The organism is Bacillus sp. FSL K6-0268 (assembly GCF_038005425.1).
Lineage (GTDB): Bacteria > Bacillota > Bacilli > Bacillales > Bacillaceae_G > Bacillus_A > Bacillus_A thuringiensis_S.
Window position 1 is genome coordinate 3562672 of record NZ_JBBOTF010000001.1, and the last position, 230686, is coordinate 3793357.

Consider the following 230686-nt stretch of genomic DNA (forward strand, 5'->3'; position numbering starts at 1 on the left):
ATATTATTGGACCAGCATTTCTTTTATTAACAATTTTATTTGTAGTGACAACAGGAGATTCAATGGCGTATTCCATTTCAATGGCAGTGACTGGAGACGGAGATCCTAGAATTAGTTTGCGAATTTTTTGGTCGCTTATTATGGGAGCAGTTGCAGCAATTCTTTTATATATGGGTGAAGGAAGTATTAATGCGCTACAATCGTTTATCGTAGTGACGGCAGTTCCGGTATCAATTTTATTATTCCCAATGCTATGGTTAGCGCCTAAAGTTGCGGGAGAATTAGCATTAAAACAAGGTATTGTAAAAGAAGAAGATAAAACTGCATTCTTATTTCAGAAGGCTAGTAAATCAAAATAAATAAAAACGTAAAAGAGGAAGCATCTTAAATAAGATGCTTCCTCTTTTACGTTTAATCTAATACTTTTCCCTTTGTTTCTGGTACACATATTAGCATTGTAATTAACCCGATTGGGTAGATGATAAAAATCAAGGACAATGCTCCAAGCAGGTTGCCGCCTGTAGCGAGTAAGCCGATAATAACAGGCCCAAATCCAGCTAACCCACGTCCTGTACCGAAAATAAAGTTTTCTGCGGTAGAGCGAGCTTCAGCAGGGTAGTTTTCAGCTAAAATTGCCCCAAACCCTCCCATCATTCCATTTGCAAAGAATCCAAGCAATGCACTTCCCCATAATAATAATGTTGAATCTGTGAATAAGAAGAAGTAAATGAGACAGTATACTGTACCACCAATATAATAAATTGCAAAAGTTTTACGACGACCAATTTTATCAGCCAGAATACCAAAGATTGCAATTCCAATTAGCATACCGATGGTAGAAATGAACATCCAGCCACTCGCTTTTGCTAATGTATAGTTATATTTATTTGCTAAAATAGTTGGCATCCATGTGAAGATGCCGTAATATCCGAAGTTCTGGATAAACGACATAATAATAAGACCGATTGTTGTGATTGTTACTTTTTTATTGGCAAATAATTTTCGAAGTGGGAATTTTTTTATATGTTTTAGTTGTTCTGCTTCAGTAGTTGTTAATTTACCTGTAGCTTCTTTTTGCAATAGTTCCTTTTTGTAGCGTTGTTTTTGCTCCCATATTTTCGGTTCACTTAAACTTTTACGGACATAGACAGCTAGTAAAGCTGGAATTAATCCAAATAAGAAAACGGCTCTCCATCCAAAGTGTGGGACAATAAATGCTGGAAGGAGTGAAGCAATCAGTACACCAAATTGCCATCCAAGTGCAACAACAGATGTCGCTTTAGCGCGCATTTCTTTAGACCATGTTTCTGTTACAATGGCCATTCCGATTCCGAATTCACCACCAACTCCCATTCCAACTAAAAAGCGAAGAATTAATAATTGCCAGTAGTCTGTTGCGAAATAAATGAGTGCGGTTGCTAGTGAAAACAGTAAGATTGTGAAGGCCATTGTACGAATACGGCCAAATAAATCAGCAATAAATCCAAATAAATAAGAACCAATTAACATCCCTATTGTGGTAGCTAATGTTAAGTTTCCACCTTCAACAGGACTTAAGTGAAACTCTTTTAAAATATAGACAAGTACGAAAGATAATAGCAACATATCTAAACCTTCTGCTGCATATCCTAGCGCAGAACCAAATAATGTTTTATACCTTTTCGCTTTCGTCTCCTCTGTTGTTTGTTGTACATCAGTAGTGACGTTCATTATTACTCCTCCTTATTTTCTACAGTCGCTATGGAAGAATAACAAAAGGCCTTCTCACCTGATATGATGAGAAGGCCAAAAAAGCATACGTATCCCCAAAAAAGAACATACGTATATTGTATTCCGGCTTCCTTCTCAACCTCACAGGGTTGGGTTAAAGGACTGTATTATATTACTTTATTTTTAGCACTCTTCTATTGGATTGTCAAATAAAGAGGAAGTTATTATGTGTGAAATATTTCAAAAAACATTTCGTTCTTCTTGACGTCGGCTTCATTATTTTCCCATAATAAAACTAACTAAATAAAAAGGAATGAATCAAAGATGCTAAATTTAGTACTCATGATGATTGAACGAGTCGGACTTATAGTTATTTTAGGATTTTTACTCTCTCATATCAAAACTTTCAGGCGCCTCCTTCATAAACAGGATGGCTATGTAGATAAGCTTAAGCTTATTTGTATTTTTTCGGTATTTACAATTGTAAGCAATTACACTGGGATTGAAATAGCAGGAAATACGATTATGAATGAAAATTGGTTACAAGGTGTTTCTTCGTCAAGTACAATTGCGAATACGCGTATTATGGGTGTTGGTATTAGTGGCTTACTTGGTGGCCCTATCGTAGGGGTTGGAGTAGGGTTTATTGCTGGTATTCATCGTTATATGCTTGGTGGTACGACAGCGCTAAGCTGCGCAATCTCTTCTATTTTAGCGGGGATTATAACTGGTTATATCGGATATATTTTCAAAAAATATAATCGTACAATTACTCCTAAGTTTTCAGCAGTTTTAAGTGTTTTTATCGTATCTTTAGAAATGCTTATGATTTTATTAATTATAGAGGATGGAATTAGCGTTGTGAAAACAATAGCGATACCGATGATTCTTGTAAATAGTTTTGGAAGTTTTATTTTACTTTCTATGATACAAGCTATTTTGCGTCAGGAGGAGAATGCAAAAGCACTTCAGACTCATAAAGTATTGCGTATTGCTGATAAAACGTTACCGTATTTTCGTCAAGGCTTAACAGAAGAATCGTGTAAGCATGTGGCACAAATTATTCACCGCTTTACAGGAACAGATGCGGTATCTTTAACAGATACAGAGAAAATATTAGCGCACGTTGGATTAGCATCAGATCACCATATTCCTTCACATAGTTTAATAACTGGTTTATCAAAAGAAGTTTTACATACAGGGCAAATAATGAAGGCGAAATCACGTGAGGTTATTAATTGCCAACATGAAGGCTGTCCCTTACAAGCCGCTATTGTTATTCCACTAACTTCACATGGAAATACGATAGGGACATTAAAACTGTATTTCAAAAATTCTAACCAGTTAAGTCGCGTTGAAGAAGAATTAGCAGAAGGGTTAGCAAAAATATTCTCCACGCAGTTAGAGTTAGGAGAAGCTGAGTTGCAAAGTAAATTACTTCAAGATGCGGAGATAAAAGCATTACAAGCGCAAATTAACCCGCACTTTTTATTTAATGCGATTAATACAGTATCAGCTTTATGCCGAACAGATGTAGAAAAAGCAAGGAAGTTATTATTACAGCTTAGCGTGTATTTCCGTTGTAATTTGCAAGGAGCACGTCAGTTATTGATTCCACTGGAACAAGAATTAAACCATGTACAGGCATACTTATCACTAGAACAAGCAAGGTTCCCAAATAAGTATGAGGTAAAGATGTATATTGAGGATGAGCTAAAGACAACTTTAGTACCACCATTTGTTCTTCAACTATTGGTTGAAAATGCATTGCGACATGCTTTTCCGAAGAAGCAACCAGTGTGTGAAGTGGAAGTGCATGTTTTTGAAAAAGAGGGTATGGTTCACTTTGAAGTAAAAGATAATGGACAGGGAATTGAGGAAGAACGTTTAGAACAATTAGGAAAGATGGTAGTTTCGTCAAAGAAAGGGACTGGAACAGCTTTATATAATATTAATGAACGTCTTATTGGGTTATTTGGGAAAGAAACGATGCTTCATATCGAAAGTGAATTAAATAAAGGGACGGAGATTACCTTTATTATTCCAAAAAAAGTAGGGGAGGAAGAGCCAGGTGTTAAAAGTATTAGTAGTTGACGATGAAATGTTAGCACGTGATGAACTAAAGTATTTATTAGAGAGAACGAAAGAAGTTGAGATAGTTGGTGAGGCTGATTGTGTAGAAGACGCATTAGAAGAACTAATGCAATGTAGACCAGATATTGTATTTTTAGATATTCAATTATCTGATGATAACGGATTTGAAATCGCGAATATATTAAAGAAGATGAAAAATCCACCTGCAATTGTATTTGCTACTGCCTATGATCAATATGCGTTGCAAGCATTTGAAGTAGATGCGTTAGACTACATTTTAAAACCATTTGATGAAGAGCGTATTGTGCAAACATTAAAGAAGTATAAAAAACAAAAACAAGCGCAAATAGAAACGAAGCACGAAATAAAGGGGACAGATGTAACAGCAGAGATGCATAAATTAGCATTACCAATTGAAGAATCAATCGTACTTGTGAATATTGAAGATATTATATATGTAGGGCTTGTAGATGGGAAAGTAACAGTAAAAACAATGAGGGAAACATATGTAACACATGATACACTTGTAATTTTAGAGAAGAAGTTACCACAAGCAAACTTCATGCGCGTCCATCGTAGCTTTATTGCAAATATTAATCATATTACTGAAATTCAGCCATGGTTCAATTCTACTTATAATTTAATCATGAAAGAAGGATCGAAAGTACCTGTTAGCCGTACATATGCCAAAGAACTCAAGAAGCTGCTTCGTATTTAAGAAGCAGCTTTTGTATTTCATCCTTTTATATTTGTAACTGATTCTGTATATTTGACGTTCTGTTATGTAAACGCTTACCTCGTTACTTACATCTTATACAATAAAGGTACCAAATCGAAAGAGGTGGCCAAAATGAGCACGAAAAAAGTATACAGTTTCTTATCACAAGCATTCATATTCTCAGCTATTATGTTAATTTCTAATATTATTGCAACACATTTACCAATTCCGATGCCTTCATCGGTAATCGGGTTAGTTATTTTATTTAGTCTATTATGTTTAAAAGTTATTAAATTGGAGCAAGTTGAATCACTTGGAACAGCTTTAACAGGTATTATCGGATTCCTTTTCGTCCCATCAGGTATTTCAGTTATTAATTCTCTTGGTGTAATGGGACAATATTTTGTACAAATTTTAACTGTAATTGTTGTAGCAACAGTTATTTTACTAGCTGTAACAGGATTATTTGCACAATTTATTTTAGGAAAAGATGAAAAAGAAACAGAAGATACAAAAGAATTGAAAGTAGTAAATAAAGGACGCAAGCACGGAAAGGTTGCGTAACCATTGCATTTATATATTGTTAGGAGGTAATGAATATGGCAAGCACAATGACTCCATATTTCGGAATCGTCGTTTCATTAATCGCATACGGGATCGGAACGTTATTATTCAAGCATTCAAAAGGATTCTTCTTATTTACACCATTATTTGTAGCGATGGTATTAGGGATTGTCTTTCTAAAGGTAGGTAACTTTACTTTTGAAGAATATAATACTGGCGGAAAAATGATTAGTTTCTTCTTAGAACCAGCAACAATTGCATTCGCTATCCCACTATACAAGCAAGTGGATAAGTTGAAAAAATATTGGTGGCAAATTTTATCGGCTATCGTGGTGGGATCTATTTGCTCAGTAATTGTCGTGTTTATTGTTGCAAAAGCAATCGGTTTAGATACAGCAGTAATGAATTCAATGCTACCACAAGCAGCAACAACAGCAATTGCGTTACCAATCTCAGAAAGTATTGGTGGTATTCCAGCAATTACATCGTTTGCAGTTATTTTCAACGCAGTTATCGTATACGCATTAGGGGCATTATTCTTAAAAACATTTAGAGTTAAGCATCCGATTGCAAAAGGTTTAGCACTTGGAACAGCGGGCCATGCATTAGGAGTTGCAGTAGGAATTGAAATGGGTGAGGTAGAGGCAGCGATGGCAAGTATTGCTGTAACGGTAGTTGGGGTTGTAACAGTAGTTGTCATCCCAATGTTTATGCCATTCATTGGATAGTAAAACTTACTTAAAAAATAAGAAAAGCAAGCTATTTGTAGGACAGATTTCTACTGATAGCTTGCTTTTTATGTTACAGTAGTGGTAAGACCTATTTAAAAAAATGTAAGTTTCCTTAAATCTTCATTAATACTATGTAGAATACGTTTTGAATTAGGTCATTGTATTGTAAAATAAGAAGTAATCTACTATATACCTGTTAAGATAGGCATATAATGAGTTTATAAAAATCTTAATATGAATGAATAATTTAAAAGTAGAAAAGAGAGAAATCTACTTATTAACGTTTTAGTTTATAGGACAGGAGAGAGTATTCGTCGATTATGCAAATAAAAAACCTGTTTCAAAGCAAAGGATTTCAGAGGTTACTCGTATTAGTAATACTTGCTCTCGTGTTATACGGGCTGCAAAGTATGTTGAATTTAATATTAATTACGTTTATTCTCACGTATTTAATGGATCGATTCCAAAAGTTTATTTCCCGCAAATTAGATCATTTCATGCCTATTAATCGAAAAATTATTATAGCATTTCTATATGTAATGTTAATTGGTGGAATTGCTATTACGCTATTTAAATATTTACCAGTATTAACGATACAAATTTCACAATTGATTTACCAATTCAATGTATTTTTAAGAAACCCACCAGATAGTGAACTAATTAAGTATGCAGTTAATGCTGTCAATCATATGGAGCTTTCTAAATATGTAGGACAAGGCGTAGACATTTTGTATAAATCGATTACGAATGTTGGTAAATTTGGCCTTCAAGTTTTACTTTCTTTAATTTTGAGTTTGTTTTTCTTACTAGAAAAATCTCGTATTGTTGGTTTTACTGTAAAGTTTAAAGAAAGCAGGCTTGCAATTTTCTATACTGAAATTGAGTACTTCGGAAAGAAATTTGCACGTTCATTTGGAAAGGTAATCGAAGCGCAATTTTTAATTGCTGTTGTTAACTGTGTTCTTTCAGTTATCGCATTATGGATATTAGGATTCCCACAATTATTAGGTTTAGCGTTAATGATTTTCTTGCTTGGCTTAATTCCAGTAGCGGGGGTTATCATTTCGTTATTCCCACTTTGTATGATTGCTTACAATATTGGCGGTATTATGTACGTTGTTTATATTTTAGTTATCGTAACAGTTATTCATGCGCTTGAAAGTTACGTATTAAATCCGAAGTTTATGTCGCAAAAAACAAATTTACCGATTTTCTATACTTTTATGGTATTAATTTTCTCAGAGCACTTCTTAGGTGTATGGGGACTGATTATCGGTATTCCAATTTTCATTTTCTTATTAGATGTCTTAGATGTGACAAGTGATGAAATGGAGAAGGATGTTGGAACAAAATAAAGTGAAGTAGAGAAAAAGCATCGATGTTCGATGCTTTTTCTTTTATAACATTATGTTTCTTATGCCATACTGTAAGGAGAATATAGAATAGGGGTGAAGTAATGGCTGTAAATGAAAAGGTAGAATTGGCTACATTTGCTGGAGGGTGTTTTTGGTGTATGGTTTCTCCATTTGAAGAGATGGAGGGAATTATACAGGTTATTTCAGGTTATACAGGCGGTCATAAAGAGGACCCAACGTATAAAGAAGTGTGCTCGGAAACAACAGGACATTATGAAGCGGTACAAATTACATTTGATGCAAATAAAATGCCGTATGAGGAATTGTTAAATATATATTGGAGACAAATTGATCCGACCGATATTGGGGGACAATTCCATGACCGCGGACAGTCTTATGAAACGGTGATTTTTTATCATAATGAAGAACAACATAAAAAAGCAGAAGCTTCAAAAGAAGAGCTTGAGCAGAGTGGGCGCTTTTCGAAACCAATTGCGACAAAAATACTACCAGCAGCTACATTTTATCCAGCTGAAGAATATCACCAAGGATATCATAAGAAAAACACATTCCGCTATGAGTTATATCGTAAAGGCTCAGGACGAGATGCTTTTATTAAGGAACATTGGCCAAAGGATAATGCTCATTTAAAAGAAAAACTCAATGAGATGCAGTTTTATGTAACACAGGAAAATGGTACAGAACCACCATTTCGAAATGAGTATTGGAACCATAAAGAGGAAGGTCTTTATGTAGATATCGTTTCAGGTGAGCCGTTGTTTACTTCTCTAGATAAATTTGATAGTGGATGTGGATGGCCTAGTTTTACAAAACCAGTTATGTCAGCAAGTGTGAAAGAAAAGATGGATGTGAGTCATAATATGACACGTACAGAAGTGAGAAGTAAAGAGGGAGATTCGCATCTTGGGCATGTATTTCCAGACGGTCCAGGACCGAATGGGCTTCGTTACTGCATTAATTCCGCAGCTCTTAGATTTATTCCAAAAGAGGAATTAGAGAAAGAAGGTTATGGCGATTTCTTAATCTTGTTTGGAAATAAAAAATAACCTCGCAGTTAGCGAGGTTATTTTTTTGCTATTTTGTTTTTTTCTTTTTAAATTTGCTTAATACTTCATAAACAATTGGAACAATAAGAAGTGTTAATAACGTTGAACTTGTTAATCCACCAATTACTGTTACACCAAGTCCTTTAGAAATTAAGCCGCTACCTTCAAATCCTAATGCAAGCGGGATAAGAGCTCCGATTGTTGCAATTGCAGTCATTAAAATTGGACGCAAGCGTGTTGCACCAGCTTCTAATAAAGCTTCACGTGTTGATAAACCTTCATTTTCTTTATGAATAACGCGGTCGATAAGCACGATTGCGTTTGTTACAACGATACCGATTAACATAAGCGCCCCAATCATTGCAGATACACTTAATGTTTCACCAGAGATTAATAAGGCAACAAGAGCCCCAATAATTGTGAATGGTAGCGAGAATAAAATTGCGAATGGTGCAAGGGCACCGCCAAATGTAACGACAAGAACGAAGTATACAATGGCAATCGCAGCTAACATCGCTAGGCCAAGTTGCTTGAATGATTCTTGAATATCTTTAGTAACACCGCCCATAGAAACATCTACACCAGAAGGAAGATCCATTTTATCTACTTCTTTTTGGACTGCAGCAGATGCTTTTGAAACGTCATCAGATGTTAATTTTGCACTAACCTCTGCATAAACACGGCCATCTCGGTGTGTTACTGTATTCGATGTTTCACCTTCTTTTACAGTCATAACATCTTTCACAGCTACTTCATTACCAAGTGGTGTTGTAATTTTGCGATTTGTTAAGTCATCGATTGTTTCATAATTTTGTTTTTCAGCTTCTACATATACATTGATATCTTTACCGTCTTTTTTAATTGTTGTCAGAACAGGGCGATCATGTTGATTAGAAAGTCCCATTCCAATTTGAGCAGCCGTTAAGCCCATTTTACTCAGCTTTTCTTGATCTGCGACTAAAGTGTACTCTGCATATGTTTTTGCAATACTAGAATCTATATCTTTTAAGTCTTTATTTTTCTTCATGATATTTTGAATATCTTTTACGACAGGCTTAATGTCTTCTGAGCTATCTCCGTAAACGTATAGTTTAATTTCGTTACTACCGCCACTTGCTCCGAAGTCTTGGTTTTTCCATTCACCTTTTCCAGACATTTTTTGTAAATCTTTCACGACTTCTTCTTTTTCTTTTTCGAAGTTTTTCGTGTCGTTATCATATTGAACGAAGAACATAGCTTGATTTGTTTGACCAGGGCTCATTGGATTCTCTCCACCTAATGAGAACTGAATTGTTTTCACGTCTTTATTATCTTGGAAGTGCTTCTCAGCTTTCGTTGCAATTTTTTCAACGTCTTCTAATGTTTGACCTGGTTCAGGTTTGTATGTTGCGATAATCATTTTTTCTTCTTCAGAAGGTAAGAAACTTACACCGATAACGGGCACAAGTGCGAGACTACCAACTAATAGAAGGACAGCAATACTAGATGTAATAATTTTGTGATTTAAAGCCCATTCAAGTATACGTTTATACCCATTTGCTAATTTGCTTGGTTTCTCTTCATGATGTACCTCTTTTTCCCTCGTGCTTTCTTTCTTAAATAAGGAATGGGCAAGCATTGGTACGATTGTAACAGCCACTAGTAACGATGCTAATAAAGCGAAGACAATAGTTAAGGCGAATGGTAAGAACATTTCACCAATCATACCTTTTACAAGTCCTAGCGGTAAGAATACAGCGATTGTCACAATGGTAGAAGACATAATCGGAATAAACATTTCTTTCGTAGCTTCACGAATTAAATCTCTTCCGCGCAATTTCTCTTCTGATAACGACATACGTCGGTAAATATTTTCAATAACAACAATTGAGTCATCAACAACACGGCCTATAGCAACTGTCATTGCTCCAAGCGTCATAATGTTAAGCGTAATATCCATTTGCTTTATGACTAAAACAGCAATTAATAACGAAAGTGGTATTGAAACGACAGAGATTAACGTTGTTCGAATATTTCGTAGGAACAGCATAATAATAACAATCGCAAAGATAGCACCGAAAATTGCTTTGCTTAGCATTGTTTCAACTGACTTTTCAATAGGTGCACCTTGGTCGAATGTTGAAATGATCTCTAAATCTTTATATTTTTTCTCAAGATCTTTTACTTTATCTTTTACTGCATTTACAACATCAACTGTATTTGCATCAGAGGCCTTCACAATTTGAATTCCAATTGCTTCTTTTCCATTTGTTCGAGAAATGGATTCTGCTTTCCCAACTTCTTTAATTTCAGCAATTTCGTCTAATGTAACTGTTGGAATTCCGTTCATAGCAGCTGGATTCATTTGCGGCGTTTGTGCACCAGCGCCAGCATTTTGACTACCTTGACCGTTAGGTGATGAAGGTATAGCTGGGATTTTGAGTTCTTTTAATGCTTTAATCGTTGTAATATTGCCATCTACAACAACTGATTTTTCCGTGTCTTTAAACGTATATAGGCCAAGTGGTAAAGATACATCCGATCCTTTAATTACATTTTTTACAGTATCTTCACTTAGTCCTAGTTCTTTCATTTTATCTTTCTTGAAGACGAGCTGTACTTCATCTACTTGTTGGCCTGCAATTTGAACAGATGCAACACCATCAAGTCCTTTTAAGCCCGGTACAATATTTTTCTCTACATTTTCAGTTAAGATAGCTAAAGCTTCATTCTTGCTTGCTACGCTTAACGAAATAACAGGAAAAGCATTGAAGTTTACTCGTGAAACCTTAGGGTCTTTAACACCGTCAGGGAGCTTTACATTTGTGAGAGCTTCTTTAATTTCTGTTTCTGCTTTTTCCATATTTTTATCAAAATCGTATTCTACTTGAATAGAAGATGCGTTTTGAAAAGATGATGAGCTAACAACGTTAACACCACTTAAATTTTGTAGTTGTTCTTCCATCGGCTTTGAAACTTTATCGGCTACTTCTTCTGGTGTAGCACCAGGATAGACCGTAGTTACTGTCACAATCGGTGTTGTAATATCAGGAATTGTTTCCAGCTTCATATTGAGGCCAGAGTAAATTCCCGCAATAGTAACAATAATGGTTAGTAGCCAAACTGCGAACTTATTTTTTAACGAGAAATTGATGATTTTGTTCATGTTTGCGCTCCCTTTGTATTATATTGACCAACTGGTCAGTCTAATACATAATATAACTGACCAGTTGGTCAATCGTCAATAAAAAGAGATGGTATAATAAATCCATAATAAGATGCGAGATTAAATTTAGGAGAGAAGATATGAAAGAAAAAGAGCGTTTAATTATAGAATCGGCTATGAAGTTATTTGCTACTAAGGGTGTAAATGCGACATCAGTGCAGGAAATTGTGACAGCTAGTGGTATATCTAAGGGAGCTTTTTACTTATATTTTAAATCAAAAGATGAGCTTTTATTAGCGACACTTCGATATTATTATGACAAAATTCAAAAGAAAATGCTGGATATTGAGCAAGAGTCTTTGTTACCACGTGAAAAATTTGCAAAACAATTACATTGTCAGTTTAATGATATACAAAAGCATAAAGAGTTTATTATTATGCATGCGAGAGAAAATGCGATTCCGTTTAATAAAGAAGTGGAAGAATTTATGATGCGGATGAAGTTAGAGTCTCATGCATTTTATCGAAATAGTTTATTGTCCATTTATGATGAAAAGATTATGCCATATTTATTGGATTTAGTAATTATGGTGGAAGGCATATGCCGTGGGTATTTAGAATTAATTATTTTACAAGCAACAGAAATTGATTTATCTTACATCTCTGCTTTTATTTTAAAAAGAGTAGATAATTTAGTAGATGGCTTGGTAGAATCTTCGGAAGAACCTATTTTACACGAAGAAAAGCTTGGAGAATTTCTTTGTAAATCAGAGCTCATTAAGGAACAGGTTAAAGAGCATTTTTTAAAAGAAATTATTGGATTTAAGCGTACTCTAGCTGATCAATTAGAGGACGATGAGCTGCTAGTAACATTAGATGTTTTAGAGGCGGAAATGCGATTGCTTAATCCAAGAATTCCGGTAATTAGAGGTATGTTAGCAAATTTAGAGGTTTATCCGGAATTAAAAGAATTTCGCTTACGCCTTATAGGATACTACAATATAAAAAATTCTTAATAAAAAACTCCTTGTCTACACAAGGAGTTTTTTATTAAAGATTACTTACTATTTTGAGACCATTTTTCTACATCCCAAACCTTTGTGATCCAATCTTCATAGAATTCCGGTTCGTGACATACAAGGAGAATTGTTCCTTTATATGCTTTCATAGCCTTCTTAAGTTCTTCTTTTGCTGTAACATCAAGATGGTTTGTCGGCTCATCAAATAGTAGCCAGTTACTTTCTTCACCCATTAGCTTACATAAACGAACTTTTGCTTGTTCTCCACCACTTAATTGACTTAATGGACGAGAAATATGTTCATTTTTTAATCCGCATTTCGCTAACATCGCACGAATTTGATGCTGGTCTAGGCCAGGGAATGTATTCCATACATCATCAATTGGTGTTATATTATCAGCTTTAACTTCTTGCTCAAAGTATGCAGGCTCTAAGAAGTCACCAAGACTTGTTTTACCGTTTAAAGGTTTAATTTTACCTAAGATTGTTTTTAGTAGCGTTGATTTACCAACACCATTACATCCAACAATAGCAATTTTTTCACCACGCTCAATTGTCATTGATAACTTTGGTAGTAGCGGATGTGTATATCCGATTTCTACATTTTCACCTTCAAAGACGAAGCGACTACTTGCACGACTTTCTTTAAATGAGAATTCAGGTTTGATTGCTGTTTCCGGACGATCAATAAGTTCCATGCGATCAAGTTGTTTTTGACGACTCTTTGCACGACCTGTCGTTGAATAACGAGCCTTGTTCTTTGCAATGAAGTCTTCTTGCTTTTTGATAAACTCGCGCTGCTTTTCATAAGCGTTTATATGTTGATTTTTATTGATTTCTGCTAGTTCTAGGAATTTTTCATATGTCGCTGTATAGCGTGTCATTTTTGTGAATTCTAGATGGAAAATAACATCAACACATTTGTTCATAAATTCCGTATCATGAGAAATCAATAAGAATGCATGTGGGTATTCTTTTAAATAAGTTGTTAACCAATGAATATGTTCAACGTCTAAATAGTTAGTAGGTTCATCAAGCAATAACACTTCTGGTTGTTCAAGTAATAGCTTTGCAAGCAATACTTTTGTACGTTGTCCACCACTTAGTGCTGAAACATCACGATCTAAACCAATAGCATCAATTCCAAGACCACGTGCAGCCTCTTCAATTTTCATATCTAGTAAATAGAAACCACCTGCTTCAAGTGCATCTTGTATTTCTGCCATTTGCTCAAGAAGTTCTTCTAGTTCTTCTGGTGTAGCAGTTCCCATTTTTTCTGTAACTTCATTTAAAGCTGTTTCCTTTTCGAATAACGGTAAAAATGCATCCGCTAGTACGTCACGAATTGTACGTCCAGGCGTTAAAACCGTATGCTGATCTAAGTAACCGTAATGTGTGCCTGGTGTCCATTCTACACGACCTTCGTCATGAATAAGCTGACCAGTAATGATATTCATAAATGTTGATTTACCAACACCGTTTGCACCAACTAATCCAACGTGCTCACCTGCTAATAATCGCATAGATACATCTTTAAATAATGTACGATCGCCAAATGTATGTCCTAATTTTTCAACTGTTAATAAGCTCATAGTATCCTCCGTCCAACTTGAAATAGTACCTTGAATCATGATACTAAATTCTTTCATATAATGCCATCATTTCAAAATGTATATTTTTTCAAAAAAATAGTTGCATTAATTTTCTGAAAATATATAATATAATTGAACAGTGGTTAATTATATGTGTGAGGTATGAAATATGTCGCCAAGGAAAGCAGTTAAACAAGAACTAACAAGAGAAATGATTATGAATGTAGCTAGGGAGCTATTTATAGCACAAGGATATCAACATACTTCAATGCGCAAAATTGCAACAGAACTTGGATATAGCCATGGTTCGATTTATTATCATTTTAAAAACAAAGCAGAGCTATTTTACGCAATGGTGGAACAGGATTTTCAATTATTAAACAAAAAGTTAGATGAAATTTGTAATCAAAAGTTATCGAGAGAAGAGCAACTAAGAGCAGTTTTATTCGGTTTTATTGAATTTGGTCTAAGAAATCAGAGTCATTATGAAATTATGTTTTTAATTAAAGATGCCGAATTAAAAGAATGTTTGGCAAATAGTCCTAATGTTAGTTATGAAAAATTTGCGAAGGTTATTTCTTTTTTATGTGATGGGGAATTAAATGCGATGATAATATGGTCTGTTTTTTTATCATTACATGGATTTGTAGCACATTATTGCAGAAGTGGCCAAACGTTTGAAGAACTACAAGGTTTGGCTAAGGTACATGTAGAGTTTATTTCAAAATCGCTTCTTATGTAAGTGATTTTCTTTTTAATATTAATTGAACAGTGGTTAATTAATTTAGGAGGGGATTTATAATGAAAAAGGCTTTAGTATTAGGTGCTTCTGGTTCAATGGGTTATGCAATTGTAAACGAATTATGTGGCCGAGGGATTCATGTGGTTGCTTTTGCAAGAAATAAGGAGAGATTAGGTGCATTATTTTCTGGGAACAAACATGTAGAAGTTGTAGCCGGCGATGTATTTGTAAAAGAGGATATAATGAATGCTGCTAAAGATGTTGATATTATATTTCATGTTATAAATATTCCGTATTCAGATTGGGAGAAACAGCAAGAGAAATTATTAATAAACATATTAGAGGTATCGAAACATTACGGTATCAAACTAGGGATAGTTGATAATATTTATGCGTATGGAAGGCAAGGGGAAGGGCTTGTAAAAGAAGAGGCTAAAAAAAGACCACACACAAAGAAAGGGAAGATTCGTTTACAACTTGAAGAGATGGCAAAACAAGCTAATGTACGAATGTTTATTGCTCATTTCCCAGACTTTTATGGTCCAAATGCAGAAAGCACACTTGTTCATCATACATTAAAGGGAATACTTGCAAATAAAATGTCTAGCTTTGTTGGAGATAAAAAGATTGCCCGTGAATATATTTTTACACCAGATGGTGCAAAAGCAATGGTTGAATTAGCTTTACATGATGAGGCCTATGGACAAAATTGGAACATACCAGGTTATGGTGTTATTACAGGTGAGGAAATGATTCAACACATACGGGAATTAACGGGATATACGAAACGAGTAATAACTGTAAAAAGAGGAATGATCCAGTTTATTGGTCTGTTTGATAAGCAGATGAAAGAATTTATGGAAATGCTATATTTGACGGAAAAACCAGTTGTATTAAGCGGGGAGAAATATGAGAGGTATATCGGGGATATACCAAAAACTTCGTATTATAATGGGCTAAAAGAAATGATTATATCTATGCAAAAAAAGGGTGTGTAAATGTTAGTATATAAAAAAGTTACTTCTACCTACAGAAGTAACTTTTTTGTTATGCCTTTTGTTTAACTTCACTAACTTTCTTTTCAGCTACAATAAAATGCGGTCTACGTTTTGTTTCATAATAAATACGACCGATATATTCACCAATAACACCTAGGAATATGAGTTGAATACCGCCAATAAATAGTATAGCGGAAATGAGAGTAAAGTAACCAGGAACTTCCACACCACCAAGGATAATTTGAACGAACGTAGTGATTACATATAAAAGTCCAAAAATGGTTGTTAGTAATCCAAGATATATAGATAGGCGTAACGGTTTATTATTGAATGAAATTACACCATCAATTCCGTAATTTAATAATTTCGAGAAGGTCCATTTACTTTCTCCATCAGAACGTAATACATTTTCATATTCAATAATTAATTCGTTATAACCAATCCAAGAGAATAAGCCCTTTGAAAATCGGTTGTACTCACTTAAGGATACTAATGAATCCACTGCTCTTCGACTTAAAAGTCTAAAGTCACCAATACCATCTACTAATTCAATATCTACAAACTTATTCATCACCTTATAGTAAAGACGAGAGACGAAAGAGCGAACGGGTGAATCACCAGTTCTTGTCCTTTTTGCAATGACTTGGTCGTAGCCATCGTTATATCCTTCTAACAGTTCTTTTATTAACGTAGGAGGGTGTTGTAAGTCAGCATCCATAATAACAATGGCATCGCCTGTAGCGTATTTTAAGCCAGCTAACATTGCAGCTTCTTTTCCGAAGTTTCGACTAAACGATATATAGTGTACCGATGAATCTGAACTAGCTAAATCACGTAAAATATTTAATGTATCATCTTTACTACCATCATTAACAAAAACAAATTCATAATCGGTAGTTAATTTATGAATTTCAAGAGAAGTCTCTGAATAAAAGGCTCGAAGCACCTTTTCTTCATTGTAGCATGGTACTACTATTGAAAGGGTCATGTTAGGACCTCCTTAGGTGTAATTTTAAACTGGGCATGAAGTAAAAGTGAAGCAATGATCTTCAACTTTTACTTCACTTTACTTTAATAACTTTTTTTAAAACGATTTTTTAATTTTGAATATCTTTTCGGATCTCCAAGAACTAGAAGCGAGATGCAAATGATAAATGAAATGATAGAAATAACGAGACCCATTTTGAAATAAGGTGTGACGTATTTCATTTCAACTATATGTTGCCCTTTGGAAATAGGAACGCCAATAAAGGCGGAATTAGCCTTCGTAAATTCTGTTTCTTTACCGTCAACTTTTATTGACCATCCTTTACTATACGGTACCGATAAATATAGCAATCCATCCTTAGTAGAATTAATATCACCTTTTAAGGAGTTACCTTCATAGTAAATATTTTGTAGACTATTTTCTTTTAAAGTATTTACTTTTTTCGGGATAGTCTGATAGTTAGTACTGTTGATTTGTAAGTCTTTCAACTCATATTGACCAGGAGTAGGAATAGAAATGATTAGCTCGGTTGGCTTCGCATCTTTTCCTAAGTTGTAAACAAATCTTTCTAAAGGATAAGCATAAGCTCCATCTTCATTACCTTTTATCATAGATTTGTCATTCACGGTAACCCCAAATGATTCCTTGTTTATATTTCTAATTTTAATTTCAACAAGAAGATCACCTAACATATCGTTATTATCAATAGGTACTATTATACGCCCATTTTCATGAACAGTGAGTATATCTTTCTCTTTCTCTATATTTTCCCACTTCATTTTATTTGGATTAATCTTAATTTGTTTTGAATCTAGCTGTTTTGTATTAAATTGTTTTAGTGGAAGACTTCCAACATCATTTACAACTACAGCATCTAATAAAAGTTGATCTTTCTCGGCAAAATTAAGTTTTGAAAATTCTTCATCACTTATTCCAGCTTCGTATACATAGCCTAATGGTAGTGCAAATTCATTTTTATAAATGTTGTAAGGACCTACTTGTTGTAAATGCTTATAGCCATAAGGAATTTCGGTTTTATTAGCACCGTCACTTAGTACATAATATTTTACCCCTAGCATGTTCTCAAGGAATAATCGTTTATCTAACTGGAAGAACATAGATGGGCTATCATATCCTTGGAAAACATTGTACTTATTCTTCATAAAGTCATGAATATGATAATTGACTAAGCTTTGATAAGTACTTGTACCATGATAACCTTGCAACATAGGCGTATTTTTATAATTATTGTTTGGATTGATAATTCGATAAAAATCTTTATCTTGATTTTGTATATAACGAATTGCTTCAATTTCATCCTTATTATCAAGACCTGGTCCATGTAATGATTCTTTTGTCACGCCTGCTTGATTAAAGTGTTTACTAAGAGCAAAATCTGAATAGAAGTAATTAATAAATATTACATTGACGAGTACATTTAATACAATGAAACATTGTAGGGCTACTTTTGATAAATAGCGCCATAGTAATATTGTAATAATGGATAATACAGTAGTGCAAATTAAAATTTTATCAATCGTTTGTAGCGGCTGTGCGTTTATATTTACTTTTCTATAGAATGCGTAAATAAATAGTGCTGTTGCTAGCAAAGGACCTATTAAAGAATTGACCTTCTTTTTGTGAAGCAGCATCCAATCTAAAATGTAGGCGACAGTTTGCGCAACCACAAATGCAAATAAGTAAAACCATCTGTATTGCATAGCAGAAAAGCCATTAAATATGGAATACGTATATGGAAGCATATATAGCACTAACATAAACCCAGTAAAGAGTAATTTATTTGTGACAAGTTTATTGCGTATTAGAAGCGCGCTAGTAATAAGGAAGAGGATGAAAACAGGGAATGCAAGCTGATAATCCTCTGTATTATTAATGAAAAAGATACTTTCCATTAAGTTTTTATAAAACGTATCTTCAAAAAATAACGGTATAGTAAATTTTGTAGCGAGTCGATCGGAACTAAATACACCATTTACAGATGGTATAAAGCAAACAGCAGATAAACCTAGTGATAAAGCATATAGAAAAGCAATTCTAATATAATAAATTATAAATGTTTTAATTGTTTTGTTCTGCTGTGTAGCGAAATATTGGAAAAAGGCATAAATATAGATAAAAATACTAGTAATGAAAGCGAAATAGAAATTTGATGCAAGCATAAGTGCTGTTGCAAACAGGAATAATCCCTTTTTTCGCTCTAAAATATATTTATCTAATCCCCATAGTACTAAAGGTAAAAACACTATAGCATCTGCCATGAAATCCCATAATAAAGAATGGCGAATGAAAGTTACACATCCTCCATATATAATGGCAGAAATGAGAGAAGAAAAAATAGTTTTATTGTGATAACGTAAAGAACCATACATGAATAACATAGCTAATGTACTTTTTAAAATGCTCATATATAGTTTCATCTCAAAGATTTGGTCAAAATTTAGTTTAGGAAGTAGAAGCGTAAGCCAGAAAAATGGTGCTGTACTATAGTAATAACTAAATTCTCCGAATAAATCCCCACCTAAGCCATAATCCCAAGACCAAAATAAATTTCCATCTTTAAATGCGTGTTGTAAAAGGAATGTAAAGAAACTGAATTGTGATAATGCATCTCCCGTACTAGAAAATACACTGTCTGATTTTAGGAAAAAGTAATGAAAAGCAAATGCACATATTATTAATAATGGAATAATAATAAGTGTGCTTTTAGTGAAAAATGTTCTTTTATTTACTTCTGAAGTCATTAAATAAATAAGCCTCCTTAAATGCAATTGCCACATTCTTCACCTCTGGATATCGTTTTATGATGAAGAAAAACTATGTATGAATCGGCGATTTTTAATAGTATTAATAAAGTGTTCATTTGTGCAATTTGTGGAAAATTTAGGGCGTGAATAGTTAATATTTACATGAAGAATTAACTATGAATTACCTTAATAATAGGTGTTAGACATCTAGTGCTGTTCGTTTCCAAGTATAATCATTCCAGAAAGGCAAGTCAATTTAAGATATAGATTGAAAAAGGGCTCATTTTCTAAGTGAAGAAGATAAAAATAAAAACTTCAAATTTGATTTGAAGTTTTTATTTTTATTTATTTTCGAGCCAGCTTTTTATTTATAAATCCTAAAATCAATACGCGTATTTGTGGATCGATTGCAAGACCGATAATACCGTATAATATACCAGTAATTGTTAAAGCAACTAGTGGCGGTAAGGCAATTAATATTGTGCGGTATAAAATATAGCTGATTATAAAGGCTAAGGTATTGAATATAATCCCTTTAAATAGTAACGAGAAGCCTTTACGAACAAATAGAGTGAATCCGATTAGTAACGTAATCTCGGTAAGGATAGCAGCAATAGCGGCTCCCATCATTCCGAACTGACTACCTAAGGCGATGTAACTTATAACGGCAACAGCTAGTCCGATTCCCATTGTTGTTGCACGTTTCCATTGTTGACCAATGGTCGTTAAATTATCAGCAAGTGGGTAGTTAATAGATTGTAGAATGACCATAAAGGCTAAAATGGCAAGAGCATCACCAGCTGGCGCATATTCTTCACCTAATAAAGTAACAATCCAAAAGCTTGGATTAGCGATAAATGGAATGGAGATCCCCATTCCTAAGAAAGACATCAGTTTTAATTCAAACTGAGATAGTTTTCTATGTTCATCAATATTTTTTTCATTTCCAAACGCAAATAACTTTGGATAGAAGGCTGCTGCAATTACACCAGGTATTTGATAAAGGACTGCAGGTATTTTCGATGCAGCTCCAAAGAATCCAACTTGCTCATATGTCGAAACTTTTTCTAATATAATAGGGCCTAACTGCGGTAAAAGCATAATGATAATGCCATTGATTGTGAAAATCAGCAGTTGATCTAAAATCCCTTTGTCCCAGCCCTTATGAACTGTCGTATGGCGGAGTACCATTATGAAGGCAATGACTCCTGTTACAAGACTAGATATCCCGTACATGGCAGCGACTGTCATAAGTGACCATTTCAATGACATTCCTAGTAGAAGCGCAGCAGCGGCTGTTACACCTTGTAGTACAGAAATAATCGCTGTAAATTGCATACGTTCTGTTACTTGGAAATAAGCCATTCCAACGCCTTGTAAAGTTGCTCCAAACATTGTTGGTAATACAACCCAATATACCATGGCGCGTAAGTAGGCATCCGTATAGAAGAACTGAGCAAAAATAGCGAAGAGTACAGAAATTACGACAGCTAATACGAAACGAATGCGTAAATAACTACTGATTAGTACGCTAATATTTGCATCCTTTCTCGTTCCTTCACGCATAAACGTATGTGTCAAACCCGCATCTGTGAAATAACAAATAACAGCGGAAACTGCTAATGCAGTTGTAAACATTCCATACTCACCGGGAGACACGTATCTTGCAAAGAGAATCGTCGCGATAGCAAGTACAAATCGAACAGTAATATTTCCTACAAATAGGTAGGAGGCATTTTTAAGAATCTTATTTGTTTTCATGGGAAAAAACCTTTCTATTCTTTAGGACCTTTTTTGTCTGTCCTATTTGTAAATTTGATTTGTTTACGGAAAGAGAGATAATATGAAGTGACCTCCTAGATTATCAAGTCAGGGATTTTAACCCATAATAATGAATGAAAACATTATGAATGGGGTTATACCCTATGATAATAGGAGGCCACTATGGAAAATATAATATATATTGGGATGGATGTCCACAAGGAAAGTTTTAGCTTATGTGCACTACACGGAACAACTGGGGAAATTGTAAGAGAAGCACGATGTGCTTCAAATGTATCTCTCGTAAAAAAATTCGTTGAGAAACTGAAAACAAAATATGGTGAAGATATAAAAATTAAAGCTGGATATGAGGCTGGTTGTTTAGGGTATTCACTTCATAATCTTCTTGAACAAAATGGAATTGATTGTGATATTTTAGCTCCCACAACAATGTACAGTTCATCAAAAAACAAAATGGTGAAAAATGATAAATTCGATGCCAAAATGATTGCTCTTAATTTAGCAAATGGCACCTATAAAGAAGTATATGTTCCAGAAGAAGAGGATGTTGCCGTGAAAGAGTATATCCGCATGTTAGGTGATTTTAAAACATCTTTGAAAAAAATAAAACAACAGATAAAAGCATTCCTTTTAAGACATGGCTATGTGTATGAAGGGAAATCAAGCTGGACAATCGCTTATATGAAATGGTTAAAGAATCTTGATCTACAAGGATTATTCAAAGAAACGTTAGGCGAATACCTATTACAGTATGATGTTCTAGTCGATAAAATTGAGCGGTTCAGTTTGAGATTAGAAGAATTATCTCATCGTGAAAGGTACGAAGAACCAATCGCAAAGTTAAGATGCTTAAAAGGTATAGATACAACATCGGCAATGACTGTTCATGTGGAAATTGCAGACTTCACTCGTTTTCCCACGGCTAAAGCATTTATGGCTTATGTAGGATTGACGCCAAGCGAAAGCTCAAGTGGAGAGAAAATCAGTCGACGTTCGATTACAAAACAAGGAAATTCGACCGTTAGGTCTACTCTTGTAGAATGTGCAAATGCGTTGGTAAAAGGAGCAATCGGATTAAAATCGAAGCGAGTGAAAGCAAGACAAAAAGGGCAACGAAGCGAAGTGATTGCTTATGCGGATCAGGCTGTAGAAAGGTTACAAAGAAAATATTATCGCATGATATATCAAGGGAAGCCTAGAAATGTTGCCGTTACAGCTATCGCAAGAGAACTGGGGTGTTTTATATGGGGATTAGAAACAGGTAAAATTCACCGAAAATAAAGAGGGAAGGATATGAAGTTGATTGATTCATAGTTAGAAATCAAAGGTATCAATTGATGGCATAGATGAGCTTCAGAGATAGTGAATTACAGGTCTGGCTATCTATGACTCACCTCTTCTGGCATGGCTGAAATTCTGATAAACAAGCTATTTATTAGAATTTGAAAAGGTGTGATCCACGCAGTGAGATTATAAGAGCCTAACGACGAACCATTAACCTGAGGTAACCAATCCACGAATAACAGAGTGGTTAACTGTCGATAGATCTTATTTCTGAAGCTTTTGTATGCCATCAAGAAAAATATTATGGGTGAAAAACTATTGACAAAGGTCACTTCATAACAGGTGAGTACTATATTTTCAGTTTAAGAAAACAGAAATTTAATTCGTACAAACCAAAGCATTGCATATAGTTTTTTACTACGCTTTCCGTTTTTTGAATAGATTTTACGGCAATATTTCTTTATATCTTTTTTGATTAATTGAACTTGGGCATTATTTAATTGAGAGTTTTCTTTAATGTATATACAAGCATTATTGATAACCGTATAAGGGAATAAATAAGTCTCAAGAATCTCAATAAGTGACTGAGGGTCTTTCGTAATGAAGTCTTGAGATTTATTATGTACCCAGTCTTTCATACGATTGAATACTTCCAGTTCTTTAGTTGTTTTTAATTCGTAATCTTTATATTTAGAAGAAAGATTTCCTTCTGATAAGATTCTATAATATGTTAAATATTCATCGACATAGCATACATTTGTCACACTCATTAGTTTAAATAAAAACTCCAAGTCTTCTCCCCAGCTACATCCTGGTGTAAAACGGATATTATGATTCATTGCGATAGAGCGTTTGAAAATCCAAGTACTTGTTTGAGCAACAACTTGGTGTGTTAAGAATGCTTTTGCCATATCACCTTTAATAAAGTTTGTTGTATGCTCAACCTTTTCGCCTGTTTCTTCGTAGAAATTCATATAACCACAATAGCACGCGTCCATGTTGTTTTTATGCATACTCTCGATTTGTTTCTCAATTTTAGTTGGATGCCATAAGTCGTCACTATCAAGGAAAGCGACGTATTCTCCGCTAGCATTTTCAATCCCTGTATTACGAGCTACTGAAACACCTTGGTTTTTTTGGTGAACGTACTTTACTTGACCCGGATATTTTTCTGCAAGGTTTTTTACGATAGAAGGTGATTGATCTTTACTTCCATCATCTACAATTACAATTTCAATGTTTTTATATGTTTGATCCAGTATCGAATGCATCGTTTCTTCAATATATTTTTCTGTGTTATACAGGGGTATGACAACAGAAACAAGTTGTTTTTGTTCCATCATAGAATTTTTATCTCCTCAAATTTTTTATGTCTTGCACCATATATACAAGCCTTTTGAAAGGAAGAAGATTACAAGAACATCTGTATCAGTTTAACGCATATAAACTTTGTAAATCAACTTTCTATTATTGTACTTTGTATAAAAAGTATTTATTATAGAATATATTGTCTTGTAAAAATATAGAAATATAATTTGAAAATTATGTATTTGAAGGGAGAAGATGAGATGTTAAGGCGATTTACTCGCAAATCTAATGTAATCCTTTTAGGGATTATTATGATAGTCGGTTTTGCGCTTCGTTTTGCAACTTTACAAACACATGGTGCAGATTTGACTCTAGCTAGCGATGATCTAGGTTATCAAAAAACGGCAACTATTTTATTGGAAACAGGAATGTTAACATATCATGAGCCGGATAAACCAACTATTCATATTATGCCAGGTTTTCCAGCGTTTTTAGCTACTGTATTTTACTTTTTTGGAAATGGCAATGAAGGCCTTTTTGTAGCTAAATTAATTATTATCCTATTAGGGGTACTTAGTATTTTACTAACTTATAAGATTGGTACTTATTTATTGAATCCCGCTGCAGGATTAATAGGTGCTTTCTTATTAGCTGTGTATCCTCCAGAGATTGTTGTGGAAAATTTAACTTTAACTGAAGGACCGTTTCTATTCTTTTCATTAGGATTATTATATTGGAGTTTAAAATTAGCTGATACTCATAAAACGAAACATTTCCTAATTGTATTAATTTTCTACTTTTTAGCATTGTACTTACGCGTACAAGTTGCTTTATATCCAATACCATTATTTATATATCTCTTAATGAAGCGCTATCCATTCCGCATTATGATGAAGCAAGCGATTATAAGTGTAGGAATAGGACTTATCGTACTTGGACCATGGTGGGCCCGCAATTATATTCAATTTGATAAGTTTATTCCACTAACTGCTGGGGCAGGGAATCCGTTATTACTGGGAACGTATCAAGGGAAAGGTTACCCAGAAGGTAAGAATATGGCAGAACTTGAAGTAGAATTACACGCAAAGTACCCTAACCTAGAAGCACATGAATTTATGGAATTAGAAGAAAAAATAGCGAAAGATAAAATGAAAGAATGGTGGAACAGAGATAGGAATTCCATGATAGAGAGTTATTTAATCTTGAAGCCAGAAATTATGTGGAAAAAACCGTATTATTCTATAGAGCATAATATTGAAGTATTCAATGTTTCTGCAAAGGATATGAATGAAATACATAATTTTATTAAGACGATGTTTTTAATATGTACAATACTTTCATTTATCTTCCTTTTAAAAAGGTGGAGAGAGACTACATTTTTATGGTCAATCCTTTTACTGCAAACAGCTTTAACTTGTTTTTATGCCGCATATGAAAGATATGCATTACCATTAATTCCATTTTTATTTATTATAATTGGAGTAGGAACTGTAGCAACGGTTATGAAAATTAGTAAATTATTAATTAGAAACAAATAGTTTGCAATGAAAAAGCACCTTGATTCGTAGAAGAATTAAGGTGCTTTTTTTGTATAATATAATATTTGAATGTAAAAAATTATTCGCTATCTGTTTTAGTTTGCGTTCCTTTTAATTTTTGCTTTAATAATGCATAATCTTGCGTTAATGTTACAAGTTGATGGTGTAGCTTAGAAATTTTTCTTGTTAGGTCAAAAATTAAGATGAAACAGAATAATAATCCAAATAAGAATAAGATGGATGGTGGATATTCTACTTTTAATAGTTTTCCAATCCAATTTATAATTTTATCAGTAGAACTTAAAATAGCCATTGCAACACAAACAAAAATCCACAAAATAGCATATTTTGTTTCTAAAGCCCCGCGACGAATAGAATTAATAATTAAGAAGAATAATAACAAAATAAAGATGAATGAAAAGGTAATTATATGCATTCACTATCAACCTTTCACGATTTTTTGCATCAATATAGCAAGGCTTACTTTAATCATGTAATATGCAGATTTAAGAGGTGTGATGGAAGATTGTCCACCTTGTCGCTCTTGCATATTTACAGATATCTCATTAATGCGAAGTTTTTTCTTTTTTAAATGAATAAGAACTTCTGGTTCTGGATAATCTTTTGGATAATTGTGTGCAAAAATTGTAATTACTTCTCGATTGATAGCACGATATCCAGAAGTTGGATCCATAAATGTTTGTTTCGTTAACACTTTCAGTAGGGCAGTAAAATAAAAAATACCGATTCTTCTTGAAATACTACCTTTATAAGCTGTTTTTTCTGTAAAACGTGAACCTAGCACCATATCGCATTGGCCTTCAGCAATAGGCTGTATAATTTTGTATAAATCATCCGGATTATGTTGTCCATCAGCATCGAACTGAATTGCAATATCATATCCATTCTCATATGCGTATTTATAGCCAGTTTGTACAGCTGAACCGATGCCCAGATTATATGGTAGATTAATAAGATGAACAGGGAAATTTTTTACGATTTGAGCTGTTTTATCTTGTGAGCCATCATTAATAACGCAAATGCTTAACGCTGTAAAATGTTGTTTTAGTTCTAGTAATCTTGTTAATGTATCTGCAATTGCTTCTTCCTCATTATAGGCTGGAATAATAATCAAAGTTTTTGGTATTGAAATTGGTACCTCGATAGACATTACCGCACCACCCCTTACATATTTAACTATATTATGGTTATTTATAAACAACTTTACTTAATATACCATTAAAAGTATAAGAAAATAAAGGAAAAACTGATGGGTGATTTTAGGAGGAAGCCACTGATACAAAGGCAAGCGATAGTATTTTTTATAATAAAAAATACATGCAAGGAAGGACCTGTGCATGTATGATGAGAAGATTATGTTAAATATTCCAAGGCTTACTTAAAGTTAAAACTTCAGCCATCTCTTTACTTTTTAAACGTCCCTTTTTTCGGTTTTCCGCGCGTTCTAAACCGGTTGTGTGTAACCAATGTTCTTCCTGAGTTTCAGGGAGTACTTGTGGTACGGACGAAGGTTTTCCATCTTTTATCGCCACAAATGTAATGAAGCAAGTAGCAGCAATTCTACGCTCGCCTGCTAATAAATTTTCTGCGATTACTTTTACGAAAACTTCCATTGAAGATTTCCCTGTATAACATACAAATGCTTCATAACAAACAGAATCAGCTTGGTGAATTGGAGTTAAAAAATCAACTGAATCAATAGATGCTGTTACGCAATGTTTACGACTATGTCTTGCAGCCGCAATTGAAGCAATACTATCAATTTCTGCTAATAATTTCCCTCCAAAAAGTGTTTGGTGATTATTTAAATCGTTAGGAAAAACACGTGTTGTCTTAATTGCTTTAGATTCTCGCATGAATTTCTTTTCCATATATTCAGCCCCTATAGTCTGTTTTCAATCAGAATAATATGTGTAAGCGGAGTACTCATATTAGATATTTAATGAAGTAAAGTGTATTCCAAAAGAGAATGATTTAAACTTCTGTATTTGTATTCATATAACTGAAAGAAAATTTATTTTATCTAAAATGTAGTGTAAAAGAGGATTCGCTTACATTGCAAGTAAAAAAGTAATGACTATGTATTTATCATAGAAATTCCCTATCAGCCATGTACCCATTCATGATAGAATCGTTTTGTTATGAATGGAAATAGAGGTGCAATGGACATATGAATCATATACAAACAAATTTTTCATCTTTCTTCAATAAAATTACGATCGGTGCGATGCTCGCATTTTTTGTTTATAGTTGTTGGGCAGCATTTGAGACAAGTAAGCAATTTTTTGGAGGAAGTACAACAAGTGTAACAATCATACTGGCAATTTTCGTCATACTCATTTTGTTAGTGGCATCAATCCTACAATATCGTTTTACAGATAAACAATTTCTTATTTTTCTTATAAGTATATCTATAGTTGTGAGATTTAGTATGCTGTTATTTGTAGATGCTCCAATAATTGGTGATATGAAAGTGATGTATGAGTCTGCAAAGCAGATTGCAATTGGTAATAATATAGGGACTGTAACTCATTTGCCTTTTATTATATATGAGTCAGTAATTATTCGTATATTTGGTGATACATTATTCGCTTTACAACTATTTAATGTGTTATTTTGCGCAGGAACCGCATTTTTTATTTATCGTATTGCGGCAATGGTTTTTGGAGAAGAATGCGGGCGTATTGCTTCTATATTTTATGCTCTGTATATTCCAAATATATTCATGAGTTCCGTATTAACTCCTGAGTCACTTGCAATATTTTTATTTTATTTTGCTTGTTACATACTTTTATATAACGGATTAGATCATCCTTATATGTGGTTGTTTTCAGCGATTTTATTTGCATTTAGTAATATGATTTTCCCAATGGGATTATTTCTTCCTATTTTTATCACGGTATATATATTATTAATTGAAGTGTTTCAATCAGCAACGAAACAAAAAGTGTTACTAAAGATGATAGGGATACTTATTCTATTTTATAGTGCTCATTTTAGTGTGAATTATGGAATTAAGACAATGGGACTGTCACAATATACGATTGCGAATGAGACGTATGTTCAATCTGTCTTAATTGGAAAAACGCAACATGAGGAAAAAATATCGAAAAATCAAAGTGTAACAGAGCATATTGATCAAAAGTTAAAAGAGATTGAGGGAGAAAGATTTAAACTTTTAGAACCGATGATAAATCAGTTTTCAGAGGAGGGGATAAATTCTATTCTTTTCAAATGTGAAAAACTGATATATATAGCCGTAACATTGTTTATGACTATAGCTCTATTACACTTCCTAATTAAGAAACAACAAAATGAGGGATATATGTTGTTCTTATTTTTAATTAGTGGCTACGTATTGTTAAAGCTCTTCCAAGTAGATATGGCATATTACAATGTAATTATGCCGGCATTGTTTATTTTGCAGAGCTTTGGTGTTTATATGAGTTATGTGTATTGTCAAAAAATATTTTTCAGAAAGTAAAAAGAATCCATTCTGGATTCTTTTTTTGATGGAAGATGAAATTTAGTAGTCAGTGCAGATGAAAAGTATGCCTGACCTGAATTTTGTCTTATCGATTTAGTTCTAGTTGCAAATTATCGGCTGTTAGAGCCATTTGTGAGGAATCATCTTGAATTCCTTTCATGACTTGTGAAATAGCTTGTAGCTCATGTTCAATTTTCTTATTCTGTTCTTTTGAGTTAGACATATCTTTTACAATTTCTTGGAAGTATCGATCTGTTGCCGACATACTATCCGTTCCTTCCGATACGAGAGAGCTAATTTGTTTCACGGAAGACGAGACACGGGTAATTTGTTCATTTGTTTTTTCGACGAGCTTTGTAACGTTAAATATCGATTCTTTCGTTTGCTCTGATAATTTTCGGATTTCACCAGCAACAACAGAAAACCCCTTCCCAAATTCTCCAGCACGTGCAGACTCGATAGCAGCATTTAGTGCGAGTAAATTTGTTTGCTCCGCGATCGATTTAACGATATCTATGATTTCGTTAATTTTGTTAGAAATATCGAGAAGTTCATGAGTATCTGTAATAATCGTTTCCATATTCATTTGAATAGATCCCATTCGTTTGTTTTGCTGGTTTAATTGTTCTTTCCCTTTATTCGCTTTTTCTTCAGATGTTGTAGCTAATGATGTACCTGTTTTAGCAATCTCTACAATAGTTTCAGACTTAGCGGTTAGTTTTTGAATAGAAGAGCTTGTCTTTTCAGATACAGCAGCTAGTTCTGTTGCGATATGCGTAATTGTCATAGCAGTTAGTTCTTTTTCTTTCTCATGCTCTTTTTGCATTCTTTCATATTCAGATTCATAAGCTGCAAGAACAAGTTCTTGTTCAAGAGTGAATAATTTATTTATGACATTTATAGAATAGGAAAAATCATCGATTGTTGTTATTTTTGTTTGCAAAATCTTCATAATAGAGCGGAATAATTCTTGATAAGCAGCAGTATACCATTTTCGATGTAAGCCAATTTGTACATGTCGTTTGGCAATCCTAACACGCTGTTCAATAAAATCTTCATGCATATTGCCGCTGAATAATTCTTTAATATGTGTTTTTAAAGTTTGCTTTAGTTTTGGAATAGAGCTGTAACGTTCAATAATAGTAATTAAATTAGGTTGTTTTGTAATGTTGGCATAGAATTTTTCAGTAATCCAATCAATTTCTGCATAAATAAAAGGCTGTAGTACTTTTACAACTTGTAAATCTTCTTTTGAAATGTGTAGCATATCCATTTGAATTTTCAGTTCAGAATTAGTAGGTACATTAAAAGTTATTTGTTGGTCCTTACTTAATTCGATTATACTGGTGTTTGTTTTATTAATATTTTTTTTGAAAACCCCAAGCATCATTCTTCCCCCTGTGTATAAAACGTTTTCAATTTTAAAACTAATATAGGGTAATTATATATGCTTATATATAATTACTCTATATTAGTTCGTAGAATAGTATATAAATTAAGAGAATTCTAGATAGAATTCTCTTAATGGCCTTTATTAATTTTAGCATGTGTTTTAAAGAAAACAGGGAAATGCACATTATATATTACAGTGACGACACGAATAACGAATGTTACTAATAAACAAACATAGAAAGCTAATACGTGCGCGCCCATAGCGTGTGTGATTAGGAAGCTAATTGCTCCTAAGATAGAAGCGATTGCGTAAATCTCTTTTCGGAATACGTAAGGGATATCTTGAGCACAAATGTCACGCAAAATACCGCCTCCAATACCTGTAATGACTCCCATTGAAACAACTAGAAATGAGGCGTCAACATGATGTGACATTGCCGCATTTGCACCAATAGCTGTAAAAACGCCTAAGCCAACAGCATCAGAAAGCATAATAACGACTTGAAGTTTATTGATGCGCTCAAAAAACATACAAGTAAATAATGCTGATAATACACTTACGAAAAAGTAAATGGGTTTTACAAATGCGACAGGGGGCAGGTTACCAATCATGATATCACGAATAATACCGCCGCCGAGCGCAGTAGCTACAGCTAAACAAAGGACACCAAATAAATCTAAATCTTTTTTTAAACCAACTAATGTACCAGAAATGGCAGCGGCGATAATGCCAAGAAACGTAAATATATCGATTAATAACATGGCCTTAATCCCTTCCTCTTAAAGATGTTCCAGAGAAAAAATATACACTAAAGTATTGGAAATAACAATTACTTTTCGTTACATGTAGAAAAACGGATAAAATACATAAAGAAAGCGTTTGAAAATGTTTAGGGGAAAACGAAGCAAGGTTAATTTTTAGTTGTAGGGTAGCCGAGTGAATGTCATTTTTTAACCGTTAAATTTTATATATTAATAAAAGGATTAATAAATGTTTGCTATAATGCTGATAATAAGTGAAAGAGTGTTAGATAGTTTTTATAGAGATAGGGAAGGATAGCTAAAGGATAATATTTTCTAGTTACTACTTACGATGGATTGGCTAGTTTCGGTATAAAAATAGTTCTCAATTTAAATATGAGTTATGTTATAATTGCTAGGTGTGTTTTAACGATAATAAATTATGATTAAAAGATAATGTTAAGATTTTGTATGGAGGTCTTGGAATGTTAGCAAATCAAGCTAGGGTTAGATTTGAGCATTTTTTGCTCTTTTTTATTATTTTACAGCCTGTTTTAGATTTATTAACGTCTCTTAGCATCACTTTATTAAAGTCAAATGCTACCGTTGGAATTTTAGTAAGATTCCTTATTATGGCTGTTGGTGGTATTTACATTTTAATTCAGGCAAAAGAGAAGGAAAATAGAAAGTTTTTAATTTATCTTATATTATTAGCCGGAGTTTTAGGGGTAGGATTTATTAATAATAAACTAGTTAAGGATCCTATTGTACTTAGTGAAGAAGTTAAATTCGTTGCGAAAGCATTATATATATATATTATGCTGGGGTCATACATTTTAGCTTTAAAATCATTGAAAAAGACAGTTAATATTAGTGATAAGGTTCGAAATAGTATTGTATATTCTACATTAATCATTAATGCAATTATGGTTATTTCTATTTCAACATCTACTGACTTTGGTAGTTATGAATGGATGAAGGTTGGTTCTCGAGGTTGGTTCTATGCAGGGAATGAACTAGGTTCAATCTTAGCTATTATTTTCCCTATTGTGGTACTATATTCTATTCAAAAAACAAAAAGCGTGAAGCACGTTTTATATTGGATTCCATCAATTTTAATGATTTATTCTTTAATTCAAGTTGGTACGAAAGTAGGAATGGGTTCAATTGGTGTTACGTTAGCGGCAGCAATCGGAATCATTGTACTACAATTATTATTTGATAGAAAAAACCCGAATAAAAAAGCTCTTGCGCTTAACGCGGTAATTGCTATTATCCTATTAGCCGGTGTAGTTGGGACGTTTAAACAAACACCATTAGCGCAAAATATGGGTATTCACAATAACTATTTAACAGAGCAAAATGTAGCACAACAAGATCAAAAAGAACAAGAAATTAAAGATAAGCTGAAAAAAGAACAAGAACTTAAAGAAAAAGAAGAAAAGCACCATAAGGCTGAAAAACCAGAAGAAAAAGCGAAGATAGAAGTAGAAGTTAAGAAAGAACTTGAGAAAGAGCAAAAGAAAGAAAATCAAGAAAACCTTATTTTCAGTGGACGTCAAGTATATGAAGAAAGACATAAGCAGTTCTTTAAAGAAGCGCCAGTGTCACAAAAGTTATTAGGAATGGGTTATGCAGGTAACTTTAAATACAATGAACAAAAGCAACCAGATCCAAAATTAATTGAAATGGACTTCCATGATTGGTTTTATGATTTCGGGATTATTGGCTTTGTATTACTAATGATTCCATTTATTTATTACGGGCTAAGAATTCTACTAGCATTTGCTAAGAGATTTAAGGACATATTTAATATAAAATATGGAATGATTTCAGCAAGCTTATTGTTAGCGTTAGGTATTGCTTATATTGCAGGACATATTTTAACAGCACCAGGAGTTGGGATTTACTTTGTAGTGGTGCTAGCTTATCTAATAGTAGACCTAGAAATTGAATGATAAAAATAAAAGCTAACTTTTGTTAGCTTTTATTTTTTAGTACAGTAAAATAAAAATAGCTGGAAACGTAGCAAGGATTTAAAGGAGGAAAAAACATGAGAATATTGCATATGAATGCAGGAGCAGAAGATGGGGGAGGGAAAACACATATTATTTCACTTCTCGATCAGTTTCCAACTGGTGAAGTAGAATTAGCAGTATTTGAAGATGGAATTGTTGCGAAGGAAGCAAGGGAATTAGGGATAAAAGTCCATGTGTTTTCACAAAAATCGCGCTATGATTTATCCATTTTAAAGAATATAAGTGAATTTATTAATAAAGAAAAATTTGATGTAGTTCATACGCATGGTCCTAGGGCTAATTTCTATGTTTCTTTAATGAAAAAGAGAATAAAGGCAAAATGGGTAACGACTATTCATAGTGATCCATTTCAAGACTTTACTAAACAGGGCTTAAAAGGTTGGATTTTTACGAAATTAAATTTGAAAGCCTTAAAAAATATAGACTTATTTTTCGTAGTAACAAATAGATTGAAAAAAAGCCTGGCAGCATTAGGGATTTCAAATGAAAAGATGCATGTTATTTATAATGGAATTGAATACGATAAGGAAAAAGCAGAAGGCTATAATAAAAAAGAAATGTTCAATATTGCTGAAGATGTATTTACGGCAATCCAAGTAGCGCGATTACATCCTGTCAAAGGACATGAAGTTTTATTCGATGCGTTACAACAAACAAAATTGGAGAAAATTAAAGTATTATTAGTTGGCGATGGCCCATTAGAAGAAAATCTAAAGTCATTAGCTACTGAAAAAGGGATTAACGATAAAGTAGAGTTTTTAGGACATCGTCAAGATGTAAAACAATTATTTGCGTCGTCACATGTAAATTTATTAACTTCTCATAGTGAAGGGTTCCCACTAGTTTTATTAGAAGCGGCAAATCAACGCGTACCATCAATTGTGACTAGGGCTGGAGAAATTGAACCATTAATCGTAGATGAAACTTACGGATGGATTGTGCCAACAGATGATGGAAAGGCATTAGCATTAGCTTTAGAAGAAGCGTATGATAAGTGGAAAACTGGAGAATTAGCAGCAATGGGTAAACATATTTATGAGCATGCTACTATGAATTTCTCACTTCAAAAACTATATGAAGATACAAAGGAAACATATAAGCAATTAATAGCGAAAAACTTGTAATGATAGAGAGGATAGTTAACTATGGCAGTACAAACAGTTGATATTCTAGGCGTTCCTTTTTCTACAATGACAATGGATGAAACGGTCAAATATTTAAAAGAACAACTAGAAGCGGAGCGAACTCATACGTTTCAGGTAGTAACAGCAAACCCTGAAATTGTTATGTGCGCAAAAAAGGATGAAAAGTTCTATCAAACATTATTGAATACAGATTTAATTACACCTGATGGTATTGGGGTTGTAAAGGCAAGCGGCATGCTTGGTACACCTTTAAAAGAACGTGTAGCAGGTTTTGATTTAATGTGTAATTTACTTGCGAAGTTATCAGAAGATAGTAAACCAGTATCTGTTTTCTTATTAGGTGCAAAGCCGCATGTTGTACAAGCTGCAGCAGATCATTTAACAAAGACATATTCAGCTGTATCCATCGCCGGTACACAAGATGGTTATTTCAAACAAGAAGACGAAGAGAATATTATTTCTCGCATTCAAGAAGCAAAACCAGATTTATTACTTGTTGCACTCGGTTTCCCGAGACAAGAGAACTTTATCCAAAACAATAAGCATCGTTTAGAAACGAAAATGGCTGTTGGAGTGGGTGGAAGTTTAGACGTATGGGCTGGAGAGGTAAAACGTGCACCAAAATGGATTCAAGCGATTCATTTAGAGTGGTTTTATAGATTATGCAGTAATCCAACACGCTGGCGTCGTCAGTTAGTATTAGCGGAATTTTTAAAAGAAGTAATGCGTTCGAAAAAGTAGCGAAATATCGCTACTTTTTTTTATTTATTCATTTTTAATGAAGTGAAACTTTAATCAGTGAGTCATCCCTACTGATTATTAGCCCTCACCAATCGGGATAGACGTTTTACTTTTTGGGAATGATGAAGGAGAATTTTTTACACAAAAGTATTTTACTTATACAATTCACACATGTAAAATGATGTGTAAAGACACCTGTGTGAGGAGGACTTCTAGTGGGCAAGGTAAAAGAAATTTCGAAGCGCAAACTACTTGGTATAGCTGGACTTGGATGGCTATTTGATGCAATGGATGTTGGAATGCTTTCATTTGTAATGGTAGCCTTGCAAAAGGATTGGGGATTAACGAGCCAGGAAATGGGCTGGATAGGCAGTATTAACTCAATCGGTATGGCAGTAGGAGCGCTTATTTTTGGGATACTATCAGATAGAATAGGCCGAAAATCAGTCTTTATTATTACATTATTATTATTTTCTATCGGTAGTGGTTTAACTGCATTAACAACGACACTCGCGATGTTTCTCGTTTTACGCTTTTTAATTGGTATGGGGCTTGGCGGAGAGCTTCCGGTTGCCTCTACACTAGTATCAGAGAGTGTTGAAGCGCATGAGCGTGGGAAAATTGTTGTGTTATTAGAAAGTTTTTGGGCAGGTGGATGGCTAATTGCAGCCCTTATCTCGTATTTTGTTATTCCTAAATATGGTTGGGAAATTGCGATGGTATTGAGTGCAGTTCCAGCACTATATGCTTTATATTTAAGATGGAATTTACCGGATTCCCCAAGGTTCCAAAAAGTTGAAAAAAGACCATCTGTTATTGAAAATATAAAATCAGTTTGGTCTGGGGAATATCGTAAAGCAACAATTATGCTATGGATTCTATGGTTTTGTGTTGTCTTTTCTTATTATGGAATGTTCCTTTGGTTACCGAGTGTAATGGTGCTAAAAGGATTTAGTTTAATAAAAAGTTTCCAATACGTACTTATTATGACATTAGCTCAACTTCCAGGATATTTCACCGCTGCTTGGTTTATTGAACGTCTCGGTCGTAAATTTGTGTTGGTTACGTATTTAATCGGGACAGCTTGCAGTGCCTATTTGTTTGGGGTTGCGGATTCATTAACAGTATTAATCGTGGCAGGTATGTTACTATCCTTCTTTAACTTAGGTGCTTGGGGAGCATTATACGCCTATACACCTGAACAGTATCCGACGGTTATTCGTGGTACTGGTGCAGGAATGGCAGCAGCATTTGGGCGTATTGGTGGTATTCTTGGGCCACTATTAGTGGGGTATTTAGTTGCCTCAGAAGCTTCACTATCACTAATATTTACGATTTTCTGCGGATCAATTTTAATTGGTGTATTCGCTGTAGTAATACTTGGACAGGAAACGAAGCAACGAGAATTAGTATAAAGTGAAATTTTAAACGTAGCCCTGACCGTTTATTACCCTACACTACTCCGCTCTTTCTAGGCAGTTAATGTAGGATAAAGGGGGAGAGGAAACCGAAGTGGTTTCCTTTTTTCTGTTTTTTTAGATAAATAATGGTATAGTAAGAAAAAGGGATTATTTCTTATAAAAGCGAATGTATACAGCAGGACATATGGACAAAGAATTAGGTGGTTGAAGAAATGAAAATTTTACTGATCATGGAAGAGGCAGAAGAGAGAAGAGAGTTAGCTGAAAATTTCACTGAAAATATGAGAAATGTAGAATGTTTTGAAGCAAAGACAGGAACAGAATCTTTATTTATGATGAAAAAACATATACCAGACTTTGTTTTTTTAAGTTCCAAATTACTAGATGGTACTGGTTTTGAATATGCAAGTTTATTACGAGAAATAAATTGCTATACAAAATTTATTTTTGTAGGTGAAAACATAGAGGAATCTATTACAGCTTTTCGTTTCCAAGCATTTTATTATTTATTACGACCATTTCGTGAAGAAGATTTACAATTTCTTTTATATAAAATAGGTAAAGAACAAGGTGAGAAAGCAAAGAGTTATTTGCGGAAACTACCGATAGAAAGTCAAGAGGGTATACGATATATTCTTCCAGAAGATATCGTATATGTAAGTAAAAATAAAGAAAATAAAACTGTTTCAATTTACACAACGAATAATCAGTATATTTCAACATATACACTTCAGGAATTAGAAAATAAGCTAAATGCATATGATTTTTTACGTGTGCATAAAAGCTATTTAATTAATATGTCATATGTAAAAGAACTGAAACCTTATTATAATGGCACGTATAATTTGTATTTAGATAGGTATGATGAGCAACCGATTCCAGTCAGTCGTAATTATGTAAAACGCCTTCGAAATAACATTGAATTATAGTAGGTAATGAGAGTATTTTAACATGATAAACTGAAAATCCTTCATGATAGGGAGGATTCAAGTTAAATATTCAGAAAATTTAGTACAATCTCCACTAAGAAATAGTATTGGGGGAATTGTATGTGAAGACATTGAAATCGATTTTACTTTGGGGCGTTATTACAGCAGTAGGAGCAGGGGCTTTTGGGGTAATAGCTTTATCACAAGGTGAAACCATTAATGCTGTATGGCTCTTAGTAGCTGCTGTATGTGTATATGCAGTTGCTTATCGCTTTTATAGTAGATTTATAGCGAGAAAGGTTTTTAATTTAGATGATAATCGTCAAACACCAGCCCATACATTAAACGATGGGAAAGACTATGTTCCAACAAATAAGTGGGTATTGTTTGGACATCACTTTGCAGCGATTGCTGGGGCGGGACCTTTAGTAGGACCGATTTTAGCAGCACAAATGGGATATTTACCAGGGACCATTTGGATTATTGTTGGGGTAGTTGTTGCGGGGGCTGTCCAAGATTTTGTCATTTTATTTGCTTCGATGAGACGTAATGGTAAATCGTTAGGAGAAATGATTAAGGATGAGATTGGGCCTGTTACAGGACTAATTGCAATGATAGGTATTTTAGGAATTATGATTATTTTATTAGCAGTATTAGCGTTAGTCGTAGTAAAGGCACTGATTGGAAGTCCTTGGGGAATGTTTACGATAGCAGCAACGATTCCCATCGCTATTTTAATGGGAGTTTACATGCGCTATATTAGGCCTGGTCGTGTTGGAGAAGGGTCAGTAATTGGTATTATCCTACTTATTTTATCTCTTATTGGAGGACAGTATGTAGCAGAAAATCCAACACTTGCAAGTATGTTCACATTTAGTGGCGAAACAATTGCTATTATGCTTATTGTATATGGATTTATTGCATCTGCATTACCAGTTTGGATGTTATTAGCACCACGTGATTATTTAAGTACATTTTTAAAAGTTGGAACAATTGTTGGATTGGCGATTGGTATTTTAATTGTAGCACCTGATTTACAAATGCCAGCAGTTTCGCAATTTATTGATGGAACAGGTCCTGTTTTCTCCGGTAATTTATTCCCGTTCTTATTTATTACGATTGCCTGTGGTGCAGTCTCTGGATTCCATGCTCTTGTTTCATCAGGTACGACGCCAAAAATGATTGAACAAGAGGGACATGCACAGCCAATTGGTTACGGAGCAATGTTAATGGAGTCGTTTGTAGCTGCGATGGCAATGATTGCAGCTTGTGTATTAACACCAGGAACTTATTTTGCGATTAATAGTCCGGCAGCACTTATTGGTACGGATGTATCGCAGGCAGCTCAAGTTATTTCTTCATGGGGATTTGCTATTACACCAAATGAACTAAAAGAACTTGCTGTAAATGTTGGAGAGCAAACAATTTTATCACGTACAGGTGGCGCACCAACGTTAGCGATAGGTATGGCATATATTTTCTCACAAGTAATAGGTGGAACGGCGATGATGGCATTCTGGTATCATTTTGCTATTCTCTTTGAAGCCCTATTTATTTTAACAACGATTGACGCAGGAACGCGTGTAGGACGATTTATGATTCAAGATATTTTAGGGCATGTATATAAGCCGTTTGCGAAAACAGATTCTACATTAGCAAATGTAATAGCTACAACGTTATGTGTATTAGGATGGGGTTATTTTTTGTACCAAGGGGTAGTAGATCCGCTTGGTGGAATTAATACATTATGGCCACTTTTCGGTATTGCAAATCAAATGTTAGCAGGTATTGCATTATTACTTGGAACGACAATTTTGTTCAAAATGGGGAAAAAGGCATATGTTTGGGTGACACTTATTCCAACTGTTGGATTGCTTATTGTAACGATGACGGCGGGTTATCAAAAGCTATTTCATGAAAACCCTAAAATAGGATTTCTATCTCATGCAAAGGTGTTCCAGGGAGCATTAGATGAGGGGAAAGTGTTAGCACCAGCTAAAAATGTTGCTCAAATGAAGCAAATTATTTTCAATGATTATATTGATGCAGCGCTTTGCGGGATTTTTATGATAGTTGTAATCGCTGTATTAATTTCTGCAATTCGAATTTGGATTCAAGTATTAAGAAATAAGCCGATGCTGCTAAAAGAGGCAGCATATATTTCTAGAGATGAAAGTGAGTCGAGGAACTATTATGCTTAAACGACTACGGAAAGTATGGGGGGAAAGAAAACGCTTTATTAGTTTGCTCGTTGGGGTACCAAGTTATGAAGTATATGTGGAGCATATGAAAAAGCATCATCCTGAAGAAGAGGTTGTATGTCAAAAGCAATTTTTTGCTGAGGCACAAGAAGCAAGATTTAATGCAAAGGGTGGAAAAATATCACGCTGTTGTTAATGAAGAAGGGCGAGTTTTCGCCCTTTTTATTTTTTTGCTGTTTCACGTGGAACAGCAAAAAATAAACAAAAAACTTTGGGAATTATAGGGATTTCGTATACAATAAAGTGGGGAAGGGGATAGATGGAAAAGTAGGGAGATTATTTTATGTTAAGGGACTTATTTGTAAATACAACAATTATTCTTTCCTTTATTTTTGTTGGAGGTCAGCTTTTAAGAGATAGGCCGTTAAAAGAAGAGTTTTCTCTTTGGCAGAAATGTGTAGTAGGTATTCTTACTGGAATATTAGGTATATTACTAATGTATTTCGGTGTTCATGTTGGTACCATCCTATTGGATTTGCGCTACTTAGCTGTTATTTTAGCTGTTATAATTGGAGGCCCGATAGCGAGTACTATAGCTGTTAGTATGATTGTAACTACTCAGCCACCTTTCGGTGTCTTTTTTAAATTTTACTAGTTTCATATGCCTCCCATTTGTAAATACTGAGTATATCAAACAGGGGAGGTGAATCTTATGGTCGATCGAAAAATTATTTTAGATACATATAAAAAAGGACCTGAAGCTGTTATTTCTTTATTTGAAGAAACATTTTCTAAGTTAGAAAAACGTATACAAGAACTAGAAAATGCTTCAAAAAAAAACTCCAAAAATAGTCATAAGCCACCTTCTACAGATGGTTTGGGTAAGCCCGTTACAAAAAGTTTGCGCAAACCGTCTCATCGTCAAACGGGTGGCCAGTTGGGCCACAAGGGACATACTCTTGGTTTGACAGCGACTCCAGATCATACGATTACACATTCTCCTACATATTGTACTTGTTGTCATACTTCCTTGAACCACGAGCCTGTAAAAGGGTATCGCATTCGCCAAGTGTATGACTTACCACCTATTCAGATCGAAGTGACAGAACATAAAGTAGAACAGAAAGAATGCCCACATTGCCATTCTATCCAAGAAGCCCAATTTCCTTCGACAGTATCTCGTCCTGTTCAATATGGTCCAAATATAAAAAGACTGATTCCCTATTTAACGCATTATCAATGCATTTCTTTGAAGCGAACAAAAGAATTCTTTCAGGATTGTTTTGGACATTCTATAAGCGAAGGAACCCTGGTAAATCATACACAGGCTTTCGCTTCTCAATTGCAGCCATTCATAAAAGAAGTAAAGGAAAAGATTCTGCAGTCTCCTGTTGTCCATTTTGATGAAACTGGTATGCGTGTAGAAAACAAAACACAATGGTTACATACTGCCAGTACACCGGAGGTGACATTGCAACATATTCATCAAAAACGTGGAAAAGAAGCAATGGATGCTGGAGAAATCTTGCCATCTTTTTCTGGAATTGCGATGCATGATGGTTGGAAATCGTATGATGCGTATACAGATTGTCGTCACGTTTTATGTAATGCCCATCTCTTACGAGATTTACAAGGAATTATAGATAGTACTGGAGAACAATGGGCACAACAGATGCAGAAATTTCTAACGCAAGCGTTGACGATGAAAAAGCAATCCGAAGGTACCATGCCAAAAGCGACGCAAAAGAATCTGTTTATTATGTATCAATCCATATTGAAAGAACAACAGATTCTTTCCACGAAACAAAAGAAGAAAGGAAAGCAGACGCCTTCTCAAAATTTATGGAATCGCTTCGTCAAGTATTCTGACAGAATTCTAGCGTTTTTAGAACATCCAGCCATTCCATTTGATAACAATCAAGCAGAACGGGATATTCGGATGACGAAAGTAAAACAGAAAGTGTCTGGGACTTTCCGAAGTAAGAAAGGCGCAGAATCTTTTTGTCAGATACGAAGCTTTATGAGTACCATGAAAAAACAAAAACAATCGGTCTTACAAGCGATAAACCAAGTCATAGAAACTAGAACGGTTCCTTGGAATAACACGACTTCATAAGAGAATTTCTCTATTTGGCATAGATTCTTTCTCTGATTGGAGTATTTTCTTTTCATGTTTTCGAATCGGAAACATGTATTTGGCCTGTTTTTTTATTTGAAGAAGCTGAGTAGTTACGTATGATTTTAGTAACTAGGTTATTATTTATGGATTATTCATTAGCTTCTCAAGTAGCTTTTTATACAATTATTGCGATAGGAGTAGGTAGTATCTTTATTTCGCGTCTAAATATCTCTCTAGGAGAAAAGTGGGCATGGTTACATACATATATTTTATCTATTCTAATCCCCTCACTATATATATGGTTAATTAAAGATATTAACATAGTAGGATTATATTTAATTTCTAGTATTATTACAGGCTACATAACATTCATAAGTGCAAATTACGTTTTACAATCCAATGAGTTATTCCAAACGATGAAGCAATACGCAACGGTAGACGCATTGACAGGTCTAGGAAACGTAAGACAGTTTGATTTAGAGATGAATCGTCATATTAGTAATAAGAACATGAAAAATGATTTGCTTTGTTTACTACTTATAGATATTGACCACTTTAAGTATGTAAATGATACGTACGGGCATCCTGCAGGGGACGAAGTGTTAAAACAAGTAGGATGTATTTTACGAGAAACTTCACAATTTCCAGATTTGGCTTTTCGAAAGGGTGGAGAGGAGTTTGCGCTTTTGATACCGAATAAGGGATTAGCTTACGGAATTCGTATGGGCGAGCAAATTCGTATAGCTGTTGAAAGTCACCCATTTCAATTGTTAGATGGAACAAAAATAAAAATTACGGTTTCGGTAGGGGTTTCAGAGTATGAAGGGTCATCAGAGCAATTTATTCAAGCGGCGGATGATGCGTTATACTACTCGAAACGAAATGGTAGAAATAAGGTCAGCTCTGCATCTTAAAGATAAGATGACCAGAAGACATAAAGCTTATAAAAAACACTCACAGAGGCAATGTATGAACCTTGTGAGTGTTTTTATTTATATATTAGACAAGTTCTTTTGATACAACGAATTTACGATATGCACCATGGTGAGTCGGACCTACGTATTCGTTAATTTTGAATGAGTAACGAATAGCAGCTGTGATGAATTCTTTAGCAGTTTTTACTGCTTCTTTCACAGGTTTTCCTTTTGCAAGTTCTGCTGTAATTGCAGCAGAATATGTACAACCTGCACCGTGTGTATTGGTTGTATCGATTTTTTCTGATTCTAGAAGATCGAATGTTTCTCCATCATATAGGACGTCGATTGCAGTTTCCGTACCAAGCTTGCTTCCGCCTTTAATTAGTACATATTTCGCACCTAAAGCATGGATTTTCTTCGCTGCTTCTTTCATGTCCTCAAGAGAATTAATTTTCACACCGCTTAATTGGTAAGCTTCAAATAAGTTTGGCGTTACAACTAATGCTTTTGGCACAAGAACGTCACGTAAGCAGTCATTTGTTTCAGGATGTAATGCTTCATCAGCACCTTTACATACCATAACAGGGTCAACTACTACATTTTTGAAATTGTGCTTTTCGATTGTTTCTGCAACCATTTCAATAATTTCTACTGATCCAAGCATACCTGTTTTTAAAGCGTCTACGCCAACACCTTCAATTGTTGTTTCTAATTGTGGTTTTAATGTAGAAGCTGGGATTGGAAATACGTTATGTGCCCAACCGTTATGTGGATCCATCGTTACGATTGTTGTAAGAGATGTCATTCCGTATACGCCAAGTTCTTGGAATGTTTTTAAATCTGCTTGTATACCAGCACCGCCACTTGTGTCAGAACCAGCGATAGTAAGTGCTTTATTTAATGTCATTATGAAAGCCCCCTCAAGTGATATAATGAAAACTATGTTTTCACCATTATATCAATGTTACGAATAAGTACAAAGTGAAAAGTAGATGATTTATTTTAAGAGCTATTTAAAATCTTGTATGCAGGAGACTGAGTATGTTTCGAGATAATCGTACAAATGAATTAGTTATATTAAAGGAAATTGCAGAAACATTAAATACATCAAATGATACATATCATGTATTGCAAGCAGTACTAGAAAAATTGCTCAGTGTAACAGGTTTAACGACAGGCTGGATTTTTCTTGCGGATGAAAATGGGAAGTATACGAAGGTGATCGATTACCAGTTACCAGAGGCACTTAAATATGAAAATAAACGCCCGATGTGTGAAGGTGAGTGTTGGTGTTTACGCGGCTTCGTAGATGGGAAATTAGAGAGAGCCGTTAATATTATTGAATGTAAAAGAATTAATAATGCAATTGAATATAATTGGGGAGATACAGAAGGAATTCTTCATCATGCTACGGTTCCTTTAAAGGCTGGAGGAGAGAAATTTGGTGTTTTAAATGTAGCTAGCCCAGGTAAAACACATTTTTCGGAAGAAGAATTAGTATTGCTCCAATCAGTTGCTTTCCAAATCGGGACAGCTTTAAAGCGAACAAAATTATATGAAAATGAAAAGCGAAGAGCACATTACTATGTGAAATTGGAGCGGTTTATTCAAGCTTTAAAAACGATTCATAAGTTTAATGTATTATCTGAAAAGGTGGTAAATCACGTAGGTGAAGTATTTCAGTGGAATCAAGTGGCGTTTTTTATTAGGGAAGAAATAGAGTTATCTTTGCGAGCTTCTTATGGGCAGGAAGAGTTACAAGAGGATGTAAAAGAAGCGGCAAAGAAGGCGTTAGAACAAGGTGAGCTAGCTCTATTAAAACGTGTAAATGGAGTTGTTATTGCTACGCCAATACATATTCAAAATCATATATTTGGTGTTTTATGTGTTAGTTTAAATAATGGAGAATTTGATGTTAATACAATAGATATAATTCAAGCATTATCGAATCACGTTTCATTAATAATAGAGAATCTAAGGTTAAACGAACAGCGCCGTGAACTCGTACGACTGGAAGAAAGAAACCGATTAGCAAGGGATTTACATGATTCTGTTTCGCAAAAATTATTTTCATTAACCTTTATGACAAAAGGGGCTGAGGCCGTTTTAAAAGGTCAAAATGAAAAGGTTGACCAATCTTTGCATGAGATGCGGGAACTAGCGCAAGGAGCTTTAAAGGAAATGAGAACATTAATTTGGCAGCTTCGTCCGGCAGGATTAGAAAAAGGTTTATTACCAGCTTTAAAGCAGTACGGTGAAAACTTGGGACTGAAAATTCGGGAACAAGTTACAGGTGTTCGTGATTTACCGCGTGTAGTAGAGGAAGCGTTATGGAGAATTGGACAAGAAGCTTTGAATAACGTAAGTAAACATGCGAATGTCAGAGAATCAACGATTTATTTCAAAGTGACAGAGAAGAATGTATCATTAGAAATAGTCGATCAAGGAAACGGCTTTGTAGAAAAGGATATAAAAGAGAAGAAATCACTCGGCATGACTACGATGCGTGAAAGAGTAGAATTAGTTGGTGGAACAATTAAAATTGTAAGTAGTAAGAAGCGAACGAGCGTAAAAGTAAATGTACCATTATGATGTGAAAATGAGGGAAGTTTGTGAAAATAAAAGTATTGTTAGTCGATGATCATACAGTCGTTTTAAAAGGATTAGCATTTTTCTTAAGTACACAGGAAGATTTAACGTTAGTTGGAGAAGCAAATAATGGGAAAGAAGCGTTAGTGAAAGTAGGGGAGACGAATCCAGATGTTGTATTAATGGATTTATATATGCCCGAAATGGATGGTGTCGAGGCGACGGCGTGCATCAAAAAAGAATATCCGAATGTGAAAGTAATTGTATTAACTAGCTTTTCTGATCAGGCGCATGTTTTACCAGCGTTAAGGGCGGGGGCAAGTGGGTATATTTTAAAAGATGTAGAACCGGATCAGCTTGTTGAAGCTATTCGAAGCGCATATAAAGGTAATATTCAATTACATCCGGATATAGCAAATACTCTTCTCTCTCAAACACTACCTGTGGAAGAAAAGGAAGAAGAACCTTCTATTCAAGTGGATGTGCTAACGGCGAGAGAAAATGAAGTGCTGCAGCTATTAGCGAAAGGGATGAGTAATAAAGAGATCGCTTCTGTTTTAGTTATTACAGAAAAAACGGTAAAAGCTCATGTAAGTAGTATTTTGAGTAAGTTGAATTTATCTGATCGCACGCAAGCGGCGTTATATGCAGTGAAAAATGGAATTGTATAAGACAAAAGTCGTAAGACCTAGTTCGCCTTTAGAAGGTGGACTTTTTTTATGGAAAAATACGTCTATGTGAGGACGAAAATGTATTGATATAAAGATAAAATATGTTTGTAAGCAACAAAACAACAATTACAAGGGATACCTTTTTTGAAAGCATATAACAACATAAGAGTGAGTACTAGGAGGAAGAAATAATGGCAACAGTTTTATTTGTTAAAGCAAACAACCGTCCAGCGGAACAAGCAGTTAGTGTAAAATTATATGAGGCATTTTTAGCGAACTATAAAGAAGCACACCCAAATGATACAGTAGTAGAACTTGATTTATATAAAGAAGAATTACCATATGTAGGTGTAGACATGATCAATGGTACATTTAAGGCAGGTAAAGGATTTGATTTAACAGAAGAAGAGGCAAAAGCAGTAGCAGTTGCTGATAAGTATTTAAATCAATTTCTAGAAGCTGATAAAATTGTTTTCGGCTTCCCATTATGGAACTTAACGATTCCAGCAGTGTTACACACATATATTGATTATTTAAACCGTGCTGGTAAAACGTTCAAATATACACCAGAAGGTCCAGTTGGTTTAATTGGAGATAAGAAGATTGCATTATTAAACGCGCGCGGCGGCGTATATTCTGAAGGTCCAGCAGCTGAAGTAGAAATGGCTGTTAAATATGTAGCAAGCATGATGGGCTTCTTCGGTGCAACAAATATGGAAACAGTAGTTATTGAAGGACATAACCAATTCCCAGATAAAGCAGAAGAGATCATTACAGCTGGTCTTGAAGCAGCAGCTAAAGTAGCAAGCAAATTTTAATTGAAAATAGAATCGTCACTCGAAAAAAAGTAGCATTAACAGGTAAACGTTAATGCTACTTTTTTTATATTTTAAGTTCATCAGCCAGTTTTTCTAATTGAATTCGATCTTGTATGTAATAGGTTCTTCCGTCTTTTTTTAAGTAATTTTGTTGGCAAAATTGGTTTAATACATATAAAAGATGACGATAGCTGACATTTAAGTATTCTGCAGCCTCAGTATGCTTTTCTATATAACAATTATTTTGTTCTGTTAATAAAATAAAAGCAGCTAATCGATTTTCGAAAGGATAACTATAGTTTTTTGCGTAATTTTCAGTGCGAGTAATTGTCTTTTCTCCAATAAATTTGCATAAGTGCTGTAAAAACGTTGCATCTTGTAATAAAAGTTGCTGACAATCTTTAAGAGGAAGTGCTAAACAAACACAATCTTCTAGTACTTCAACGGACTTGGTGATATTTTCTACTCCTATTAATCCTAATTCCCCGATAAAAGATGGTGCTTGAATAAAATTAATTAATGAAACTTTCCCGTTTTTATGATTCATATATATTTTTGCTTTCCCAGAAATTAAGTAATAGAGATAAGGGAGGGCGTTTCCTTCGCTACATATCATCTCTTTCGTTTGAAAAGAATGCAGCTCTACATATGGCAAGACATGAAATGAAAATAGGGTATGGAATTGATGGATTCGCATGTATTGATAAATTTCTTCTTCATTTTTGCTGATTTTCATATTTTCACCCCTATTTATAGTATGAGATATCTCCTATTATCTTTACAAGAAGGAATGATACGATTTATGTAAATTTGTTTTTGTAGAAAAGAGGGTGTGATGAATTTATGAAAAAATATAAAACATTGCTATTTGATGTAGATGATACATTATTAGATTTCCAAAAGGCTGAAAAAGTAGCTTTACAGGTGCTTTTTGAAGAGAAGGGAATCCCTTTAACAGAGGAGATAGAGGCTCGTTATAAAAAAATAAATAAAGGTCTTTGGAATGCTTTTGAAAAAGGTGAACTATCACGTAATGAAGTTGTAAATAAACGATTCTCTATGTTGTTTAAAGAGTATGGAGAAGAAGTAGACGGTATATTATTCGAAAATAATTATCGTAGCTACTTAGAAGAAGGAAATCAACTCATGCAAGGTGCGTTTGAATTTATAAATCAAATTCAAGGGGAGTATGAGTTGTATATAGTGACAAATGGTGTTTCTAAGACGCAAGATAAACGTTTGCGTAATGCAGGGTTACATTCATTATTTAAAGGTGTTTTTGTTTCGGAAGATACAGGTTTTCAAAAGCCGATGAAAGAGTATTTTGATTATGTTTTTGAACGGATTCCTAACTTTGCACCTGAAGAAGGGCTGATTATTGGGGATTCATTAAGTGCCGATATTAAAGGTGGATATGTAGCGGGAATTGATACTTGTTGGTTTAATCCAGAAAGGAAATTAAATGATAGTGGGATTATACCGACATATGAAGTGCATAATTTTGAAGAATTATACGCTCTATTAAAACAGTTTGTTTAATGAAAATAGATGATTGGGGTTTATTTTACATGAATCATTTTTTCTAAAGGTCTTTTTCGAGTTAGTATGGAATATATTTCTTTTGTTGCTTTATATGAAATTGTTAATGTTTATTTTAGAACATTCAGAAAAAACTGTTTGACATTAGGAAATTATTGCTATAAAATCAACGGTAATTGCATAGTCTTATCAAGAAAAGGTGGAGGGACAGGCCCGATGAAACCTTGGCAACAGCCGTATAACGGAATTGTGCCAAATCCTGCAGGTAGTAATCCTGAGAGATAAGAAAGAGCCTTTAGAGCGTGTTTTCAAACTGCTCCTTTCTTGTTTTCAGGAAAGGGGCAGTTTTTTATTTTGTATAAAAGAAAGGAGAATGAGAGATGGGAGAATCATGGGGAAAAGGAACGATTTGTGTGCAAGGTGGCTATACGCCAAAGAATGGTGAACCACGTGTTTTACCACTTTATCAAAGTACAACGTATAAATACGATACTTCGGATGATTTAGCAGCCCTATTTAACTTAGAGGCAGAAGGATATATTTATACGCGTATTGGAAACCCTACTCTAGCTGCATTTGAGCAGAAGTTATCAGATTTAGAAGGCGGGGTAGGAGCTGTTGCAACGGCTTCTGGGCAAGCGGCTATTATGCTCGCAGTTTTAAATATTTGTAGTAGTGGAGACCATTTACTTTGCTCTTCAACTGTTTACGGGGGAACGTTTAATTTATTTGGGGTGAGTTTACGTAAGCTTGGCATTGATGTTACGTTCTTTAATCCCAATTTAACGGCAGATGAAATTGCGGCACTTGCTAACGATAAGACGAAGCTCATTTATGCAGAATCATTAGGAAATCCAGCGATGAACGTTTTGAATTTTAAAGAATTTTCAGATGCAGCGAAAGAGTTAGAAGTGCCTTTTATCGTGGATAATACATTAGCAACTCCTTATTTATGCCAAGCATTTGAGCACGGAGCAAATATTATCGTTCATTCTACGACGAAATATATTGATGGTCATGCAAGCTCTTTAGGCGGCATTGTCATTGACGGAGGGAACTTCGATTGGACAAATGGGAAATATCCTGAACTTGTTGAACCGGATCCAAGTTATCACGGCGTAAGTTACGTTCAAAATTTTGGTGCAGCAGCTTATATTGTGAAGGCGCGTGTTCAATTATTAAGGGACTACGGAAACTGTATGAGCCCATTCAATGCGTATATTAGCAATATCGGCTTAGAAACGCTGCATTTAAGAATGGAGCGTCATAGTGAAAATGCTCTCGTAGTTGCTAAGTGGCTTGCTAACCATGAACGTATTGAATGGGTGAATTATCCTGGATTAGATAGCAATGAAAATTACTCGTTAGCACAAACGTATTTGAAAAAAGGTGCTAGTGGTGTTTTAACATTCGGCATTAAGGGCGGATTAGAAGCGGCGAAAGAATTTATCGCAAATGTAAAACTAGCAACTCTTGTAACGCATGTAGCGGATGCACGAACTTGCGTTATACATCCTGCTAGCACAACGCATAGACAATTAAGTGCTGAAGATCAGCGTCTAGCTGGCGTTACATCAGATTTAATTCGTTTATCTGTTGGCATAGAAGATGTTTCTGATATTATTGCAGATTTAGAAGCGGCGCTAGTCGGAGGCAAAGAACATGCCGATCATAATTGATAAAGATTTACCAGCTCGCAAAGTGTTGCAGAAGGAAAATATATTTGTAATGACGAAGGAGCGAGCAGAAACACAAGATATTCGGGCATTGAAAATTGCTATCTTAAATTTAATGCCTACAAAGCAAGAAACAGAAGCGCAATTACTTCGTTTAATTGGCAACACACCGTTGCAATTAGATGTTCATTTGCTTCATATGGAATCACATTTCTCTCGCAATGTAGCGCAGGACCATTTAATGAGCTTTTATAAAACATTTCGTGATATTGAAAATGAAAAATTTGACGGGCTCATTATAACAGGAGCACCAGTTGAAACTCTTTCTTTTGAAGAGGTAGATTATTGGGAAGAGCTTAAACGTATTATGGAGTATTCAAAAACGAATGTAACATCTACGCTCCATATTTGCTGGGGGGCACAGGCTGGCTTGTATTATCATTATGGTGTTCCAAAGTATCCTCTTAAGGAAAAAATGTTCGGTGTATTTGAACATGAAGTTTGCGAGCAACATGTGAAATTGTTACAAGGGTTTGATGAATTGTTTTTTGCTCCCCATTCTCGTCATACAGAAGTACGAGAGAGTGATATTAGAGAGGTGACAGACTTAACATTATTAGCAAATTCTGAGGAAGCGGGTGTTCACCTGGTCATTGGGCAAGAAGGAAGGCAAGTGTTTGCCCTTGGGCATAGTGAATATAGTTGTGATACGTTAAAGCAAGAATACGAACGAGATCGTGACAAGGGATTAAATATTGATGTGCCAAAAAACTATTTTAAACATAATAATCCAGATGAAAAGCCCCTTGTTAGGTGGAGGAGTCATGGGAATTTATTGTTTTCTAATTGGTTGAATTATTACGTGTATCAAGAAACCCCTTATATATTGTAAAGAAAGATTGTGTAACACGTGGCAACGTTTTCCTTGTAAAGATTAACCTTTATTTTTCCGAATGTTCGAAATACATTGTTTTTCATATTTTTTATTCATATAATTTCATCTAAACACAATTTTTGAGGGGTGGACAGTACTATGAAAGAAATTCAAGTTGGTTTATTAGGTCTTGGGACAGTTGGGAGTGGTGTAGTTCGTATTATTACGGATCATCAAGAAAGACTCATACACCAAGTAGGTTGTCCAGTGAAGGTAACGAAAGTATTAGTGCAAAACATTGAGAAAGAGAGAGAAGTAGAGGTACCTTCTACTCTATTAACACAAGATGCAAATGAAATTTTAGATAATCCAAATATTGATGTTGTCATCGAAGTAATGGGTGGCATTGATGATGCAAAATTATATATTTTACAAGCTTTAAAAAGCGGAAAGCATGTTGTAACTGCAAATAAAGACTTAATGGCATTACATGGAGCTGAATTATTAGCGACAGCAAAAGATAATAAAACTGATCTCTTCTATGAAGCGAGTGTGGCAGGGGGAATTCCAATTCTACGCAGTATTGTAGAAGGACTCTCTTCAGATCTTATTACGAAAGTCATGGGAATTGTAAATGGAACGACAAATTTTATTTTGACGAAAATGTCAGACGAAGGGAGAGCATATAACGACGTGTTAAAAGAAGCCCAACAACTTGGATTTGCAGAAGCAGATCCAACATCAGATGTAGAAGGTTTAGATGCAGCAAGAAAAATGACGATTTTAGCTACTCTCGGTTTCTCTACAAATGTAGAGCTTGGAGATGTGAACGTAAAAGGAATTACCTCTATTACAGAGGAAGATATTGAATACAGTAAGAGCTTAGGTTATACAATTAAATTAATCGGTCTTGCAAAACGAGATGGTGAAAAATTGGAGGTTACGGTTGAACCAACTTTACTTCCAAATACACACCCTCTTGCGGCAGTACAAAATGAATATAACGCTGTGTATGTGTACGGTGAAGCAGTTGGGGAAACGATGTTTTATGGACCAGGGGCAGGAAGTTTACCGACAGCGACAGCTGTTGTTTCGGATTTAGTTGCTGTAATGCAAAATATTAGATTAGGGGTAACAGGAAATAGTGCTGTAGTCCCACAGTATCAAAAAGTATTAAAAGAGCCAGACGAAATAGTCGTGAAAAAGTTTTTAAGACTGCATGTAAAAGACGAAATTGGTGTATTTGCAAAAATTACTTCATTGTTCTCTGAGCGCGGAGTTAGCTTTGAGAAAATTATTCAAATGCCGCTTGAAGAGAAAGGAAAGGCTGAAATTGTAATTGTAACGCATCGTGCGTCTCTTGCTGATTATGATTATATTCTACATACGTTGCAAGGGTATGAAGAAATAGATTGTTTGAAAGCGAACTATCGAATTGAAGGGGATGCTAAGTAGTATCTCTTACCATAAAACAGAAAGAGCCTATTAAGCAGCTTGCTTAATAGGTTCTTTTCTATTTAAAATCTGTGTACCAACTTGAATAAATGCTTGGATAATCCAGCCTGTTGTAAAGGATAAGATGATGGTTCCAAAATAGATAGGTCCATCTAATAAAAAGCTTAAAGTTAAAAATAAAAAGGCTAATGAAATCTCTGTTCTTCTAAACGTCCATTTTTTCTTCTCAGCAACGGTTAAAACGAAAGCTTCTTGAGGCGCTGCGCAAAGGTTTGTAGAGACGTAAAGACCAATTCCAGCTCCAACGAATAGATTTCCGCAAATAAGTGTTATATATTTTGGAAGAGAGCGGATAGCGTCCATAATAGTTATAATGGAACCAATCCAATCAACAAAAAGAGAAATAAGAACCATCGTTACAATTGTACCGATTGTAATTTGTTTTTTATTCCAAAAGAGTACGATAAGTGTAAAGGCAAAGTTAATCATGAAAATCCAAAAACCAATACTTATCCCAAAATTTTGATATAGTGCAATAAAGAAGGAATCATAAGGGCTAAGTCCAAAGGAAGTAATTGTCGTCATCATATTAATACCGATGGCAAGAATGAGTAAACCGCCAATGAAAAATATATATTCTAATTTGAATCGAAGCATAGTTGTATATCCTTTCTAAATGTATTTGCTAGGAAAGGATATATTGTGGAAAGCTTACCAGGTCAAGAGAGAATTTTTGTGAGAAGGGGAAAGTGAGATGACAAATATAAGAAAGATTGCTGAACTTGCTGGAGTATCTGTTTCAACTGTTTCACGTGTACTAAATAATCATCCGTACGTAAATGAACAGAAACGAAAAGAAATTTTAGCGATTATAGAAGAATTAAATTACACGCAAAACGTGAATGCAATTCATTTAGTGAAAGGAAAAACGAATGTAATTGGCGTTTTATTGCCACACGTAAATGATCAATATTATAGCGCTATTATTGAGGGGATATCAAAAGAAACGGCAAAGAATAATTATAATATGATGCTTTGCCAGACAAATTATAGCGAAGAAAGAGAACTAGAAATTTTAAATATGTTAAAAATGAAAAAGCTTGATGGGGTTATTATTTGTTCTCGGGCAAATAGTAAGGAGAAGCTTGAAGAATATACGAAATTCGGCCCGATTGTTATGTGTGAAGAAATAGATTCAAAATGCATTTCAAGTGTCCATATTGATTACTACAAAGTATTTTCACGTGGGATGAAAAGCTTAATAGATGCCGGTCATACAAGTATTGGATATTGTATTGGAAGAAGTAATAGCGTTAATAGCCAAAGACGAAAGAGGGCGTATGAAGATTCGCTTCAAAAGAGTATCGTAACACCGTTAGAGACCTGGAAATTTGAGGGGTGTTTTACAGTGGAAGATGGACGCAATGTAATTAGAGAATGGGCTCATATGTCAGTAAAACCGACGGCGTTCCTTGTATCTTGTAACCATATTGCAGCGGGGATGGTTACAGAAGCAAAAAAACAAGGAATTCGTATTCCAGAGGATATTACGATTATTGGGTGTGATGATCAAGAGGTGGCAGATATATTGGGTATAACGACGATTTCGCATTCTAGTAAAAACGTTGGATTGAAAGCGTTTGAATTATTATATGAAAAGATTAATGAAGAGAAATTAGATGTGAAGCATATAGAGTTATTACCAGAGTTAGTAGATAGAGAAACGACATAATTGAGAAGGTGTGAAAATCGCTTTTCAAAATTTCGTTTGGTATAATTATGGACAATCTATGAGGGCTAAAAGGGGTTTTGATATGAGATCAAAAGTAGTAAAAGTAATTCTACTCATTACAATTGCATCTTTCTGTTTATTTGCATATGGCTTTGTTTCAGGTGTAAATGATGTATTAAATCCGAAAGCTTCAAATTTAATTAAAAAGACCGATGTAGTGGCAAAAGAGAAAAAGAAAACGGGAACGTTACAAATCGTTAGTTTAGGTGATTCATTAACGCGTGGCGTTGGTGATAAAGAAGGAATTGGCTATGTTGGGCGAATGAAAGAGGATTTACAAAAAGATTATAAGCAAAAAATTGCATTAACAAATTTAGCAGTTAGTGGTGCAAAAATGCCCGATTTATTAAAACAAATTGAAAGTAATGGCGCTCAATATTCAATTAAGCAAGCAGATGTAATCGTGTTAACGATTGGTGGGAATGATTTGTTCCCAGGCTGGGAATCGCTTGGGAAGATAGATTTAGATACGTATCGTCCTGACACAGAAACGTTTCAAAATGAAGCAAAGAAAATTATAGAAGAAATTCGTAAATTAAATACAGATAGTCCAATTTTTTGGCTTGGTTTATACAATCCTTTTGAAGATGTAGAAGATTTAAAAGGGTCTTCAAACATTGTTGTGGACTGGAATGCATCTTTAGAGAAGTTAGCGCTAAACGATAAAAATGTGTATATTACACCGACATTTGATTTATTCCAAAACCGCGGAAAAGATTTATTATACTCTGATCATTTTCATCCGAACGAAGTAGGTTATACGTATATGGCAGAACGTTTAGTTCAAAATGTTGTAAGTAAATTAAAACTAGAACAAGGAGGGGTAAAATGACGACGATACTTTCCGTACGAGACTTGAAGAAGGTAATTGGAAAGAAGACTCTTGTAGAGGACATTTCCTTTGATGTAAAGCAAGGAGAAGTGTTCGGGTTCTTAGGACCAAATGGTGCTGGAAAGACGACTACCATTCGAATGTTAGTCGGATTGATTACGGCGACAGAAGGTACGATTTCTATCGGTGGTTATTCGATTAAGGACAATTTCAGAGAGGCGATGCGTCAAATTGGGAGTATCGTTGAAAACCCAGAGTTGTATACATATTTAACAGGATGGGAAAATTTAAAGCAATTTGCTCGTATGTTAGGTGATATATCAGATGAACGTATTATTGAAATTGCTGAAATGGTTCATTTAGATGAAAGAATTCATGACAAGGTAAAAACGTACTCACTTGGTATGAAACAACGCCTTGGAATTGCGCAGGCGCTCCTTGGGAATCCAAAATTGCTCATATTAGATGAGCCAACGAATGGTTTAGATCCAGCAGGGATTAGAGAACTTAGGGAATTTATACATAAGCTTGTAAAAGAAGAAAATATGAGCGTGTTTATTTCAAGTCACTTGCTAAGTGAAGTGCAAATGATATGCGATCGCGTTGCTATTATTCATAAAGGAAAGATGATAACAGTTGCCAAGGTTGAAGAATTAATTAAAACAGCAAGTGATCGTGTAGAATGGATTGTTACACCAATTTCTAAGGCGAAAGATATGTTAGAAGCAGCCGAAGAAGTAAGAGAAGTGAGTGTAGAAGGCGAGCGATTATTATGCCGCATGGATATTGCATCTATAAGTAGTTGGAATAAACACTTGGTAGAAAATGAAATAGATGTACATAGTGTTAAGGAGCTTGTATTTACGCTAGAAGATTTATTTATTGAACTCACAAGGGGTGAGCAGCATGCGTGAATTTGCGAATCTAGTTTTAAATGAATCAGAAAAGATTTACCGTAAGAAACGTATTTTTGTTGTTATGCTTATTTTAGCAATCTTAATCCCGCTTTTTGTGTATGCGCAGTATCGCGAAATAGAAACGACACAAAAAAGACTCGGTACAACTGATTGGAAGGTTTCATTGCAACAGCAAATTGTTGATTCTCAGAACCGGTTGAATAATTCTAGATTGCCAGAAGAATGGCGTGATTGGTTAAAGGTAAGAGTTGAACAACAACAATATTATTTAGATCATGATATTAATCCGATGGCGCCAGGTGCACCGACTTTTGTCAGAGCATTTATTGAACAAGGAATTACATTGTTTATTCCGCTTCTCGTAATGATTGTCGCCATTGATATCGTTTCTGGAGAACGAAGTGATGGGACGATGAAGATGTTACTTACGCGGCCGATTCGGCGCTGGAAAATACTCCTTAGTAAATACGTGACGATGTTATTTTTCATTTCGCTCATACTGCTCCTTGTAGGTTTGTTTGCTTACATATTATCAGGGCTTGTATTTGGATACTCGGGATGGAATTTACCTGTTTTAACAGGATTCGTCATTGATAAGGAAACGTTAAATACGAACTTTGTGCACCTTATTCCGCAGTGGCAATACATCTTAATGGCGTATGGACTAGCCTGGTTTGTTGCTATCGTTGTCGGAACTATATCATTTATGGTCTCTGTTTTAATTCGTAATACACCAGCTGGTATGGGCGTTATGCTAGCTGCATTAATTGCAGGCGGTATCTTAAGCTCATTCGCAACATCTTGGGAAGGCGCGAAATATATTTTTAGCGTGAATTTATCATTAACGGATTATTTATCAGGAAAATTACCTGCATTACAAGGCTTATCAATGGGATTTTCTTTGATGAATTTAACTGTTTGGGCAGTTGTTTCTCTTATTATTTCGTTCTTAGTATTTACAAAACAGGATATGTTGAATTAATTGGACAGGAAGTGAAAGCATGGAAAATGTTTTAAGAAATGATTGGGGACCATTACTGGCACCAGAATTTGAGAAAGAGTATTATCTTACTCTATCCAGTTTTTTGACAGAAGAATACAGCACGCATGTTGTTTATCCGAAGGTGGAAGATATTTTTAACGCTCTTCAGTATACAAGTTATGAAAATACAAAGGTTGTTATTTTAGGACAAGATCCGTATCATGGACCGAATCAAGCGCATGGTTTAAGCTTTTCTGTACAACCTGGTGTTAAAACACCACCATCATTGTTAAACATGTATAAAGAGCTTCGAGATGAATATGGTTATGAAATTCCGAATAACGGTTATTTAGTAAAATGGGCGGAGCAAGGAGTATTACTACTAAATACCGTATTAACAGTTCGTCAAAGTGAAGCAAATTCTCATAAGGGAAAAGGATGGGAGCACTTCACAGATCGTGTGATTCAACTGTTGAATGAACGTGAAAAGCCAGTTATTTTCATATTGTGGGGGCGCCATGCGCAGGCGAAGAAGAAGTTAATTACGAATCCGAATCATCATATTATCGAGTCTGTACATCCAAGTCCATTATCAGCAAGACGTGGTTTCTTTGGTAGTAAGCCATACTCTAAAGTAAATACGATTTTAGCTAATATGGGCGAAAGAGAAATTGATTGGGAAATTCCAAATTTATAAATAGAAAAGGTAGTTAACAGTCGTTAACTACCTTTTTATTATTATTGCTCGTTCTTTAATTTTGCATCTAGTACAAAAGTACCAAATGGGATAACTGATGAAACGAATGCTCCAAGTGCCCATAAAATTGATTTACGGTGTACGATTGTTACTTGAATTACTGCAAAGATGAATAGAATAAATAGAACACCATGAGCCATGCCTGTAATTTTAACAGCTGTTGCAAATCCTGCGAAATATTTCAATGGCATTGCTACAAATAATAGTAATAGGAAAGAAATACCCTCAACTAGTCCAATTGCTCTTAATCGTCCGATTGGTGTAGATAACATAAAGTAGCCTCCTTTAACGTATGCTTGTATATAGTAAATTTGTATTCTTTTTCAAAATAAAATAGTCTATTTTGTTTCATTATATACAAAAAGAAAGTTTACACTACGAGAATAGTGCAAAGTTCAAAATATAGTCACAAAAGCATGAGAATTTAAATAAAAACCTATTTGAAGTATTTGACTTCAAATAGGTTTTGTGAATGAAAATATTAAACAAGTACATCCGTTTTTAAAACAAATTTCTCTACAACTTTTGCAACACCATCGTTCATATTTGTATCTGTTACGTAGTTTGCAATTTCTTTAATATCATCAGGTGCATTGCCCATTGCAACGCCAAGACCAGCAAATTCGATCATTGCTTGGTCGTTATAGCTATCGCCCATTGCGATAACTTCTTCACGCTTAATGCCAAGCTTTTGAATCAGTTTGTTTAAGCTCGTTCCTTTTGTAACACCGGCTTCAGTAAATTCTAAGAAGAATGGTTTCGAACGCATCACGCTTAATTGGCCTTCTAGTTGTTTTTGTAGTTTCTTTTCAACTTCAACAAGGCGTTCAGCTTCTTTATTCATTAATACTTTTACTACAGGCTCTTTAACTGCGGCTTTAAAGTCATCTACTACAACAATTGGCATACCAGTAATATCGCCCTCAATTTCAGTATAAGGATTATTTTCTTCCGTTACGATATCATCGCCCATATAAGTATGAATCCATACATCTTCAGTTTTACTAATTTCAAATAGGTTGTGAACGATTTCAGGAGATAGTGTACTACTAAAGATTTCTTCGTTTGTTTTACAGTTAATAATTTTTGCGCCATTAAAAGATAGAATGAAACTGCCGTATTCTTCTAAGCGAAGTTCTTTGGCTACATTGCGCATACCAAACGTTGGACGTCCAGAAGCAAGTACAACCTTTACCCCTTGCTCTTGTGCAGTCATTAACGCTTCTTTCGTACGAGGTGAAATAGTATGGTCATCACGTAATAAAGTATCATCTAAATCTAAAACAATCATTTTATAAGTCATATAGAAAATTCCTTTCTTTAATTGAAATCAAAATACATGTTCATGAAGATGTTGAGGAATAATAGTAAGACATCAAACCTCTTTGAAAAGAAGTAGATAAATCATTATGAGTGTGTTGCTCATAATATCGGTTAATAATCATTGGGGATGGATAAAACCCCAATGATTCAAGTTTGATTTTATCGTAACAACTCTAAAGGTAGAGTGCAATAATGGAAGTTTTCCAATTTACGATATTTGTTTTGCTGTGGAACGAGAAAATAGTATTTCTAGCAAAATGGCCATTACAGATCCAAGAACGAGACCGTTACTTAAAAACGATGCTAGAAATGGTGGAAGTGTGGAATATGCTCCTGCTGGAACAAACATAACTCCGACTCCTGTGAAGATTGAAAGACCGGCTACTTTAAATAATCGTTCTTTATCCTGGACAGTTTCGTATTCTCGAAAGGCAAGGCCAATCATGCTTGCGAATACAGGATAAATAGCGGCATAACCAACTGCAACAGGGATTGCTGCAAAGAATGAAGTGATCTTTGGAAATATACTAACGACAATAATAAAGCTTGACCCTAATATAAACGGGAGACGTTTATAAATATTAGTCGTTGCAATAAAACCTGCTGATCCAGAAATAGCGACAGGACCAATAGCTGAAAATAGGCCGCCTAGCAATTGGTTGATTCCTGTTATAATGCCAGCTTGTTTAAAACGATCTGGTGCTGCATTCTTTTCATACTTAGAGACAATCCTTTGCACAACACGAATACTTGCTAACATATTTGTTAGAAGTAATAGTGTAACGAAAACGACCGTAATTGCCATGTTCCATTCAATACGAGGCATTCCGAAAACAAATAGAGACGGAAAACGGATTATATCTGTCACAGGCGTTACTGGATTTGATAACCCGAAGCATGCGAATAATATCCAGCCGCATACGATACTGAAAAGAACAGAATATTGTCCAATAATAGGTAGCTTCATGATGAAAAAGGATAGTAAAATAACAATGAGTGAAAGAATAAATACGTTAGGTTGTACTTCTGTATGTTTTCCATCAAGGCCAAACATTCCCTTTAAGAAGGAGCCACTAAGCTGCGCAACAAGAAGAAATAAATATGTTCCAATGACTGTCGGTGTAAAATAGCGAACGAGTTTATCAATAAGTCCAAAAGCGCTAAGAATAATACAAATAATACCGCTTAATAGGAAAGCATATTGAAGAACTTTAAGTGTCTCATTGTTTGATCCAAATAATACGACGCCTAAACTTGCGTAAAGGGAGAAAATTCCCCACCAAAGTCCAGCAGGACCTTCTTGAATAGGAAGTTTATGCCCAAATATAGCTTGCAAGAGACCAGCAAAGCCTAGAACAAATAATGTTCTTTGTACGAATGCGATAGCTTCAGCGCCATCAAGACCATAACTAGTTGCGACACTAATTGGTACAATAAGGCTTCCAGCTAAAATAAATAGTGCCCATTGTAAGGCGGAAAGAAATGTCTTCATTATATCAACCTCTTTCATAGATTCCGTATCTAGTATATACGTATTTTATTTCCACTGGCAAAGATTGTAGATAGAGAAAAGAGTTGAAATACGGTATGAATGCACGTAAGCAATTATGGATCGCAGTTATATGTATGACTTTTGTTGTAATTCTAGGAACGATAGGATTTATGACAATTGAAGAGATTAGTTTGTTTCAAGCATTTTGGATGACGATGATTACTGTATTGACTGTTGGATACGGAGATGCTGTTCCTGTAACGCAAGCGGGGAAAGTATTTGCGCTCCTTATTATTCCTGTTGGCGTAGGTATTGTTACGTATGCAATTGGGGTAGTGGCAGCTATGATTATTGAAGGGAATTTATTTCATGCAGTGCGGAGGAAGAAGATGGATAAACAAATAGCGCAGTTGAAAAATCATATTATAGTATGTGGTTGCGGTAGAGTGGGGCTTCAAGTTGTACATGAATTGCAAGAAAAGAAAATTCCATTTGTTGTTGTCGATAAAGATGAAAGTGTATTAGAGAAGGGAAAGCTTTTGTATATACATGGAGATGCGACGGAGGATCAAGTTTTACATCATGCTGGAATTTCAAAAGCGGCTGGTTTAGTTGCTATCGTAGCAAATGATGCTGAAAATGTATTTATTACATTAACAGCAAGAGGATTAAACGATGCAATTAAAATTGTGGCGAGATCTGAAAAGCCAGAAACTGAAGAGAAATTAAGGCGTGCGGGTGCAAATAAAGTTATTAATCCATCCAGTATGGCAGGAATTCATATTGCAAAAGGTATTGCGAATCCATTAACAGTTCATTATATTGATACAGTGCTGTATGGGATAGAACAGTCATTTGTCATTGAAGAAATTTTAGTTGGAAAAGATTCAATATTAGTTGGTAAATCGTTACTAGAGAGTGATGTGAGGAATCAGTTTGATGTAACGATATTAGCGATTTTGAGAAATGGGGATATTATACATAATCCAACGGGGCAGGAAAAACTGCAAGAACATGATATGATAATAGTATTTGGTTTAGTAGAGAAGCTGAAGCAATTTGAGAAAGAACTACAAAGTACGAGGTGATAAGGAATGCAAATATCGAGCGATAAGATTTTAAATAAAATGGCGAATGAAATTGCAAAGGCAAAAAGTAGTGAAGGACAAAAATCAAAAGATCATTTATTAGTTGTGCGTGCTTTATGCGATTTACTATTAGATGAACAGGTTGAATCTTCTACGTATAGGGAGCCGCAAATTCAATCGCAAGTAATTGGATCGCAGCCTATAAAGACAGTTCAACCAGTTATGCCAGTTTCTGGAGAACCTGTGTATATTAAAGAAGAAGGTGCAAATGGTAATTCTTTATTTGATTTTTAAGGATTAAATCGTTTGGCTTATATGAAAAAATTGCTTATGATAAAAGTAAAAAAGACCTGCGGTAGTATGTCAACTGAAAAATAATATATTTTGAAGTTATCAAAGGACAAATTGCTTAAAAAAGACATCACGAAACTAGACCAGCACCGCATGTAAAATACTGGAATTGATTGAAAGGTAGCGATGACAAGTTTTATGTCACACTTTCACACACCTTTCAGGCGTAAAGAGTTGGTGATTACGTAGTAGCGCATCCACCAATCGCACAAATTTTCTTGCGGTTAGAACGAGTGCACGTTTGTGTTGATGTTTTGGTACTTCATTATACTTTTTTGCGTAATATTCTTGGTATTCCAATACATGCTTTCTTACAGAGTTGGCGGCTTCAACTAAGTAATACCGCAAGTAATGATTCCCATTACGAGATAATGAAGTATTTTCAGCGGTGAACCGGCCAGACTGGTATGTACGCCAATATAACCCGGCATATTTTGCGATTTTGGTTTCATCGTCAAATCTTTCGATTTGGCCAATTTCAGCGATAATACCAGCGGCATATATAGGCCCGATTCCAGGAATGGATTCTAATGTTTGCGTTAATCCAGCCATGATCCGCTTAATAGATTTTTCTAGTTCTTTAATTTGTCTTTGATAGGTACGAATGATTTCGATTGATGTTCCTAAAAGAATATCGATTGAGTCTTCTACCACCTTATCTAAACGGTACGACGTGCGAACAGCCTTTTGAATGGTTGATGCGACACATTTCGGGTCACCAAATCGATTTTTACTCTTTTCCTGTAGGAACTCAGCGAGTTCCTCTAAAGGCATGTCAGCTAGCTCTTCTAGACTGAATTTTTCAAGGAACAATTCCATCATGGCGTTACCAAATATAGAAGAATCGACTTCTTGTGAGAACGTATTACATTTATAACTTAGGTGTTGTAGAAAATGTTGTTTCTCCTTTGTCAACATTCTAACGAGTTGATAACGAGCTCTTGTTAATTGCTGTAATGCCACGTATTGACTTTCTTTCACGATGGACATTTGATTTCGCCCAAATCGTAAATAATCAGCGATGACAAAGGCATCAATTTCGTCAGTCTTATTCATGTCTGAATAACTTTTCTTGAAGTTTGCGACTTGTTTTGGATTTAGAAGAAATACCTTTGTGCCAAATCTTTTTAAGTCTTCGTCATGATGGAGAAACATGGATGGGTGAAAACTGTAAACAGATGTAGATTCTAAGCCGATTTTTAAAGTTTCAACCTCTTGATTGGTTGTGCACTGTAATAATCGTTCTTTAAGTACCTGTGCACCTGGTAAGTCATTACTGACTGAAAAAGAATCTAGCTTTTCTCCTTCACCATTTAAAAAGCAAACTTTCATATCAAACGAACTTACATCTAGACCAACAAATAATCTCACGTAAGAGACCTCCTTTCGATTTAGAATCATTGCTTGGACGTCTCGAGATATCTCTAGTGTGTACGCCGACCAACAACCTCGTGTATAAGAGCTAGTCCTGAATCGAAAGCCGCCCTAGAGCTACTAACATCTAGGTTCGAGGATCAGGCTGCTCAGCCTGCGAGTAGGGAGCCCCGCGCGTTCACTGAGAAACACTCTTTTCGTGTGGTAAATCCACAGGGGAATACAGAATTGTCCCAAATGATCCTAAGACCATTATCTAGAAATATCTTGAGACGTCCAAGTATTTTCTTTATTACTGGACTCTTATTAGAGAGAAAAACTAAGCCTGAGATAGGGCTTAAATATTAATATACGAGGGGAATTAAGATGAAAATTTTCTTTTTACTAGGTTGTATTGCAGCGGGGCTATCTGTTGCGTTAGGAGCCTTTGGAGCACACGGTTTAGAAAATAAAATTTCTGCGAAAATGTTAGAAGTTTGGAAAACAGGTGTTACATATCAAATGTTTCATGCAGGTGGACTATTCGTAGTTGCTTTATTGATGGATAAGGTTCAATCATCACTTTTAACTACTGCTGGTTGGCTTATGGTAGCTGGGATTATTATGTTTTCAGGCAGTTTGTATGCATTAAGTACGACAGGTATTAAGTTCTTTGGCCCAATTACGCCTCTTGGTGGCGTAGCGTTTATTGTAGCATGGATTTTAGTCGGAACTGCAGTTGTAAAAGGTTTATAAAAAAACAAAAGCTGGCATATGCCAGCTTTTTTTATGGTCTTGGAGCATAAGTTGCTTGTTGACTAGGTAAGTACGTAATTTCTTCGGGGAATTCCACATAATCTAAGTAAATCATTAATAGTAAAAAACGTTTCCCTGATTGTGGCTCACTAATTACAATATGATCGCGACCAGCTGCTTCGATAATACCTGTATACGATTGGGTACCGAGTGAGCTACCACGTTCATAAGTCATTACAACCGTAGCTTGCTTACCCTTGTTTAAACGAAGGATATTTTCAATATAGGATTGTTCTAATGGTAACATGCCTTGAGAAACGGCATATTGAGCTTGCGCCGCTTGTTGTTGCATTGCTTGCTGTTGTTGCTGTTGTTGTGGAGTCATTTGCTGCGGTTGTACATAAGTTCCAGATGGTTGATAAAATCCAGTTCCGTAATACGGGTTTTGTTGCTGTGCCATTCAAAAATCCCTCCTTATTATCAATCCTTAATATACGCTAGGACAATCTTCGCCAGATGGCTGGAAGAAGCAGTGCTTTTTGAAGCGACCAGAGTTTTGTTGATTATACCAAGTTGACGGACAAGGGCCTTCAGGTCTAAAAAACCATAAGGAAAAATTTGCAGGCCAAAAGCGTTGTCCCTGAATCGTTCGCCTTGCTAAAGCAATATCTTGTTCCCTTGCACGTTGATAAAAATACCCTTTTTGTGTTGCCTCAAAACCACCAGGATTTTGATACACCATTTGACGTAAATTACGTATTTTTTTAAAATCTAAACAATTTCCACGGACACGATTTACCCCAACGTTCCCGACCATCAACATCCCCTGTTGTCCTTCTCCTTCGGCTTCAGCACGCATCAGTCTAGCTAATAACTTTACATCTTCTTCGTTATAAGCAATAACGCCCATTATGTGTCACCTCTCTTTTTGGAATACCTTGTGGAAAGAGGTTTATCCCGCATTAACGGGCAGTAAGACTCCCACCTTAAAATTGGGCTGGAGCAAAGAAGGTGGGTGGGAGATCAAACTGCCCGTAAAAGCCCGATTAGTTCAACTAATAATCAGTGGGAATGAACAAAACCCCCACTGATTAAAGTTTCACTTTATCTCTAGATGAAGTGTGTAACAATTACTAGTTCATACGTATGAGGAAAAGGACTCAGATATGACAACCAAACGAAGTTTTACATGGAGAGAAGAAAATAAAAAAAGCTAGCGTGAGCTAGCTTTTCATCATTATTAAAATACTTTAGACCATAAGTTTGAGAAGAAATCTCCAATAGAGCGCATTGATAATACAAACCAATTTGCTTTTTCAACTTCTTCTGTCGTTTTTGCAGTAGCTTTCATACTTTTACTACCGTCTAAGAAACCATATTTATCAGTTGATTCTAAAGTAATTGAGCCTACTTTGGTATCTTTCTTAACAGGAGCAACTAAATGTCCATCTTCAGCAAGGGATTTATCTAATTCAGTCCCAATTTTATAAGGCTCTTTGCTACCTTTTTTCGCAATTACTGTTATTTCTTTTTCGGGTGCAACAGTTACTTGGTCTTCTTTCCCTTTTACTACAGAGATTGTATTGTTTTTATTAACTTTTAATTTTTGTTTTTCAAAGTTATTAAATCCATGTTCGATTAATTCACGAGATTCTGTGAAGCGTTCATCCATTGATTTTGTTTTAATAATAACCGAGATAAGACGAACATCACCACGTTTCGCTGTAATAGTGAACCCATATCCAGCGGTATCAGAACTACCAGTTTTTAAACCGTCCGTTCCATCATAAGAGAAGGCAGCGCCTGGTAACATCCAGTTCCAGTTTTCCATACGAATTGGTTTTGGATGATTGTCTGGGAAGTTTCTAAATCTTTGTTTTGTATCCTCTAGCATTTCTGGATACTTTGTAATAATCGTTTTTGCAAGAATACCCATATCGCGAGCTGACATGGAGTTTTCTCCGGTCGGATCTGTTCCTTCAGGATGTTTTCCTTTTAAATCAGCATTATTTAACCCGGTAGAGTTTACAAATTTATATTTCTTTAACCCTAGCTTTTTTGCATGTTCATTTGCAAGATTTAAGAAGTTTTTCTCACTTCCTGCAAGAAGTTCTGCTAAAGCAATACTAGATCCATTTGCAGAGAATATAACAATAGAATGATATAATTCTCTTACAGTATATTGACGTCCTTTTTCGAACGGTACATTAGAGAATTCATTATTACGAGAGACTTCATAAGCGTAATCAGAAATATTTACTTTCGTATCCCAAGTGATTTTTCCTTCTTTAATTGCTTCTAAAACAGCGTAAACAACAATTAATTTTGACATACTAGCAATAGCTAGCAATTCATCTGGATTTTGCTCGTGAAGTATTTTTCCTGTATCTGCATCAAATAAAAGTGCAGCAGCAGCCTCAATATGTATTTTTTCTTCCGCATGGGATGTTGTTACTCCTAAGGAAGAAATTGACAATACAAGCAATAGTAAAATAGACAAGATTTTTTTCATATAGATTATCACCTTCGCATCGTTATTTAGCATATAGCTCGTATCATTTTAGCATAAATTTGGATATAGAAAGGTTACAATTTTGTAAGGTATTTGAAAGAGATTTGTCGATTTTTGTTCAAATTTGCGGAGAAAAGCAGTTTTTTGAGGAGAAATATGGAGGGTAATAAAAAAAGGAACGAATTTCGTTCCTTTTTTTACGATTTTATATGTGTAAAAATTTCTCTACCTTGTCGTCTGGTAAAATGTTTCCAACGAAAAATGTTCCGAATTCACCATAACGAGCACTTACTTCATCGAAGCGCATTTCATATATAAGTTTTTTAAATTGAAGAACATCGTCAGCGAATAATGTTACGCCCCACTCAAAATCGTCGAATCCAACTGACCCTGAAATAACTTGGCGTACTTTACCTGCGTATTGACGACCAATTTTACTATGACTGTACATCATTTTTTTACGCTCTTCCATAGGAAGCATGTACCAGTTGTCATCACCTTGGCGACGCTTATCCATTGGATAGAAGCAAATGTGATTTGCTTTTGGTAGTTCTGGATATAAGCGAGCTAAGATTTGTGGGTTTTGATATGGATCTTCATCAGCTGGAAGGTAGTTGCTTAGTTCAACAACAGATACGTAAGAGTATGCAGGAACCATATATTTAGCTAATGTTGTTTTATTCAATTCTGTCTCAATTTCATTTAACTCTTCCATTGTTGGACGTAAAATCATAAGCATAATATCAGCTTTTTGACCAACAACTGTATACATTGCATGACTACCTTTTTTCGCAGTAGATACTTCGTTCCATTTTTCAACGACATTTAAAAATTCAGACACAGCTTGTCCGCGTTCGTCGCTAGATAATGTTTTCCATGCAGCCCAATCAATAGAACGTAAATCATGTAAACAATACCAGCCATCTAACGTTGTTGTTGCTTCACTCATTCTATTCACCTCAGTTAATGATAGTTTTACACGTTAACTATAGCATATATAGTTTTAAAATCATCTATATAAAGCTTTGGCGCATAAAATTGTCACATTTAAATTTACTTGAAAATAGGAGGAGATAAGGATTAAAGGGGATTTATTTTTAGGCTGAATTTTATGAAAATATAATCATTTTCATTTTATCTATTTTTTGGGAGCTATAAGTTTAAAATATAGAAGAAAAGCAGTATTCTTAAAGATAGAGTTTTTTTAACATATGTAGGAGGGTTTATTCGTGAGCAACTTATTTACAACAGTAAAAGAAAAAGTTCAAGGAAAAGGCATTTCTATCGTACTTCCTGAAGGAACTGATGAAAGAATTTTAGGCGCTGCAGAGCGTTTAGCAAAAGAAGAGTTAGTAAAACCAATCTTAGTTGGTAATAAGGAAGAAATTAGCGCAAAAGCTGCTAGCATGAATTTAACATTAGCAGGCGTTGATATTTATGACCCAGCTACATATGAAGAAATGGATGCAATGGTAGCATCTTTCGTTGAACGCCGTAAAGGTAAAGCAACTGAAGAAGACGCTCGCAAAATCCTTAAAGACGAAAACTACTTCGGTACAATGCTTGTATACATGGGCAAAGCACACGGTTTAGTAAGTGGTGCAGCTCACTCTACAGCTGATACAGTTCGTCCAGCACTTCAAATCATTAAAACAAAACCAGGCGTTACAAAAACTTCTGGCGTATTCATCATGGTACGTGAAGAAGAGAAATATGTATTCGCTGATTGCGCAATTAACATTGCACCAAACAGCCAAGATTTAGCTGAAATTGGTATCGAGAGTGCAAAAACTGCTGAATTATTCGGTATTGACCCACGCGTTGCTATGTTAAGCTTCTCTACAAAAGGTTCTGCGAAATCTCCAGAAACAGAAAAAGTTGTAGAAGCAACTCGCATTGCAAAAGAAATGGCTCCTGAATTAACTTTAGATGGAGAATTCCAATTCGATGCTGCATTCGTACCATCTGTAGCTGAGAAAAAAGCTCCAGGTTCTACAATTAAAGGTGATGCTAACGTATTCGTATTCCCAAGCTTAGAAGCTGGTAATATCGGTTACAAAATCGCTCAACGTTTAGGTAACTTCGAAGCAGTAGGACCAATCTTACAAGGTTTAAACATGCCTGTAAATGACCTATCTCGTGGATGTAACGAAGAAGAAGTGTACAAGTTAGCTTTAATTACAGCAGCTCAAGCACTTTAATTCTATAATGAATTGAAATAAAGACCGTCGCTATAATAGCGACGGTCTTTATTTTTCTAAGCCAAGTGCTTTATTGTTACGATCAATAATCCGTTGTAAATTCGTCTCATATAAAGGTATTTCATCTATTGTTAATTGAGATGGTGTTAACTTCGGAGCGAATTGCTGCAATGTTTTTAAAAGGCGCATCATTAAATCTTGTACTGTAATGGTTTCGCCAAGTAATTCTGAAAGTGAAGCCATCGTACTCGGTACAATTTCAGGATACGTAAAGCGTGTTTCTTCTCCTTGAATGGCTAGGTTATAGAAATCACGAACGAGTGCGGCACGCTCAGAGCCACTTCCTGTAGCACAAAGATAAATTTGGACAGCGACACCCCCGCGAATACGGCGCTGTGAAATGCCAGCGAATTTTTGATCGCGAATACTTAAGTCATAGCTACCAGGACAGTAAGAACCTACAATTTCTTTTGCCTCGATAGTAACGTCGTAATCCTTTAACATCTCCTTAATTAAATGCCACATCGTATCGTATCCAAGATCAATATCGATACCTTTTTCTGTTTCTTGGAATAAAAGTGATACGTTTAAAACACCTTCATCAAGCACGACTGCAAGCCCGCCAGAATTACGAACAATAACATTGAAGTTGTTCTTTTTTAACAAGGAAATGCCTTCTTCTAAGTGTGGTAGGCGTGAATCTTGAATGCCAAGAACAATTGTATTGTGATGAACCCAAGAACGCATTGTTGCAGCTGATTGACCATTTCCAATGCTTGTGCACAGTGTGTCATCCATTGCGAATGACTGCAATGCATGGAATGTTGGTCCCAAACTAGATTGATCTACAATACGCCACTCTGGCTGAGATAAAATGGAACGGGAATTGCTCATATAACTAACCCCTTATCTTTAAAATGACAATCTCTATTATAGCAAAAAAATGAAGAATAGAGTTTTCTCATATATAAAGGGGAAGTTTAGATGTGAAAGAATAAAAAGGATGCATTATATGCATCCTTTTTATTCTGCAATTTTTTCTAAATTACCGTTTCGATCCATTCGGAAAGATGTTTGAGAACGTTCTTCGTCATCCATGACTGCCAACTTACGAGCTCGGTTCATAATGTTCATAAGTGTTTCGTAATCTTCTTGTACAGTATGAGATTGCTTTTCTAATTTTTCTAGTTTCTTTTCTAGTTCTTCATTTCGAAGGATTTGTGCTTTAATTTCTTGTTTCAATCTCGTATTCTCGTTTTCAAGAGCTGTTACTTTTATATTTGAGGATCCAACTGTTTGTAAGAAATAAATAACATCTTGCATTGTCATAGAGCTTTTTGCAACAGGAACGGTAGATTCTTGATATGGAATAGCTTCTTTATATTGTACAATTGATTCCTCTTGTACGAATTCTTCATAATCAGTTATCGAATCTGAAGCTGGTGGTGTATAAAGTAAACGTTTTTTCGCTTGCTCACCGCTTGCAGCGCGCATTTTATCTTTACGATGTTTTTTTGCTAGTTGAAGAGCTTGTTCATAGCTATAGCGAACGACAGCATTCCAGCGGAAACCACAAGCAGCGGATGTACGATTTAACTGATCCCCTACTTCCTCAAATGCATTTAATTGCGTACTTCCTTCTCGAACATGACGAAGTACCGTTTCAGCAAGTAATAAATCATCCTCATCTGTCCAAGCATCTTGTCTTACTTTCATAGATTCAACTCCCTTTCTTTTTATGAACTTCCTATTTTTATAATGGGCAAAAAAATAAACTTTTATACAAAGCTTTTAAAAATATGGTAGATTTCGATGAAAGGTAAAAATTTTCCCATGAATGGTGAGCGCTTCTGTAGGAGAGCATATAAATATGTAGCATTATGTAGAGAATAGGCCCTGTAGGGAAACTTGCAACGAGCTTCAAAGAACGGTAAAATACCATTTAGTGTTTATTTTTAAATGTACTTGAGAAAAGTTTAAAATAGAGGAAGTGTTATATAATGGGAAACGAATTTCGCGTGTGCGATGACTGTCAGGCAACGAACGTTAAAACGTTAGTTCCGAAGTTAAAAAAAGTAGATTCATGTGCAACGATTGAAGTTGGATGTCAGTCTTACTGTGGTCCTGGTCGTAAAAAATCATTCGCATTTGTAAATAACCGTCCAGTTGCGGCTCCAACAGAAGATGAGTTAATCGTAAAAATTGAAGCAAAGTTAAATAAGTAAGAAAAAGAAGAGTGAAAAGATTACTCTTCTTTTTTATGCCCATAAGAGGAACGATTTATTCTGCGAAAGTGCTCTTGTGTGGACGAACGTTTTCTAAAGGATGGATATAACTTTTGTATTAAAGTTCTAATTTATATAAATTTGTATTTCAAAATAATGGTTGACAGTCTTTTAAAGCGATAGGTAGAATAGAAGTGTCTGATTCTGAGAATCATTATCAGGAAAATAACAATTCACCTAATTTTTTTATTACTATTTGAGAATAAATTTCATTTTAATAAATATATGTTGTTGGTTAGGATGGTTGAGGGATGGAAGCGAGCGCAAGCAGTATAGAACAGCAAGAAGAGAATGTTAAAGAGATTAAGAGCAGACCGCTCATTGCTTCTATTATTTTAGTAGCGGGTACAGTTTTGTTAGCTTTAAGCATGGCAGTTTCTATTTCTTTTGGGGCTGCAGATATTAGTTTAAAGACTGTATGGCAAGCTGTATTTCAGTTTGATGGATCTATTACACATCATAACGTAATTCAAGAGCTTCGCATGCCTAGAGCAATAGGGGGCGTAGTTGCAGGTGCCTTTTTAGCGGTATCAGGAGCAATTATGCAAGGCATGACGCGAAATCCACTTGCTTCACCATCGTTAATGGGGATTACAGATGGTGCAGTATTTGGAATTGCAATTATGTATGCATTTTTTCCTAATTCACCTTATTTGATGTTTGTTATTGCATCTTTTATTGGAGCTGCGTTTGGTGCAAGCATTGTATATGGAATTGGGTCTTCTTCACCAGGTGGATTAACACCTGTGAAATTAGCTTTAGCAGGTGCAGCTATTAGTGCTTTATTAGGGGCAATTTCATCTGGAATTGCATTGTATTTTAATCTTGCTCAAGAGGTGAGCATGTGGAATGCAGGCGGAGTTGCTGGAGTGAAATGGCAAAGTATTAATATGTTAGTGCCAATTGGCCTTGTTTGTCTTTTTATCGCAATTATGATGTCGAGATATATTACAATTTTGAGCTTCGGTGAAGAAATTGCGATTGGACTTGGTCAAAATACGACATTAATTAAATTTATCGGAACAGTACTTGTTCTTGTTTTAACGGGTTCCGCAGTTTCCATGGCAGGATCAGTTGGATTTGTTGGTCTTGTAATCCCGCATATGACTCGTTTCCTTGTAGGCTCGGACTATAGATGGGTTATTCCATGTTCTGCGGTCTTAGGCGGGCTGTTAATTGAATGTGCAGATATGTTATCTCGCGTTATTAACCCGCCATTTGAAACGCCAATTGGAGCAATTACAGCGCTAATTGGGGTTCCATTCTTCCTCTACTTAGCACGTAATGAAGGGAGAGGAAAGATGTGAGGACGAGTGTCTTAACAAAAAAGAACATTTCTATATTAACGATTTTAGTAGGACTAATCGTTTCTATATTTCTTATTAGTTTAAATACAGGAACTTTTAAAATACCGCCAATGGACGTATTAAAGTCATTGGTTGGAATAGGGGCTGAAGATCAGTCTGTTATTTTATTTGAATTCCGCATGCCGCGTATGGTGATTGCTATACTAGTCGGATCTGCTTTAGCGATGTCAGGTGCGATTTTGCAAGGATTATCACGAAATCCACTTGCTGATCCAGGTATTATCGGTATTAACGCTGGAGCGGGATTAACAGTTGTTATATTCGTCTACTTTTTCTTTGGAAAAGTTGGGACTGGTACATTTTTATCTGTATTTATCCTTCCATTCTTCGCGTTGGTTGGTGCAATATTAGCGGCGGTTATTATTTATTTACTAGCATGGAAAGACGGCGTTTCATCAACGAGATTAATACTAGTTGGTATCGCTGTTGCAGCCGGGTTTGGTGCTGTTAGTTTAATTTTTTCTATGAAGATGACATCTAACGATTTTCGTTTTGCTACGATTTGGTTAGCAGGAAGTTTATGGGGAACAGATTGGAAGTTCGTGCTAAGTGTACTTCCATGGATGGTTATTTTCTTGCCACTTGCTATTAGTAAGGCGCACATATTAAATGTAATGAACCTAGGCGATTCTACAGCAGTTGGTCTTGGTTTAAATGTAGAAAAGGAAAGACGTAAATTATTATTTATTGCAGTTTGCTTAGCTGGTGCATCTGTCGCTGTTGCCGGAGGAATTGGTTTTATCGGTTTAATGGCTCCGCATTTAGCGAGGCGCCTTGTTGGTGGTAAACATCAAATTATGCTGCCTACTGCTGCACTAATAGGGACGTTTTTACTCTTATTCGCAGACGTAATTTCAAGAAGCGTGTTAACAACTTCAGAAATACCGGTCGGTCTTGTTATTTCTGTAATTGGTGCACCATATTTTATATACTTACTTATGAGGACAAAATAAAGGGAGGCTTTTTGTATGGCAACTTTAGCAGTTGATGCGGTATCTGTTGGCTATAATGAAGGGTTAATTATTGATGGATTAACAGTTGAAATTCCGGAAGGGAAAATTACAACAATTATTGGACCAAATGGTTGTGGGAAGTCCACATTATTAAAAACGGCTTCTCGTATTTTGAAGGCGAAAAAAGGTACTGTTTATCTTGACGGAAAAGCAATCGAGAAACAACCAACAAAAGAAATCGCAAAGAAAATGGCGATTTTACCACAGACTGCAGAAGTGCCAACTGGCCTTACTGTGTTTGAACTTGTTTCATATGGACGTTTTCCTCATCAAAAAGGATTTGGAACGTTGAAAGAAGAGGATTATCGTTACATTCATTGGGCACTTGAAGTGACGGGAATGACAGAATTCGCAAATCGTTCAGCAGAGGCGTTATCAGGCGGGCAACGTCAACGTGTATGGATTGCGATGGCCCTTGCACAAGGAACAGAATTACTTGTATTGGATGAACCAACAACGTACTTAGATATGGCTCATCAATTAGAAGTATTAAACTTATTGAAAAAATTAAATGAAGAAGAAGGTAGAACGATTGTTATGGTTATCCATGACTTAAACCACGCTTCTCGTTTCTCAGATCATATGATTGCATTAAAAGCAGGTAAGTTAATGAAACAAGGAACGCCAGATGAAGTTATGACAAGTGAAACACTTCGCAGTGTATTTGAGATTGAAGCTCAAATCGTTCCTTGTCCAGTAAACTGTAAGCCAATTTGTTTAACATATGATTTAGCGATGATTAGTAATCAATTGCGTAAAAAAGCATAAGTAGAACCCCCTCGTGAAGAGGGGGGACTTCTAATGGACGTTGAGCTTCTTATATAAGAATGGGAAGTTGAACGCCCGTTAGAATGGGTTATTAACAACAATTAATAAATATATATAAATTAATTGTTATATTTGTTTCTTATAGTTCATTGTAACTTATAAGATAAATACAGCTAGAAGGAGTGGGAACATGAAGAATTTTAAAATGGCACTATTAGCAATGGTACTAGTTGTGACTTCTGTACTATTTGCAGCTTGTTCTAACAAAGAAGAAGAAAAGAAAGCAGATGCAAAGACTGAAGAGCGCACTGTAAAACATGCAAAAGGGGAAATTAAAATTCCTGCAAATCCAAAGAAAATTGCTGACCTTAGTGGTTCAACAGAAGAATTATTAATTTTCGGTATGAAACCGGTTATTACTGCTAATACATCTCAAGAAAAAATTGATGCACATATTGAAAAGAAACTAAAAGACGTTAAACCAGTTGGTTCTGCTTGGGGCGATAAAATTAACATCGAAGCAGTAGCTGCTGCAAAACCAGATTTAATTCTTGTAAATAATCGTCAAGAAAAGATTTATGATCAATTATCTAAAATTGCACCAACAGTTATGTTAAACACTCCATTAGATCAATGGCGTCCAAAATTCCAAGAAGTAGGTCAAATCTTCGGTAAAGAAAAAGAAACAAAAGAATGGTTCAAAAAGTATGATGAAAAAGCAAGCAAATTACATGACAAAATCGTCGCTAAAACTGGTGAAGCAACATTTATGAAAATGGCTGCATATCCAAATGCTTTCCGCGTATACGGTGACTACGGTTACGGTAGCGTAATCTTTAATGATTTAAAACTACCAGCAGTTAAAGGTACACCAACTGATAAACCGTTAGTACAAGTACAAAAAGAAGCTTTAATCGATTACAACCCAGATTACTTATTCGTATTTACAACTGGTGACGGTTCTCAGCGCTTAAAAGAATTCCAAGAAGAATCAATTTGGAAAAACATGAACGCTGTTAAAAACAACCACGTATTTACAATTAAAAATGAAGACTTAAACAAAGGTTACTTCCCATTAGGGAAAGATATGATCTTAGACGAAGTTGCTGAATTCGTTTTAGGTAAATAATGTATAAAGGAAATCACTTTTACTTCGGTAAAGGTGATTTTTTCTTTTTATAAAGGGAATTAATACAGTCTTTCATTTCTTTCTGTTTCTCATTTCGTTTATAATATAAAGTAAGAATGTAGTAAAGAAAGGGGGATGTCGGAAAGTGGTATATTTAAACGACAAACTCAGCGAAACAAAAGTGTTTAAAGACCCAGTACATAAATATGTGCACGTGCGTGATCGTGTTATTTGGGATTTAATCGGAACGAAAGAATTTCAACGCTTGCGCCGTATTAAGCAGCTTGGAACGACATTTTTTACATTTCACGGTGCAGAGCATAGTCGCTTTACTCATTCGTTAGGTGTATACGAAATTATTCGTCGTATGATTGATGATGTGTTTGATGGCAGACCAAATTGGAATGCTGAAGATAGATTGTTATGTTTATGTGCGGCATTACTTCATGATGTCGGCCACGGCCCATTTTCTCACTCGTTTGAAAAAGTATTTTCATTAGATCATGAGAAATTTACGCAAAAGATTATCGTTGGCAATACGGAGATTAATGATGTATTAAGTCGTGTTGATAAGGAGTTTCCACAAAAGGTAGCAGATGTAATTGCAAAAACGTCTACTAATAAATTAGCGATTAGTATGATTTCGAGTCAAATTGATGCGGATCGTATGGATTATTTATTAAGAGATGCTTATTTTACAGGCGTAAAGTACGGAAACTTCGATATGGAACGTATACTGCGTGTAATGCGTCCGTATGGGAATCAAGTAGTCATTAAAAATAGTGGTATGCATGCTGTTGAGCATTACATTATGAGTCGTTATCAAATGTATTGGCAAGTATATTTCCATCCGGTAACGCGAAGTGCAGAAGTTATTTTAACGAAGATTTTACACCGTGCGAAATCACTGCACGAGAAGTATTACACATTTAAAAATCATCCTGTTCATTTCTATTCTTTATTTGAAGAAGAAGTAACAGTAGAGGATTATTTAAAGTTAGACGAGAACGTTATGTATTACTACTTCCAAGTATGGCAGGAAGAAGAAGATCCAATTTTAAGCGATTTATGTCGCCGTTTTATGAATCGAAATCTATTTAAATATGTAGAGTTTACAGATAAACACGGTTTAGATAATTGGATGGAGTTAAGTAGTTTATTTAAAAAGATTGGACTTGATCCGGAGTATTATTTAGTAGTTGATTCAACATCGGACTTACCGTATGACTTTTATCGTGCAGGAGAAGAAGAAGAGCGTCTGCCAATCCTGCTTCTTATGCCAAACGGAGAGCTTAGAGAGCTTTCACGTGAATCGGATATTGTTGAGGCGATTACAGGTAAGAAAAGAACGGATCAAAAGTTATTCTATCCACATGATTTAATCTATGAAGATGGAAGAAAAGGAAAATATAAAGAGAGAATTATTGAGTTGTTAGAAGGAAAGAAATAAGAAGCAGCTAATGGCTACTTCTTATGAAAAAACTTGAAATTATTTGTCGCTTAATCGTTTTCCGCCAACTGCATAATGGTTTTTAGACATTTCTTCGATGAAAACAACGATGTTTTCTTCAGGAGCACCAGTTGTTTCGCTTACTGCTGCTGTTACTTTCTCAGCAAGAGCTTTCTTTTGTTCTTCTGTGCGTCCTTCTAGCATTTTCACTGTTACGTATGGCATGTACAATCGCTCCTTTTATGTAAGTTACACTCTTATTATAGCGGATTATGGGGAAGAACAATCGAAAAAACAAATAATTTCTTTTTTTGACATATGGAAGAGGAGATGAAGTATGGATCAGTTATTTAGATATCCATTGCACGAAATTCCGTTGGTAGCAATGGCGATTATTATTGCATTATCCGTTCATGAATTTGCACATGCATATGTTGCATATAAATTTGGGGACGATACAGCAAAGAGACAAGGGCGTTTAACGTTATCACCGATGGCTCATTTAGACCCTATCGGTTTGATTGCAGTATTAATTCTTGGATTCGGTTGGGCAAGACCGGTTCCTGTTAACCCATATAACTTTAAAAGACCGCGTCTTGCAGGCATATTAGTTTCAATTGCAGGGCCGATTAGTAACTTAATTTTAAGTGCAATTGGTTTAATTATTTGGTATAGCTTATTAAAATTTGGTGTATTATACTCAATTCCATCTGCAGTAGCAGATACGTTAGCTCAATTTTTCCAGATTTTTATTATGCTGAATATCGTTTTACTTGTATTTAACTTATTACCGATCCCACCACTTGATGGGTATCGCGTAGTGGAAGATTTAGCACCAGCAAATATTCGCGCGAAAATGACACAGTATGAAAAATACGGGGCAATTGCGTTATTAATTCTCGTTATTACACCGCTTAGTAATTACACAATTCAACCTATTTTTCAGGTAGTTATTCCGCATGTATTTGTATTTTTAGATAGCATCATTGCGCCTATTTTTGGCCTTTTATAATTTTTAAGTGAGGAGGATTTTACATATGACAGAGAAAAAGAAAAAAATCGGTTTTAATATCGTGAAAAATGATTCAACAGATGGACATGGTGGATTTGGTGTTGGGGCATTAAGCTTAGAAAACATTTCACCTGTATTTGTTGATGTACTAGAGAAGACTGCATTCGTTGATATCGGTGCGATGCATGCGCGTAGTACAGTAGAAAAAGGTATTAAGTTTTTAACAAATAAAGATGAAGTTCCAAACGGAAAACCATTTTGGCTTGTTTGGGTAACGATTGAAAGAACTGCGACAGGTGCGTATTACGCAGGTGTAACAGCTTGTGAAATGACAGTTGACCGTGAGATTCGCCGCGGATATAAATCACTTCCAGAACACGTAAACAAAATGGATAAATCAATGAAGCGTCACATTATGGTTGACCATATGGATGAATCATCTAAAAAAGTACTTGGTACGTTCTTGAAAGAACATAATGAAGCAATTTGGAACGAATCTGGTGAAGAATTGCGCCGTGCATTATTAAGTGAATAAAAAATAGCTGACGGATGCCCGTCAGCTATTTTTTTTACCAAGGAAGATATTTTTTCCACCAACTTGTTTTTTTCTTTTCTTCAGTCGTTTTTTCAAATTCTTCTTTATCATCGACGTGATCCATACAATATTCAGTCGGTTCGGTACCTTTAGCGAAGTACATTTTCACAGAAATAGGACAATTTTTTGTAGCAATTTTACCGTTCTCTGGGTTGATATTAACCGCTACGACGTCACCTGGTTGTTTAAATTCTTTTTTTGGCTGTCCATCTAAGCCTTTCTCCATCGTATCAGTCCATATTTTCTTCGCATATCCTTGTTCTGCTACGTTTGAAATAGATTTAGGTTGATCGTATCCGACCCATACACCAGTTACGATTTGCGGAGTAAATCCGATCATCCAACTATCCGTTTCAGTAGAACCAGATTTTCCGGCATATGTTCTTGATAATTTTGATAACATCGATTGGCCAGTTACAGCAGCATAACTGCTTAGTTTCTTATTAAACATACCAGTCATCATTTCTTCCATTACAAACGCTTTGCTCTTGTCGAGAACTTGTTTACTCTCTAAATGAGCATCGTATAATATATTTCCTTCATGATCCATAATGCGGCGAATGAAAGTAGGTTTTACTTCTTTTCCACCGTTTGCGAACATGCTATAAGCGTTGACCATTTCAATTGGTTTTACTGGTGATGTACCGAGAGCTAGAGAAGGCACATCTTTTAATGCACTTGTAATTCCAAATTGTTTCGCTGTTTTTGCAAGCGCGTCATCTCCTAAAAATAAATTCGTTTTCACAGCATATATGTTATCAGAGACTGCGAGAGCTTGTGCCATCGTTACGAAATCATCGGCATAATAATCTTTATAGTTCTTCGGTTTATACTTTGAAACACCGTCACCTAAGGTGAATACAGTATATTCGCTTTTTAAGCGCGTAGCAGGTGTGAATCCTCGTTCTAATGCCGCATAATATAGAAATGGCTTAAATGTAGAACCAGGCTGACGGATGGCTTGTGTAGCCCTGTTAAATTGACTCGTAGTATAATCAGTTCCGCCAACAAGAGCAGCCACTTCACCTGTCGTTGGATTCATAGAGACGAGAGCAGTTTGTATGTTTGTTGTGTCAGGTATATGATCTTTTACAGCTTGTTCTGCTACAGCTTGTAGTTTAGGGTCTAGCGTTGTATAAATTCGCAAGCCACCTCGTTGTAAAGCTTGTTCGTCTAATCCAACATCACGAAGAAGTGAAGCTTGTACAGCATCTTGGAAATATGGTGCGACCTCTGCTACTTTTTTCGTATCTAATGAGGCAAAAGTTAGTGGCTCTTTCTTCGCTAAGGCTGCTTGTTGCTTCGTAATATATCCTTGTTCTACCATTTCATCTAATATGAGGGCTTGTCGTCCTTTAGCACGATCCTCTTTCAAAAAGGGAGAATAGACACTTGGTCCTTTTGGGATACCTGCGAGCATACTAGCTTCTGCTAATGTTAACTCTTTTGCTGTTTTATCGAAATATAGACGGGACGCAGCTTCGATGCCATAAGCGCCATGTCCGTAATAAATTGTATTTAAATATCCTTCTAAAATATGATTTTTATTATAGTTTACTTCAAGGCGGACAGTGTACATTGCCTCTAATAATTTCCGTTTCCACGTTTTATCATGATCTAAATACAGATTACGCGCGTATTGTTGTGTAATTGTACTAGCTCCTTGTACCTTTGCCATTGCTTTTAAATCAGCAACAATTGCACCTGCAATCCGTTTTAAATCGAAGCCGTGATGTTTATAAAATCTTTGATCTTCAATAGAAAGGGTCGCTTCTTTTACATAAGGTGAAATTTCATTAAGAGAGACATTGTAACGTTTTTGAATTTCGTTACTTTGTCCAATAACGGTATCATCGTTTGCGTAAAAGACGCTTGTTTGCGGGACCGCAACAGGAGGAGGTCCCATAATTTTTGCAACTATAATAATAACAAAAAAAGAAAAAACGAAGAAAAGGACGCAAGAAAACATTGCGGTGAAGAAAAGACGTTTATATTTTTTAAGTTTTGGATTCATAGTTTGATCCATCTTTTTTCAGCCCCTCATTAATACAAGCGTTATTGTATTAGTATTGAGGGTTTTCGTTTATTTTAAACAATGAAATTTCGAAAATAAAAAAGCCCCTTCCATTAAGAAAGGAGCTCAAAGGCACGTGCTGGCCAATCGGTAATGATGACATCTACACCATAATCAATCATAGTTTGTAAATCTTTGTATTCGTTAATTGTATATGGACGGAAAACATATCCTTGCTCTTGTGCTAACTGCACAAATTCTTTCGTTAATAGCTGGAAGTTTGGATGTAATCCACTTGCTTCTCTATGTTTTGCTTCGGCAATTGGATTAGCAATCGGTGTATCATATAAAATTGCTCTTGGAATTTCAGGAGCAATTTCTGCTAATAATGAAACAGAGTCATGGTTAAATGATGAAAATACAATTTGATTTGAAAGATGATATTCACGCACAAGTGCAACAACTTTTCCCTCAATATTTGGGTAATGAATAACATCTGTTTTTAATTCAATATTTAGTTGTAAGTTCGTTGTGGAAAGCCAAATGAAAACCTCGCGCAACGTTGGAATTTTTGCTTCTTGGAAAGAAGGGGCTTTATGGCTACCAGCGTCCAATGATTGTAATTCCTCTACCGTTTTTTCAGAAACAAGTCCAACGCCATTTGTTGTACGATCGACGGTTTCATCGTGAATTACGACAAGTTCACCATCTTTTGATAGGTGGACATCGAGTTCAATTCCGTGAGCGCCAATGCGTTCAGCTTCTTGGAAGGCAATCATCGTATTTTCGGGATGTGTTCCTTTTACTCCGCGGTGAGCAAAAATAAGTGGTTTACTCATATGAAAATCTCCTTATTATCTCTTTTCTTTCATTATGAAACTGCTTTAGGGAAAATACAATTGAATATGACAAACATTTACAAAAGTCTAACAGTTGCAGAAAAGTTAACGTTAACGTAAAATGTAATAATTGAGTGAAGGGAGGAATAAACATGTATAAAATTGATGAAGTAACAAAGCAAGTCGGTTTAACAAAACGTACACTTCGTTATTATGAGGAAATTGGTTTAATTCATCCCCCAGAACGTAGTGAGGGGAATATTCGTCTGTATACGGATGAGGATATTGCCAGAATTAAAAGAATTGTAGAAGCGAAAGAAGTGCTAGGAATCACACTTCAAGAAATGCAACATTTCTTATCACTAAAAGAAAGAATGGAGCAAAGAAGAAATAGCGAGAACCCTCGTGATCGTGAAGTGATTCAAGAAATTAAAGATATGCTTGAAAAACAAGTGCAAACGTTAGACGAAAAAATGGAGCAAATGCAACGTGTAAAGGCAGAACTCGAAGATAGTTTACATCGTGCAGTAACATTTTTAGAGAGCACAAAAGGAGAGTAATCAAAATGGAAAGCAAACAAAAACTAGGGAGATTGATTACAGTGGTAGCTACCTTTCTTGCCTTTTCGGGTATAGGGGTAGTTGACCCAATCTTGCCGATTATTGCTGAGAAAATTGGTGCAACGCATTGGCAAGTTGAAATGTTATTTACCGCTTATATTTTAACGATGGCAATCATGATGTTACCAGCTGGTATATTTGCATCGAGATTTGGTGATAAACGAATGATGACAATCGGTCTTGCGATTGTGACTGTATTTGCGTTTATATGCGGTATATCGCAAACGATTGCTCAATTATCTCTTTTCCGTGCTGGATGGGGATTAGGAAATGCGATGTTTTTTGCGACAGCAATGACACTGTTAATAGCATTAAGTAAAGAAGTTCATGAAGCAGTAGGATTATACGAAGCAGCTATCGGCTTAGGTATGGCTGGGGGGCCGTTATTGGGTGGAATACTAGGTGGACATTCTTGGCGTTATCCGTTTTTCGCGACGAGTATTTTAATTTTCTTAGCATTTATTTTAGTATTCTTTTTTGTAAAAGAACCAGAGCGAAAGGTGAAGCGTAAGGCTGCTGGCGTAGGGGAATTACTTAACTTGGTGAAGTATAAACCATTTATGCAAGGTGCTATTTCAGGGATGCTATACTACTACGGATTTTTTGTTGTGTTAGCATATTCACCACTTATTATGCATTTATCAGCTATTCAATTAGGCTTTGTATTTTGCGGATGGGGACTGGCGTTAGCTTACGGTTCTGCAATTTTAGCACATAAACTAGAAGGGAAATATGAACCAAAAACATTATTGAAGGGGAGTTTACTCGTATTTGCGATTTTCTTAATTGCACTATTCTTTGTGAAAATTATGTGGTTACAAATTACTCTTATCGTTTTATCAGGATTGGCATCTGGCTTAAACAATGCATTATATACAAGTTATGTAATGGATATTTCACCTTATGAAAGATCTGTTACGTCAGGTGTTTATAACTTTGTTCGTTGGTTAGGTGGTGCGATTGCTCCAATTTTATCAGGAGTTATCGGGCACACAGTTTCACCACAAAGCCCATTTTTAGTTGGGGGAATTGTTGTGTTAGTTGGTTGTATTATGATCTTAATTCCAATTCGTAAACCAGTAGAACTAGAGACGAAAACCCTTTCTTAAGAAAGGGTTTTCTTTATACACATATGTTAGAACCCTCTGACTAAAATATATTTTCGGTATTTTTGTACTTTTAACTATACATTTTGGATGTTTTGTTTTATTTTTGTTAGGGGACATTAATGATGTCCCTATTATAAATTTGCATTGAAAGGCGTGATTGTACGATGGAACTATGGTTCACTGAAAAACAAACAAAACATTTTGGGATTACGGCGCGTATTAACCGCACATTACATACGGAGCAAACAGAATTCCAGAAACTTGATATGGTTGAAACGGAAGAGTTCGGAAACATGCTTATTTTAGACGGCATGGTTATGACAACAGAAAAGGACGAGTTCGTTTATCACGAAATGGTAGCGCACGTACCTTTATTTACACATCCAAACCCTGAAAACGTATTAGTTGTTGGCGGCGGCGATGGCGGTGTTATTCGCGAAGTGTTAAAACACCCAAGTGTAAAGAAAGCAACTCTTGTTGAAATCGATGGAAAAGTAATTGAGTACTCTAAACAATACTTACCATCAATTGCAGGCGCATTAGATAATGAGCGTGTAGAAGTAAAAGTAGGAGACGGTTTCCTACACATCGCAGAAAGCGAAAATGAATACGACGTAATTATGGTAGATTCTACTGAGCCAGTAGGCCCAGCAGTAAACTTATTTACGAAAGGTTTCTACGCTGGAATCTCTAAAGCGTTAAAAGAAGATGGTATTTTCGTTGCACAAACGGACAACCCTTGGTTCACACCAGAACTAATTACAACTGTGTTTAAAGACGTAAAAGAGATTTTCCCAATTACTCGTTTATACACAGCGAACATCCCAACTTACCCAAGTGGTCTTTGGACGTTCACAATTGGATCTAAAAAACATGATCCATTAGAAGTAAGTGAAGAGCGTTTCCACGAAATCGAAACGAAATACTACACAAAAGAATTACACAATGCAGCATTCGCATTACCGAAATTTGTTGGCGATTTAATTAAGTAAGAAATCGAGTTTGAACAAATAAAGTGTAGGTAGCTCATTTAAGGTGTTTGTCCAGAAGACTTGAACATGCTAGCTACTTACACTCCTGTAAAGAAAATCGTCTTCTTATTGTTAAAAAAGAAGACACCGGTAAATCGAGAAAGAGGAGCAGTTCGCTCCAAATTTGAGAAATAATGAAAGGTTGGGATACCTTAAGTTCCACATAAGGAGGAAAAGAATATGCGTTTTGATGAAGCTTATTCAGGTAAAGTATTTATTAAAAGTCATCCAAGTTTTGAAGAGTCAAAGGTAGTTATTTACGGGATGCCTATGGATTGGACAGTAAGTTACCGTCCAGGTTCTCGCTTTGGTCCTGCACGTATTCGTGAAGTATCAATCGGTCTTGAAGAATATAGCCCATATTTAGATCGTGAATTAGAAGAGGTAAAATATTTTGATGCGGGTGATATCCCATTACCATTCGGAAACGCACAACGCAGTTTAGACATGATTGAAGAGTATGTATCAAAACTTTTAGATGCCGATAAGTTTCCACTAGGTCTCGGCGGTGAGCACCTAGTGTCTTGGCCAATTTTTAAGGCAATGGCAAAAAAATATCCGGATTTAGCAATCATCCACATGGATGCTCATACTGATTTACGTGAATCGTATGAAGGGGAGCCTTTATCCCACTCTACACCAATTCGTAAAGTGTGTGATTTAATTGGTCCGGAAAACGTATATTCTTTCGGAATTCGTTCTGGAATGAAGGAAGAATTTGAATGGGCGAAAGAAGTAGGTATGAACTTATATAAATTTGACGTATTAGAACCGTTAAAAGAAGTATTACCGAAACTTGCTGGACGCCCAGTCTATGTCACAATCGACATTGATGTATTAGACCCAGCTCACGCTCCAGGAACAGGAACGTTAGAAGCTGGCGGTATTACATCTAAAGAATTATTAGATTCCATCGTAGCAATTGCAAATTCAAATATAAATGTAGTTGGAGCAGACTTAGTAGAAGTAGCTCCGGTCTACGACCATAGTGATCAAACACCAGTCGCAGCAAGCAAATTCGTGCGGGAAATGCTGCTCGGTTGGGTGAAGTAAAAGTGAAGCCGACTGTTTAGACCCGGTGAATAAGGTTCTTCCCTGCAAAAGGTGCTTTTTACCTTTTAGCAGGGAAGGTTCTTAGACGCAAGGGTCTAGGAGGCGTAACTGGATAGAAATAAAAGCGGAAGCGGCTCGCTCAGAATGTGTCGGTAAGTCGATATATAAAAAAATCGTCGATATAATCTTATTTACCATGGCAAGACATGAAAAAAAGAGTTATTCTCAAAAGGTGAGAATAACTCTTTTTCTTATGCAACTTTCTCTTCCGAATTAACGCCGCGAATTTCATCAGCAGAGCGGATCGGATATTTGCGGAACACAATAGATCCGATGTATCCGATAATAGTGGTAACGATTCCACATAGTACAGCAGCAATCGTTACTTTTATAACGTCATTAAATCCGAATAGGACGAGAAGACCTGGAATTGGTGATGCTGTTCCTGGTGCATTATTAACAAGCTGGAATAGCGATGTAATAATACCGGCAAGTGCACCGCCAACGAAATTTGTCATATAAATTGGAATTGGATTTGCTGAGACAACATCGGCTTGTGTTAAAGGCTCGATTGCTACAGCAATTGTATCTTTCTTTGAACAAATTTTTAATCGTTTAAAGAAAATAAAGTTCATCGGGGCTGAAGCTGCTACGGCAAGACTACCAATTGCCATTGGTAAACCTGTTAATCCAAGCATTGCAGTTAGTGCCATAGAACTCAGTGGAGAGGTAGAAATAACTGTTATTAATCCACCAAGCATAATACCCATAATGATAGGACTTTCTGTAGTTGCAACTGATATCATAGAACCGATTTTACCAAGTGTTGCGTTAACGAGCGGATCCATAAGCATTGCCATTCCACGTGAGATTGGTGCAGCGATAAATAGGATTGCTAAAAATTCCACACCAGCCGGTAATTTCTTTTCGAGAAATTTCACGACGAAGGCACAAACGTATCCGGCGAAAAATCCTGGTAAAATACCGAATCCACTAGTAGCGATACCAATTAAAACAGCGTATACGGGGGAAACACCGATTGCTAATGCGACTAAAATCGCTGCTGCAACACCGCTCATACTACCAGAAGCTTCTCCTACTGATTGTAAAAAGTCATTGTGAAACATTTCTCCACCTATATAACGGTGAAATGCTTCAATAAGAAAACTTGCGATTGCTGCATTAGCTAAAGCACCCATCGCCTTCATTCCGTAAGGCGCACGGTAACTGAAAAGTGTAAATAGACAAAGTACAACAAGTAATAGTGCTAAACCTTGCAAGATAGCCATTTGAAAACTGTCTCCTTTGATTTTTGTAATAAAAATTCGTATCATTCAATAATAATATAAAAGTGTATGAAACGGAAAATTTTTTTCTTGGGAACTTGCTGTAAGAAAAAATCCCTTACAATAATGTAAGGATTGTGTAAGACTTTTCGATAGAGTATAGTATACCCTTTTCCGTATAATACAGGTATAGACATAACATTAGTGAGAAAGAAGTGTAAAACAGGAGGCGCATGTATGAAATTGGTCATTAAAGTTTTAGCTGTATTCGCCATTATTTTAGGGGGAACAGCGTATTATTTGAATACAAAAACAGAAGGTGTACATGCTTTTGTAGACAACTTCTTTTCAAATAAAGAAATACAAGATTATTATGCGGTTGTAGATAAAGGTGAGAAAAAAGACGGTGAGTATTTGTATACATTTAAAGGGTATACAGAGGACGGAAATCAACAAATTATTAAAAGAATGGTAAATCGTGAATTGCATGCAGGTGCTTTTATAAAAATTTATGCAAAAGGTATGCAAGGAAAAGGATGGGCTGAAATAACGAAAGAGTCAATCCCGCAAAAAGCGTTGCAAAAAATAGAAAAACCATAAAAGGAGCGACTCATTCGCTCCTTTTTTAGTACGCTAAAATAGTGATAGATGTCTTTTCTTTGTTAGAAATAATTTTTGCACGTCCACCAATTGGGAAAGTGAAAATCGGGGTTGTATGCCCGAAACTTGCGTTTGCAATAATAGGAATATGTGCAAGTTCAGGTTTTGAAGCAATCATTTCTTGAATGTCCGCTATCGTACATTCTGCTTCTTTTTGCATTCTTCCTATTACAATACCTGTTATATGTTCAAAATTAGGTTGCTGCATAAGGGAATGTAGATAGCGATCAAAAGTTTTAAGTGTCGATTTTCCTGTTAAACTGTCTTCTTCAAGGAATAAAATTTTGCCCTTTAAGTTTGGCATATATGGTGTGCCTTGTAGTAAATTAAGTGTGCTCATATTGCCACCGATAATTTCTCCTGTCGCTTCCCCCTTTTGAATTGGAACATACCCTTCATTTTTAATAAATTCTCGATTTTCCTGATCCATATACCAAGAATCATCGCTCCACGTTTCCGCCGGAATGATTTCAATAGGCTCATTAGCGGTTAAGCATTGTAAAAAGTAATCAGCCGTGTAATGGAGTCCTTTTTCCATTCCAAATGAAGAGAAGTGGGGACCTGAATATGTAACGAGACCCGTTTTTGCGTAAATTGCATTATTTAAGGCAGTAATATCAGAATAACCACAGAAAAATTTTGGGTTTTCACGAATTAAATCAAAATCGAGATATTTCAATAAACCATTCGAGTTGTATCCGCCAAGTGTAGTTAAAATAGCTTTTACATTAGGGTCTCTAAATGCTTCATGGAGGTCTTGGACGCGGGAAGAAATAGAAGAGGAAGCAAATCGATCTATCTCATCGGCATATTTTGAGAATGTCACTTGAAAGCCCATGTCAGTTAATCTTTTTATAGCAAGTTTTCTATTTTCATTTGAAACAATACTTAAACTACAGGATGGTGAAATCACGCGTATTTCATCACCCTTTTTTAACTTTGTTGGTATCATTGAATTCACCTCTATAATTAAAAGAATATTTAGATTTAAAAAATATTTTATCATATGAAATAAAGTAGGAGGGAATTATTTTTTGAAATGGAGTTTTCCTGATTTTTCAGCAGACAGACAGCGTCTTTTTTTGATATGATAGGAAAAGTGATTTATTATAAGTAGTATTTAATATCTATAACATTTGAAAGGTGTGCAAGACGTGAAGAAACAACTTGCAGGCTTGCCGGTACACGTTCATTTCGTAACAGAAATCCGTGAAGGGGCGAGGAAGGAAACCGTTGCTTTTGAAGCAAATGGTCAATACTATGTAAAAGGTCAAGGTACATATGTAACATTCCAGGAGCCGAACGAACAAGGCGAAGTGAAAACAATTATTAAAATTCAAGATGAACAAGTTCTCATTATGCGTTCAGGTGCTATTTCTATGCGTCAGACGCATGTGAAAGGTGAATGGACAACGGGTACGTATACGAGTGAACTTGGTACGTTTGCACTGCAAACGAAAACTGATAACGTTCTTTTTAAATGGTCGGATGAAAAGAAAAAAGGACAACTCTTCTTAACGTACGCATTGCTTCTAAGTGAACAAGAAGCTGGCAGATATACAATTACAATTAATTTGAAGGAGGCAAAATAATGAATTCCTTAGAACAGGTAAAAGGATTGATTAAAGAAGAAATTCAAGCTGCTGTATTAAAGGCAGAATTAGCGACAGAAGAACAGATTCCAAACGTTGTATTAGAATCTCCAAAAGATAAAACAAATGGTGACTTCTCTACAAACATGGCAATGCAACTTGCACGCGTTGCGAAAAAAGCACCTCGTATGATTGCAGAAGAACTAGTTGCAAACTTCGATAAAGCAAAAGCTTCTATTGAAAAAATCGAAATCGCTGGTCCTGGTTTTATTAACTTCTATATGGATAATAGCTACTTAACAGATTTAATTCCAACAATCGTAAACGCTGGTGAAGCTTACGGTGAAACGAACACTGGTAAAGGTGAAAAAGTACAAGTTGAGTTCGTATCTGCGAATCCAACAGGTGACCTTCACTTAGGACATGCACGTGGGGCGGCAGTGGGTGACACTTTATGTAACGTATTAGCAAAAGCAGGATACGATGTATCTCGTGAGTACTATATTAATGATGCCGGTAACCAAATTCATAATTTAGCTCTTTCTGTTGAAGCTCGTTACATGCAAGCTTTAGGTTTAGATAAAGAAATGCCAGAAGACGGTTACCATGGTGCGGATATCATTGGAATCGGTAAACGTTTAGCTGAAGAGTTTGGCGATCGTTACGCAAAAGCTGATGCTGAAGAAAGCTATGAATTCTACCGTTCATACGGTTTGAAATATGAGTTAGCAAAACTTCAAAAAGACTTAGAGAGCTTCCGTGTTAAATTTGATGTATGGTTCTCAGAAACATCATTATACAAAAACGGAAAAATCGATGCTGCACTTACTGTATTAAAAGAGCGTGACGAAATCTTTGAAGAAGGCGGAGCAACTTGGTTCCGTTCAATGACTTACGGTGATGACAAAAACCGTGTATTAATTAAAAATGACGGTTCTTACACATACTTAACGCCAGATATTGCTTACCATCGCGATAAATTAGAGCGTGGTTTCGATAAGCTAATCAATATTTGGGGTGCTGACCACCACGGTTACATTCCTCGTATGAAAGCTGCTATTCAAGCGCTAGGTTACGATAAAGAAACACTTGAAGTAGAAATCATCCAAATGGTACAACTATACCAAAATGGTGAAAAAATGAAAATGAGTAAGCGTACAGGTAAAGCAGTTACACTTCGTGAGCTTATGGAAGAAGTAGGCGTGGACGCAATGCGATACTTCTTCGCAATGCGTAGTGGTGATTCTCATTTGGACTTCGATATGGACTTAGCTGTATCAAAATCTAATGAAAACCCAGTATACTATGCACAATATGCTCATGCTCGTGTATGCAGTATCCTTCGTCAAGGTGAAGAGTTAGGATTAGCTGCAGATGGAGACGTGAATTACAAACTTGTTACTTCTGAGAAAGAAGTAGAGTTACTGAAAAAGCTTGGTGAATTCCCAGCTGTAGTTGCGGATGCAGCACAAAAACGTCTGCCACACCGCATTACAAGCTATGCATTTGAATTAGCAGCAGCATTACACAGCTTCTACAATGCAGAAAAAGTATTAAACCAAGATAACTTAGAATTAAGTAAAGCTCGTTACGAGTTAATGAAAGCAGTACGCACTACGCTTCAAAATGCATTAGCAATCGTAGGAGTATCTGCACCAGAAAAAATGTAATGAAGAAAAGCGGAGCCGACTGTTTAGTCCCGAAGGCTAAGGTTCTTTCCCACAGAAGATGCATTTTATCTTCTCGTGGGGAAGGTTCTTAGACAGAAGGGGCTAGGAGGCAGAGCTGGACATAAAGAAAAGCGGAAGCGGCTCGTTCAGAATAGGAGGAGGATGGAGCTCCTGACAGAGAGGCGTACTTTGCCTCGGAGGAAGGCGCGAAGCCACCGAGTATTCTAGCCGCTGGAGCTAGACAATAAAGAAAAGCGGAAGCGGACTTTCGTTTTTAAATAAAAGGCAATCACATGATGTTGTGATTGCCTTTTTGTATGGAGATAATAAAAAAATAAAATTTTATCAAACAAAAGGATAATTTGCGTCGTCTTATATAAATGACAGGAGGCTTATGATGGAAGAAAAGGTAGAAGAATTAATTGATATATATAAGCAGCAAATATATTCCTTATGCTATAAGTTAGCGAAAACGAAAGAAGATGCGGAAGATATTTTTCAAGAGACGTGGATAAAGGTTTTTTCATCAAGGCATCAACTTTCCTATGTGGATAATTATAAAAAATGGATTGCTACAATTTGTGTTCGTACGTTTTATGATTTTTATCGTAAGAAAAAAAGGTGGAAAGATCGAATATTGGATTTGTTTCATAAAGAAGATGGTGGAGAAATAGATTTCGCAGATGAAGTAAATATATCAGAAGAATGTATTCAAAAAGTGGAAGCGGAAATGATACGGGAAGTTATACAGTTATTGAATGAAAAGTATAAAACTGTGCTCGTACTCTACTATTATGAACAATATTCTTATAAAGAAATGAGTGAAATATTAAATATACCGATTGGTACAGTGAAATACCGCCTTAATTATGCGAAGAAGCAAATTCGAGAACATTTGGAGGGGTTCGTTTATGACGGAAGATAAGTTTGATCAGAAGATAAAAAGTAGCTTAGCGGGAGAGATGGTTCCTAACGAAGAGCTAATAAACCATACGAAACAGAGCGTGCGAAATGCTCGAAAATTAGAAAAGAGATGGGTTGTTTTTATTCATGCTATGTGGATGATTGTATTAACAGTCACCCTAGAGCAGTTTGTTAGTCATTTGGATCATAAAATATCTGTCATTATAACGATAGTTATTATGATGCACATATACATTCCTATATATGTTGTCATACAGGCATTTTTAAAGAAGGAGTATAAATTACATGATAGGGTTCGCTAATCCATTTGTAGTATTTGAGATAGCTGGGATTACAATGTTTTTGGCTTTTATAGCACTTTTAGTATGTGTAGCATCATGGGTATATACAGATGCGAAAACGCGTGGAATAAGTAAGTGGTGGAGTGTTATAGCGATTATATTGCCATTTTTTATTGGAGTTTTGTTATATATGACACGCAGAAATAGCCGGAAAGTAGAAGGAGAATATACGATGAAGGGTATGAAAAAGCAAAAGGTAACATTAGTTGTTATATTTGCAAGTGCGATGTTTGTATTACTTAGCGGCTTTGCTTTCGTTCAAACGTTAGATGATATGTGGAGAGCTGGTGATATATATTTAGAAAATGAGAAGAAAGGGGAGACAAGTTACGAGGCAAAATTCTCATCATGGGATATTGCTGGGAAAGATATTGAACTGGAGTATGCAAAAGATACAGAAGTAACATTTTCTTATGAAACAGATGCAAAGCGTGGTAACTTATGCTTTAGCTTGTATGAAAGACAAGGAGAAGGGATAAAGGAATTAAAGGAGATTTGTGAATCGAAAAAAGGTACTTTTAAAGCTACATTAAAAGCAAATGAAAAGTATGTATTCAATATAAGTGGTTTAATGGTGAAAGATGGTTTTGTAAAAGTGAATTGGGAAGCAAAATAAAGGGCCCCTGAGAAAGGCCCCTTATTTTATTGGATTGTATAAGTAACAGAAAAACTAACAGGACTATAGTAAACGTAAGGTGCATGAAATTGAACATACATATTTCCATCTGTTTTTGCAGTGAAAATTCGGCCGTAACCATCAGAATAACGCCCAATAAGGTTATGATTTGAGTCATAAACACTGTAACTAGGAGTTTTGCTGTTAGGATGAATTGTTAGTTCTTGTCCTTTTTGAAGGAAAATAGGTTCTTGTTCAGAACTACCTCCAGTTTGCAAAGAATAAAATTTTGTAAAGCTTTGTTCTTGAGCGGCAGCAGCGACTTTTGTTTCAGGAATAAACGCGGTAGCTCCGGTAATTCCTGCTAAAGTTAACGCACCTACTAAAATCATTTTTTTCATAATAGAAAAAGCCTCCTTATTAGTTGTAATCGGTGTTGTTACAGTTAATATTGTATACGATAATGAGTAGGATAAAATATGCTTTTATGCATATATATTTTTTCTCAATAAAAGACCACTGATAAAAATCAGTGGTCTTTTATTGATTAAGCAGCTTTCTGCTCAGTTTGAGTAATAGGTTTTTGAAGCGAGTTATAAACTCCTGTTCCGATAACGTCTAATGCCATTTTCATTCGTTCAGGTGAAATGTTTTCTAATACGTTATCTTGGGGTGTATGGTATACCTTCTCGATATGATAGATTAATGGATTCCAACTATCGACACCCATCCAAATAAATAGAGCAGCAGGAATACCAGCTTCAGCAAACGGTACGTGATCACTGGATCCAAATTTCCCTTGAAGAACGAGGTCATTATTTAATTGTTTACCTGCTTGCAAGGCAGCATCTGTTACAAAGTTTGTAGAGCCATCAGGTGTCATAGCGTATAAATTCTTTGCTTTATCATAATTTGTTGCAACCATATCAGCATTAAAGACGCCTAAAATACGGTCACGTTCTTTTTGGGATAGACTATTAACGTAATAATCCGAACCAAGTAATCCAGTTTCTTCAGAACCAAAGGTAATAAAGCGAATTTCTTTATCAGTTTCTACATTTTGAAAAGCACGAGCTAGTTCTAATACTAATCCAGTTCCAGAAGCATTATCATTTGCGCCAGGTGCTCCAACAACACTATCATAGTGCGAGCTTACAACGACTGCTTTTTCATTACCTGTACTCTTTTTTGGTTTCTTTTTTGCGATAACATTTAGAGATTTTAATTTAGATTCATGTCTCGCTTTTAGGGAAAGAATTGTTGTCTCTTTTTTAGTGATTTCTTCTTTAAATGCATTTCCTTGCGCATAAGCAAGACCAAAGACAGGGATAGATTGCTTTTTCGTTAGGCGGGGATTGAAGGTTTGTCCATAATTTCCGCGTCCGCCAATTAAACTGTATAAAAGAACACCTTTTGCACCTTTGCTAACAGCATTTTCAACTTGTTTATTATAATCTGTAACTGTCGTTCCTCTTTCAAATAAAACAATTTTACCTTTTACTTCATTTGGAATATCTTCTAATTTTGTCCCACCTTGAACAAAGATAAGGGGAGCTGTAATAGCTTCTGTAGATATTAGTGCATTAGGAGCAGCACCAGCTTGCCAATTACGTTTTGTTGATAGTGGTGATTCAATGAATCCAACGTATTGATCGGGCACCTGAAATGGCTGATATTCTACGTCATAACCCATTGATTTAAGCTGCATACCAATGTAACGAGAAGCCCATTCTTCGGATTTTGTTCCACCGGGTCGAGGCCCAATTGTTTCAGATAAGAAACGAACATGTTCAATGGCGCGGTTTGGATCAATTTGTTTTGTAATAGATGGAGTTTGTGGAACTTCTGAAGTGGAATCCGCTTTTGCTTGCCCAATTGGAGCTAAGCTAACAGCAAGTGATATAGCAAGCAAAGAGCTTACTATTTTTTGTTTCAATGATTTGCTCATTTTTTCCTCTCCTATTCTTCTATTCTCTCTGACTGACAAAAGAAGACGGATAATGACTTTATTTTACCTTTGTGTCTTTTATTTTTCAATATTCTGACATTGATAAATAAAAACAATATATGCATATTTGCATATTTTTGAGGGAGATATGTATGCTATCATTTTAAACGAAGGTTCGCTTTCTACTCTGAAAGCCCCTACATTGCATGAATCTAGTGTACCCAAACTTTAGATTATGTAGAGGAATGGAACCACTGTAGGGTTTCATTCCTCATGTTTGAATCAGTTGATGGTAATTATGTTTCCGCATTTCATAATTATTATCAGTGATATATGTAAGGCATCCATATGAAAATACGAGGCTGTTCAAAGGTTTTCCGTACTTTTGGGCAGCCTCACCCCGTTAAAAGGACGATACTTTATGTATCGTCCTTTTTGTATAAAAAACACCCAATCAATTGAGAGATTGATTGGGTGTGAAAAAATTATTAATAATTTTTTTTGCGTTTTTTAGCTAAAATACTTAATAATCCAGCTAGTAGAAGAACGATACCTACTGTTTGTGTAGGATCTTCTTTATGACCTGTATTTGGAAGGTGCTTATCCGTATTTCGATCATCTTGCTGTTTGTTATCTGTTTCATTTGATGTTTCTTCGGAAGTTCCGTTTTTGTGTTTCTCAGATGTTTCATTGCCTTTGTTTTCTTCTTTATTTGGAGGAGTAACTGGCTTGTCATCTCCACCTGACGAAGATTCAATCTTTTTATTTGAAACTGTAATTTGTAGTGGTGTAGCTTGGGCTTTATCAATTGTAAAGTTTATTGGTGATGCATCTAATTGATAGCCTTTAGGAGCCTGTGTTTCTACTAATTGATAATTACCAGGTTTCAAATCATTTACGATTACTTTTCCGTGTTGGTCTGTTTTTAAACCTTCTCGGATGATTTTTCCATCTTGGTCTAAAATATTGAAAATGGCACCTTCAAGTGTTCCATGGTGATCAATATCAACTTTAGTTAACTCAATTGAACCTGTTGTTAAACTATTTAAAGCTGTAACAGAGGTAATCTGAGATTGTCCTTTCGTAATTGTGAAAGGAATTGGTTTAATGTTTAAATCATAGCCAGTTGGAGCTTTCGTTTCAATGAACTGATAATCTCCTGGACGTAAATCAGAAACAGAAATCTTACCATCTTTATCAGTAGTTAAATCAGAATGAACATCCTTACCGTTCATATCTACAATTTTAAAGATAGCCTCTGCAAGAGTAGTACCATCGATGTCATCAACTTTAGTTAATTCAACTGCGCCTTTAGTTAAGCTGTTAGTAGCAGTAACAGAAGCTTTAGCAGTTTGACTCTTTTCAATAGTAAACTTGATAGGATTTTGATTTAAGTCATAATGCTTAGGAGCTTTCATTTCAATGAACTGATAATCTCCCGGACGTAAATCAGAAACAGAAATCTTCCCATCTTTATCAGTAGTTAAATCAGAACGAACATCCTTGCCGTCCATATCTACAATTTTAAAGATTGCTCCTTCAAGAGTAGTACCATCGATGTCATCAACTTTAGTTAATTCAACTGCGCCTTTAGTTAAGCTATTCGTAGCAGTAACAGAGGCGATTTTTTCTTGGCCTTTTTTAACTGTGAACTTAATAGGTGTTTTGTTTAAGTCATAGTGTTCAGGAGCTTTTGTTTCGATAAACTCATAGTCTCCTGGCGGTAATTCATCCACAACTAAACGGCCGTTTTTATCAGTAGTTAAATCGGTACGAACATCGTGTCCATCCTTATTAACAATTTTAAATACTGCACCTTCAAGTGTTGTGTTTTGCTTGGCATCATCAACTTTAATTAACTCAACACTACCTTTCGTTAAGCTATTAATAGCTGTAACGAAGACATGCTTTGTTGGACTTCTTTCGATTGTGAACTTAATTGGTTCTTCATTTAAGTCGTAATGTTTAGGAGCTTTTGTTTCAATAAATTGATAGTCTCCTGGTTGTAAGTCTTTAGCGATGATTTTTCCATCTTTATTGGTAACTAAATTCGTACGAATGTCGTTACCGTTCAGATCAGTAATTTTAAATACCGCACCTTCTAGCATTTCTTTCTTATCTATAGAGTCAACTTTCGTTAATTCCACGCCACCTTTTGTTAGGCCATTCTTAGCAGTAACAGAAGCGTGAGTTAGTTGACTTTTTTCGATAGTGAAGCTAATAGGTGTTTTATTTAAATCGTAATGCTTAGGAGCTTTCGTTTCAATGAATTGATAGTCTCCTGGGCGTAAGTTCGTAGCAGTAATTTTACCATCTTTATCAGTAGTTAAATCAGTGCGAACAATTTTACCTTTCGCATCGATGATGTTAAACACTGCATCAGAAAGTTTTGTATCTGGATTTATATCATCCACTTTTATTAATTCTACAGCACCCTCAGTTAAGCTATTTGTAGTAGTAACTTGGAGCTTTTCTTTTTGGCTTTTCTTAATTGTAAACTTAATAGGTGTACTATCTAATTTATAGTGTTCAGGAGCCTTCGTTTCAACAAATTGATAGTCCCCAGGACGTAAATCAGAAACAGAAATTTTTCCATGTACATCTGTTGTAAGCTCAGTGCGAATGTCATTACCATTCAGATCAGTAATTTTAAATATCGCATCTTTAAGAGCGGTACCATCAACATCATCCACTTTAGAAAGCTCCACAGTGCCTTTCGTTAAGCTATTTGTAGCTGTAACAGAGACAGGCTCAGCTTGGCTCTGTGTGATTGTGAATGGAATTGGCTCTTTGTTTAAATTGTAGTGTTTCGGAGCCGTTGTCTCGATGAATTGATAATCACCAGGACGTAGGTCAGAAACGCTAATTTTACCTTGTTGATTCGTAACAAGATCTTTGCGAATTACAGTACCATTCATATCTGCAATTTTAAATACTGCGCCTTCAAGAGTAGTGCCATCGACGTCATCTACTTTAGAAAGTTCCACGCCGCCTTTTGTTAAACTATTTTTCATAGTAACGGTAGCGATATCTTTTTGGTTTTTTTCAATTGTAAATATAATTGGTTTTTTGTCTAAATCATAGTGTTCAGGAGCCGTTGTTTCAACGAATTGATACGTACCAGGACGTAAGTTTTCGACAACGATTTTACCTTCACTGTTTGTTTTTAAATCTGTTTTAAGTACCTTGCCATTTTGATCTAGTAAATTAAATACCGCATCGGCAAGTTTTGTTTGATCGTTTAAATCATCAACTTTAAGTAATTCGATACTACCTTGTTTTAAGCTATTTGTAGCAGTTAAAGAAATAGATTTCTTCTGTCCTTTTTCAATAGTGAATTTGATTGGTGTTTCATCTAAAACATAATCCTTAGGAGCTTTCGTTTCGATGAATTGGTAATCACCAGGACGTAGGTCGTTAATTTCGATTAGTCCTTGTTCATTTGTAACAAGGTCTTTATGAACTACATCACCGTTCATATTAACAATTTTAAATACTGCATCTTTAAGAACAGTGGCATCAACATCATCTACTTTAGAAAGTTTAACAGCACCCTTTGTTAAAGCATTTGTAGCAGTGACATGAAGAGCTTCAGTTTGGCTCTTTTTAATTGTAAATACGATAGGTTTTTTATCTAAAACGTAATGTTCAGGAGCAATTGTTTCAACGAATTGATACGTACCAGGACGTAGATTTTCAACAACAATTTTACCTTCATCATTTGTTTTTAAGCCTTCTTCAACTAGCTCTCCGTCTGCATCTAATAAATTAAATACGGCGTTAGCAAGTTTTGTATTTATATCAATATCGTCAATCTTTGTTAGTTCAACGCTACCTTTTTTCAAAGCATTTTTACCTGTAACATTGATCTCTTTCGTTTGACTTCTTTCAATTGTAAACGGAATTTGTGTTTCTTCTAATACATAGTGCTCAGGAGCTTTTGTTTCAATGAACTGATAGTCTCCAGGGCGTAAATCAGAAACAGAAATTTTTCCGTTTTTATCTGTAACAAGATTCGTATGAACTTCCTTACCGTTCATATCAACAATCTTAAAGATTGCACCTTCGAGCATCGTACGATCGATGTCATCGATTTTTGTTAATGTTACTGCACCTTTCTTTAAACTGTTAGTAGCAGTAACAGTAATATTCTCTTTTTGACTTTTTTCGATAGTGAACGGAATAGGCTCTTTGCTTAAGGTATAGTCTTTTGGAGCTTTTACTTCAACAAATTGATAGTCTCCAGGACGTAAATCAGAAGCAGTAATTTTACCGTTTTTATCAGTCGTTAAACCTTTGCGAATTACCTTTTTAGTATCATGAGCGTCAACGATTATAAATTCTGCACCTTCAAGAGTAGTGCCATCAACATCATCAACTTTTGTTAAAGTGACGCCACCTGTAAGTAAACTGTTTTTTACAGTAACAGGGATAGGAAGATCTTCCTTACTACCTTTTTTAATTGTGAACTTAATAGGTGTTTGATCTAATTTATAATGTTCAGGAGCTTTCACTTCAATAAATTGATAATCGCCTGGTGCTAAATCAGGGATGACTAATACTCCGTGTGCATCTGTTATTAAATCTTTCATAATTTCTTTGCCAGTTGCGTCTTGTAATGTGAATACAGCGCCAGCAAGAGCTTTCGCGCTCTCCACGTCATCTTCTTTAATTAATTTGACCTTTCCTTTCGTCAAACTATTTTTGAAAGTAATAGGGATGAGTTTTTGTTGACTCTTTTCAATTATAAATTCAATTGGTTCTTCATTTACATCGTAATAAGTTGGAGCCTTTGTTTCGATAAGCTTATAGTTACCAGGACGTAAGTCATCTACAACTAGCATTCCTTTACTATTCGTAACAAGGTCCGTACGAACATCTTCATTAGTATCTCTATTAACGATTTTAAATACTGCACCTTCAAGTGTTTCCTTTTCATCTGCAGCATTCACTTTTGTTAACTCAATACCGCCTTTTGTTAAGCTGTTTTTAGCGGTAACAGTAGCCTGAGTTGTTTGACTTTCTGTAATCGTAAATTTAATTGGTTTTGTATTTTTGTCGTAATACTTCGGTGCTGTTACTTCGATAAATTTATAATCGCCAGGGCGTAAGCCAGTAGCGATAGCTTTACCATCCGCACCAGTTTTTACATTTTCGCGAATAACTTTCTTTTCATCATTTGCATCAACAATTTTAAATACAGCACCTTCAAGAGCTGTACCATCGATATCATCAACTTTTGTTAATTCAACATCTCCTGGTTTTAAAGCATTTTCAGCTTTCACAAGTAGAGTTTCTTTCTGACTTCTATCGATTGTAAATTCAATAGGTTCTGCTCGTAAAACGTAATGTTCAGGAGCAGCTATTTCAATAAATTTATACGTACCAGGACGTAGGTTACTAACTTTAACTTTACCGTGTTTATCAGTAGTTAAGTTAGTGTGAGGGGAAACGTCATTATTATTTGTATCGACAAGTTTGAATACAGCACCTTCTAGTGGTTTTTTCTCACCAAACTCATCAACTTTTAATAATTCAACCTCGCCCGTTTTTAAGCTGTTATTTGCCGTAACAGTAGCAAGAGTTTGTTGGCTTTTATCAATTGTAAACTCGATAGGGTTTGTACTTAACGTATAATCCTTAGGAGCTTCTGTTTCGATAAATTTATAAGCACCAGGCTCTAGATCTTTAACGGTAACTTTTCCATCTGAACCTGTTTTTATATTTTCACGAATTACTTGTTTCTCGTCATTCGCATCGACAATTTTAAATATAGCACCTTCAAGGGCAGTGCCATCGACATCATCGACTTTCGTTAAAGTGACACCACCTTTAATGAGGTGATTTGTCGCTGTAACAGTAAGTGCTTTCTGTTGGCTCTTTTCAACTGTAAATTTAAGCGGTTTTTTATCTATTTCATAATGTTCAGGTGCTTTTTCTTCAACAAATTGGTACTCTCCAGGAAGTAAATTTTTCGCTTCGATTTGTCCGTTACCATTTGTCGTTAATTTGGTATAACCAGGGATTTTTTTGTTATTTCGGTCCCGTACACTAAATACTGCACCTTCTAAAGTATTACCCTCTTTATCAACTTTTTTTAGGATAGCTGAGCCTCTAATTAAGCTGTTTTGGGCCTCTTTATTAATTACTGTTGTTTGATCTTCCTCGATTTTAAATTCAATAAGTCGATCATCTAATTGATAATGCTCAGGAGCCTTTATTTCTTTTAAGTAGTAAGTTCCTGGTTTTAAATTATCTACAGTAATTTGTCCTTTATCATTTGTTATTAATTCTTTATGTTCAGGAATGACATTATGGTTTTGATCAAGCAGAGAGAAAACTGCATTTTTAAGCTTTTCTTTGTTATGAGCATCGGTCTTTGTAAGTACTACTTTTCCAACAAATTTCTCGTTTTTAAGAGTATATGTTGTAGTTTCTTCTGCACCAAGCTTAACAAGTTTACCTGCTTTTAATTCTTTACTAATGACATAGCCATCAAGAGTTTTCATTTCTCTAAGCAGATATTCATCGCGTTTTAAGTTGTTAAACTGAGCGATACCATTGTCGTCTGTTGTAATTGTTCGAATAGCAGTTGTACCTGTGCGATCGAATAAAGTAAATACTACGCCAGATAAAATTTTATTTGGATCTGCATTATCTACTTTTTTAATTTGAAGGTTTCCGCGTCCCTTAGTAGCAGAACCGCCTCCAGATCCAGAAGATACTTTAACTACTATTTCTTCAATTTTTTCAGTTTCTGTTAATTTCAAACTATTACCAGTAATCTTCGCTTTATTGCTTACCTTTTCATTATTGTCTGCATTAATGAGTGAACGGTATTCTAAAATATAAGCTCGATCAATAGTATGAAGAAATTCAATTGTAAATTGTTGTTTCCCCGTATTGTTGTCTGTTGTTATTTTGAGTTTATAGTCTTTTCCTTCTTTTAATTCGTTTGTTGTATCTTTCGTTAAAGTGCCATCCACGGCTACTGTTGTCCCATATAGGTGGAATGACTTTTCATCGAGAATTTGATTGTCTGTCGGATCGTCTGTTACGACAGCATTTTCAATCGTTGATTGACTTGCATTAATAGAAACGCTCCAATCAATGTACTTGTCATTTTGTTTTGCTTTTTTCGTAACGCCGCTACCACCATTTTTGATCTCGAATGCACCATGAATATTGGCGATAGTTTCCGATCCATCTTTTAATTTGGCGTAATTATCATAGCGCTTATTAATTTCTTCACCTGCAAGTGAAGTTTTAAAGCTGATATGGTACGCTGTTTTAATTTCATTTTTAAAATGAATCGTTAATGTATTTTTATTATCTTTCGTTGCATTTTCTACCGTATATTCGTCAGGGGAAACAAGTGCCCCTAATTTATAACCGTCTGCACCACCAGTTAATTCCATATGATGAATCTCAATGGAGTCTGGTATAAGTTTTTGATTGTTTTCTAGTACGTCAACGATAGAAGGGTCTTTAATAGTCCTGTTATTATAGTTAAACCCTATGTCCCATTTGATTTCTTTCGTTTGGGCATTGTAAGAACCGTATTTAAATCCGTTTCCTTTTGTATAGCCGTCAGGATTGAATCTATCATGAGATTTACTATTTTTATCGTTCCCATTTATATCTTTCCATGATAACTCAGCTGTATTTTTGAATGATTTATTATCATCCTTTTTAGATAGAGTCTCGTAATTAAAGTCTGTTGTGTACGTGATGGTTAAAGTTTTATCCATATTAGACTTATAAATACCAGCTAGTGTTACTTTGAATCCGTCAGCTGTTACATCAAGTGTGTAATCAGAGTCTAATTTCAGTTCAGTTGATCCATCAGTAATTTTGAAACTATCTTTTTGTAATGTAAGTCCACTATAGTCAAACGTATCAGTGATAACAGCATCATTTAACACGTGATTGTTATCATTTACAATAATTGTCCATTTCGTTGTTTTCTTATTGTAATCTGTATCGTTTGCATTTTTATTATGTTTTTTTATGATGTTTTGTTGTTGTAATGTAACTTTGTTTGTTTTACTCCATTTTCCATCTGCAATAATTTTATTTTCGATTTCGCCATCTTGTATAACATCATTCTTGGCTTTCGATGTATAAGTAATCACATAGGCACTATTAATATCTTCATTAAATTGTAAATCAAATCCCTCATCGGTTTCTTTTACAGTAAAGTTTGTAGCGTTGTCACCTGTAACAAGTTTTCCGTTATTATCATAAGAAGTATTTTTAACCACGATAGAACTTGCATCAACTTTATGAGATTTGTCCAAGATGTCTTTTAAAAGCGCATCAGATTGTTTAATCTCTCTCTGGTCACCGTTGAAAGTAATTGTCCATTCAATTGTTTGTGTTTTTGGATTATATTTACTAGTTTTCTCTAGATGTGTACCGCGTGAAACAGTTACAGTTGCATTTGCGGATACATCTCCTTGATTCTTGCTGGATACTTTTGCTTCATTTTTGAAACTAGTAACACTTTCGTCAGTAATTTTTGTCGCATATTCAATTTGATATGCTTTTTTCGTTTCATTTTTAAAAGCGATATTTAATTTATCGGAGGATGAAGTGAGTGTATATTCTTCTTTACTAACTTCGGCTCCACGAGTCGTTTTCCCGTTAATATCTACTTCTAACTCATAAACCTTAATAGAATCTTCATTGAGATTGGCTCCATTTGGAATATTGTCTTGGAAGACAGCGTTTGTAAGAATGTCTTTTGTTTTGTTCATTTCGACTGTCCAATTGATTTGATTCGTATTAATCGGTCTATCAGGTATACCTTTTTTATTCATAGATTTCTTTACATTAGGTTTGAAATCAAGCTCGATAATAACGTCTTGTTCTTTAATTGGGAAAGGAATTTTTTGTTCCGTAGTCCCTTTAATTTTTGTTTTATTGAATTCCGTACCAACTTTTAAATGACCATCTATATTAGGATTGTCTTCAACGTACTCGTTAAAAGTCATAGTTACTTTTCCGTTTAAGTCAACAACGAACGTCCCAATTTCATGTCCAGTTCCATCAACTAAAGGCTGTGTAATGGTGTTATGGACGATAAAATACTCCGGTAGTTGGAAAATATAGTAATCTCCCTTTTTTACTTTTAATGATTCTAAAACTTCCCATGTAAAATCGATATTGGCAGCAGAATCAGGATTTGGACGATTATCTGTATCATTAAATGGTTTTCCGTCTTTATCTGTTAATTTTACGCTTGTTAAAATATTTTCTTTAATTTGCTTAGGTGATGGGTCTGGATTTTCAACAGGTTGCCCTGTTGTGTTATCACCAGGGTTCTCAGTAGGTTGCTGTGTCCCGCCATCTTTTGGCTGTTCAGTAGGCTGCTGAGGATTCCCGTTTTTCGGCTGTTCCGCAGGTTGCTGAGTGTTCCCGTCTTTTGGTTGTTCCGCAGGTTTCTGCTGTGTTTCACCATCTTTTGGCTGTTCAGTAGGTTGCTGTGCGTCACCGTTCTTTTGCTCTTCGGTAGTCTGCTTAGCATCATCACTATTAATAGTAGGTGAAGTAGGGTTATCTACTTGAACAGGAACTGAGATAGTCTTAGCTACTGTACCTAGAGGGAAAGTGAGTGGGACGGCTTTTATGCCAGGTTTTAAATCTGGATTGAATACAGTGTCAAATTTAATTTTTCCCTTAACACCTTTTGAATCTTTTACTGAATCGTTAAAGACTATTTTCATTTTGTTATCGTTTGCCGTAACAAAATATTGACCAATAATTTGTTGATCTGCCATCAAGTTTCCTTGTTGGTCATTTTTTACTTTTAATGCGTTAGGTATTTGAAGAACTGTTGAATCTTTTTCTTGTGCAACTTGTTGATCCTTTATTGACCAAGCGTATTCTACTTGAATGGTTGATCCTATCTTTATTAAGTTGTTAGGATTTTTTGCTTCGTCAATAATATGATTCGTTGCATCTTTCATTTCAACAGTGTCAAATAAGGAATCTCCTGTTAAGGTTTCCGCTTTTACTTGATTGTATGGAAAACTAGCAAGCTGCGAAAATAGTACGAATACAATTAAACATACATTGAAAAGTTTTTTCATTTTTCCTCCTCTGAACATTCATTTGTCCATTGGGGACTTATTCCACATGAACAAATGGAATATTAAAAGTATTTGTTATAAGCTATTTGTTTTTGCTATCCCTCCGTTTCTATACGCGTTCTCAGACAAACTGGGTTATGTTCAAAGTAATATTATTTAACGTAAAACAAAATGTATATTTACACAGTTATTTGGAAATATACACAATTCGACAAAAAATGTCGAAAAAAATACTGATATAAAGAATGATATCAGACCTTTATATGTGAGATAGTTTTCATGTATATCTAGTAAAAAAGAATGGTTATAAAGGTAAGTTTTACGATACATACTAACCAAGGTAGTGTATCCCCTTGTGAAGGCTTATTTTTGCCTTAAAGTTATGTGGAAATAAAAATCTAGATAGGGTTGTTTTTGGTCAGAATGAAGACAATATGTACTTTGAAAATAGGCATCTATTTTGTCTAAAGAGAGTTGTACGATTAGTGGACCGAAGTTGAAAGACGATAGTTTCTTACATTGTTAGAGGAATATAAGGATTACAGAATATTCGACTAACCCGTTACTACGGTCATTTTTGAGACTGTTTAAACAATAAAAAAGAAGGTGTTTTCCTCCTTAGCTACAATATCTTTTTAGTAAAGATAAGCTTAAGTAACCTCCGCTAAAGATTATATACTTAAATGATAAAGAGTTCAACAATAGTTCACATATTTTCCCAAAATTAAAAAACGGCTGTTTTATGTGGAACAAATCTACAAAACAGCCGTTTTTTTATATTAGATTTCTGTTAAGATTATTGGTTCGCCGCGTGTTACGACAACGGTATGTTCACATTGTGCAACAAGACTTTTATCAGGTGTAATGAATGTCCAACCGTCGTCACCACGCTCAATAATATGATCAGCTTTCATAGATATGAACGGTTCTACAGCGATAACAAGACCGTCTTTTAGAAGCGTATTATCCATTGGATCATAGTAGCTTAAAATGTGATTTGGTGCTTCATGTAAGCTAAGACCAATGCCGTGACCAGTTAAGTTTTGAATAACATTGTATCCACTTTTATGTGCGAAGTTTGAAACAGCACGACCAATTTGATTTTGTTTTGAGCCAGCTTTAACCTTTTTCATTGCTGCCCAAAATGCATCAACCGCTGCTTGGCAAAGCTTTTCTTTTGCCTCGTCTTCTCCAAGTACAAATGAAATACCTGTATCAGCATAATAGCCATCAAGTGCAGCAGATACATCGACGTTTACTAAATCGCCTTCTTTTAATACACGATCTCCTGGAATACCATGAGCAACTTCTTCATTTACACTAATGCAAGTTACACCTGGAAAATCATATTCTTTTTCAGGTGCAGAAATAGCACCATGCTCATCTAATACTTTTTTACCGATCAAATCAAGCTCTTTCGTTGTCATACCTGGCTTCGCTTGTTTTTTCATTTCTTCACGTGCAAGCGCAACGATGCGGCCGATTTTTCGTAAGCCTTCTAAATCTTGTTCATTACGAATAATCATGAAAACCACTGTCCTTCCTCGAATATATATCTTATCCGATTGTATCATGTTTATTTTCGTCCTGCTACTTGCTTGCGGTATGCGGGCTGATTCCTCTCACAAGGAATATATGACAATTGTCATATCGATGTCATGACGTATCATACTGTTTCCTAAGTTTTCCAGGTAATACAATGTAAATATAAGAAACAGTGGGGGTGGAGAGATGGAAAAGATTATTGAAGTAAATGGTGTTTCTAAAACATTTAAACATAAAAACGCAGTAAATAACGTTTCATTTCACGTGGATAAAGGAGAAATAGTAGCATTACTTGGACCAAATGGTGCGGGGAAGACGACGATAATTTCGATGATGCTTGGATTAAAAGATCCTACAGAAGGTACGGTTTCTATATTTGGAAAGAGTCCAAAGCAGAGAGGCGTTCGTAATAATCTTGGGGCAATGTTACAAGAAGTAAGTGTGATTGATAGCATTACAGTGGAAGAGGCAATAGAGCTATTCCGCAGTTATTATAAGAATCCTGTAGCGAAAGAAACGTTACTGCAGTTATCAAATTTAGAATCAGAGCGAAAGCAAAGATGTGAGAAATTATCAGGTGGGCAAAAAAGAAGGTTAAACTTTGCGCTTGCACTTGCGGGAAATCCGGATTTGTTATTTTTAGATGAGCCGACAGTCGGAATGGATATTACGTCTCGAAGAACGTTTTGGGAAACGATTCGAAAGTTAGCAAGTGAAGGGAAAACGATTATTTTAACGACGCATTATTTAGAAGAAGCAGATGCTTTAGCAAATCGTATCTTATTATTTGCGAACGGAAAGATTATCGCAGATGGTACACCAGACGAAATGAAAGCAACGATTTCGAGAAAAACAATCACATTTTATTCGAAGGAAAGCATTCCTACAAAATTACTAAAGGAATTACCAAATGTAACAGAAGTAAAGTCAAACGAAGGACGCTTCATTTTAACAACGGAGGATACGGATGCAACTTTAAAAGCCATTTATCAAAGGAATTTACCTGTAACAGATGTTTCAGTTGAACGTGGAAGCCTTGATGAAGCATTTGAACAGTTTGTCGCAAATCAGAAGGAGGAAATCGCATGAGAGCATTATGGATGCAATGCAAAATAGAAATTTTACGTACATTCCGCAATAAATTATTTATTTTTTTCTCATTATTAATGCCTGTTATGTTTTACTACATTTTTACAAATGTTGTTCAAGTACCACAAAACGGAGATGCGTGGAAGGCACACTATTTAATTTCGATGGCAACTTTCAGCATTGTAGGGACTGCACTCTTTAGTTTCGGTGTGAGACTTTCTCAGGAAAGAGGGCAAGGGTGGACACATCTTCTAAAAATTACACCGCTTCCAGAGGGAGCATATTTAACAGCAAAAATTATCGCTCAAACAGTAGTAAATGCTTTTTCAATATTAGTTATCTTTATTGCAGGGATACTAATTAATCATGTTGAGTTAACGGTAGGGCAATGGATTGGTGCGGGGCTATGGTTATTGTTAGGGGTAACACCATTTTTAGCATTAGGAACAGTAATAGGTTCCATTAAGAAGGCGGACGCAGCTGCTGGCTTAGCAAATATTTTAAATATGAGTTTAGCTATAGTTGGCGGGTTATGGATGCCGATTGAAGTATTCCCCAAAATATTAAGAACGATTGGTGAGTGGACACCGACATACCATTTCGGAAGTGGTGCGTGGGATATTGTAGCTGGAAAATCAATTGGATGGGAAAATATCGCGGTATTAGGAGGTTATTTCCTTATATTTGTTGTAGTATCAATATATATAAGAAAAAGACAGGAAGCGGTATAAATGATAGAGAAAAAGAGGATTGAGGTTTTTCCGAAACATATGGGGTTCTTTCCGTATATGTGGTTTGTTTATCTATTATTTCCAATTTATCACTTAGCGCAGGCATCAGGATGGAAGCTTGTAATAGGAAGCGGTATGTTGATAATTTTTATCGTCACATACCGTCAGCTTTATTTTGTTCAGAGAACGTTTGTTTTTTGGGCTTGTATTCAAATGGTACTCATCTTTTTATTTGCTTTATTTTATAATCCTTTTATGATATTTTTTGGCTTTTTCACAGCAAGTGCGATGGGATTTGCGCCAAATAAGAAAGTATTTCGAGTGCTGTTATGTTCGTTAGTTATAATGCTTGGAGCATTTTTATTTGTAAATATGAATCAACTAACAACTACAAGTTTAGTAAATATCGTTCCGATGTTTATTTTAATGCTTCTTACGCCATTTGGTATGCGCAATTTTAATCAGAAAAAGATGTTAAAGAACCAACTGAATGAAGCAAACGAGCAAATTAAAGACTTAGTAAAGCGTGAAGAACGGCAGCGGATTGCGAGAGATCTTCATGACACATTAGGGCATACGTTATCTCTTATTACTTTGAAAAGCCAGCTTGTAGAGAAGTTAATTGTGAAAAATCCAGAGCGTGCAAGTGTGGAAGCGAAGGAAATTACACAAACGTCTCGTACAGCCTTAAAGCAGCTGAGAGAATTAATTTCTGATATGCGTATGATTACGGTAGAAGAAGAGCTAGAGCAAATAAAGGCAATCTTACAAGCAGCTAATATTGAATTAGAAGTGAGGCAAGAAGCAAGCTCGAGCTCGTTATCACCAATTGAACAAAATATTGTCGGGATGTGTTTACGTGAGGCCGTTACAAATGTTGTAAAACATAGTAAGGCAACGCGGTGCGCAGTTTCTGTATTAGAATCGCAAGGTGAGCTGATTTTGAAAGTAGAAGATAACGGAATTGGTTTAACAGATCAAAATCATGATGGAAATGGTATCCGCGGCATGAAAGAACGAATTGCTCTTATTGATGGATTTGTTGAACTAGGTACAATCAATCCAGGGACGTTGTTAACAGTAAAAGTTCCAGTTGTTATTAGAACAGGAAAAGATGAGGTGAGGGCATGATTCGAATTATTATTGCAGAAGATCAACGGATGCTTCGTGGTGCATTAGGTGCCTTACTTGATCTAGAAGATGATATCGAAGTAATTGGGCAAGCGGCAAACGGGGAAGAGGCGCTAAAATTAATTGAATCGTTAAAACCGGATATCAGTATTATGGATATTGAAATGCCAATTCAAAGTGGATTAGATGTTGCTGAAGCGTTAAAGAAAGAAAAATCACCATGTAAAGTTATGATTTTAACAACATTTGCACGGCCAGGATATTTTGAAAGAGCAATGAAAGCTGGCGTGCACGGCTATTTATTAAAAGATAGCCCAAGTGAAGATTTAGCAGCAGCAATTCGTAATGTAATGAAGGGGAAACGAGAGGTCTCCCAAGAGTTAATGTTCGGTCTATGGCAGGAGCAAAATCCGTTGTCAGATCGCGAAAAGGAAGTATTGTTGCTTGCGAAAGAAGGAAAGACGGCAAACGAAATTGCGAAGGCACTTTATCTTTCACCGGGTACAGTACGTAATTATATTTCTGAAGTATTAACGAAGCTCGATGCGAAAAATAGAATTGAGGCAATTACAATTGCGGAAGAAAAGGGTTGGATATAAGAAGAAGTTTACCTAAGAGGAGTAAACTTCTTCTTTGTTATTGTACTTCTATTACCTTATTTACTTTTTGTAACGACTTGTAACCATGTGCTTCAAATGCCTTTGCAAATTCATTTGATACGGCAGTGCCATATAAATCTTTTGCAGCTTGTACGATGTGAGATTGAAGTGATTCAAAGTCTTCAGCGGAAGTTGCATAATTTTGCAATGCACGCATAACAACTTTGCTTACTTTTTCATTGCCTTGTTTTTGAACAGCAACACCGTTATATGTTTTACCTTCAGCTAATTGATATAATACGTGACTGATAATACCAGAATTCACGTGTGATTCTTGATTATTACCATCATTATAGAAATCTTTTAAATTTGTATATAATTTATGACCGCCGTCACCAATTTCCCTTGGGATATCACGAATTGTTAGGCCACCTAATGTATCGCCCATAATCCAGTTTCCTTTATCTTTCTTTACGTAATATTCGATTTGTGTACCCCAGAAATCCGCTAATCCCTCGTTTAGTGCAGATGTTTCAGCGCTTGGATATCTCACGACTTTATTTTTCGTCGTGCCACTGAATACAGCATGTCCAAATTCATGAGCTGTTACATCAAGAGCTGATGTTAGTTTGCCGTCTAAACCATCACCAAATACCATTTGGTTCCAAGCGGGATGCCAAAACGCATTTACATAGTCTTCTTTTATACCATCACTAACTTCAGTAGAATCAAAACCGTGTACACTAGCAACAACTTTTGAATCTTTATTATCGTAACTTTTTAGATTATGTTCTTTCTTAAAGTAATCATAAATATCACTCATGTTCTTCATAGCGCCCGCGGCTTCTTTATCTGCAAAATTAGGAGTGCTACTTGAAATTAGTGTCCCTGGATAACCAGCTTGACTATATCCCCCGAGGGAATCGGCGTAGTTTGCATTATAAATATAAATACCATTTCCGCGTGATAAATCCGCTAAATAAAATTTCCCATCAGTTCCTTTGGCAATATTGAAAGAGATGTTTTCTTGAAGTGCATTTTTCCCAGTTCCTTGCTCACTTGCAGTGGATAATCTAGGTGATGTTACTTGATTTATAGTCTTATTCTCTTTGTTTTTAATGAATTTTTCTTGGAAAAGTACTTCACCAGTTTTTAGATCAACGATAGCATTGCCATTTATAATTTGTTCATTGTTTTCATAAGTAAATGTAATAACAGTTGCGAATGTATAATAGCCATCTTTTTTCTTATAAACAACGGTTTCGCTAGAGAATTCTGTCTCAACCGCATCACTTGGAATTTGAACTATATCGCGTAATTTAGATTTCACTTCATTTTTCGACAAAAAATTTGTTATAGTAAGATTAGGTTGTTGATTTAAATTTTGAACAACTTTACCACTAACAGTTGTGATCACTCCATTTTTATCTACTTTTACAATGAGATCTTGGCCATATACTTTATAGTTTTTATATGTTTGTGCAAGGCGAACTTCGGTTTGATTTTCTTTGGTTTCTTTATTTGTAGGTTGGAAATCTACATTTTTTTCAGTAGTGACTTGTTCTTGTTGAGCTTTAGCCCCATCTACCTCACCTTTTAAATACTTTTTAGCAATATTTTCTTTCGTATCATTTTGAGGTTGTGTTAATTTCCCGATTGTTAAACCAGGCTGAGCAATTTCAACTTTGACTGCACTTTTGTCTAATTCTTGAGCATGAATAGCTTCTGTTGATAAAGGGTAAAGAAGACCGAATGTAACGAAAGCACTGGCAAGTTTTCTATAATTCATCTATAACACTCCTAATCTATTATTGTATGTGAGATGAATTGTATGAAAAATTTGCCGAATTTTATATATATTATGCATTATTTCATATCAAAAATTGTCGAATGCACATTATTGTAGTGGTATGACAACTTAAAAAATTAGATTGTTATAATGGGATGGTGAGTAAGTATGCAAGCAGAGAAATTAGGAAGTGAAATTAAAAAAATTAGAGTGTTAAGAGGACTAACACAAAAACAGTTATCCGAGAACATATGTCATCAATCGGAAGTAAGCAGAATTGAATCGGGTGCAGTATACCCAAGTATGGATATATTGCAAGGTATTGCAGCGAAATTACAAATTCCCATTATTCATTTTTATGAGGTACTCATTTATTCGGATATTGAAAGAAAAAAACAGTTTAAAGATCAAGTCATTATGCTTTGTAAGCAAAAAAGATATAAAGAAATTTATAATAAAGTATGGAATGAGCTGAAAAAGGAAGAATATCATCCTGAATTCCAGCAATTTCTTCAATGGCAATATTATGTAGCTGCTTACGTGTTGAAAAAAGTCGATTACGAATATTGTATTTTAGAATTAAAGAAATTGCTCAATCAACAATTGACAGGAATTGATGTATATCAGAATCTTTATATTGAAAACGCAATTGCAAACATTTATGCTGAAAATGGCTATTTGAAGAAGGGTATTGATTTATTTGAACAAATATTAAAACAATTAGAGGCATTGCATGATAATGAAGAATTTGACGTGAAGGTAAGGTATAATCATGCAAAAGCATTATACTTAGATAGTCGATATGAAGAATCACTTTATCAAGTAAATAAAGCGATTGAAATATCATGCCGAATTAATAGTATGGCATTAATTGGACAGCTATATTATCAAAGAGGTGAATGCCTAAGGAAGTTGGAGTATGAAGAGGCAGAGATTGAAGATGCATATAAGAAGGCAAGTTTCTTTTTTGATATATTAGAAATGCATGCATATAAAGAAGCGCTCGTAAATAAAATCAGCAGATAAACAACCTAAAAAGTGGATATGCATAATTGCATACAATGTGAATAAATTTTCATGATATATTAAAAGTAAAAAATGTGGGTGATGGAATATGAAGAAATTACTTATTGGTAGTTTATTAACGTTAGCAATGGCATGGGGTATTTCATTAGGTGATACAACATTAGAGAAAAGTCAAATAATTTCTCATAATGATCAAGAGGTACAAGTAGCTGCAGATTTACCTTTTGAGTTTTAAAAAACAACCGCCTTATTTAGACGGTTGTTTTTTTATGGAGTAACATCCAAACGTCTTTACTAGAAACAGGTTTGCTAATAAAGAATCCTTGAATGTGATCACAATTTTGTCTATGTAAAAATTCCCATTCTTCTTCCGTTTCTACACCTTCTGCAATCACTTCTAAATTTAGTTCTTTTGATAGTGTAATAATGGAAGAGACAATTGCTTCTTCTAAAGGACTATTTGTAATTCCACAAATAAACTCTCGAGCAATTTTTAATGTGTTGATTGGATATTTTGTTAAATAAGCTAAAGAACTATAACCAGTTCCAAAGTCATCGATTGAAATTTGAATGCCGAGATTTTGAAGCTGTTCTAGTTTTGCAACTACAGATTGATTTTGATTAATTGCGATGCTTTCCGTAATTTCAATATCTAGTGCTTCTGGTTTCAGTTCTGTTTCTTCTAACACCTTTGAAATAGTTGGGATTAAATCAGCATGGTTAAATTGAACAACAGATAAATTCACACCAACTTTTAAGTGAGAAAAACCTTGATTATGCCATCTTTTTGCCTCTAAACAGGCAGTACGTAAAATCCAATTACCAAGTTCAATAATAAAACCAGTTTCCTCTGCTAGAGGAATAAATTGGGCAGGAGATACGATACCGAGTTTTGGATGCTTCCAACGTATTAATGCTTCAAAACCGATAATTTCTTTTGTTTTTGTGCTTACTTGTGGTTGGTATTCAAGGAAAAATTCATTTTGTTGTAATGCTTTTGAAAGTTCACCTTCTAAGAATTGAATTTCATTTTGAGCGATACTCATTTCTTTTGAGAAGAAAACAAATCTGTTTTTTCCATTTGCCTTCGCACGGTACATAGCCATATCAGCATTTTTCATTAACTCATTTACATCAGTTCCATAATCAGGATACATCGCAATTCCGATACTCGGTGTAATAGAGAGTTCTTCGCCTTGAATGAAGAATGGTTTGTTTAAAATAGTTAAAATCTGTTCAGCTATAAAAATTGCACTTTTTTCTGAGTACATTTCTGGTAATAGAATGGTAAACTCATCTCCACCTTGGCGAGCGACGACATCTTTTGAACGCAAGCAACCGCGTAGTCTGTTTGCTACTTCAATTAATAATAAATCTCCGACGTCATGACCAAGTCTATCGTTAATTTTTTTAAATCGATCTAAATCAAGGAACATGACGGCGACATCATTTGCGTTAGTTTGGGCTGTATTCAAAATGGCTTTTAAATCTTTTTCGAACTTTCGGCGATTTGGTAATCCAGTAAGTGCATCGTGAAAGGCTAAATGTTCTACTTGTTTTTGTTTTTCATATAAAGTGGTAATATCACGCGCTATCCCAAACATTCCGACCACTTCTTTGTTTATAAAAGTAGGGATAAGTGTAATATGGAGATAATAATAATAGCCTTCTTGTTCTTTTGTACGAACTTCTAACGTTTGTGGCTTACCTTCCTTTGTAATTTGTAAAGCCTTCTTAAGTAGTTCGTGGTCTTTTGAATCAATGAAGTGTACCAGAGAATAGCTTGCCACTTCGCAATAATAGGCAGTAAATAAGCTTTCGCATGCCTTATTAGATTGTTGAAAAATGCCATTCATATTTAAAGAGAAAACGGCATCGGGATGATCTTCGAATAAAGATTTATAGCGTTGTTCACTTTTTGATAATGCAAATGCACCTTCTTCAACTTCGCCCTCTAGTTGTGTAGTCAACTGTTCATATGTATGGATTAGTGCTTGATTATCTTTCCACATGTAAAGTTGCCGCAAGAATAACAAAATAAGTGATAACACGAGGCCGATTAACATGAATTTATCATCCCAAGGTTGAATGATAATAAAAGAAAAAGTAATAATTATACTAAAATAAGGTAGTATAAAACGTATATAATCGAATCGATAATATTTTGCTTTCGTTTCATGCTGCATTGGTTTATCCAAAATATATAGTATGGAAGAAAGTCCAATTAATAAAATAGAAGCAGTGTGTATTAAATAATTAATTTCAGCGGAAGTTTTCATCCCAAAATTCAATTGAAACAGATGAATATAACCGTATACGAGTATAATAGTGAAACCGATAATTAATGCGATTCTACTAGAAGAATATTGTTCTCTTCTATATAGGCTAATAACGGCGTAAATTACTAATGATTGTGCAATAAAATACCCAATTAAAATCCAAGTGTCCTTTGTTAACATGCGGAAGCTTGAAATATCTAAGATAAAAGTTAAGGTGAAATAAATGTTCATAATAATAATAAAGATGCTATCGAATGAGAATTGAGAAAGTCCCTTAATAGAGTAATTTTTTATAAACTTTATAGCAAATCCAACAAAGAGCAAAATATATTGTATGATAAAAAAAGGTAATGCTTTATATGAAAATATAGATTGATTATGCATGGAAATCGAACTAAGAAATAGGGTTATCTCCATAACTAATCCACATAGGCAAGTGCATAGTAATAAAATCCAAAATAGTTTATCACTGCGTTTCATTTTTTTAATAGCTTTATATAAACAGTGGCAAGAAAAAAGTGCAGCAAAACAGAATAAGAAAAGAATCCCAATTTCCTTTATATGCGACTCATTTGGAATAAAGAGTATCCAAAGAGCAAATATAGATATGTATATTATGACAAATTGTACATACTTTTTTTGATTAATCATATTATGACTCCGTTTCAATAAAGTTGAATCTCGGGGGAATGCTAATTTAAATAATAGCATATAAAATAGGATGTTTTTTACTATAAAAATTACTTTTTTGAAAAAATGGTGCAAAGTTACAATTTACCACTGTAACATTGCACCACTTATTCTTTTAATGCCTCTTATAGCAGAAAGTTCATCTATTAATCGGAATAGTGCTAAGTCTTTTTGTTTACTTTCAATCATAATATCGAAATTATGATTGTTTTTTTTTGCAACGTGTAAGAAGGGCTTAATAAACTCTAAATCGATATATTCAGCATGAGCCCTAAATTCTTTTTCCGATCTTGGGGAGGAAATGTGAACTTTAGGAGAGATATTTGTATGTGACCAAGTTTCAAAAATTGCAGGAAGCAACTCTTCTAGTGGTTCCTCGCAAAGATTGGCCATATGATGATGATAATCAAATACAAATGGGATATTTTCTTTTTGGCAAATTGATAAAGTTTCAGAAGTTGTATACGTTTTATCATCGTTTTCAAGGGTCATTTGTTTTTTTATATGTGCAGGAAGTTTTTTTATGTTTTCATGGAAGCGCTCAATTGCCTTTTCTTTATTTCCATAGGCTCCACCTACATGAATATTAATGTAAGAAGAATCTGCAATGCCTATAGCATCCAATATTTTATAATGATAAGTCATATCCGTAATAGCGTTAGTAGTAATATGTGGCTTGTCACTTGTAAATAAAGTAAATTGATTTGGATGAAAACTTATTCGTAAATTGTGTTCTTTAATTAAAGCCCCTATTTTACGCCAAAGTGGTGTGAATACCCCAATATAGTCAAACTCGACTTCGGGATGTGTTGCAAGTGGGACGATGGAAGACGATAGGCGATATAGCGGGATTTCATGCGCTATATTGTAATGAAGGGTACGTATTGTGTGCTCTAAATTTTTCCTTATAACATGGTACAATTTGTCTTCTCGCTCTTGTTTGCTGAGTTTCTTAAAGCTTGTAAACGTCATTGTTTTGGCAGGAGAACAGTCCCAGAGTGCCATTGCATGTGAGACATATCCAAACCGCATAATCATATGAGATACACCTCTTTTATTCATTGTCTTTCCTATAAAAAGAAAGCAAGCATTGTTCCAATCCATTCTTTTCCTCTATCGATAAGAGAAGGTGGGTTTACATCGCTATAGGAAAGTACGGATGCATTCTCTAGATCTTCATGGAATTTATTTTTTACTGTTCGAATGAAATGTTTATTATATAACAGGCAGTTTATTTCATGGTTAATATATAAACTTCTCATATCAAAGTTTGCTGTTCCAATATCACAAATATCATCATCCACTATAATAATTTTGGCGTGAAAAAAACCTTGTTGAAATGCGTAAATATTGCAACCAGCCTGTATTAATTTTCGGCAGTACGGGAATTTTGCTTCTCGAACGAGAGGGTGATCAGCTTTTTCTGGAACGAGAATTGTGATTTGAACCCCTCTCTCTCTTGCTTTTAATAAGGCATTCATAATTTTTTTTCCAGGAATGAAATATGGTGTACCAATACAGATTTCTTTTTTTGCTCCGTTAATTAAATGTAAAAAAGTATGCTGTAAATAAGCACCATCAGTCGGAATAAATTGATGCATTATGGTACCTGGGTTTTGTTTTGGAAAATAAAGAGAAACATCCAATAAATTCTGTTTCGTATCATCAAACCAGTCATGCAAAAATTGCTTTTGTAAATCTTGAACCCCTTCTCCTGTAAGACGTAAATGATAGTCTCGCCATAATCCTAAATATTCATTATGCCCTAGATACTCTTCGCCGATATTAAAGCCCCCGATATAGCCAGTTTTCCCATCAATCACTGTAATTTTTCTATGATTTCTTTGATTGGCAGAAAAGAAAAGTAGAGGAAATTTTATCTTATGACAAAATGAAAAAGATACACCATGTTTTCGCAGGGAGCGAATAGCTTCGTTTGATAAATAATGGCTGCCAAATCGATCAAGTAAAAGTCGTACTTCAATTCCTTCCTGAGCCTTATCAATCAGCAACTTTAAAAATTCACGACTGATTTTATCGTTTTTTACAATGAAGAATAAAATATGAATGTGGTGCTGTGCTTGTTTTATATCAGTAAATAAGGCGTCATACAAATCTTTCCCGTATGTATAAAGGTGAAAATCACTTTGACGTAAAGGGAAAGTGCGAGAGCTTACCCGCTTTAAATGAAGAAGTCTCCCGTATGAAAGGTCAATTGTAATCCAAAGAGCAACGGATATTAACAAAAGAGATAAGTAGAGCATCAGTGAATTCCCTCCTTCGCATTCTTTTCACCTTCAGTGTGTTACAAATGATACGGGTAGCACGGTTGTTATTATAAATTTCATCAGAGGATAGTATGTCGCACTGATTAAAGTTTCACTTTATCCCGCTTTAACGGGCAGTAAGCTTCCTACTTCAAAAACTGATGAATAAGTAGAAGTTAGTTTGGAAATCAACTGCCCGTAAAAGCCCGATTGGTTCAACTAATAATCAGTGGGGGATGAACCACCCCTACAGATTAAAGTTTCACTTTATAGTTTCACCGAAATAAACAGCTTTATGAAAAAATGTGTTGTTCTATAACAAAAAACTGTTGACTGAATGCTCACTCATTATATAATGGGGGTAGGGGATATAATTCAGAAAATTATATATTTTTGAAGATTCTAAAAAGAAAGAGGGCTTACAAAGAGAGGGGTAGCATAAAAATGAATAGCTTACTGATCATTAATTGGCTGGCTGCCATTGCTGTTATTGCTTATGCAGGATATTTGTTTGTATATCTTATACGGACGAGAATAGCCTACATACAATTAGGAAAAAAAATTGAATTTGACCGTCGTTTTAAAGAGCGTTGGGATCTTCTTAAGGTCAATGTTTTCGGTCAGAAAAAGCTGCTGAAAGATAAGAAAAGCGGCATCATTCACGTTATGTTCTTTTACGGATTTATTCTTGTCCAATTTGGAGCAATTGACTTCGTTTGGAAAGGACTCGCACCAGGATCACATCTTCCACTTGGACCACTATACCCTGCATTTACATTCTTCCAGGAAATTGTCACACTTGTTATTTTAATTGCAGTATTTTGGGCTTTTCATAGACGTTATGTAGAAAAGCTTGTTCGTTTAAAACGTAACTTCAAATCAGGTCTTGTTCTTATCTTTATCGGTGGTTTAATGATCTCTGTGCTACTTGGTAACGGTATGGGACTTATATGGCATGGCGAGGAGCTTTCATGGAGTGAACCAATTGCTTCTGCAATCGCTTACGTTTTTAGCGGGATAAATGAAACCGTAGCCATTTCAGTGTTCTATTTCTCTTGGTGGGTGCATTTACTAATTTTGTTAACGTTTTTAGTGTATGTTCCACAATCAAAACATGCGCATTTAATTGCGGGACCAGCTAATGTATTTTTCGGTCGTATTTCAAATCCAGGGAAGCTTGAAAAGATTGATTTTGAAGATGAAACACAAGAAACATTTGGTGTTGGTAAAATTGAAGACTTTAGACAAAATCAACTTATTGACTTATACGCTTGTGTAGAGTGTGGCCGTTGTACAAATATGTGTCCAGCAACAGGCACAGGGAAAATGTTATCGCCGATGGACTTAATATTAAAACTTCGCGATCATTTAACTGATAAAGGGGCTGCGGTAACATCAAAAGCACCGTGGGTTCCAGTAGTTGCCTTCAATAATACACAAGGAAATCAGTTAGCGATGATGGCAGCTGGAAAAGGACAACAAGAATCAGCGGCTACAACGCTCGCTTACGATCCGAGTTTAATCGGAGATGTTATTACAGAAGAAGAGATTTGGGCATGTACAACGTGTCGTAACTGTGAAGATCAATGTCCAGTTATGAATGAGCATGTTGACAAAATTATTGATTTACGTCGATATCTCGTTTTAACAGAAGGAAAAATGGACGCGGAAGCACAACGCGCGATGACAAACATCGAGCGTCAAGGAAATCCGTGGGGTCTGAACCGTAAAGAGCGTGAAACATGGCGCCAAGGTGATGACGAAGTAACAGTTCCAACTGTAAAAGAAAAATCAAAAGCTGGTGAGGAATTCGAGTATTTATTCTGGGTTGGTTCAATGGGATCATACGACAACCGTAGTCAGAAGATTGCAATATCATTTGCGAAGTTAATGAACGAAGCAGGCATTTCATTCGCAATTCTCGGTAATAAAGAAAAGAATTCTGGAGATACACCACGTCGCCTCGGAAATGAATTTGTATTCCAAGAGATGGCGACAAAGAATATCGAAGAATTTGAAAAGGCAGGAGTGAAGAAAATCGTTACGATTGATCCTCATGCTTATAACACATTTAAAAATGAGTATCCGGACTTTGGCTTGCAAGCAGAAGTCTATCATCATACAGAATTGTTAGCCCAGTGGGTGAAAGAAGGGCGTTTAAAGCCTGTTCATGCTATTGAAGAAACAGTTACGTACCATGATTCCTGTTATTTAGGAAGATACAACGAAGTGTACGAAGCGCCACGTGACATTTTGAAAGCGATTCCTGGAGTGAATCTTGTAGAAATGGCACGTAACCGTGAGACTGGAATGTGTTGTGGCGCAGGTGGTGGCTTAATGTGGATGGAAGAAACAACAGGCTCTCGTATTAACGTTGCTCGTACAGAACAAGCATTAGCTGTACAGCCATCCATTATCGGTACAGGTTGTCCATATTGCTTAACGATGATCAGTGATGGCACGAAAGCGAAAGAGGTAGAAGAAAAAGTTCAAACTCTTGATGTGACAGAGATTTTAGAACGATCTGTTATCGGACAGAAAAAAGAAGCGATGTAGTTTATAAGAATGTATACAACTTTAGAAAGAGGTGCAATGATTGCACCTCTTCTCAACGTAGGGATACCGAGCGAGCGCTCAGTGTTAAAAAATGAAATGGGGGAAAGAAACATGAGTAAAACAGTTATTTTAAGTGCTGCAAGAACACCAGTTGGAAAATTCGGAGGATCTTTAAAAGATGTAAAAGCGACGGAACTTGGAGGAATTGCAATTAAAGCAGCGCTTGAAAGAGCAAATGTTGCAGCTAGTGATGTTGAAGAAGTTATATTTGGAACGGTTATTCAAGGTGGACAGGGACAAATTCCATCGCGCCAAGCTGCAAGGGCTGCAGGAATCCCTTGGGAAGTGCAGACGGAAACAGTCAATAAAGTTTGTGCATCAGGCCTTCGTGCGGTTACGTTAGCGGATCAGATTATTCGTACTGGCGATCAATCACTGATTGTAGCTGGTGGTATGGAGTCGATGAGTAACAGTCCTTACATTTTACGCGGAGCAAGATGGGGATACAGAATGGGCAACAACGAAGTTATTGATTTAAACGTTGCTGACGGTTTAACATGCGCATTTTCAGGTACACACATGGGTGTTTATGGCGGAGAAGTTGCGAAGGAAGATGGAATTTCTCGCGAAGCGCAAGATGAATGGGCATATCGTAGCCATCAGCGTGCGGTTTCAGCGCATAAAGAAGGACGTTTTGAAGAGGAGATCGTTCCAGTAACGATCCCGCAAAGAAAAGGCGATTCTATTGTCGTTGCAAAGGATGAGGCGCCACGTGAAGATACAACGATTGAAAAGTTAGCAAAGTTAAAACCTGTATTTGATAAGACAGCGGCGGTGACAGCTGGTAATGCGCCAGGCTTGAACGATGGTGGTGCCGCACTTGTATTAATGAGCGAAGACAGAGCGAAGCAAGAAGGAAGAAAGCCATTAGCGACAATTTTGGCGCATACAGCAATTGCAGTGGAATCTAAAGATTTCCCAAGAACGCCAGGTTATGCAATTAACGCATTGCTTGAAAAAACAGGCAAGACAATTGAAGATATCGATTTATTCGAGATTAATGAAGCATTTGCAGCGGTAGCAATTGCAAGTACAGAAATCGCAGGAATTGATCCAGAAAAATTGAATGTAAATGGCGGCGCAGTAGCGATGGGACATCCAATTGGAGCAAGCGGAGCGCGCATTATCGTTACACTAATCCATGCGCTTAAGCAGCGCGGCGGCGGAATTGGAATTGCTTCGATTTGTAGCGGTGGCGGTCAAGGGGACGCAGTGATGATTGAAGTTCACTAATTAAAGTTCGAGGGTATAAAATTTATTAACAATTAAGGGGGAAGAAAAAATGGGTGTACAAAACATTGTTGTAATTGGTGCAGGGCAAATGGGATCAGGAATTGCACAAGTATGTGCAATGGCAGGATATGACGTGAAGGTACAAGATTTAAAACAAGAGCAATTAGATAGAGGTTTGGCTATCATTACGAAAAACTTAGCGCGCCAAGTAGAAAAAGGACGCATGAAGGAAGAAGAGAAGGAAGCGACATTAAATCGTCTTACAGTAACGCTTGATTTAGATTGTGTGAAAGAAGCGGATCTTATTATTGAAGCAGCTGTTGAGAAAATGGATATTAAAAAGAAAATCTTTGCGAATCTAGATGAAATTGCTCCAGAACACGCAATTTTAGCGACGAATACGTCATCTCTGCCAATTACAGAAATTGCAGCGGTAACGAAGCGTCCGGAAAAAGTAATCGGTATGCACTTTATGAATCCAGTTCCAGTTATGAAGCTTGTTGAGATTATTCGTGGTTTGGCTACAGATGATGCGGTATATGAAGCAATTGAAGATATTACGAAAAAAATTGGGAAAGTACCAGTTGAAGTAAATGATTTCCCAGGTTTTGTATCAAACCGCATTTTGTTACCGATGATTAACGAAGCAATTTATACGTTATATGAAGGTGTAGCGACGAAAGAAGCAATTGATGAAGTAATGAAGCTGGGTATGAACCATCCGATGGGGCCTTTGACGCTCGCTGATTTTATCGGTTTAGATACGTGTTTATACATTATGGAAGTGTTGCATGAAGGATTAGGAGATAGTAAATATCGCCCATGTCCGTTATTACGTAAGTATGTGAATGCAGGATGGTTAGGTCGTAAAACAGGTCGTGGATTCTACGTTTACGAATAAATTCCCCCTTTGTTACAAAATAGTGGTCTTACCAAATTGTTAAAAGGATATATAGCAAATGGAGGCGGAGTATATGAACTTTCGTTTTAATGAAGAGCAGCAAATGATGAGGAAAATGGTTCGGGATTTTGCACAGAAGGAAATAGCTCCCTTTGTTCCTAGTATGGAACAAGGGGTGTTCCCAAAAGAGGTTTTACAAAAGATGGGTAATCTTGGATTAATGGGGATTCCAGCGCCTGCAAAATACGGCGGGGCAGAAATGGATTTTATTTCTTACATTCTAGCAATTGAGGAAATCTCAAAGGTAAGTGCAACAGTTGGTGTAATTTTAGCTGTACATACGTCAGTTGGAATGAATCCGATTTTATATTTCGGAACAGAAGAACAGAAGAAAAAATATGTTTCTAAACTTGCAACCGGGGAATATTTAGGCGCATTTGCTTTAACAGAGCCAAATGCAGGATCGGATGCAGGGAGTTTGAAATCAAGAGCTGTAAAAAAAGGCGATCATTATATTATTAATGGATCGAAAGTGTTTATTACAAATGGTGGTGAAGCAAGTACGTACATTGTATTCGCTTCTACAAATCCAGATGCAGGAAAAAGTGGTATTTCTGCATTTATAGTAGAGAAAGATACACCTGGTTTAATCATCGGAAAAGATGAACATAAGATGGGGCTTCTCGGTTCTCGTACGGTACAACTTACTTTTGAAGATATGAAAGTGCCAGCTGAGAATTTACTTGGGGAAGAAGGACAAGGATTCAAGGTGGCAATGGCGAATTTAGATGTTGGGCGAATTGGAATCGGTGCACAGGCGTTAGGAATTGCTGAAGCGGCGCTTGCATGTGCGATTGATTATGCAAAAGAACGAGAGCAATTTGGGAAACCAATTGCGGCGCAGCAAGGGATTGGCTTCAAACTTGCAGATATGGCAACAAGTGTCGAAGCAGCAAGGTTACTCGTATATAGAGCGGCGTCTCTTAGGGCACAAGGATTACCATGCGGTAAAGAAGCATCTATTGCGAAATTATTTGCTTCTAAGACAGCGGTTGAAGTCGCGATTGAGGCGGTGCAAGTATTTGGTGGTTACGGTTATACGAAAGACTATCCAGTAGAACGATTTTTCCGTGATGCGAAAATCACGCAAATATATGAAGGAACAAGTGAAATACAGAAACTTGTTATTAGCCGTGCTTTATAAAAGGGCGAGGGGGAGACGGAGATGCATTTTAAACTATCAGAAGAACATGAAATGATAAGAAAAATGGTTCGAGATTTTGCTAAAAATGAAGTAGCACCAACAGCAGCTGAGCGTGATGAGGAAGAGAGATTTGATCGAGAGTTATTTGATCAAATGGCAGAGCTTGGTTTAACTGGTATTCCGTGGCCTGAAGAATACGGAGGAATTGGAAGCGATTACTTAGCATACGTAATTGCTATTGAAGAATTATCTCGAGTTTGTGCTTCAACAGGTGTAACACTATCTGCACATACTTCACTTGCGGGATGGCCAATTTTTAAATTTGGGACAGAAGAACAAAAGCAAAAGTTTTTACGACCGATGGCTGAAGGGAAGAAAATTGGTGCATACGGCTTAACGGAGCCAGGATCTGGATCGGATGCTGGTGGAATGAAGACAATCGCAAAGAGAGATGGCGACCATTATATTTTAAATGGATCAAAAATTTTCATTACAAATGGCGGTATTGCTGATATTTATGTTGTTTTTGCGCTAACTAATCCTGAATCGAAGCAGCGCGGTACGAGTGCATTTATTGTAGAAAGTGATACACCGGGATTTTCAGTTGGGAAGAAGGAGAGCAAGCTAGGGATTCGCTCTTCACCAACGACTGAAATTATGTTTGAAGATTGCCGTATTCCTGTAGAGAATCTACTTGGAGAAGAGGGGCAAGGATTTAAAGTTGCGATGCAAACATTAGATGGAGGTCGTAACGGTATTGCGGCGCAAGCTGTTGGTATTGCACAAGGGGCTTTAGATGCTTCTGTAGAATATGCAAGGGAGCGCCATCAATTTGGAAAGCCAATTGCGGCGCAGCAAGGGATTGGCTTTAAACTTGCGGATATGGCAACAGATGTAGAAGCGGCACGCCTTTTAACATATCAAGCGGCTTGGCTTGAATCAGAAGGGCTTCCGTATGGAAAAGAATCAGCGATGTCAAAAGTATTTGCGGGGGATACAGCGATGAAGGTGACGACTGAAGCGGTGCAAGTATTTGGTGGTTACGGTTATACGAAAGATTATCCAGTAGAGCGTTATATGCGAGATGCAAAGATTACACAAATATATGAAGGAACACAAGAGATTCAGAGGCTTGTAATTTCTCGTATGTTAACGAAGTAGGAACGAAAGCGTAGGTATTTTCCTACGCTTTTTCCTTCCAAAAAATAATAGAGAGAGGTGAAGGTAATGGTTAAACATAATGTACATGCATCGGTGAAAGATGAAAAATTAGTTGCGTTAAGACGTGAACAAATGATTAAAGGTGCGGTGCAACTGTTTAAACAAAAAGGATTTCCGCGTACAACAACGAGAGAGATTGCAAAAGCGGCGGGATTTAGTATAGGGACACTTTATGAGTACATTCGTACAAAAGATGATGTTTTGTATTTAGTTTGTGATAGTATATATGAACATGTAAAAGAACGATTAGAGGAAGTAGTATGTACAGAAAAAGGGAGTATAGAAAGTTTAAAGATAGCGATAACGAATTACTTTAAAGTGATGGACGAATTACAAGAAGAAGTATTAATTATGTATCAAGAAGTACGTTTTTTACCGAAAGAATCTCTCCCATATGTATTAGAAAAAGAGTTTCAAATGGTAGGAATGTTTGAGGATATTTTAGAACAGTGTACGGAAAATGGAACGTTTATATTAAATAAAAAAGAAATACAGCTTCTTGCACATAATATTTTTATACAAGGACAAATGTGGGGGTTTAGACGCTGGGCGCTGCAAAAACTGTATACGCTTGAAGAATATACAGAAATGCAAATTAGGTATGTGTTGCAAGGTGCCCATATGCTTCCGAAATAAGGAACAGACAAATTATTAATTTTATTACCATATAAAAGTTTCCCGTTTTTTTTGTAGCATATTTGTGCGACTTTTGTTTATAATGAATAGTATGGATTTTTTTAAGCAGACCGTTATATATAAGGTTATATTTGATGAAAGGAAGTGCCGCATAAGTGAATTTTAAGCAATATTCACCAGAAGAGCTAAAAGAATGTTCAATGATTGAAGTTGTACATAGCGTTTTAGGGGATAAAAGACAAGCAACGACATTCAACGAGTTGGTTCAAGAAATCGCTCAAGTGCTGGGACTATCTCAAGAGCAAGTTAATGCGAAACTCGCACAATTTTATACAGATTTAAACATCGATGGACGTTTCATTAATTTAGGAGAAAATCGTTGGGGACTACGCAGCTGGTACCCATATGAGCAAATTGATGAAGAAATCTTACCGCAGCCAAAACCGAAGAAGAAACGTAAAGTTGAAGAAGACGGTTTTGACGACTACATTGAAGAAGATGAAGATGACTTTGACGATGCAGACGGAAATGCAGACGAAGAAGATGATGTAGAAGATTTGGACAAGGTTCTTGAAGAAGAAGACGGAGATGACGACGATCTTGATGATTTAGAAGAAGATGAAGAAGACGACTTCGCTGAAGAAGAACTTGAGTATGATGAAACTGAAGAAGAAGAGGAAGAACTGTAGTTCTTGACTTTTCATTATCGTCCATGTAGAATCATTTTTGGGCTCTTTAAAAAAGGACGATAATACTTTTAAAGTGTAAATATAAAAGAAAATTGCTCCCTACTTATTACTTTATGTGATGAGGGGAGCAATTTTCTTTTTTGTTTTTTGTTTAGAAAATAAAAAGAGTCTAACAATAAGATGGATACAGTGTTATCTACATACGTTGCGCTTTGCAACGGTGATTATATAACAGCAAAATAGAAGGGAGCTTTTTCATGACTAAGTATATTTTTGTAACAGGCGGTGTAGTATCGTCTTTAGGAAAAGGTATTACAGCAGCATCTCTTGGAAGACTTTTAAAAAATCGTGGTTTAAATGTAACGATTCAAAAGTTTGATCCATACATTAACGTAGACCCAGGGACTATGAGCCCATACCAACACGGTGAGGTATTCGTAACAGATGATGGCGCAGAAACTGACTTAGACCTTGGTCACTATGAGCGTTTTATCGACATTAACTTAAACAAATACAGCAACGTAACAACAGGTAAAATTTACTCTTCAGTTCTTCAAAAAGAGCGTCGCGGTGAATATTTAGGAGGAACAGTTCAAGTTATTCCTCACATTACTAACGAAATTAAAGAGCGCGTATATCGTTCTGGCCGTGAAACAAATGCGGATGTTGTTATTACAGAAATCGGTGGAACTGTTGGTGATATCGAGTCTCTACCATTCTTAGAAGCAATCCGTCAAATTAAGAGCGACATCGCTCGTGACAATGTAATGTACATTCACTGTACGTTAATCCCGTACTTAAAAGCAGCGGGTGAAATGAAAACAAAACCAACACAACATAGTGTTAAAGAACTTCGTAGCTTAGGTATTCAACCAAATATTATCGTTGTTCGTACAGAACTTCCTGTTTCTCAAGATATGAAAGACAAGCTTGCATTATTCTGTGACATCGATACAAAAGCAGTTATCGAAGCTCGCGATGCAGATACTTTATATGCGGTTCCATTATCTCTTCAAGAACAAAACATGGACCAAATCGTTTGTGATCACTTAAAATTAGACAATCCAGCTGCAGATATGACAGAGTGGACTGCGCTAGTTAACAAGGTACGTAACCTTTCTAAGAAAACAAAAATCGCTCTTGTTGGTAAATATGTAGAACTTCAAGATGCATATATTTCTGTTGTAGAAGCACTTCGTCATGCTGGTTACTCATTCGATACAGATGTAGAAGTAAAATGGGTAAATGCTGAGCACGTAACAGCAGAAAATGTACAAGAATTAGTAGGAGACACAGATGGTATCCTTGTACCAGGTGGCTTCGGCGATCGTGGTGTAGAAGGTAAAATCGTTGCGATTCAATATGCTCGTGAAAACAAAGTTCCATTCTTAGGAATTTGCTTAGGTATGCAACTTGCATCAATCGAATTCGCACGTAATGTATTAGGTTTAGAAGGTGCTAACTCTTCTGAAATTAACCCTGATACACCATACGCAATCATTGACCTATTACCAGAACAAAAAGATGTAGAGGACCTAGGTGGTACACTTCGTCTTGGTCTATACCCATGTAAGCTTTCTGAAGAAACAAATGCTTACAATGCTTATAATGAGCCGGTTGTATATGAGCGTCATCGTCATCGTTATGAGTTCAACAACCAGTTCCGTCCGGATATGGAAAAAGAAGGATTCGTATTCTCTGGTACAAGCCCAGACGGTCGTCTAGTTGAAATCATTGAATTAAAAGACCACCCTTGGTTCGTAGCAGCACAGTTCCACCCAGAACTTGTTTCTCGTCCAAACCGTCCACAACCATTGTTCCATGACTTCGTAAGAGCTTCTATTACGAATAAAGAGAGCAAGTAATAAAAAAAGCGCCGTCACTTTAAAGTGACGGCGCTTTTTTTTAATATTCGTTTAACATTTCATCGATTGTAAATTTGATTCCGTGATAAGCAAATAAAGCTACTATTAAGCTTGGGAACCCGTAGCGATTACCTTCATCGTCTGGAATAAGGCCTTTTAACAGTTTTGTATCAATATGTACGTCTGTATATTGTTCCAGTGATTTCGTACCTTCTTGAAGAGCAGAAATGCCGACAATAGAGTGTCCCTCTTCTTGTAGTTTTTTTGCAATTTCTACAACTGCTTCATCTGTTGAAAAACGGCTAATAAGAAGTACACGATCCGCAGAGGTTACTTCTGCTTCTTTACCATTTTCAAATAAGCGTTTTGCTTGCTTCATTGGTTCAGCACCGAATAGTGCTTCGGTAACAACACCATCCATTTCATTTGTACCATATAAATAAATGAAACCATCGCCAATTAGTGCTTGAGCAAGTAAACGAGCGCTATCTTCTATATTCATTTCTTCTTTTTGAGAAACTCTGGAGAAATAACCACTTAATTGAGTTGAAAAAATTTTTAACATAATGTTACTCCCTTCGTACGTGTTTGCCGGCTTTCATTATAGTTTATTTTTTTAGAAAGGTGAAATCGTAGGGTAGCATAACAAAATAGGAAACGGTAAAATAAGAAAGAATAGGAAGGAATTTGCCAAAGAATAGCGAAAATAAATCGTTAAGATATAAGAAGCTTTAAATCTTGTACTTACACAGAAAGGTTGGGAATTATGGAAGGTAAAATTTTAATCGTTGATGATCAATATGGGATTCGTGTGTTATTACATGAAGTGTTCCAAAAAGAAGGTTATCAGACATTCCAAGCAGCGAATGGATTTCAAGCTTTAGATATCGTGAAAAAAGATAATCCGGATTTAGTAGTATTAGATATGAAAATTCCAGGCATGGATGGTATAGAGATTTTAAAGCATGTAAAAGAAATTGATGAGAGTATTAAAGTCATTTTAATGACTGCTTATGGAGAGCTTGATATGATCCAAGAAGCAAAAGATTTAGGTGCTTTAATGCATTTTGCTAAACCATTTGATATTGATGAAATTCGTCAAGCTGTGAGAAATGAGCTCGCTGTAGAGGCGTAAAAATGAATTTTTTATAAAAAATATGGAAAAAAGCGTTTACATGGACTATTGTGCAGGTGAATACGGTTGAGTTTTTGAGTACAAGTTGTTATCCTATTGAGTGTAGAAAAAAGTCCGGTATGTAGATATACATATTTTACCTTATTCTGGTCATACTACCAGCGATAAGAACTTATCGGATACAAAAAACGTTTTTTAGGAGGATTCACCATGCCTTTAGTTTCTATGAAAGAAATGCTAAACAAAGCACTAGAAGGAAAATACGCAGTTGGTCAATTCAACATGAACAACTTAGAGTGGACTCAAGCTATCTTAGCTGCTGCGGAAGAAGAAAAATCTCCTGTAATCCTAGGTGTATCTGAGGGTGCAGCTCGTCATATGACTGGTTTCAAAACAGTTGTAGCTATGGTTAAAGCTTTAATCGAAGAAATGAACATCACTGTTCCTGTAGCGATTCACCTTGACCATGGTTCAAGCTTCGAAAAATGTAAAGAAGCAATTGATGCAGGTTTCACATCTGTAATGATCGACGCTTCTCACCACCCATTCGAAGAAAACGTTGAAACTACTAAACAAGTAGTAGAATACGCACACGCTCGTAACGTATCTGTTGAAGCTGAGCTTGGAACAGTTGGCGGACAAGAAGACGACGTAATTGCTGAAGGCGTAATTTACGCTGATCCAGCAGAGTGTAAGCACCTTGTTGAAGCAACAGGTATCGATTGCCTAGCTCCAGCTTTAGGTTCTGTACACGGTCCTTACAAAGGTGAGCCTAACTTAGGATTCGCTGAAATGGAACAAGTTCGTGACTTCACTGGCGTACCTTTAGTATTACACGGTGGTACTGGTATCCCAACTGCTGATATCGTAAAAGCTATCTCTTTAGGTACTTCAAAAATCAACGTAAACACTGAGAACCAAATCGAGTTTACAAAAGCTGTTCGTGAAGTATTAAATAAAGACCAAGAAGTTTACGATCCTCGTAAATTTATCGGACCTGGCCGCGACGCTATTAAAGCAACTGTTGCTGGTAAAATGCGTGAGTTCGGTTCTAACGGTAAAGCGTAAGAATAAAATTCCGTTTTGGAAACCGTCTAGTCTTTTAGACGGTTTCCTTTCGTTGTATAATGAAAGCGTGAACAAGTCGAAAGATTTTATCATTTTTGGTTTTTAAATAGAAAATAATGTGCATAGTCCTATTAATAAATGTGATAACGTATCTAAATTGATAAAGTGAATTCGATGAATAGTTGATCTTTATCTATTCGTGCTACAGGAGAAATGAAGATAATGGTTTCCTATTTATCCTGCATTAAAGGGCAGTAAGACCCCCACCTCAAAATTTAGTGGAAGCAAAGAAGTTAGGTGGGGATCAACTGCCCGTAAAAGCCCGATTGGTTCAACTAATAACCAGTGGGGGATAGACACCCCCGACTAATTAAAGTTTCACTTTATTGAGTTTTGGGATGGAAAGAGTAATTGAGATTCTTAAGGGGAGCTTTCTATAAAAATATAGAAAGTAAATACATTCACAAGAAGGGAGCTCAATATGGAAAAATTGCTAATTGAAGGCGGAAGAGCTTTAAATGGAACAATTCGAGTAAGCGGTGCAAAGAACAGTGCCGTTGCATTAATTCCAGCGACAATTTTAGCAGATACTCCAGTAACTATTGGTGGTGTCCCTAATATTTCGGACGTGAAAATGTTAGGAGACTTACTAGAGGAGATTGGAGGGAAAGTAACTTATGGACAGGAGGAAGAGATGGTAGTCGATCCTTCTAACATGGTTGCAATGCCTTTGCCAAATGGAAAAGTGAAAAAGTTGCGCGCTTCTTATTATTTAATGGGTGCGATGCTTGGCCGTTTTAAAAAAGCTGTTATTGGGCTTCCGGGTGGATGTCATTTAGGACCGAGGCCAATTGATCAGCATATTAAAGGGTTTGAAGCGCTGGGTGCACATGTTACAAATGAACAAGGTGCCATCTATTTAAGGGCAGATGAACTACATGGAGCACGTATTTATTTAGATGTTGTTAGTGTGGGAGCTACGATTAATATTATGCTAGCAGCTGTACGAGCGAAAGGTAGAACTGTTATTGAAAATGCAGCGAAAGAGCCCGAGATTATTGATGTAGCTACATTGTTAACAAGCATGGGAGCACGTATTAAAGGTGCTGGTACAGATGTAATCCGAATAGATGGTGTGGACTCTTTACATGGTTGTCACCATACTATCATCCCAGATCGTATCGAAGCTGGTACGTATATGATTCTAGGAGCTGCATCAGGAGGAGAAGTAACGGTTGATAACGTTATTCCTCAGCACTTAGAATCAGTTACTGCAAAGCTAAGAGAAGCTGGTGTTCAAGTTGAAACGAACGATGATCAAATTACGGTGAACGGTAATAGAAAGTTAAAAGTAGTTGATATCAAAACGCTTGTATATCCAGGTTTTCCAACAGATTTACAACAGCCGTTTACGACGCTTTTAACAAAAGCGCACGGGACGGGAGTTGTAACAGATACAATTTACGGTGCCCGTTTCAAACACATTGATGAATTACGTCGTATGAATGCTCAAATTAAAGTAGAAGGTCGTTCGGCAATTGTAACTGGTCCTGTGTTACTGCAAGGTGCAAAAGTGAAGGCGAGTGATTTACGAGCGGGAGCGGCACTTGTTATTGCAGGGTTAATGGCAGATGGAATTACAGAAGTAACAGGACTTGAGCATATTGATCGAGGTTATGAGAATATAGTGGACAAGCTTAAAGGGCTTGGAGCAAACATTTGGCGAGAACAAATGACAAAACAAGAAATTGAAGAGATGAAGAACGCATAAGTGATACTTCCGCAAGGGGGAAGCGAAGGATCACTACTTGCGGAAGTACACTTTATAGAAAAACACGGTTCACAAAATACGGCAGAAATATAAAGACTTAAAGGAGAGGGATTATTGTGGAAAGAAGTTTATCTATGGAGTTAGTACGTGTAACAGAGGCTGCAGCATTATCATCAGCGCGTTGGATGGGGCGCGGGAAAAAAGATGAAGCAGACGGTGCAGCAACATCAGCTATGCGTGATGTATTTGATACAATTCCGATGAAAGGTACAGTTGTAATTGGTGAAGGTGAGATGGATGAAGCACCAATGCTATATATCGGAGAGAAATTAGGTACAGGATATGGACCACGTGTAGACGTTGCAGTTGATCCTTTAGAAGGGACAAACATCGTAGCAGCTGGTGGCTGGAATGCTCTTGCTGTTATTGCAATTGCAGACCATGGTAATTTGTTACATGCTCCTGACATGTACATGGATAAAATCGCGGTTGGCCCAGAAGCAGTTGGGGCGGTCGACATTGATGCGCCTATTATTGATAACTTACGTGCAGTTGCGAAAGCGAAAAATAAAGATATTGAAGATGTTGTAGCGACAGTTTTAAATCGCCCACGTCATCAAGAAATTATCGAAGAAATTCGTAAAGCTGGTGCTCGTATTAAATTAATTAATGATGGAGATGTAGCTGGAGCGATTAATACAGCGTTTGATCGTACAGGTGTAGATATTTTATTTGGATCTGGTGGAGCACCTGAAGGTGTATTAGCAGCAGTTGCTTTAAAATGTTTAGGTGGAGAAATTCACGGAAAACTATTGCCACAAAACGAAGCTGAATTAGCGCGTTGTAAAAAAATGGGCATAGAAGACATTAATCGTATCCTTCGTATGGAGGACTTAGTAAAAGGTGACGATGCAATCTTTGCAGCAACAGGTGTAACAGATGGAGAACTATTACGCGGTGTTCAATTTAAAGGTAGCGTAGGAACAACGCAATCTCTTGTTATGCGTGCGAAATCAGGCACAGTTCGCTTCGTAGATGGTCGTCATAGCTTAAATAAAAAACCGAACTTGGTTATTAAGTAAAAGGTGGAAGTGGCTCGCTCAGAATCGCAGGACATTGGAACTCTCGACCTTGAAGCGCTCTTTGCTTCGAGTGAGAGAGTGAAATGACTGATCCTTCTAGCCACCGACCATTCTAGCTGCTGAAGCTGGATTAAATAAAAAGCGTAAGCGGCTCCTTCAGAAAGGTTAAAATGGTCGATCTTTTTAACTATCGGAGCTGGAACTAAACTAAATAAGAAGCGAAGACAAATTTTCTTGTCTTCGCTTCTTGTATTTGTGTTCCAACGTATTGATTAAAACTAGATAAAAGGGTTACAATAGTGAATATTACCCTACTTGAACTTATTGCCTTTCATTATTAATTATTTGCCTTCCGTATTTTTCCCTTTACCCATGAAAAAAGAGAATAACGTTAAAGTGTGGTGTCTGAATGAATTTGTCAATTGCAGCATTAGAAAACATGAAATTAAAAGAGTTATACGAGCTTGCGAAAGAATTTAAGATTTCGTATTATAGCAAGTTAACGAAAAAAGAGTTAATCTTTTCTATTTTGAAAGCTCGAGCAGAAAAAGAAGGTTTCTTTTTCATGGAAGGCGTATTAGAAATTATTCAATCAGAAGGATTTGGATTCCTACGTCCTATCAACTATTCTCCAAGCTCAGAAGATATTTATATCTCAGCTTCGCAAATTCGTCGTTTCGATTTACGTAATGGAGACAAAGTTTCTGGTAAAGTACGACCTCCGAAAGAAAATGAACGCTATTTTGGGTTATTACAAGTTGAAGCTGTAAACGGAGATGATCCAGATTCAGCAAAAGAGCGTGTGCATTTCCCTGCATTAACACCATTATACCCAGATCGCCAAATGAAATTGGAAACGGAACCGAAAAAGTTACCGACACGTATCATGGATTTAATCGCACCAGTTGGATTTGGACAACGTGGTTTAATTGTTGCGCCTCCAAAGGCTGGTAAAACAAGTCTATTAAAAGAAATTGCACACAGTGTTACAACAAATCATCCAGAAGCAGAATTAATTGTTCTTTTAATTGATGAGCGTCCAGAGGAAGTAACAGACATTGAACGTTCTGTTAAGGGTGACGTTGTAAGTTCTACTTTTGATGAAGTACCAGAAAATCATATTAAAGTAGCTGAACTTGTGTTAGAACGTGCAATGCGTCTTGTAGAGCACAAAAAAGATGTTATCATTTTAATGGATAGTATTACCCGTTTAGCGCGAGCTTACAACCTCGTTATTCCGCCAAGTGGTAGAACATTATCGGGTGGTATCGACCCAGCGGCTTTCCATAGACCGAAGCGTTTCTTTGGAGCTGCACGTAATATTGAAGAAGGCGGTAGCTTAACGATTTTAGCAACAGCCCTTGTTGATACAGGATCTCGTATGGACGATGTTATTTACGAGGAATTTAAAGGAACTGGAAATATGGAACTTCACTTAGATCGTTCGTTAGCTGAACGTCGTATCTTCCCAGCGATTGATATTCGTCGTTCTGGTACACGTAAAGAAGATCTATTAATTCCAAAAGAGCATTTAGACAAGTTATGGGGCATTCGTAAAACAATGCGTGATACACCAGACTTTGTTGAAAGTTTCTTACGTAAGCTTCGTCAAACGAAGACAAACGAAGAATTTTTACAAAACATTGTTGCAGACTCTAAAAGGTATGTAACAACTAAGTAAAGGGAAAAGATTGGGACTCGCTTATTTTATAGTAAGCGAGTTTTCTTATGCCTTTTAGGTGATATTAAAGAGAGAAATAAGTGGGAGAACCTTAGCTGGTCAGAGCTGATCGAGCCCAAGCCACTTTAAATTTCAAAAGACAAAAACAGGTAGTTGCAAAATGAAGTTAGCCTTGTTATAATTTCATCATATGTGTTTCATCAATATAGTTGTGTATGCAGCTGAAGATGAAAAACTCTGTTTCGAAAATGATTCAGGGCGGAAGGAGATGAAAAGAATGAAAGCAGGAATTCACCCAGATTACAAGAAAGTTGTATTCATGGACACAAACACAGGCTTCAAATTCTTAAGCGGGTCTACTAAAGGCTCTAGCGAAACTGTTGAGTGGGAAGATGGTAACACTTATCCATTACTAAAAGTTGAGATCAGTTCTGATTCTCACCCATTCTACACTGGACGTCAGAAGTTTGCTACTGCAGACGGACGCGTTGATCGCTTCAATAAGAAATACGGTATCAAGTAATAAAAACATAAAACAGGCAAGTGTATGTATTCGCTTGTCTGTTTTTTTTGTGAAAATATTATACCTTTACCCTACTTTTAACTAAAAAGTAGATGAAAGGAGAGCTTCATGTACTTAATAAATCAAAATGGCTGGATTGAAGTGATTTGCGGTAGTATGTTTTCTGGTAAATCAGAAGAGTTAATCCGCCGTGTGCGCCGTACGCAATTTGCAAAACAACATGCAATTGTATTTAAACCATGTATTGATAATCGCTATAGTGAAGAAGACGTTGTATCACATAACGGATTAAAGGTAAAAGCAGTTCCTGTTTCAGCTTCAAAAGATATATTTGAACATATCACTGAAGATATGGATGTAATTGCAATCGATGAGGTACAATTCTTTGATGGGGACATTGTGGAAGTGGTGCAAGTATTGGCAAATCGTGGCTATCGTGTCATTGTAGCTGGTTTAGACCAAGATTTCCGTGGTCTACCATTTGGACAAGTTCCTCAGCTGATGGCAATTGCTGAACATGTGACAAAGCTACAAGCAGTATGTTCTGCATGTGGATCTCCGGCAAGTCGTACACAACGATTAATTGATGGAGAACCAGCGGCATTTGATGATCCGATTATTTTAGTTGGGGCTTCAGAATCGTATGAACCACGATGTCGTCATTGTCATGCAGTTCCTACAAACAAAGACAAGTAAAACTCGCTGCGCAAGGCGGGTTTTTTTCAGAATGGAGAGTGTGGGTGGTGTGAGCCGCTTATGCTTTTAAATATTATCTAGCTCCAGCGGCTAGAATCTCCGGCCATTTCACTCTCTCGCTTGAAGCAAAAAGCGCTTCAAGGTCGAGAGCTCCAATGGCCTGCGATTCTGAGCAAGCCGCTTACGCTTTTAAATATAATTTGCGTTTTTTTGAGTAAGTACCATATACTATTTGTATTAGATACTAGGATGTAGAGGTGAATGATGTGTTAGATCGTTTGCAAGCTGTAGAAAATCGTTATGAGAAGTTAAATGAATTGTTAAGTGACCCAGAGGTTATTAGCGATACAAATAAGCTTCGTGAATATTCAAAGGAACAGTCTGATATACAGGAAACGGTAGAGGTGTATCGTGAGTATAAGGATGTTCGTGAGCAATTAAAAGATGCGAAAGCAATGTTAGAAGAGAAGTTAGACGCAGAAATGCGTGACATGGTAAAAGAAGAGGTTTCTGAGTTAGAATCACAAGAAAAAACGTTATCAGAACGTCTGAAAATTTTACTAGTTCCAAAGGACCCTAATGATGATAAGAACGTTATCGTTGAGGTTCGTGGGGCTGCTGGTGGCGATGAGGCCGCTTTATTTGCTGGTGACTTATACCGCATGTATAGCCGTTATGCTGAGGTTCAAGGTTGGAAAACAGAAATTATCGAGGCTAGCTATACAGAGTTAGGTGGATATAAAGAGATTATCTTTATGATTAACGGTAAAGGTGCTTTCGCGAAGCTGAAATTCGAGAATGGTGCTCACCGTGTACAACGTGTTCCTGAAACGGAATCTGGTGGACGTATTCATACATCTACAGCAACTGTAGCTGTATTACCAGAGGCAGAAGAAGTAGAAATCGACATTCACGAGAAAGATGTTCGTGTTGATACATTCGCTTCTAGTGGTCCTGGTGGACAAAGTGTTAATACAACGATGTCAGCGGTACGTTTAACGCATTTACCGACTGGTGTAGTTGTATCTTGTCAGGATGAGAAATCACAAATTAAGAATAAAGAAAAAGCGATGAAAGTATTACGCGCACGTGTTTATGATAAGTTTAGACAAGAAGCACAAGCTGAATATGATCAAAACCGTAAACAAGCTGTTGGTACGGGTGATCGTTCAGAGCGTATTCGTACGTATAACTTCCCGCAAAACCGTGTTACAGACCATCGAATCGGTTTAACGATTCAAAAGCTAGATCAAATCTTACAAGGTAAGTTAGATGATTTCATCAATGCCTTAGTGATGGAAGATCAGGCTCAAAGGATGGAGGCAGCTGAGTAATGCGTGTCTATGAAGCCCTGAAATGGGCTTCTTCTTTTTTACAGGAAAATGGACGAGATGAAAATGCGGGAGAAATTGTCCTTTGTCATGTATTAAAGATGAACAGAACAGGATTACTTATGAATATGCGTGAAGAAATAAATGAGGAACAAGAGGCAAGCTTTACGGAGTTTATCCACAAGCATGTAGAAGGTATTCCTATTCAATATATGATTGGTTATGAAATGTTTTATGGCCGGTCGTTCTTTGTGAATGAAGAAGTATTAATACCAAGACCGGAAACAGAAGAACTTATAGTAGGAGTATTAGAAAGAATTGAGCGCCATTTTGGTGACAAGGAACTACATGTAGCAGATATAGGCACAGGTAGTGGAGCGATTTCTATTACGCTTGCTTTAGAAAATAAAAATCTCCACGTGTATACAGTAGATATTGCACAAGAGTCGATTGAAGTTGCAAAAGAAAATGCAAAAGCTTTAGGTGCAGAAGTAACGTTCTATCACGGTGATTTATTGTCACCATTTCATAAAACGGGTCAAAAGCTAGATGTTGTTGTTTCAAATCCTCCATATATACCGGAAGAGGATTGGCGTGGTCTTTCTCCTGTTGTGAAAGAGCATGAGCCGAAGAGAGCGCTTGTTGGTGGAGAAGACGGATTAGATTTTTATCGCCGTTTTATGGAAGAATTGCCGAATGTGTTGCAGGAGAAAGCAATTGTAGCGTTTGAAATTGGAGTAGGACAAGGTGAGGATGTAAAAAGATTGTTACAACAAGCTTTTCCACATGCCCATGTTGAGGTTGTTTTTGATATTAACGGAAAAGACCGTATGGTATTTGCAGAGATGGAGTAAGGTTCACACCTTACTCCATTTTTTTGTGGGAAAATTCATATAGATTTTGAATTTAATAGTTTAGAAATATGAAAGTCTGTCCACACTGTTTGTAGAGGGGACGGTGGAGGAAATGAAAAAACAAGTTATTGCTTATCTTCTTATATTATTAATTGGTGCACAGTTACTTGTGCAGTTTGGATATATGAAAGCTGATGCAAAAGGGCCTTCAGTTATTCCGAAAGAGGCCGTTCGATTACGAATTTTAGCAAATAGTGATTCAGATAAAGACCAGGCATTAAAGCGTAAAGTGCGTGATGAAGTAAAAGCACAAATTGATGGATGGGTAGCGGATTTAACTTCATTTGAAGAGGCGCGCAAAGTAATTCAAAGTCATATTCCAGAAATCGAGAAAACGGTGGAAAATACGTTAAAAAGAGAAGGAAGTAAAGAATCATTTCAAGTGAAATTTAGTAAGAATGTAAAGTTTCCTACAAAGGTATATGGGAATTTTATTTATCCAGCAGGAGAATATGAAGCGGTATTGATTACAATTGGAGAAGGTGAAGGGGCGAACTGGTGGTGTGTATTATTTCCACCAATGTGTTTCTTAGATTTTTCGAGTGGGACAGCTGTAAGAAAAGAAGAGCACGTTGTGAAGGCGGAATCTCCTGAAGAGGAGCAGGTGAAACAACTAGATGAGAAAGTAGTAAATACAGAAGAGAAGAAAGTGGATAAGGTTAAAGAAACGAAAGTTGTAAAACAGGAAGTAGTAAAAGAAGTAACAGCTTCTGAAAAGAAAGTAGTAAAAAATGAAACAAAAGTCGAAGAGCAGCCTGTAAGTAAAGAAGAAACAAAAACGGTGGAAAAAGTGGAGAAACCTGTGGAGAAAAAACAAGAAAAGCAAAATGAGTATGTAAAAGTAGAAGAGGAAGAAAAAAAGCCAGAAGTTAAATTGTTTATTGTAGAAGCTTTTACATCTTTATTCTCTAAATAGTACTATTAATAAATCCCTCCTCATATATAAAAATGAGGAGGGATTTATTATGAAGAAAGTGTATTTTGCTACGAAAGCAGATGTGGAAAGATTACATTCTTTTTTCGGACAAGCTAATAAAAAAGATGATAAAATAAATGAGTTGTACGCACAATTTATGATTTTGGAAGAGGCGGAAGAAATAAGAGCTGTAATTGGTTATGAACAAAGTGGGGAAGATGTACTTATTCGTTCTTGTTTATTCACACCTCATGTGGATAAACAGACTTTCTTATATTTTTTTGAAATGTTTTTGCAGTATATGAAAGAAAAAAGTGTTCAACAATTGTACTTACTAACAAACCATCCACAATCTGTACCGATCTTTCAGTTCTTTGACTTTTTTACTATAGAAAAGGATGAGGTTCCAGAGGGTATTCAACAGTTAGAACATTTTTGTAAAAATATAAAAGAGCAGAATGCAATAATACTAAATTGTCAGCTATTCACAAAGTTATCCACGGATTAATTGGGTTTATCCACATTTTGTGGATAAACCTTGTTTGTCTTTTGGATAAATCTCATAGTAAACTAAAAATAGACAAGTATTTAAGGGTAGAAAAGGACGTGGAAAAAAATGCATACAAATATGTGGGTTGTGGATAATGTTGTGGAAAGAAAAAAATATTATCCACAGTTACAAGAAGCAGCAAAATTATTAAGAGAAAATGAGGCGGTTGCTTTCCCTACGGAAACAGTATATGGGTTAGGTGCAAATGCGATGGATGATGAAGCAATCGCGAAAATTTTCGAAGCGAAAGGAAGACCGAGTGATAATCCACTCATTGTCCACATAGGTACAAAATCTCAGTTAGATGGGATTGTGAAAGAAATCCCACCAGTTGCAGAGAAGTTAATGGCGCATTTTTGGCCAGGACCATTAACAATTATTTTGCCGAGAAAAGAAGGGATTTCAGAGAGGGTGACGGCGGGACTTAATACGGTTGGGGTAAGAATGCCTGATCATCCAGTTGCACTTGCTCTTATTGAAGAGGCGAATGTACCTGTTGCGGCACCAAGTGCGAATCGTTCAGGGCGTCCAAGTCCAACACTAGCTTCTCACGTATATGAAGATTTGAATGGGAAGATTGCAGGTATTGTTGATGGTGGTGCAACTGGAGTAGGCGTTGAATCAACTGTAATTGATTGTACAAGCACGGTTCCAACAATATTACGTCCAGGTGGGATTACGAAAGAACAGTTAGAAGCGGTGATAGGTACCGTTTCTTTAGATCCAGCTTTAAAGGATGAGAAGGAAAAACCGAAATCACCTGGAATGAAATACACACATTATGCGCCGAAAGCACCACTTAGTATTGTTGAGGGCTCGCGTGAGTTTATTCAGCAACTTGTGGATGAGAAAAAGGAAGAAGGATTTAAAGTAGGCGTATTAACGACGGAAGAGTATCAGCATGTATATAACGCAGATGTTATATTGTCTTGTGGTGTTAGAAGTGACTTAGCTAGCGTTGCGACTAAATTATATGATGTACTTAGAACATTTGATGCAAGTGAAGTGGATGTTATTTTTAGTGAGTCGTTCCCTAATGAAGGAATAGGAAATGCTATTATGAATCGTTTAACAAAAGCGGCAGGACATCATATTATTATTGAATGATAAGGTAAGGTTAGCAAACAGAATATTTCTCCTTGGATAAGCATATTGTGAAGTAGCACGTCCAAGGAGGGGCATGAATGACGTTTGAACAGCTAATACCTTTAATAATTATGGCATTCGCCTTAGGGATGGATGCGTTCTCGGTGAGTCTTGGTATGGGGATGATGCCCCTAAAGTTAAGACAAATCCTGTATATTGGTATGACGATAGGGATATTTCATATTATTATGCCATTTATAGGGATGGTACTAGGTCGTTTTTTATCAGAGAAGTATGGAGATATTGCACATTTTGCGGGTGCTATTTTATTAATCGGACTAGGTTTTTATATCGTATATTCGACCATTTTACAAAATGGAGAGACTAGAACTGTCCCTATTGGAATTAGCTTATTCGTATTTGCATTTGGCGTTAGTATAGATAGTTTCTCAGTAGGGCTTAGTCTTGGTATTTATGGGGCACAAACAATCATTACGATATTACTTTTTGGATTTGTTAGCATGTTGTTAGCGTGGATTGGTTTATTAATTGGTAGACATGCGAAAGATATGCTCGGTACATATGGCGAGATAGTAGGTGGCATCATTCTAGTTGGATTTGGATTATATATCCTTTTTCCTATATAATTTTATGTAGGAGGGAATTATGAACAAGCTATTGGGATGGTATGTTAAGTTTTTAACCTTCTTTCCTCGATGGCTAAGAAGGCTTATAATTTGGGGTATTATTTTGCAAATTGCAATTTTAGGTTGGATTAAGTTAATTCGCGAATAGTAAGATAGCTCCTTTCTGTGCATAGTTTTGTTTGTACTATATTGATTGCGCTAAAAAATTACACATATAGAAAGGATGAGATGAATGACAAGATTGAAGCAAGTTTTTGGTATTATTATTAGTTTTTTTGTTTTTTGGTTTAGTATGCTCGGTGTACAAATGTTTGCTGAGTTTTTAGATATTGAGTCATTGAAATTTGTTGCGGGAAAGACTGAGGCGGCGCGTGCTTTTTACTCTCCGTACCCGTTTTTAATTGTTTTTCTTATTACACTGCTTTCCCTATACTTCTTCGTAATTAAGCTAGGGAAACCGAAAAAAGAAAAACTCCCTACTTTAGAGGAAAAGAAGGAAGAATTACAATGATAAAAATCCCCTGCTAAAAAGCAGGGGATTTTTATGTTTGAGTGATGGCAGGGATCGATTCTGAGCGAGCCGCTTCCGCTTTTAGATATTATCCAGTTCCAGCGGCTAGAATGGTCGGTGGCTTCGCGTCTTCCTATGAGGCAAAAAGCGCCTCTACGTCAGAAGCTCCATCCCCCTCTCATTCTGAGCGAGCCGCTTCTGCTTTTAAACTGGCCTAACCAGTTCAAATTGTTCTCCTAATTTTGCATAGTTGTGTCCTGCTAGGCGGCTTATTGGTTTGAGTCCTTCTGCGTGAATGCGCCCTTTTTCATATAGATGCTCGGCAACGTGGAAACGAACGACGCGTCCAATTAGTAGATCACAAGCTGGTGAGTCTTCTGTTCCACCAAGTGGAATTGCACGTTCTAATATACATTCCATTCGAATATTTGCTTCTTTTACACCTGGAACAGAGATGACTTCACTTTCAATTGGTGTTAGTTTTGCTAGTTCAATTTCACTTTCATTTGGCGGGAGATTAGCTGCTGTTTCGTTAATTGCTGCTACATATGATTCGTCAGAAATATGTACGACAAATTCACCTTTTTCAATTGCGTTTCGGGAAGTGTCCTTTCTTTCTCCGGCTTTTCGTTGTACAGAAACAGAGATAAGTGGTGGATTAGCAGCGACAATATTGAAATAACTATATGGTGCGCCGTTTAATACACCGTCTTTTGTTACAGAAGTAACGAATGCGACAGGGCGAGGGATGATACTTCCAGTAAGTAATTTGTAATTATCTTTTTCAGTTTGTTCATTTGGATTAATGGATAACATGCTTGTAATCCCCTTTCTAAATATGAATACTTATTGTTTGTTTACAAGATATCGGTGAGAAAATCCTGCTGGAAATAATATTTTGTTTCATAAAAAGAACTTACTTCAATTGTAATGAAGTAAGTTCTTTTTCAAGAATCTCAAGATTGAGATGAAAATTAAAGTAAAACGTATGCGCCAGGTCCGATTAAAGCTACACCAACAGCAACAGCGATTAACATTAAATTATATTCATATCCGTTTTGTGTCACCCAGTAACCATTTTTCCCGTGAACAGTGAAGATAGCCATTAACATTGTTCCAACGATAAATAATGAGCCAACTATAATGAAAATACCTGATGCGAATAAGAAACCACCTAGTAATTCAGTTGCACCAGCCATAAATGCCATAAATACACCAGGACGTAAACCGATTGATTCCATCCAGCCACCTGTTCCTTTTAAACCGTAACCGCCGAACCAACCAAATAATTTTTGAGCACCATGACCCATGAATGTAATTCCTATAATAAGACGAATAATAAGAAGACCGAAATCCATCATTTTTAAAAACCTCCTAAAAGTTATTAACTTACCTTATGTAAGTAATAATAAAATAGTTACTTACTTTAGTCAAGCGGATTTTAAAAAAAGTTTGAATTAAATTTTACAAATTAACAACAAAAAACAAAATGTAGTAAAGACCTCTAGACAAGTTGGGCAAAAAAAGAGAAAATATAAATAGAAGTTAACTTCTTATTGTTATTCAGACAATCAGAATTGACTGGAATTTTGTGAAGCGCTACAATAAGAGTCTATTAGTAATGACGTAATTTATTTCGAAAGCGTTTTTACAGTATAATATTCGAAGTATGAAGTCTTACATGTATCCCGAGCTTTACTAGGGATTGCCCTATAAACTTTTAGGTAAATTATAAGGAGGACTATCCTATGTTTAAAAAATTATTTGGTCTTGGTTCAAAAACAAATGAAGAAACAATCGTAGCTCCATTAACTGGAGCAGTGAAAAATATTGAAGAAGTACCAGATCCAGTATTCGCTGGTCGTATGATGGGTGACGGTGTTGCAATCGATCCTACTGAAGGTGTAGTTGTATCTCCAGTTGATGGTGAAATCGTACAATTATTCCACACAAAACATGCTATCGGAATTAAAGCGAAAAACGGCACAGAAATTTTAATCCACGTTGGATTAGAAACTGTAAAAATGGAAGGCGAAGGTTTCGAAGCTCACGTTTCTGAAGGCCAAGCTGTAAAAGCTGGAGATAAATTAATCTCATTCGACTTAGAATTAATCCGTGAAAAAGCGAAAAGCACAATTACTCCAATCGTTATTACAAACACAGATGCAGCTGAGTCTATTAAGACAACTGTAGGCGTAACAGCTACAAAAGGTTCAACAGAAGTAATGAAAGTTACAATGAAATAATTGCTGTATAAGAGGAATCCGTTTCGTATGAAATGGATTCCTTATTTTTGTTGCATATTCAGTAGGTATGTTAAAATACTCTGGGCACTTGGAAATAGGGTTTCACATATATGTGGATAAGGCGCATTTTTCTTAGAAAAAATATAAGAGAACTGCGCTTTTTGTATATTCACATTTCTTTTGTTCTATTCTAATGTAAGTTATGATGAGTGGTAAGAAATCGAATATAGGGGTGGGGTTGGATGAAACGAGTGTTATTTGTTTGTACTGGCAATACATGTCGTAGTCCGATGGCTGAGGCGTTGCTTCGTCATCACGGAGGAGATAGGTTTGAAGTGCAATCTGCCGGTGTTTTCGCCTATCCTGGGAGCGATGCATCGGTATATGCGAAGGAAGCTTTAGCTGAAAAAGGGATTTCAATTAATCATGCCGCGCAGCAAGTAAACGAAACTTTGCTTGATTGGGCTGATATTGTCGTAACGATGACAGAAAATCATAAATACATTGTACTTGGGCATTATCCGAGTGTTGAAAAGAAATTGAATACGTTATATGGATTAACTGAAGGTATAGGTAAGGACATTTCAGATCCATTTGGAGGCTCGCTTTCTATTTATAAAGAAACGTTAGATGAGATGGAAAAACTTGTACAAACTTTACTGAAAAAACATTCAGTAGGTTGATGTTTCGTGTATAATACGATATTGGAGATCACTTCGTCCTATTGAGGTAGCGAGTGTGAAATGAAGATAATTGATTGAAACTTTGGAGGGGTAAAAATGAAAGTAGTAATAGCATCTGATCACGGCGGTATGAATATCCGCAAAGAACTTGTAAGTTTATTAGAAGAGTTAAATATTGAATATATTGATTTAGGTTGTGAATGTGAATCTGGTTCTGTTGATTACCCTGACTTTGCGTTTCCGGCAGCTGAAATGGTAGCGAATGGTGAAGTAGATCGTGGTATTTTAGTTTGTGGGACAGGCATTGGTATGTCAATCGCAGCAAACAAAGTAAATGGTATCCGTTGTGCGTTAGTTCATGATACTTTCAGTGCGAAAGCAACGAGAGAGCATAATGACACTAACATGCTAGCAATGGGCGAGCGTGTAATTGGTGCTGGTCTAGCGCGTGATATCGCAAAAATCTGGTTAACAACTGACTATGAAGGTGGTCGTCACGAAAACCGCGTAGGAAAAATTAAAACATACGAAACAAAGTAATAGATTCTAACTATTAGTAGTGTGAAATATAATTTGGTGAACCAACCTGTGAAAGGAAGAGGCGTAATGACAGAAATCGTAAAAGTAAGAGAACAGCTACAAATGTCGCTTTCTGATTTCCAAGAACAAGCTTCATTACAAAGCGGTCAAATTTTTGTAGTGGGTTGTAGCACGAGCGAAGTGCTAGGCGAAAGAATTGGAACATCAGGAACGATGGAAGTAGCAGAGGCGATTTTTTCTGAGTTAAAACAATTTCAAGAGCGAACAGGTATTGAATTAGCGTTTCAATGTTGTGAGCATTTAAACCGTGCTTTAGTAGTTGAGAGAGAAGTAGCGATAAAATATCAATTTGAAATTGTAACAGTTACGCCTGTTAGATCAGCAGGTGGTGCATTGGGGACGTATGCGTATCACAATTTGAAAGATCCGGTAGTAGTTGAGTTTATTAAAGCAGATGCAGGAATGGATATTGGTGATACATTTATTGGTATGCATTTAAAACATGTAGCTGTTCCGGTTCGTACAAGTGTGAAGGCAATTGGAAGTGCGCATGTAACGATGGCCAAAACACGTGGAAAACTAATTGGCGGAGCACGTGCTGTTTACGCGGTGACGGAAGAGACTACCACTTGCCGTTAAATATGAGAAATTAGGAAGTCATATAGTAGCTGTTTATCATAAGATAAAAGGTATGTTGTCTGACTTTATAGTAGAAGAAAGAAAAGACCGATTTTCGGTCTTTTTTTTCTTTTATGATATAGAAAGTCATGTTAGAATGTAGTTGAAAACATGAAGGTTCGAAAGAATTACAACCTGAATTTTCGTTTTTTCTGAATAAATGAGAAAAAACTGTTGGGAATCGATGTAATTCGTTCAGAAAAGGGGGATTTTGGTGGATCATTTAAAACGTCAAGATGAAAAGGTATTTGCTGCAATTGAGGCAGAACTAGGAAGACAGCGTTCAAAGATTGAGTTAATTGCTTCGGAAAACTTTGTAAGTGAAGCGGTAATGGAGGCGCAAGGTTCTGTTTTAACAAATAAGTATGCTGAAGGATATCCTGGAAAACGTTACTATGGTGGCTGTGAACACGTAGACGTAGTAGAAGATATCGCACGTGATCGCGTAAAAGAAATTTTTGGCGCAGAGCACGTAAACGTTCAACCACACTCTGGTGCACAAGCGAACATGGCAGTATACTTCACAATTTTAGAGCAAGGCGATACAGTACTTGGTATGAATTTATCTCATGGTGGTCACTTAACACACGGAAGCCCTGTTAACTTCAGTGGAGTACAATATAATTTCGTAGAATATGGCGTGGATGCTGACTCTCACCGTATTAATTACGATGATGTATTAGCAAAAGCGAAAGAACATAAACCAAAATTAATCGTTGCAGGTGCAAGTGCATACCCTCGTGTTATCGATTTCAAACGATTCCGTGAGATTGCAGATGAAGTGGGTGCATACTTAATGGTGGATATGGCACATATCGCTGGTTTAGTAGCTGCTGGCTTACATCCAAATCCAGTACCACATGCACATTTCGTTACAACGACAACACATAAAACGTTACGTGGTCCGCGCGGTGGTATGATTTTATGTGAAGAGAAGTTTGCAAAACAAATTGATAAATCAATCTTCCCTGGTATTCAAGGTGGTCCACTTATGCACGTAATCGCTGCAAAAGCTGTTGCGTTTGGTGAGACACTTCAAGAGGATTTCAAAACGTATGCACAAAATATCATTAACAATGCGAACCGCTTAGCTGAAGGTCTTCAAAAAGAAGGACTTACACTTGTTTCTGGCGGAACAGACAATCACTTAATCTTGATTGATGTTCGTAACCTAGAAATCACAGGTAAAGTAGCAGAGCACGTATTAGATGAAGTTGGTATTACAGTGAACAAAAATACAATTCCATTTGAAACAGCAAGCCCATTTGTAACAAGTGGTGTACGTATCGGTACAGCAGCTGTAACATCTCGTGGTTTCGGTTTAGAAGAAATGGATGAAATTGCGTCACTTATTGCTTATACATTAAAAAATCATGAGAATGAAGCTGCATTAGAAGAAGCACGTAAGCGTGTAGAAGCGTTAACGAGCAAATTCTCAATGTATCCAAATCTATAATAGATTGAAGAAGACTGCTGAAACGTAATTGTTTTGGCAGTCTTTTTTGTGGACATATATTATTTTTAAAGTATGTATACAAATGATGAATAAATTTTGGCGATATAATGAAGGATACAGCTCCCATAATTGGTAAAGATACTAGATAGATTCATCGTAAAATCATGATTTTGCCAAATTTGCCCTTGAATATTAGTAGCGTTTTCTTTACAATCGTAAATAGTGTAAAAAAGCGTGCAAACGCATGAATATCATCTAAAGGAGAGATTCACATGGGAAAACTGTATGTATTTGATCACCCGTTAATTCAACATAAGATTACATATATTCGCGATAAGAATACAGGTACGAAAGATTTTCGTGAATTAGTGGACGAAGTAGCAAGCTTAATGGCTTTCGAAATTACTCGCGACCTTCCGCTTAAGGATATTGAAATTGAAACGCCTGTAAGCAAAGCGACAACAAAAGTGATCGCTGGTAAAAAACTTGGTTTAATTCCGATTTTACGTGCAGGTTTAGGAATGGTTGATGGAATTCTGAAATTAATTCCAGCAGCAAAAGTAGGACACGTTGGTTTATACCGTGACCCTAAAACATTGCAACCGGTAGAATACTATGTGAAACTTCCAACGGATGTAGAAGAGCGTGACTTTATCGTACTAGATCCGATGCTAGCAACAGGTGGTTCTGCGGCTGAAGCAATTAACTCTCTGAAAAAGCGCGGTGCGAAACAAATTAAATTAATGTGTATCGTTGCAGCTCCAGAAGGGGTAAAAGTAGTACAAGAAGAACATCCCGATGTTGATATTTATGTAGCAGCATTAGATGAGAAATTAAATGACCACGGATATGTAGTACCAGGTCTTGGTGATGCTGGTGACCGTTTATTCGGAACGAAGTAAGACAACTGACGAGCAGGGGAGATTCCCCTGCTCGTTTTTTTTTTGCTGTAAGCAAGTAGGGGAGGGGAGAGGATAAATATACATCGTATATACAACATAAGTTGCATACACATCACATATAATATAGAAGTCTTACGTCTGAAGAACACTATATTATGGAAGAAAAGCGTTATATCTCGAAAATATAATAGTGACAAACTTGTGAACATTTCCTTCTATTATAAAGAGAAAACTGTTAGAAATTGCATATATGTAACCAGTATTTAGAAGGGGAACGTTTTCATTTTTGGGAGGAAATGCCTAATACTCAAATTTTTAGATTTTTTACGATTTCTCGTTGACACTGTTAATACCCTATTGTATGCTAACAACGGGGATAGATGGTAGGGCTTTCAGTGACAAAAATACATCTATTCCGTGACGAAAATGTAAACTTTTTGTTTTGTATAGGATTTATGCAAAAAAATGAGTTATTATTAACACATCGTGAATGAGGGTTACATATTGGAGGGATGAATCCTTGCAAAAAAACGATCGCAGCCATATAAAAGCATATGCTTTAATGTCAGGAATTCTTGCTCAATTAGTCGGTTCTATACTTGTTGGAATCTTTGGTGGGCAGTGGATTGATAATAAGGTTGGAACGTTTCCATTGTTTCTTATTATAGGGTTATTACTCGGGTTAGGAACAGGGGTATACGCAATGATTCGACTCATTCGACATTACTATTCGGGAGAGCAATGATGATAGACGTACATGGACTTGTCCAAAGACAAAAGAAATATATGTACTACTTGCTTGCGCTTCTAGTGCTAGGATGGGGATTTACCTCTTACAAGGATGTATTTCTTGGGCTGATTATCGGAACGATTTTCAGTTTTCTTAGTTTGCGCATCATTGCACGTAGAACAGACAAGCTGTTAGATCGCGTAACAAATGGAGAAAACGTGAAGTTTAAGGCGACAGCTGTAAGTACATATTCAAGATTCGCCACGATTGGGTTATTAATTTTATTTGCAGCCAAATATCAAGAGTTAATTGCGATGTGGGGCTTAGGTGTAGGATTGCTGACAGGATACCTTGTCATGATCATAGATTTTCTTTATTTAGAGTATAAGAGCAGGGAAGAGAGGTGAATTACTAGTGGAACACGGTAAATTAGTTAAATTTCTAGGTTTAACGTTCGATTTGTCATCAGTTATGATGGTTACTGTAGCAGCAGTTATTGTTTTCTTAATCGCTGTTATCGGAACTCGCAGCTTAGCCCTTCGCCCAACCGGGATGCAAAACTTCATGGAATGGGTGTTTGACTTCGTGAAAGGGATTATCAATAGTACGATGGACTGGAAAACAGGTGGACGTTTCTTAACGCTTGGCGTTACGCTTATCATGTTTATCATCGTATCGAACTTCCTTGGTTTACCATTCATGTATTCAGCAACTGAAGCTGGCGAACATATTGCATGGTGGAGGTCACCAACGTCTGATCCAGCAGTTACATTAACATTAGCCGTGATGGTAGTTACCCTCACCCATTATTATGGAATTAAGATGAAGGGTACGAAAGAGTATGTTAAAGGTTATTTCCAACCTATGAAATTCTTATTCCCATTAAAGGTTATTGAAGAGTTTGCTAACACATTAACGTTAGGTCTTCGTTTATTCGGTAACATTTATGCAGGTGAGATCTTATTAGGATTACTTGCTAAGTTAGGCGGGGCATCATTCCTTGGAGCATTAGGTGCGCTTGTACCGATGTTAGCATGGATGGGATTCAGTGTATTCGTTGGATCAATCCAAGCATTTATTTTCGTTATGTTAACGATGGTTTATATGGCTCATAAAGTAAGTCATGACCATTAATATAATTTAAGTAAGAAAAAATTTATTTTTTTATAATACAAAGGAGGACAAATTAAATGAGTTTAGGTGTAATCGCAGCTGCAATTGCAATTGGTTTATCAGCATTAGGTGCAGGTATTGGTAACGGTCTTATCGTATCACGTACAATCGAAGGTGTTGCTCGTCAACCAGAATTAAAAGGCGCACTTCAAACAATTATGTTCATCGGGGTTGCTTTAGTTGAGGCACTTCCAATCATCGGTGTAGTTATTGCATTCATCGTAATGAACAAATAAGGGAGACTCCCCTTACATAGATGGCGAAGAGTGTTTTTCCGAACTTTCTTCGCCATTGCTTTATGAACGAAACGTATGTCTTTTTTTTTCATATGATCAATTTAGATATTTTGAAGGGAGTGAATCCTTGTGCCAACTTTATTATTAGGAGCTGCCATTCCATTTGGAACGATTGCTTATACATTGTTCATTTTCTTAATTCTATTAGTAATGCTACGCAAATTTGCGTGGGGTCCTTTAATGGGAATTATGAAAGAACGTGAAGAGCATGTTACTAATGAAATCGACGCTGCAGAAAGAAGTAACGCTGAAGCGAAGAAGTTAGTAGAAGAACAACGTGAAATGTTAAAACAATCGCGTGTTGAAGCACAAGAGTTAATCGAAAGAGCGAAAAAACAAGCTGTAGATCAAAAAGATGTGATTGTTGCTGCTGCGAAAGAAGAAGCAGAATCAATTAAAGCATCTGCTGTACAAGAAATTCAACGCGAAAAAGAGCAAGCAATTGCTGCTTTACAAGAACAAGTCGCTTCTTTATCTGTTCAAATTGCTTCTAAAGTAATTGAAAAAGAATTAAAAGAAGAAGATCAAGTTAAGTTAATTCGCGATTATATTAAAGAAGTAGGAGAAGCGCGATGAGCAATGGGATTGTAGCAAAACGTTATGCTGTCGCTCTTTTTAAAATTGCAAAAGAAAAACACGTATTAGAAATGTTTGAAGAAGAATTACGCCTTGTACAAAACGTTTATGTAAAGAACGGGGAACTACATAGCTTTTTAACGCAACCAAACATTTCAAAAGAGCAGAAGAAAACGTTTCTTGCAAACGTATTCGGATCTGTTTCTGAATCAATTTTAAATACGTTATATATTTTAATTGATAACAAGCGTATTGATATCTTACCTGAAATTGCAGATGAATATGTTGTTCTTGCTAATGAAGAACGTAACGTAGCGGATGCAACTGTATATTCTATTCGTCTTCTATCTGAAGAAGAGAAGCTTAACATTGCAGAAGCATTTGCAAAGAGAACGGGAAAAGATGCAATTCGCGTGAAAAATGTTGTAGATGAAGATTTACTAGGCGGAATTAAAGTACGTATTGGAAATCGCATTTATGACGGAAGTTTACAAGGAAAATTAGCACGTATTCAGCGTGAATTAATGAAGAATAGATAGGGGTGAAGCACATGAGCATCAGAGCTGAAGAAATTAGCGCACTGATAAAGCAACAAATCGAGAACTATCAGTCTGAAATCGAAGTTAGTGATGTTGGTACAGTTATCCAAGTTGGTGACGGTATTGCGCGTGCTCATGGTCTTGATAACGTTATGGCTGGTGAACTTGTAGAGTTCTCTAACGGCGTTATGGGACTAGCACAAAACTTAGAGGAAAACAACGTAGGTATTATCATTTTAGGACCTTACACAGAAATCCGTGAAGGTGACGAAGTTCGTCGTACTGGTCGCATCATGCAAGTACCAGTAGGAAAAGAACTAATTGGTCGTGTTGTAAACCCATTAGGTCAACCAGTTGATGGTTTAGGCCCAATCAATACAACAAACACTCGTCCAATCGAAAGTCCAGCACCAGGTGTAATGGATCGTAAATCTGTTCATGAGCCACTTCAAACAGGTATTAAAGCGATCGATGCTCTTGTACCAATTGGCCGTGGTCAACGTGAGTTAATCATCGGTGACCGTCAAACTGGTAAAACAGCAGTTGCACTTGATACAATCATTAACCAAAAAGATGAAGATATGATTTGTATCTATGTAGCTATCGGACAAAAAGAATCAACTGTACGTAACGTAGTAGAAACACTACGTAAGCACGGTGCATTAGAGTACACAATCGTTGTAACTGCATCTGCTTCTCAACCAGCTCCATTATTATACTTAGCTCCTTATGCTGGTGTAACAATGGGTGAAGAGTTCATGTACAATGGTAAACACGTATTAGTAGTATATGATGACTTATCAAAACAAGCAGCGGCTTACCGTGAGCTGTCATTACTATTACGTCGTCCTCCAGGTCGTGAAGCTTATCCAGGGGATGTATTCTACTTACATTCTCGCTTATTAGAGCGTGCAGCAAAATTAAGTGATGCAAGAGGCGGCGGTTCTTTAACTGCACTACCTTTCATCGAAACACAAGCAGGGGACGTATCAGCTTACATCCCAACAAACGTAATTTCTATTACGGATGGACAAATCTTCTTACAATCTGACCTATTCTTCTCTGGCGTACGTCCAGCGATCGATGCGGGTACTTCTGTATCTCGTGTTGGTGGATCTGCTCAGATTAAAGCAATGAGTAAAGTATCAGGTACACTTCGTCTTGACCTTGCATCTTACCGTGAGTTAGAAGCGTTCGCTCAGTTCGGCTCTGACCTTGATAAAGCAACTCAAGCGAAACTAAACCGTGGTGCTCGTACTGTTGAGGTATTAAAACAAGGATTACACAAACCGTTACGTGTAGAGAAACAAGTTATCATTCTTTACGCTTTAACACGTGGATTCCTAGATGATATCCCAGTAGTAGATATCACTCGTTTCGAAGAAGAATTCCATGCTTGGTTAGATTCTAATGCGACTGACTTATTAGAAGAAATCCGCACAACTAAGAAACTTGCGGATGACGACAAATTTGCAGCAGCAATTAACGGATTTAAAAAAGTATTCGTAGCTTCTGAGTAATAAAAGCGGAAGCGGCTCGTTCTGAATGTGAGGGGGAAGAAGTGAAGCCACCGAACATTCAAGCCGCTGGAGCTAGATAATAATATATATAGGCATCTCAATCTTTGAGATTGCTGACGGTTATGTAAAGGAAAAGAGTAGGTGCACCTATTCTTTTCCTTCAATCATGAGCAAGAATATCTTGCAACGTAGATTAGGAAGAGGATTCTTACTAATCGTGCCAACTTCCGGAAAAAAGGTGGTGAAAACCTGTGGCATCTTTACGCGATATAAAAGCGAAGATTACCTCGACAAAGAAAACGAGTCAAATTACGAAAGCGATGGAGATGGTATCTGCATCTAAGTTAAACCGTGCAGAACAAAATGCTAAATCTTTCGTTCCGTATATGGAAAAGATTCAAGAAGTAGTAGCGAGCATTGCGCAAGGAAGTAAAGGAATTAATCATCCGATGCTAAATGCGCGTCCTGTAAAGCGTACAGGATACATCGTTATTACATCTGATCGCGGACTAGCAGGTGGTTATAACAGTAACGTATTACGTACAGTGAGTAACGTAATTCGTGAACGTCATAATATGGATTCAAACCAATATTCAATTATTGTGCTTGGACGACTAGGACGTGATTATTTAAAACGTCGCGGCTTTAACATCATTGATGAAGTAGTTGGATTATCTGACCACCCATCATTTACTGATATTAAAGATCTTGCTTCTCGAGCAATTGCGATGTTTGCAGATGGTGCTTATGATGAGCTGTATATTTACTACAACCATTACGTAAGTAAAATTTCACAAGAAGTAACGGAAAATAAAATTTTACCGCTTACTGATGTGGCGTCTGATAAACCGACGACAGCTTATGAATTCGAACCTTCTGAAGAAGAGATTTTAAAAGTACTATTGCCACAATACGCAGAAAGCTTAGTGTACGGTGCATTACTAGATGGTAAAGCAAGTGAGCACGCAGCGCGTATGACAGCAATGAAGAGTGCTACAGACAACGCAATGGAAGTTATCGATTCACTTACACTTTCATTCAACCGTGCGCGTCAGGCAGCGATTACGCAAGAAATTACGGAAATCGTTGGTGGAGCAGCAGCGTTAGAATAGTATTAAAAGCGGAAGCGGTTCGTTCAGAATGAGAGGGAGATGGAGCTTTTGACGTAGAGGCGATTTGTGCCTCGTAGGAAAAAGCGAAGCCACCGAACATTCTAACCGCCGGAGCTAGATTCAATAAAAAGCGTAGGTGACTTGCTCAGAAGGGAAGGGCATTGGAACTCCTGACAAAGAGGCGTTCTTTGCCTCGTAGGAAGGGGTGAAATGACCGACCCTTCTAGCCACCGGAGCTAGATTCAATAAAAAGCGGAAGCGGCTCTTTCAAAAGAGTCGCGTAAGCTAAACTAATAAAAAATTAAAAGCCAACTTCTCTTAGAAAGCTGGCTAATTAAAAGAAAGCTAGGAGGGAACCCGATGAATAAAGGGCGCGTTACGCAAATCATGGGTCCGGTTGTAGACGTTAAGTTTGATGGCGGAAAGCTACCAGAAATCTACAACGCCCTTACGGTAAAACAAAGCAACGAAAACGGAAGCATGAACTTAACATTTGAAGTTGCACTTCATTTAGGTGATGATACAGTTCGTACAGTTGCGATGTCTTCCACAGATGGACTTGTTCGTGGCACAGAAGTAGAAGATACTGGTAAAGCAATTTCTGTACCAGTTGGTGATGTAACACTTGGACGTGTATTCAACGTATTAGGTGATGCAATTGACTTAGATGGTGAACTTCCTGCGGATGTACACCGTGATCCAATTCACCGTCAAGCACCTGCATTCGAAGAATTATCTACTAAAGTAGAAATTCTTGAAACTGGTATTAAAGTAGTAGACTTACTTGCTCCTTACATTAAGGGTGGTAAGATCGGCCTATTCGGTGGTGCCGGTGTAGGTAAAACAGTATTAATTCAGGAATTAATTAACAACATCGCACAAGAGCACGGTGGTATCTCTGTATTCGCTGGTGTAGGTGAGCGTACTCGTGAGGGTAATGACTTATACCACGAAATGAGCGATTCTGGCGTAATCAAGAAAACTGCGATGGTATTCGGACAAATGAACGAGCCACCTGGAGCACGTCAACGTGTTGCATTAACAGGTTTAACAATGGCTGAGCATTTCCGTGATGAGCAAGGACAAGACGTACTTCTGTTCATCGATAACATCTTCCGTTTCACGCAAGCGGGTTCTGAAGTATCTGCCCTTCTTGGTCGTATGCCATCTGCGGTAGGTTACCAACCAACACTTGCAACAGAAATGGGTCAATTACAAGAGCGTATTACATCTACAAATAAAGGGTCTATCACGTCTATCCAAGCGGTATATGTACCAGCCGATGACTATACTGACCCAGCACCAGCTACAACGTTCGCTCACTTAGATGCAACAACAAACTTAGAGCGTCGTTTAACACAAATGGGTATTTACCCAGCCGTAGATCCATTAGCATCTACATCTCGTGCACTGTCTCCAGAAATCGTAGGAGAAGAACATTATGAAGTAGCTCGTCAAGTACAACAAACTTTACAACGTTATAAAGAACTTCAAGATATCATCGCTATCTTAGGTATGGATGAGTTATCTGAAGAAGATAAGTTAGTTGTACATCGTGCTCGTCGTATTCAATTCTTCTTATCTCAAAACTTCCACGTAGCTGAGCAGTTTACAGGTCAAAAAGGTTCTTACGTACCTGTAAAAAATACAGTTAGTGGTTTCAAAGAAATTCTAGAAGGAAAATATGATGACCTTCCAGAAGATGCATTCCGCTTAGTAGGTGGCATTGAAGAAGTTATTGAAAACGCGAAGAAAATGATGGCGTAAGGCCTTAGGAGGGACGAAGTATGAAGACATTTCCAGTCAGTATTGTAACTCCTGATGGACCGGTTTACGAAAAAGAAGTAGAAATGGTAAGTGTAAAAGCAGAGAGTGGGGAAATGGGGATCTTACCAGGTCACATTCCAACTGTTGCACCATTAAAAATTAGTGCAGTTCGTCTGAAAAATGGTGGACACACTGATTATGTAGCAGTAAGTGGTGGCTTTATCGAAGTTCGTCCAGATAAAGTGACTGTATTATCATCATCTGCTGAAGAAGCAAACCATATCGATATCCATCGTGCAAATGAAGCGAAGCGTCGCGCTGAGCAACGTATGCAAGATAAACAAGCACATGTTGACTTTAAACGTGCAGAAATGGCCTTGCAACGTGCCGTGAACCGTTTAAACGTTTCTGATATGAAGTAAAAAAAATCCGTAAGGGCCCTTGCCTTTACGGATTTTTTTGTCTATTTTATGGATAATTTTACAAAACTGGTATAATTATATTGATGCTTGTATAAGTAGAAGTGTACAACAATTTATATTTTATGAAGGGGATGAATCAATGATTGGTGAAATGAAACGAGAAGCATTGTACTCTTTAAAGGGAAAATGGGGACTAGGTGTTGGGTCAACAATTTTATATTTTATTTTAAGTTATGTCGTTTCGATGGCTGCAATGCTTATACTATTAATTCCAGGAATTATTATATTTCTCTCAGTTGTAAGTTTAACTGGATCATTTAAAGAGGAAACGATGTCAATTGGAGCAGGTATTACCTTTGGGATTTTTTATTGCATTATGATAATTTTGAGTAACGCATCGTATGGGATTACATCATATGGTTATACAAATGTATTTTTACAGATTAGTAAACGAGAAGATGCTAAAGTAGATCACTTATTTGAAGGATTTCGCGGTTTTAAAAGAATGATGAAAACAATGTGGGCAATGCTTGCAATTTTGTTATATACAGGTACATGGATTCCGATGCTGTTAATAGGCTTATTTGCATTGTTAGGTGAAGAAGGGAATACGTCATTTGCAATAGCTTTCTTCGTGCTATTAGCGATTTCAATTGTTGGTATGATTGTGATGTATTTTTCTTATGCGCTGACGTACTATGTAATGATTGAAAATCCAGAATATAGTGTTTCGCAGGCGATGAAGGAATGTAAGAATCTTATGAAGGGGCATAAGTTAGATTTGTTTCTTTTATGGCTGAGCTTCATAGGATGGGCTATTTTAGCGCTTCTTACTTTTGGAATAGGCTTTCTTTGGCTTAGTCCGTATATGAGTACAACGACAGCACACTTTTATCGCTACATCTCAAAAGGTGAATTGCAATAGAAACATGCTATACTAATAGAATTATTGTGTATAGGAGGCTAAATATGATTAGTGATCTAAAAGGAGAAGCACTAGATTCATTAGAAGGGAAATGGGGATTAGCAGTCGGAGCCACATTACTTATTTCTGTTATAATGATCACTTTTAACTTTATTGTTGATTTTTCGTTTACACAAATTTTGGGTTGGGAAGATATGAAAAACTCCATGATAGTAGATATTATTACAACTTTTATGGTAGGTCCATTAACGTTAGGTGGCTATTATTTAGCGCTACATATAATTCGAGAAAAAGACGCGCGTATTGGGCATATATTTAGATGGTTTACAGTAGGAAGTAAGTTTATAAAGTCATTTTTATTATATATAGTAGTGAACATTTATATTTTCTTATGGTTTTTACTATTTATTATTCCAGGCATCATTAAATCATTCTCTTATGCGATGACGTACTTTATAATAAATGATCATCCTGAGTATTCCATAAATCAAGCTATTACAGAAAGCCGTCGTATGATGGATGGGCATAAGATGGAGTATTTCATTTTATGTTTAAGTTTTATCGGTTGGTTTATATTGAGTTGTATTACGTTAGGGATTGGATTCTTATGGTTAATTCCATATTTCTACACAACATCTGCGGCTTTTTACGAAGAAATCGCAGAAGAATATTATGAGAAAAAAATTTAGCACTATAAAACCCCCAGTATGAATTATTTGTTCATACTGGGGGTTTTTTGTAGAAACTTTATAAATTGATTACTAGTAAGTGGTTTACTGAAATAGTAACCTTGCATATATTTACAGTTATGTTTTTGCAGAAACTTAAGCTGTTTTTCGGTTTCAATTCCTTCGGCAACGACTGAAAGATTTAAAGTATTTGCGAGGGAAAGGATTGTAGAAACGATGGCTCGTTCTTCAGGACGATGATCGGCTAATTGTGTGAATTCTCTCGGTACTTTTAATGTGTCGATTGGAAAAATTGATAAATAAGCAAGAGAAGAATACCCAGTACCGAAGTCATCAATGGAAGTTTGGATACCGTATTCTTTTAATTGCTTCAGTCTTAATAACGTTTCTTTCTCGTCAATCATTGCAATTCTTTCTGTTAACTCAAGTGTGACATATTTTGGGTCGACGCTTACGTTGTTTAATATTTGTGAAATGTTTTCGATTAATTGATCTTGCCGGAACTCTTTTGCGGATAAATTAACACTTATTTTTAAATTTTGGTAGCCAAGGATATGCCATATTTTTAATTGGAGACAAGCTTCTTGTAATACCCAATGTCCAAGTGGGACTACTTGTGGCGTCTCTTCTACAATTGGAATAAACTCACATGGTGAAATATCACCTAATAGTGGGTGTTTCCAACGTATTAAAGCTTCAGCGCCGATGATTTTATTTGTTGTCGTATCAATTTGTGGTTGATAGACGAGATGAAATTCTTTGTTTACTAAAGCAATTGGCAGATCTTTTTCAATTCGAGCTTTTCGTTCCATTTTTTTATATAGTTCTTTCGTGTAAAGAGAGCTACCGTTTTTTCCTTTATTTTTTGCTTCGTACATGGCCATATCAGCATGCTGCAAAATGGATAGCGGATCTTCACCTGCTTCAGGATATATTGCAATTCCGATACTCGGTGAGATTTGTAAATGTTGATTTTCGATTTCAAATGGCTCATTCATGGCCGCTACAATTATATCAGCCATTTTTTGGACATCTGGCTTTTTTTTGTAATTTTCGATAAGGATTGTGAACTCATCTCCAGCTAGCCGCGCGAGTTTCATATTTGATGTTGATATTCTTTCGAGCCTTTTTGCTACTGCGATGAGCAATAGGTCTCCTACTCGATGACCGAGGGTATCATTAATAACTTTAAAACGGTCTAGGTCGAGAAACATAACAGCAAAAGGCTTTTTCGATATTTTTGCTCGTGCAATTGCCTGTTCCAAATGTTGATGAAATGCACGACGATTTGCAAGCTCTGTTAAAGTATCATGGTATGCTAGAAAATTAATCTGTTCTTGCTGTTGTTTGCTTTCCGTAATATCTTTAATCATTAAATAAACCCCAGAAATTTTCTCTTTTAAAAAGATCGGTACGGCGGTAACGTGCAAGTAGTAAATATCTCTGTTTTTATGATACGCCCGTATTTCTAAAGAGATAGAATGTCCCTTTTTTACACGATGAAAGGAATTAATCATTTCTTCTAAATCTTCTTCGTATATGAGTGAATAGTAAGGCTGGTTTAATAATTCATTCGTTTGATAACCGAGTAAAGTAGTACCAGCGTTATTTACTTTGAGAAAATTGCCGTATAAATCTAATGTGAAGATTGGATCTGGATGATGCTCGTATAAAGATTTAAACATTTGTTGATTATGATAGAGTTCATTTTTCTGTTCTACTAAATCTTCTGTACGTAGTTTAATTTGTTTCTCGAGTTCTGAGTTGAATTGCATTTGAGCTAGCAATAATATTTTATTTTGTTTTCGAACTAAACTATGACGTATGAGAACGAAAGAGAAAGTTATTATAAGACCAATTACTATAATAGGCCCAAAGACGTATTCAACTAATATAAAAAGAATAAGTGTTATTACTGAAATATAAGGCAATGATAATCGGATTGATTCACCAATTTTAGGTGTTAGTAGTACTTGCTCTTGTTTTTCAGGTTCTTTTGTATGGAGAATACAGGCGATTGCTACTAGTACTAAGGTTACTTGATAGAAAGGAGTAACTGTAAACATAGAATACTCTGGTATGAAGTATTTTATATAAGCATAAATCGCATCTGTAGTAGCATATAAAATTAAAGCACTGCTAAGAAGCGCACCAACCTTTTTAGGTAATAAGGATAGTGGTTTGAATAAAAGATTGATTCCTATTAAGAGAAAGAGTAAATCAACCATTGGATAGGTAAGTTGAACAAATATGTCGATATAGGATGTTGTAAAAACGTGAATGGTTCGTTCAATAAGTAAGTAGTAACTTAAAGTAAATTGGGCTGTAACGATAATACAAATATCACATAGCATAAAAAGTTTTTCTAATAAATCTCGGTTATAAATGATTTCGTATAGAAAGGCAAATGCAAAAGTAACTAAAAAAAGTAAGTAAAAAAGGTCAGATGGATCAACGAACGTATAGAAGTCCTTTACAATTAAACGCTGATAGGCAACGACTATATCACCGATAAAATAAGAGAGAGCTCCAACAGATAATATAATCCAAAATAAACGAGATAGCCCTTCTTTCATGTTTGAAAAGTAAAGTATATAACTACAAGCGATAATATCAATTAATAGGGTACTCATTCCGATTAATAGCTGAAAAGGAAATGAATATTCATATAGAAAAGGCATCGCTACGTAGTGAATCGTTATAGACAGCAATACAATGCTTATAAGAATACTTACATGTGTTTGTTTTTTCATTTATATCACCTACGGTTTCTTGAAAAGCGTATATAAGTTTTATATTTATTTTGCACAGTTATAGCGAGTTGTAAAAATAGATTTTAATAATTCTTGTTTCTGTCTCCCAACATATCGACATAGGAATTTGAAGTTTGCTATAATGATTAGAATAGTTGCATTATTTAGAAAAATTTAAAAATAATAATTACTGCAACTAGGACATATTGTTTACTATGTGAACTTGTTCTTAATTTAGGGGGGAGGGTTTCACAATGGCAAGTGTATATGAAAATAGTTATATGATCGTTTTGATTTTCTTGCTATTAGGTATATTGCTGCCGGTAGTGGCTCTTACATTAGGAAGGATGCTGCGCCCAAATAAGCCAAGTGCAGCAAAGGCGACGACGTATGAGAGTGGAATTGAGCCGTTTCATGATGCAAATATTCGGTTTCATGCTCGTTATTATATTTTCGCTTTATTGTTTGTGATCTTTGATGTAGAAACTTTATTTTTATATCCTTGGGCTGTTGCGTATGACAAGCTAGGTTTATTTGCATTAATTGAAATGCTCATCTTTGTTGTAATGTTGCTAGTTGGATTAGCGTATGCTTGGAAAAAGAAGGTGTTACAATGGTTATAAATTTTGAGGAATTACATCCAAATGAGCGAGCAGAATTAGAACGAAATATCTTTTTTTCTACATTGGAGCAGTTGAAAGGATGGGCGAGGAGCAATTCTTTATGGCCGATGACATTCGGACTGGCGTGCTGTGCAATTGAAATGATGGGAGTAGGCTCATCACATTACGATTTAGATCGATTTGGGTCATTTTTTCGGACTTCACCAAGACAATCGGACGTCATGATTGTATCGGGAACAGTAACGAAGAAGATGGCTCCTATTGTTCGGCGCTTATATGATCAAATGCCCGAACCGAAATGGGTTATTGCGATGGGATCTTGTGCGACAGCAGGTGGTCCGTATGTAAATTCATATGCTGTTGTGAAAGGTGTAGACCAAATCGTACCAGTTGATGTGTATATTCCTGGTTGTCCCCCAAATCCGGCTGCTTTAATTTATGGAATTAATAAATTAAAAGAAAAAATTCGTTACGAAGCAAAGACCGGGAAGCAGGTGACGAATAAATGAGTAATCCAAACAAAGACTTAGAGGATCTGAAAAAAGAAGCAGCTAGGCGTGCAAAAGAAGAAGCGAGAAAACGCCTTGTAGCGAAACACGAGGCGGAAATAAGTGAGCTTGAGGCAGAAAATCAAGAAAAAGAGAAAGCGCTACCAAAAAATAATGATATTACTATAGAAGAAGCAAAACGACGTGCAGCAGCGGCAGCAAAAGCAAAAGCGGCGGCGTTAGCGAAGCAGAAAAGAGAAGGAACAGAAGAAGTAACGGAAGAAGAAAAAGCAAAGGCAAAGGCAGCGGTAGCAGCGGCAGCAAAAGCAAAAGCGGCGGCGTTAGCGAAGCAGAAAAGAGAAGGAACAGAAGAGGTAACGGAAGAAGAAAAAGCGAAGGCAAAGGCGGTGGCAGCAAAAGCAAAAGCGGCGGCGTTAGCGAAGCAGAAAAGAGAAGGAACAGAAGAAGTAACGGAAGAAGAAAAAGCGAAAGCAAAGGCAAAGGCAAAGGCAGCGGCAGCAGCAAAAGCAAAAGCGGCGGCGTTAGCGAAGCAGAAAAGAGAAGGAACAGAAGAGGTAACGGAAGAAGAAAAAGCGAAAGCAAAGGCAAAGGCAGCGGCAGCAGCAAAAGCAAAAGCGGCGGCGTTAGCGAAGCAGAAAAGAGAAGGAACAGAAGAAGTAACGGAAGAAGAAAAAGCGAAAGCAAAGGCAAAGGCGGTGGCAGCAGCCAAGGCAAAAGCGGCAGCATTAGCGAAGCAGAAAGCTTCGCAAGGTGATGGGGATTCGGGAGATGAAAAGGCAAAGGCAATTGCAGCAGCAAAAGCGAAAGCAGCAGCGGCTGCAAGAGCGAAGACAAAGGGAGCTGAAGGTAAGAAAGAGGATGAGCCGAAGCGGGAAGAAACGTCCGTAAATCAGCCGTATTTAAATCAGTATGTTGAGGTTATTAGGGAGAAGGTAGGAGAGGGTGCATTAGTAGATTCCTACATTAATAAACTGTCAAAGGATGTGCCGACTCTTGTGGTGGATCCCGAAAAATATTATGAAGTGATGGAGTCACTGCGATTCCATGAAGGACTTGCTTTTGATTATATGTCAGAGCTACATGCGACGGATTTTGTGACACATATGGAAGTATATGTTCATTTGTTTTCATATGGTAAGAAACAATCGGTAGCGGTGAAGGTAAAGCTAGACCGGGAAGAACCGCAAGTTGAATCTGTGACAGCGCTTTGGAAAGGGGCTGACTGGCCGGAGCGAGAAGCATACGATTTGCTCGGCATTGTATTTAAAGGGCATCCGAATTTAACGCGTATTTTAATGCCAGATGATTGGGTAGGACATCCGCTTAGAAAAGACTATGAACCGTATGATGTGGAGGTGTAGCTATGATCCGTACGGAAGAGATGCTTTTGAATGTAGGACCTCAGCATCCGAGTACACATGGTGTGTTCAGGCTCGTAATTAAGATTGACGGGGAAATTATTAGAGAAGCTACACCGGTTATTGGGTATTTGCATCGCGGGACGGAAAAAATCGCTGAGAGCTTACAGTATACGCAAATTATCCCTTATACAGATCGAATGGACTATTTATCAGCCATGACGAATAATTACGTCATTTGCCATGCTGTAGAGACGATGATGGGACTTGAAATTCCGGAGCGTGCCGAATACTTGCGAGTACTTGCGATGGAGCTAGGGAGAATTGCAAGCCATCTCGTTTGGTGGGGGACGAATCTTCTTGATATAGGAGCGGTCAGCCCGTTTTTGTACGCGTTTCGTGAACGAGAGATGATTATAAATTTATTAAATGAATTATGCGGGGCACGGCTTACTTTTAACTATATGAGAGTTGGCGGTGTGAAGTGGGATGCGCCAGATGGTTGGATTGAAAAGGTGGAAGAGTTTGTTCCGTATATGAGAGAGCAATTGGCAGGTTATCATGATCTTGTTAGCGGTAATGAGATTTTCTTAAATCGTGTGAAAGGCGTTGGTATATATAGCGCGGAAGAAGCGATCTCGTATTCTTTAAGCGGAGCAAATTTGCGGTGCACTGGAGTAAACTGGGATCTTCGCAAAGACGAGCCGTATTCGATTTATGATCGTTTTGATTTTGATATTCCTGTTGGAAGCGTGGGAGATGCTTGGGATCGCTACGTTTGCCGAATGCAAGAAATCGAGGAGTCTTTAAAGATTGTTGAGCAAGCAGTTCAGCAGTTCCCAAAAGATGGAGCAGTGCTGGCAAAAGTACCGAAAATTATTAAGGCACCTAAGGGAGAAGCGTTTGTACGTATCGAATCGCCGCGCGGAGAGATTGGTTGTTACATCGCTAGTGACGGAAAGAAAGAGCCGTACCGTTTGAAGTTTCGTAGGCCATCTTTTTATAACTTGCAAATTTTACCGAAGTTATTGAAAGGTGAAAACATCGCTAATTTAATTACGATTTTAGGTGGAGTTGATATTGTACTTGGGGAGGTTGATGGCTAATGATTGAGACGCTCTTACAATCACCTTCAAGCTGGACGAATTTCTTCATTTTTTTCGGATTAGCGGTGCTTCTACTATTTGCAGTCCTTGGCTTCGTTACATATGGAATTTTGGCAGAACGGAAAGTGATGGGATTTATGCAAGGGCGGATTGGACCAAACCAGGTTGGAGGCCGATTCGGTTTACTGCAAACGGTAGCTGATGTTTTAAAACTATTATTGAAAGAAGATAGTATTCCGAAAGCAGCAGATAAACCACTGTTTATATTAGCACCTGTCATTGCATTTGCGCCAGCATTTATGGTGCTGGCAGTTATACCGTTCACTGATAAATTTCAATTTGCCGATATTGGAGTCGGGCTACTTTATTATATCGCTGTTTCCGGTATTACGACGATAGGTGTTGTAACTGGGGGATGGGCATCGAATAATAAATATTCCCTTTTAGGAGGGATGCGTGCGGCGGCGCAAATGATTTCTTATGAGATTCCGCTCGTAATGAGTGTAATTGGTATCGTGTTGTTGGCTGGTAGCCTGAATTTAAATGAGATTGTAGCGGCGCAGGAGAAGGTTTGGTACATTTTCGTGCAGCCAATTGGCTTCGTCGTTTTCTTAATTGCAGCAGTTGCAGAGTTAAATCGGACGCCATTCGATTTGCCAGAAGCGGAGTCAGAACTTGTTTCTGGATATCATACGGAATACTCAGGTTTTCGCTGGGCGTTTTTCATGCTTTCAGAGTACGTATATTTCTTCGGGATGGCATCGTTAATTACAGTGCTCTTTTTAGGCGGATGGAATCCAGTCATGTTTCTTGGATTTATCCCAGGTGCCGTATGGTTTGCTTTGAAATTTAGCAGTGTAGTCTTTCTATTAATTTGGTTCCGCGTTACGTTCCCGCGTATAAGAGGTGACCAGTTAATGGAGTTTGGATGGAAAGTATTATTGCCGATTGCACTTGCAAATATTTTCTTAACGGCATTGATTAAGGAGTTATTCTTCTAATCTATGAGGGGGGTGCCAGTAAGAGATGAAGGGACTATTTAAAGGATTAAAATATACACTAAGTAATTTGAGCAAGAAGAAGGTAACGTATGATTATCCAAATCAACCGTTGCCGTTGCCAGACCGTTTTCGGGGGATTCAAAAATTCTATCCGGAGAAATGTATTGTTTGTAATCAATGCTCTAACATTTGTCCGACAGACTGTATTCAGTTAACAGGAAAGAAACATCCGGATCCTACGAAAAAAGGAAAAATTATCGACACGTATGATATTAATTTTGAAATTTGTATTCTTTGTGATTTATGTACAGAAGTTTGTCCGACAGAGGCGATTGTCATGACAAATAACTTTGAGCTCGCGGAATATTCACGTGATGACTTATTTAAAAATTTGCAGTGGCTTGACGAAAACGACGAAAACGTCAGGAAGGAGAATAAGGCATGAATGGCGAGTTTGTAGCATTCTTTATACTATCCTTGTCTGCAATTATCGGCGGTGTTCTTATGTTGAACTTAACGAAAGTTATGCACATGATGCTAGCTCTCGTTCTAACATTTCTCAGCATTGCAGGTTTGTATTTTCTTTTATCAGCCGAATTTATAGGCGTTGCACAAATTTTACTTTACTCTGGTGCAATCACAATTATTATGATTTTCGGCATTATGTTAACGAAACATAACGCGGAAAATGAATCGCGTCTTACTCTTCGAAAATGGATTATCTTCTTTGCGGTTGTAGCATTTGGAGCGGTTATGTATTTCGCTGTTAATAATATTGATTTTGCAAATGAGAGCACACAAGGAAGTTTACCTCTCCATGAAAACAACACACTTCAAATCGGTACGCTTCTCTATTCAAAATATATTATCCCATTTGAACTAACTTCAGTTATTTTACTTGTAGCACTCGTTGGCGCGATTATACTTGCGAAAAAGGACGAGAAAGAGGAGGATTCCAATGAGTAGCGTTCCGGCTTCTGCATATTTAACACTTGCGATTATTTTGTTTTGCATAGGCCTATTTGGAGCTTTAACAAAGCGGAATACAGTAATCGTATTAGTTTGTATCGAATTAATGCTAAATGCTGCCAATTTAAACTTAGTGGCGTTTAGTAAATTAGGCTTATTTCCGAATTTAACAGGTCAAATTTTCTCACTGTTTACGATGGCTGTAGCGGCAGCGGAAGCGGCGGTAGGACTCGCTATTTTAATTGCTTTATATCGTAATCGTACGACAGTTCAGGTGGATGAAATGGATACGCTCAAAGGATAGCATTGTGACCGAAAAAGGGGGAAGGAAACAATGATCGATTATGCATGGCTCATACCGCTTTTCCCACTCGTTTCGTTTTTGTTACTTATTATATTCGGGAAGAAAATTAGAGAAGGAAGCAGTGTGCTTAGTATTTTTTTCGTCTTTCTCTCCTTTATACTTGCGGTACTTGTGTTAATAGAAAGATTTTCAGAAGCAAGCGTGAAGCATAAGTGGGTGTGGCTTAGAGCTGGAGATGTGGATATATCATTTGGCTTTGAAGTGACTGCATTAGGAGCTTTAATGTTGTTTATCGTTACGCTTGTGAGTCTGCTTGTACATGTGTATTCGAAAGGTTATATGAAAGGTGATGAACGATTACCAACCTTTTACGCATATTTAGGACTCTTTACATTTGCGATGTTAGGGCTTGTTATATCAACGAATTTATTACAGCTTTATATATTTTGGGAATTAGTTGGCCTTGGCTCATTTTTACTTATCGGTTTTTATTTCTTTAAAGAAGAAGCGAAGGCTGCTGCAAAAAAGGCTTTTATTATGACCCGTATTGGGGATGTTGGTTTATTTATCGGGATGATTTTAATTTTTTGGTACGCAGGTAGTTTTGAATATGACGCAATATTTAGGGCGATTTATACAGGGGATCTACCTCCTTACATGATTACAATAACGGCGATATTAATTTTTATCGGGGCGATGGGGAAATCAGGTCAGTTCCCGCTTCACACGTGGTTGCCAGATGCAATGGAGGGGCCAACGCCCGTGTCGGCACTTATTCACGCGGCGACGATGGTTGCAGCGGGCGTATATTTAGTAGCGACGATGTTTCCATTATTTTCGGCAAGTGCGGTAGCGATGCAGACAGTGGCAATTGTCGGAGCTTTCACTGCAATCTTTGCGGCCTCTATCGGCCTTGTACAAACAGATATAAAGAGAGTACTTGCTTATTCTACAGTTAGCCAGCTCGGGTATATGATGCTCGCGTTAGGTTCTGCTGGTTATGTAGCTGGTATATTCCATTTGACGACACATGCTTTTTTTAAAGCACTACTATTTTTGGCAGCAGGAAGTGTAATTCATGCCGTGCATACGCAAAACATTAACAAAATGGGCGGTTTACAGAAGAAGATGAAAGTAACTGGTACGCTATTTTTGATAGGTACACTTGCAATTAGTGGGGTTCCACTCCTTTCTGGGTTCTTTAGTAAAGATGAAATTTTGGCTGCGACTTGGATGAATGGTAATTACTTTTTATTCGTATTAGCAGTACTTGCGGCATTCTTAACGGCATTTTACATGTTTCGTCTATACTTCCTTGTCTTTACTGGGGAAGCGAAGACGAAGGAAGATGTGCATGAGTCGCCCCGCATTATGACGTATCCAATGATTGTTCTCGGCGTTCTCGCAGTAGTGGCAGGATATATAAATACACCATGGTTTGGGACGTTTCTCGGAGATTGGTTGACGAAAGATGTAGGGTTTAAGGTTGAAGAAGCGCATGGACCAGTTTGGATTATGATTGTTGCGACGCTCGTTTCATTTGCGGGAATCGCTCTTGCATATTTCATATATGGCAAGAAATCAATTTCTAGAGAGTGGGCTGGGGGTACGGGAACCTCGCTTTATAATCTTTTGAAAGAAAAATATTATGTGGATGAACTATACAACATGACGGTGATCCCTATTACGAAAGGAATCGCTCGTGTGCTTCGCTTATTTGAAGTGTATGTAGTCGAAGGAATTGCAGTTTTAATTGCAAGTATAGTTAAAGGCACAAGTAACCTTGGCTCGAAACTTCAAAACGGGAATGTACAAGTGTACGGTACTGTAACGGCGGTTTCGCTCGCTGTACTCGTCATTATTTTGCTCTATACGGGAGGGGATTTACGATGAATGATTTGTTGTTAACGTTCTTCATTTTTTCCCCGCTTTTAGGAATTTTATTGCTTGTATTAACACCGAAAAAGGAATTGCGTACAGTGCGGGCGCTTGGCTTATTTGGGACGGCACTTCCATTTGGAATCGCCATCGTCCTCGCTTGTACATATGCTTCTGGAAAGAGCTTGTCACTATTTGATGAAAAGGTGAAATGGATTAAGTTCGGAGATTTTACAGCGGTGGATAAAAGGTGGTTTTCTATTTATTACGAGCTCGGTATTGATGGTTTGTCGCTTGTCATGATGGTACTGACGGCTCTTCTAGCGATGCTTGCAGCAATTGCAGCCTTTTCTATTAAAAGCAATTTAAAAGCATTTTATATGCTGTTACTCATGTTAGAAATAGGGATGCTCGGCGTCTTTGCTGCTCAAAATTTAATGTTGTTTTTTATCTTCTTTGAAATTACGTTGCCACCCATGTTCTTATTAATTGGGAAGTGGGGAAAATTGTCGAGTGAAAAGGCTGCTTATAGTTATTTAATATATAACGGTATTGGCTCAGCTATTTTGCTCATTGTTTTCTCAATTTTGTTCGCGAAAACAGGTACAACAAATATTGTGGAGCTGAAAGAGATATTAAGAAGCGTAAGCGCAGGGGGAGAACTCGTCATCCCAAGTAGCTTGCAGCTTGGTGTATTTATTGCCATAATGATTGCCTTTGCAATTAAACTACCTGTTTTTCCGTTGCACCGCTGGATGGTCAATGTACACATAGAAGCGCATCCAGCTGTAGTTATGCTTCATGCGGGTGTTTTGTTAAAGATTGGAGCGTACGGTATTATTCGCTTCGGGAAAGGGTTATTCCCGGAATATTTTCACGATGTTGCAACGCTAATTGCGATATTAGGCGTAATTAATTTATTATACGGTGCCTTTTTAGCGCTCATCCAAACGGACTTTAGGAAAGTACTCGCTTACTCTAGTATTTCGCATATGGGAATTGTATTAATGGGACTTGCGTCACTTAATGCACCTGGTACACAAGGAGCGCTATTCCAAGTTGTATCACATGGTTTAATTGCAGCCTTGCTCTTCTTCTTGCTAGGTGTTATAGAACAACGATTTGGAACTTCGGATATTACGGTGCTAGGCGGACTTGCGAAAAGTGTACCGATACTTAGCGGATTCTTTTTAGCAGGAGGAATGGCATCACTTGGATTACCAGGGATGTCTGGGTTTGTTAGTGAATTTCTTGCCTTTCTCGGTTTATTTCAAGGAGAGCCCGTCATTGCTGCAGTCGGTGTGATTGGCATCATTTTAACCGCTGTATACGTATTAAGAGCGACACTTCAAGTGACATTTGGAAAGAAAGAATGGGAAGCAAAATCTGATATACACGGATGGGAGTATGTCCCTGTTTTACTACTTATCTTTTGTATTATTGCAATTGGGGTTATGCCAGAGATACTAGGGGATCCGCTTCAAAATACATTGAAAACATTGGGGGTGAAGTAGGATGGATATGAATACGTTACTTAGCTTATCGTGGCATCTAATGGTGCCAGAATTCATTATTCTCGGGGCCGCCATCCTTCTTTCCATATGTGATTTGTTTTTTAAGCTGAACCATAGATATGTAGCTCTTGGTGCGATCGCTGCCATCGTATTAGCAATTGTTTCATTAATTACGCTATATAGCGAACCAGCTGGAGATATTTTAAATGGATCGTTTGTGTTAGATGGATTTTCAAAAGGGTTTAAAACGTTGTTATTAGGCGCCTCAGCTCTCATTTTATGCATCGCAATGAGCGATGATAAGAAGAATCCGATTGAAGATAAGGGCGAATATTATTACTTATTTTTAATGGCACTCCTTGGCGCGATGTTCATGGCTTCTAGTGTTGACTTTATCACCCTTTTCGTTGGTTTAGAGTTACTTTCACTTTCTTCTTATATTTTAGTCGGAATACGAAAAAAGAACCGTGCATCAAATGAAGCGGCAATGAAATATGTCATTAGCGGAGGAATTGGAACGGCGATCACGCTCTTCGGAATGAGTTATTTATACGGTATTACAGGTTCAACTAACATTGTAGATATGCAAAAGGTACTCACTGGGGAGCTCGCTAGTGGTATTCAGTTATTGCTAGCTCTCGCATTTCTTATATTGCTAGTCGGTCTCTCATTTAAAATTGCCACAGTGCCGTTTCATATGTGGGCACCTGATGTGTATGAAGGAGCGACTACACCTGTTACCGCTTTTCTTGGAACGATTTCTAAAATTGCTGGGTTCCTACTCATTATTCGTTTGTTCCTTATGGTTTTTGCAAGTGTATTAATACAAGGAGATATGCAATCTTTATATGGGCATATGAGTATATATATTGCGGTGCTAGCAAGTATAACGATGATTGTTGGGAATGTAGTCGCGTTAAAACAATACAACATAAAACGTTTATTTGCTTATTCAGGTATTGCGCATGCTGGGTATTTGCTCGTTCCACTTGTGGCATTATCACCATTTACGCTGGATAGCATGTGGTTTTATATGCTGGCATACATGCTTATGAATATAGGCGCGTTTGCCATTATCCACGGCTTAATCTTACAAAACGATAAGGAAAACATAACGATTTTCACCGGATTATATAAGAAATCACCATTTGCAGCGATCATGATGACAATCTTTATTTTATCGCTGGCCGGGATACCAGGGACGGCTGGCTTCATTGGAAAGATTAACATCTTTTTAGGCGCGCTTCATGTAGAGCCAGCACATTACGTACTAGCTTCGATTATGATGGGTACGACAGTTGTTTCATTCGTATATTATTTCCGTATTTTACAACAAATGTTTTTCCGCACCGGAGAGACAGAAGAGAGGATACGGTTACCGTTAAATATAAAGGTTGTTATGAGTCTTTGTGCAATTTCGATTGTAATACTAGGGATTATGCCGATGATTGGGTACAATTTCTTTTATGAATATTTTCCATTAATGAAAGATTTCTTCTTCTTAGGGAACGTGGTACAATAGTGAAAATAAAAGGTGTGGAGTCAGTACTCTGCGCTTTTTATTTTGTGTTAACTTGTAATGTAGATATACGTTTTTTGAAAGAAAATCACGATGTAAAATGTAAGATGTCTATTTGCATTTGAAAAAGTGTGGCTCCTACTTATTATGGTATCGTTTTTATATTCTTTCATAAGTAGTAGCTGAGTAAAAAGGGGTCGATTTTTTGGCACAACTTTTAGGGCAACAAGCACTGATTGCCATTGTTTCGCATTTATTGTTTATTACCATTACGTGGTGGGCTTTGCAAGGCATTCACATTGAGCGTTTAATGAAGTCCGGAAAAGTGCTGCAGACGCGAGTATTACTCATCTTAATTACAATTGCAATTGGGACATCTGTAAGTAACTTTTTCCTTGATTATTTAGGCTATTCGAAGAGTTTAACGTATTTAGTAAAGTAAGTGTATAGAACCTCAAATCTCCGTTAACAATGGGGATAGGAGGGGATGAAATTGAAGCTTAAAGCCATTCTTATTGTTGCACTTAGTGTTGTTTTATTTTTGGTTGGATATAGAGAGATGAAACCGATAAGCGATGAACAGAAAATGGAGAGCATGATTAAGGCTTTAGAGAAAAATGATGCTAAAGTAGAAAAATGGTCATGGTTAGCTAGAGAAACAAAAACAATTTCTAATATACATACGTTTCAAAAGTTGTTAAACGATGTGAAGGACAAGGCAAATATTCAAAAGTGGGAAGTAGAGCAATCTCCAGATGGATATAAAGCTACATCCTATAAAAAGTTTGCTTCTCATGAAGAACGAGTAGTAGTAACTTGGAGTAAAGAAAATACTAAAGAAAACACTTTCATTATCTTTGAAGTAAGTGGGGCGAAATGGGACCCGAAGTATGTTCAAAAAGTGGATAAAATTTTTAGTGAAAAACCTATAATTTACACTTGTGTTCAAGGTGTACTGAATGATAAGATTGAAGGTGTTTTGCAAAATAAAACCAATCAGGTTTTGAAAGATCTTTCAGCAAGAGCGATCGAACAAGTAGAAGAAAGAGCATTTGTGTCAGTCTCCGCATACAATAAAAAGTGGGATGACGCTCTTTCAACAAATAGAGAGAAAATAAATGTGCAAATAGCAATACGTTCTACAGACAACAAAGATACAATTGTGGTTGGCACACCGATCATAACTTCTGAGTATTGAGTGAATAGATACTGAAAAAAGGACACGGAGGGGAATAATTTGGAAAAGATCATCGTCCGTGGCGGAAAGCGGTTAAACGGCACAGTGCGTGTTGAGGGCGCAAAAAATGCTGTATTACCTATAATCGCTGCAGCCCTATTAGCGAGTGATGGAAAGAATGTACTATCTGAAGTACCAGTTTTGTCTGATGTATACACAATTAATGAGGTATTACGTCATTTAAATGCTGAAGTCGTATTTGAAAATAATCAAGTAACAATCGATTCTTCTAAAGAACTAAACATTGAAGCACCATTTGAATATGTACGTAAAATGCGTGCATCTGTTCAAGTAATGGGACCATTATTAGCACGTAATGGTCGTGCTCGTATTGCACTTCCTGGTGGATGTGCAATCGGTTCACGTCCAATTGACCAACATTTAAAAGGCTTCGAAGCAATGGGAGCAAAAGTACAGGTTGGTAACGGTTTTGTTGAGGCATATGTTGAGGGAGAACTAAAAGGAGCTAAAATCTACTTAGACTTCCCAAGCGTAGGCGCGACAGAAAACATTATGTCTGCAGCTACATTAGCAAAAGGGACAACAATTCTTGAAAACGCAGCGAAAGAACCAGAAATCGTTGACTTAGCTAACTTCTTAAATGCAATGGGAGCGAAAGTACGCGGAGCTGGAACTGGAACGATTCGTATCGAAGGCGTTGATAAATTATATGGTGCAAACCACTCTATTATTCCTGACCGTATTGAAGCGGGAACATTCATGGTTGCAGCAGCAATTACTGGTGGAGACATCTTAATTGAAAATGCTGTACCTGAACATTTACGCTCAATTACAGCGAAAATGGAAGAAATGGGTGTTAAAATTATTGAGGAAAACGAAGGTGTACGTGTTATCGGCCCAGATAAGTTAAAAGCGGTTGATATTAAAACTATGCCTCACCCAGGTTTCCCAACAGACATGCAATCACAAATGATGGCATTATTACTACAAGCTGATGGAACAAGCATGATTACAGAAACGGTATTCGAAAACCGCTTTATGCACGTTGAAGAATTCCGTCGTATGAATGCTGATATTAAAATTGAAGGTCGTTCTGTTATTATGAACGGTCCAAACAGCTTACAAGGTGCTGAAGTAGGCGCAACTGATTTACGTGCTGCAGCTGCATTAATCTTAGCTGGTTTAGTATCAGAAGGTTATACTCGTGTAACTGAGTTAAAACATCTTGACCGTGGTTATGTAGATTTCCATAAGAAATTAGCTGCATTAGGTGCAACTATTGAACGTGTAAACGAAAAAGTAGAAGAAGTGAAAGAACAAGAAGTTTCTGATCTTCACGCTTAATTGAAATAGTCTCTATGTCTTTTGACATAGGGGCTATTTTTTTTTGGGTTATTACTGTTATAGTCAATAAATTCTATACTTATGCACGTACCAGTAAAAATATTTAGAAAATTTCCGTTTTATGCTCTTCCTCCTTAAGTATGTTCTAAAAGAAAGAGTTGTTCCATAAGAATGAATGGAGTAAAGCTTTTATATTGGGGGAAAATAGGATGAAATTTTCAAAGCCACTTTTTATTACAGTAGCGCTCTTAATAGCGCTCGTTATCATTGTACCTGCAGCCCTTGTTATCCCATTTGCGAAAGCAAAAGTAGGGGAAGAAACGGCCTCTAAAACTCCTCCAGCGATAGAAAGTATACCAGCTCCAGGAAAAGTAGATACAGCGGTTCAAGTTGCTGTATATCGTGAGAAACAGAAGAAGGTAGAATCATTGCCTATGGAGGAGTATGTGACCGGTGTAGTAGCTTCTGAGATGAATGCCAGTTTTGAAATAGAGGCACTAAAGGCACAGGCATTAGCAGCGAGAACATTTGTAGTACAACGTATGCTAAGCGGAGGAAAGAAAAATAATGCGGACGTGACAGATACGGTGAAAGATCAAGTGTACAAAAGTAAAGAAGAATTGAAGAAACAATGGGGTAATAACTACGAAAATAATTTGAAGAAAATCGAAGAAGCCGTTTCGAAAACAGCAGGACAAGTTTTAACATATGATGGAAAACCAATTTCAGCATCCTTCTTCTCAACGAGTAATGGCCGGACAGAAAATGCAGCTGACTATTGGGGAAATGATTATCCGTACTTGAAAAGTGTAGATAGTCCGTGGGATCAAGCCTCTCCAAAGTTTACGAGCGAGCAAACATTTACAGTAGCTGATTTTCAAAAACGTCTCGGTGTGAAAGTACTAGCAGACGGGAAGGTTGGAAATATTAAAGACCTTACGGAAGGAAAGCGCGTAAAGGATGTAGCTTTTCAAGGAAAAACATTAACAGGAAAAGAAGTTCGTGAAAAGTTAGATTTACGTTCTTCTGATTTTACGTGGAAACAACAAGGAGATAAAATCATCGTTACGACGAAAGGCTTTGGTCACGGCGTTGGTATGAGTCAATACGGAGCGAACGGTATGGCAGCGGAAGGAAAGAAATATACAGATATCGTCGCTCATTACTATAAAGGCGTTGAAATAAAGACGATGAATGATTATGAAGGAAAATTGATGGTGAAGAAATAGGTGTCAGAACTCTGGCATCTATTTTTTCTGTTTAAAATATCATAATTTTCCATTAACTGTTTGATATAATAGGATAAAAAGTATTTGGGGGAGACGAAATGGCGCTACTGGAGTTAAAGCAGTTAGGGAAGACCAACCAGTTACCGGAAATTGAGCTAAAGGTTGAAAAAGGACAATGTATTGTTTTGCAATGCAATAATCATACAGCTAAAGTGTTACACCGCATCATTATTGGTGAAGAAGAAGCTTCGACTGGCAATGTACTGTTTGAAGGAGAAGCAATTGGAAAGAAAAATTATTCCCGCATCGGTTTTTGTTTTTTGAAAGATGAGGCATATAATCGTTTGAAGGTGAAAGAATACTTTAATTTTTTAATAGGGCTTTATGAATCAAAGATAAGTATAGAAGAAGTTGTGCAGTCTGTTGGTCTCCTAGATAAACTAAACGTTAAAATAGAAAAACTATCATTTTCAGAGAAGCGTCGTCTTCATATTGGACGAATTATGATTCATAATCCGGATTTAGTTATTTTGGAAGAGCCAGAGCAAAATGTAGATATAGAGAGTACGATCATTATTCGAAAAGCAATTATGAAAATGAAAGAACAAGGAAAGGCGATTTTTATTACGTCATCTTTCCTATCGGATGCCCTTTCGTTAACGGAAGATGTATACATATTAAACAACGATGGTGTGAAAAAGATAGAAATTGAGCAAGAGGAAGTGGAAGAAGTCGGTGAAGAAAAAGTCATTCAAATGATTCCGCAAATGAAGTTAGAAAGAATACCAGCGAAAGTGAACGATAAAATCATTTTACTTGATCCGATGGAAATCCATTTCATTGAAACGCAAAACGGAGTAACACATATTCACGTTCGTGAAGGGGATTTCGTATGCGCTTTAACATTAGGTGAACTAGAAGCAAGGTTAACAGGTTTTGGTTTCTTTAGATGTCATCGCTCGTACCTTGTAAATTTACAAAGAGTACGAGAAGTGATTACGTGGACTCGTAATAGTTTTAGTTTAATTTTGGATGACGAAAGAAAAAGTTCAATTCCGCTTTCAAAAGGACGCATGGATGAATTAAAAGGCGTGATTGGGCTATAAAAAGTGCTCCAATAAGCTCAACATGCGATTCATTCACCGGTAAAAATACTCCTTTTACCGGTATTTTACTGTGTAAACCCTTTGTTTTTCATATGATTGAGTCAAGAAAAGCGAAACAAACGAACGAAAAGCGCTAAAGCGACTTTCATCTATAAAGAAGAAAAACAAAGGGGATGACGAAATGACATTGGCAATTGAAATGAAAGATGTAATGAAAAATTTCAGTGGAAAAACGGCACTTCGAAATGTAAATATTGAGATAATATGAAGTGACCTCCTAGATTATCAAGTCAGGGATTTTAACCCATAATAATGAATGAAAACATTATGAATGGGGTTATACCCTATGATAATAGGAGGCCACTATGGAAAATATAATATATATTGGGATGGATGTCCACAAGGAAAGTTTTAGCTTATGTGCACTACACGGAACAACTGGGGAAATTGTAAGAGAAGCACGATGTGCTTCAAATGTATCTCTCGTAAAAAAATTCGTTGAGAAACTGAAAACAAAATATGGTGAAGATATAAAAATTAAAGCTGGATATGAGGCTGGTTGTTTAGGGTATTCACTTCATAATCTTCTTGAACAAAATGGAATTGATTGTGATATTTTAGCTCCCACAACAATGTACAGTTCATCAAAAAACAAAATGGTGAAAAATGATAAATTCGATGCCAAAATGATTGCTCTTAATTTAGCAAATGGCACCTATAAAGAAGTATATGTTCCAGAAGAAGAGGATGTTGCCGTGAAAGAGTATATCCGCATGTTAGGTGATTTTAAAACATCTTTGAAAAAAATAAAACAACAGATAAAAGCATTCCTTTTAAGACATGGCTATGTGTATGAAGGGAAATCAAGCTGGACAATCGCTTATATGAAATGGTTAAAGAATCTTGATCTACAAGGATTATTCAAAGAAACGTTAGGCGAATACCTATTACAGTATGATGTTCTAGTCGATAAAATTGAGCGGTTCAGTTTGAGATTAGAAGAATTATCTCATCGTGAAAGGTACGAAGAACCAATCGCAAAGTTAAGATGCTTAAAAGGTATAGATACAACATCGGCAATGACTGTTCATGTGGAAATTGCAGACTTCACTCGTTTTCCCACGGCTAAAGCATTTATGGCTTATGTAGGATTGACGCCAAGCGAAAGCTCAAGTGGAGAGAAAATCAGTCGACGTTCGATTACAAAACAAGGAAATTCGACCGTTAGGTCTACTCTTGTAGAATGTGCAAATGCGTTGGTAAAAGGAGCAATCGGATTAAAATCGAAGCGAGTGAAAGCAAGACAAAAAGGGCAACGAAGCGAAGTGATTGCTTATGCGGATCAGGCTGTAGAAAGGTTACAAAGAAAATATTATCGCATGATATATCAAGGGAAGCCTAGAAATGTTGCCGTTACAGCTATCGCAAGAGAACTGGGGTGTTTTATATGGGGATTAGAAACAGGTAAAATTCACCGAAAATAAAGAGGGAAGGATATGAAGTTGATTGATTCATAGTTAGAAATCAAAGGTATCAATTGATGGCATAGATGAGCTTCAGAGATAGTGAATTACAGGTCTGGCTATCTATGACTCACCTCTTCTGGCATGGCTGAAATTCTGATAAACAAGCTATTTATTAGAATTTGAAAAGGTGTGATCCACGCAGTGAGATTATAAGAGCCTAACGACGAACCATTAACCTGAGGTAACCAATCCACGAATAACAGAGTGGTTAACTGTCGATAGATCTTATTTCTGAAGCTTTTGTATGCCATCAAGAAAAATATTATGGGTGAAAAACTATTGACAAAGGTCACTTCATAACAGGTGAAGCAAGGAGAGATTTTCGGATTCCTTGGACCGAGTGGATCTGGTAAGACGACAACGGTAAAAATTTTAACTTCTCAATTGCTTCATAGTGTTGGAACAGTAAGAGTATTAGGGAAAGATATTACAGGACCAAGTAGCATCGATTACAAACGAATTGGTATTTTAACAGATAACAGCGGCTTATATGAAAGACTTAGTATTTATGATAACTTACTATTATTTTGTGACCTATACGATTGTAAAAAAGAACGAATCGATGAAGTACTAGCACAAGTAAATTTATTAGATGATAAAAAAACACCAGTAAAGAAACTATCAAAGGGAATGAAGCAACGCGTCACACTAGCAAGAGCAATCCTTCATAAACCAGATATCCTCTTCTTAGACGAACCAACATCTGCACTCGATCCAGTAAACGTCCAAAACATTCATAAAATCTTAAAGGACTTAAATGAAGAAGGAACGACGATTTTCTTAACGACTCACAACATGGATGAAGCAGAAACGCTTTGTAACCGCATTGCCTTCCTTTGTGGCGGAGAAATTGTAGCACTCGATACGCCAGAGAACCTACGCTTGCAATACGCTAAGGATCAAATAGAGGTCGTATTAAAAGATAAACAAAAAGAAGTAGTGCAAAAAGATGAATTAGGCGCAAAACGTATTTCAGAATGGATGAACAAAGGAGAATTAATATCCATTCATTCACACGAACCAACTTTAGGCGATATCTTTATTGAAGTTACTGGGAGGGGATTATAATGACATTTTCAATGAGACGTGTATCAGCTATTTTTAGAAAAGAAGTACAAGATTTTAAGACAAATTCACAAGTGTTGTTAATGGCATTTTTACCAATTATACTTTCATTTTTGTTTAGCAGATTTGGAGTGGGAAAGGAAATGTTAGGCATTACTACTATAACGGCCTTCCTATTTGTCGCAGGCTTTGTTCAATCTATGGTAATTGCAGAAGAAAAAGAAAAACATACATTGCGTGTATTAATGTTATCCCCAGCATCTTCTGTTGAAGTTCTTCTTGGAAAGAGTTTATTAACATCGGGTCTGACGATGGCCATTTGTATTGCAAATTTATTCATTTTAGATCAGTTAAATATTAATCTTCCATTGGTAGGATTGATATTCTTATGCGGAACTATTCTGTTTATCGTGCTTGGAACAATGATCGGATTACTTGCATCTTCTGTACCACAAACATCATTAATTGGTATGCCTATTTTAATGACGATGTATTTAGCTGTACAGTTTGAGCCAATGGTTGAAAATAAATTAATTAAGACGATGATTGGATATCTTCCAACATCCCATATTTCAAAAGCGATTAACAGCGTAGTAGGTGGAGCAGGATTTAGTAGTATTAGTGGGCATATATTAAATGTTGCAGTTTGGCTTATTATATCGCTCGTTGTATGTTTAATCGTATATAAAAAGAAACAATTAGACGTAACTACTCAGCCACCTTTCGGTGTCTTTTTTAAATTTTACTAGTTTCATATGCCTCCCATTTGTAAATACTGAGTATATCAAACAGGGGAGGTGAATCTTATGGTCGATCGAAAAATTATTTTAGATACATATAAAAAAGGACCTGAAGCTGTTATTTCTTTATTTGAAGAAACATTTTCTAAGTTAGAAAAACGTATACAAGAACTAGAAAATGCTTCAAAAAAAAACTCCAAAAATAGTCATAAGCCACCTTCTACAGATGGTTTGGGTAAGCCCGTTACAAAAAGTTTGCGCAAACCGTCTCATCGTCAAACGGGTGGCCAGTTGGGCCACAAGGGACATACTCTTGGTTTGACAGCGACTCCAGATCATACGATTACACATTCTCCTACATATTGTACTTGTTGTCATACTTCCTTGAACCACGAGCCTGTAAAAGGGTATCGCATTCGCCAAGTGTATGACTTACCACCTATTCAGATCGAAGTGACAGAACATAAAGTAGAACAGAAAGAATGCCCACATTGCCATTCTATCCAAGAAGCCCAATTTCCTTCGACAGTATCTCGTCCTGTTCAATATGGTCCAAATATAAAAAGACTGATTCCCTATTTAACGCATTATCAATGCATTTCTTTGAAGCGAACAAAAGAATTCTTTCAGGATTGTTTTGGACATTCTATAAGCGAAGGAACCCTGGTAAATCATACACAGGCTTTCGCTTCTCAATTGCAGCCATTCATAAAAGAAGTAAAGGAAAAGATTCTGCAGTCTCCTGTTGTCCATTTTGATGAAACTGGTATGCGTGTAGAAAACAAAACACAATGGTTACATACTGCCAGTACACCGGAGGTGACATTGCAACATATTCATCAAAAACGTGGAAAAGAAGCAATGGATGCTGGAGAAATCTTGCCATCTTTTTCTGGAATTGCGATGCATGATGGTTGGAAATCGTATGATGCGTATACAGATTGTCGTCACGTTTTATGTAATGCCCATCTCTTACGAGATTTACAAGGAATTATAGATAGTACTGGAGAACAATGGGCACAACAGATGCAGAAATTTCTAACGCAAGCGTTGACGATGAAAAAGCAATCCGAAGGTACCATGCCAAAAGCGACGCAAAAGAATCTGTTTATTATGTATCAATCCATATTGAAAGAACAACAGATTCTTTCCACGAAACAAAAGAAGAAAGGAAAGCAGACGCCTTCTCAAAATTTATGGAATCGCTTCGTCAAGTATTCTGACAGAATTCTAGCGTTTTTAGAACATCCAGCCATTCCATTTGATAACAATCAAGCAGAACGGGATATTCGGATGACGAAAGTAAAACAGAAAGTGTCTGGGACTTTCCGAAGTAAGAAAGGCGCAGAATCTTTTTGTCAGATACGAAGCTTTATGAGTACCATGAAAAAACAAAAACAATCGGTCTTACAAGCGATAAACCAAGTCATAGAAACTAGAACGGTTCCTTGGAATAACACGACTTCATAAGAGAATTTCTCTATTTGGCATAGATTCTTTCTCTGATTGGAGTATTTTCTTTTCATGTTTTCGAATCGGAAACATGTATTTGGCCTGTTTTTTTATTTGAAGAAGCTGAGTAGTTACAATTAGACTAAAAACTGAGCCGAAACGCTCAGTTTTTTCTTTTTTTCTATCATTTCCTCGGAAATTTTACAATTCTTATACATATTTTTACATATTTTGTCGAAAAGTAATTAGTTATGCGTTGTATAGGATACGTGAATATTGTTCAAAATGATTGCTGAGGTGATGATGGAATGCGAGGAAGAAATAATAAAAAGTCGCAAAAGGTAGTACATTTATTTCAGAAAAGATGGGTGTTTCCGGCACTATACATTGCTTGTGCAGCGGTAATCTTAATGGTTGCGCTATGGTTCCAAGGAGCTAATCCGAAGAAGACTCCAAACCACGATCAAGCAACACCGTATACACAATCGGAAGATCCAGCAGTACCAGTAACGAAATCTTCAGAAGTAGTGAAAATGCCAGCTGCCGCGAATGCGGAAGTAGTCGTACAGAAGAAATTCTATGAAGATGCAGCAACTGAGGCGGAACAAGAAAAAGCACTTGTCTTTTATAACAACACATATTCCCCGAACAAAGGAATTGACATTGCTGCGAAGAATGGGAAAGAGTTCAATGTTGCTGCTGCTTTAAGTGGTACAGTAACGAAAGCTGAAAAAGATTCACTTCTTGGTTATGTTGTAACAGTTGATAGTGGAAATGGTGTAGCGGTATCTTATCAAAGCTTAGGCAGTGTGAAAGTAGAAAAAGGTGCAAGAGTTGCACAAGGTGAAGTATTAGGAACATCCGGTCTAAGTGCAATGAATAAAGAGGCAGGCTCTCACGTTCACTTTGAAGTACGTAAAGACAATGTGGCTGTGAATCCTGAACGTTACTTAAATAAATCAGTAACAGAAATTAAAGCTGATGCAGGTGCTGCAAAAGCTACGAATGCTTCTGGTAAAAAAGTTGACGACAAATTTCAAAAAGAAGAGAAGTCAACGAGCACGAAACCAGAAAATAAAACAGAAGACAAGTCTCAAAAAGAAGAGAAATCAACAAGCGGTTCAACTAGTGACAAAAAAGAAGAACCGAAGAAAGAAGAAAAATCAACAAATGGTTCTACACAATCATCTAACGATTCTTCTTCACAAGAATAAGAAAGTGAAAAAATCAGTTCTCACTAGGAGAGTTGATTTTTTTATTTCTATATAAAAATAATCAATTTCGAGAAAAAAGTTGCAAAAACAAGGAAAAATGACGAGATTCTCGAATATATATTACAAAAGGGAGGGGATACTGTGTCATTTTTGTTTGTTCTGTCGACTGCTATTATTTTATTGTTTGTTTTATTCACTTTATATTATTATATTGCCGGTAAGAAAGAGGTTCCCCACCATCAGTTGTTAGAAGAAGAATTGGAACGAGAAGAATGACGCCTTTTATACAAGGTGTCATTTTTTTTGGCCATAATAGTCAGTTTTAACGTATTTCTCACAAAAAAAACGTAATTTTTCTTAACTTAGTCCGCAAAAATAGTGAACATGTAGCATATATCAGTAGTGCGGGCAATACAATGGTATAAACCAAAGCAAAGAGAGTGTTTGAGGTGAGAAATCGTGAATCATTTCATTATAAATCCAAGAATGTTTAACGCTTACAAACAGCACTCACACTTACTTCTTAGTCGTATGCAGCGAGGCTCATTTCACCCTTCTCACATCCAAATTAGGGAGGCGAGTGGTGTGCACGATTACATCAAAGAGAGAACTATCAAGATTGGTAAGTATATCGTGGAGACAAGAAAGACAGTGCGTGTCATTGCAAAGGAATTTGGGGTATCAAAGAGTACAGTTCATAAAGATTTAACAGAACGTCTACCAGAGATTAATCCAGAGCTCGCAAATGAAGTAAAAGAAATTCTTGATTATCATAAGTCTATTCGTCATTTAAGAGGTGGAGAAGCAACAAAACAAAAGTATAGAAAAGAAGATGTAGAGAAGCCTGTACGTCAATAATGTTACAGTAGCAAACATTCCGTTCACATTCGGTAATATTTTTCAGAAGAATTCTTTTTGCGAATATTACGTTTCTGTTAAATTTATGATAAAATCAGAAATTAGGTGAAAAGAATTCGGGTGTAACCTGATTTTGAATATCGAGGAGGAAAAAACGGGAATGTTTGCGCGAGATATCGGAATTGACCTAGGTACGGCTAATGTATTAATTCATGTTAAAGGTAAGGGTATTGTATTAAACGAGCCATCTGTTGTGGCAATTGATCGTAATAGTGGTAAAGTATTAGCAGTCGGTGAAGAAGCGAGAAGTATGGTGGGACGTACGCCTGGTAATATTGTAGCAATTCGTCCTCTTAAAGATGGTGTAATAGCAGATTTCGAAATTACAGAAGCAATGTTAAAGTATTTCATTAACAAATTGGACGTAAAGAGCTTCTTTTCAAAACCTCGTATTTTAATTTGTTGTCCAACAAATATTACATCAGTAGAACAAAAAGCAATTCGTGAAGCTGCTGAACGTTCAGGTGGTAAAACAGTATTTTTAGAAGAAGAACCAAAAGTAGCCGCAGTTGGTGCTGGTATGGAAATCTTCCAACCAAGCGGTAACATGGTTGTTGATATTGGTGGAGGTACAACAGATATCGCTGTACTATCTATGGGTGATATTGTTACCTCTTCCTCTATCAAAATGGCTGGCGATAAGTTTGATATGGAGATCTTAAACTATATTAAACGTAAGTATAAGCTATTAATCGGGGAACGTACTTCAGAAGATATTAAAATTAAGGTTGGTACAGTATTCCCAGGTGCACGTAGCGAAGAACTTGAAATTCGCGGACGTGACATGGTAACAGGCTTACCACGTACAATTACAGTATGCTCTGAAGAAATTACAGAAGCATTAAAAGAAAATGCAGCTGTTATTGTACAAGCTGCAAAAGGCGTATTAGAGCGCACACCACCAGAATTATCTGCAGATATCATCGACCGCGGTGTTATTCTAACAGGCGGTGGAGCTTTACTACACGGTATTGACATGCTTCTAGCAGAAGAACTAAAAGTACCGGTATTAATTGCTGAAAACCCAATGCACTGCGTTGCGGTTGGTACAGGTATTATGTTAGAGAATATCGACAGATTACCAAAGCGTGCTTTGAGATAATTTGAAAGAACTAAGGCTGACGCCTTAGTTCTTTTTTTCGTTTTTATATTTTTTTATTTTGCTTTTTTGCGAAAATGGAAGGAAAATAGAGAAATATGAAGGAAACAGGTAAAATATTCATATATATGGTTAAATTTAATATTTCCTTATTTGAAAACGTTTATAATATAATGAGTCGAATACGACATTAAGGCAAATAATGTTTCAATACATATTGCCTTTCCCTAATTTGGGCATACACTCTTTTCTACCTCCGTGTCAGTTGCAAAAATGTGCAACTATTTTAATGGAATAGAGTGTGTGCATTTTTTTTTAGGAAGTTGTGCTAAATATAAAATGTTACTTTGTAATGACAAATAATAAACAAAATGGGATAATAGCAATATGTCCAAGTGGTAAGACCAATATTACAAAAGGGGCGATTGTTACATGCTAAATATAGAACAAATTAAAGAAATCATTCCTCACCGCTATCCATTTTTACTTGTTGATAAAATATTAGAAGTAGATGAAGGAAAAAGAGCGGTTGGGATTAAAAATGTATCCGCAAACGAAGAATTCTTTAACGGACACTTCCCTGACTATGCAGTTATGCCTGGTGTACTTATTGTAGAAGCATTAGCACAAGTTGGAGCAGTTGCAGTATTAAAGAAAGAAGAAAACCGCGGAAGACTTGCTTTCTTTGCAGGTATCGACAATTGCCGTTTCAAAAAACAAGTACGACCAGGTGATCAGCTTCGTCTAGAAGTAGAAATGACACGCGTACGCGGCCCGATTGGAAAAGGAAAAGCAATCGCAACAGTAGATGGTGAAGTTGCATGTGAGGCAGAAATTACATTTGCGATTGGTGATAAAAAAGAATAGAAATTAAAAAAATCTCCTTGTGAAAAGACAAGGAGATTTTTTAATTTCTGCTATATAACGATGAAACGATAATTTACAAACTAATCAGAAAATAACTTGTAAATAGATGGCAATTACCATATACTTACTTTATTATTTATCTAGAAAACAGGATAAGTGATAAAGGTAATAAAGAAATAAGGGCATTGTCATATTGTTAAGGTACTTAAATAAGACAAAGTAGAATGTTATTGATTATGATGAAATGTGGGGAAATCAGCAAGAATATTAATTAGACGTATGAAATCGAGCATAAAAGAGAGAAAAGGGAAATGTCGCATTTTACAAAAGGAGATTATAAATATGTTCGGGAGAAAGAAAAGAAAACCATTACGACAATTAATTACACATAAAGAGCCTAAATCGCGTATTACAGAACAATACCGTAACATTCGTACAAACATTGAGTTTACATCTGTAGATAATCATGTTCGTTCTATCATTGTTACTTCAGCGGATCCAGGTGATGGGAAAACAACAACAATCGCAAACTTAGCAGTCGTTTTCGGACAACAAGGAAAGAAAGTTTTATTAATTGGAGCTGACTTGCGTAAGCCGACGTTACAAAACTTATTTGCTATTCATAGTTCAAATGGGTTAACGAACTTATTATCAGGACAAGCAAAACTTATGCAATGCATTCAAAAAACAGATATAGAGAACGTATACTTAATGGCAGCAGGTCCAATCCCGCCAAACCCAGCAGAACTATTAGGGAGCCAGGCAATGGACGAAGCGTTGCTAGAAGCATATAACATGTTTGATATTATATTAATTGACACACCACCTGTCCTTGCGGTTACGGATGCACAAATACTTGCGAATAAATGTGATGGAATCGTACTCGTTGTACGCAGTGAAAAGACAGAAAAAGATAAAATCGTAAAAGCGAAACAAATATTAGATAAAGCATCAGGAAAAATACTTGGAGTCGTTTTAAACGATAAAAGAGAAGAAAAAGAGCAGTATGGTTATTACTAAAATAGAAAAAAGCCAATAAGGAATACTTGTTGGCTTTTTTCTCATTTTGAAATTTATTTCTCAAGTTACATAGTATAAAAAACGTGATATGATAAATATTTTGGAAAATCATTGGAATGTGTTGTCATATTTAAGATTATTTTGTAAGATTAAACTTGTTTCTTGTGAACAAATATAGAACTGAATTATTAAAAATAAAAAATGTAAGATTTATATGTTATAATTTTTCCTATGTGTAAATTTTAGAAAGTTGGAGGAACCTATGGAAGAAACAATTAGTCTAAAAGAGTTATTTCATATCTTAAAAAAACGTTTAGCAATGATCCTCGTAATCGCCTTTGGTGCAGCTATTGTAAGTGCTATCATTAGCTTTTTCTTTATGACACCAATCTATCAATCTTCGACGCAAATTCTTGTTAATCAGAAGAAGCAAGAAGGGACAATGTTCCAAGCCGGTGAAATTCAAACGAATATTCAATTAACGAATACATATAAGGTTATTATTAAAAGTCCAGTAATCTTAGAACAAGTGAATGAAAAATTAAATTTAAATATGACATCTCAAGCGTTAACAGGAAAGATTAATGTTGCGAATGAAAAGGATTCACAAGTAATCTCTGTAACAGCTGAGGATAAAGATCCAAAACTAGCCCGTGATATTGCAAATGCAACCGCTGATGTATTTAAAGGTGAAGTTGCAAAAATTATGAACGTTGATAACGTAACAGTGCTATCTAAAGCAGAAGTGGCAGAAAATCAATCTCCGATTAAACCAGTGCCTATGCTTAATGTAGCAATTGCTTTCGTTGTTGGTTTAATGGCTTCAGTTGGTCTTGCGTTCTTACTAGAATACTTAGATAACACAGTGAAAAAAGAAGAAGATGTAGAAAACTTACTGGGATTACCAGTACTAGGTATCGTTGCTCGTATGGATGAAGAAACATTGAACGTGAAATCACACGCTCCATCATCAAGAAAAGTGAGGGGACAAACAATTGGCTCTTAATTTATTTAAAAAGAAAAAAAATCATCGTCAACGTCGTCAATTAATTGCTCATCAGCAACCGAAATCACCAATTTCAGAACAATATCGTAATATTCGAACGAATATTGAATTTGCAGCTATTGATACGAATTTACATTCATTAATGGTCACGTCTGCAAACCCAAGCGAAGGGAAAACGACAACGACAGCGAATATGGCAGTTGTGTTTGCTCAACAAGGAAAAAAAGTATTATTAATTGATGCAGATATGCGTAAACCAGCGATGCATCAAATGTTCCAAGTAGATAATATTTTTGGACTAACGAACGTATTAACACATAGTGAACGTTTAGAAAAATGTGTACAAACGACATCTGTAGACAATCTACACTTTTTAGCTTGTGGTCCAATCCCACCAAATCCAGCAGAATTGTTAGGTTCAAAATCAATGAAAGAACTTCTTGGACAAGCATACAGCATGTACGACTTAGTTATTTTTGATATGCCGCCAATTTTAGCTGTAACCGATGCGCAAATTATGGCAAATGTGTGCGATGCTTCTATTCTTGTTGTTCGCAGTGAATCAACAGAGAAAGAAACAGCGGTAAAAGCAAAAGGATTGTTAGAATCGGCTAAAGGTAAATTGTTGGGTGTTGTTCTGAACGATCGTGAACGTGAAGAGGGCTTATATTATTATTACGGTGCAAACTAATTAAAAGAGTGAGATATGGTAAAAACATATCTCCTTTTTTCCCTTGAATATGAGCTATATCTCATATTCAAGGGAAAAAAGATCTTTATAGGAGAGAGGGAGGATGAAACAAATGATAGATTTACATTGTCACATTTTACCTGGTATCGATGACGGTGCACAAACCGTAACAGATAGTTTAGCAATGGCACAACAAGCCGTGTCAGAAGGAATACATACAATTGTCGCAACGCCGCATCATCAAAATGGAAAATATGTAAATGAACGTACCTCAATTATTCATCACGTAAAACAACTAAATGATGAACTACAACAATATAATATTCCACTTACTATTTTACCGGGACAAGAAGTCAGATTATATGGTGATTTATTAGAAGACTATGAAGCTGGTAAAATCGTTACTTTAAATGAAACAAATAAATATATATTCATTGAATTTCCATCAAATCACGTACCACGTTATGCCGAACAATTATTATACGAATTACGTGTAAAGGGAATGATTCCAATTATCGTTCACCCAGAACGCAATGCCGAGTTAATCGAGCGGCCAGATAAGTTATATAACATTGTAAATAAAGGGGCATTAACGCAAGTAACGGCAGGCAGTTTATTAGGGAAATTTGGGAAGAAAATCAAAAAATTTTCACTACAACTTGTAGAACATAATTTAACACATATGGTCGCTTCAGATGCACATAATACGACGTCAAGAGGATTTCATTTAGCGGAAAGCTATGAATTAATTGAGAAAGAATTCGGAATGAATGTTATGAGTGATTTGAAAGAAAATCCATATTTATTAATTAGCGGGAAAGCGATCTACAAAGAAGATCCAGAACAAATTCGCCGTAAAAAACTGTTTGGTATTTTTTAAATAAAAATTGGTGATGTCTCCTAACCGTTATCAACGGGGGCACTCGGTCGTGCTGTGGGTAGAAATTTTTATTTCGAGCCTACCTTAGACGCTTGTCGTCGGGAGTATGACGTGAGGATGGGTTAGATGCCCATAATTTATTTATGTTAGAAACTCTACTTATGGAGTTGTAAAGACGACCCTATAAGTAGGGTTTTTGTTATTGTTACATATGGATATAATAATATATTTGGGGGACTAGATTTGAAAAAAGTAAGAAAAGCAATTATTCCAGCTGCGGGACTGGGAACAAGGTTTTTACCGGTAACAAAGGCAATGCCAAAAGAAATGTTACCAATTGTTGATAAACCAACAATTCAATACATAGTAGAAGAAGCGATAGAATCAGGAATTGAAGATATTATTATTGTTACTGGAAAAGGTAAACGTGCCATTGAAGATCATTTTGATCATTCCTTTGAATTAGAGCAGAGCCTATTAGAAAAAGGAAAGCATGAGATGCTAGAAAAAGTACAAGCTTCTTCAAGAATTAACATTCATTACATAAGACAAAAGGAACCAAAAGGGCTGGGGCACGCAGTATGGTGTGCGCGTAAATTTATTGGAAACGAACCATTTGCAGTATTACTTGGTGATGATATTGTGCAAGCAGAAACACCATGTTTGCGTCAATTAATGGATCAATATGAAGGTACACAGTCGTCAGTTATTGGTGTACAAACAGTGCCTGAAAACGAAACACATCGTTACGGTATTATCGATCCGATTGAACAAAGTGATCGCCGTTATCAAGTACGTCAATTTGTGGAGAAGCCAGCAGAAGGAACTGCACCATCAAATTTAGCAATTATGGGACGTTACGTATTAACGCCAGAAATCTTTATGTTTCTTGAGAATCAACAAACAGGTGCTGGTGGGGAAATCCAATTAACAGATGCCATTCAACGATTAAATGAAGTTCAACGTGTATTTGCATATGACTTTGAGGGTACGCGTTACGATGTTGGGGAGAAGTTTGGATTTATTAAGACGACGATTGAAATGGCACTCCAAAATGAAGAATTAAATGTAGAGTTAATGAAATATATGAAAGAACTCGTAAAAAAGGAAGAGGTACATTCATAAGAGAATGTCCTTTTTTATTATGAATAAGATAAGAATTATATAAAGAAGGGAACAGGTATATTGAGTTATCGAAGACGGCTCTCATTATTAATTTTATTAGATTCATTTATCGTATTAACTGCCGTGTATTTAAGTTATTGGTTTATACATCCAAATGTATTAAACAAAATTCCTATGACAGTAGTTATTAGTTCTATTACATTATTGTGTAGTCATCATGTTTTTGCTGCTATTTATAAGCTTTATAATAAGGCATGGGAATATGCAAGTATTGGTGAATTAAAACAAATATTTAAGGCAATCACACTATCAATTTTAGTAACAGCAATTGTTCAACAAATTATAAATCATGATATTTATGTTCGAATTTTAGCTATTGCATGGATGTTACATTTATTATTAATTGGTGGTTCTCGTTTTGTCTGGCGTATGTTTCGTGATACATATATTACAAAAGCTACTGATAAAAAACGAACATTAATTATCGGTGCTGGTTCAGCAGGAACGATGGTAGTACGTCAATTACAACATAATAAAGAAGCAGATTTATATCCAATCGCATTTGTTGATGATGATAGAAATAAGCAAAAATTAGAAATTTATAATGTGCCGGTTGTTGGTACAACAAACCATCTTAAAGAAATTGTAGAAGATAATGACATAGAACATATTATTATTGCTATTCCTTCTTTAAATCGTAAACAAATAAACGAGATTTTTGAGAAGTGTAGAAAAACGAAGGCGAAAACACAAATTGTGCCAATGCTTGAGGACCTTCTAGATGGTACAGTTTCTGTTAATGAAGTGCGTGATGTACAAGTAGAGGATTTATTGGGTAGAGAACCAATTCAATTAGATGATGCCGGTATTGGAGAGAAGATTACAGGTAAAACAATTTTAGTAACAGGTGCGGGTGGATCAATTGGATCCGAAATTTGTCGTCAAGTAATGAAGTACAAACCGGGTAAAATTGTTCTTCTAGGACATGGTGAAAACAGTATTTATAATATCGAAATGGAAATGAGAGTTACGTATAAAGATACAGTTGAAATTATGACAGAAATTGCAGATGTACAAGATCGAAATAAGATTTTTGAAATAATTGATAAGCATCGCCCGTATATTGTTTATCATGCGGCTGCACATAAACATGTACCTTTAATGGAACGTAATCCTGAAGAGGCTGTGAAAAATAATATTTTTGGTACAAAAAATGTTGCAGAAGCAGCGGATACATTTAAAGTGAATACATTTGTTATGGTTTCTACAGATAAAGCTGTAAATCCTACGAATGTAATGGGAGCTACAAAGCGATTTGCAGAAATGCTTGTACAGCATTTGGCAGCTGTAAGTACTAATACAAAATTTGTTGCCGTTCGATTTGGTAATGTTCTTGGAAGTAGGGGAAGTGTAATCCCATTATTTAAGAAGCAAATTCAAAAAGGTGGACCTGTAACAGTTACTCATCCTGATATGATTCGTTACTTTATGACGATACCAGAAGCTTCAAGACTAGTTATTCAGGCTGGAACGCTAGCTAAAGGTGGAGAGCTGTTTGTTCTTGATATGGGAGATCCAGTGAAAATTGTTGATTTGGCAAGAAATCTTATTACTCTTTCAGGATATTCAATTGAAGAAATTGGAATTGAATTTACTGGGCTAAGACCAGGAGAAAAAATGTATGAAGAGCTGCTAAACGAAGGAGAAATTCATCCTGAACAAATATTCCCTAAGATTCATATTGGGAAGGCTGTCTTAATGGAGCAAGAAATTTTAAGGCAGTTTATGAATGATTTTGAAGGAATGGGCAAAGAGGATATAAGAGAAAGATTATTAGAGATTGCTAATACTAAGGTTTTAAATTAACAGTTATTTGGTTTTTGGAACACTTATTCATATGTTAGGAAAATTGAGGTGGTAATAAAAGTGATATATAAAAAGGGTTTGAAACAAATAGTAGATTGTATTTTTGCAATTGTAGGTTTAGTAGTATCATCACCTTTATTCTTATTATTAATAATTTGTATAAAGCTGGATTCGAAAGGTCCTGTATTATTTAAACAGCGACGAATCGGTAAAGGGAAAAAAGAATTTTATATTTTAAAGTTTAGAACGATGAGGATTGATACCCCAAAAGATATGCCAACTCATCTTTTGGAAGATCCTGAAATGTATATAACAAAAGTCGGAAAGTTTTTACGTAAAACAAGCTTAGATGAACTTCCACAAATAATAAATATTATTAAAGGTGAAATGAGTATAATTGGGCCTCGACCTGCACTTTGGAATCAATATGATTTAATTAAAGAACGTGATAAATACGGTGCAAATGATGTTACACCAGGATTGACAGGGTGGGCACAAATAAATGGAAGAGATGAACTTCCTATTGATGTAAAGGCAAAATTAGATGGTGAATACGTAGAAAAATTATCACCATTATTTGATTTGAAGGTATTTTTTATGACTATAAAGAGTGTCTTGAAATCTGAAGGTGTTAAGGAAGGGAAAAATAATAGTAATGAACGAAACTCTGAAAAGAGAAAAGAGGCAAGTTCATAAATGAATAAGAAAAGAATTTTAATAACTGGAAAAGAAAGTTATATAGGAACAAATTTTGAAAAATGGGTTAATAATTGGTCAAATCAATATGATGTTGCCAAAATATCTGTTAGAAATGATGGGTGGAAACAACAGGACTTTTCTAAATATGATGTTGTTTTACACGTAGCTGGAATTGCACATGTTTCAGCTGATCCTAAAATGGAAGAAATGTATTATAAGATTAATAGGGATTTAGCAATTAATATCGCAGAAAAAGCAAAAAAAGAAAATGTTAAGCAATTTATTTTTATGAGTAGCATGATTATCTACGGTGCAGACGGAAAATTAGGTGAACCTAAAATTATTACTGCAGAAACTGAGCCAAGTCCTATTGATTTTTATGGGAGAAGTAAGCTCGAAGCGGATTTAGCTATTCAAAAAATGAATAGTAATAATTTTAAAACGGTTATGGTGCGAACACCAATGGTATATGGACCAAACTGTAAGGGTAATTTTCCTAGGTTAAAAACGCTAGCAGAAAAATCACCAATTTTTCCTGAGATAAGTAATGAAAGAAGTATGATATTCATTGATAACCTGTGTGAATTTTTAAAGATTGTTATTGACAAAGAGTTGGATGGGATATTTTTCCCGCAAAATAAAGAATATGTTAGTACGAAAGATATTATAAGTCTTATGGCTATCAACATGAATAAGAAAGTCCACTTTATTAAAACATTTAATCCAGTCATAAAGATAATGTCAAAAAAGATAAATGTCGTTAATAAGGTATTGGGAAATAAGGCGTATGATAAAAAATTAAATCCTGAGTTTGACTATTGCGTTGTTGATTTTGAAACTTCTATAAAAATAAGTATGTAATTAGGTGAACATAAAATTATGAAGAAAAAAGTACTATTATTAGGTAACCATGGATTTGTAATATACAATTTTCGTAAAGAACTAATTCAAGAATTGTTGGGGCAAGGCTATGAAGTATATATATCTTTACCCAAAGACGAAAAAGTAGATAAGATGGTTGAATGGGGATGTAAATTCGTAGAAACAAATGTTGATCGAAGGGGCACAAACCCAGTAACTGATTTTAAACTAGTCGCGCATTATATTAAAATATTGAAGGAAATAAAACCAGATGTTGTATTGACATATACAATAAAACCAAATTTATACGGAGGATTAGCTTGTAGGCTTTTAAATATTCCATGTATAAATAATATTACAGGTTTAGGAAGTGGATTTAGTAAGAGTTCAATTTTAAAAACGTTTTTATCTACTTTATATAAGGTAAGTTTGAAAAAGTCTTATTGTGTTTTCTTTCAAAATACTGAAGATATGAGAATGTTAGTAGATAGGAATATAATTAAAGGACAGTATGAACTTATTCCGGGTTCAGGAGTGAATTTGGAAGAATATAAATTTAAAGACTTTCCAAAAGAAGATGTGCTGAAATTTATTTTTATTGGAAGAATTATGAAGGATAAAGGCATTGATCAATATTTAGAAGCTGCAAAAATTATAAAAACAAAATATCCAGACACACAATTTAATGTAATAGGTTTTGTTGAGAAAACACAGCCACATTATAATGACATGATTAATCAGCTGCAAAATGAAGGATTTATTACATACTTAGGATATCAATCGGATGTTAAGCCATTTGTTAAAGAAGCTCATTGTCTTATTCAAGCTTCTCATGGTGGAGAAGGCTTATCTAATGTTTTATTAGAAGCAGCTGCTACGGGCCGAGCATTAATAGCTTCTAATATTCCTGGATGTAGAGAAACGATCTCTGAAGGTAAAAACGGATATATATTTGAAGCAAAAAGTACTAGTAGCTTAGTGGAACAAATTGAAAAATTTATTCACTTAACACATATAGAAAGAAAACAAATGGGTACGAATTCTAGAGAAAAAATTGAAAAAGAGTTTGACAGGAATATAGTAGTAAAAGCATACATGAATAAAGTGGATAAAATTTGTAATAAATAAAGCGATATAGAGTGTAGAATATGATCAAAATAGCAGTAGGTACACAGCCAACAGATGATGTTAGTGCAGATTTTCAATATGTACTTACAGTTGCGGAAATTATTGCAAAGAACTTGGGGGATGGAGGGACCTACTGTGATTTTGGTGTAGCTTCAAATTTAGGGTTCTTAGGAGAATAATCTACTGCTAGAAATCTTATCCATCCTGATAGGGTTGTAGTGGGGTTGAAAATGCAAAGGTGCGTGTGTTAATAAAAGAGGTTTATGGAGTACTTTATTTAAATGGTATTTCTATTCAAGACGGGATTAATGAATTTATGAAGTGGTATACGAAGAAGGTTAAGTGACTTATTAGAGATCAGCCTTTTGAGGAGGGATACAAATGATTATTGCACATATTATAAGTCACCTTAATACTGGTGGAGCGGAAAAATTAGTCGCTGAAATTTCTAATTCTATGAGTAAGAAGGGAATGAGAATAAAGGTTATTACTTTATTTAAAGGAAGAGGAGTGCCTTTTAAAATATTAGATACCAATAATGTAGAATTAATAGAGCTTAATTATGGGAAAAAGTTTAATCCAAAGATTGCATGGGATATATACAGATTAACAAAAGATTGTGATATAGTTCATGCTCATACGTATTATGCACAATTATATGGTAGTATCTTTATTCCGAAGAAAAAGTTAATTACAACAGAACATAGTACACATAATAATAGACGTGGGAAGATTCTTTTTCGATTAACGGATTACCTTATGTATAGACAGTATTCAAAAGTAATTTGTATTAGTAAGGGAACGAAAGAAAGTTTAACAAATTGGATTGAAAGCACTCAAAAAAAATCTTTGATTATTCATAATGGTATCGATCTTAAAATTTTTTTTGATGCAAAACCTATACCTAGGAAAGATATAGGAGTAAGTAATGATAAAGTAATATTGATATGTGTAGGAAGATTAGAAAAAGCTAAAAATCATGAGAGTTTAATCAAAGCTTTTAAAAATATTAATAGTAAAGCAATATTGCTTCTAGTAGGAAATGGACAAAGAGAAGACCGATTAAGATTACTTATAAAGGAACTAGGATTGACGGACAGGGTAATTTTATTAGGGCAAAGAACGGATGTAGAAAGACTCTTAAAGACAAGTGATATATTTATTTTGCCGTCGTTATGGGAAGGATTTGGTTTAGCTGCAATTGAAGCACTTGCTTGTGGGCTTCCGGTCTTACTTTCGGATGTGGAAGGTCTAAAGGGGATTACTGATAATCTTGATGGCCCAATAGATTATTTTAATGCTAAGAATTATAAGGAAATTGAGATGAAAACAAATCAAATGATTGAACGTTTGTCTTGTTTGAAAGATGAAAAGGTTATACAAAAGAATGATTTAGAGCGGTATAGTCTTGAAAATATGGTAATGAAATATTTGGAGGTTTATGAATTGAATATTAGTGGAGTAAGAAAATAAGGGGGGAGAATAAGAGGTGCAACAATCCATTAGAGCAAGTGGAATAATAGTTTTTATAGCTTATTTAGGGTTATTAACTTTATTCTTACCACCTATTTTTCTACCCATAATGGGTTCTGTATTTACATTATATATAGGTGAAATATTTATACTGCTTTTAAGTTTTTTTTGTATACTTTCTATTGTAAGACGAGGAGAATTGAGAACAAATAAGATTATTAGAATTCTTTTTGTTTTTCTAGTAATAAGTTCCTTATCTATATTAACGGCAGATAATATTGGAAGGTATTTAATTGGTTTTACAACGTATTTCGAAACATTTTTAATTTTGTTGATATTTTTCAATTTTAATTTTAATAAGGTTCAACAAACAAATATGATGAATTACTATTTGTATTCAGGAGTAATATTATCTCTATGGATAATACAAAAGACCATATTTGAAAATCATGGGGATTTTATAATAGGGAATAAGATTGCATTAGACATTGGTAACAGTAACTATTTGGCATCAATTTTAATGATACCTTTTTATATTTTTTATACTATTTTATTAAGAGAAGGATCGGCTTTTACAAGTAAGAAAAAGATTAAAAGTTTTATTGGTTTGATATTTATTGGTGCGGCAATAATTTATACCGGATCAAGAACATGCTTGGGTATTATAGGTGTTCTGACGATTATATATGTACTAAAAGATGTAGTACTAACCAAGCAGAGTATAGCCAAGACCATTGTTTCTTTAATTTTAATAGGTGCGTTTGTTATTGGATTGTATATATTTGCTGGAGATTTTATTAATCAAATGGTAAATGAGGGACGCTTTGATAATCTTAGAAATCAATCAAATTTATTAGAGCGTGGAGTTATTTTTCAAGAGTATTTTAATGCATTTTTGCAGAGTCCCATTTTGGGAAATGGTTTTAACAATGTAAATGCTCTTAATCAATATTATTTAGCACATAATTTTATACTGCAAGTGTTAGGTGATAATGGCATTATTACTTGTGCACTATTTTTGATTTTTATTTTGTCTGTTTTAATCTTTTTGCGAAAGGGTATAAGAGATAGTAAAAATATTGAATTAAACATCTTTATGTTAGGGTACAAACGTGGTTTTTATGCAGTTTTGTTACATGGATTACTAGAGCCTAATTTTGGAACTAAGCTTTTTATGATATATCTATTTTTAGGGTTAGGTATTATTATATCTTGTGTGAATACAGAAATAGCAGATAAGCATAGTTAAGATAATAATAAAAGTTAAATTGAAGCTTTGTTGTTTAGTTTTATTTTGAAAGAATAAACTGGGTTATAGAAGATTGTTAGCCCAGTTTATTAATAGTGATTTAGAAGAGTATTTTTCATAATCAATTAATTAGAATTAGTGTAATAAAAATATTTTTATACTAAATTGTGTGAAGTTTAAAGAGGGAAATTATAGGGTTTTTATATAAAAGGAGATAGATGTAAAGTGGATGGTATTTCTTTTGTTATTGTTAATTATAATACAAAATACATAACTGAAGATTGTGTTAATTCAATAAGTAACAATAAAAGTCTGGAAAAATTCAAGTATGAAATTATCATTGTTGATAATGATTCTAGTGACGGGTCTAGGGAATATTTTAAAGAACAAGCATTTATTAATACTACAATAATTGAAAATGATAATAATGAAGGATTTGGAAAGGCAAATAATTTAGGCGTTCAATCTTGCAAAGGTAAATATATAGTTTTATTAAATAGTGATACCCTTGCAGGAGAAACCGATTTCAAATTACTGATAGATACAATGCAGCGTAATAATAATATAGGAGTTTTGTCTGCTAAAATATTAAATAGAGATAGTAGTATTCAGTCTCTTGGTTTTAGTTTTCCTAGCTTAATAAATGAATTGAAATTAAATTTTTTATTTTGGAATTTTAATTTTATGAAAAGGATCAGGTTAAAGGGCTATAAGAATAAAGGCTTATTTAAGGTTGACTGGGTTTCAGGAAGTTTTATGGTTATTAGAAAAGATGATTATTGTTCAGTTGGTGGGTTTGATGAAAATATATTTATGTATGCGGAAGATTTAGAGTTATGTTATAAGTTGTATTTAAATCATAAATATAGTTATGTCTTAGATGAAACAGCTATATATCATTTACATGGAGAATCAGGTAATAAAAGTAAAATAACATTAAGCAAATTAATAAAAAGAAGAAAAAACTATAATTATGTTATACAAAAACATAAGATGTCAAATTCCTTTAAATTGTTGATTATGAAAGCTATATATTTTATACATGCTGTAATATTAGTAACAATAAAAAAAATCAAGGCATAGTAAATCGTGTGCATTTGAATTTATAGAGTATTATGTAGGGAGAAAACATTTCTGCTTCTCCAAATAAGGTTGTACGACAAATGTGGCTAAAAGTAAGTTGTAAATTATACTTATTTACAACTTATCTTGAATTGAAATATTTTAGGTTTCCTTATACTCTTAATTTTAAATGTTTAAAATCTAAATCAAAAAGGGAGTATTTTAATGATTTCATTCATAGCGAGATATATGAAATTAATTTTATTTAAGAAGAAATGGCGTAAATTAAATAGACACAATTCCACAAACCCAGGAAACATTTTCCCTGCTGATTTAGTTACAGTAGGGAATTTTTCATATGGAAAATTAAATGTAAATTCTTATGGTAATAAAAACGAAGAATTGATGATTGGTAACTTGGTTTCAATTGGTGGGAATGTACTTTTCATGTTAGGTGGAAATCATAAATATGATTGTCTAACAACATATCCCTTCAAGAAAAAAATTTTGTTTAAAGAAAGTGAAGCAATTACTAAGGGTCCTATCATCGTAGAAGATGACGTTTGGATTGGAAATAACGCAATAATTTTGTCTGGTATTACAATTGGGAAAGGTGCTATTGTGGCAGCCGGTAGTGTGGTAACTAAAAATGTAGAGCCTTACAGTATAGTAGGAGGAAATCCAGCCCAATTAATTAAGTATAGATTTAGTGAAGAGGTAATAAGACAGCTTCTAAATGTAGATTTAAGTAAAATAGATATGCAATTTATATTAGAAAATGAAGAACTATTATATAAAACGATTAATGAGGATAATTTAAAGGAATTGCTTCTTAAGTTATCTTAAAAAATATTTTAAGATAACTATACTTGTTTTTACGTTTATAGGTGACTTGTTGCCTATTATAACATTTATGATTTTTTCTAAAGACTAATTTATTAGAACGCTAAAGTAATTCTAATGCGTAATTATATAACATTATATGTGAAATAGAGGGCTGTAGTTTGAAACTAATTAAAGATATCTTAAAAGTTTTTAACTCAAATGTATTAATGCTACTTAGTAATATAATTTTAAGTATATTCCTTCCATTATCATTAAGTGTTGATGAATTTGGGGAATATAGAAAGTATATACTGTATATATCTTATATAGCCATCTTCAATTTAGGGTATATAGATGGTATTTTTATTAAATACGGTGGCAAAAATTTAGAAGATAATAAGAAAAGTTTAAGAGCAGAGCATAAGTTTTTAGTAATCTTTCAACTTATTGTTACTATTATTTTAATATGTATATCAGTTTTGGAAAAAGATATTTTACTGTTGTTAATTTCACTTTCTATTATTCCGATAAATGTTAATGGTTTTCATAAAATGCTATATCAGTCAACAGGTTTATTCACTAAGTATTCTAGAATAAATATACTATTCACTATTTTTAATCTGATTTTCATTGGATGTTTATTAGTATTAAAGATTGATAATTCTTCGTATTATATAGCTGCGACTTTGATTGCTAATATTTTGCTATTATTAATAGTAGAGTATGACTTTTATAAACTAGTTGGTGGAATAAGAAATGATCTTAAAATAAATTATTTGTATTATTTTAAAGTCGGAATTTTTATTTTAGCGGGTAATTTTTCTATATTGCTATTCAATAATATTGGTCTGTGGATAGTAAATTTTTTCTTTTCAATTAAAGAATTTGCACAATATTCTTTTGCAACGTCGATGTTAAACATGATTCTTTTAGGAGTTAGCTCAGTTGGTTTGACTTTTTATAATTATTTAGCAAGAAATGAAGATAAACAAATGGTTAAACTCACAACAAAAATATTGATTATATTAGGAATAATAGCTGGATGTATATTCTTTATTTTAAAATTATTTATAAGTAAAATCTTACCTCATTATTCAGCTTCGTTGGATATTATAGCTGTTTCATTTGTAAACTTACCATATATTATGGTTATTAATGTAATACTTATAAATCTCTATAAGGCTAGAAAACAAGAAAAGAAGTTTTTTTTAATAGTAGTTACAATGTTATTTATTAGTACAATATTAAATTTTATTTCTTTTATTATATTTCATTCTTTAACTTTAATAGCCCTTGCAACAACGATTAGTTATATAATTTGGTTTCTTGCTTGCACAAACATAGATTTCAAATATCTTAAAAGTGATTGGACGCAATTGTTTGTATTATCTGTCCATTTCGTTGTGTTTTTAGCTTGTTCAAATTATTTAAATTGGGCTATTGGGTTATTAATTTATAGTGGAGTAGTTTTAATTTTAATGTTTATATTCTATAAACAGGATTTTTTGAAATTAATAAATATGGTTAAAAAAGTTAGAAATTAAATTATTGGTATATATACCCTATTTTATTTAGCGGTGTATATATCATCTATTCTGTAACTAGGGGGACTAAAATGAAAGGCATTATTTTAGCAGGTGGTAGTGGAACTCGTCTTTATCCATTAACAATGGTTACAAGTAAACAATTACTACCTATTTATGATAAACCAATGATTTACTATCCATTATCAACGTTAATGTTAGCAGGAATTCGTGAAATTTTAATTATTTCGACACCAGAAGATACTCCACGTTTTGAGGCATTATTAGGTGATGGCTCTCAATTTGGAATTTCACTTCAATATAAAGTTCAACCAAGTCCTGATGGTTTAGCCCAGGCATTTATTATTGGTGAAGAGTTTATTGGTAATGATTCTGTCGCTATGGTATTAGGGGACAATATTTATTATGGTAGTGGACTTCGCAAAATGTTACAACGTGCGGCGAATAAAGAAAAAGGTGCTACAGTATTTGGTTATCATGTAAATGATCCAGAGCGTTTTGGTGTAGTAGAATTTGATGAGAATGGGAAAGTATTAAGCGTAGAAGAAAAACCGGAAGAGCCAAAATCAAATTATGCAATAACTGGTTTATATTTCTATGATAATCGTGTAATGGAAATTGCTAAAAATGTTAAGCCATCAGCACGTGGTGAATTAGAAATTACATCTATAAATGAAGCATATTTAAATAGTGGTGAATTAGAAGTTGAATTATTAGGTCGTGGATACACATGGCTAGATACAGGAACTCATAAGAGTCTAGTAGATGCAACAAACTTTGTGAAAACAGTTGAAGACCATCAAGGAATTAAAATCGCTGCTCTTGAAGAGATTGGCTTTATTAATGGCTGGATTAATAAAGAAACTCTAATTGAATCAGGTAATCAATGCTCTAAAAATGGCTATGGTCAATATTTATTAAAGGTAGCAAATGGTAGCATTAAATACTAATTTGGAGTGAACATAATGAAAGTTTTAGATACAAACTTATTAGGCGTTAAAGTGATTGAACCAAAAGTGTTTGGAGATCATCGTGGTTGGTTTATGGAAACTTATAGCGATAAGGCAATGAAAGAAGCAGGAATCGAACTGGAATTTGTACAAGATAATCAATCATTTTCAGCAACAAAGGGTACGCTTCGCGGCTTACACTATCAATTAAATCCTAAGGCGCAAACTAAGCTTGTGCGTTGTACACGTGGATCGATATTTGATGTGGCAGTAGATATCCGTAAGGGAAGTCCTACATATGGTCAATGGTTTGGTATTGAGCTAAGTGCAGAAAATAAAAAACAGTTATTAGTTCCAAAAGGGTTTGCACATGGATTTATGACATTAACTGATGACGTTGAGGTTCAATATAAAGTTGATGAACTTTATGCTCCCGAGTGTGATCGAGGAATTATTTGGAACGATGCTGAAGTTGGTGTTGAGTGGCCAATGGAAATTCAGCCAGTACTATCTGAAAAAGATAAAAAAGCACCTTCATTAAAAGAAGCAGAAAATAACTTTGTATACGGGGAGTGAAAAAATGAAAATTTTAGTAACCGGTTATAATGGTCAGCTTGGATATGACGTAGTAAAACGTGGAGAGAAGCAAGGACTAGAAATGCAAGGTATTGGAATAGAAGATTTAGATATTACAAACGAAGCTGCGGTTTATGAATTTGTAGATAAAGTAAAACCAGATGCAATTATTCATTGTGCAGCATATACGGCTGTTGATAAATCTGAAGATGATAAAGAACTTTGCTGGAATGTGAATGTAGAGGGTACAAAATATCTTGCTACAGCAGCAAAAAAATTAAATGCTAAATTTGTTTATATTAGTACAGATTATGTATTTGATGGAGAAGACACTCATGCATTTGTAGAAACTGACGTACCTAATCCGGTTGGATACTATGGTTTAACAAAGTATGAGGGAGAAAAAGTAGTTAGAAGCTTGATAGATAACAACTTTATTGTGCGTATTTCATGGGTATTCGGTATTAATGGAAATAACTTTATTAAGACAATGCTTCGTTTAGGTGAAACACGTAATGAACTGAACGTTGTGGGAGATCAAATAGGATCACCAACTTACACGTATGATTTAGCTCGTTTGTTAGTTGACATGGTCGTAACAGAGAAATATGGTACATATCATGCTACAAATGAAGGCTTCTGTAGTTGGGCTGAATTTGCGCAAGAAATCTTTGAAATAGCAGAACAAGATGTGAAAGTAAATAGTATTACAACAGAAGAGTATCCTACTCGTGCAGTACGTCCTAAAAATTCACGTATGTCTAAGCAGAAATTAATTGATAATGGATTTGAGCCATTACAAGATTGGAAGAAAGCGACAAAACATTATATTACACAATTACAGCAAGAGGTGAAATAAGATGGAAAAAAAGAAAGTATTAGTAACAGGTGGCGCGGGTTTTATCGGAGGAAACTTTGTACATTATATGGTAAATAAATATCCAGATTATCATATTGTAAATTTAGATGTATTGACATATGCGGGAGATTTAACAAAGCATAAAGATATTGAGGACAAAGATAACTATTCATTCGCTAAGGTTGATATCGTAGACCGTCAAGCAGTAAACCAACTATTTGAACAAGAAAAATTCGATTACGTTGTGCATTTTGCTGCAGAGAGTCATGTGGATCGTTCTATTGCTGAACCTGAAGTGTTTATTAGTACAAATGTATTAGGAACACAAGTATTATTAGATGCAGCGAAAGCATTTGGTATTACTAAATTTGTCCATGTATCGACAGATGAAGTATATGGTGAATTAGATTTTGATCCAACTACATTCTTTACAGAAGAGATGCCTTTACAACCAAATAGCCCATATAGTGCAAGTAAAGCTTCTTCTGATCTATTAGTTCGAGCATATCATGAAACATTTGGATTACCAATTAACATTACACGTTGCTCAAACAACTATGGGCCATTCCATTTCCCAGAAAAATTAATTCCATTAACAATTTCACGTGTGTTAAATGATGAAAAGGTTCCTGTATATGGAGACGGTAAAAATATTCGCGACTGGTTACACGTTATTGATCATTGTGCCGCAATTGATCTAGTTATGCATGAGGGTGCAAATGGAGATGTTTATAATGTTGGCGGACATAATGAGCGTACAAATTTAGAAGTTGTTCAAACAATTATTAGTACGCTTGGTAAGTCTGAGGAATTAATCGAGTTCGTTCAAGATCGATTAGGCCATGATAAACGTTATGCGATTGATCCGACGAAGCTAGAAAAATTAGGCTGGAAACCAACTTATACATTTGAAACAGGGATTGCTCAAACAATTCAGTGGTATTTAGATAACACTGAGTGGTGGGAACAAATTATTAGTGGTGAATACAAGAAATACTTTAAGGAGCAATATAGCATATAAGCTTCCTAATAGAGGAAAGAGGGTATAATCATGTACAAAATAGCAGTAGCAGGAACAGGTTATGTAGGTTTAGTAGCGGGTGTATGCTTTGCAGAAGTAGGGCATCAAGTAACCTGTGTTGATATTGATGAAAAAAAAGTAGAGTTAATGAAATCAGGTGTTTCACCAATTTATGAAGCTGATTTAGAGGAATTAATGCAGAAAAATTATGCTGCTGGAAGAATTAATTATACAACAGATTACAAGTCAGCATATAAAGATGCAGATGCTATTTTCATTGGAGTTGGAACCCCAGAGCAAGCTGATGGTTCTGCAAACCTTTCATATATTGCAACTGTGGCAAAACAAATTGCCGAAAGTGTAGAAAAAGATTGTCTTGTTGTTGTAAAATCGACTGTTCCAATTGGAACAAATGATAAAGTAGAGCAGTTTATTCAAGACTTTTTAGTTAATAATGTGAAAGTTGAAGTGGCATCAAACCCAGAATTTTTAGCTCAAGGTTCCGCTGTTCATGATACGTTATATGCAGAAAGAATTGTTATCGGTACAGAAAGTAAATGGGCAGAAGAAGTATTAACGAATCTTTATAAGCCATTTCATTTACCTATCGTTTCAGTAAACAGACGTTCAGCTGAAATGATTAAATATGCATCTAATGATTTCCTAGCTCTTAAAATTTCTTACATGAATGATATTGCAAATCTTTGTGAATTGGTCGGAGCGGATATTCAAGATGTTGCAAAAGGTATGAGTTTTGATGAGCGTATTGGAAGTAAGTTTTTAAATGCAGGTATTGGATTTGGAGGTTCATGCTTCCCTAAAGATACGAAAGCATTAGAATATTTAGCAAGACAAAATGGTTACGAGTTAAGAACAGTAAAGGCTGTAATTGATGTGAATAAAGATCAAAAGACTTTATTATACAAAAAGGCGAGTCAGCGGTTAATTACTTTTAACGGTCTTAAAGTAGCGGTGTTGGGTTTAACATTTAAACCTGGTACAGATGATTTAAGAGAAGCTGCATCCCTTGAAAATATTCCTCTATTATTAGAGCAAGGTGCTGATATTTATGCATTTGATCCAGTCGGTGCAAATAATTTTGCAAAAGTGTATCCAGAAGGAAGCAATAAACATGGAAATATCACATACGTAACAAATATTGAACAAGCTTTAGAAGGGGCAAATGTTTGCTTTATCTTTACAGAATGGGGAGAAGTTAAGGCGTTAACTCCAGAAATGTATAAAAAATTAATGAGGACACCTTTAATTTATGACGGAAGAAACATATATGATATTCAGTCTATGCAAGAAGCGGGTATAGAGTATCATTCTATTGGTAGAAAATCAACAAGTAGAGACCGTAGGAAGGAGCTGTCTAATATTGAATTACAAACCTCTAAATAATGAAAAAAAATACCTTGTCACTGGAGCAGCTGGTTTTGTAGGATACTTTTTATCTAAAAGATTACTAGAACAAGGTTGCCAAGTAATAGGTGTTGATAATATAAATGATTATTATGATGTGAACCTTAAATATGCTCGTTTAGAGCAACTTAAGCCTTATGATAAATTTACTTTCATTAAAGGTGATATCTCTGATAAAGATATGATTACTAAACTTTTTGAGGAGCATAAGCCAAATATTGTAGTGAATTTAGCTGCGCAAGCGGGTGTAAGATATTCAATTGAAAATCCAGATGTATATATTCAAAGTAATGTTATTGGTTTTTATAATATCCTAGAAGCGTGTAGACATTACCCAGTAGATCATCTTGTATATGCATCATCTAGTTCTGTGTATGGAGCTAATAAAAAGGTACCATTTGAGGAAACAGATTTTGTAGACAATCCAGTATCACTTTATGCATCTACTAAAAAATCAAATGAGTTAATGGCACATACGTATAGTCATTTGTACAAGATTCCTGCAACGGGATTACGTTTCTTTACTGTATACGGTCCTATGGGACGTCCAGATATGGCGTATTTTGGATTTACTGATAAGTATTTTGCTGGTGAGTCAATTAAGATATTTAATAATGGTGATTTTGAAAATGACCTGTATCGTGATTTTACTTACATAGATGATATTGTTGAAGGAATCCAACGTCTTTTAAGTAGTCCTCCTAAAGGTAATGTGGAACACAAAGTGTTTAATATAGGGAATAACAACCCTGAAAAGTTAATGGTATTTATTGAGACATTAGAGAAAGCATTAGGAAAAGCATTAGGAAGAGAAGTTATATTTGAAAAAGTATTTGAGCCTATTAAACCAGGAGATGTACCGGCTACTTATGCATCAACTAATTTATTGCAAAAAGCTGTAGATTTTAAACCTAAAACTTCTATAGAAAAAGGTTTACAGGAATTTGCTAATTGGTATGTAGATTATTACAAAGTAAAATAATTAAAAGCATGGTTACTGAGCAGAGAATATACTAGTTATAGAATTTCATTCTTAGTATAATAGACTAAATTAGTTTTAGTATTATCTGGACATTTATTCAGAATAAATGAAAGAAGAGGTCTATAGTAATGAAAAAGAAAATCCTATTATGGATACTAGGGATTATAGGAGTAATGATTATAGGTGGAGGAGTATATGCCTATAATGTATATTCAAAAGTTTCAAAAACATTAGATGAGGTCCATAAACCATTAAAGCGTGACGAAGGTAATAAACAAGAAGAAAAAATTAGTAAATCAGCACCAGTTTCCATCCTATTATTAGGGGCCGATGAACGTGGTGAAGATAAAGGACGTTCAGATTCTTTAATGGTCATTACATTAAATCCTAAAAATAATTCAATGAAAACAGTAAGTATCCCCCGTGATACATATACAGAAATCGTTGGAAAAGGTAAAAGTGATAAAATCAACCACGCTTATGCATTTGGTGGCGTAGACATGTCTGTTGCAACAGTAGAAAAATTCTTAAATGTTCCTATTAATTATTATATTGAAGTGAATATGGAAGGTTTTAAAGATATCGTTGATGCAGTCGGTGGAGTAGATGTAAATAATGATTTAGAGTTTACACAAAATGGTCATCATTTTGCTAAAGGTAATGTGCACTTAACAGGTGATCAAGCGCTAGCATTTACACGTATGCGTAAAGAAGACCCGCGAGGTGACTTTGGTCGTCAAATGCGTCAACGCCAAGTGATGCAAGCTGTTATTAAGAAAGGCGCAACTTTCTCTTCTTTAACAAGTTATGGTGATGTGTTAACAGCAATTCAAAAGAATGTGAAGACAAATTTAACGCAAGATCAAATGTTTGATATGCAAAAGAATTATAAAGATTGTCTACAGAATAGTGAAGATATTCAAATCCCAGGTGACGGCCACAAAGCTGCTGATGGTATTTGGTACTACTATGTTCCGGATGCTGCAAAACAAGATTTAACGAATAAATTAAGAGCGCATCTTGAAGTGACTAAGTAGTATGTAATAACCCAACTCCTTTGGAAGGAGTTGGGTTTATTTTTGCATGGATTTATATTAGTATTATATATTGTGAGATTAATAGATGAGGTGAATCGATGAATAAGAAAGCAGTACTTGTCCTTGTTATTTTTGTATTGTTTGTTGCTTCGGTTGTGAGTGGTAAACTGTACTGGAATAAGAAGATTGCGAATGCAACAGGACAAACACAAACAAGTGAAGTAACGAAAACAAAAGCTGAAGTGAAAGATAGCGGAGCGAAGAAAGAAGAGAAAAAGGAAGAGAAAAAACAAGATACGAAGTCATCTTTTAATGAAGCATATGCGAAGAATTTGCCAGATGCAGTGAAAGAGAAGTTAAAGAAAGCTGCGGAGGATAAAAAGGCAGTAAATCTTGTTATTGTTGGTGATGAAGGTTCTTCATCTGAAAAAGGTGCTTGGGCAGCTAAGTTAACGGCTAATTTAGAAGCTGCTTACGGTAAAGGTTTATGGAATGTGGCTGTAAAGGAATATAAGGGTGAAAGCACAGAAGAGTTAATCGTGAATAAGCGTGATAAAGAGATTGCGAAAGAGAATCCAGATGTGATTTTATTTGAACCACCATTTATTACTGATAACGGTAAAACTGGTAATGGGAACTCTGTTGCGAGTACACAGAAGTTTGTTCAAGCACTTTCTACTAGTGCAAAGGGTGCTACGATTATGATTCAACCATCAAATCCAGTGTATGGTGCGAAAAATTATCCGAAAGCGATTGAAGCATTAAAACAATTTGCAACGCAAAATAATTATACATATATTGATCATTGGGGAGCATGGCCGGATGCATCAACAAAGGCTATCCTACCATACTTAAAAGAAGAATTTGGTTTCCCAACTGCTAAAGGTCATGAAGTTTGGGCACAATATGTAACGGATTATTTTGTAGCTAAATAATAAAAGGGGAGAGGGTATCGTCGACAAAATATGTTCGACAATACCCTCTCTTTTTTTGTACAATTTTTGCTATACTAAACTGTACTATAATACATGATGGAAGGAGGAGAATGATGAAAATACTTGTGGTTGATGATGAATCGAGTATTCGTAATTTGATTCGGATGCAGTTGGAGATGGAAGGTTATGAAGTATTGGCAGCGGCTGATGGGAGAGAAGCTTTAGAGCGATGGAATGAAGGGCCGGATGTATTGATTTTGGATGTTATGCTTCCGGATACGGATGGGTATGAGTTGCTTCGTTTGTTCCGCGAGAGGGATAGGGATATTCCGGTGCTTATGTTAACGGCAAAGAGTCAGATGAATGATAAGTTGCTTGGATTGCAGCTTGGTGCTGATGATTATGTGACGAAGCCGTTTAATTATGCGGAGCTTATTCTTCGGGTTAAGAATATGGCGCGGCGTGTAAAGAAGACGGAGACCGCTGTAAGTCATGAAGTAATTGAGGCTGGAGAGATAGTGATTTGTCCTAAGGAAAGAAAGGTACATGTGAGTGGACAAGAGATTCAGTTAACGTACCGAGAGTTTAATTTATGTCAGTTATTTGTTTCAAATCCGCAGCGTGTGTTTATGAGGGATGAGTTGCTTGAGAAAGTATGGGGATTTGAGTATATCGGAAATACGAGAGCAGTTGATATTATGGTGCAGAGACTTCGAAAGAAGCTTGGGACGAGCGGAGAATATATTAAGACAATTTATGGCGTTGGCTATAAACTGGATTGTTAAGTGGTGATGGTATGTCTTTAAAGCGAAATATGGTGTTTGGAATAGTTGGGCTGTTAATTCCGATTTTTGTTCTTTTATATGCAGTTGTTTATATTACGTTAGAAAAGAATATGTATCATAACGCAGCAAATTCTTTAGAAAAGTTAAGTGTAGAAGCACAAATTTATACGATGAATTATTTAGAGAAGGAAGCAGAAGTGGATACGCTTGGTCCTAATTCACTTTTAATTGCGTCGTATTTAGCGAAGCGTATGGATGTCCGTGTGCAGATGATCGGGAAGAATGGCGATGTTGTTGCAGATACACAAAAAGGAGCATTGCTTCACCGTAACATCGACATTGAGAGTTCCTTGAAGGGAAAGAAGTCTTATGTTTTTGAGGAGGCGGATCCAGCTCCCATTCTTTTGTTTTCAAGCTCGGTTTATTATGGAAACGATGTCATTGGAAGTATTCGTTTTATAAATGAGTTAACGGGTGAGAAGGAAGTTTTAACAAATGTGAGCTGGACATTCTTAATGGCGTCCCTTTGTTTAGTAGCTGCGGGTATTTTCTTTGCGATTCGTTTGGCGAAGTCTCTTCATAAACCAATTGATCAGTTGAGACAAATGGCACAGCGGCTCGCGAATGGTGATTATAAGAGTAAGATTGAGTTAAATGAGTACGTGGAAATCGCTCAGCTTTCAGCATCTTTTAACGCGATGGCCGATGGAATTGAGCTGCATATTAAGCAATTGCAGGAGGAGAAAGAGAAGCAGAAAGATTTCCTAGACCGCATTACGCATGAGCTGAAAACACCGCTAACGGCAATTATCGGTTATGTTGATTTAATTCCGAAGTTACAATCGAAAGAAGATGTACAGGAAAGTCTTCGTTATGTGGCTGTGGAAAGTGAGCGTTTATTATCACTTGTAGAGGAACTGCTTAAGTCTTCGAAATATGGGAAGAGTACGTTTGAAGTGTCTCCTACAGTTGTGAATATAAAGGAATTGGCAGAAGAAGCAGTTTCAATTGTGAAGCCTCGCCTAAATCAATTTGAAATTGAAGTGATAAATGAGTTAACGGGTGTACATGTTGTTGCAGATTTTGATAAGACGAAGCAAATTTTCTTAAATGTGCTTGATAATGCAATTAAGTATAGTGATGCTTCGCACATTCGTATGAATGTAATTGTAAATGAGCATGAGGCGAAGGTTTTTGTTCATGATGATGGGATCGGTATAGATGAAGTGGTGCTTGCAGAGTGGAATGAGTCTCCGAAAGGAAAAGCACTTCCTTCTAGTTACGGGAATGGTTATGGTTTGTATATTTGTCAGGAGATTATGAATAAGCAGGGCGGAAGCATGCGGATTGAGAGTAGTGAAGAAATAGGTACTACAATATTCATTACATTTTTGCTTCCGAGAAGGATGGAAGACATAAAAAACTTGAAAGCGGTTAAATGATACATTTATGAAACAATTATGCGGTATTTTCGAAACAACGTTTTTTTATCTTGGAGGTAGGCAGAAATGAAAAGGCTATCATTTCAAATTCTTATGTTTGTCATTTGTATGATTGTTTCTCTTGTTTTGTTTTATGTTATGGAGAAGCAAATCTATAATCGAATTAACATTGTAAATGATAAACAAGCCGTTTTACAAAGGGTGAATGAATCTCTTCCAATTGAAGTGAAAGTAAGACATGAAAAGTGGGGAGAAATTGTTGTAACGGATGAAGTTCGTTTGCATACGATTGTTTCATTCTTTGACCGAATTCGAATAGAACCTGAGGGCGTTAAGAGCCAAGAACAAGTATTTACTGGAGAAGTAACGTACTTGAATGGACATAAGCGTACTTTTGCAGTAGGTGACTTGTTCCAGTATGGGGAAAATGTATACGGAAAGAATGGCATGGATCCGATGATTTCAGCACTTCAAACGTATTTGTTAAGCCTGTATTACACGCCAGAGCGTATTAGTGATTTCTTTGCTTCAGCAAAGGATGTCGTAGTACGTCAAGGTGATGTGGTACGTACTATCAATCTTACGCACATACTTGATTCTATTCGGTACGCAAAGCAAATTACAGATTACGGAGAAATTCAGAAGTTATTACAATCGCAGAATGAACCGATTGCTTATATTACAGCTTATAAAACAGGTAAGCGTGTAAAGAATGATCGTGAAGATATTCTTACGATTTCTGTGTATCCATCGTACTTTGTGGTGCAATATCTCGGTGATAATAACGGAAACGTCATGTATATGAAAGGCTCTCTAGCAGAGTTATTCGTAAAGGAGAATGCGTCATGAGAAAGATAGCCTTTTTCTTCTTTTTGCTAGTAATTGGAGGAGCGATGTCTAGTTGCTCTCGAGATACAACCTCTATTAAATATAGTAAAAATGGTCTCCCTATTTTGGATGATCGTCATATTGTTGCGTATGTAGCGGCTCGTGAGGAAGTTGGTGAAGCGTTACTTTCATCATTTTGTAAGTCACGCGGATGTACGTATGAATTTATTCGCCTTTCAACAGAAGAACTTCTTCGTAGAGTGGAAGAAGAAGCTGGCAATCCGAAGGCGGATATTATTATTGGCGGTACAGTAGATGCGCATCAAATGATGAAGCAAAAAAATCTTTCTATTCCTGTGATAAGCCAACATGCAAATCGTATTTCAAAGACTGTTAAAGATAAAGATGGTTATTGGTACGGTTATGAAGTGGAGAAGCTAGCAATTGCGATTAATAAAGAGCGGTGGAACGAGGAAATAGCGCCGCTCGGTCTCTCGTATCCGTTAAGATGGAAAGATTTATTGAATCCAGTATATAAAGGAAAGATTGTCATGCCCGATCCAAATGTTTCAGGTACAGCATATACGTTTTTTCAATCACTTATTGATACGTTAGGTGAAGAGGAAGCGAAGGAATATGTGAAGAATCTGGCAGAACAAGTTGGAGAAGTAACAGTGAATGGTTATATCCCAGCAGAACTTGTTGCGAGCGGTGAATATATGATAGGCATCAACTTTATGGGAGATCAGAGAATGCTTCAAAAACAAGGCTTTCCTATTTTAAGTAACGAACCTGAGCAAACAGGGTTATCCGTTAATGCGATTTCTAAACTAAAACGTGCACCGAGTGGTATTATTGCGGATTTATTTATTGATTATTGTTTATCAGAAGAAGCGGGTCACATTTTAGAAAAAGTGTCGTTTGGCGTACCAACGATGTTTGCGAAGAATGAGAAAGAAATAGAAGGACAGCCGGTTAGAAGGACGAACCAAAATATATCAAATAGCGGGATAATCGAGATATGGAATAGACAGCGTCTCTCTCTGAAGTGAGAAAAGGAGACGAAAATATATGTTTAAATGGCTCAAGCCAGCACCTGCAATTGAAAGATTGCCAGCGGATATGATCGACCGTGTATATCGATTACTACGTATTCGTGTGTTAATCGGGATTTCAGTTGGATATGCTGCTTATTATTTAGTTCGTAGTAACTTTACGTTATCAAGTACGTACTTAGTACAAGAATATGGTTTTAGTACAGCTGAAATTGGTCTACTAGGTTCAGTAATGGCAATCGTTTATGGATTTAGTAAGTTCTTTATGGGGAATTTATCAGATAAAGCTTTCGCCCAGCGCTTTATCGCAGTCGGTTTATTCTTATCAGGGCTTGTAAATATTTGTTTTGGCTTTGCATCATCATTTGGGATGATTGTTACATTACTTGTTGTTAACGGTATTGTACAAGGTATGGGAGCACCACCTTGTAGTATTGTTATGACGAAATGGTTCTCAAAGAAAGAACGTGGTACGAAAACAGGTCTTTGGAATATTTCACATAACGTTGGTGGAATGCTTGTGCCACCACTTGTCGGAATTGGTGTAGGTATTTTTGGTGAAAACCATTGGCAAGGCGGCGTGTTTATTTTCCCTGCAATTATCGCAATGGTAATTTCAGTTCTTGTTTGGATTAATGCGAAGGATACACCAGAATCTGAAGGTCTTCCTCCAATTGATGAGTATCGTAATGACTATGAAAATCTTGAAAAAGCAGATAATGCTAACAAGATGTCACCAAAAGAAATTTTAATGAAGTATGTAGTGAAAAATAAATTTGTATGGTTCTTATGTATTGCGAATGCTTTTGTTTATTTAATTCGTTTCGGTGTTATTAACTGGGTTCCGCTTTATTTAACGACAGTTAAAGGATTTTCAAAAGCAGAAGCGCATGCGGCATATGCAATCTTTGAAGGTATGGCAATTCCAAGTTCATTAATCGTTGGTTTTTTAAGTGATAAATTATTTAAAGGAAAACGTATGCCATTATGTATTATTAGTATGGTTGGGGTTGTTATTGGTACGTTTATATATTGGCAAGCAACTAGCGTACTTGTTGTAAGTATTGCAGTTTCTATTATCGGTTGTTTAATTTATGTACCACAGTTCTTAATCGGTTTAAGTGCGATGGAATTAGTACCGAAATTTGCAGTAGGTACGACAGTTGGTATGTGTGGTTTATTCGGTTATGTAGGCGGAAGTCTTGTAGCTAACGCAGCAATTGGTGTTATTGTTGATCGTTCTGGCTGGGATGGTTGTTTCATCTTACTATTAACAGGAGCGGTTTTATCAACAATCTTCTTATTTATTGTTCAACGTGGACATGAGAGAAAAGATCCTAAAGTAGCGTAATATTTTGTTTGAAAAAGCTATCCAATTGTGTGTGATTGGATAGCTTTTATATTAGAAAAAACAAACAGTATGAAAAATTGCAGTTTAATATATAAATGATTTTTGTTAATTAATATAATTTTTTTAGATTCCATAAACCAAATAGATACATGGTTATACCGAAAAATCCGCCGCCACAGATGAAAATTACAACCTTAAATAAAGAAATAGAGATTTCCTCTGAACCTACATAGGGAAGGATATAATTCATAAAAACAAACATTTGAAAGCCCCAAAGCACACCTGCTTTTAAGCCAGCTTTTCTTAATTTTTTCTTGTGTTGTAAATATTCTTCTTTTGTTGCACATTCAGTATCACTTAAACCTTTTTTCTTGAATTTAAAGGCTAAGTAATTAGCGTAAATCATATTAGATAGAAAAATGAATATTGTCCCTATAGATATTGTGTGATTCATAGTATCAACAAGTAACATAATAAGCATTACCAACATATTTAACCACCACAAACCAATTCCAGCTACAGATAACTCTTTATTGATTTCTTGTTTTTGGTATTCATCTCTCTCACTTAGTGTTCCAACAAAACTATTATAAACTCTTTCTTTCCATTCAATTTTCATCATTTAATCTCCCTCCCAAAATAGACTATTTAAATCTGTTTTTAGTGCTTTTGCTAATTCGATACATAAGGCTAAAGAGGGATTATATTTCTTGTTTTCAATTAAATTTATTGTCTGTCTCGCCACGTTAACTTTTTTAGCTAACTCTAGTTGCGATAGCCCTTCAGATTTTCGATATTGTTTAACGTTATTCAAATATAACCCTCCCATTGATGGTTGTAGACCTCGTGTACCGAAATGTCATTTATATGTGACATTTTATAATTGAATAGATGAAATGTCAAATATATATGACAAAATAGCTATGGTGCAATTAGGAAAATGATTTTAATGATTCATTTTGGCAAGAAGTATGTTAATAAAGAATGGCTTCCATTCAATTAAAATTGCTCTTTTTCCTTTCCTTAAATCTATCTTAAAAGATATAATGTCATATTTCTAATCATTGGAATTTTTGTTACAATATAAATGGATGTGTAAAACTTTGTAAAAATAATGTAATAATATGTAATCTATTTTCAGAAAGTTTTATACAATTTTTATATTAAACTATTAAGTTATAAAAGGGAGCGAGAATATGTTACCAAATACGGTTCGTACTCCAAACAAGAAGAAGAAATGGATTATTATTGGGGTTATTGCACTAATTGTTATTGTAGCAGCAATTAATATTTTTGTTATGCAAGGGAAGAAGAAGGGTGCATCAACAAATGCTGATGCTGTAAGTTTTGAGAAAGTGACAGAGCGTAAGCTGAATAATACGAAGTTAATTTCTGGTCAGGTGAAGCCTGGTAATATTGAAAGCTTCTATGCAGATCCGGCTAAAGGGAAAGTGAAAGATATTGAGGTAAAAGAAGGGCAAGAGGTAGAGAAAGGTACGAAGTTATTCTCTTATGATAATGAAGAGATTAACCTTCAAATGAAGCAAGCTGAGCTTGATCAGAAGATGGCGGATATGCGTTATGATCAAGGAAAAAAGAAGATTGATTCGCTCAAGAAAGAAATTAAGAAGGCGAAAGATAGCGGAGCTGGGAAAGAAGTAACAGATCCGATGGACGAGCAAGTAAACGAATTAGAGATAGCTCAAAAGACAACTGATCTTGAGAAAGAAAAAGGGAAGTTGCAGAAAGAAGAGTTAAGTAAGAAGCAGAAAGAGCTTACGATTTATAGTAATTTCGCTGGTGTTGTTCAAAAGTTAGATAAAGATGCGGCGCAAAGTTCATCTCAAGCGTTAGGTGGTCAAGGAAAATCGTTTTTACAAGTAGCTTCTAAAGATCCATTCCAAGTTCAAGGTACGTTAACTGAGCTTCAGAAGTCACAAATTCAAAAGGATCAAACATTCACTGTAACTGCAAAAGCAAATAGCAAGAAGAAGTGGACAGGTAAGATTACAGAGGTAAGTGAGTTCCCAACGAGCGCAGAGATGGCGCAAGCTGGCGGCGTGGGTGAAGCAACTCAAAATATGTCTCAGTATACATATAAAGCAAGTCTTGATAGTCAAGACGGTTTATCTCCAGGTTACCACGTTTCTCTGCAAGTAAACTTAGAGAATAAGACGATGATTGCTGTTCCAAGTAAAAGCATTGTAGAAAAAGGCGAGGATGCATTTGTTTATGTTGAGGAAAAAGGGAAGCTTCGTAAACAAAATGTGAAAAAAGGTTCTACTGATGGAGACTGGACAGAGGTTGTAGAAGGCGTAACAGTGGGGCAAAAGGTGGTTAAAAATCCTTCCGACGATGTGTATGACGGAATGGAAGTGAAAGAGAAATGATTACGTTAAATAATATTGCTAAAACATATTATCAAGGAAAATTGGCGGTGCCGATTTTGCATGGTATTAGTTTAACGATTCAGAGCGGTGAGTTCGTTTCGATTATGGGACCGTCTGGTTCTGGTAAGTCAACGCTTATGAATATTATTGGTTGCTTAGATCGTCCAACAGAAGGCGAATATAAGCTGAATGACGTGAATATCTTAACAGCAGACGAGTCAAAGCTTGCTTTAATTCGTAATGAATATATTGGGTTTGTATTTCAGCACTTTAATTTACTGCCTCGTCTTTCCGCGGTGGAAAATGTTGAGCTTCCGCTCGTATATGGTGGTGTGAAGAAAGCGGAGCGTCGTAAGCGCGCTTTGGAGGCGTTAGGTAAAGTTGGATTGGCAGATCGCGTGCATCATTTACCGAACGAATTGTCAGGTGGACAGAAGCAACGTGTAGCGATTGCAAGAGCGATTGCAAATAATCCGACGTTCATTATGGCCGATGAACCAACTGGTGCACTTGATACGAAGTCTGGTGAGCAAGTTATGGATATTTTCACGAAGCTTAATGCAGAAGGCACAACAATTGTTATGGTTACGCATGAAGAGGAAGTAGCAGCGTATTCTTCCCGCCGCATTGTACTGCGGGACGGGAAAGTTACAGAAGATAGAAGGTGTGCGGTATGAGTTTACTAGATAGTATAAAAATTGCCCTCTCTTCTATTTTAGCTCATAAATTGCGTTCAGCTCTTACGATGCTCGGTATTATTATCGGGGTAGGTTCAATTATTACTGTCGTTGCGATTGGGCAAGGCGGGGAAGCGATGCTGAAGTCGAAATTCGCAGGTTCTGGTGGTAATAACCTTATGCCAATTCAATTTAAACCAGATATTAATGATGAGTTTGCTATAGGTGGATTTGAAATGCCGAAGTTAACGGAAGAGGATATTTTGGAAGTAAAACAAGTGAAAGATGTTTCACATGTTATTACGACAAACCAGAATTCAGAGGTGCTTGATGTAAATGATAAAAAAGCAAATCTGAATGTTATTGGTCTTGATAATGAATATTTTGCGGTTAATAAAGTAAAGGTCGTAAAGGGACGTACTTTAAATGAATCAGATATTTCTCATGCAAATAACGTCGTGATGATTAGTACAAAAACAGAAGAGACGTTATTTAAGGGCGTAAATCCAGTAGGACAAATTATTGAGATGAAAGGACAACCGATGCAAATTGTCGGTGTGTATACATCTGATAATGAATTTATGGGATTTGAAATGGAAGAAGCGTTAATCCCTCTTACGTTATGGCCTGTTTTATACGGAACAGATGAAATTCAAAGTATCGCAATTCAAGCTAAAAATGTAGACGATTTAGAAGCAGCAGGGAAACAAGCTGTTGATGTATTAAATAGTCGTAAGCCAAGTGAAATTCCGGGTAAATATGAACTGGTTAATTTAAAAGAATTCCAAGAAAATGTTTCTAAAGTTACTAACATTATGACGATGATCATCGGTGGTATCGCTGGTATTTCATTAGTCGTTGGTGGTATTGGTGTTATGAACATCATGCTCGTATCTGTAACAGAGCGTACGCGCGAAATTGGGATACGTAAAGCACTTGGAGCAACGCGTAGTAAAATTTTATTACAGTTTTTAATTGAAGCCGTTATGTTAACACTTCTAGGTGGTTTAATCGGAATTGGTCTTGGGTATGGCGGAGCATATATCGTTTCCACATTCGCAAAATGGCCACCGCTTGTTTCGTGGGAAGTTGTTGTTGGAGGCGTACTGTTCTCGATGACACTCGGTATTATTTTCGGATTAATTCCAGCAAATAAAGCTGCGAAATTAGATCCAATTGAAGCATTGCGTTATGAGTAATTAATAGTGTAGTAGAACTACACATTACCGTTCTAGTGGGCGGTTCGTAGCCTCTTGCATGAGGAAGTGAACCGCCCGTTAGAACGGGTTATATAAATAGAAGGAGGCGTTATAATGGAAGCAAATATTAATACGCAAGATGTAGGTGCGAAGAAGCCATCATTATTAGGAATGATTACTTCTCCAGGTGAGCAATTTGAGAGAATGAAGACGAAAAGTCCGGTTTGGGGAGGGTTTTTCTTATTTCTTCTAATGGGGACAATCTTAGCAGCAGCGGTATCTTATTTAGGATTACTTAATACCCCGGAGTTGGCGAAGCTGGTTAAGGATGATACGACAGGCATAATGAAATGGACTACACTTGGATTTGGAGCTATTGGAGGTCTAGTTGGAACAGCTGTTGGTCTTTTTGTAGTAGCAGGATTTTATAAAGTTATTATGATGTTTATGAGTAATGATACTCCATATATGAAGATACTATCTATTTATATATATGCCAATGTTGTCTTTTATGTTGGTAGTCTTCTTAATGTAGCTATAGGATATATTTTAGGTGGGAATGGCGCTGATAAATATACAAGTTTAGGGCCTTTATTTGAACAAGGAACAATTGCATATGGCATTGGTTCTGCATTTGAAGTCTTTAACATTTGGAGTTTAATTTTAACTGGCTTAGGCTTGCATATTGTTGCTGGTTTAAGTAAAAAACAAGCAATAATTTTAATTTCTATATTCTTTATCCTTACAATTGGGTTTAGTATGTTAGGCGGCATGTTCTCTGATTTCGGTGCATAACATATTATTTTAAAAAGGTGGCTCTTCGGAGTCACCTTTTTTATTTTTATCCCTATTTCAAATACCACCAACAAAATTTCAAATACTACATAGTGTAATTTCAAATTCCATCGGTAGTATTTGAAATTACTCACAGTGAAATCTTTTCTTTATTTTTATATTGTGAAGGTACCGCGGAATACTAGAAAGGTATACCTTTTAGAAACGGGTACTGTGTGAAGCCAGCGACTTTTACAGAGGCAGTTGTTTTGTATGAAGGAATGATTGTAAATCAAATAAAGAAATTAGGTATTCGCCAAGATTATGAAGAGTATTATCAATGTGGTTTAATTGGTCTTTGGCATGCGTATGAAAGATTTGATGCAAAGAAAGGGTATTTCCCTGCATATGCACTTGTAACGGTGCGTGGTTATATATTAGAAAGATTGAAGAAAGAATCTACTGTACAAGAAAGATGTGTATGTGTAGGAGAGTATGAGGATATTTTTCATTTTGAAGATGTTGAAATAAGAGTGAAGGATTTTATGAGTGTGTTAGATGAGAAGGAGAAGTATATTATTTTTGAACGTTTTTTTGTAGGAAAGACGATGGGAGAAATCGCTTTAGAGACGGAAATGACATATTATCAAGTAAGATGGATGTATCGGCAAGCACTCGAGAAAATGCGAAATAGTGTAAGGGGATAAATATTAATATAAGAATGGAAGGCAAGAGATGTTGCTTTCCATTCTACTTGTTAGTTTAATGTAGTAAATGCAACAAGGGGTTTTTAAATTGTAGTGAATCTTGCATGTTCATACGAGATAGTATGTATCCAGCTTTTAATAATTGTTGCTGCAATTTATGGGGACTAATAGATATTGTTGTAGTAGTGCCATTTGAAAAATGTATTTTAGCCTCTTTAATCTTTTGGCAAAACTCTATATCATGTATGTGGTTATAAAATAGCCATATACAGTTTGGAGATGAAGGAGATTCTGTTGGAAAAGTACAAATGTATTCCCGATGATTAATTGGAATTGGAACGTTTTGTTTGAATCTAAAATTTGTTTGGACTGCATTACGCCTGCCTTGATAAGTAGAATGAATCTGGGTTAAGCAAGATTTCTTGATGAGTTGTAGTGCGGTTTGGCAGGAACAAAGATCATTTCCGCTACTGTCAATAATTTTTGTACGGTAATAAGGGTGATTGTATGGAACAAGCATCATAGTAGAACTAGAAATAATAATGTTATTTTCATCATTCATGATTTTAAGTCCTCCCTTATAAAATTTATATTTCGAATATAATTATATACGGAATAATTAAATTAATTGTTAATATTTTGTTTTGTATTGTAAATCTTGTTTATTCGTTTACAATCAATAGGTGATAGTCTTTCTAATTTGCATCGCTTGTACATATATATGAAAATAGAAAAGAGTAGGCGGTGATATAGTATGAAGAAAAAGTATATTATTATGGCTTTAGTTGTCATTCTCCTAGTATATTTAGCAAACAGCAATCCGAGTAAAGGAGAATATACAGAATGGGCAGCGAAGCAGTTTATGAAGCGTAATGATGTGAGTAAGAAGCTAGATGAAGTTCAAAAAGAGAATGAAGAGGGTCTTCTTGGCGACTTGGCATCGGCTGGTAAAAAGTTAGCGAAAAAGTATGTTGAGCCACAAGTTGGGTTATTAATTGATCATTATACGAAGCGAAATGATTATATATTCTTCTCAACATATACGACTGAGTTTGATATAGGTGAAGAACATTATAAGTACGTATGCATCGGTTTTTCAAAGATTTTTATTCCGATTGAAATGCCGAAGAAAAAAGACGAATCTGCAAAATGATGCAGATTCGTCTTTTTCATTTTATAGAGTAATTGGAATTTCAGATACATTTTTTTCTACAAGGCGAGCTCCCTTTTTTCTTGTATTTTCATCAATGGATGAAAATACAGATGAGGCAAGGATTGTATCCATTACTTGATTTACGACTTTTGCATCAATTGGTGTGATGGGCATATCGATAGAAAAAACGACTGTTTTTCCATCTTCTTTCGCGAAAATCAATTCCAGTACTTGCATGTGTTATTCCCTCCTTTGTATTTATCCCGCTATTTACGGGATTCGGGTCTGCCGGTTAAATTGCGAGCTAATAATCAGCGGGGATGAATAAAATCCCTACTGATCTGAAGTTTTACTTTATAGTTTAGAAAGATCTGATGTGCTTACAAGTTGTACAGCGTGAAGTGGTGATGCCTGTAAGGAAGCAAGAGCATGAGCTACGTTGTGTACTTGATCTAAGCTCGCATTTGTTTTAACACGTTTAAATTGTTTGCTCTTGAAAACTGTTTTGCCGTTCTTATCTAATCCGTTGTTTAAGACAAGACGTAAAGTTAAATCCATTACGATTGTTTCAATTGCCATGTGTATCACCTCCTTTCACTTTATAAATAGGGTACAAATGTCATGTTTTGGCGTGAAATTTTTTCTTTTTTTTGGTACCCTTAAAAGATTAAGAGAGGAGAATTCTGGATAATGAATCGTAAATGGTTATTTTGGATTCCTGTATTACTATGGATGGGGCTGATTTTCTATTCTTCGGCACAACCATATAAAAAGCAGGATATGCGTTCAGATATTGAACAATATGTAAATGTTGAATTTGTAAAAGAGCATTTTTCATGGGTATCTATTGATTATGGTGGAGGAACCCCTGTTAGTATTGCGAATAAAGGTGTAGGCGGATTTATTGAGTTTTTCCTTCGTAAAGGTGCTCATTTTATGGTGTTCTTTATGCTAGGTTCATTGATTTATTACGCTTTTCATCGATCAGGTCATTCGAGGAAAAGATGTTTTATATATGCCATTCTTTTCGTTGCGGGTTATGCAACATTTGATGAAATTCACCAATGGTATACGGGGGACCGTACACCAATGTGGCAAGATTCATTGCTTGATACGTGCGGCGGATTAACGGGAATTATAATAAGTAATTGGTTTTGGAATAGAAAAAAGCGCTAATCTCATTTCGAGATTAGCGCTTTTTTTGCGGGTAGTAAAACTTCCGGTAAAAGCCCGATTGGTGAGGGCTGATAATCAGTGGGGGATGAACAAAACCCCTACTGATTAAAGTTTCACTTTATACACCAAGTAATTCTTTTAGTTCGTCTGTTGATAGTTCAGTCATCCAGCTATCACTTGTGATGACCGCATTGTTTAGAGATTGTTTTCTTTCTAGCATTTCATCGATTTTTTCTTCTAATGTTCCTGTTGTAATGAGTTTGTGAACATGAACAAATCTTTTTTGACCAATGCGATATGCGCGGTCTGTTGCTTGATTTTCCACAGCTGGATTCCACCAACGATCGTAGTGAATGACATGGTTGGCAGCAGTTAAGTTTAATCCTGTTCCCCCAGCTTTTAAGGATAAGATGAAAATGTCATACGTTCCGTTTTGGAACTCCTCAATCATCTTGTCACGATCTTTTTTCGGTACACTACCGTTTAAGAAGAGGACACGCTGGCCAAATTGTTCTTCTAGCACACGTTTTAGCATGTTTCCCATGCCGATGTACTGAGTGAAGATGAGGCAACTTTCATTTTGATCTTTTATATTTTCGATGAGCTCCATTAACGTTTTTGTTTTCATAGAGCGTTCAATGACATTTTGTGGTTCTTCTTCTTTTAAATAAAGAGCAGGATGATTACAAATTTGTTTTAGCTTGTTCAACATAAGTAATATAAAGCCGCGTCTTTCAATTCCGCTTAAACCTTCTACATTTTGCAGTGTATCTTGAACAAGTTGTTCATATAAGGAAGCTTGTTCACCAGTAAGAGGACAGTAAGCTTTTTGTTCTTGTTTATCTGGTAAATTTAATGCGACTGTTTGATCTTTCTTCGTTCGGCGCAGTAAAAATGGTGAGATAAACCGTTGAACTTGCTGGATTTTTCCTTCATCACGATCTTTTTCAATCGGTGTGACGAAGCGGCGTTGGAATTGTCCTAAGCTTCCGAGATATCCATGATTAATAAAGTCGAAAATGGACCAAAGTTCAGCGAGGCGATTTTCCATTGGTGTACCAGTTAAAGCGATTTTGTGATTTGCCTGCAAGTTTCGTACTGCTTTCGACTGTTTCGTATGTGGGTTCTTAATATTTTGTGCTTCATCCAAAATAACAGCATCCCAGCATAATGAAGTCAGTTCTTCCTCATCGAGTTGAGCCAATGCATAAGATGTTAATACAACATCTGCTGATTGAAGGAAATCTTCAAATGAATTGCCCTTCTCTCTATTACTTCCGTAATGTAATTGGACACATAAATTCGGTGCGAAACGCTCAAATTCTTTTTGCCAATTTCCAAGAACAGATGTCGGCGCTACGATTAATGCAGGGCCTGTTTTGAGATTGTTTTCTTTTATATATAGTAAGTAAGAGATTGTTTGAATACTTTTCCCGAGTCCCATATCGTCAGCTAGCAATGCTCCAAATCCAAGCTTTCGTAAATATAATAACCATTCAATACCATGTTGTTGATACGGACGAAGTGTTGCGTTTAGTGAAGTAGGGACATCTACCTTTGGAATATCTCCAATATGAAGCAGCTTTTGGAATAGTTCCTCATAATATCCATCTAGTTCGATTTCAATATCAGTAAACGGACTATCATCTTCTACAATTTCTGTTTCAGCCGTATTTGATAAATGTTGCTGCAGGACATCTTTCATCTCTAGTCCGTATTTATCGGCACGGTTCATGAGTTTCCTTACTTCTTCGATAAAGGCTGGATCTAGTCGCATCCATTGACCATTTATATTAAATAGACGTTTGTTTTGTTCAACGAGCTCGAAAAATTCGCTTTCTGATAAATCAATGCCGTTCGTCGAAATGCGCCAGTCAAAATTAACGAGCGTATTCATACCGAAGAACGATTGTGTTTGTGCTGTATTTTGCTTCAACTGGACACGTAATTTCGGTTTTGTTGCTTTTAAATTTTGCCACCATGATGGTAGTAAAATTGTAATGCCGGCTGCAAGTAATTCGTTGCTTGCATCTGTTAAGAAGTTCCAAGCTTCTGTTTCAAAGAGCTCATTTCGGAATGTATCTCCTTCTTTTAACCACGGTATGAGCTTACTAAAACCTTCTTGTGTTTCTGTAATCCGTTCTTCGTAATCGTGCCATCTTTTCGGTAAGGAATCGATGTTTTCATATACATATATGCGATGAGCCCCGCGCTTTGGTGTCACAATTGTTTCAAGCTTCCACATTTCAAATTCTTCTTGTGGTTCTTGTAGTCTTAGTCCGATTGTAAACGGAAGATCATCTTCAATATAACCGATTTTTCGAAGCCAATCTTCTTCATGTAGTGCTGTTTCCAATTGTCTTTTCGTAAAGTCGTAATGTTCATATAGCCTTTTAGCATCTTCCCAGCCGTCATTTGAGCGATTATCTTGTAATATGCTTTCATTAACTGCTGCTGAGAAAAGAGATGCTAATGTGTCATCTTCAATTGGTGTATTTTGAACTTTCCAAGATGGCTGTTTAGGCCAATGATTCATATCTGGTACGAAGCTACCACTCGTAAAGGTGTCCCATAATTCATTTGCATCTTTCGTAAGTGCTGTAATAGGTCCGTTTATTTGTATATGTGCAAAGGAATTCATCGGTTTGTTTGCAATGTATTCAAAGGCTTGTGCATTTGTTAGGAGCACACCTTGTTTTCCTTCGAAGGTTGCTTCTTTTAGAGAAGTACCGTAGAAAGAAGTGGAGTGCCATGTGAATGCATTTCGTTTCCAACTTTTTACGGATAATGGAGTACCGCTGTCATCTTCTCCCCAAAGGAACCAACCTTGACTAACATGCTGGAGCCTAATTGTTACTTCAGTTTGATTGATCATCGATTAATTTTCCTTTCCGTAATTCCTCTTGTAGTGCACGCAGACGTGAATGGAGATTGGCGATGTGAATAATGAAAGCATCCCATTCATCGGTGCGTTTTAATCGTTTATACAATGTACGTAATTTCTTTAAGTAACGAACTGCGCGTTTATATGATTTACGATTTCGTTCTTCAATCGCCTCTACAGCAGCAAGATGGTAAAGAGGAAGTGCCACTTCTGGCGCTTCTTTTTCAATATCTTTCAGTGGCTCTTTCAACAGCTCAATTGCTTCAAATCCATATAGGAGATGAAGCTCTGCCCATGTACGATACTGTTTTTTCGCGAGTACGTACTGTTCATAGTTTGTGAAACTATACGGTAATAGTTCTTGTAAGATCATTTCGAAACCAGCTTGTTCATTTGTATGTGTTGCATATGTTTCATACATGATTACAAATAGCCGAACGACATCTTTTATGAAAATCGTATTTTCGTGATCTTGGATCGTTTTCTTTACTTGTTTATACGTAAAGGAAAGCCAGTTTTTTGCACGATCCCAATGCATGGCACTTAATAGTTCTTCTAACCAATAGAAGTATAGACTCACAACAGAAGCAGGCTGTTTTTTTAGTAAGTCCATCGCTAGTAGATCTTCGTCATTTAAAAAGAGAAGATGAGAAGACGCTAACGCTTTAGATAGTGGATTGATTTTCGTATCGATTCGTTTTTCTTCTTCTTGTATTTTCTCTTTATTGTTTAAAAGTTCACTCCATATGTGACGATAAATGAAAAATCGCTCTTGCGTATAAGCGTCGGTAGAGAAGAATACTTCATGAACGAGACGAGCTGTTTCTTGTAAAATTATTTCAGACTCTGAAGGAATCGCTTCTGATTGTAAGTCCCGAACGATGGATTCCACTTTGTCTACAAATAGGCGAATGACATTAACAGGTTGGTGATAAGAATATGTTTTGTTTGCTTCGAATGCCTGAATTTCTTCTAATAATTTTTGAAAGCAGTAAAGTGCTGCGTGTAACCTGAATAATTCATGTATCGCAATGACACGCGGAGCTTTCCGCTCAAGTTTTGTATAGAAATCTGTAAAGATACTCATAAGAAAATACATTTGTTTATAAGTAAGCCGAGCTTGTTCTTTTTTAAATGAATCATATTCTTTTTCAAAATATGATTCCCAACTTTTATAGTCAGTTTCTTCAAAAGCTGATGATTGCAATACTTGTCTTGCAGTTCGAATAGGGGGAAGGGAAGGTTTCGTATTATTTTTAAATAAAGTTAATACATCTCCTACTTGCCCGAAACTAGACGCTGCAGATAGTAATACAGCGAGCATATGCTCACATTGTGTTGGTGCGAAGCAATCACAATAGCTTTCAGCGACGTTACGAATCGGAATATGAACGCTATATACGTTGCCTTCCGCATCTACAGTTCCTGATAGTGTATAACCATCAAAGTCAACGTTATAGACAACACCACTACGATATAGGTGCCGAGCTGTAGCGACATGTTCCTGATCAGCTGTTTGCTGTGGATCTAGTCCTTGAACGAACTCATTCGCAATCATCATAATTTCATCTTTCGTAATTGAGTGTTGCAGCATAATATTCCTCCGTACACATATTTCTTTCCTTTACCATTATAAACAAAAAATGCTCAAAACAGAAAAAATGAAATTTGGATTACATAACTTGAAAATCATGGTAATATATAAAATGTTAATTTCGTATATTACTATATATTTATAGGAGGGGAAGTTGTGTCAGATTTACAAGCGAAGTTTGGTAATGGTATGAACAAGTTGCAAGAGGGAATTGAGCAAGGAAAGATGAAGTTGCAAGTTGCACAAGAGGTTGCACAACTAAAGAAAATTACGCAGGAGAAGTTACAAGCGAAAACTGAAATTTTGTTGGAGCTTGGTCAAACTACATATATGCAACTGCGCAATGATGAAGTTCGAATAGAGGTATTGAAAGGAATTGTAGAACCGGTACAAGAGCTTGATATTGCTATTTATAACATGCGTAAGCAAATTGCTAATTTGCAGAATCAAGGTCAGAAAGGGCAGTGTAGCTGTGGTGGCTCATTATCATTAAATGATAAATTTTGTGGACAGTGCGGGAAAGAAAATGAGTTACTCCTTCAAACAAACAATGTTGAAAATAAATCATGTTCTTCATGTAGTGAACAAATCGAAACAGAAGCTATATTCTGTCCAGTTTGTGGTATGAAGCAAAGTAAGGAGTGAGGAACATGTATTGTAAAACTTGTGGTTTAGAACAGTCTGATGTATCAAATTATTGTACGCATGATGGGTCTAGTACAGGTGGTGTAGCAAGTCATATTATATTAGCGCCTAAAGACTCAAAATATTGCCGAACTTGTGGAGTGGAAAGTAAAGAAACTGCTACATATTGTGAGAAATGCGGCGATTCCTTACTAGTAGGTATTAAGAAAAAAGAAATGAAAACGAAATTACCAGACCAGGGTGTACAACTAAATGTGGGTTCATCTGGAATTGCTTTGAAAAAAGGCTTACTTGGTGGTGGTCTGGCAATTATATGCATGTTTTTGGCTGGCTGGATTAGTAGTTTAATTATCGATGCAGCGATGAATGATTTAATGAGAACGATGGTTACAAATACGAACGGTATGCTGGATATGACTACCATTAATCAATCTTTCATTGGCATAGCGCCATTAATTTTAATGTATCATTTAGCGGGTCTTGAAGTCAGTGGAAGTGGTACATACATAATGTCATTTATTCTTCATGTCCCATTGTTCATTTTATTAACTATTCCAGCACTTATATTAGGTGGAATTGGCTTTTTTGTAGAGAAAAAAAAAACGTCTATTGTTTGGCGTGAGAAGCTAGTAACAGCATGTATTATCGGTATTGTATATGGAATTTTCTTATGTGTTATAAGTTTTGTAGCAAGTTCTTCTACGACGATTTCTCAATTCTATGAAACAATGACAATTAATGTTAGTTATTCTCATATTATTAGTTTGTTGTACGGTATTATATTTGGTTTATTATTTAGCTTTATTGGCATGAGTATTGCAGCGGGACCACATCGTATGCTTTCCGCAATTAGTCAAAGTGTTCCATATGCAGCATCTATTTATTATAGTGTAGTGACTGTTTTAAAAGGATTAATCATTACATTTGGTATTATACTTATTACGATTTTATTTAGTAGTTCAAAATCAATGGGACCAATTGATTTCCCTGAGAAAACATATAAAGCATTAATTTCATTAGAAGCAACACCGTATATGTGGAATATGGCTCACTTTGCTCCAACTGCAATTGAATGGGCGAACATGGAGAAAGAAATACAGAACTATCCAGGAGGAAAAGGGCCGTTACATTTATCATATACATCAGGCATATCATTAAATGGTACGTCTTTAAAAGATGTGGCAATTGCTAATGGTGCTTCTGCTAAAGAAATTAAATATATGGATGATTTCAATTCCTACATGCATTGGTGGGGTTTATTAATTTTAATACCATGTATCTTACTATTTAGAGCTGGAATGAAATTAGCTCAATATCCAATGAAAAATATATATGTAACAATTGCGATGTTTAGTGCGGTTTATACTGTGATGATGCTTTGTGTAAATGGATTAGCAAAAATCCAAATCGAAGCTTCAGGTAGTAAGGAAATTATGAAGGAATTTACGGGGATTTCTGGTCCGCTATTATCGATTCAAAGTAGCACGATGTATTTAATAGTAGGTAGCTTTATTCTTTCTTACGTATTAGTGTTTGCTGGGATGAAGTTGGTAAAAAAATAAGGGGGAGAATCGCTTGAAGTTTTGTGGAATATGTAATGAAAAAGTTGCAGACCATTTAAATTTTTGTCCAGAGTGTGGAAGTAAGATAGAAGAAATAGCTGATCAAACAGCTTCTTCTCGTTCAGAAATACAACGGGAAACAAAGCCGGTGAAAAGTAAGAAGAACATATTTTTACTGCTAGGTTTTCTTGTTATTTTTGCTATATTGTTCGGAGCATATAAATTTGGTGCAAGCAAGTTTTCAAAGGAAAAACAAGTAAACGTTATGATTGAGGCGTTTCAAAAGAAAGATGCGAATGCAATTGATGAGTTTGTAAAGGTAGATGATCCGAGCTTAAAGATTAAGGCAGAGGATATTAAGGCATATATCCGTTATTTAAAAGACAACCCTTCATATAATAAAGAGCTGCTGTCTTATTTACAAAGAGAGACAGTGGATCAAAAACTAGCAAGTGATAAAGCATCGTTTAAAGATGGACAAATTATAGAAGACGGAAAAGAATGGTTTTTATATCCGAAGTATAAATTTAACATGAAATCGTATTATATGAATGTAAGTACAACTGCGAAGAATGCAGAAATATATGTGAATGATAAGAAAGAAGTAGAATTGTCTAATGACAAAACTTCAAAAGAAATTGGTCCATATTTTCCGGGTTCTTACGTTGTAAAGGCAAAAGCAAAGTCAGAGTTAACTGAGTTAGAAACAGAAAAAGAAGTAGATTTAGCAGATGAAAAAAGTGCGAAGGTAGATGTAAATTTATCATTAGAAGGCAATTATGTAACAATTTCCTCTGATGAAAATGATGCAAATGTAGTTGTGAATGGTAAGAAGCGTGGGAAGTTAAGCCGCGGAAGTTATAAACTTGGTCCTGTACCAACAGATGAAACGGTAGAAGTGCATTTAGAGAAAAATGCTGAGTTTGGCTTAATTAAATCAGAAAGCGTTAAAGTTGGAGACCAAAGCACGTATTACTTAAAATTCCCGAAAGAAACATCAAGTTCAGCAGTGGGCGAATTTGTAAAAAATCATATTTATGATAACGTACGTGCAATTTCATTAAATGATTTTAGTTTAATTGAAAATAATTATGATAAGAGCGGGAAATCGTATAAGGAAGACCGTGATTATATACAGTATTTACACAAAAAAGGAATTACAGAAGACTTATTAACGATGGAAGTTCGTAATGTAGAGCGTCAAAGTGATACGAAATATAAAGTAACGACATATGAAGAGTATCATATTCGTTACGGTGATGGATCTGTGAAGTTCAAAAGTTTTAACAACGAACATATTGTAACTGTGAATGGAAATGGAAAGATGTTGTATCATTCTCTTGGTGCAAATAATACGTTGAAATCAGAAGATGTATCTGGTCCAACTCGTTAATATGAGAGAGGCTGTTCAATATTTGAACAGCCTCTTTTTGTAGCTAAATCGATATTTCGTGTCAAACCGTTGATATATCGTAAGTTATGATAGATATAATTGAAAAATCGTTGATATATTGCGATTTATGATAGATATATTCGGAAAATCGTTGATATCTTTTTTTACAATTATGAGTGCGTTTCCTTTAATATCGCTTGTACATATGGATCATGTAATATTTGCTCTATAATTGGTAACATGTTTTGTTCAAATGGAATGTCGATAGGAAATGGCTTTTGAGAGCCTGGTTTTATTCCATATTGCACAATTTTGTAATGTGTATTTTTTTCTGACTTGAGCACAATTAGCTTATAGCGATTATCATCGCCAGCGAGTGAGAAATCAATAGAAGTAGCGTTATATGTTACTTCATCTTTATATATGTACGGTTTTGGCGTACCAATCCAGTCTACTTTTGCCTGTACATTCATGGGCATAGCCTCCTTATATGTATTATAAATAAATAAAAGCCAGCTCTCAATAAAGAGAACCGGCTTGTAATTTAGCAGTCATTGGTTATTTTAAAATTTTCACTTTAACAGTTTTGCGGCCCCATTTTTGAGCAGCACTATCTGATCCAAGTAAGATATCGATACGGTTACCTTTAATTGCACCACCAGTATCTCCAGCGATAGCTTCTCCGTAACCTTCTACCCATACTTTAGATCCTAATGGGATTACTTTCGGGTCAACAGCAATCATTTTCATGTTTGGATTCGCAGTTAAATCATGACCCATTGCAGTTAATACACGGCCGCCATATGTGCCACCGTTTTCGCTCGGATGAGCTGTATATGCTGTAGCTACAACTGTTAACTCACGACCACCAGATGGTTCGCTAGTTTCAGCAGCTTTCACAGCAGGCTTAGCAGCTGGTTTTGCTTGTGCTGCAGGTGTTTG

Annotated in this window: 216 protein-coding genes, 5 pseudogenes and 1 riboswitch (2 of these 222 running past the window's edge); of the genes and pseudogenes, 169 read left to right on the forward strand and 52 right to left on the reverse strand. The window is 35.9% G+C overall.

Translation table 11 applies throughout. The features are described 5' to 3' along the window. Nucleotides 1-359, forward strand: the 3' portion of a protein-coding gene (locus MHI28_RS18380) for a BCCT family transporter (protein ID WP_001242450.1). 1210 nt of this gene lie to the left of the window's left edge; 359 of the gene's 1569 nt are visible here — the last part of the coding sequence; the start codon falls outside the window, past its left edge; its stop codon occupies nt 357-359. A gap of 52 nt (nt 360-411) precedes the next feature. On the opposite strand, the gene MHI28_RS18385 is transcribed toward MHI28_RS18380, so the two are convergent. Next, a complete protein-coding gene (locus MHI28_RS18385) occupies nt 412-1710 on the reverse strand; it encodes an MFS transporter (RefSeq protein WP_001103414.1) in 1299 nt (432 codons plus the stop codon). Between the two features lie 324 nt (nt 1711-2034). Between MHI28_RS18385 and lytS the strand changes: the two genes are divergently transcribed. The 6 genes from lytS (at nt 2035) to msrB (ending at nt 8239) form a co-directional block, all read left to right on the forward strand. After that, nucleotides 2035-3804 (forward strand): two-component system sensor histidine kinase LytS, encoded by a 1770-nt coding sequence (gene lytS, locus MHI28_RS18390; protein WP_000933588.1) that lies wholly within the window; start codon nt 2035-2037, stop codon nt 3802-3804. Further along, on the forward strand, nt 3782-4522 hold the full coding sequence (locus MHI28_RS18395; protein ID WP_000921846.1) for a LytR/AlgR family response regulator transcription factor: 741 nt from the start codon (nt 3782-3784) through the stop codon (nt 4520-4522). The genes lytS and MHI28_RS18395 overlap by 23 nt, the downstream gene beginning before the upstream one ends. A gap of 132 nt (nt 4523-4654) precedes the next feature. Further along, on the forward strand, nt 4655-5086 hold the full coding sequence (lrgA, locus tag MHI28_RS18400) for an antiholin-like murein hydrolase modulator LrgA (RefSeq protein WP_000104901.1): 432 nt from the start codon (nt 4655-4657) through the stop codon (nt 5084-5086). A 35-nt stretch (nt 5087-5121) separates the two neighbouring features. Next, nucleotides 5122-5814 (forward strand): antiholin-like protein LrgB, encoded by a 693-nt coding sequence (gene lrgB, locus MHI28_RS18405; RefSeq protein ID WP_000168869.1) that lies wholly within the window; start codon nt 5122-5124, stop codon nt 5812-5814. Nucleotides 5815-6137: 323 nt separating this feature from the next. Further along, nucleotides 6138-7172 carry an AI-2E family transporter gene (locus MHI28_RS18410; RefSeq protein ID WP_001166012.1) on the forward strand — a complete coding sequence of 345 codons (1035 nt, stop codon included), beginning with the start codon at nt 6138-6140 and terminating at the stop codon, nt 7170-7172. Nucleotides 7173-7273: 101 nt separating this feature from the next. Further along, nucleotides 7274-8239, forward strand: a complete 966-nt coding sequence (msrB, locus tag MHI28_RS18415) for a peptide-methionine (R)-S-oxide reductase MsrB (RefSeq protein WP_000290172.1) — start codon at nt 7274-7276, stop codon at nt 8237-8239. A 28-nt stretch (nt 8240-8267) separates the two neighbouring features. On the opposite strand, the gene MHI28_RS18420 is transcribed toward msrB, so the two are convergent. Beyond that, nucleotides 8268-11384 (reverse strand): efflux RND transporter permease subunit, encoded by a 3117-nt coding sequence (locus MHI28_RS18420; RefSeq protein WP_340828146.1) that lies wholly within the window; start codon nt 11382-11384, stop codon nt 8268-8270. A gap of 140 nt (nt 11385-11524) precedes the next feature. Here MHI28_RS18420 and MHI28_RS18425 point away from each other — a divergent pair, with 140 nt between their 5' ends. Next, nucleotides 11525-12400 carry a TetR/AcrR family transcriptional regulator gene (locus tag MHI28_RS18425; protein ID WP_000659637.1) on the forward strand — a complete coding sequence of 292 codons (876 nt, stop codon included), beginning with the start codon at nt 11525-11527 and terminating at the stop codon, nt 12398-12400. 41 nt (nt 12401-12441) lie between these two features. Here MHI28_RS18425 and MHI28_RS18430 read toward each other — a convergent pair whose 3' ends face one another. Beyond that, a complete protein-coding gene (locus MHI28_RS18430; RefSeq protein ID WP_002083531.1) occupies nt 12442-13995 on the reverse strand; it encodes an ABC-F family ATP-binding cassette domain-containing protein in 1554 nt (517 codons plus the stop codon). Between the two features lie 169 nt (nt 13996-14164). Between MHI28_RS18430 and MHI28_RS18435 the strand changes: the two genes are divergently transcribed. Next, entirely contained in the window at nt 14165-14737 is a 573-nt protein-coding gene (locus MHI28_RS18435) for a TetR/AcrR family transcriptional regulator (RefSeq protein WP_000074952.1), read from the forward strand. 59 nt (nt 14738-14796) lie between these two features. Then, entirely contained in the window at nt 14797-15735 is a 939-nt protein-coding gene (locus MHI28_RS18440) for an NAD(P)H-binding protein (protein WP_000709949.1), read from the forward strand. Nucleotides 15736-15784: 49 nt separating this feature from the next. On the opposite strand, the gene MHI28_RS18445 is transcribed toward MHI28_RS18440, so the two are convergent. The 3 genes from MHI28_RS18445 to MHI28_RS18455 all read right to left on the reverse strand — a co-directional run bounded on the left by MHI28_RS18445 (nt 15785) and on the right by MHI28_RS18455 (nt 21249). Continuing rightward, complete coding sequence (locus tag MHI28_RS18445; RefSeq protein WP_000175828.1) at nt 15785-16723, reverse strand: glycosyltransferase family 2 protein; 939 nt, start codon at nt 16721-16723, stop codon at nt 15785-15787. 83 nt (nt 16724-16806) lie between these two features. After that, nucleotides 16807-19485: a YfhO family protein gene (locus MHI28_RS18450; protein WP_000200234.1), complete on the reverse strand. Its 2679-nt coding sequence runs from the start codon at nt 19483-19485 to the stop codon at nt 16807-16809. Between the two features lie 348 nt (nt 19486-19833). Continuing rightward, nucleotides 19834-21249, reverse strand: a complete 1416-nt coding sequence (locus MHI28_RS18455; RefSeq protein ID WP_000856150.1) for an oligosaccharide flippase family protein — start codon at nt 21247-21249, stop codon at nt 19834-19836. A 183-nt stretch (nt 21250-21432) separates the two neighbouring features. Here MHI28_RS18455 and MHI28_RS18460 point away from each other — a divergent pair, with 183 nt between their 5' ends. Further along, the gene (locus tag MHI28_RS18460) at nt 21433-22551 is read left to right on the forward strand and encodes an IS110 family transposase (protein WP_277548338.1); all 1119 of its coding nucleotides are present in this window, start codon (nt 21433-21435) and stop codon (nt 22549-22551) included. 365 nt (nt 22552-22916) lie between these two features. Here MHI28_RS18460 and MHI28_RS18465 read toward each other — a convergent pair whose 3' ends face one another. Next, on the reverse strand, nt 22917-23897 hold the full coding sequence (locus tag MHI28_RS18465; protein ID WP_000970513.1) for a glycosyltransferase family 2 protein: 981 nt from the start codon (nt 23895-23897) through the stop codon (nt 22917-22919). Between the two features lie 225 nt (nt 23898-24122). Here MHI28_RS18465 and MHI28_RS18470 point away from each other — a divergent pair, with 225 nt between their 5' ends. Further along, nucleotides 24123-25400 (forward strand): glycosyltransferase family 39 protein, encoded by a 1278-nt coding sequence (locus MHI28_RS18470; RefSeq protein ID WP_000946117.1) that lies wholly within the window; start codon nt 24123-24125, stop codon nt 25398-25400. A 79-nt stretch (nt 25401-25479) separates the two neighbouring features. On the opposite strand, the gene MHI28_RS18475 is transcribed toward MHI28_RS18470, so the two are convergent. From MHI28_RS18475 to MHI28_RS18485, 3 genes are all read right to left on the reverse strand, one after another. Further along, nucleotides 25480-25836 carry a DUF2304 domain-containing protein gene (locus MHI28_RS18475; RefSeq protein ID WP_000547569.1) on the reverse strand — a complete coding sequence of 119 codons (357 nt, stop codon included), beginning with the start codon at nt 25834-25836 and terminating at the stop codon, nt 25480-25482. A 6-nt stretch (nt 25837-25842) separates the two neighbouring features. Further along, the gene (locus tag MHI28_RS18480; protein WP_000021473.1) at nt 25843-26571 is read right to left on the reverse strand and encodes a glycosyltransferase family 2 protein; all 729 of its coding nucleotides are present in this window, start codon (nt 26569-26571) and stop codon (nt 25843-25845) included. 208 nt (nt 26572-26779) lie between these two features. Further along, entirely contained in the window at nt 26780-27292 is a 513-nt protein-coding gene (locus MHI28_RS18485) for an acyl-CoA thioesterase (protein WP_000412126.1), read from the reverse strand. Between the two features lie 299 nt (nt 27293-27591). On the opposite strand from MHI28_RS18485, the gene MHI28_RS18490 reads away from it, so the two are divergent. After that, complete coding sequence (locus tag MHI28_RS18490) at nt 27592-28905, forward strand: ArnT family glycosyltransferase (RefSeq protein ID WP_001015632.1); 1314 nt, start codon at nt 27592-27594, stop codon at nt 28903-28905. An 88-nt stretch (nt 28906-28993) separates the two neighbouring features. Here MHI28_RS18490 and MHI28_RS36175 read toward each other — a convergent pair whose 3' ends face one another. From MHI28_RS36175 to MHI28_RS18500, 3 genes and pseudogenes are all read right to left on the reverse strand, one after another. Beyond that, nucleotides 28994-29734, reverse strand: coding sequence for a methyl-accepting chemotaxis protein (locus MHI28_RS36175; protein WP_372464371.1), 741 nt, complete (start codon nt 29732-29734; stop codon nt 28994-28996). Between the two features lie 15 nt (nt 29735-29749). Then, nucleotides 29750-30298: pseudogene (locus MHI28_RS36180) on the reverse strand (protoglobin family protein); the annotation flags it as partial. A gap of 131 nt (nt 30299-30429) precedes the next feature. Next, nucleotides 30430-31062 carry a trimeric intracellular cation channel family protein gene (locus MHI28_RS18500; protein ID WP_000924371.1) on the reverse strand — a complete coding sequence of 211 codons (633 nt, stop codon included), beginning with the start codon at nt 31060-31062 and terminating at the stop codon, nt 30430-30432. A 464-nt stretch (nt 31063-31526) separates the two neighbouring features. Between MHI28_RS18500 and MHI28_RS18505 the strand changes: the two genes are divergently transcribed. From MHI28_RS18505 to MHI28_RS18550, 10 genes and pseudogenes are all read left to right on the forward strand, one after another. Next, nucleotides 31527-32999 (forward strand): O-antigen ligase family protein, encoded by a 1473-nt coding sequence (locus MHI28_RS18505; protein WP_000880759.1) that lies wholly within the window; start codon nt 31527-31529, stop codon nt 32997-32999. 95 nt (nt 33000-33094) lie between these two features. Then, nucleotides 33095-34204 carry a glycosyltransferase family 4 protein gene (locus MHI28_RS18510; RefSeq protein WP_016078221.1) on the forward strand — a complete coding sequence of 370 codons (1110 nt, stop codon included), beginning with the start codon at nt 33095-33097 and terminating at the stop codon, nt 34202-34204. 21 nt (nt 34205-34225) lie between these two features. Further along, the gene (locus tag MHI28_RS18515) at nt 34226-34966 is read left to right on the forward strand and encodes a WecB/TagA/CpsF family glycosyltransferase (protein WP_000290744.1); all 741 of its coding nucleotides are present in this window, start codon (nt 34226-34228) and stop codon (nt 34964-34966) included. A gap of 215 nt (nt 34967-35181) precedes the next feature. After that, on the forward strand, nt 35182-36381 hold the full coding sequence (locus MHI28_RS18520; protein ID WP_000521109.1) for an MFS transporter: 1200 nt from the start codon (nt 35182-35184) through the stop codon (nt 36379-36381). 218 nt (nt 36382-36599) lie between these two features. Then, the gene (locus MHI28_RS18525; protein WP_000698256.1) at nt 36600-37316 is read left to right on the forward strand and encodes a LytR/AlgR family response regulator transcription factor; all 717 of its coding nucleotides are present in this window, start codon (nt 36600-36602) and stop codon (nt 37314-37316) included. A 122-nt stretch (nt 37317-37438) separates the two neighbouring features. Then, nucleotides 37439-39517, forward strand: coding sequence for a carbon starvation protein CstA (gene cstA / locus MHI28_RS18530; RefSeq protein WP_000854306.1), 2079 nt, complete (start codon nt 37439-37441; stop codon nt 39515-39517). Continuing rightward, nucleotides 39510-39713 carry a YbdD/YjiX family protein gene (locus MHI28_RS18535; RefSeq protein WP_000919819.1) on the forward strand — a complete coding sequence of 68 codons (204 nt, stop codon included), beginning with the start codon at nt 39510-39512 and terminating at the stop codon, nt 39711-39713. Before cstA ends, MHI28_RS18535 begins: the two co-directional genes overlap by 8 nt. 147 nt (nt 39714-39860) lie before the next feature. Continuing rightward, nucleotides 39861-40139, forward strand: a pseudogene (locus tag MHI28_RS18540) (LytS/YhcK type 5TM receptor domain-containing protein); the annotation flags it as partial. 90 nt (nt 40140-40229) lie between these two features. After that, nucleotides 40230-41633, forward strand: a complete 1404-nt coding sequence (gene tnpC, locus MHI28_RS18545; protein ID WP_100910632.1) for an IS66 family transposase — start codon at nt 40230-40232, stop codon at nt 41631-41633. A gap of 119 nt (nt 41634-41752) precedes the next feature. Then, a pseudogene (locus MHI28_RS18550) lies at nt 41753-42550 on the forward strand (GGDEF domain-containing protein); the annotation flags it as partial. 85 nt (nt 42551-42635) lie between these two features. Here the strand turns inward: MHI28_RS18550 and pdxK are convergent. Continuing rightward, nucleotides 42636-43460 carry a pyridoxine/pyridoxal/pyridoxamine kinase gene (gene pdxK / locus MHI28_RS18555; RefSeq protein ID WP_000174252.1) on the reverse strand — a complete coding sequence of 275 codons (825 nt, stop codon included), beginning with the start codon at nt 43458-43460 and terminating at the stop codon, nt 42636-42638. Nucleotides 43461-43594: 134 nt separating this feature from the next. Between pdxK and MHI28_RS18560 the strand changes: the two genes are divergently transcribed. From MHI28_RS18560 to MHI28_RS18570, 3 genes are all read left to right on the forward strand, one after another. Further along, nucleotides 43595-45145, forward strand: coding sequence for a GAF domain-containing sensor histidine kinase (locus MHI28_RS18560; RefSeq protein WP_000488150.1), 1551 nt, complete (start codon nt 43595-43597; stop codon nt 45143-45145). Between the two features lie 20 nt (nt 45146-45165). After that, entirely contained in the window at nt 45166-45813 is a 648-nt protein-coding gene (locus MHI28_RS18565; protein ID WP_000695816.1) for a response regulator, read from the forward strand. Between the two features lie 191 nt (nt 45814-46004). Continuing rightward, the gene (locus tag MHI28_RS18570) at nt 46005-46631 is read left to right on the forward strand and encodes an FMN-dependent NADH-azoreductase (RefSeq protein WP_000246719.1); all 627 of its coding nucleotides are present in this window, start codon (nt 46005-46007) and stop codon (nt 46629-46631) included. A gap of 64 nt (nt 46632-46695) precedes the next feature. Here MHI28_RS18570 and MHI28_RS18575 read toward each other — a convergent pair whose 3' ends face one another. Next, complete coding sequence (locus MHI28_RS18575) at nt 46696-47367, reverse strand: transcriptional regulator YeiL (protein ID WP_000703315.1); 672 nt, start codon at nt 47365-47367, stop codon at nt 46696-46698. 107 nt (nt 47368-47474) lie between these two features. Here MHI28_RS18575 and MHI28_RS18580 point away from each other — a divergent pair, with 107 nt between their 5' ends. From MHI28_RS18580 to MHI28_RS18595, 4 genes are all read left to right on the forward strand, one after another. After that, entirely contained in the window at nt 47475-48170 is a 696-nt protein-coding gene (locus MHI28_RS18580) for a YjjG family noncanonical pyrimidine nucleotidase (protein WP_000760177.1), read from the forward strand. Between the two features lie 183 nt (nt 48171-48353). After that, nucleotides 48354-48458, forward strand: a riboswitch (SAM riboswitch). A 92-nt stretch (nt 48459-48550) separates the two neighbouring features. Further along, nucleotides 48551-49849 (forward strand): bifunctional O-acetylhomoserine aminocarboxypropyltransferase/cysteine synthase, encoded by a 1299-nt coding sequence (locus tag MHI28_RS18585; RefSeq protein WP_000504772.1) that lies wholly within the window; start codon nt 48551-48553, stop codon nt 49847-49849. Beyond that, nucleotides 49833-50738: a homoserine O-acetyltransferase MetA gene (metA, locus tag MHI28_RS18590; RefSeq protein ID WP_001121542.1), complete on the forward strand. Its 906-nt coding sequence runs from the start codon at nt 49833-49835 to the stop codon at nt 50736-50738. Before MHI28_RS18585 ends, metA begins: the two co-directional genes overlap by 17 nt. Nucleotides 50739-50879: 141 nt before the next feature. Beyond that, nucleotides 50880-52175, forward strand: coding sequence for a homoserine dehydrogenase (locus MHI28_RS18595; RefSeq protein WP_000659105.1), 1296 nt, complete (start codon nt 50880-50882; stop codon nt 52173-52175). Between the two features lie 30 nt (nt 52176-52205). On the opposite strand, the gene MHI28_RS18600 is transcribed toward MHI28_RS18595, so the two are convergent. Next, nucleotides 52206-52832 carry a YczE/YyaS/YitT family protein gene (locus tag MHI28_RS18600; protein ID WP_000943409.1) on the reverse strand — a complete coding sequence of 209 codons (627 nt, stop codon included), beginning with the start codon at nt 52830-52832 and terminating at the stop codon, nt 52206-52208. Between the two features lie 97 nt (nt 52833-52929). On the opposite strand from MHI28_RS18600, the gene MHI28_RS18605 reads away from it, so the two are divergent. Genes MHI28_RS18605 through MHI28_RS18625 form a run of 5 tightly spaced genes read left to right on the forward strand, consistent with a single transcriptional unit; the run spans nt 52930 to nt 57395 of the window. Next, nucleotides 52930-53907, forward strand: a complete 978-nt coding sequence (locus MHI28_RS18605) for a LacI family DNA-binding transcriptional regulator (RefSeq protein WP_000181962.1) — start codon at nt 52930-52932, stop codon at nt 53905-53907. Nucleotides 53908-53917: 10 nt separating this feature from the next. Beyond that, nucleotides 53918-54799, forward strand: coding sequence for an SGNH/GDSL hydrolase family protein (locus MHI28_RS18610; protein WP_002083539.1), 882 nt, complete (start codon nt 53918-53920; stop codon nt 54797-54799). Beyond that, complete coding sequence (locus tag MHI28_RS18615) at nt 54796-55713, forward strand: ABC transporter ATP-binding protein (RefSeq protein WP_000207706.1); 918 nt, start codon at nt 54796-54798, stop codon at nt 55711-55713. Before MHI28_RS18610 ends, MHI28_RS18615 begins: the two co-directional genes overlap by 4 nt. Continuing rightward, the gene (locus MHI28_RS18620; RefSeq protein ID WP_001206482.1) at nt 55706-56698 is read left to right on the forward strand and encodes an ABC transporter permease subunit; all 993 of its coding nucleotides are present in this window, start codon (nt 55706-55708) and stop codon (nt 56696-56698) included. The genes MHI28_RS18615 and MHI28_RS18620 overlap by 8 nt, the downstream gene beginning before the upstream one ends. A gap of 19 nt (nt 56699-56717) precedes the next feature. Further along, a complete protein-coding gene (locus MHI28_RS18625) occupies nt 56718-57395 on the forward strand; it encodes a uracil-DNA glycosylase (RefSeq protein WP_000432545.1) in 678 nt (225 codons plus the stop codon). Between the two features lie 41 nt (nt 57396-57436). On the opposite strand, the gene MHI28_RS18630 is transcribed toward MHI28_RS18625, so the two are convergent. The 3 genes from MHI28_RS18630 to MHI28_RS18640 form a co-directional block, all read right to left on the reverse strand. Then, nucleotides 57437-57727, reverse strand: a complete 291-nt coding sequence (locus MHI28_RS18630; RefSeq protein WP_000953395.1) for a DUF3817 domain-containing protein — start codon at nt 57725-57727, stop codon at nt 57437-57439. Between the two features lie 209 nt (nt 57728-57936). Further along, nucleotides 57937-58758, reverse strand: a complete 822-nt coding sequence (locus MHI28_RS18635) for a Cof-type HAD-IIB family hydrolase (protein WP_000221382.1) — start codon at nt 58756-58758, stop codon at nt 57937-57939. 228 nt (nt 58759-58986) lie between these two features. Beyond that, nucleotides 58987-60270, reverse strand: a complete 1284-nt coding sequence (locus MHI28_RS18640) for a purine/pyrimidine permease (protein WP_000847020.1) — start codon at nt 60268-60270, stop codon at nt 58987-58989. Between the two features lie 95 nt (nt 60271-60365). Between MHI28_RS18640 and MHI28_RS18645 the strand changes: the two genes are divergently transcribed. Both MHI28_RS18645 and MHI28_RS18650 read left to right on the forward strand, forming a co-directional pair. Next, nucleotides 60366-61358, forward strand: coding sequence for a potassium channel family protein (locus tag MHI28_RS18645; RefSeq protein WP_000993978.1), 993 nt, complete (start codon nt 60366-60368; stop codon nt 61356-61358). A 6-nt stretch (nt 61359-61364) separates the two neighbouring features. Further along, complete coding sequence (locus MHI28_RS18650; RefSeq protein WP_001167339.1) at nt 61365-61652, forward strand: YwdI family protein; 288 nt, start codon at nt 61365-61367, stop codon at nt 61650-61652. 198 nt (nt 61653-61850) lie between these two features. Here MHI28_RS18650 and MHI28_RS18655 read toward each other — a convergent pair whose 3' ends face one another. Beyond that, nucleotides 61851-63080, reverse strand: coding sequence for an IS110 family transposase (locus tag MHI28_RS18655; protein WP_100909797.1), 1230 nt, complete (start codon nt 63078-63080; stop codon nt 61851-61853). A 369-nt stretch (nt 63081-63449) separates the two neighbouring features. On the opposite strand from MHI28_RS18655, the gene MHI28_RS18660 reads away from it, so the two are divergent. Further along, complete coding sequence (locus MHI28_RS18660) at nt 63450-63818, forward strand: DUF423 domain-containing protein (RefSeq protein ID WP_000688315.1); 369 nt, start codon at nt 63450-63452, stop codon at nt 63816-63818. Nucleotides 63819-63849: 31 nt separating this feature from the next. On the opposite strand, the gene gerQ is transcribed toward MHI28_RS18660, so the two are convergent. The 4 genes from gerQ to hemQ all read right to left on the reverse strand — a co-directional run bounded on the left by gerQ (nt 63850) and on the right by hemQ (nt 67279). Then, on the reverse strand, nt 63850-64278 hold the full coding sequence (gene gerQ / locus MHI28_RS18665; RefSeq protein ID WP_000068647.1) for a spore coat protein GerQ: 429 nt from the start codon (nt 64276-64278) through the stop codon (nt 63850-63852). A gap of 27 nt (nt 64279-64305) precedes the next feature. Next, complete coding sequence (cwlJ, locus tag MHI28_RS18670; protein ID WP_000538164.1) at nt 64306-64728, reverse strand: cell wall hydrolase CwlJ; 423 nt, start codon at nt 64726-64728, stop codon at nt 64306-64308. A gap of 330 nt (nt 64729-65058) precedes the next feature. Further along, nucleotides 65059-66330 carry a serine hydrolase gene (locus tag MHI28_RS18675; RefSeq protein WP_000722876.1) on the reverse strand — a complete coding sequence of 424 codons (1272 nt, stop codon included), beginning with the start codon at nt 66328-66330 and terminating at the stop codon, nt 65059-65061. 205 nt (nt 66331-66535) lie between these two features. Continuing rightward, nucleotides 66536-67279 carry a hydrogen peroxide-dependent heme synthase gene (hemQ, locus tag MHI28_RS18680; protein ID WP_001287603.1) on the reverse strand — a complete coding sequence of 248 codons (744 nt, stop codon included), beginning with the start codon at nt 67277-67279 and terminating at the stop codon, nt 66536-66538. 280 nt (nt 67280-67559) lie between these two features. Between hemQ and pta the strand changes: the two genes are divergently transcribed. Then, a complete protein-coding gene (gene pta / locus MHI28_RS18685; protein WP_000067215.1) occupies nt 67560-68531 on the forward strand; it encodes a phosphate acetyltransferase in 972 nt (323 codons plus the stop codon). A gap of 48 nt (nt 68532-68579) precedes the next feature. On the opposite strand, the gene MHI28_RS18690 is transcribed toward pta, so the two are convergent. Both MHI28_RS18690 and MHI28_RS18695 read right to left on the reverse strand, forming a co-directional pair. After that, on the reverse strand, nt 68580-69425 hold the full coding sequence (locus MHI28_RS18690) for a lipoate--protein ligase family protein (protein ID WP_000071959.1): 846 nt from the start codon (nt 69423-69425) through the stop codon (nt 68580-68582). Nucleotides 69426-69554: 129 nt separating this feature from the next. After that, nucleotides 69555-70247 carry an RsfA family transcriptional regulator gene (locus MHI28_RS18695; RefSeq protein WP_000868355.1) on the reverse strand — a complete coding sequence of 231 codons (693 nt, stop codon included), beginning with the start codon at nt 70245-70247 and terminating at the stop codon, nt 69555-69557. A gap of 284 nt (nt 70248-70531) precedes the next feature. On the opposite strand from MHI28_RS18695, the gene MHI28_RS18700 reads away from it, so the two are divergent. The 6 genes from MHI28_RS18700 to MHI28_RS18725 all read left to right on the forward strand — a co-directional run bounded on the left by MHI28_RS18700 (nt 70532) and on the right by MHI28_RS18725 (nt 76543). Then, nucleotides 70532-70756, forward strand: coding sequence for a DUF1450 domain-containing protein (locus MHI28_RS18700; RefSeq protein ID WP_000526079.1), 225 nt, complete (start codon nt 70532-70534; stop codon nt 70754-70756). Nucleotides 70757-71067: 311 nt separating this feature from the next. Continuing rightward, a complete protein-coding gene (locus tag MHI28_RS18705; protein WP_000388296.1) occupies nt 71068-72123 on the forward strand; it encodes a FecCD family ABC transporter permease in 1056 nt (351 codons plus the stop codon). Beyond that, nucleotides 72120-73136 (forward strand): FecCD family ABC transporter permease, encoded by a 1017-nt coding sequence (locus MHI28_RS18710; protein ID WP_001260753.1) that lies wholly within the window; start codon nt 72120-72122, stop codon nt 73134-73136. The genes MHI28_RS18705 and MHI28_RS18710 overlap by 4 nt, the downstream gene beginning before the upstream one ends. A gap of 15 nt (nt 73137-73151) precedes the next feature. Beyond that, nucleotides 73152-73964, forward strand: a complete 813-nt coding sequence (locus MHI28_RS18715; protein WP_000212066.1) for an ABC transporter ATP-binding protein — start codon at nt 73152-73154, stop codon at nt 73962-73964. Between the two features lie 190 nt (nt 73965-74154). Next, nucleotides 74155-75093: an ABC transporter substrate-binding protein gene (locus MHI28_RS18720; RefSeq protein ID WP_000787726.1), complete on the forward strand. Its 939-nt coding sequence runs from the start codon at nt 74155-74157 to the stop codon at nt 75091-75093. Nucleotides 75094-75238: 145 nt separating this feature from the next. Then, the gene (locus MHI28_RS18725) at nt 75239-76543 is read left to right on the forward strand and encodes an HD domain-containing protein (protein WP_000262742.1); all 1305 of its coding nucleotides are present in this window, start codon (nt 75239-75241) and stop codon (nt 76541-76543) included. 39 nt (nt 76544-76582) lie between these two features. On the opposite strand, the gene MHI28_RS18730 is transcribed toward MHI28_RS18725, so the two are convergent. Then, a complete protein-coding gene (locus tag MHI28_RS18730; protein ID WP_001147171.1) occupies nt 76583-76768 on the reverse strand; it encodes a 2-hydroxymuconate tautomerase in 186 nt (61 codons plus the stop codon). A 112-nt stretch (nt 76769-76880) separates the two neighbouring features. Between MHI28_RS18730 and MHI28_RS18735 the strand changes: the two genes are divergently transcribed. Next, nucleotides 76881-77555 (forward strand): site-2 protease family protein, encoded by a 675-nt coding sequence (locus MHI28_RS18735; RefSeq protein ID WP_000372445.1) that lies wholly within the window; start codon nt 76881-76883, stop codon nt 77553-77555. 25 nt (nt 77556-77580) lie between these two features. Further along, nucleotides 77581-78090, forward strand: coding sequence for a YwhD family protein (locus MHI28_RS18740; RefSeq protein ID WP_000136681.1), 510 nt, complete (start codon nt 77581-77583; stop codon nt 78088-78090). Between the two features lie 34 nt (nt 78091-78124). Here the strand turns inward: MHI28_RS18740 and MHI28_RS18745 are convergent, their stop codons facing one another. Further along, nucleotides 78125-80176, reverse strand: a complete 2052-nt coding sequence (locus tag MHI28_RS18745; protein WP_000372951.1) for a transglycosylase domain-containing protein — start codon at nt 80174-80176, stop codon at nt 78125-78127. Nucleotides 80177-80277: 101 nt separating this feature from the next. Beyond that, nucleotides 80278-81003 carry a glycerophosphodiester phosphodiesterase gene (locus MHI28_RS18750; RefSeq protein WP_000042781.1) on the reverse strand — a complete coding sequence of 242 codons (726 nt, stop codon included), beginning with the start codon at nt 81001-81003 and terminating at the stop codon, nt 80278-80280. A 152-nt stretch (nt 81004-81155) separates the two neighbouring features. Between MHI28_RS18750 and MHI28_RS18755 the strand changes: the two genes are divergently transcribed. The 4 genes from MHI28_RS18755 (at nt 81156) to speB (ending at nt 84816) form a co-directional block, all read left to right on the forward strand. Next, a complete protein-coding gene (locus MHI28_RS18755; protein WP_000276560.1) occupies nt 81156-81563 on the forward strand; it encodes a MerR family transcriptional regulator in 408 nt (135 codons plus the stop codon). A gap of 5 nt (nt 81564-81568) precedes the next feature. Further along, nucleotides 81569-82732 carry an MFS transporter gene (locus MHI28_RS18760; RefSeq protein WP_000444236.1) on the forward strand — a complete coding sequence of 388 codons (1164 nt, stop codon included), beginning with the start codon at nt 81569-81571 and terminating at the stop codon, nt 82730-82732. A 164-nt stretch (nt 82733-82896) separates the two neighbouring features. Further along, on the forward strand, nt 82897-83724 hold the full coding sequence (speE, locus tag MHI28_RS18765) for a polyamine aminopropyltransferase (protein ID WP_000424696.1): 828 nt from the start codon (nt 82897-82899) through the stop codon (nt 83722-83724). A gap of 219 nt (nt 83725-83943) precedes the next feature. Beyond that, the gene (gene speB / locus MHI28_RS18770; protein WP_001209831.1) at nt 83944-84816 is read left to right on the forward strand and encodes an agmatinase; all 873 of its coding nucleotides are present in this window, start codon (nt 83944-83946) and stop codon (nt 84814-84816) included. A gap of 251 nt (nt 84817-85067) precedes the next feature. Here speB and MHI28_RS18775 read toward each other — a convergent pair whose 3' ends face one another. Continuing rightward, a complete protein-coding gene (locus MHI28_RS18775; protein ID WP_000996325.1) occupies nt 85068-86105 on the reverse strand; it encodes a PTS sugar transporter subunit IIC in 1038 nt (345 codons plus the stop codon). 234 nt (nt 86106-86339) lie between these two features. Between MHI28_RS18775 and MHI28_RS18780 the strand changes: the two genes are divergently transcribed. Next, a complete protein-coding gene (locus MHI28_RS18780) occupies nt 86340-86702 on the forward strand; it encodes a YxeA family protein (RefSeq protein ID WP_000779933.1) in 363 nt (120 codons plus the stop codon). A gap of 25 nt (nt 86703-86727) precedes the next feature. Here the strand turns inward: MHI28_RS18780 and MHI28_RS18785 are convergent, their stop codons facing one another. Then, nucleotides 86728-87714, reverse strand: coding sequence for a S66 family peptidase (locus tag MHI28_RS18785; RefSeq protein ID WP_000613237.1), 987 nt, complete (start codon nt 87712-87714; stop codon nt 86728-86730). 202 nt (nt 87715-87916) lie between these two features. On the opposite strand from MHI28_RS18785, the gene MHI28_RS18790 reads away from it, so the two are divergent. From MHI28_RS18790 to MHI28_RS18810, 5 genes are all read left to right on the forward strand, one after another. Beyond that, complete coding sequence (locus tag MHI28_RS18790; protein WP_000744343.1) at nt 87917-88354, forward strand: DUF1934 domain-containing protein; 438 nt, start codon at nt 87917-87919, stop codon at nt 88352-88354. Next, complete coding sequence (gene argS / locus MHI28_RS18795; RefSeq protein ID WP_001086463.1) at nt 88354-90024, forward strand: arginine--tRNA ligase; 1671 nt, start codon at nt 88354-88356, stop codon at nt 90022-90024. The genes MHI28_RS18790 and argS overlap by 1 nt, the downstream gene beginning before the upstream one ends. 397 nt (nt 90025-90421) lie before the next feature. Then, nucleotides 90422-90949 carry an RNA polymerase sigma factor gene (locus MHI28_RS18800; RefSeq protein WP_000391648.1) on the forward strand — a complete coding sequence of 176 codons (528 nt, stop codon included), beginning with the start codon at nt 90422-90424 and terminating at the stop codon, nt 90947-90949. After that, nucleotides 90936-91250: an anti-sigma factor gene (locus tag MHI28_RS18805; RefSeq protein WP_340828165.1), complete on the forward strand. Its 315-nt coding sequence runs from the start codon at nt 90936-90938 to the stop codon at nt 91248-91250. The genes MHI28_RS18800 and MHI28_RS18805 overlap by 14 nt, the downstream gene beginning before the upstream one ends. Continuing rightward, nucleotides 91234-91905 carry an ECF-type sigma factor negative effector gene (locus tag MHI28_RS18810; protein WP_000578914.1) on the forward strand — a complete coding sequence of 224 codons (672 nt, stop codon included), beginning with the start codon at nt 91234-91236 and terminating at the stop codon, nt 91903-91905. The genes MHI28_RS18805 and MHI28_RS18810 overlap by 17 nt, the downstream gene beginning before the upstream one ends. Before the next feature lie 26 nt (nt 91906-91931). On the opposite strand, the gene MHI28_RS18815 is transcribed toward MHI28_RS18810, so the two are convergent. The 4 genes from MHI28_RS18815 to map form a co-directional block, all read right to left on the reverse strand. Then, nucleotides 91932-92306 (reverse strand): hypothetical protein, encoded by a 375-nt coding sequence (locus tag MHI28_RS18815; RefSeq protein WP_000738257.1) that lies wholly within the window; start codon nt 92304-92306, stop codon nt 91932-91934. 146 nt (nt 92307-92452) lie between these two features. After that, nucleotides 92453-93853, reverse strand: coding sequence for a M28 family metallopeptidase (locus MHI28_RS18820; RefSeq protein ID WP_000045705.1), 1401 nt, complete (start codon nt 93851-93853; stop codon nt 92453-92455). 488 nt (nt 93854-94341) lie between these two features. Beyond that, nucleotides 94342-103947 carry a SpaA isopeptide-forming pilin-related protein gene (locus MHI28_RS18825; RefSeq protein ID WP_340828167.1) on the reverse strand — a complete coding sequence of 3202 codons (9606 nt, stop codon included), beginning with the start codon at nt 103945-103947 and terminating at the stop codon, nt 94342-94344. Between the two features lie 779 nt (nt 103948-104726). Continuing rightward, nucleotides 104727-105521 (reverse strand): type I methionyl aminopeptidase, encoded by a 795-nt coding sequence (map, locus tag MHI28_RS18830; protein WP_002083543.1) that lies wholly within the window; start codon nt 105519-105521, stop codon nt 104727-104729. Nucleotides 105522-105678: 157 nt separating this feature from the next. On the opposite strand from map, the gene MHI28_RS18835 reads away from it, so the two are divergent. Genes MHI28_RS18835 through MHI28_RS18850 form a run of 4 tightly spaced genes read left to right on the forward strand, consistent with a single transcriptional unit; the run spans nt 105679 to nt 109042 of the window. Continuing rightward, the gene (locus MHI28_RS18835) at nt 105679-106581 is read left to right on the forward strand and encodes an ABC transporter ATP-binding protein (RefSeq protein ID WP_000411121.1); all 903 of its coding nucleotides are present in this window, start codon (nt 105679-105681) and stop codon (nt 106579-106581) included. Further along, nucleotides 106578-107312, forward strand: a complete 735-nt coding sequence (locus MHI28_RS18840; RefSeq protein WP_001202431.1) for an ABC transporter permease — start codon at nt 106578-106580, stop codon at nt 107310-107312. The genes MHI28_RS18835 and MHI28_RS18840 overlap by 4 nt, the downstream gene beginning before the upstream one ends. Then, nucleotides 107313-108443, forward strand: coding sequence for a sensor histidine kinase (locus MHI28_RS18845; RefSeq protein WP_000570632.1), 1131 nt, complete (start codon nt 107313-107315; stop codon nt 108441-108443). Beyond that, nucleotides 108440-109042 carry a response regulator transcription factor gene (locus tag MHI28_RS18850; RefSeq protein ID WP_000619243.1) on the forward strand — a complete coding sequence of 201 codons (603 nt, stop codon included), beginning with the start codon at nt 108440-108442 and terminating at the stop codon, nt 109040-109042. Before MHI28_RS18845 ends, MHI28_RS18850 begins: the two co-directional genes overlap by 4 nt. A 37-nt stretch (nt 109043-109079) precedes the next feature. On the opposite strand, the gene MHI28_RS18855 is transcribed toward MHI28_RS18850, so the two are convergent. Further along, nucleotides 109080-110831, reverse strand: a complete 1752-nt coding sequence (locus MHI28_RS18855; protein WP_001109525.1) for a M4 family metallopeptidase — start codon at nt 110829-110831, stop codon at nt 109080-109082. A 168-nt stretch (nt 110832-110999) separates the two neighbouring features. Here MHI28_RS18855 and MHI28_RS18860 point away from each other — a divergent pair, with 168 nt between their 5' ends. Both MHI28_RS18860 and MHI28_RS18865 read left to right on the forward strand, forming a co-directional pair. Then, nucleotides 111000-111857: a helix-turn-helix domain-containing protein gene (locus MHI28_RS18860; protein WP_001147494.1), complete on the forward strand. Its 858-nt coding sequence runs from the start codon at nt 111000-111002 to the stop codon at nt 111855-111857. Between the two features lie 88 nt (nt 111858-111945). Further along, nucleotides 111946-112092, forward strand: coding sequence for a quorum-sensing peptide PapR (locus MHI28_RS18865; protein ID WP_000734733.1), 147 nt, complete (start codon nt 111946-111948; stop codon nt 112090-112092). Between the two features lie 16 nt (nt 112093-112108). Here the strand turns inward: MHI28_RS18865 and MHI28_RS18870 are convergent, their stop codons facing one another. The 3 genes from MHI28_RS18870 to cls all read right to left on the reverse strand — a co-directional run bounded on the left by MHI28_RS18870 (nt 112109) and on the right by cls (nt 117090). After that, on the reverse strand, nt 112109-114787 hold the full coding sequence (locus MHI28_RS18870) for a DUF4084 domain-containing protein (protein WP_002162962.1): 2679 nt from the start codon (nt 114785-114787) through the stop codon (nt 112109-112111). A 123-nt stretch (nt 114788-114910) separates the two neighbouring features. After that, nucleotides 114911-115864: a UV DNA damage repair endonuclease UvsE gene (gene uvsE, locus MHI28_RS18875; RefSeq protein ID WP_086403040.1), complete on the reverse strand. Its 954-nt coding sequence runs from the start codon at nt 115862-115864 to the stop codon at nt 114911-114913. A 32-nt stretch (nt 115865-115896) separates the two neighbouring features. After that, nucleotides 115897-117090: a cardiolipin synthase gene (gene cls / locus MHI28_RS18880; RefSeq protein ID WP_000966425.1), complete on the reverse strand. Its 1194-nt coding sequence runs from the start codon at nt 117088-117090 to the stop codon at nt 115897-115899. A gap of 447 nt (nt 117091-117537) precedes the next feature. Between cls and MHI28_RS18885 the strand changes: the two genes are divergently transcribed. From MHI28_RS18885 to pyrG, 8 genes are all read left to right on the forward strand, one after another. Then, on the forward strand, nt 117538-119649 hold the full coding sequence (locus MHI28_RS18885) for a heterodisulfide reductase-related iron-sulfur binding cluster (RefSeq protein ID WP_001086753.1): 2112 nt from the start codon (nt 117538-117540) through the stop codon (nt 119647-119649). A 9-nt stretch (nt 119650-119658) separates the two neighbouring features. Then, nucleotides 119659-120942 carry an acetyl-CoA C-acetyltransferase gene (locus MHI28_RS18890; protein WP_002083553.1) on the forward strand — a complete coding sequence of 428 codons (1284 nt, stop codon included), beginning with the start codon at nt 119659-119661 and terminating at the stop codon, nt 120940-120942. A gap of 49 nt (nt 120943-120991) precedes the next feature. Beyond that, entirely contained in the window at nt 120992-121843 is an 852-nt protein-coding gene (locus MHI28_RS18895) for a 3-hydroxybutyryl-CoA dehydrogenase (protein ID WP_000538874.1), read from the forward strand. Nucleotides 121844-121916: 73 nt separating this feature from the next. Further along, the gene (locus tag MHI28_RS18900; RefSeq protein WP_001011191.1) at nt 121917-123047 is read left to right on the forward strand and encodes an acyl-CoA dehydrogenase; all 1131 of its coding nucleotides are present in this window, start codon (nt 121917-121919) and stop codon (nt 123045-123047) included. Between the two features lie 21 nt (nt 123048-123068). After that, nucleotides 123069-124208, forward strand: coding sequence for an acyl-CoA dehydrogenase AcdA (gene acdA / locus MHI28_RS18905; protein ID WP_000545547.1), 1140 nt, complete (start codon nt 123069-123071; stop codon nt 124206-124208). A 66-nt stretch (nt 124209-124274) separates the two neighbouring features. Continuing rightward, on the forward strand, nt 124275-124904 hold the full coding sequence (locus MHI28_RS18910; RefSeq protein WP_000238594.1) for a TetR/AcrR family transcriptional regulator: 630 nt from the start codon (nt 124275-124277) through the stop codon (nt 124902-124904). Nucleotides 124905-125059: 155 nt separating this feature from the next. Further along, the gene (rpoE, locus tag MHI28_RS18915; protein ID WP_001009774.1) at nt 125060-125593 is read left to right on the forward strand and encodes a DNA-directed RNA polymerase subunit delta; all 534 of its coding nucleotides are present in this window, start codon (nt 125060-125062) and stop codon (nt 125591-125593) included. Between the two features lie 257 nt (nt 125594-125850). Continuing rightward, nucleotides 125851-127458, forward strand: coding sequence for a CTP synthase (gene pyrG, locus MHI28_RS18920; protein WP_340828173.1), 1608 nt, complete (start codon nt 125851-125853; stop codon nt 127456-127458). 40 nt (nt 127459-127498) lie between these two features. On the opposite strand, the gene MHI28_RS18925 is transcribed toward pyrG, so the two are convergent. Then, complete coding sequence (locus MHI28_RS18925) at nt 127499-128023, reverse strand: DUF2529 domain-containing protein (protein ID WP_000912391.1); 525 nt, start codon at nt 128021-128023, stop codon at nt 127499-127501. Between the two features lie 201 nt (nt 128024-128224). Between MHI28_RS18925 and spo0F the strand changes: the two genes are divergently transcribed. The 15 genes from spo0F (at nt 128225) to MHI28_RS19000 (ending at nt 141369) form a co-directional block, all read left to right on the forward strand. Further along, nucleotides 128225-128593, forward strand: a complete 369-nt coding sequence (gene spo0F, locus MHI28_RS18930) for a sporulation initiation phosphotransferase Spo0F (protein ID WP_000398594.1) — start codon at nt 128225-128227, stop codon at nt 128591-128593. 210 nt (nt 128594-128803) lie between these two features. Further along, a complete protein-coding gene (locus tag MHI28_RS18935; RefSeq protein ID WP_001131856.1) occupies nt 128804-129661 on the forward strand; it encodes a class II fructose-bisphosphate aldolase in 858 nt (285 codons plus the stop codon). A gap of 481 nt (nt 129662-130142) precedes the next feature. Then, a complete protein-coding gene (gene murA / locus MHI28_RS18940; protein WP_000413248.1) occupies nt 130143-131432 on the forward strand; it encodes a UDP-N-acetylglucosamine 1-carboxyvinyltransferase in 1290 nt (429 codons plus the stop codon). Nucleotides 131433-131548: 116 nt separating this feature from the next. Then, entirely contained in the window at nt 131549-132514 is a 966-nt protein-coding gene (gene glpX, locus MHI28_RS18945) for a class II fructose-bisphosphatase (RefSeq protein WP_000442340.1), read from the forward strand. A gap of 409 nt (nt 132515-132923) precedes the next feature. Continuing rightward, nucleotides 132924-134195 carry a transcription termination factor Rho gene (gene rho / locus MHI28_RS18950; protein ID WP_001053903.1) on the forward strand — a complete coding sequence of 424 codons (1272 nt, stop codon included), beginning with the start codon at nt 132924-132926 and terminating at the stop codon, nt 134193-134195. Between the two features lie 277 nt (nt 134196-134472). Further along, complete coding sequence (locus MHI28_RS18955; RefSeq protein WP_000643435.1) at nt 134473-134718, forward strand: type B 50S ribosomal protein L31; 246 nt, start codon at nt 134473-134475, stop codon at nt 134716-134718. 108 nt (nt 134719-134826) lie between these two features. Next, nucleotides 134827-135414: a thymidine kinase gene (locus MHI28_RS18960; protein WP_000280851.1), complete on the forward strand. Its 588-nt coding sequence runs from the start codon at nt 134827-134829 to the stop codon at nt 135412-135414. A 266-nt stretch (nt 135415-135680) separates the two neighbouring features. Then, on the forward strand, nt 135681-136748 hold the full coding sequence (gene prfA, locus MHI28_RS18965; protein ID WP_000887066.1) for a peptide chain release factor 1: 1068 nt from the start codon (nt 135681-135683) through the stop codon (nt 136746-136748). Beyond that, nucleotides 136748-137599 (forward strand): peptide chain release factor N(5)-glutamine methyltransferase, encoded by an 852-nt coding sequence (prmC, locus tag MHI28_RS18970; protein ID WP_001267024.1) that lies wholly within the window; start codon nt 136748-136750, stop codon nt 137597-137599. Before prfA ends, prmC begins: the two co-directional genes overlap by 1 nt. A gap of 112 nt (nt 137600-137711) precedes the next feature. After that, nucleotides 137712-138575: a stage II sporulation protein R gene (gene spoIIR / locus MHI28_RS18975; protein ID WP_000745069.1), complete on the forward strand. Its 864-nt coding sequence runs from the start codon at nt 137712-137714 to the stop codon at nt 138573-138575. A gap of 49 nt (nt 138576-138624) precedes the next feature. Beyond that, nucleotides 138625-139083, forward strand: coding sequence for a mechanosensitive ion channel protein (locus tag MHI28_RS18980; RefSeq protein WP_000758437.1), 459 nt, complete (start codon nt 138625-138627; stop codon nt 139081-139083). 108 nt (nt 139084-139191) lie between these two features. After that, nucleotides 139192-140232, forward strand: a complete 1041-nt coding sequence (locus tag MHI28_RS18985; RefSeq protein ID WP_000557357.1) for an L-threonylcarbamoyladenylate synthase — start codon at nt 139192-139194, stop codon at nt 140230-140232. Between the two features lie 77 nt (nt 140233-140309). Further along, nucleotides 140310-140858, forward strand: a complete 549-nt coding sequence (locus MHI28_RS18990; protein WP_000142476.1) for a manganese efflux pump MntP — start codon at nt 140310-140312, stop codon at nt 140856-140858. Between the two features lie 19 nt (nt 140859-140877). After that, nucleotides 140878-141006 carry a hypothetical protein gene (locus MHI28_RS18995; protein WP_001037654.1) on the forward strand — a complete coding sequence of 43 codons (129 nt, stop codon included), beginning with the start codon at nt 140878-140880 and terminating at the stop codon, nt 141004-141006. An 84-nt stretch (nt 141007-141090) separates the two neighbouring features. Next, nucleotides 141091-141369 (forward strand): DUF3935 domain-containing protein, encoded by a 279-nt coding sequence (locus MHI28_RS19000; RefSeq protein ID WP_000197471.1) that lies wholly within the window; start codon nt 141091-141093, stop codon nt 141367-141369. 204 nt (nt 141370-141573) lie between these two features. On the opposite strand, the gene MHI28_RS19005 is transcribed toward MHI28_RS19000, so the two are convergent. Both MHI28_RS19005 and MHI28_RS19010 read right to left on the reverse strand, forming a co-directional pair. Continuing rightward, complete coding sequence (locus tag MHI28_RS19005) at nt 141574-142185, reverse strand: flavin reductase family protein (protein ID WP_000949048.1); 612 nt, start codon at nt 142183-142185, stop codon at nt 141574-141576. Between the two features lie 158 nt (nt 142186-142343). After that, entirely contained in the window at nt 142344-142730 is a 387-nt protein-coding gene (locus tag MHI28_RS19010; RefSeq protein ID WP_000968613.1) for a DoxX family protein, read from the reverse strand. A 387-nt stretch (nt 142731-143117) separates the two neighbouring features. Here MHI28_RS19010 and MHI28_RS19015 point away from each other — a divergent pair, with 387 nt between their 5' ends. From MHI28_RS19015 to MHI28_RS19105, 19 genes are all read left to right on the forward strand, one after another. After that, nucleotides 143118-143615 carry a PTS sugar transporter subunit IIA gene (locus MHI28_RS19015; RefSeq protein WP_000473666.1) on the forward strand — a complete coding sequence of 166 codons (498 nt, stop codon included), beginning with the start codon at nt 143118-143120 and terminating at the stop codon, nt 143613-143615. 242 nt (nt 143616-143857) lie between these two features. Further along, on the forward strand, nt 143858-144298 hold the full coding sequence (locus MHI28_RS19020) for a low molecular weight protein arginine phosphatase (RefSeq protein ID WP_000832380.1): 441 nt from the start codon (nt 143858-143860) through the stop codon (nt 144296-144298). A gap of 96 nt (nt 144299-144394) precedes the next feature. After that, entirely contained in the window at nt 144395-144838 is a 444-nt protein-coding gene (gene rpiB, locus MHI28_RS19025) for a ribose 5-phosphate isomerase B (protein ID WP_000869546.1), read from the forward strand. 66 nt (nt 144839-144904) lie between these two features. Next, entirely contained in the window at nt 144905-145477 is a 573-nt protein-coding gene (locus MHI28_RS19030; RefSeq protein WP_000136383.1) for a TIGR01440 family protein, read from the forward strand. A 253-nt stretch (nt 145478-145730) separates the two neighbouring features. Beyond that, nucleotides 145731-146972 carry a serine hydroxymethyltransferase gene (gene glyA, locus MHI28_RS19035; protein WP_000349800.1) on the forward strand — a complete coding sequence of 414 codons (1242 nt, stop codon included), beginning with the start codon at nt 145731-145733 and terminating at the stop codon, nt 146970-146972. 272 nt (nt 146973-147244) lie between these two features. Next, a complete protein-coding gene (gene upp / locus MHI28_RS19040) occupies nt 147245-147874 on the forward strand; it encodes a uracil phosphoribosyltransferase (RefSeq protein ID WP_000517539.1) in 630 nt (209 codons plus the stop codon). 380 nt (nt 147875-148254) lie between these two features. After that, nucleotides 148255-148368, forward strand: coding sequence for a DUF4024 domain-containing protein (locus tag MHI28_RS19045; RefSeq protein WP_000232961.1), 114 nt, complete (start codon nt 148255-148257; stop codon nt 148366-148368). 26 nt (nt 148369-148394) lie between these two features. Then, nucleotides 148395-148619, forward strand: a complete 225-nt coding sequence (locus MHI28_RS19050; RefSeq protein WP_001171223.1) for an AtpZ/AtpI family protein — start codon at nt 148395-148397, stop codon at nt 148617-148619. Beyond that, nucleotides 148619-149011 (forward strand): ATP synthase subunit I, encoded by a 393-nt coding sequence (locus MHI28_RS19055; protein WP_000567600.1) that lies wholly within the window; start codon nt 148619-148621, stop codon nt 149009-149011. Before MHI28_RS19050 ends, MHI28_RS19055 begins: the two co-directional genes overlap by 1 nt. A 7-nt stretch (nt 149012-149018) precedes the next feature. Beyond that, nucleotides 149019-149738 carry a F0F1 ATP synthase subunit A gene (atpB, locus tag MHI28_RS19060; protein ID WP_000399879.1) on the forward strand — a complete coding sequence of 240 codons (720 nt, stop codon included), beginning with the start codon at nt 149019-149021 and terminating at the stop codon, nt 149736-149738. A 56-nt stretch (nt 149739-149794) separates the two neighbouring features. Continuing rightward, entirely contained in the window at nt 149795-150013 is a 219-nt protein-coding gene (atpE, locus tag MHI28_RS19065; protein WP_000052064.1) for a F0F1 ATP synthase subunit C, read from the forward strand. 129 nt (nt 150014-150142) lie between these two features. Then, nucleotides 150143-150649, forward strand: coding sequence for a F0F1 ATP synthase subunit B (gene atpF / locus MHI28_RS19070; RefSeq protein ID WP_001142615.1), 507 nt, complete (start codon nt 150143-150145; stop codon nt 150647-150649). Then, the gene (gene atpH, locus MHI28_RS19075; RefSeq protein ID WP_000064682.1) at nt 150646-151188 is read left to right on the forward strand and encodes a F0F1 ATP synthase subunit delta; all 543 of its coding nucleotides are present in this window, start codon (nt 150646-150648) and stop codon (nt 151186-151188) included. The genes atpF and atpH overlap by 4 nt, the downstream gene beginning before the upstream one ends. An 11-nt stretch (nt 151189-151199) precedes the next feature. Continuing rightward, complete coding sequence (gene atpA, locus MHI28_RS19080; protein WP_000027521.1) at nt 151200-152708, forward strand: F0F1 ATP synthase subunit alpha; 1509 nt, start codon at nt 151200-151202, stop codon at nt 152706-152708. Between the two features lie 251 nt (nt 152709-152959). After that, on the forward strand, nt 152960-153820 hold the full coding sequence (gene atpG / locus MHI28_RS19085; RefSeq protein ID WP_000157703.1) for a F0F1 ATP synthase subunit gamma: 861 nt from the start codon (nt 152960-152962) through the stop codon (nt 153818-153820). Between the two features lie 360 nt (nt 153821-154180). Then, nucleotides 154181-155587, forward strand: a complete 1407-nt coding sequence (gene atpD, locus MHI28_RS19090) for a F0F1 ATP synthase subunit beta (protein ID WP_001032597.1) — start codon at nt 154181-154183, stop codon at nt 155585-155587. A 20-nt stretch (nt 155588-155607) separates the two neighbouring features. Further along, complete coding sequence (atpC, locus tag MHI28_RS19095; RefSeq protein WP_000847214.1) at nt 155608-156009, forward strand: F0F1 ATP synthase subunit epsilon; 402 nt, start codon at nt 155608-155610, stop codon at nt 156007-156009. Between the two features lie 139 nt (nt 156010-156148). Continuing rightward, nucleotides 156149-156934, forward strand: coding sequence for a DUF975 family protein (locus MHI28_RS19100; protein WP_000578835.1), 786 nt, complete (start codon nt 156149-156151; stop codon nt 156932-156934). Between the two features lie 44 nt (nt 156935-156978). After that, nucleotides 156979-157623 carry a DUF975 family protein gene (locus MHI28_RS19105; RefSeq protein ID WP_000622479.1) on the forward strand — a complete coding sequence of 215 codons (645 nt, stop codon included), beginning with the start codon at nt 156979-156981 and terminating at the stop codon, nt 157621-157623. Between the two features lie 23 nt (nt 157624-157646). On the opposite strand, the gene MHI28_RS19110 is transcribed toward MHI28_RS19105, so the two are convergent. Beyond that, nucleotides 157647-160376, reverse strand: a complete 2730-nt coding sequence (locus MHI28_RS19110; RefSeq protein WP_000744996.1) for a putative bifunctional diguanylate cyclase/phosphodiesterase — start codon at nt 160374-160376, stop codon at nt 157647-157649. Between the two features lie 254 nt (nt 160377-160630). Between MHI28_RS19110 and nuoA the strand changes: the two genes are divergently transcribed. The 54 genes and pseudogenes from nuoA to MHI28_RS19375 all read left to right on the forward strand — a co-directional run bounded on the left by nuoA (nt 160631) and on the right by MHI28_RS19375 (nt 213590). Next, nucleotides 160631-160999, forward strand: a complete 369-nt coding sequence (gene nuoA, locus MHI28_RS19115; protein WP_000179273.1) for an NADH-quinone oxidoreductase subunit NuoA — start codon at nt 160631-160633, stop codon at nt 160997-160999. Further along, on the forward strand, nt 160990-161508 hold the full coding sequence (gene nuoB, locus MHI28_RS19120; RefSeq protein WP_000236331.1) for an NADH-quinone oxidoreductase subunit NuoB: 519 nt from the start codon (nt 160990-160992) through the stop codon (nt 161506-161508). Before nuoA ends, nuoB begins: the two co-directional genes overlap by 10 nt. Next, the gene (locus MHI28_RS19125) at nt 161505-162869 is read left to right on the forward strand and encodes an NADH-quinone oxidoreductase subunit C (RefSeq protein WP_340828175.1); all 1365 of its coding nucleotides are present in this window, start codon (nt 161505-161507) and stop codon (nt 162867-162869) included. The genes nuoB and MHI28_RS19125 overlap by 4 nt, the downstream gene beginning before the upstream one ends. 2 nt (nt 162870-162871) lie before the next feature. Further along, nucleotides 162872-163972, forward strand: coding sequence for an NADH-quinone oxidoreductase subunit NuoD (nuoD, locus tag MHI28_RS19130; protein ID WP_000621463.1), 1101 nt, complete (start codon nt 162872-162874; stop codon nt 163970-163972). Then, entirely contained in the window at nt 163972-164973 is a 1002-nt protein-coding gene (gene nuoH / locus MHI28_RS19135; RefSeq protein WP_000573426.1) for an NADH-quinone oxidoreductase subunit NuoH, read from the forward strand. The genes nuoD and nuoH overlap by 1 nt, the downstream gene beginning before the upstream one ends. 25 nt (nt 164974-164998) lie before the next feature. Continuing rightward, complete coding sequence (gene nuoI, locus MHI28_RS19140) at nt 164999-165418, forward strand: NADH-quinone oxidoreductase subunit NuoI (protein WP_000677191.1); 420 nt, start codon at nt 164999-165001, stop codon at nt 165416-165418. After that, nucleotides 165415-165939, forward strand: a complete 525-nt coding sequence (locus MHI28_RS19145; RefSeq protein WP_001012810.1) for an NADH-quinone oxidoreductase subunit J — start codon at nt 165415-165417, stop codon at nt 165937-165939. The genes nuoI and MHI28_RS19145 overlap by 4 nt, the downstream gene beginning before the upstream one ends. Next, nucleotides 165932-166246, forward strand: a complete 315-nt coding sequence (gene nuoK / locus MHI28_RS19150; RefSeq protein WP_000100079.1) for an NADH-quinone oxidoreductase subunit NuoK — start codon at nt 165932-165934, stop codon at nt 166244-166246. The genes MHI28_RS19145 and nuoK overlap by 8 nt, the downstream gene beginning before the upstream one ends. 30 nt (nt 166247-166276) lie before the next feature. Then, nucleotides 166277-168139 carry an NADH-quinone oxidoreductase subunit L gene (nuoL, locus tag MHI28_RS19155; protein WP_000568216.1) on the forward strand — a complete coding sequence of 621 codons (1863 nt, stop codon included), beginning with the start codon at nt 166277-166279 and terminating at the stop codon, nt 168137-168139. Further along, entirely contained in the window at nt 168136-169638 is a 1503-nt protein-coding gene (locus tag MHI28_RS19160; protein ID WP_000998944.1) for an NADH-quinone oxidoreductase subunit M, read from the forward strand. The genes nuoL and MHI28_RS19160 overlap by 4 nt, the downstream gene beginning before the upstream one ends. Before the next feature lie 7 nt (nt 169639-169645). Beyond that, nucleotides 169646-171160 (forward strand): NADH-quinone oxidoreductase subunit NuoN, encoded by a 1515-nt coding sequence (gene nuoN, locus MHI28_RS19165; RefSeq protein WP_002162965.1) that lies wholly within the window; start codon nt 169646-169648, stop codon nt 171158-171160. A 202-nt stretch (nt 171161-171362) separates the two neighbouring features. Then, nucleotides 171363-171599 carry a DUF1146 family protein gene (locus MHI28_RS19170; RefSeq protein WP_000057889.1) on the forward strand — a complete coding sequence of 79 codons (237 nt, stop codon included), beginning with the start codon at nt 171363-171365 and terminating at the stop codon, nt 171597-171599. 51 nt (nt 171600-171650) lie between these two features. Then, nucleotides 171651-172355 (forward strand): YwmB family TATA-box binding protein, encoded by a 705-nt coding sequence (locus MHI28_RS19175; protein ID WP_000767912.1) that lies wholly within the window; start codon nt 171651-171653, stop codon nt 172353-172355. A gap of 39 nt (nt 172356-172394) precedes the next feature. Then, a complete protein-coding gene (murA, locus tag MHI28_RS19180; protein WP_000411275.1) occupies nt 172395-173699 on the forward strand; it encodes a UDP-N-acetylglucosamine 1-carboxyvinyltransferase in 1305 nt (434 codons plus the stop codon). Between the two features lie 209 nt (nt 173700-173908). Then, nucleotides 173909-174928 carry a stage II sporulation protein D gene (spoIID, locus tag MHI28_RS19185; RefSeq protein ID WP_000672656.1) on the forward strand — a complete coding sequence of 340 codons (1020 nt, stop codon included), beginning with the start codon at nt 173909-173911 and terminating at the stop codon, nt 174926-174928. 98 nt (nt 174929-175026) lie between these two features. Then, the gene (locus MHI28_RS19190) at nt 175027-176034 is read left to right on the forward strand and encodes a LytTR family transcriptional regulator DNA-binding domain-containing protein (RefSeq protein WP_001185961.1); all 1008 of its coding nucleotides are present in this window, start codon (nt 175027-175029) and stop codon (nt 176032-176034) included. Between the two features lie 181 nt (nt 176035-176215). After that, nucleotides 176216-176296 (forward strand): annotated as a pseudogene (locus MHI28_RS36185) (ABC transporter ATP-binding protein); the annotation flags it as partial. A gap of 103 nt (nt 176297-176399) precedes the next feature. Next, entirely contained in the window at nt 176400-177518 is a 1119-nt protein-coding gene (locus tag MHI28_RS19195) for an IS110 family transposase (RefSeq protein ID WP_277548338.1), read from the forward strand. Between the two features lie 342 nt (nt 177519-177860). Then, nucleotides 177861-178628: pseudogene (locus MHI28_RS19200) on the forward strand (ATP-binding cassette domain-containing protein); the annotation flags it as partial. Next, entirely contained in the window at nt 178628-179374 is a 747-nt protein-coding gene (locus MHI28_RS19205; protein ID WP_340828177.1) for an ABC transporter permease, read from the forward strand. The pseudogene MHI28_RS19200 and the gene MHI28_RS19205, both read left to right, overlap by 1 nt. A 57-nt stretch (nt 179375-179431) precedes the next feature. Then, complete coding sequence (gene tnpC, locus MHI28_RS19210) at nt 179432-180835, forward strand: IS66 family transposase (protein WP_100910632.1); 1404 nt, start codon at nt 179432-179434, stop codon at nt 180833-180835. 290 nt (nt 180836-181125) lie between these two features. Next, on the forward strand, nt 181126-182031 hold the full coding sequence (locus MHI28_RS19215; RefSeq protein WP_340828178.1) for a M23 family metallopeptidase: 906 nt from the start codon (nt 181126-181128) through the stop codon (nt 182029-182031). A 141-nt stretch (nt 182032-182172) separates the two neighbouring features. Then, a complete protein-coding gene (locus MHI28_RS19220; protein WP_000008903.1) occupies nt 182173-182307 on the forward strand; it encodes a hypothetical protein in 135 nt (44 codons plus the stop codon). A gap of 309 nt (nt 182308-182616) precedes the next feature. After that, nucleotides 182617-182889 carry a sporulation transcriptional regulator SpoIIID gene (gene spoIIID, locus MHI28_RS19225; protein WP_000544012.1) on the forward strand — a complete coding sequence of 91 codons (273 nt, stop codon included), beginning with the start codon at nt 182617-182619 and terminating at the stop codon, nt 182887-182889. A 160-nt stretch (nt 182890-183049) separates the two neighbouring features. Next, nucleotides 183050-184051, forward strand: coding sequence for a rod shape-determining protein (locus MHI28_RS19230; protein WP_000457978.1), 1002 nt, complete (start codon nt 183050-183052; stop codon nt 184049-184051). A gap of 429 nt (nt 184052-184480) precedes the next feature. Next, on the forward strand, nt 184481-184915 hold the full coding sequence (fabZ, locus tag MHI28_RS19235) for a 3-hydroxyacyl-ACP dehydratase FabZ (RefSeq protein ID WP_000931959.1): 435 nt from the start codon (nt 184481-184483) through the stop codon (nt 184913-184915). Between the two features lie 342 nt (nt 184916-185257). Then, on the forward strand, nt 185258-185935 hold the full coding sequence (locus tag MHI28_RS19240) for a CpsD/CapB family tyrosine-protein kinase (RefSeq protein WP_000467950.1): 678 nt from the start codon (nt 185258-185260) through the stop codon (nt 185933-185935). Between the two features lie 262 nt (nt 185936-186197). Further along, complete coding sequence (locus tag MHI28_RS19245) at nt 186198-186941, forward strand: YveK family protein (RefSeq protein ID WP_000393161.1); 744 nt, start codon at nt 186198-186200, stop codon at nt 186939-186941. Beyond that, the gene (locus MHI28_RS19250) at nt 186931-187632 is read left to right on the forward strand and encodes a CpsD/CapB family tyrosine-protein kinase (protein ID WP_001207149.1); all 702 of its coding nucleotides are present in this window, start codon (nt 186931-186933) and stop codon (nt 187630-187632) included. The genes MHI28_RS19245 and MHI28_RS19250 overlap by 11 nt, the downstream gene beginning before the upstream one ends. A gap of 112 nt (nt 187633-187744) precedes the next feature. Next, on the forward strand, nt 187745-188512 hold the full coding sequence (locus MHI28_RS19255; RefSeq protein WP_002162966.1) for a tyrosine-protein phosphatase: 768 nt from the start codon (nt 187745-187747) through the stop codon (nt 188510-188512). Between the two features lie 243 nt (nt 188513-188755). Beyond that, the gene (gene bpsC, locus MHI28_RS19260) at nt 188756-189637 is read left to right on the forward strand and encodes a UTP--glucose-1-phosphate uridylyltransferase BpsC (protein ID WP_000757835.1); all 882 of its coding nucleotides are present in this window, start codon (nt 188756-188758) and stop codon (nt 189635-189637) included. 60 nt (nt 189638-189697) lie between these two features. After that, nucleotides 189698-191503, forward strand: a complete 1806-nt coding sequence (locus tag MHI28_RS19265; RefSeq protein WP_000122184.1) for a polysaccharide biosynthesis protein — start codon at nt 189698-189700, stop codon at nt 191501-191503. Nucleotides 191504-191563: 60 nt separating this feature from the next. Then, a complete protein-coding gene (locus tag MHI28_RS19270) occupies nt 191564-192199 on the forward strand; it encodes a sugar transferase (protein WP_000639474.1) in 636 nt (211 codons plus the stop codon). Continuing rightward, the gene (locus MHI28_RS19275; protein WP_001036191.1) at nt 192200-193063 is read left to right on the forward strand and encodes an NAD-dependent epimerase/dehydratase family protein; all 864 of its coding nucleotides are present in this window, start codon (nt 192200-192202) and stop codon (nt 193061-193063) included. It abuts the gene before it with no gap. Nucleotides 193064-193081: 18 nt separating this feature from the next. After that, a complete protein-coding gene (locus tag MHI28_RS19280) occupies nt 193082-194191 on the forward strand; it encodes a glycosyltransferase family 4 protein (protein WP_000731031.1) in 1110 nt (369 codons plus the stop codon). A gap of 20 nt (nt 194192-194211) precedes the next feature. Further along, entirely contained in the window at nt 194212-194370 is a 159-nt protein-coding gene (locus MHI28_RS19285) for a hypothetical protein (RefSeq protein ID WP_002162968.1), read from the forward strand. A gap of 202 nt (nt 194371-194572) precedes the next feature. Further along, complete coding sequence (locus MHI28_RS19290; protein ID WP_000582294.1) at nt 194573-195664, forward strand: glycosyltransferase; 1092 nt, start codon at nt 194573-194575, stop codon at nt 195662-195664. Nucleotides 195665-195680: 16 nt separating this feature from the next. Further along, nucleotides 195681-196913, forward strand: coding sequence for an O-antigen ligase family protein (locus MHI28_RS19295; RefSeq protein ID WP_002162969.1), 1233 nt, complete (start codon nt 195681-195683; stop codon nt 196911-196913). Nucleotides 196914-197138: 225 nt separating this feature from the next. After that, a complete protein-coding gene (locus MHI28_RS19300) occupies nt 197139-197996 on the forward strand; it encodes a glycosyltransferase family 2 protein (protein WP_340828182.1) in 858 nt (285 codons plus the stop codon). A gap of 204 nt (nt 197997-198200) precedes the next feature. Next, a complete protein-coding gene (locus MHI28_RS19305; RefSeq protein WP_000622805.1) occupies nt 198201-198821 on the forward strand; it encodes a CatB-related O-acetyltransferase in 621 nt (206 codons plus the stop codon). Nucleotides 198822-198979: 158 nt separating this feature from the next. Then, a complete protein-coding gene (locus tag MHI28_RS19310) occupies nt 198980-200344 on the forward strand; it encodes a lipopolysaccharide biosynthesis protein (protein WP_000766911.1) in 1365 nt (454 codons plus the stop codon). A gap of 71 nt (nt 200345-200415) precedes the next feature. After that, nucleotides 200416-201294, forward strand: a complete 879-nt coding sequence (rfbA, locus tag MHI28_RS19315) for a glucose-1-phosphate thymidylyltransferase RfbA (protein WP_000676102.1) — start codon at nt 200416-200418, stop codon at nt 201292-201294. Between the two features lie 15 nt (nt 201295-201309). Continuing rightward, nucleotides 201310-201870 carry a dTDP-4-dehydrorhamnose 3,5-epimerase gene (gene rfbC / locus MHI28_RS19320; protein WP_000865814.1) on the forward strand — a complete coding sequence of 187 codons (561 nt, stop codon included), beginning with the start codon at nt 201310-201312 and terminating at the stop codon, nt 201868-201870. 4 nt (nt 201871-201874) lie between these two features. After that, entirely contained in the window at nt 201875-202729 is an 855-nt protein-coding gene (gene rfbD / locus MHI28_RS19325; protein WP_000699476.1) for a dTDP-4-dehydrorhamnose reductase, read from the forward strand. 1 nt (nt 202730) lies between these two features. Further along, nucleotides 202731-203750 carry a dTDP-glucose 4,6-dehydratase gene (rfbB, locus tag MHI28_RS19330; protein ID WP_000412305.1) on the forward strand — a complete coding sequence of 340 codons (1020 nt, stop codon included), beginning with the start codon at nt 202731-202733 and terminating at the stop codon, nt 203748-203750. A gap of 30 nt (nt 203751-203780) precedes the next feature. Continuing rightward, nucleotides 203781-205154 (forward strand): UDP-glucose dehydrogenase family protein, encoded by a 1374-nt coding sequence (locus MHI28_RS19335; protein ID WP_000276548.1) that lies wholly within the window; start codon nt 203781-203783, stop codon nt 205152-205154. Next, nucleotides 205132-206157, forward strand: coding sequence for a GDP-mannose 4,6-dehydratase (locus tag MHI28_RS19340; protein ID WP_001107058.1), 1026 nt, complete (start codon nt 205132-205134; stop codon nt 206155-206157). The genes MHI28_RS19335 and MHI28_RS19340 overlap by 23 nt, the downstream gene beginning before the upstream one ends. Nucleotides 206158-206285: 128 nt before the next feature. Beyond that, nucleotides 206286-207194 (forward strand): polyisoprenyl-teichoic acid--peptidoglycan teichoic acid transferase TagU, encoded by a 909-nt coding sequence (gene tagU, locus MHI28_RS19345; protein WP_000727149.1) that lies wholly within the window; start codon nt 206286-206288, stop codon nt 207192-207194. Nucleotides 207195-207292: 98 nt separating this feature from the next. Continuing rightward, nucleotides 207293-208129: an SGNH/GDSL hydrolase family protein gene (locus MHI28_RS19350; protein WP_001034178.1), complete on the forward strand. Its 837-nt coding sequence runs from the start codon at nt 207293-207295 to the stop codon at nt 208127-208129. Between the two features lie 113 nt (nt 208130-208242). Then, nucleotides 208243-208914, forward strand: a complete 672-nt coding sequence (locus tag MHI28_RS19355) for a response regulator transcription factor (protein ID WP_000699556.1) — start codon at nt 208243-208245, stop codon at nt 208912-208914. 11 nt (nt 208915-208925) lie between these two features. Further along, nucleotides 208926-210356 carry a HAMP domain-containing sensor histidine kinase gene (locus MHI28_RS19360; protein ID WP_340828184.1) on the forward strand — a complete coding sequence of 477 codons (1431 nt, stop codon included), beginning with the start codon at nt 208926-208928 and terminating at the stop codon, nt 210354-210356. A gap of 66 nt (nt 210357-210422) precedes the next feature. Beyond that, entirely contained in the window at nt 210423-211205 is a 783-nt protein-coding gene (locus tag MHI28_RS19365; RefSeq protein WP_000826618.1) for a DUF3919 family protein, read from the forward strand. Next, nucleotides 211202-212236 (forward strand): ABC transporter substrate-binding protein, encoded by a 1035-nt coding sequence (locus MHI28_RS19370; protein WP_001225650.1) that lies wholly within the window; start codon nt 211202-211204, stop codon nt 212234-212236. Before MHI28_RS19365 ends, MHI28_RS19370 begins: the two co-directional genes overlap by 4 nt. Nucleotides 212237-212255: 19 nt before the next feature. Beyond that, a complete protein-coding gene (locus MHI28_RS19375; protein ID WP_000477603.1) occupies nt 212256-213590 on the forward strand; it encodes an MFS transporter in 1335 nt (444 codons plus the stop codon). A gap of 109 nt (nt 213591-213699) precedes the next feature. Here MHI28_RS19375 and MHI28_RS19380 read toward each other — a convergent pair whose 3' ends face one another. Both MHI28_RS19380 and MHI28_RS19385 read right to left on the reverse strand, forming a co-directional pair. Next, nucleotides 213700-214212 carry a DUF3278 domain-containing protein gene (locus tag MHI28_RS19380; protein ID WP_000975590.1) on the reverse strand — a complete coding sequence of 171 codons (513 nt, stop codon included), beginning with the start codon at nt 214210-214212 and terminating at the stop codon, nt 213700-213702. Further along, complete coding sequence (locus tag MHI28_RS19385) at nt 214213-214404, reverse strand: helix-turn-helix transcriptional regulator (RefSeq protein ID WP_001067014.1); 192 nt, start codon at nt 214402-214404, stop codon at nt 214213-214215. Between the two features lie 382 nt (nt 214405-214786). Here MHI28_RS19385 and MHI28_RS19390 point away from each other — a divergent pair, with 382 nt between their 5' ends. The 5 genes from MHI28_RS19390 to MHI28_RS19410 all read left to right on the forward strand — a co-directional run bounded on the left by MHI28_RS19390 (nt 214787) and on the right by MHI28_RS19410 (nt 219337). After that, entirely contained in the window at nt 214787-215980 is a 1194-nt protein-coding gene (locus tag MHI28_RS19390; RefSeq protein WP_000937312.1) for an efflux RND transporter periplasmic adaptor subunit, read from the forward strand. Further along, nucleotides 215977-216657: an ABC transporter ATP-binding protein gene (locus tag MHI28_RS19395; protein WP_000631619.1), complete on the forward strand. Its 681-nt coding sequence runs from the start codon at nt 215977-215979 to the stop codon at nt 216655-216657. Before MHI28_RS19390 ends, MHI28_RS19395 begins: the two co-directional genes overlap by 4 nt. After that, nucleotides 216654-217856, forward strand: a complete 1203-nt coding sequence (locus MHI28_RS19400; RefSeq protein ID WP_000054362.1) for an ABC transporter permease — start codon at nt 216654-216656, stop codon at nt 217854-217856. Before MHI28_RS19395 ends, MHI28_RS19400 begins: the two co-directional genes overlap by 4 nt. A 114-nt stretch (nt 217857-217970) precedes the next feature. Then, entirely contained in the window at nt 217971-218651 is a 681-nt protein-coding gene (locus MHI28_RS19405; RefSeq protein WP_000387926.1) for a Yip1 family protein, read from the forward strand. Between the two features lie 215 nt (nt 218652-218866). Further along, a complete protein-coding gene (locus tag MHI28_RS19410; protein ID WP_000801296.1) occupies nt 218867-219337 on the forward strand; it encodes a sigma-70 family RNA polymerase sigma factor in 471 nt (156 codons plus the stop codon). Nucleotides 219338-219392: 55 nt separating this feature from the next. Here MHI28_RS19410 and MHI28_RS19415 read toward each other — a convergent pair whose 3' ends face one another. Next, nucleotides 219393-219899, reverse strand: a complete 507-nt coding sequence (locus MHI28_RS19415) for a competence protein ComK (RefSeq protein ID WP_000997457.1) — start codon at nt 219897-219899, stop codon at nt 219393-219395. A gap of 192 nt (nt 219900-220091) precedes the next feature. On the opposite strand from MHI28_RS19415, the gene MHI28_RS19420 reads away from it, so the two are divergent. Further along, the gene (locus MHI28_RS19420; RefSeq protein ID WP_000731399.1) at nt 220092-220490 is read left to right on the forward strand and encodes a DUF4359 domain-containing protein; all 399 of its coding nucleotides are present in this window, start codon (nt 220092-220094) and stop codon (nt 220488-220490) included. A 21-nt stretch (nt 220491-220511) separates the two neighbouring features. On the opposite strand, the gene MHI28_RS19425 is transcribed toward MHI28_RS19420, so the two are convergent. Further along, entirely contained in the window at nt 220512-220727 is a 216-nt protein-coding gene (locus MHI28_RS19425) for a DUF2922 domain-containing protein (protein ID WP_001197587.1), read from the reverse strand. A gap of 117 nt (nt 220728-220844) precedes the next feature. Next, nucleotides 220845-221069: a DUF1659 domain-containing protein gene (locus tag MHI28_RS19430; RefSeq protein WP_000963861.1), complete on the reverse strand. Its 225-nt coding sequence runs from the start codon at nt 221067-221069 to the stop codon at nt 220845-220847. Between the two features lie 111 nt (nt 221070-221180). On the opposite strand from MHI28_RS19430, the gene MHI28_RS19435 reads away from it, so the two are divergent. After that, the gene (locus MHI28_RS19435; protein ID WP_001080704.1) at nt 221181-221666 is read left to right on the forward strand and encodes a VanZ family protein; all 486 of its coding nucleotides are present in this window, start codon (nt 221181-221183) and stop codon (nt 221664-221666) included. A 118-nt stretch (nt 221667-221784) separates the two neighbouring features. Here MHI28_RS19435 and MHI28_RS19440 read toward each other — a convergent pair whose 3' ends face one another. Together MHI28_RS19440 and MHI28_RS19445 are read right to left on the reverse strand one after the other, a co-directional pair. Further along, the gene (locus tag MHI28_RS19440; protein WP_000610095.1) at nt 221785-224541 is read right to left on the reverse strand and encodes a DEAD/DEAH box helicase; all 2757 of its coding nucleotides are present in this window, start codon (nt 224539-224541) and stop codon (nt 221785-221787) included. Then, nucleotides 224525-226144: an SWIM zinc finger family protein gene (locus tag MHI28_RS19445; RefSeq protein WP_000939132.1), complete on the reverse strand. Its 1620-nt coding sequence runs from the start codon at nt 226142-226144 to the stop codon at nt 224525-224527. Before MHI28_RS19445 ends, MHI28_RS19440 begins: the two co-directional genes overlap by 17 nt. A 156-nt stretch (nt 226145-226300) precedes the next feature. Here MHI28_RS19445 and MHI28_RS19450 point away from each other — a divergent pair, with 156 nt between their 5' ends. The 3 genes from MHI28_RS19450 to MHI28_RS19460 are packed head-to-tail and all read left to right on the forward strand — an operon-like array spanning nt 226301 to nt 229744. Next, entirely contained in the window at nt 226301-226789 is a 489-nt protein-coding gene (locus MHI28_RS19450) for a zinc ribbon domain-containing protein (RefSeq protein ID WP_001281738.1), read from the forward strand. A 5-nt stretch (nt 226790-226794) separates the two neighbouring features. Next, on the forward strand, nt 226795-228351 hold the full coding sequence (locus tag MHI28_RS19455) for a zinc ribbon domain-containing protein (protein ID WP_000271609.1): 1557 nt from the start codon (nt 226795-226797) through the stop codon (nt 228349-228351). 13 nt (nt 228352-228364) lie between these two features. Next, the gene (locus MHI28_RS19460; RefSeq protein ID WP_000666857.1) at nt 228365-229744 is read left to right on the forward strand and encodes a zinc ribbon domain-containing protein; all 1380 of its coding nucleotides are present in this window, start codon (nt 228365-228367) and stop codon (nt 229742-229744) included. 170 nt (nt 229745-229914) lie between these two features. Here MHI28_RS19460 and MHI28_RS19465 read toward each other — a convergent pair whose 3' ends face one another. Further along, nucleotides 229915-230217 (reverse strand): DUF3910 family protein, encoded by a 303-nt coding sequence (locus MHI28_RS19465; RefSeq protein ID WP_001102538.1) that lies wholly within the window; start codon nt 230215-230217, stop codon nt 229915-229917. An 85-nt stretch (nt 230218-230302) separates the two neighbouring features. Next, on the reverse strand, nt 230303-230686 hold the 3' portion of the coding sequence (locus MHI28_RS19470) for a cell wall-binding protein EntA (protein WP_000733341.1). 501 nt of this gene lie beyond the right edge of the window; only the last 384 of its 885 coding nucleotides appear in the window; the start codon falls outside the window, past its right edge; its stop codon occupies nt 230303-230305.

Bases quoted from the DNA above. Each gene is read 5' to 3' on its own strand.
- MHI28_RS19045 (WP_000232961.1), top strand. From the start codon at position 148,255: ATGGTAGGGCTTTCAGTGACAAAAATACATCTATTCCGTGACGAAAAT.
- MHI28_RS18825 (WP_340828167.1), bottom strand. From the start codon at position 103,947: ATGAAAAAACTTTTCAATGTATGTTTAATTGTATTCGTACTATTTTCG.
- MHI28_RS18650 (WP_001167339.1), top strand. From the start codon at position 61,365: ATGCAAATATCGAGCGATAAGATTTTAAATAAAATGGCGAATGAAATT.
- MHI28_RS18450 (WP_000200234.1), bottom strand. From the start codon at position 19,485: ATGACTTCAGAAGTAAATAAAAGAACATTTTTCACTAAAAGCACACTT.
- MHI28_RS19055 (WP_000567600.1), top strand. From the start codon at position 148,619: ATGATAGACGTACATGGACTTGTCCAAAGACAAAAGAAATATATGTAC.
- MHI28_RS19145 (WP_001012810.1), top strand. From the start codon at position 165,415: ATGAATGGCGAGTTTGTAGCATTCTTTATACTATCCTTGTCTGCAATT.
- MHI28_RS19105 (WP_000622479.1), top strand. From the start codon at position 156,979: ATGATTAGTGATCTAAAAGGAGAAGCACTAGATTCATTAGAAGGGAAA.
- msrB (WP_000290172.1), top strand. From the start codon at position 7,274: ATGGCTGTAAATGAAAAGGTAGAATTGGCTACATTTGCTGGAGGGTGT.
- MHI28_RS18865 (WP_000734733.1), top strand. From the start codon at position 111,946: ATGAAGAAATTACTTATTGGTAGTTTATTAACGTTAGCAATGGCATGG.
- rfbC (WP_000865814.1), top strand. From the start codon at position 201,310: ATGAAAGTTTTAGATACAAACTTATTAGGCGTTAAAGTGATTGAACCA.
- MHI28_RS19420 (WP_000731399.1), top strand. From the start codon at position 220,092: ATGAAGAAAAAGTATATTATTATGGCTTTAGTTGTCATTCTCCTAGTA.
- MHI28_RS18435 (WP_000074952.1), top strand. From the start codon at position 14,165: ATGTCGCCAAGGAAAGCAGTTAAACAAGAACTAACAAGAGAAATGATT.
- MHI28_RS18630 (WP_000953395.1), bottom strand. From the start codon at position 57,727: ATGTTATCTACACCAATCGGACGATTAAGAGCAATTGGACTAGTTGAG.
- MHI28_RS18480 (WP_000021473.1), bottom strand. From the start codon at position 26,571: ATGTCTATCGAGGTACCAATTTCAATACCAAAAACTTTGATTATTATT.
- MHI28_RS19010 (WP_000968613.1), bottom strand. From the start codon at position 142,730: ATGATGGATTTCGGTCTTCTTATTATTCGTCTTATTATAGGAATTACA.
- MHI28_RS19255 (WP_002162966.1), top strand. From the start codon at position 187,745: ATGATAGATTTACATTGTCACATTTTACCTGGTATCGATGACGGTGCA.
- spo0F (WP_000398594.1), top strand. From the start codon at position 128,225: ATGGAAGGTAAAATTTTAATCGTTGATGATCAATATGGGATTCGTGTG.
- upp (WP_000517539.1), top strand. From the start codon at position 147,245: ATGGGAAAACTGTATGTATTTGATCACCCGTTAATTCAACATAAGATT.
- MHI28_RS18925 (WP_000912391.1), bottom strand. From the start codon at position 128,023: ATGTTAAAAATTTTTTCAACTCAATTAAGTGGTTATTTCTCCAGAGTT.
- MHI28_RS18855 (WP_001109525.1), bottom strand. From the start codon at position 110,831: ATGAATTATAGAAAACTTGCCAGTGCTTTCGTTACATTCGGTCTTCTT.
- MHI28_RS19375 (WP_000477603.1), top strand. From the start codon at position 212,256: ATGTTTAAATGGCTCAAGCCAGCACCTGCAATTGAAAGATTGCCAGCG.
- MHI28_RS19380 (WP_000975590.1), bottom strand. From the start codon at position 214,212: ATGATGAAAATTGAATGGAAAGAAAGAGTTTATAATAGTTTTGTTGGA.
- MHI28_RS18715 (WP_000212066.1), top strand. From the start codon at position 73,152: ATGGCAACTTTAGCAGTTGATGCGGTATCTGTTGGCTATAATGAAGGG.
- MHI28_RS18700 (WP_000526079.1), top strand. From the start codon at position 70,532: ATGGGAAACGAATTTCGCGTGTGCGATGACTGTCAGGCAACGAACGTT.
- nuoD (WP_000621463.1), top strand. From the start codon at position 162,872: ATGATCCGTACGGAAGAGATGCTTTTGAATGTAGGACCTCAGCATCCG.
- rho (WP_001053903.1), top strand. From the start codon at position 132,924: ATGAATTTGTCAATTGCAGCATTAGAAAACATGAAATTAAAAGAGTTA.
- tnpC (WP_100910632.1), top strand. From the start codon at position 40,230: ATGGTCGATCGAAAAATTATTTTAGATACATATAAAAAAGGACCTGAA.
- MHI28_RS19370 (WP_001225650.1), top strand. From the start codon at position 211,202: ATGAGAAAGATAGCCTTTTTCTTCTTTTTGCTAGTAATTGGAGGAGCG.
- MHI28_RS18675 (WP_000722876.1), bottom strand. From the start codon at position 66,330: ATGAAAAAAATCTTGTCTATTTTACTATTGCTTGTATTGTCAATTTCT.
- MHI28_RS19285 (WP_002162968.1), top strand. From the start codon at position 194,212: ATGATCAAAATAGCAGTAGGTACACAGCCAACAGATGATGTTAGTGCA.
- lrgA (WP_000104901.1), top strand. From the start codon at position 4,655: ATGAGCACGAAAAAAGTATACAGTTTCTTATCACAAGCATTCATATTC.
- MHI28_RS19440 (WP_000610095.1), bottom strand. From the start codon at position 224,541: ATGATCAATCAAACTGAAGTAACAATTAGGCTCCAGCATGTTAGTCAA.
- MHI28_RS18705 (WP_000388296.1), top strand. From the start codon at position 71,068: ATGGAAGCGAGCGCAAGCAGTATAGAACAGCAAGAAGAGAATGTTAAA.
- MHI28_RS19390 (WP_000937312.1), top strand. From the start codon at position 214,787: ATGTTACCAAATACGGTTCGTACTCCAAACAAGAAGAAGAAATGGATT.
- MHI28_RS18780 (WP_000779933.1), top strand. From the start codon at position 86,340: ATGAAATTGGTCATTAAAGTTTTAGCTGTATTCGCCATTATTTTAGGG.
- MHI28_RS19275 (WP_001036191.1), top strand. From the start codon at position 192,200: ATGAATAAGAAAAGAATTTTAATAACTGGAAAAGAAAGTTATATAGGA.
- MHI28_RS19205 (WP_340828177.1), top strand. From the start codon at position 178,628: ATGACATTTTCAATGAGACGTGTATCAGCTATTTTTAGAAAAGAAGTA.
- MHI28_RS18600 (WP_000943409.1), bottom strand. From the start codon at position 52,832: ATGCTTCGATTCAAATTAGAATATATATTTTTCATTGGCGGTTTACTC.
- MHI28_RS18760 (WP_000444236.1), top strand. From the start codon at position 81,569: ATGGAAAGCAAACAAAAACTAGGGAGATTGATTACAGTGGTAGCTACC.
- MHI28_RS19100 (WP_000578835.1), top strand. From the start codon at position 156,149: ATGATTGGTGAAATGAAACGAGAAGCATTGTACTCTTTAAAGGGAAAA.
- MHI28_RS18820 (WP_000045705.1), bottom strand. From the start codon at position 93,853: ATGAGCAAATCATTGAAACAAAAAATAGTAAGCTCTTTGCTTGCTATA.
- MHI28_RS18775 (WP_000996325.1), bottom strand. From the start codon at position 86,105: ATGGCTATCTTGCAAGGTTTAGCACTATTACTTGTTGTACTTTGTCTA.
- MHI28_RS18740 (WP_000136681.1), top strand. From the start codon at position 77,581: ATGACAGAGAAAAAGAAAAAAATCGGTTTTAATATCGTGAAAAATGAT.
- atpC (WP_000847214.1), top strand. From the start codon at position 155,608: ATGAAGACATTTCCAGTCAGTATTGTAACTCCTGATGGACCGGTTTAC.
- MHI28_RS19110 (WP_000744996.1), bottom strand. From the start codon at position 160,376: ATGAAAAAACAAACACATGTAAGTATTCTTATAAGCATTGTATTGCTG.
- atpA (WP_000027521.1), top strand. From the start codon at position 151,200: ATGAGCATCAGAGCTGAAGAAATTAGCGCACTGATAAAGCAACAAATC.
- MHI28_RS18980 (WP_000758437.1), top strand. From the start codon at position 138,625: ATGAAGAAAGTGTATTTTGCTACGAAAGCAGATGTGGAAAGATTACAT.
- nuoK (WP_000100079.1), top strand. From the start codon at position 165,932: ATGAGTAGCGTTCCGGCTTCTGCATATTTAACACTTGCGATTATTTTG.
- MHI28_RS19015 (WP_000473666.1), top strand. From the start codon at position 143,118: ATGTTTAAAAAATTATTTGGTCTTGGTTCAAAAACAAATGAAGAAACA.
- MHI28_RS19355 (WP_000699556.1), top strand. From the start codon at position 208,243: ATGAAAATACTTGTGGTTGATGATGAATCGAGTATTCGTAATTTGATT.
- MHI28_RS18475 (WP_000547569.1), bottom strand. From the start codon at position 25,836: ATGCATATAATTACCTTTTCATTCATCTTTATTTTGTTATTATTCTTC.
- MHI28_RS18425 (WP_000659637.1), top strand. From the start codon at position 11,525: ATGAAAGAAAAAGAGCGTTTAATTATAGAATCGGCTATGAAGTTATTT.
- MHI28_RS18720 (WP_000787726.1), top strand. From the start codon at position 74,155: ATGAAGAATTTTAAAATGGCACTATTAGCAATGGTACTAGTTGTGACT.
- MHI28_RS19405 (WP_000387926.1), top strand. From the start codon at position 217,971: ATGGAAGCAAATATTAATACGCAAGATGTAGGTGCGAAGAAGCCATCA.
- MHI28_RS19020 (WP_000832380.1), top strand. From the start codon at position 143,858: ATGAAACGAGTGTTATTTGTTTGTACTGGCAATACATGTCGTAGTCCG.
- MHI28_RS19160 (WP_000998944.1), top strand. From the start codon at position 168,136: ATGAATGATTTGTTGTTAACGTTCTTCATTTTTTCCCCGCTTTTAGGA.
- MHI28_RS18640 (WP_000847020.1), bottom strand. From the start codon at position 60,270: ATGAAGACATTTCTTTCCGCCTTACAATGGGCACTATTTATTTTAGCT.
- MHI28_RS18560 (WP_000488150.1), top strand. From the start codon at position 43,595: ATGTTTCGAGATAATCGTACAAATGAATTAGTTATATTAAAGGAAATT.
- map (WP_002083543.1), bottom strand. From the start codon at position 105,521: ATGATACAATCGGATAAGATATATATTCGAGGAAGGACAGTGGTTTTC.
- tagU (WP_000727149.1), top strand. From the start codon at position 206,286: ATGAAAAAGAAAATCCTATTATGGATACTAGGGATTATAGGAGTAATG.
- MHI28_RS18995 (WP_001037654.1), top strand. From the start codon at position 140,878: ATGAACAAGCTATTGGGATGGTATGTTAAGTTTTTAACCTTCTTTCCT.
- MHI28_RS18805 (WP_340828165.1), top strand. From the start codon at position 90,936: ATGACGGAAGATAAGTTTGATCAGAAGATAAAAAGTAGCTTAGCGGGA.
- MHI28_RS18625 (WP_000432545.1), top strand. From the start codon at position 56,718: ATGGAAAATGTTTTAAGAAATGATTGGGGACCATTACTGGCACCAGAA.
- MHI28_RS18910 (WP_000238594.1), top strand. From the start codon at position 124,275: ATGGTTAAACATAATGTACATGCATCGGTGAAAGATGAAAAATTAGTT.
- pyrG (WP_340828173.1), top strand. From the start codon at position 125,851: ATGACTAAGTATATTTTTGTAACAGGCGGTGTAGTATCGTCTTTAGGA.
- nuoI (WP_000677191.1), top strand. From the start codon at position 164,999: ATGAAGGGACTATTTAAAGGATTAAAATATACACTAAGTAATTTGAGC.
- hemQ (WP_001287603.1), bottom strand. From the start codon at position 67,279: ATGAGTGAAGCAACAACAACGTTAGATGGCTGGTATTGTTTACATGAT.
- MHI28_RS18985 (WP_000557357.1), top strand. From the start codon at position 139,192: ATGCATACAAATATGTGGGTTGTGGATAATGTTGTGGAAAGAAAAAAA.
- cwlJ (WP_000538164.1), bottom strand. From the start codon at position 64,728: ATGGGCGTTATTGCTTATAACGAAGAAGATGTAAAGTTATTAGCTAGA.
- atpD (WP_001032597.1), top strand. From the start codon at position 154,181: ATGAATAAAGGGCGCGTTACGCAAATCATGGGTCCGGTTGTAGACGTT.
- rfbD (WP_000699476.1), top strand. From the start codon at position 201,875: ATGAAAATTTTAGTAACCGGTTATAATGGTCAGCTTGGATATGACGTA.
- MHI28_RS19400 (WP_000054362.1), top strand. From the start codon at position 216,654: ATGAGTTTACTAGATAGTATAAAAATTGCCCTCTCTTCTATTTTAGCT.
- atpE (WP_000052064.1), top strand. From the start codon at position 149,795: ATGAGTTTAGGTGTAATCGCAGCTGCAATTGCAATTGGTTTATCAGCA.
- MHI28_RS19415 (WP_000997457.1), bottom strand. From the start codon at position 219,899: ATGAATGATGAAAATAACATTATTATTTCTAGTTCTACTATGATGCTT.
- MHI28_RS18455 (WP_000856150.1), bottom strand. From the start codon at position 21,249: ATGAAAACAAATAAGATTCTTAAAAATGCCTCCTACCTATTTGTAGGA.
- MHI28_RS18460 (WP_277548338.1), top strand. From the start codon at position 21,433: ATGGAAAATATAATATATATTGGGATGGATGTCCACAAGGAAAGTTTT.
- MHI28_RS18535 (WP_000919819.1), top strand. From the start codon at position 39,510: ATGCTTAAACGACTACGGAAAGTATGGGGGGAAAGAAAACGCTTTATT.
- argS (WP_001086463.1), top strand. From the start codon at position 88,354: ATGAATTCCTTAGAACAGGTAAAAGGATTGATTAAAGAAGAAATTCAA.
- MHI28_RS18810 (WP_000578914.1), top strand. From the start codon at position 91,234: ATGATAGGGTTCGCTAATCCATTTGTAGTATTTGAGATAGCTGGGATT.
- nuoN (WP_002162965.1), top strand. From the start codon at position 169,646: ATGAATACGTTACTTAGCTTATCGTGGCATCTAATGGTGCCAGAATTC.
- MHI28_RS18445 (WP_000175828.1), bottom strand. From the start codon at position 16,723: ATGACCCTTTCAATAGTAGTACCATGCTACAATGAAGAAAAGGTGCTT.
- MHI28_RS18660 (WP_000688315.1), top strand. From the start codon at position 63,450: ATGAAAATTTTCTTTTTACTAGGTTGTATTGCAGCGGGGCTATCTGTT.
- spoIID (WP_000672656.1), top strand. From the start codon at position 173,909: ATGAAATTTTCAAAGCCACTTTTTATTACAGTAGCGCTCTTAATAGCG.
- MHI28_RS18960 (WP_000280851.1), top strand. From the start codon at position 134,827: ATGTACTTAATAAATCAAAATGGCTGGATTGAAGTGATTTGCGGTAGT.
- speB (WP_001209831.1), top strand. From the start codon at position 83,944: ATGCGTTTTGATGAAGCTTATTCAGGTAAAGTATTTATTAAAAGTCAT.
- MHI28_RS18385 (WP_001103414.1), bottom strand. From the start codon at position 1,710: ATGAACGTCACTACTGATGTACAACAAACAACAGAGGAGACGAAAGCG.
- MHI28_RS18895 (WP_000538874.1), top strand. From the start codon at position 120,992: ATGGGTGTACAAAACATTGTTGTAATTGGTGCAGGGCAAATGGGATCA.
- nuoH (WP_000573426.1), top strand. From the start codon at position 163,972: ATGATTGAGACGCTCTTACAATCACCTTCAAGCTGGACGAATTTCTTC.
- MHI28_RS18890 (WP_002083553.1), top strand. From the start codon at position 119,659: ATGTATACAACTTTAGAAAGAGGTGCAATGATTGCACCTCTTCTCAAC.
- MHI28_RS18525 (WP_000698256.1), top strand. From the start codon at position 36,600: ATGAAAATTTTACTGATCATGGAAGAGGCAGAAGAGAGAAGAGAGTTA.
- MHI28_RS19290 (WP_000582294.1), top strand. From the start codon at position 194,573: ATGATTATTGCACATATTATAAGTCACCTTAATACTGGTGGAGCGGAA.
- MHI28_RS19280 (WP_000731031.1), top strand. From the start codon at position 193,082: ATGAAGAAAAAAGTACTATTATTAGGTAACCATGGATTTGTAATATAC.
- MHI28_RS18465 (WP_000970513.1), bottom strand. From the start codon at position 23,897: ATGATGGAACAAAAACAACTTGTTTCTGTTGTCATACCCCTGTATAAC.
- MHI28_RS19305 (WP_000622805.1), top strand. From the start codon at position 198,201: ATGATTTCATTCATAGCGAGATATATGAAATTAATTTTATTTAAGAAG.
- MHI28_RS18935 (WP_001131856.1), top strand. From the start codon at position 128,804: ATGCCTTTAGTTTCTATGAAAGAAATGCTAAACAAAGCACTAGAAGGA.
- MHI28_RS18515 (WP_000290744.1), top strand. From the start codon at position 34,226: ATGGCAGTACAAACAGTTGATATTCTAGGCGTTCCTTTTTCTACAATG.
- fabZ (WP_000931959.1), top strand. From the start codon at position 184,481: ATGCTAAATATAGAACAAATTAAAGAAATCATTCCTCACCGCTATCCA.
- MHI28_RS19360 (WP_340828184.1), top strand. From the start codon at position 208,926: ATGTCTTTAAAGCGAAATATGGTGTTTGGAATAGTTGGGCTGTTAATT.
- MHI28_RS18695 (WP_000868355.1), bottom strand. From the start codon at position 70,247: ATGAAAGTAAGACAAGATGCTTGGACAGATGAGGATGATTTATTACTT.
- MHI28_RS18800 (WP_000391648.1), top strand. From the start codon at position 90,422: ATGGAAGAAAAGGTAGAAGAATTAATTGATATATATAAGCAGCAAATA.
- spoIIR (WP_000745069.1), top strand. From the start codon at position 137,712: ATGAAAAAACAAGTTATTGCTTATCTTCTTATATTATTAATTGGTGCA.
- MHI28_RS18860 (WP_001147494.1), top strand. From the start codon at position 111,000: ATGCAAGCAGAGAAATTAGGAAGTGAAATTAAAAAAATTAGAGTGTTA.
- murA (WP_000413248.1), top strand. From the start codon at position 130,143: ATGGAAAAATTGCTAATTGAAGGCGGAAGAGCTTTAAATGGAACAATT.
- MHI28_RS19430 (WP_000963861.1), bottom strand. From the start codon at position 221,069: ATGGCAATTGAAACAATCGTAATGGATTTAACTTTACGTCTTGTCTTA.
- MHI28_RS18870 (WP_002162962.1), bottom strand. From the start codon at position 114,787: ATGATTAATCAAAAAAAGTATGTACAATTTGTCATAATATACATATCT.
- gerQ (WP_000068647.1), bottom strand. From the start codon at position 64,278: ATGGCACAGCAACAAAACCCGTATTACGGAACTGGATTTTATCAACCA.
- atpH (WP_000064682.1), top strand. From the start codon at position 150,646: ATGAGCAATGGGATTGTAGCAAAACGTTATGCTGTCGCTCTTTTTAAA.
- MHI28_RS19125 (WP_340828175.1), top strand. From the start codon at position 161,505: ATGAGTAATCCAAACAAAGACTTAGAGGATCTGAAAAAAGAAGCAGCT.
- MHI28_RS18410 (WP_001166012.1), top strand. From the start codon at position 6,138: ATGCAAATAAAAAACCTGTTTCAAAGCAAAGGATTTCAGAGGTTACTC.
- MHI28_RS18730 (WP_001147171.1), bottom strand. From the start codon at position 76,768: ATGCCATACGTAACAGTGAAAATGCTAGAAGGACGCACAGAAGAACAA.
- nuoB (WP_000236331.1), top strand. From the start codon at position 160,990: ATGGTTATAAATTTTGAGGAATTACATCCAAATGAGCGAGCAGAATTA.
- rpiB (WP_000869546.1), top strand. From the start codon at position 144,395: ATGAAAGTAGTAATAGCATCTGATCACGGCGGTATGAATATCCGCAAA.
- MHI28_RS18955 (WP_000643435.1), top strand. From the start codon at position 134,473: ATGAAAGCAGGAATTCACCCAGATTACAAGAAAGTTGTATTCATGGAC.
- MHI28_RS18570 (WP_000246719.1), top strand. From the start codon at position 46,005: ATGGCAACAGTTTTATTTGTTAAAGCAAACAACCGTCCAGCGGAACAA.
- MHI28_RS18900 (WP_001011191.1), top strand. From the start codon at position 121,917: ATGAACTTTCGTTTTAATGAAGAGCAGCAAATGATGAGGAAAATGGTT.
- MHI28_RS19445 (WP_000939132.1), bottom strand. From the start codon at position 226,144: ATGCTGCAACACTCAATTACGAAAGATGAAATTATGATGATTGCGAAT.
- MHI28_RS18485 (WP_000412126.1), bottom strand. From the start codon at position 27,292: ATGGAAAAGAAATTCATGCGAGAATCTAAAGCAATTAAGACAACACGT.
- MHI28_RS19190 (WP_001185961.1), top strand. From the start codon at position 175,027: ATGGCGCTACTGGAGTTAAAGCAGTTAGGGAAGACCAACCAGTTACCG.
- MHI28_RS19350 (WP_001034178.1), top strand. From the start codon at position 207,293: ATGAATAAGAAAGCAGTACTTGTCCTTGTTATTTTTGTATTGTTTGTT.
- MHI28_RS19195 (WP_277548338.1), top strand. From the start codon at position 176,400: ATGGAAAATATAATATATATTGGGATGGATGTCCACAAGGAAAGTTTT.
- MHI28_RS18430 (WP_002083531.1), bottom strand. From the start codon at position 13,995: ATGAGCTTATTAACAGTTGAAAAATTAGGACATACATTTGGCGATCGT.
- MHI28_RS18850 (WP_000619243.1), top strand. From the start codon at position 108,440: ATGATTCGAATTATTATTGCAGAAGATCAACGGATGCTTCGTGGTGCA.
- metA (WP_001121542.1), top strand. From the start codon at position 49,833: ATGCCGATCATAATTGATAAAGATTTACCAGCTCGCAAAGTGTTGCAG.
- MHI28_RS18440 (WP_000709949.1), top strand. From the start codon at position 14,797: ATGAAAAAGGCTTTAGTATTAGGTGCTTCTGGTTCAATGGGTTATGCA.
- MHI28_RS18755 (WP_000276560.1), top strand. From the start codon at position 81,156: ATGTATAAAATTGATGAAGTAACAAAGCAAGTCGGTTTAACAAAACGT.
- MHI28_RS18745 (WP_000372951.1), bottom strand. From the start codon at position 80,176: ATGGATCAAACTATGAATCCAAAACTTAAAAAATATAAACGTCTTTTC.
- prmC (WP_001267024.1), top strand. From the start codon at position 136,748: ATGCGTGTCTATGAAGCCCTGAAATGGGCTTCTTCTTTTTTACAGGAA.
- lrgB (WP_000168869.1), top strand. From the start codon at position 5,122: ATGGCAAGCACAATGACTCCATATTTCGGAATCGTCGTTTCATTAATC.
- MHI28_RS19435 (WP_001080704.1), top strand. From the start codon at position 221,181: ATGAATCGTAAATGGTTATTTTGGATTCCTGTATTACTATGGATGGGG.
- lytS (WP_000933588.1), top strand. From the start codon at position 2,035: ATGCTAAATTTAGTACTCATGATGATTGAACGAGTCGGACTTATAGTT.
- MHI28_RS19455 (WP_000271609.1), top strand. From the start codon at position 226,795: ATGTATTGTAAAACTTGTGGTTTAGAACAGTCTGATGTATCAAATTAT.
- MHI28_RS18750 (WP_000042781.1), bottom strand. From the start codon at position 81,003: ATGAGTAAACCACTTATTTTTGCTCACCGCGGAGTAAAAGGAACACAT.
- MHI28_RS18735 (WP_000372445.1), top strand. From the start codon at position 76,881: ATGGATCAGTTATTTAGATATCCATTGCACGAAATTCCGTTGGTAGCA.
- MHI28_RS19425 (WP_001197587.1), bottom strand. From the start codon at position 220,727: ATGCAAGTACTGGAATTGATTTTCGCGAAAGAAGATGGAAAAACAGTC.
- speE (WP_000424696.1), top strand. From the start codon at position 82,897: ATGGAACTATGGTTCACTGAAAAACAAACAAAACATTTTGGGATTACG.
- MHI28_RS19465 (WP_001102538.1), bottom strand. From the start codon at position 230,217: ATGAATGTACAGGCAAAAGTAGACTGGATTGGTACGCCAAAACCGTAC.
- MHI28_RS19240 (WP_000467950.1), top strand. From the start codon at position 185,258: ATGTTCGGGAGAAAGAAAAGAAAACCATTACGACAATTAATTACACAT.
- MHI28_RS19030 (WP_000136383.1), top strand. From the start codon at position 144,905: ATGACAGAAATCGTAAAAGTAAGAGAACAGCTACAAATGTCGCTTTCT.
- MHI28_RS18990 (WP_000142476.1), top strand. From the start codon at position 140,310: ATGACGTTTGAACAGCTAATACCTTTAATAATTATGGCATTCGCCTTA.
- acdA (WP_000545547.1), top strand. From the start codon at position 123,069: ATGCATTTTAAACTATCAGAAGAACATGAAATGATAAGAAAAATGGTT.
- MHI28_RS18885 (WP_001086753.1), top strand. From the start codon at position 117,538: ATGAATAGCTTACTGATCATTAATTGGCTGGCTGCCATTGCTGTTATT.
- MHI28_RS18420 (WP_340828146.1), bottom strand. From the start codon at position 11,384: ATGAACAAAATCATCAATTTCTCGTTAAAAAATAAGTTCGCAGTTTGG.
- rfbB (WP_000412305.1), top strand. From the start codon at position 202,731: ATGGAAAAAAAGAAAGTATTAGTAACAGGTGGCGCGGGTTTTATCGGA.
- nuoL (WP_000568216.1), top strand. From the start codon at position 166,277: ATGATCGATTATGCATGGCTCATACCGCTTTTCCCACTCGTTTCGTTT.
- MHI28_RS18505 (WP_000880759.1), top strand. From the start codon at position 31,527: ATGTTAGCAAATCAAGCTAGGGTTAGATTTGAGCATTTTTTGCTCTTT.
- MHI28_RS19365 (WP_000826618.1), top strand. From the start codon at position 210,423: ATGAAAAGGCTATCATTTCAAATTCTTATGTTTGTCATTTGTATGATT.
- MHI28_RS18585 (WP_000504772.1), top strand. From the start codon at position 48,551: ATGGGAGAATCATGGGGAAAAGGAACGATTTGTGTGCAAGGTGGCTAT.
- cls (WP_000966425.1), bottom strand. From the start codon at position 117,090: ATGCTCTACTTATCTCTTTTGTTAATATCCGTTGCTCTTTGGATTACA.
- MHI28_RS19005 (WP_000949048.1), bottom strand. From the start codon at position 142,185: ATGTTATCCATTAATCCAAATGAACAAACTGAAAAAGATAATTACAAA.
- MHI28_RS19335 (WP_000276548.1), top strand. From the start codon at position 203,781: ATGTACAAAATAGCAGTAGCAGGAACAGGTTATGTAGGTTTAGTAGCG.
- MHI28_RS18645 (WP_000993978.1), top strand. From the start codon at position 60,366: ATGAATGCACGTAAGCAATTATGGATCGCAGTTATATGTATGACTTTT.
- MHI28_RS18605 (WP_000181962.1), top strand. From the start codon at position 52,930: ATGACAAATATAAGAAAGATTGCTGAACTTGCTGGAGTATCTGTTTCA.
- nuoA (WP_000179273.1), top strand. From the start codon at position 160,631: ATGGCAAGTGTATATGAAAATAGTTATATGATCGTTTTGATTTTCTTG.
- MHI28_RS18500 (WP_000924371.1), bottom strand. From the start codon at position 31,062: ATGTTATTAATCGATATATTTACGTTTCTTGGCATTATCGCCGCTGCC.
- MHI28_RS19230 (WP_000457978.1), top strand. From the start codon at position 183,050: ATGTTTGCGCGAGATATCGGAATTGACCTAGGTACGGCTAATGTATTA.
- tnpC (WP_100910632.1), top strand. From the start codon at position 179,432: ATGGTCGATCGAAAAATTATTTTAGATACATATAAAAAAGGACCTGAA.
- MHI28_RS18690 (WP_000071959.1), bottom strand. From the start codon at position 69,425: ATGAGCAATTCCCGTTCCATTTTATCTCAGCCAGAGTGGCGTATTGTA.
- MHI28_RS18840 (WP_001202431.1), top strand. From the start codon at position 106,578: ATGAGAGCATTATGGATGCAATGCAAAATAGAAATTTTACGTACATTC.
- MHI28_RS18815 (WP_000738257.1), bottom strand. From the start codon at position 92,306: ATGAAAAAAATGATTTTAGTAGGTGCGTTAACTTTAGCAGGAATTACC.
- MHI28_RS18575 (WP_000703315.1), bottom strand. From the start codon at position 47,367: ATGAAAATCAGCAAAAATGAAGAAGAAATTTATCAATACATGCGAATC.
- MHI28_RS19245 (WP_000393161.1), top strand. From the start codon at position 186,198: ATGGAAGAAACAATTAGTCTAAAAGAGTTATTTCATATCTTAAAAAAA.
- pdxK (WP_000174252.1), bottom strand. From the start codon at position 43,460: ATGACATTAAATAAAGCACTTACTATCGCTGGTTCTGACACAAGTGGC.
- MHI28_RS18580 (WP_000760177.1), top strand. From the start codon at position 47,475: ATGAAAAAATATAAAACATTGCTATTTGATGTAGATGATACATTATTA.
- MHI28_RS18785 (WP_000613237.1), bottom strand. From the start codon at position 87,714: ATGATACCAACAAAGTTAAAAAAGGGTGATGAAATACGCGTGATTTCA.
- MHI28_RS18620 (WP_001206482.1), top strand. From the start codon at position 55,706: ATGCGTGAATTTGCGAATCTAGTTTTAAATGAATCAGAAAAGATTTAC.
- MHI28_RS18845 (WP_000570632.1), top strand. From the start codon at position 107,313: ATGATAGAGAAAAAGAGGATTGAGGTTTTTCCGAAACATATGGGGTTC.
- rfbA (WP_000676102.1), top strand. From the start codon at position 200,416: ATGAAAGGCATTATTTTAGCAGGTGGTAGTGGAACTCGTCTTTATCCA.
- MHI28_RS19000 (WP_000197471.1), top strand. From the start codon at position 141,091: ATGACAAGATTGAAGCAAGTTTTTGGTATTATTATTAGTTTTTTTGTT.
- MHI28_RS19215 (WP_340828178.1), top strand. From the start codon at position 181,126: ATGCGAGGAAGAAATAATAAAAAGTCGCAAAAGGTAGTACATTTATTT.
- MHI28_RS18595 (WP_000659105.1), top strand. From the start codon at position 50,880: ATGAAAGAAATTCAAGTTGGTTTATTAGGTCTTGGGACAGTTGGGAGT.
- MHI28_RS18635 (WP_000221382.1), bottom strand. From the start codon at position 58,758: ATGACTTATAAAATGATTGTTTTAGATTTAGATGATACTTTATTACGT.
- MHI28_RS18615 (WP_000207706.1), top strand. From the start codon at position 54,796: ATGACGACGATACTTTCCGTACGAGACTTGAAGAAGGTAATTGGAAAG.
- MHI28_RS18835 (WP_000411121.1), top strand. From the start codon at position 105,679: ATGGAAAAGATTATTGAAGTAAATGGTGTTTCTAAAACATTTAAACAT.
- MHI28_RS36175 (WP_372464371.1), bottom strand. From the start codon at position 29,734: ATGCAAAAAGAGCATGAGAAAGAAAAAGAACTAACTGCTATGACAATT.
- uvsE (WP_086403040.1), bottom strand. From the start codon at position 115,864: ATGATTATGCGGTTTGGATATGTCTCACATGCAATGGCACTCTGGGAC.
- MHI28_RS18490 (WP_001015632.1), top strand. From the start codon at position 27,592: ATGAATCATATACAAACAAATTTTTCATCTTTCTTCAATAAAATTACG.
- MHI28_RS18510 (WP_016078221.1), top strand. From the start codon at position 33,095: ATGAGAATATTGCATATGAATGCAGGAGCAGAAGATGGGGGAGGGAAA.
- MHI28_RS19395 (WP_000631619.1), top strand. From the start codon at position 215,977: ATGATTACGTTAAATAATATTGCTAAAACATATTATCAAGGAAAATTG.
- MHI28_RS18470 (WP_000946117.1), top strand. From the start codon at position 24,123: ATGTTAAGGCGATTTACTCGCAAATCTAATGTAATCCTTTTAGGGATT.